Below are 230,686 nucleotides of genomic sequence, written 5' to 3'. Positions count from 1 at the left end.
GTGGTGACGACGGATGTGGGGCAGCATCAGATGTGGTCAGCCCAGCATATGACTTACACCCGCCCGGAGAATTTCATCACTTCCAGCGGTCTGGGGACGATGGGATTCGGTTTACCGGCGGCCATTGGCGCACAGGTAGCGCGACCGAATGATACCGTTATCTGTATCTCCGGTGACGGCTCCTTCATGATGAATGTTCAGGAGTTGGGCACCGTAAAACGCAAGCAGTTACCGTTGAAGATAGTCTTACTCGACAACCAGCGGTTAGGGATGGTTCGACAATGGCAGCAACTGTTTTTCCAGGAACGATATAGCGAAACCACCCTCACCGATAACCCCGATTTCCTCATGCTGGCCAGCGCCTTCGGCATACCAGGCCAGCACATTACTCGTAAAGACCAGGTTGAAGCGGCACTCGACACGATGTTGGCAAGCGAAGGTCCGTACCTGCTTCACGTCTCAATCGACGAACTTGAAAATGTCTGGCCGTTGGTGCCGCCTGGCGCCAGTAACTCTGAAATGCTGGAGAAATTATCATGATGCAACATCAGGTCAATGTATCGGCACGCTTTAATCCAGAAACCTTAGAACGTGTTTTACGCGTGGTGCGCCATCGTGGTTTTCAGGTGTGTTCCATGAATATGGAAGCCGCGACCGATGCGCAGAATATAAATATTGAATTGACCGTTGCCAGTCCCCGGTCGGTCGACTTACTGTTTAGTCAGTTAAGTAAACTGGTAGATGTTGCGCATGTCGCGATCTGCCAGAGCGCTGCCACATCACAACAAATCCGCGCCTGAGCGCAAAAGGAAGAAAAATGACGACGAAAAAAGCTGATTACATTTGGTTCAATGGCGAGATGGTGCGCTGGGAAGACGCGAAGGTTCACGTAATGTCTCACGCGCTGCACTACGGTACGTCGGTATTTGAAGGGATTCGGTGCTACGACTCTCACAAAGGCCCGGTAGTGTTCCGTCATCGTGAACATATGCAGCGCCTGCGCGACTCAGCAAAAATTTATCGTTTTCCGGTTTCCCAGAGTATTGATGAACTGATGGAAGCCTGCCGCGCCGTGATTCGTAAAAATAATCTGACCAGCGCCTATATCCGTCCGTTGGTATTTGTGGGCGATGTCGGTATGGGCGTTAACCCGCCTCCGGGATACACCACTGACGTCATCATCGCTGCGTTCCCGTGGGGGGCATACCTGGGCGCCGAAGCGCTGGATCAGGGGATCGATGCGATGGTTTCCTCCTGGAATCGCGCTGCGCCGAACACCATCCCGACCGCCGCCAAAGCGGGCGGGAACTACCTTTCCTCTCTGCTGGTGGGTAGCGAAGCACGCCGCCACGGCTATCAGGAAGGCATCGCCCTGGATGTAAACGGCTATATCTCCGAAGGCGCAGGCGAAAACCTGTTTGAGGTAAAAGATGGCGTGCTGTTTACTCCGCCGTTTACCTCTTCCGCGTTGCCAGGCATTACTCGCGACGCGATCATCAAACTGGCGAAAGAGCTGGGTATTGAAGTGCGTGAGCAGGTACTGTCCCGTGAATCGCTGTATCTGGCCGACGAAGTGTTTATGTCCGGAACAGCGGCAGAGATTACTCCGGTACGCAGCGTTGATGGCATCCAGGTGGGCGAAGGCCGCTGCGGTCCTGTTACCAAGCGTATTCAACAAGCCTTCTTTGGTCTCTTCACCGGTGAAACCGAGGATAAATGGGGCTGGTTGGATCAGGTAAATTCATAATAAATAAAATTAATATTTTCCCAAAATAATTTGCGTCACAGGAAGGCGGCAACGCAGCGAATCCCCAGGAGCTTACTGTAGTAAGTGACTGGGGTGAGTGAGGCAGCCAACGCACCTGTGGCGTGAAGTATGAAGGGAAAAGATGGGGAGTAAATAAAGCATGCCTAAATACCGTTCCGCCACCACCACTCATGGCCGTAATATGGCGGGTGCCCGCGCGCTGTGGCGCGCCACCGGAATGACCGACAGTGATTTTGGCAAACCGATTATCGCCGTGGTGAACTCATTCACCCAGTTCGTGCCGGGTCACGTACACCTGCGCGATCTCGGTAAGCTGGTCGCCGAACAGATTGAAGCTTCCGGCGGTGTGGCGAAAGAGTTCAACACTATTGCCGTGGATGACGGGATCGCCATGGGGCATGGGGGTATGCTCTATTCACTGCCGTCACGCGAGCTGATCGCCGACTCCGTTGAGTACATGGTGAACGCGCACTGTGCTGATGCGATGGTGTGTATCTCCAACTGCGACAAAATCACCCCAGGGATGCTCATGGCCTCGCTGCGCCTGAATATTCCGGTGATCTTTGTCTCCGGCGGACCGATGGAAGCCGGAAAAACCAAGCTTTCAGACAAAATTATCAAGCTGGATCTGGTTGATGCCATGATTCAGGGGGCAGACCCGAAAGTTTCCGACTCGCAGAGCGATCAGGTTGAACGCTCCGCCTGTCCAACCTGCGGCTCCTGCTCCGGCATGTTTACCGCTAACTCCATGAACTGTCTGACCGAAGCGCTGGGTCTGTCGCAGCCGGGCAACGGTTCGCTGCTGGCGACCCATGTCGACCGTAAGCAGTTGTTTCTTAATGCTGGTAAGCGGATTGTTGAACTGACTAAACGCTATTACGAACAGGATGACGCTTCAGCGTTACCGCGCAATATCGCCAGCAAAGCCGCGTTTGAGAATGCGATGACGCTGGATATTGCGATGGGCGGTTCGACCAATACCGTTCTGCATCTACTGGCGGCGGCGCAGGAAGCGGAAATCGACTTTACGATGAGTGATATCGATAAGCTGTCCCGCAAAGTCCCGCAGTTGTGCAAAGTGGCGCCGAGCACGCAGAAGTATCATATGGAAGACGTTCACCGTGCCGGCGGTGTGCTGGGTATTTTAGGCGAGCTGGATCGCGCCGGGCTGCTGAACCGCAACGTGAAAAACGTATTAGGCCTGACGCTGCCGCAAACGCTGGAACAGTACGACATCACGGTTACGCAGGACGAAGCGGTTAAAAAAATGTTCCGTGCTGGCCCTGCCGGTATCCGTACTACCCAGGCGTTCTCGCAGGATTGTCGCTGGGATTCGCTGGATGACGACCGCGCAGAGGGTTGCATCCGCTCGCTGGAGTATGCCTACAGCAAAGACGGCGGTCTGGCGGTGCTGTATGGCAACTTCGCCGAAAACGGCTGCATTGTGAAAACCGCAGGCGTGGATGACAGCATTCTCTCCTTTACCGGCCCGGCAAAAGTGTATGAAAGCCAGGACGACGCGGTAGAGGCGATTCTCGGCGGCAAAGTAGTGGAAGGCGATGTAGTCGTGATCCGCTACGAAGGGCCGAAAGGCGGGCCGGGAATGCAGGAAATGCTCTATCCGACCAGTTTCCTGAAGTCGATGGGGCTAGGCAAAGCCTGCGCGCTCATCACCGATGGGCGTTTCTCCGGCGGTACTTCGGGTCTTTCCATCGGCCACGTCTCGCCGGAAGCGGCCAGCGGCGGCACTATTGCGCTGATTGAAGATGGCGACACCATTGCGATTGATATTCCGAACCGCAGCATTCAGTTGCAGTTGAGCGAGGCTGAAATCGCCGCACGCCGCGAGGCGCAGGAAGCTCGCGGCGATAAAGCATGGACGCCGAAAAATCGTCAGCGTCAGGTTTCGTTTGCCCTGCGTGCTTACGCCAGCCTGGCGACCAGCGCCGATAAAGGCGCGGTGCGCGATAAATCGAAACTGGGAGGTTGATGATGGCGGAATCTCAACCTCTGTCAGCCGCGCCGGAAGGGGCGGAGTATCTGCGCGCGGTGCTACGCGCGCCAGTATACGAAGCGGCGCAGGTGACGCCGCTGCAAAAAATGGAAAAGCTCTCGTCACGTCTGGACAACGTTATTCTCGTCAAACGCGAAGATCGGCAGCCGGTACATAGCTTTAAGCTGCGCGGCGCTTACGCGATGATGGCCGGATTGACCGAAGAACAAAAAGCCCACGGCGTGATTACCGCTTCGGCGGGGAACCATGCACAGGGCGTGGCGTTCTCCTCCGCGCGGCTTGGCGTGAAGTCTCTGATCGTCATGCCAAAAGCAACGGCAGATATTAAAGTCGATGCGGTACGCGGTTTTGGCGGCGAAGTGCTGTTGCACGGCGCTAATTTTGATGAAGCGAAAGCGAAAGCTATTGAACTGGCGCAGCAGCAGGGTTTTACCTGGGTGCCGCCGTTTGATCACCCAATGGTGATCGCCGGGCAGGGCACGCTGGCGCTGGAGTTGCTTCAGCAGGATTCGCATCTCGATCGCGTCTTTGTGCCGGTTGGCGGCGGCGGCCTGGCGGCGGGCGTAGCGGTACTGATCAAACAATTGATGCCGCAAATCAAAGTTATTGCCGTCGAAGCGGAGGATTCCGCCTGCCTGAAAGCGGCGTTGGAAGCCGGTCATCCAGTGGATCTCCCGCGCGTTGGGTTGTTTGCTGAAGGCGTGGCGGTAAAACGCATCGGCGACGAAACGTTCCGGCTGTGTCAGGAATACCTTGATGATATTGTCACCGTGGATAGCGACGCTATCTGCGCGGCGATGAAAGATCTGTTTGAAGATGTGCGTGCGGTGGCTGAGCCGTCTGGCGCGCTGGCGTTGGCGGGGATGAAAAAATATATCGCCCAGCACAATCTTCGCGGCGAACGCCTGGCGCACGTCCTTTCCGGCGCCAACGTCAACTTCCACGGCCTGCGCTATGTGTCTGAACGCTGCGAGCTAGGGGAACAGCGCGAAGCGTTACTGGCAGTGACCATTCCGGAAGAAAAGGGTAGCTTCCTCAAATTCTGCCAGTTGCTTGGCGGGCGTATGGTCACAGAATTTAACTACCGTTTTGCCGACGCGAAAAATGCCTGTATTTTTGTCGGCGTACGCGTCAGTCAGGGGCTGGAGGAGCGAAAAGAGATTATCACCCAACTGTGCGACGGCGGTTATAGCGTAGTGGATCTCTCCGACGATGAAATGGCGAAGCTGCATGTGCGCTATATGGTCGGTGGCCGTCCCTCCAAGCCGTTACAGGAGCGTTTGTATAGCTTCGAATTTCCGGAGTCGCCCGGCGCGTTGCTTAAATTCCTGCATACGCTTGGCACGCACTGGAATATTTCGCTATTTCATTACCGTAGCCACGGTACCGATTATGGCCGCGTGCTGGCGGCGTTCGAGTTGGGCGATCATGAGCCGGATTTCGAAACCCGGCTCTATGAACTGGGTTATGAATGTCATGATGAGAGCAATAACCCGGCGTTCCGGTTCTTCCTCGCGGGCTAAGCGAAGCGCCGCCATCTCGCATTAGTGGCCAGGCAGTAAGTTCCAGAACGCATCAATAAGCGGCTCATGCAGCCGCTTTTTTTGTGCGCACACGCCCAGTTCAAACGGCGTTTTCTCATCGCTACGTTCTAAAATCATCACACGATTACGTACCGGCTCCGGACTGTTTTCCAGTACAACCTCCGGAATTAAAGCCACACCGCAGCCCAATGCGACCATTGATACCATCGCCTCATGACCGCCCACCGTGGCGTAAATCGATGGATTACTGATTTTATGCCGACGGAACCACAGTTCAATGCGGCGACGTACCGGCCCCTGATCGGCCATGATAAACGGCACCGTCGCCCAGTCCGGTTTTTCTACCGCGACCTGGCTACGTACCGGGCAGGGCAGCGCCGGGGCGATCAGCACAACAGCCAGATTCTCCAGAATCGAAAACGCCACCGCGCCCGGCAGCGTTTCTGGTTTGCCGGCGATTGCCAGGTCCGCTTCTCCCGTCACTACCTTCTCCATCGCGTCGGCGGCGTCGCCGGTGGTGAGCTTAATTTCGACGGAGGGATGCTCGGCGCGGAAGCGGTCGAGGATCGGCGGCAGGTGGCTGTAGGCGGCGGTCACTGAACAAAAGATATGCAATTCACCGGAGAGCGATGGTCCCTGTTGGTCGAGCGTATGGCGTAGCTGCTGATACTGTAATAACGTTTGCTGGGCGAACACTCGCAGTTCCTCCCCGGCGTCAGTGAGCGTCACGGTGCGGTTATCGCGCACAAACAGCGACTGCCCGAGGTCTTCTTCCAGGCGCTGTATCTGGCGGGAAAGCGTGGAGGGGCTGACGTGCATTGCCCGCGCGCTGCGGCCAAAGTGGCGGCTTTCCGCCAGATGCAGGAACGTTTTTAGATCGCGTAAATCCACAGACAGACCTCCGTTTTTTGACGTTGCATAAACCGCAACATAACGTTGTGAATATATCAATTTCCGCAATAAATTTCCTGTCATATAGTGGGTTCAATCTCGCAAAAGCGAACCGAATAATAAGCACCACAACACAACATCATGAGGTATCACCATGGCTAACTACTTTAATACACTGAACTTGCGCCAGCAGTTGGCGCAACTGGGTAAATGCCGCTTTATGAGTCGCGATGAATTCGCCGATGGCGCAAGTTACCTTCAGGGTAAAAAAGTGGTTATCGTCGGCTGCGGCGCGCAGGGTCTGAACCAGGGCCTGAACATGCGCGACTCCGGCCTGGATATCGCCTACGCCCTGCGTAAAGAAGCCATTGCTGAAAAGCGTGCTTCCTGGCGCAAAGCGACCGAAAACGGCTTTAAAGTGGGAACCTATGAAGAGCTGATCCCGCAGGCGGACCTGGTGGTTAACCTGACGCCGGACAAGCAGCACTCTGACGTGGTACGCTCCGTACAGCCGCTGATGAAAGACGGCGCTGCGCTGGGCTACTCCCACGGGTTTAACATCGTGGAAGTGGGCGAGCAGATCCGTAAAGACATTACCGTGGTGATGGTGGCGCCGAAGTGCCCGGGTACCGAAGTACGTGAAGAATACAAGCGTGGCTTCGGTGTACCGACGCTAATCGCCGTTCACCCGGAAAACGATCCGAAAGGCGAAGGCATGGCGATTGCCAAAGCCTGGGCCGCTGCAACTGGCGGTCACCGCGCGGGCGTGCTGGAATCTTCCTTTGTCGCGGAAGTGAAATCCGACCTGATGGGCGAGCAGACCATTCTGTGCGGTATGTTGCAGGCTGGTTCTCTGCTGTGCTTCGACAAGCTGGTGGCAGAAGGCACTGACCCGGCGTATGCGGAAAAACTGATTCAGTTCGGCTGGGAAACCATCACCGAAGCGCTGAAGCAGGGCGGTATCACCCTGATGATGGACCGTCTGTCTAACCCGGCGAAACTGCGCGCTTACGCGCTGTCCGAGCAATTGAAAGAGATCATGGCGCCGCTGTTCCAGAAACATATGGACGACATCATCTCCGGTGAATTCTCTTCCGGTATGATGGCGGACTGGGCTAACGATGATAAGAAACTGCTGACCTGGCGTGAAGAGACCGGCAAAACCACGTTCGAAACCGCACCGCAGTTTGAAGGTAAAATCGGCGAGCAGGAATACTTCGACAAAGGCGTACTGATGATCGCGATGGTGAAAGCGGGCGTTGAGCTGGCGTTCGAAACCATGGTCGATTCCGGCATTATCGAAGAGTCTGCTTACTACGAATCCCTGCACGAGCTGCCGCTGATCGCGAATACTATCGCCCGTAAGCGCCTGTATGAAATGAACGTCGTGATCTCCGATACCGCAGAATACGGTAACTACCTGTTCTCTTACGCTTGCGTACCGCTGTTGAAACCGTTTATGGCGGAATTGCAACCGGGCGATCTGGGTAACGCTATCCCGGAAGGCGCGGTAGACAACGCACAGCTTCGCGACGTGAACAACGCGATTCGCAGTCATGCTATCGAGAAGGTGGGCCAGAAACTGCGCGGTTATATGACGGATATGAAGCGTATTGCCGTCGCCGGATAATACCCCGTCGTCTTTCAACTTACAGATGCGTTGGCTACGTTCGTACACCCCAGTCACATAGTTATCTATGCTCCTGGGGCTGTACTCACTTGCCGCCTTCCTGCAAGTTGAAATCCTTAGGGGAAGGCTTTGAGATAAAAAACCGGTGCAATTAGACACCGGTTTTTTAATTTCGGTACAGCACCTTAATGATGTGATAGCCGAACTGGGTGTGCAGTGGGCCGGTTGGCTCCAGTACCGGGCAGGAAAAGACCACTTTATCGAATGCCGGAACCATCTGGCCCTGACGAAATTCGCCTAAATGACCGCCTTTTTTACCGGATGGGCAGATAGAATGCTTCTTCGCCAGCTTCTCAAAATCGCCGCCGTTTTTAATTTGCTCCAGAAGATCTAAAGCCAGTTTCTCTTCTTTTACAAGGATATGCAGTGCTGCTGCCGTTTTTGCCATTATTGTGTTCTCACGTCGCAAAGATTGGCCGTCACTTTATCACTCCTTAGGCTGTCAGACATATACTCTTCGCCATTACAGGACAGATGTCCCGCCTGATTTAATGAACCGGGAGATAAGCGGCATTTTTAGCGGGCGTATTGCGGATGTGCGGGACGGCGGTCCTGTCCTTTCTGACAAGGGGCGAGATACCATGAACATAATGAAAAACGCAGAATTTCCAGACGACTGGCTTTTAGGGCTACGCCAGGTCGTACGCGCCCCTGTGCTCTATGAATTACTCAAATATTGTCCGCTGGAAATCATGCAGTGCTGGCGATTTGACGACATTTCCCGCGGCGCGCTTATCTGCCGCCAAGGGGAAATATGCCAGCAATTTTCGCTCATCGTGACCGGCGAAGTGGATGTTTTTTACGAAGCTGAAGATGGACGCCGTTACCGGCAGGCGCGTTATGGCAAAGGCGACATGCTGGGCGAGCTGGAGATATTTGAGTCGCGGCATTACATCTGTTCTGTCGTAGCCGTCGGCAATGTACAGCTACTCAGCCTGCCGCAAGCGCATTTTTGCCGCTGGCTAACGCTGGATAACCATTTTAACCAGCGAATGCTGCGGTTTTTCAGTCAACAGTATTACCAGTTGTCGAAAAAGGCCAGTAGCGACAATTTGTACTCGCTGCATCAGCGCGTATGCCAGGCATTATGGCTGCGTTATCAACAACATGAATCAACCATTATTTTGCTTGATAAGCAGAATCTTGGTCAGGAATTTGCGGCGACGACGCGCAGTATCAACCGGATACTGCACGATCTGAAATCGCTGAACATTATCGATACCGACGGTGAGCGGATCATTTTACTGGCTCCTGAAAAACTCAAACAGGAGGCGGAAATCTGAACCTCTCAGAACAATAAGGAGACGGGAGATGCAACCCCATATTCGGCTTAACACAAGCATGACCTGCGCGAAATATGCGCTTTTGCCCGGCGATCCCGGGCGGGTGGATAGAATCGCCCGTTTTCTTGATAAGGCTAAAATTTTGGGGCAAAACCGGGAATTTCGCGCGGCGTGCGGCTGGTATCGGGGCGTTGAAATAGTCGTGCTTTCCACGGGAATCGGCGGACCATCAACCGCTATCGCCATCGAGGAGTTACGCCAGGTTGGTGTCAACACGCTAATCCGTATCGGTAGTTGCGGCGCGTTGCAGGACTCGCTGGCGTTGGGCGATGTGATCATCGCCCACGGCGCGGTGGCTGACGACGGCGCCAGCAAAACCTATGCGCCCGCCAGTTATCCGGCCTGTGCGGACCCGTATCTTACCGCCACGCTGATACAGCAGGCGAAACAGATGAACATCTCTGCCGTTTGTGGACTGGTACGCAGCCATGACAGCTTTTATACCGATCGCGAAGCTGAACTGGATGCCGAATGGTCGGCCCGGGGGGTTCTCGGCGCGGATATGGAAACCGCCGCGCTGATGGTCGTGGGGGCGTTACGTGGGCTGCGTACAGCGTCGTTACTAAACGTGGTCGTCGCGCATAATGGCTGTCTGGAGAGCAGTATTAACCATTATGTTCAGCAGGAAACCTTGTGCCAGCAAGGTGAAGAGCGCCAGATTTCTCTGGCGCTTCAGGCCATTTATTTCGATAGTTTGCAAGGGGAGCAATGATGGACTTTTTCAGCATTAACAATGTAATGGTCAACATTCCTCTCGGCGAGGGTGGGTATGCGCTGTCGTGGATTGAGGCTATCGGCACCGTCTTTGGCTTATTGTGCATCTGGTGCGCCAGCCGGGAAAAAATCATTAATTACCTGTTTGGCTTGATTAACGTCACTCTGTTTGCCGCCATCTTTTTTCAGATTCAACTATATGCCAGCTTGCTACTTCAGGTGTTTTTCTTTGCGGCGAATATTTACGGCTGGTACGCATGGAGCCGGCAGAATGACGCCCAGGAAGCCGCTCTGAAAGTACGCTGGCTCTCTCGTCAACAAACATGGAGGTTGGGGGGCATATGTATTATCGCCATTCTGCTGATGACGTGGTTTATCGATCCGGTCTTTGCTATGTTGACCCGCGTTATGCTCGCCCTGCTGCAAACGGTAGGTATTCAGGTGGCGATGCCTGAACTCCAGCCGGACGCGTTCCCGTTCTGGGATTCCACCATGCTGGTGTTGTCGATTGCGGCGATGGTGCTGATGACCCGCAAGTACGTGGAAAACTGGCTGCTGTGGGTGATTATTGATGTGATTAGTGTTGTGATCTATGCGGTACAAGGCGTTTATGCGATGTCGCTTGAGTATGTTCTGCTGACGGCGATCGCGCTAATGGGTTCTTACAGTTGGATCAAGAGTGCGCAGCGTAATGGCTATACGCCGCTTGCCGCCAGAGCCTGCTGATTGACCTTTTCCAGGCTGCCAGAAAAGGCAGCCTGGTCTTCTCTGAGCCTCGCTTTCTGCTACAATCCCTCCCCCGTTCGAAGATTGAGCACTATTCCCATGCGTTTAAATCCCGGCCAACAACACGCTGTCGAATTCGTCACCGGACCCTGCCTGGTGCTGGCTGGGGCGGGTTCTGGTAAAACTCGCGTAATTACCAATAAAATCGCCCACCTGATCCGCGGATGCGGCTATCAGGCCCGGCATATTGCGGCGGTGACGTTTACCAATAAAGCGGCGCGCGAAATGAAAGAACGCGTCGGGCAGACGCTCGGTCGTAAGGAAGCGCGCGGTTTGATGATCTCCACCTTTCATACGCTAGGGCTGGATATTATTAAGCGCGAGTACGTTGCGCTGGGGATGAAATCGAACTTTTCATTGTTTGACGATACCGACCAGGTCGCCTTGCTCAAAGAGCTGACCGAAGGCCTGATCGAAGACGACAAGGTTCTGTTACAACAGCTGATCTCCACGATCTCCAACTGGAAAAACGATCTCAAAACGCCTGCGCAGGCAGCGGCGGAGGCAAAAGGTGAACGCGATCGTATTTTTGCCCACTGCTACGGGCTTTATGACGCCCATATGAAGGCATGTAACGTTCTCGATTTTGATGATTTGATTCTGCTGCCGACGCTGCTGCTGCAACGCAATGACGAGGTACGCGAGCGCTGGCAGAATAAAATTCGTTATCTACTGGTGGATGAATATCAGGATACTAATACCAGCCAGTATGAGCTGGTTAAGCTGCTGGTCGGGCAACGTGCGCGCTTTACCGTGGTGGGCGATGACGATCAGTCTATCTACTCCTGGCGTGGGGCGCGCCCACAAAACCTGGTGTTACTGAGCCAGGATTTCCCGGCGTTGCAGGTGATCAAGCTGGAACAAAACTATCGCTCTTCGGGCCGCATTCTGAAAGCGGCGAATATTCTTATCGCCAATAATCCGCACGTCTTTGAAAAACGCCTCTTTTCCGAACTCGGTTACGGCGCGGAACTCAAAGTGTTAAGCGCAAACAATGAAGAGCATGAAGCTGAGCGCGTTACCGGCGAACTGATTGCCCATCACTTTGTGAACAAGACCCAGTACAAGGATTACGCCATTCTGTATCGCGGGAACCATCAGTCGCGGGTATTTGAAAAATTCCTCATGCAGAACCGTATTCCGTACAAAATTTCCGGCGGCACATCGTTCTTCTCCCGTCCTGAGATTAAAGACCTGCTGGCCTACCTGCGGGTGTTGACCAACCCGGATGATGACAGCGCTTTCCTGCGCATCGTGAATACGCCAAAACGCGAAATCGGTTCGGCCACTCTGCAAAAGCTGGGTGAATGGGCAATGACGCGTAATAAAAGCCTGTTTACCGCCAGCTTTGATATGGGGCTTAGCCAGAAGCTGACCGGGCGTGGTTACGATTCATTGACGCGTTTTACCCACTGGCTGGGGGAAATCCAGCGTCTGGCCGAACGCGAGCCTATCGCCGCCGTGCGCGATCTCATCCACGGTATTGACTATGAATCCTGGTTGTACGAAACCTCGCCGAGTCCCAAAGCGGCGGAAATGCGTATGAAAAACGTTAACCAGCTCTTTAGCTGGATGACCGAAATGCTGGAAGGCAACGAACTTGATGAGCCGATGACGCTGACCCAGGTGGTTACACGCTTTACGCTGCGCGATATGATGGAGCGTGGCGAGAGCGAAGAAGAGCTTGATCAGGTACAGTTGATGACGCTTCATGCTTCGAAGGGGCTGGAATTCCCGTATGTGTATATGGTGGGAATGGAAGAAGGATTTTTGCCGCATCAAAGCAGCATTGACGAAGATAATATTGAGGAAGAGCGTCGGCTGGCCTATGTCGGGATCACCCGCGCGCAGAAAGAGCTCACCTTTACATTATGTAAAGAGCGCCGTCAGTATGGGGAACTGGTACGCCCGGAACCCAGTCGCTTCCTGCTGGAACTGCCGCAGGATGATTTAATCTGGGAACTGGAGCGCAAAGTGGTGAGCGCCGAAGAACGAATGCAAAAAGGGCAAAGTCACCTGGCTAATCTAAAAGCCATGATGGCGGCAAAGCGAGCGAAACCGTAGGCTGGATAAGCGAAGCGCCATCCGGAAATCAGACTACGTTTAGCGAACATCCAGCGGCCAGTGTACATAGCTTTGCCACTGGCTTTCCTGATCAATCAACTCTTTACCCAGCGGGTGATGCGCCAGCCAGCCGTCAGGCAAGGTTAACGTCAGATTTTCATTTAGCGCCTGTAGCGTAATTTCTGGTACCAGATCGTCACGACGGCGACCGGCAAAGAGAATCGCCAGTCGCAGCAAACGGCATAGCTGTTCCGCAACACGGGGTGGTACCGCGTTTTGCTGATGAAGCGAAGAGAGATCGACCGGATTGGTCTGATTCAGTAAGAGGGTAGCGAGCAACTTTTTCTGCGCGGGCGTATAGCCAGGCAGATCCAAATGGCGTACTAAATAGGCGGCATGATAGGGCGCCTGTTTAAAATCAACGCTCAGACCGATCTCATGCAACTGGCAGGCGCTAAGCAACAGTTCACGACTGATAGGCTCAATATGCCATTCATTTTCTACCTGTTTGAGGAAGTTATCCGCCAGCTTCGCTACGCGATTCGCCTGATCGGTATCGACGATAAACCGACGCTGAATGTTTCGCAGCGTGCGGCTGCGGATATCCTGATCCACCGCCAGGTGCAGCATCCCATACACCAGCCCTTCGCGTAACGCGCCGCCTGCCAGCGTCATGCACTGGATGTTCAACTCGGTAAATATCGCGATCAGAATAGCCAGCCCGCTTGGGAAAACCAGCGCGCGTTCCAGCGTCAGGCCTTCGATTTCCAGCTCTTCCAGACGCCCGCACTGTATCGCGCGTTGTTTTAGCTGCTGCAGTTTGGCGAGCGTAATGCGCTCGTCCATCCCCTGCGCCATCATGATTTCCTGCAATGCCTGTACGGTGCCGGAGGCACCCACGCAGACTTTCCAGCCATGAAAACGCAGTTCATCGGCGACCGGACGCAGCACATCGCGCGCGGCCTTCTCCGCATCATCAAAGTTTTCTTGCGCCAGATTACGATCGCTAAAATAGCGTTCAAGCCACGTTACGCAGCCCATCGACAGGCTAAACAGCGACGTGGTTTGTGCGCCAGTGCCAGTAACCAGTTCAGTACTGGCGCCGCCGATATCCACCACCAGCCGCTGATCTGCGCCGCCGGTGGTATGAGCGACACCTTGATAAATCAGCCGCGCCTCTTCTTCGCCGCTGATAACCTGCACCGGACAACCGAGGATGATCTGCGCTTTTGCGATAAATTCACCCGCATTGACGGCGAGACGCAATGTTGCGGTGGCAACCACGCGGATTTGCGGCTGTGGAATATCCTGCAAACGTTCAGCAAACAGGCGCAGGCATTGCCAGCCGCGTTCCATCGCTTCGGCTGAAAGTCGGTTGTCGCTGTTCAGACCAGCGGCCAGACGCACCTTGCGTTTTATTCGGGTCAGCGTCTGGATGCTTCCCGCCACCTCACGTACGACCAGCATATGAAAACTATTGGAACCGAGATCAATGGCTGCATACAACGAGGTAGAATTCATACACTTCATCCTTCAACCTGTATCCGTGTTGGCTGCGTACTCTCCCCCAAATCACTTACTAAAGTAAGCTTATCGGGATTCGTTTTCTTGCCGCCTTGATACAGGCTAAATGATTTTGTGTATGGCATAACTTTTCTTAACCTGAACGACGACGATTACGCGGAGCGCCAGCGCGGCGCGGACCATTGCCAGGGCGCGAACGCGTCAGGCGCAACGGCTTGGGCAGATCGTTCATGAGCGCTTCCGGATTGTATTTGCTGACCGGAATCGAGTGGCCGATATAGCTCTCAATGGCGGGCAAATTCAGCGCATATTCTTCGCAAGCCAGACTGATGGAATGTCCGCTGGCGCCTGCGCGACCGGTACGACCGATACGGTGAACATAGTCTTCACAATCGTCCGGCAGATCGTAGTTAAAGACGTGCGTTACGGCGGGAATATGCAGCCCGCGCGCCGCAACATCGGTCGCCACAAGAATATCCAGATCGCCGCGGGTGAACTCATCCAGAATCCGCAGGCGCTTTTTCTGCGCGACGTCGCCGGTCAACAGACCAACACGATGGCCGTCTGCCGCCAGATGTCCCCAGATATCTTCGCAACGATGCTTGGTGTTGGCGAAAATAATGGCGCGATCTGGCCACTCTTCTTCGATCAGCGTTTGCAGTAAACGCATTTTCTCTTCATTAGAGGGGTAGAAAAGCTCTTCTTTAATGCGGTGGCCGGTCTTTTGCTCCGGTTCAACTTCAACATATTCGGCGTTGTTCATCTGTTCAAACGCCAGTTCGCGAACCCGGTAAGACAGGGTGGCGGAGAACAACATATTCAGACGCTGCGCAGCCGGCGGCATACGACGGAACAGCCAGCGGATATCTTTAATAAAGCCCAAATCGTACATGCGATCGGCTTCATCGAGTACGACGACCTGAATGGCGCCGAGGTTAATGTGATTTTGTTTGGCGTAGTCGATCAGTCGGCCCGTCGTACCGATAAGAATATCAACGCCGCTTTCCAGCACTTTAAGCTGTTTGTCGTAACCATCGCCGCCGTAAGCCAGGCCTAATTTTAAGCCTGTCGCTTGCGCCAACGGTTCCGCGTCGGCGTGAATTTGTACGGCTAATTCACGCGTCGGTGCCATGATCAGCGCGCGCGGCTGGTTCACCTTGCGATCGTCGATCGCGGGATGAGAAAGTAAATAATGAAACGTTGACGTCAGAAACGCCATCGTTTTCCCGGTACCGGTTTGCGCCTGCCCTGCAACGTCACGACCCGCCAGCGTTAGCGGAAGGGCCAGTGCCTGAATGGGCGTACAATTATAAAACCCTTTTTTTTCAAGGGCTTCAACCACCTGTGGGTGCAGGGCGAAGTCGGAAAACTTCTGTTCTGTTAAATGTGTTTTGCTCATAGTGTGGTAGAATATCAGCTTACTATTGCTTTACGAAAGCGTATCCGGTGAAATAAAGTCAACCTTTGTTGGCGAAGTTAACATCAGCACCTCGTTGGTTAATGCTACACCAACACGCCAGGCTTATTCCTGTGGAGTTATATATGAGCGATAAAATTATTCACCTGACTGACGACAGTTTTGACACGGATGTACTCAAAGCGGACGGGGCTATCCTCGTTGATTTCTGGGCAGAGTGGTGCGGACCGTGTAAAATGATCGCTCCGATTCTGGATGAAATCGCTGACGAATATCAGGGCAAATTGACTGTTGCCAAACTGAACATTGACCAGAATCCAGGTACTGCGCCTAAATATGGCATCCGCGGTATTCCGACTCTGCTGCTGTTTAAAAACGGCGAAGTGGCGGCAACCAAAGTAGGCGCATTGTCTAAAGGTCAGTTGAAAGAGTTTCTCGACGCCAATCTGGCGTAATACCGTTTATACGTCGAATGATAAAGGCGCTGTATGGTCAGGGGTCTGTCATTCGACGAATGATTAAGGTATCAGGCAGTTTCGTGGCGTCCGTTGTCCTTTCGTTATTCTTAAATTGTCAGGATCTCTGGACGCCCGGTCTGAGTCGTGCTAAGTTAGTATTGACTTCGAATTAAACATACCTTATTAAGTTTGAATCTGGTTTTATCCGTCACTTCCCGTTTTTTCTCGCACGAGAAGTGGAAAGATTCCTGGCTCTTCGCTCATTCCGTCTTGTCGTTTCAGTTCTGCGTACTTTCCTGTGACCAGACAGCGAACAGACATGAGTTGATAGCCGTAAACAGGCATGGATGACCCTGCCATACCATTCACAACATTAAGTTCGAGATTTACCCCAAGTTTAAGAACTCACACCATTATGAATCTTACCGAATTAAAGAATACGCCGGTTTCTGAGCTGATCACTCTCGGCGAAAGTATGGGGCTGGAAAACCTGGCCCGTATGCGCAAGCAGGACATTATTTTTGCCATCCTGAAGCAGCACGCAAAGAGTGGCGAAGATATCTTTGGCGACGGTGTGCTGGAGATACTGCAGGATGGATTTGGTTTCCTCCGTTCTGCAGACAGCTCCTACCTCGCCGGTCCTGATGATATCTACGTTTCCCCCAGCCAAATCCGCCGTTTCAACCTCCGCACTGGTGATACCATTTCTGGTAAGATTCGCCCGCCGAAAGAAGGTGAACGCTATTTTGCGCTGTTGAAAGTTAACGAAGTTAACTACGATAAACCGGAAAACGCCCGTAACAAAATCCTCTTTGAGAACTTAACCCCGCTGCACGCAAACTCTCGTCTGCGTATGGAACGTGGTAACGGTTCTACCGAAGACTTAACGGCGCGCGTTCTGGATCTGGCTTCGCCGATTGGCCGCGGCCAGCGTGGTCTGATTGTCGCGCCGCCGAAGGCGGGTAAAACCATGCTGCTGCAGAACATCGCGCAGAGCATTGCGTATAACCATCCAGACTGCGTGCTGATGGTGTTGTTGATCGACGAACGTCCGGAAGAAGTGACCGAGATGCAGCGTCTGGTGAAAGGCGAAGTCGTTGCTTCTACCTTTGACGAACCGGCATCCCGCCACGTTCAGGTTGCCGAAATGGTTATCGAGAAGGCGAAACGTCTGGTTGAACACAAAAAAGACGTTATCATCCTGCTCGACTCCATCACCCGTCTGGCGCGTGCCTACAACACCGTGGTGCCTGCTTCTGGTAAAGTACTGACCGGTGGTGTGGACGCTAACGCCCTGCATCGTCCGAAGCGTTTCTTCGGTGCGGCGCGTAACGTGGAAGAGGGCGGTAGCCTGACTATCATCGCGACGGCGCTGATCGATACCGGTTCCAAGATGGACGAAGTTATCTACGAAGAGTTTAAAGGCACCGGTAACATGGAGCTGCATCTCTCGCGTAAGATCGCTGAAAAACGTGTCTTCCCGGCTATCGACTACAACCGTTCCGGTACGCGTAAAGAAGAGCTGCTTACCACCCAGGAAGAGTTGCAGAAAATGTGGATACTGCGTAAAATCATCCATCCGATGGGTGAAATTGACGCGATGGAATTCCTCATTAACAAACTGGCGATGACCAAAACTAATGACGACTTTTTCGAGATGATGAAGCGCTCATAATCTGGTCTTTACCTGAAAACGCCACGTTTTTACGTGGCGTTTTTGTTTTATATCTGTAATCTTAACGACACATTTACAAAACGATGATAAACCGGGTCGGGGCTTCGCGATCCATTCGTTATCGGTATCGTGTGGTTGATATTTAAACAATTCTGCCTGGTTCAGAGCAGGGTTTCCCTTCTGAATAAAGGTCTTCATGGTTATACTTCTGGTATTAATTTTATCTGAGAGCACGCATTGTGAATTTACTGACCGTGAGTACTGATCTCATCAGTATTTTTTTATTCACGACACTGTTCCTGTTTTTTGCGCGTAAGGTCGCAAAAAAAATCGGTTTAGTGGATAAACCCAACTTCCGTAAACGCCACCAGGGGCTGATACCGTTGGTTGGAGGGATTTCGGTTTACGCAGGGATTTGCTTCACATTCGGAATCGTTGATCACTATATTCCTCATGCGTCGCTTTATCTTTCTTGTGCGGGCGTACTGGTTCTTATCGGTGCGCTGGACGACCGTTTTGATATCAGCGTAAAGATCCGTGCGACCATACAGGCTGCGATCGGTATCATTATGATGGTATTCGGTAAACTCTATCTTAGCAGCCTCGGTTATATCTTTGGCTCCTGGGAGATGGTACTCGGTCCCTTCGGTTATTTCCTTACTCTGTTTGCCGTATGGGCGGCGATCAACGCCTTCAATATGGTTGACGGTATTGACGGCCTGCTGGGCGGGCTATCCAGCGTCTCATTTGCGGCGATGGGGCTGATTTTATGGTTTGATGGCCAAACCAGCCTGGCAATATGGTGCTTCGCCATGATCGCCGCAATTCTGCCTTACATTATGCTTAATCTTGGTATTTTGGGGTGGCGTTATAAAGTCTTTATGGGTGATGCCGGTAGTACTCTGATTGGTTTTACCGTTATTTGGATCTTACTGGAAACGACGCAGGGGAAAACTCACCCTATTAGTCCGGTTACCGCGCTATGGATTATCGCTATCCCGCTGATGGATATGGTGGCGATTATGTATCGCCGTCTGCGTAAAGGAATGAGTCCCTTCTCACCCGATCGTCAACACATTCACCACCTTATCATGCGCGCCGGATTTACCTCTCGTCAGGCGTTTGTACTGATTACGCTTGCTGCCGCCATTCTGGCGGGAGTAGGCGTAACGGCAGAATATTCTCATTTTGTTCCTGAGTGGGTTATGTTGGTGCTCTTTTTGCTAGCATTCTTCCTCTATGGCTACTGTATTAAGCGGGCCTGGAAGGTGGCGAGATTTATTAAGCGTGTGAAACGCCGCCTGCGCAGGCACCGTGAGAACCGGCCAAACTTAACTAAGTAAATGAGGATACGATGACACAACCATTACCGGGGGCACGCGCGGTGAGCGCTGAAAATGAACTGGATATTCGCGGGTTGTTTCGTACTTTATGGGCCGGCAAATTCTGGATTATCGGCATTGGCCTGCTATTTGCCCTTATCGCGTTAGCCTATACCTTTTTTGCTCGTCAGGAGTGGAGCGCGACGGCGATCACCGATCGCCCAACCGTAAATATGTTGGGCGGTTATTACTCCCAGCAACAGTTTCTGCGCAATCTGGATATTAAGACCGATCCCGCCTCTTCCGATAAGCCCTCGGTGATGGACGAAGCGTATAAAGAGTTCATCATGCAGCTTGCCTCCTGGGATACGCGTCGCGATTTCTGGTTACAGACGGATTATTATAAGCAGCGAATGGTCGGGAATAGCAAAGCTGATGCGGCGATGCTTGATGAACTGATCAATAACATTCAGTTTACGCCAGGTGATTTTACACGCGCTATCAACGACAACGTGAAGCTGATTGCTGAAACCGCGCCGGACGCCAATAATCTGCTGCGTCAGTATGTCGCGTTCGCCAGTCAGCGGGCGGCGAGCCATCTGAATGATGAATTAAAAGGCGCCTGGGCTGCGCGTACCGTGCAGATGAAAGCGCAGGTCAAACGGCAGGAAGAGGTTGCGAAAGCGATCTATTCACGTCGTGTAAACAGTATTGAGCAGGCGCTCAAAATTGCGGAACAACATAATATTTCTCGTAGCGCGACGGATGTCCCGGCGGATGAATTACCGGACTCAGAGCTTTTTTTACTCGGTCGCCCTATGTTACAGGCGCGTCTTGAAAACCTGCAAGCGGTTGGCCCTGCGTTCGATTTGGACTACTTTCAAAATCGGGCAATGTTGAATACGCTTAATGTGGGGCCGACCCTGGACCCTCGTTTTCAGACCTATCGTTATTTGCGTACGCCGGAAGAACCGGTAAAACGTGATAGCCCACGCCGAGCCTTCCTGATGATCATGTGGGGTATCGTTGGGGCGCTAATCGGTGCGGGCGTTGCCTTAACCCGTCGCCGCACGATTTAGCAACACCTCTGCAGTAGGGGGCTGGGCCCCTGCTGTCTATTCGAAGAGAATCGATGTGAAAGTACTGACTGTATTTGGTACACGACCGGAGGCCATTAAGATGGCGCCTCTGGTCCATGCGCTGGAAAAAGATCCTCATTTCGAGGCCAAAGTATGCGTTACTGCGCAGCATCGGGAGATGCTTGATCAGGTATTAACTCTTTTTTCTATTGTGCCTGATTACGATCTCAATATTATGCAGCCGGGACAGGGGTTGACGGAAATTACCTGCCGAATTCTGGAGGGATTAAAGCCGATCCTGGCAGATTTTAAACCTGATGTGGTGCTGGTTCATGGCGATACCACCACTACGATTGCTACCAGCCTGGCGGCTTTCTATCAACGTATTCCGGTGGGGCACGTAGAAGCTGGGTTGCGAACCGGCGATCTCTATTCCCCGTGGCCGGAAGAGGCAAACCGCACGCTGACCGGACATCTGGCGATGTACCACTTTGCGCCGACCGAAAACTCGCGGCAGAATCTGTTGCGGGAGAATATTCCGGATGGGCGCATTTTTGTCACCGGCAATACCGTTATCGATGCGCTGATCTGGGTACGCGATCGCGTTCTGGCGAGCGATACATTACAGGCTGAACTGGCCGAGCAGTATCCTTTCCTCGACGTGAATAAGAAGATGATTCTGGTGACCGGTCATCGACGTGAAAGCTTTGGTCAGGGCTTTGAGCATATCTGCCATGCGCTGGCGGAAATCGCCGCAGCGAACCAGGATGTGCAAATTGTCTATCCGGTGCATCTCAATCCCAACGTCAGCGAACCTGTCAACCGTATCCTCGGCCATGTTGAAAACGTAGTACTGATTGAGCCGCAGGACTACTTACCTTTTGTCTGGCTGATGAATCACGCCTGGCTCATTCTGACGGATTCCGGCGGTATTCAGGAAGAAGCGCCGTCACTGGGTAAACCGGTATTGGTCATGCGTGAAACCACAGAGCGTCCGGAAGCGATTACCGCCGGTACGGTAAGGCTGGTCGGCACGGACTCCCGGCGCATTGTGGCGGAAGTCATGCGTCTGCTGCACGACGAAAATGAATATCAAACCATGAGCCGCGCCCATAATCCTTATGGCGACGGGCAGTCATGCGCGCGCATTTTACAGGCGTTAAAAAGTTATCGGGTATCGTTATGAGTTTTACGACCATTTCTGTTATTGGGCTGGGGTATATCGGATTACCCACTGCGGCCGCTTTTGCTTCCCGTCAGAAGCAGGTTATCGGCGTGGATATCAACCAACATGCAGTAGACACCATAAATCGCGGTGAAATTCACATCGTGGAGCCGGCGTTGGGCAATGTAGTGAAGATGGCGGTGAAAGGCGGCTTTCTGCGTGCAACGACGACGCCTGTCGAGGCCGATGCATACCTGATTGCAGTGCCGACGCCATTCAAAGGTGATCACGACCCTGACATGGCTTATGTGGAAGCCGCGGCGAAATCCATTGCGCCCGTATTAAAAAAAGGGGCGCTGGTGATTCTGGAATCGACATCGCCGGTTGGCGCAACGGAGCAAATGGCTGGCTGGCTGGCCGGGATGCGTCCGGATCTGACCTTTCCCCAGCAGGCGGGCGAGCAGGCCGACGTTAATATCGCCTATTGTCCGGAGCGTGTGCTGCCGGGTCAGGTGATGGTGGAACTCATTAAAAATGACCGCGTGATTGGCGGTATGACGCCAGTATGTTCGGCTCGCGCCAGCGCGCTGTACAAAATTTTCCTTGAGGGCGAATGCGTTGTCACCAACTCGCGCACCGCAGAGATGTGCAAGCTGACAGAAAATAGCTTCCGTGATGTGAATATCGCCTTTGCGAATGAATTGTCGCTGATTTGCGCCGATCAGGGGATTAACGTCTGGGAATTGATCCGCCTGGCGAACCGCCATCCGCGCGTCAATATTTTGCAGCCGGGCCCCGGCGTTGGCGGGCACTGCATTGCAGTCGATCCGTGGTTTATTGTGGCGCAAAATCCGCAGCAGGCGAGACTGATTCGCACCGCGCGTGAAGTGAACGACGGCAAACCGCACTGGGTGGTCGACCAGGTAAAAGCCGCGGTCGCAGATTGCCTGGCGGCCACCGATAAACGCGCCAGCGAAGTGAAAATCGCCTGTTTTGGGCTGGCCTTTAAGCCGAATATCGACGATCTGCGCGAAAGCCCGGCGATGGGGATCGCGCAAAGTATCGCCCGCTGGCACAGCGGCGAAACCCTGGTCGTCGAGCCGAATATTCGTCAGTTGCCGAAAAAATTAGATGGAGTTTGCACGCTGGCGAAACTGGACGCGGCGCTGGCCGCCGCCGATGTGCTGGTGATGCTGGTCGATCACGACGAATTTAAAGCGATTCGCGGCGATGCGGTTCATCAGCGTTATGTGGTCGATACCAAAGGAGTCTGGCGCTGATGAAACGCATTCTGGTGACTGGCGGCGCAGGCTTTATCGGATCTGCGGTGGTGCGGCATATCATCCATGAAACGGCAGACGCGGTGGTGGTGGTGGATAAACTCACCTATGCGGGCAACCTGATGTCTCTGGCGTCGGTGGCGCAAAGCGACCGTTTCGCCTTTGAGAAGGTGGATATCTGCGATCGGGCATCACTGGAGCGAATTTTCCAGCAGTATCAGCCCAATAGCGTGATGCACCTGGCGGCGGAAAGCCATGTAGACCGTTCCATCGACGGCCCGGCGGCGTTTATTGAAACGAATATCGTTGGTGCTTACACCTTGCTGGAGGCCGCTCGCGCTTACTGGTCCGCGCTTGACGCGGACGCTAAAGCGGCGTTCCGCTTCCATCATATCTCCACCGATGAAGTGTATGGCGACCTGCATACCGCAGACGATTTCTTCACCGAAACCACGCCATATGCGCCAAGCAGCCCTTACTCCGCCTCCAAAGCCAGCAGCGACCATCTGGTACGCGCCTGGTTACGTACCTACGGTCTGCCTACGCTTGTCACCAACTGCTCTAATAACTACGGGCCATACCATTTCCCGGAAAAACTGATTCCGCTGATGATTCTGAACGCGCTGGCGGGTAAACCATTGCCGGTCTATGGCAACGGTCAGCAAATTCGCGACTGGCTGTATGTGGAGGATCACGCCCGCGCGTTGTATCACGTGGCGACGAACGGCGCGGTGGGCGAAACGTATAATATCGGCGGTCATAACGAACGCAAAAATCTGGATGTAGTCAGGACGATTTGCGCTCTGTTGGAGGAACTGGCCCCGCAAAAACCGCCGGGTGTGGTGAATTATCACGATCTGATTACCTTTGTCGACGATCGGCCCGGTCATGACTTACGTTATGCCATCGACGCGTCGAAAATCGCCCGCGAGCTGGGCTGGACGCCGCAGGAAACCTTCGAAAGCGGGATGCGAAAAACCGTTCAGTGGTATCTCGCCAATGAGGCCTGGTGGAAACCCGTGCAGGATGGCAGTTATCAGGGCGAACGCTTAGGTCTGAAACGCTAAACGGCAGGCTCTTACTCCTGGAGGAGAAACGAATGAAAGGCATCATTCTGGCGGGAGGTTCCGGTACCCGGTTGCATCCCATTACGCGCGGCGTATCAAAGCAGCTTCTGCCCGTCTACGACAAGCCGATGATTTATTATCCGTTATCGGTGCTAATGCTGGCGGGCATTCGTGAGATCCTGATCATCACCACGCCGGAAGATAAACGCGACTTTCAGCGTTTGCTGGGCAACGGTGCAGCGTTCGGTATCGATTTACATTATGCCGAGCAGCCCAGTCCGGACGGGCTGGCACAGGCCTTTATCATTGGCGAAGCGTTCCTCAACGGTGAACCTTCCTGCCTGGTATTAGGCGATAATATCTTTTTTGGTCAGGGCTTTAGTCCCAAACTCCGTCAGGTCGCGGCGCGTACCGAAGGCGCCACGGTATTTGGCTATCAGGTCATGGACCCGGAACGCTTTGGCGTCGTGGAGTTTGACGATGATTTTCGCGCGCTCTCGCTGGAAGAAAAGCCGAAACAGCCTAAATCTAACTGGGCGGTCACCGGCCTCTATTTCTATGACAGCAAGGTCGTCGAGTATGCGAAGCGCGTGAAACCGTCCGGGCGTGGTGAGCTGGAGATCACTTCTATCAACCAGATGTATCTGGAGGAAGGTAAGCTGACCGTTGAACTGCTGGGCCGCGGCTTCGCCTGGCTGGATACTGGCACCCACGACAGCCTGATTGAGGCGAGCACTTTTGTGCAGACGGTGGAAAAGCGCCAGGGCTTCAAAATTGCCTGTCTGGAGGAAATTGCCTGGCGCAACGGCTGGCTGGATGATGATGGTTTGAAACGCGCCGCCAGTCAGCTTGAAAAAACCGGCTATGGCCAATATTTACTGGAGTTGCTCCGTGCCCGTCCGCGCCAGTATTGAACCGTTACTCTGGGAAAATACGTTCTTTGGCGTGAATAGCGGCATTGTGCGTATCGATGCCTCAGCGCCCGAATTAACGCCAGAAGCGCTGCAGGCGTGGCAACGCGTGCAGGTAAAAGTACCGGCTGAAAACATCGCCTGGCTGTCGGCGTTGCAATCGCTGGGATTCTCTTTGGTTGAAGGCGAGGTGGATTTTGCGTTGCCGGTAAAAGGGCATGCCTACCAGCATGGCGCGGAAATTGCACGCCTTACGGACATCCCTGCTTTGCGTCAGTTGGCCGGAGAGGCGTTTACGCAGAGTCGTTTTCGCGCGCCGTGGTATGCGCCCGACGCCAGCGCCCGTTTTTACGCCCAGTGGATTGAGAATGCGGTACGCGGCACGTTTGATCACCAATGCCTGGTGCTTCGCACGGAAACAGGCGCTATCCGCGGTTACGTCTCGCTGCGGGAATTGAATGATACCGACGCGCGCATCGGTCTGTTGGCCGGACGCGGCGCGGGAGCGGAACTTATGCAGGCGGCGATCTGTTGGGCGCAGCGTCGCGGCAAAGCAACATTGCGGGTGGCGACCCAGTTGGGCAACACCGCCGCGCTTAAACGTTACATACAAAGCGGTGCCAACATCGAAAGCACTGCGTACTGGTTATACAGGTGACAACATGATTCCTTTTAATGCGCCGCCGGTGGTGGGAACCGAACTCGAATACATGCAGTCTGCAATGAGCAGCGGCAAACTGTGTGGCGACGGCGGCTTTACGCGTCGTTGCCAGCAGTGGCTGGAGCAACATTTCGGCAGCGCGAAGGTGTTGCTGACGCCTTCCTGTACCGCGTCGCTGGAGATGGCGGCCCTGTTGTTGGATATTCAGCCCGGCGATGAAGTGATCATGCCGAGCTTTACGTTTGTCTCCACCGCTAACGCTTTTGTCCTGCGCGGCGCGAAAATTGTGTTTGTCGATATTCGTCCGGATACGATGAATATTGACGAAATGCTGATTGAGGCGGCGATCACCGATAAGACCCGCGCTATCGTGCCGGTACACTACGCTGGCGTCGCTTGTGAAATGGACGTCATCATGGCGCTGGCGGATAAGTATAATCTGTTCGTTGTCGAGGACGCCGCCCAGGGCGTGATGTCCACGTACAAAGGCCGCGCGTTAGGGACGATCGGTCATATCGGCTGTTTTAGTTTCCATGAAACCAAAAATTACACCGCTGGTGGCGAAGGCGGTGCGACGTTGATTAACGATCGGGCGCTGATTGAACGCGCGGAGATCATCCGCGAAAAAGGCACCAACCGCAGTCAGTTCTTCCGTGGTCAGGTGGATAAATACACCTGGCGGGATATCGGCTCCAGTTATTTGATGTCCGATCTGCAGGCTGCCTACCTGTGGGCGCAACTGGAGGCCGCCGATCGTATCAATCAACAGCGTCTGTCGCTGTGGCGGACTTACTACGATGCGTTAACCCCGCTGGCGCGCGCCGGGCGTATCGAGCTGCCTTCTATTCCGGAAAACTGCGGGCATAATGCCCACATGTTTTACATCAAACTGCGGGATATCGCCGATCGCAGCGCGCTAATTAATTTCCTGAAAGAGGCGGAAATCATGGCGGTATTCCATTACATTCCGCTGCATGATTGTCCGGCGGGCGATAAATTCGGCGAGTTTATCGGGGACGATGTCTACACCACAAAAGAGAGCGAACGTTTGCTGCGTCTGCCGCTGTTTTATAATCTTGCGCCCGTCGATCAACGGACGGTGATTGCCACCTTGCTAAATTATTTCTCCTGATATGTCGCTTGCTAAAGCCTCTCTGTGGACGGCGGTCAGTACGCTGGTAAAAATTGGCGCCGGACTGCTGGTGGTGAAACTGCTGGCCGTCTCTTTTGGCCCGGCGGGCGTCGGACAAGCGGGTAACTTCCGCCAGATGATCACCGTGCTGGGCGTATTGGCGGGTGCCGGGATATTTAACGGCGTGACCAAACTCGTCGCACAACATCATGATGACCCGGCGCAGTTACGTACCGTGGTGGGAACCTCCTCCGCGATGGTATTGGGTTTCTCTACGCTACTGGCGCTGGTCTTCCTGCTGGCGGCGGCGCCGATTAGCCAGGGACTGTTCGGTCACACGGACTATCAAGGGCTGGTGCGTCTGGTTGCGCTGGTACAAATGGGGATCGCCTGGGCGAACCTGCTGCTGGCGCTGATGAAGGGCTTTCGTGACGCGTCGGGTAATGCCTTATCGTTAATTGTCGGCAGCTTTTTGGGCGTCGCCGCCTGGTATCTCTGCTACCGTGTTGGCGGCTATGAAGGCGCGTTGCTTGGCCTGGCGCTGGTGCCGGCGCTGGTGGTAGTGCCTGCCGGTATGATATTGATTAAGCGCGGCACCGTCCCGCTACACTATCTCAGGCCCTCCTGGGACAACGGTCTGGCAGGGCAGCTCAGTAAATTTACCCTGATGGCGCTGATTACCTCCGTTACGATGCCGGTCGCCTATGTGATGATGCGAAACCAACTGGCCGCGCACTATAGCTGGAGCGATGTCGGGATCTGGCAGGGCGTAAGCAGCATTTCTGACGCCTATCTGCAATTTATCACCGCCTCTTTTAGTGTTTACCTGTTACCCACGCTTTCACGCCTGACGGAAAAACAGGACATTACGCGTGAGGTGGTAAAAGCGCTGAAATTTGTTTTACCGGCAGTCGCGGCCGCGAGTTTTACCGTCTGGCTACTGCGCGATTTTGCTATCTGGCTGCTTTTTTCCGCTAAATTCACCGCGATGCGCGATCTGTTCGCCTGGCAGTTAGTGGGTGACGTGCTGAAAGTCGGCGCCTATGTTTTCGGTTATCTGGTGATTGCCAAAGCGTCGTTGCGATTTTACATTCTGGCCGAAATTAGCCAGTTCATTCTGTTAACGGCGTTCGCTCACTGGCTGATTCCCGCTCACGGCGCACTGGGTGCGGCACAGGCTTATATGGCCACCTATATTGTCTATTTTTCACTTTGTTGCGGCATATTTTTACTCTGGCGTAGGCGAGCATGACTGTACTGATTCACGTCCTGGGATCGGATATCCCTCACCATAACCACACCGTGCTGCGGTTTTTCAATGATACGCTGGCTGCCACAAGCGAGCACGCGCGCGAATTTATGGTTGCCGGCGAGGATAACGGCTTCACGGAAAGCTGTCCGGCGCTCTCGCTTCGCTTTTATGGTAGTAAGAAAGCGCTGGCTCAGGCGGTCATCGCCAAAGCGAAAGCAAATCGTCGACAGCGCTTCTTCTTTCACGGTCAATTCAACACCAGCCTGTGGCTGGCGCTGTTAAGCGGCGGTATTAAGCCCGCCCAGTTTTACTGGCATATCTGGGGCGCGGATCTCTACGAAGTGTCCAGCGGGCTGAAATTCCGCCTTTTCTACCCGCTTCGTCGTATCGCGCAGGGGCGAGTAGGGGGCGTATTCGCGACGCGCGGCGATCTCAGCTATTTTGCGCGCCAGCACCCGGGCGTACGCGGCGAGTTACTCTATTTCCCGACGCGCATGGACCCTTCCCTGAATTCTATGGCAAAAGAGCGCCAACGTGCGGGGAAATTGACTATTTTGGTAGGTAACTCCGGCGATCGCAGTAACGAGCATATTGCGGCGTTACGGGCGGTGTATCAGCAGTTTGGCGATACGGTAAACGTGGTGGTGCCGATGGGCTATCCGGTCAATAACCAGGCCTATATTGATGAGGTTCGTCAGGCAGGTCTGACGCTATTTAGCGATGAAAATTTGCAAATTCTTAGTGAAAAAATGGAATTTGATGCCTATCTTGCGCTGCTTCGTCAGTGCGACCTCGGTTATTTTATTTTTGCCCGCCAACAGGGGATTGGGACGTTGTGTCTGCTAATTCAGGCCGATATCCCGTGCGTACTGAATCGTGACAACCCTTTCTGGCAGGATATGGCGGAACAGCATCTGCCCGTTCTGTTTACCACCGATGATTTGAATGAGCAGGTGGTGCGCGAGGCGCAGCGTCAGCTCGCATCGGTAGATAAAAGCGGCATCACCTTCTTTAGCCCCAATTACCTGCAACCGTGGCATAATGCGTTGAGAGTCGCCGCAGGAGAAGCCGAATGAGTTTGATGCAATTCAGCGGGCTGCTGGTGGTCTGGCTGCTTTCTACGCTGTTTATCGCCACGCTGACCTGGTTTGAATTCCGCCGCGTGCGTTTTAACTTCAACGTTTTCTTTTCGTTGCTATTTTTATTGACCTTCTTTTTTGGTTTCCCGCTAACCAGCGTGCTGGTATTTCGTTTCGATGTTGGCGTCGCGCCGCCGGAAATCTTATTGCAGGCTTTATTATCCGCCGCCTGTTTCTACGGCGTGTATTACGTGACCTATAAAACGCGTTTACGCAAACGCGTTGTGGATGTACCACGCAAGCCGCTATTTACCATGAACCGGGTGGAAACCCACCTTACCTGGGTGATCCTGATGGGCATCGCGCTGGTGAGCGTCGGGATTTTCTTTATGCATAACGGCTTTTTGCTGTTCCGGCTGCACTCCTACAGCCAGATCTTTTCCAGCGAAGTTTCCGGTGTGGCGTTAAAACGGTTCTTCTATTTCTTCATTCCGGCGATGCTGGTGGTCTATTTCCTGCGCCAGGACAGCAAAGCGTGGCTGTTCTTTCTGGTGAGCACCGTCGCGTTTGGTCTGTTGACCTATATGATTGTCGGCGGTACGCGCGCCAACATCATTATTGCGTTTGCTATCTTCTTGTTTATCGGCATTATTCGGGGCTGGATCAGTCTGTGGATGCTGGCGGCGGCGGGCGTGCTGGGGATTGTCGGTATGTTCTGGCTGGCGCTCAAACGCTACGGATTAAATGTGAGCGGCGATGAGGCGTTCTATACGTTTCTCTACCTGACGCGCGATACCTTCTCGCCGTGGGAGAATTTGGCGCTGCTGTTGCAAAATTACCACAATATTGATTTTCAGGGGCTGGCCCCTATTGTGCGTGATTTCTACGTCTTTATTCCCACCTGGTTATGGCCGGGACGACCCAGCATCGTGCTGAATTCTGCGAATTACTTTACCTGGGAAGTCCTGAATAACCATTCCGGCCTGGCGATCTCGCCAACGCTTATCGGATCGCTGGTGGTCATGGGCGGGGCGCTGTTTATTCCGCTCGGCGCGATCGTCGTCGGGCTGATTATCAAATGGTTCGACTGGCTGTATGAACTGGGTAACCGGGAGACCAATCGCTATAAGGCGGCGATTCTGCACAGTTTCTGCTTTGGCGCCATCTTTAATATGATTGTGCTGGCGCGAGAAGGGCTGGATTCGTTTGTCTCGCGCGTGGTTTTCTTCCTGGTGGTTTTTGGCGCCAGCCTGCTGGTTGCTAAGCTTCTGTTTTGGCTATTTGATAGCGCCGGACTGATTCATCAACGTACAACTTCGCTCCCTCAGGCACAGGTGGAAGGAAAACTATGACCAATAATGCCGCTGCGCCTCTTTACTCGCTGCGTGGATTACCTTTGATTGGCTGGCGCGACATGTCACATGCGCTGAATTATCTGTTTGCCGATGGTCAACTGAAGAAAGGCACATTGGTGGCGATCAACGCCGAAAAGTTGTTGACGGCGGAAGATAATCCGGAAGTACGCGCGTTGATAGCGGCGGCGGAATTTAAATATGCCGATGGCATCAGCGTGGTGCGTTCAATACGTAAAAAATTTCCACAGGCGCAGGTCTCTCGCGTGGCTGGCGCCGACCTTTGGGAAGCGTTAATGGCGCGCGCGGGTAAAGAAGGCACGCCGGTATTTCTTGTCGGCGGCAAGCCTGAGGTGCTGGCGCAGACGGAAGCAAAACTGCGGACGCAGTGGAACGTCAATATTGTGGGTAGCCAGGACGGTTACTTTAAACCGGAGCAGCGTCAGGCGCTATTTGCGCGTATCCATGCCAGCGGCGCGAAAATTATCACCGTCGCAATGGGATCGCCAAAACAGGAATTGCTAATGCGCGATTGTCGGGAAGTGCATCCCCATGCGCTATATATGGGCGTGGGCGGCACCTATGATGTGTTTACCGGTCACGTCAAACGCGCCCCGAAAATATGGCAGAATCTGGGGCTGGAGTGGTTGTATCGTCTGCTTTCCCAGCCAAGCCGTATTACCCGCCAGATGCGTCTGCTGCGCTACCTTCGCTGGCACTATACTGGCGATCTCTAATTCTCCCTTCTGATGACTTGAGCAGCGGATTGTGCTTATGACGCTGCTCATTTACAACATAATCGATGCTTTCTTACACAATAAGTGCATTTTTTTAATGCTTCATTTGCCATTTGTCCAAATTTAAGAAAATATTCGCAACAATCGATGTACCCATAACAATAACCGGTACTACCGGAACCGTTGCAAACACGACATGAGGATTTATGGCAGAGAAAAAACCGGAGCTACAGCGTGGGCTGGAAGCTCGTCATATTGAATTGATTGCCCTCGGGGGCACCATCGGCGTCGGACTCTTTATGGGTGCCGCCAGTACGCTGAAATGGGCGGGCCCGTCAGTGCTGCTGGCGTATATCATCGCCGGATTGTTCGTCTTTTTCATCATGCGTTCAATGGGGGAGATGCTCTTTCTGGAACCTGTTACCGGCTCCTTTGCCGTGTACGCCCACCGGTATATGAGTCCCTTTTTTGGCTATCTTACCGCCTGGTCATACTGGTTTATGTGGATGGCGGTCGGGATCTCGGAAATTACCGCCATTGGGGTCTACGTCCAGTTCTGGTTTCCGGAGATGGCGCAGTGGATACCGGCGCTGATTGCTGTAGGTCTGGTCGCGTTGGCGAATCTGGCAGCGGTGCGCCTGTATGGTGAAATCGAGTTCTGGTTTGCGATGATCAAAGTCACCACTATTATTGTGATGATCATCATCGGCCTGGGGGTGATTTTCTTCGGCTTTGGTAACGGCGGCCAGGCGATTGGCTTTGGTAATCTGACCGAGCATGGCGGCTTTTTTGCCGGCGGCTGGAAAGGCTTTCTGACCGCATTATGTATCGTGGTGGCCTCTTATCAGGGCGTAGAGCTGATCGGTATTACCGCCGGTGAAGCGAAGAATCCGCAGGTGACGTTGCGTAGCGCGGTGGGTAAAGTGCTGTGGCGTATCCTGATTTTTTATGTTGGCGCGATTTTCGTGATCGTCACCATTTTCCCGTGGAATGAGATTGGCAGCAACGGCAGCCCCTTTGTGCTCACCTTCGCGAAAATCGGCATCACCGCCGCGGCAGGCATTATCAACTTTGTCGTGCTGACGGCGGCGCTCTCCGGCTGTAACAGTGGAATGTATAGTTGTGGGCGTATGCTTTACGCGCTGGCGAAAAACCGTCAACTGCCGGCGGCAGTCGCGAAAGTCTCCCGCCATGGCGTGCCGGTCGCGGGCGTGGCGCTCTCTATTTTGATTTTGCTGGTAGGTTCTTGCCTGAACTACATCATCCCCAATCCGCAGCGCGTCTTTGTGTACGTTTATAGCGCCAGCGTACTGCCGGGGATGGTGCCGTGGTTTGTCATTCTGATTAGCCAACTGCGCTTTCGTCGGGCGCATAAAGAAGCGATTGCGGATCATCCTTTTCGTTCCATTATGTTCCCGTGGGCGAACTATTTGACGATGGCGTTTCTGGTTTGCGTTTTAATCGGCATGTACTTTAATGAAGATACGCGCATGTCGCTGTTTGTCGGCGTCATCTTCCTGCTGGCCGTAACGCTGGTCTACAAAGTTTTCGGCCTGAATCGTCACGGAACCGCCCATAAGGTGGGGGAATAAGCGCCAAAATGCGCAAAGCATAACCAAACGCGCATTTTATTTAAAAAGGCACTGGACAGCGGGGTGTGAAGTCCGTATTATCCACCCCCGCAACGGCGCTAAGCGCCCGTAGCTCAGCTGGATAGAGCGCTGCCCTCCGGAGGCAGAGGTCTCAGGTTCGAATCCTGTCGGGCGTACCATTTATTTAGGTGCTTGAGCTGCGGTGGTTTAATACCGCGTAAAAAGTTTCAGTGGTGGCTATAGCTCAGTTGGTAGAGCCCTGGATTGTGATTCCAGTTGTCGTGGGTTCGAATCCCATTAGCCACCCCATTAATATAGAGTTGTGAAACGCGAAGGTGGCGGAATTGGTAGACGCGCTAGCTTCAGGTGTTAGTGTCCTTACGGACGTGGGGGTTCAAGTCCCCCCCCTCGCACCACGACTCAATGAATTGAACTAAAAATTCAAAAAAGCAGTATATCGGCGAGTAGCGCAGCTTGGTAGCGCAACTGGTTTGGGACCAGTGGGTCGGAGGTTCGAATCCTCTCTCGCCGACCAATTTTGAACCCCGCTTCGGCGGGGTTTTTTGTTTTCTGTTCCTTTTCAACCTTTTATCCCGCACGAGTTATCATTGTGGTTTATTGGCGATATCCTTGTCTTCATTTGTCGCTGTTCGGTGACGAATAATCTATTGATTAATAATCACTTTATAAAAAGCATCCTGTTCTGTCTCCATCGGGCGACATGCTAAAGCCTCGCCAGCGGCGGGAAGATGACAATCGCGTGAATTCTCTACGTTTTTTTAACACCAGCGCCTGTTTTTTAGCGGTGCAAAGATGGCACGTTATGTGCAATAATATACGGGTAGATGCTCATTCCATCTCTTATGCTCGCCTTTTGGCCTCATAAACTCAGGAATGATGCAGAGCCGTTTACGGTGCTTATCGTCCACTGACAGATGTCGCTTATGCCTCATCAAACACCCTGGACACAACGTTGAGTGAAGCACCCCTTTATGTTGTCATACAGACCTGTTTTGACGCCTGCCCCTAACCGGCAGGCGTTTTTTTATTTATGGCTAAAAGAGATTTTTGCCGGGAGGCAGTGCGGGCCCGGTAAGCAAAAACGCCACCGGGCAGCAGACGATTACTGCGGGGAATTGTTCTGTAGCGTCAGCATCAGGCCGTCGCGCCGCATGGTGGCGGCTTCTTCCGGTTGATGCAGTCGATCGAGCGCATCGGCAAGCCAGGCATAATCATACGCGTCCGGGCGTTGTTTCAGCGCGGCGCGGAAAGCCAGGGTTGCCTCCTGCCATTCACCGTGTTTCATCAGCGACTGGCCGAGCGTGCTCCATAGCAGCGGGCGATCGCCTACCGTCTTGATTTGCTGGCGCAGCACTTTCTCCAGTTGTTCCGGATTATTGGTTCTGAGGCGAGGAATTGGCAGCACCAGCCGATCGTCATACTGGCGTTTCAGACCGTCGATGATAATCTGCTGCGCCATATCATGATCGTCACATTCGATCAGATGCTCGGCCATCGCGACCTGAAGCGCCACTTGATGGCGGGTTTTACGGCTTTGGTTTTTCCACCAGGTGCGTAATCCCTCGCTGCCTTGCTCGGCGCGCGCCTGATCCATGAGTCCTATCCACGCCTGTTGTTCGAGCATGGCGCGATGCGCTTCATCGCCGACGTGCGCTTTTGCCATGGATGGGATGATATCCAGTAAAGAACTCCATGCGCCGGTGCGAATATAGGCCTGCTCCGCCAGACGCAGGACTTCCGGGTGACGCGGCGTGACCTCCAGCAGTTTGTCCACGCCGTGACGCGCCGCATGATTTTCATTGCGCGCTAGCTGTAAGCGCACGCGCGTGATCTCGACCGGGATGGTGTCGTTCCCCGCCAGCTCTGCCGCACGTTCAAGGTGCTGATTGGCGCGCGCTTCATCGCCGCGCTGCTGCGCCGCTTCTGCCGCCAGCAGATAATTCACCACCGGCTGTTCAGCATGATCGGCATTTTTTGACATCAGCTTTTCAACCTGCTGATAGTCGCCCTCCGCCAGCTTCAGCAGCGCCTGTTCGGTCTGTTTGCGGGCGCGACGGCGTTTACGTCCGGCAAACCAACCGCGGGTGTGCGCGCCGGTACGAAACAGACGGCGTAGCAACCACTCAATGGCGAATAGCACCACCATAGTGACGATGAGAATGATCGCCAGTCCGGTTACGCTGGTTTCAATGTTGTAGTTATCGGTCTGGATTAACACATAGCCCTGGTGACCGGCTATCATCGGGCCGACCACGATACCCGCGAGTAACAACACAAAGAGCAATAATACTTTTAGCATCATTATTCTCCTTGCGGCGCGGCTGCCGGAGCGTCTGTCTGCGTGGCGGGCGCTTCCGTAGAGGCTGTCGGTTGCGCCAGCAGATTACGCACGCGGGTTTGCATCAGTTTTTCAAGAATCGCCTGGCTTTCCAGGGTTTCCGGCAGATCCATCGTGATATTTTGCTGGCTTAATTTATCGACTTCCTCCAGGAAGGCTTTTGTCGCGGCGTCGTCAGTATCGTAATAAGCGCGAACCCAGGTCGAAACGTTATCCAGCGCCTGGCGGTATGTTTCTTCCTGATGGCGTGGGACGGCCTGTGCGGCGACTAACAGGCGGGAGCGAATATTTTCGCGTAAATAGACGTCCTGGTTCGGCGCCAGCAGCGGTACGGCGGTATCATCGCGGCGGCGAATGGTAATAAAGCTGTCCATAAAGTTCTGCCAGCTTTTTTGCAGGTTAACGCGCCATTCGCTTAGCGAACTGGACAGCTCGCTGCTATCTGAATCCATCGGCGAGTCATCGCTATCGTTATCCGCCAGACGCAGGTTATCGATTTGGTTAGAGAGCTGATTGAGTTTGAGAATAATGCCGTCGTAGTCGATCTGCGCAACGGATGACAAGCTGGCGATATCGTCAGTAATCGCACGTCGTGCGGTAATCAGGCTGGGGTCATTCATGTCTGCCAGACTGGCGTCAGCGCTTTTGAGTAGCGCAGCGGCGGTAGTGACGTCCTGATCGCTCCACAGCTTGCGTCCGGCGAGTTTCACCAGAAAATCAGCCTGCGCCAACAGCCAGGTTTTGGCGTCGCTGCCGGAAATGGTGGCGACTTTTTGTTGTACTTCATCAAGTTGTTTCGCCAGCGCCGCCTGTTGGCGATTCGCGTCATCTAACTGCGCCGCTTGTTTTTTGATAATCCCTTCCAGCTCTGATTTTTGGCTCTCCTGCGCCTTTTGCAAGGCGGTCAGCTGATTCGCCAGCGCATCGCTGGTTTCCGTTTGCGCGGTTGCCTGCTGTTTTCCCCAGCCATAAAGCCCAATACCTGCCGCCAGGGCAATCGCGATCGCCACCGCGCTTAATACCAGCGCGGCGCCGTTCTTACTTTTTTTCTCGGTATTGACTGGCTGTGGCGTGGTTTCCACGGTCTCCCTGGTCTCATCAACCACGGCGGAGGATTTTTCTTGTTCCGTCATTATGGCATCCCATTATGAGAGTTATTGTAATGCGCGCAACAGCGCATCGTTGTCGGCGTTATCAGCGACCTTAATATCTTGCCAGCCCAGTTCCCGGGCGAGGTGCGCCAGACGCTCACTGACGACCAACAGCCGACAGCGTAGTAACCAGTGCTCACGATACCACTGGGGAATCAGCGACCAGAGCTGTTGCAACATCTCGCCGCTGGTGACAACAAGCGTTGTTATGCCGCGAGCATGCCAGCGCATCGCTTCTTCCGCGCCATCGTAATGTTTCGCACTTCGTTGATAACATTCACAAAAATTGACTTCGGCTCCGCGAGCTGTCAGGGTTTCGCCCAGCAGTTCGCGACCGCCATTGCCACGCAAAATCAGCGCGCGTTTGCCCGCAATATTTTGTAATTCAGGTAATTGTAGCAAGACTTCGCTGATTTCCCGACCCAATGGATAACGAATATCGAATCCGCTAACGGTATGAAGGGCGAGCGCCGTGGTGCGGCCAATCGCGAAATAGCGCGGCGACGCAGGCCAGTTTCGACCATCCCGCTGGATCTGGGCGTGGGCAAAGGCGACGGCGTGCTGTGAAAGGGCAAAAACCAGATCGTTTTCCGTCAGCGTCGCCAGACGGTCGGCCAGGGTGGGCAGCTCCCGACCGGCGACAAATTCAATCAGCGGAAAACTCCAGGCCACCTGCCCCAGTGCGCGCAGACGGCTCACTAACGCTTCCCCTGCGGGAGAGGGGCGGGTGACCAGAATACTCATGCGGGCGCCTCGCCGTTATAAACTTCCGTCAGAATCGCGCGTGCGCCGTTTTCCAGCAGTTCCTCCGCAAGCGAGATGCCCATTTGCTCCGCCTGCTCGGGTGAACCACGACGTTCGCCGCGGACCATCACCGAACCGTCCGGCGCGCCAACCAGCGCACGTAGCCAAATTTCGCCGTTGATGATTTCCGCATAGCTGCCAATCGGTACCTGACAACCGCCTTCCAGGCGGGTGTTCATGGCGCGTTCCGCCGTTACGCGCAGCGCGGTTTGCGAGTGATTCAACGGTGCGAGCAGCGCCTGTGTTCTCGCGTCGTCAAGACGACACTCAATCCCGACGGCGCCCTGGCCTACGGCAGGCAGCGAAATTTCGGGCGGCAAGGCTGTGCGAATGCGCGACTCCAGACCTAAGCGTTTCAAACCGGCCACGGCCAGGATAATGGCGTCATAGTCGCCGTTGTCCAGCTTGCCGAGGCGTGTGCCGACGTTACCGCGCAATGAACGGATAATGAGGTCCGGACGGCGCTCCGCCAGTTGACACTGACGACGCAAACTGGACGTCCCGACGATACTACCCGCAGGCAGATCGTCCAGACTGTGATATTGATTCGAGACAAAAGCATCGCGTGGATCTTCGCGCTCGCAAATCGTCACCAGGCCGAGACCGTCCGGGAAGGCCACCGGAACGTCTTTCATGGAGTGCACGGCGATATCGGCGCGTTTTTCCAGCAGCGCGATTTCAAGCTCTTTAACAAACAGTCCCTTACCGCCCACTTTCGCCAGGGGAGTATCGAGGATCACGTCGCCGCGTGTGACCATCGGCACCAGTTCTACCGTCAGTCCCGGATGGGTTGCCATCAATGCGTCTTTGACATAATGTGCCTGCCAAAGCGCAAGGGGACTTTGGCGTGTGGCAATTCTTAAAACATTGTCTAACATGCTTGTTACCGTCATTATCAATCATTGACCATCCTAACATCCTTATAGAGAGGATGTTAGTTTTCCGGTCACCGTGAGTGAGAGGATAAGGCGCTGTGTCGTCAATGGCAGTGAATAATGACGAGAAACCGCCAGCCCGTATTTAAGAATTTACACGCAGCGAACGGTGCTACACTTGTATGTAGTGCATCTTTCTTTACGGTCAATGAGCAAGGTGTTAAATTGATCACGTTTTAGACCATTTTTTCGTCGGTATTAGATAAAAATATGCAGACGAGAAAGGGTAACGGTTATTTTTGACATACGGTTTATCCCGAATGGCGACGGCGAAGTACTGACCTGAACCATGACGGGTAGCAACATCAGGCGATACGTCTTGTACCTCTATATTGAGACTCTGAAACAGAGACTGGATGCCATAAATCAACTGCGCGTGGATCGCGCGCTTGCTGCCATGGGGCCCGCTTTTCAGCAGGTTTACAGTCTTCTGCCGACATTATTGCACTATCACCATCCACTGATGCCGGGTTACCTTGATGGTAACGTTCCCAGCGGTATTTGCTTCTACACGCCTGATGAAACCCAACGCCACTATCTGAACGAACTTGAGTTGTACCGCGGTATGTCGCCGCAGGACCCGCCAAAGGGCGAGCTGCCGATTACCGGCGTTTATACTATGGGCAGCACCTCTTCGGTCGGGCAGAGTTGCTCGTCCGACCTGGATATCTGGGTGTGCCATCAGGCCTGGCTCGACGGCGAAGAGCGTCAGTTGTTGCAACGTAAGTGTAGCCTGCTGGAAAGCTGGGCCGCCTCGCTTGGCGTTGAGGTGAGCTTCTTCCTGATCGATGAAAACCGTTTCCGCCATAACGAAAGCGGCAGTCTGGGCGGGGAAGACTGCGGTTCTACGCAGCACATCCTGTTGCTTGATGAGTTTTATCGTACCGCTGTGCGCCTGGCTGGGAAGCGTATTTTGTGGAGTATGGTGCCGTGCGACGAAGAAGAGCATTACGACGACTATGTCATGACGCTCTACGCGCAGGGCGTATTAACGCCAAACGAGTGGCTGGATCTGGGGGGCTTAAGTTCGCTCTCTGCCGAAGAGTACTTTGGCGCCAGCCTGTGGCAGCTATACAAGAGCATTGACTCGCCGTACAAAGCGGTGCTGAAAACGCTGCTGCTGGAAGCCTACTCATGGGAATATCCCAACCCACGACTGCTGGCGAAAGACATTAAACAACGTCTGCATGACGGTGAAATCGTATCGTTTGGACTCGATCCCTACTGCATGATGCTGGAACGGGTCACTGAATACCTGACGGCAATTGAAGATCCGACGCGGCTGGATTTAGTCCGCCGCTGCTTCTACCTGAAAGTGTGCGAGAAATTAAGCCGTGAGCGCGCCTGCGTAGGCTGGCGTCGGGAAGTATTAAGCCAGTTAGTCAGCGAGTGGGGATGGGACGACGCGCGTCTGACCATGCTCGATAATCGCGCAAACTGGAAAATCGATCAGGTGCGCGAAGCCCACAACGAATTGCTCGACGCAATGATGCAGAGCTACCGTAATCTGATTCGCTTTGCGCGGCGCAACAACCTCAGCGTGAGCGCCAGCCCGCAGGATATCGGCGTACTGACGCGTAAGCTGTACGCCGCTTTTGAAGCGTTGCCGGGTAAAGTCACGCTGGTGAACCCGCAGATATCACCGGATCTGTCCGAGCCGAATTTAACCTTTATTCATGTGCCGCCGGGGCGCGCCAACCGTTCAGGCTGGTATCTCTACAACCGCGCGCCGAACATGGATTCCATTATCAGCCATCAGCCGCTGGAATATAACCGTTATCTTAATAAGCTGGTCGCGTGGGCGTGGTTCAATGGCCTGCTGACGTCTCGAACGCATCTGTTTATTAAGGGCAACGGTATTGTCGACCTGCCTAAGCTGCAGGAGATGGTCGCCGATGTTTCGCACCATTTCCCGTTGCGCTTGCCTGCCCCGACGCCGAAAGCGCTCTACAGCCCCTGTGAAATTCGTCATCTGGCGATTATCGTTAACCTCGAATATGACCCGACGGCAGCGTTCCGCAATAAAGTGGTGCATTTTGACTTCCGTAAGCTGGACGTTTTCAGCTTTGGCGAAGAGCAAAACTGTCTGGTAGGCAGCATCGACTTGTTGTATCGCAACTCGTGGAACGAAGTGCGTACTCTGCACTTTAACGGCGAGCAGGCGATGATCGAAGCGCTGAAAACGATTCTGGGGAAAATGCACCAGGATGCCGCGCCGCCGGATAGCGTGGAGGTGTTCTGCTACAGTCAGCATCTTCGCGGCCTGATTCGCACCCGCGTGCAGCAACTGGTCTCCGAATGTATTGAGCTACGCCTTTCCAGCACCCGTCAGGAGACCGGTCGCTTCAAGGCGCTGCGGGTTTCCGGGCAGACGTGGGGACTATTCTTCGAACGCCTGAATGTCTCGGTGCAGAAGCTGGAGAATGCTATCGAATTCTACGGCGCTATTTCGCATAACAAGCTGCACGGGCTGTCGGTACAGGTGGAAACCAACCATGTGAAATTGCCGTCAGTGGTGGATGGCTTCGCCAGCGAAGGGATTATCCAGTTCTTCTTTGAAGAAACGGGCGATGAGAAAGGCTTTAATATTTATATCCTGGACGAAAGTAACCGGGCGGAAGTGTATCACCACTGCGAAGGTAGTAAGGAAGAACTGGTGCGCGACGTCAGTCGCTTCTATTCGTCATCGCATGATCGCTTCACGTATGGCTCCAGCTTTATCAACTTTAACCTGCCGCAGTTCTACCAGATAGTGAAAACCGATGGCCGCGCGCAGGTGATCCCATTCCGTACGCAGCCTATCAACACCGTGCCGCCGGCAAACCAGGATCATGACGCACCGCTATTGCAGCAGTATTTTTTATAGTTAGCGGGCCGGATGGCGACGCTGACGCGTCTTATCCGGCTTACGTTCGGCTCCGGTAGGCCCGGTAAGCGCAGCGCCACCGGGCAATAAAGCACTTAGCGGAAGCTCACCGCCTCGCCCGCCTGCTGTGTCGCCGCCTGCTCCAGCAGATCCCAGAAGGTTTCGCCGCTGCGATCGCAAATCCACTCGTCGCCTTTCAGATCGAAATGATAGCCGCCCTGTTTGGTCGCCAGCCATACCTGATGCAGCGGCTCCTGACGGTTGATAATGATCTTACTGCCGTTCTCAAAGCTGAGGGTCAGCACGCCGCCGTTGATTTCGCAGTCGATATCGCTGTCGCCGTCCCAGTCATCGAGGCGTTCTTCAATGGTTAGCCACAGAGCGTCAGCCAGGCGATGAAATTCACTGTCATTCATTGTCGTTTCCCGTTTTTTCGTGATGGCGGCAGTATAACCTGGAACAAAAGGCGTTGCAGTTTACCGCCAAACTCTTGCTTTTACGCCTTCTCCTGCGATGATAGAAAACAGAAAGCATGAACTTACAGGCAATCCATAATGAAAAACGTGTTTAAGACACTCGCTGTACTTCTGACTCTGTTCAGCCTGACGGGCTGCGGTTTGAAAGGGCCGCTTTATTTCCCGCCAGCCGATAAAAGTGTGCCGCCGCCGACGAAAAAAGTCGATTCACAAACGCAGTCCACGATGCCCGATAAGAACGATCGCGCAACGGGAGATGGCCCGTCCCAGGTCAATTACTGAGGATAGTTTTCTGTCCCCGCGTGAACGGAGTGAATGATGCAATTCTCTAAAATGCATGGCCTTGGCAACGATTTTATGGTCGTCGACGCGGTAACGCAGAATGTCTTTTTTTCGCCGGAGCTGATTCGTCGGCTATCCGACAGACACTTGGGCGTAGGGTTCGATCAGCTGCTGGTGGTTGAGCCGCCCTATGATCCTGAGCTGGACTTTCATTACCGCATCTTCAACGCCGACGGCAGTGAAGTCTCGCAGTGCGGCAATGGCGCGCGCTGTTTCGCGCGATTTGTTCGCCTGAAAGGGCTAACCAATAAACGCGATATTCGGGTCAGTACCGCGAAGGGCCGGATGGTACTGAGCGTCACGGAAGATGAACTGGTGCGGGTGAATATGGGGGAGCCAAACTTTGAACCCGCGCAGGTGCCTTTTCGCGCCAACAAAGCGGAAAAGACGTATATTATGCGAGCGGCGGAACAGACCATACTGTGCGGCGTGGTTTCAATGGGTAATCCGCACTGTGTCATTCAGGTTGATAACGTCGATACGGCGGCCGTTGAAACGCTGGGACCGGTTCTGGAAAGCCATGAGCGTTTTCCTGAACGCGCCAATATCGGTTTTATGCAGGTTGTAAGACGCGAGTATATCCGGCTGCGAGTCTATGAACGCGGCGCAGGGGAGACCCGCGCGTGCGGCAGCGGCGCGTGTGCTGCCGTTGCCGTGGGGATTCAGCAGGGACTGCTGGCTGAAGAGGTACGCGTGGAATTACCGGGCGGTCGGCTGGATATCGCCTGGAAAGGTCCGGGTCATCCGTTATACATGACTGGCCCGGCGGCACATGTCTACGACGGATTTATCCATTTATGAAGCAACCAGAGGAAGAACTACAGGAAACGCTCATGGAACTGGACGATCGAGCGGTCGTCGATTACTTGCGCCACCACCCTGAGTTTTTTATCCGTAATGCCCATGCCGTGGAAGCGATGCGTGTTCCCCATCCCGTGCGGGGAACGGTTTCGCTCGTTGAGTGGCATATGGCCCGCGCGCGTAATCACATCAATGCGCTTGAAGAAAATATGACGCTGCTGATGGAACAGGCTCATGCCAATGAAAGTCTGTTTTATCGACTGCTGCATCTGCAAAGCCGTCTGGTCGCCGCGGATAGTCTGGATGAGATGCTGATGCGATTGCACCGCTGGGCGCGCGATCTGGGGCTTGCCGGCGCGACGCTGCGTCTGTTCCCGGATCGTTGGCGACTTGGCGCGCCGTCGCGCTATACGCATCTGGCGTTAAACCGTCAGGCTTTCGAGCCGCTGCGTATTCAGCGACTGGGACAGTCGCAACATTATCTTGGTCCGCTAAACGGCCCGGAACTGCTGGTAGTTTTGCCAGAGGCGAAAGCGATTGGTTCGGTTGCGATGTCCATGTTGGGCCGTGACGCCGATCTCGGCGTCGTGCTTTTCAGTAGCCGCGACGTTCATCACTATCAGCCAGAACAGGGGACGCAGCTTTTGCAGGAGATCGCGCTGATGCTGCCGGAACTGCTGGAACGCTGGATTGAACGCGTATGACGGATGTCGCGCTTTCTCAGGATGTCTCGCGGTTCCTGCGCTATTTAGGCGTGGAGCGCCAGCTTAGCCCCATTACCCTGCTGAACTACCAGCGTCAGCTTGATGCCATTATCGCTTTAGCCGGAGAAACCGGGCTGAAAAGCTGGCAGCAATGTGACGCTGCGATAGTGCGCAGTTTTGCGGTTCGCAGTCGGCGCAAAGGGCTTGGTCCTGCCAGTCTGGCGCTACGTCTCTCGGCATTGCGGAGCTTTTTTGACTGGTTAGTCAGTCAGGGCGAATTGAAAGCTAACCCGGCGAAGGGCGTCTCCGCACCGAAAGCGCCGCGTCATCTGCCGAAAAATATTGATGTCGACGACGTTAACCGCCTGCTGGACATCGATCTCAACGATCCGCTCGCAGTACGCGACCGGGCGATGCTGGAGGTGATGTACGGCGCGGGGCTGCGTTTATCCGAACTGGTTGGCCTGGATATAAAACACCTCGATCTCGATACCGGCGAAGTGTGGGTAATGGGCAAAGGCAGCAAAGAGCGGCGCCTGCCGATTGGCCGTAACGCGGTGACGTGGATTGAGCACTGGTTGGATCTGCGCGGTCTGTTCGCCAGCGATGAAGAGGCGTTATTCCTGTCGAAACTTGGCAAGCGTATCTCCGCGCGCAATGTCCAAAAACGGTTCGCCGAATGGGGCATAAAGCAGGGGCTAAACAGCCACGTGCATCCGCATAAGCTGCGCCATTCGTTCGCGACCCATATGCTGGAATCGAGCGGCGATCTGCGCGGCGTGCAAGAGCTGCTGGGTCATGCCAACCTTTCCACCACCCAAATTTATACTCATCTTGATTTTCAACACCTTGCTTCGGTGTACGACGCGGCGCATCCGCGCGCTAAACGGGGGAAATAATGCGTTTTTACCGGCCTTTGGGGCGTATTGCCGCGCTCACCTTTGACCTGGATGATACCCTTTATGATAACCGTCCGGTGATTTTGCGTACTGAGCAGGAAGCGCTCTCTTTTATGCAAAATTATCACCCGTTGCTACGTTCGTTTCAAAACGTCGATTTACAGCGGATACGGCAGGCGGTGCGTGAAGTGGAGCCGGAAATTTATCATGACGTTACCCGCTGGCGCCATCGCGCGATAGAGCAGGCCATGCGGGATGCGGGACTATCGGCGCAGGAGGCCATTGCCGGCGCGAATGCGGCGATGATGCATTTTGCCAAATGGCGTAGCCAGATTGAGGTTCCGCAGGCTACCCATGAGACGTTACAGCGGCTTGCGAAAAAATGGCCGCTGGTGGCGATCACTAACGGCAACGCCCAGCCGGAACTGTTTGGCCTCGGTGATTACTTTAAGTTTGTACTGCGCGCTGGTCCGGATGGGCGTTCCAAGCCGTTTAGCGACATGTATTTCCTGGCGGCGGAAAAACTGCATGTGCCGATCGGCGAGATCCTACATGTCGGCGACGATCTGACTACCGATGTGGCTGGCGCTATTCGCTGTGGGATGCAGGCTTGCTGGATTAAGCCGGAAAATGCCGACCTGATGCGGACACTGGACAGCCGTTTACTGCCGCATATTGAAATTTCGCGGTTGGCATCTCTCACCTCGCTGATATAATCACCAGTAGTTCTGTATAAATTCCCAGTCATTCTGGCGGATGGCGCTATGCTTATCCGCCCTACGATAAGTAGGCCCGGTAAGCGAAGCGCCGCCGGGCGTTTTTAGTTTTCATGTTTTTACGCGGCGGTGCCAATGGACGTTTCTTACCTGCTCGACAGCCTTAATGATAAACAGCGCGAAGCGGTGGCCGCGCCACGTAGCAACATGCTGGTGCTGGCGGGCGCGGGAAGCGGGAAAACCCGCGTGCTGGTGCACCGTATCGCCTGGTTACTGAGCGTAGAAAACAACTCGCCATACTCCATCATGGCGGTGACCTTTACCAACAAAGCGGCGGCGGAAATGCGCCATCGTATTGGCCAGTTGATGGGTACAAGCCAGGGCGGAATGTGGGTGGGGACGTTCCACGGTCTGGCGCACCGCCTGCTGCGCGCGCATCATATGGACGCTAATCTGCCGCAGGATTTCCAGATTCTCGACAGCGAAGATCAGATGCGTTTGCTTAAACGCCTGATTAAGGCGATGAATCTTGATGAGAAGCAGTGGCCGCCGCGTCAGGCGATGTGGTACATCAATAGCCAGAAAGACGAAGGGCTGCGCCCGCACCATATCCAAAGCTATGGTAACCCGGTGGAGCAAACCTGGCAGAAGGTGTATCAGGCCTATCAGGAAGCGTGCGATCGCGCTGGTCTGGTGGATTTCGCCGAGCTACTGCTGCGCGCTCATGAACTATGGTTGAACAAGCCGCACATCCTGCAGCACTACCGCGAGCGGTTTACTAACATTCTGGTGGACGAATTTCAGGATACCAACAACATTCAGTACGCCTGGGTTCGTCTGCTGGCGGGTGATACCGGCAAAGTGATGATTGTCGGCGACGATGACCAGTCGATCTACGGCTGGCGCGGGGCGCAGGTAGAGAATATCCAGCGCTTCCTCAATGATTTTCCCGGCGCGCAGACCATTCGTCTGGAGCAGAACTACCGCTCGACCAGCAACATCCTTAGTGCGGCGAACGCTCTGATTGAGAATAACAATGGGCGTTTGGGTAAAAAACTGTGGACTGACGGCGTTGACGGCGAACCGATATCGCTGTACTGCGCTTTCAACGAACTGGATGAAGCGCGCTTTGTGGTTAACCGCATCAAAACCTGGCAGGACAACGGCGGCGCGCTTGCGCAATGCGCCATCCTCTATCGCAGCAACGCCCAGTCGCGCGTGCTGGAAGAAGCTTTATTACAGGCCAGTATGCCGTACCGGATTTACGGCGGTATGCGCTTCTTCGAACGCCAGGAAATTAAAGATGCGCTCTCTTATCTGCGTTTGATTGCCAATCGCAACGATGATGCCGCATTTGAACGCGTGGTAAATACCCCGACGCGCGGCATCGGCGACCGTACGCTGGACGTGGTGCGCCAGACCTCGCGCGATCGCCAGCTAACATTGTGGCAGGCGTGTCGTGAGTTGTTGCAGGAGAAGGCATTGGCCGGGCGTGCGGCCAGCGCGCTACAACGCTTTATGGAGCTGATCGACGCCCTGGCGCAGGAAACCGCCGACATGCCGCTGCATGTGCAGACCGACCGGGTGATAAAAGATTCCGGCCTGCGCACAATGTATGAGCAAGAAAAAGGCGAGAAAGGCCAGACGCGCATCGAAAACTTAGAGGAACTGGTGACAGCGACGCGGCAGTTCAGCTACAACGACGAAGATGAAGATTTGATGCCATTGCAGGCCTTCCTCTCTCACGCGGCGCTGGAAGCGGGCGAGGGGCAGGCGGATACCTGGCAGGATGCGGTGCAGCTCATGACGCTGCACTCGGCAAAAGGGCTGGAGTTTCCGCAGGTATTTATCGTCGGGATGGAAGAAGGGATGTTCCCCAGCCAGATGTCGCTGGATGAGGGCGGACGTCTGGAAGAGGAGCGTCGTCTGGCCTATGTCGGCGTGACCCGCGCTATGCAGAAACTGACGTTGACCTATGCCGAAACGCGTCGTCTGTACGGCAAAGAGGTCTACCATCGTCCGTCGCGTTTTATCGGCGAGTTGCCGGAAGAGTGTGTGGAAGAGGTACGTCTGCGCGCCACCATCAGTCGTCCGGTGAGCCATCAACGAATGGGAACGCCGCTGGCGGAAAACGACACGGGCTATAAACTCGGTCAACGCGTGCGCCATGCGAAGTTCGGCGAGGGTACTATTGTCAACCTGGAGGGCAGCGGCGAGCATAGCCGGTTGCAGGTGGCTTTTCAGGGGCAAGGGATCAAGTGGCTGGTTGCCGCGTATGCGAAGCTGGAAACGGTTTGACCGACTCACATATTGCCGGATGACGCGTCTTATCCGGCCTGCGTGCTGGCTAACATTTTGATTTGTAGGCCGGATAAGGCGAAGCCGCCATCCGGCGATATAGTGATGTTAATATTCTGAAATCATAGATAAATACTCTCTCTCTGCTAACCTTTCTGCATAAGGGGAAATTATTGCTTTTTCGCGTTTCGTTGCGTGTTGACGGCAAATTTTTGCTGGCGTAACATGCGCCCACGATTACGCTAAGAGGACATTCGCCTTGGACACACCCAGTAGATACTGGCTCATTATCCTGTCATCCAGGATCAACTCCTAAGGCTATCCCTTTTTGCTGATAGCCTTAGCGGTTGTCAGCGACCTTTCATTTTTTCCCGTCGCGTTGAGTCAGGCTGTTTAATGGTCTGAAACCCAATTTGTTTCTGTGTGCCCATCTGAACTGTCCGATATTTTTACGCATTGGGAGTCCCGGTCATGCTGAGCGCATTTCAACTGGAAAAAAACCGACTGACCCGGCTGGAAGTCGAGGAGTCACAAAGCCTGATTGATGCCGTATGGGTCGATTTGGTCGAACCGGACGACGACGAGCGATTGCGCGTACAATCTGAGCTGGGCCAGAGTCTGGCGACGCGTCCTGAACTGGAAGATATCGAAGCATCCGCGCGCTTCTTTGAAGACGAAGACGGACTGCATATCCACTCCTTCTTCTTCTTCGAAGATGCGGAAGATCATGCCGGTAACTCTACGGTGGCATTCACTATTCGCGATGGCCGTCTGTTTACGCTGCGTGAACGCGAGCTGCCCGCCTTCCGTTTGTATCGTATGCGCGCCCGCAGCCAGGCGATGGTGGATGGCAATGCTTACGAATTACTGCTCGATCTGTTCGAAACCAAAATTGAACAGTTGGCGGATGAAATCGAAAACATCTACAGCGATCTGGAAAAACTGAGCCGCGTCATTATGGAAGGGCATCAGGGCGATGAATACGACGAAGCGCTCTCCACGCTGGCGGAACTGGAAGATATCGGCTGGAAGGTACGCCTGTGTCTGATGGATACCCAGCGCGCGCTGAACTTCCTGGTGCGCAAGGCGCGCTTACCGGGCGGACAGTTGGAGCAGGCACGCGAGATTCTACGCGATATCGAATCTCTGCTGCCGCACAATGAATCGCTGTTCCAGAAGGTGAACTTCCTGATGCAGGCGGCGATGGGGTTCATCAACATCGAGCAGAACCGCATCATCAAAATCTTCTCGGTGGTTTCCGTGGTGTTCCTGCCGCCGACGCTGGTCGCTTCCAGCTATGGGATGAACTTCGAGTTTATGCCGGAACTGAAATGGAGCTTCGGCTACCCTGGCGCGATTATCTTTATGATCCTTGCCGGGCTGGCGCCGTATCTCTACTTTAAGCGGAAGAACTGGCTGTAATTCTGGTGCCGGATGGCGGCTACGCCTTATCCGGCCTACAGTTTCAGCGGAACGCAGAGTCATAGCGGTGGTTCAGCACAGCTCCCGCTATGCTTTACGGATAGAAAACTCTCTCTATTTGTTTCTCGGGCGTTAACTGGTACTCATGCTCGCCATCAATAACGGTTACACCAAAAGTAGTATTACTATCGGAATACTCATCAACGATGAATAAATAGTCTTTCACAATACAATCAGCATCATCCTTAATGGTCGGAAAGCAATATAAATCTTCATACGGCCCATCGTGATAATTTTTAGCATTAGTAAAGCCGTTGCCAATATCTATTACATAATAGCGAAACCAGTCCTGATCCAGTAAAGGGTATTTCCTCTTAAATTCTTCCCTGTACGTCAGGTACCACCTGATTTTATCTCTGTCAGTCCACGGCAGATGATCCACAACCAGAAAAACTGTCGAGCCAAAATCTGAATAGGCATACAGAATTTTAACCGGCCGCAGAGTCCACAGATTATAGGTCCCGGCCAGCAAGAATAAACACAGCGCTATTTTTTTACATTTATTATTCATCAGTAAGCACCGATTCTGGTGACTGTATTAAAATTTGTGAAAAAAGGTTTAAAGGCAAAATCTTTGTGCCGCTGTAAAAAGAACCATATGCGGAAAAAACGAAATTCGCGATAAAATTTATTCTTGATATCGGCAACATCCAGCCCAAAATGATCCTGCGCAGCGAAATGTAGCGTAGTGCTCCAGCCCATGGCGTACTTCTGAAGATTCGTGAGGGTTATCTTTTGCGCAGCAATATTGTGAACGCAGATCCCCAGTCCATTGATTCTGTCCTCCAGATTATTAAATTTAGCGAGATGTGAACTAAGCAAGTTTGTTTTGATTCCATGCAATATTACGGGTAAATATATTTGTCTTATGTTTTTTTAAATTCCCTCTGAATGTAGTCTTTAACTATAAAAAGAGGGCTGTCTTTTATATTCTTCTTTACTCTTTTATGAAAGGCGGAATTTAGTTGCTGGCTATAAAATGCGCTGCCATTTCCATATCTGAAATGTCTGATGAGTTCATCTATTAGTGTTTGATATTCACCATAGAATGAAAACATTTTTTCCAGTTCTTTCATTTCTGTGAATAGAATATCGACACATTCATCGTGAGATATTTCTCTGCCGAGGTTTGTTAAGCTAAACACGCCATCTACCATGTAAGGTCGGGGAAAATCATAATATATAAGGCGATAAGGATCGACTTTTTCTGATATGTCATTCAGGCCGAGCGCCAGAAGCTCTTCTTCTCCCATGTCGCCACATTGCATGTCACCAGCAGAATTATCGTTGAAGCGTGTGACGGGTTCAAAGAGGGTATAAGGGAGATACATTGATGAATTGAATATATGAGTAATTTCCATTTATATCATTAATAATCAGTAACTTATCGCTTGCTGCGGATGAATGTTACAAGAAAGGGATGGCAGAAAAGTGGCTTCGCTTCACACATCTTTATGAACTATTAAATCAGGATTGTTACTTCAAGTGGGGTTAAAAAGCAGGCGCTACGCCTTATCAGACCTACGGAATTTGTAGGCCTGATAAGTAAACCGCAATCACAATCCTTTACGCGTTCTGCGCTGGGTATACAGCGCATCCATCACGAAAATCGCCAGCGCTACCCAGATAAACCCGAACGTCACCATCTTATCCGCGCCCGGATGTTCATCATAAAAGGTGACTGCCAGCAGGAACATCAGCGTTGGGCCAATGTACTGGAAGAAGCCTAGCGTAGAGAGGCGCAGACGTGTTGCCGCGCCGGTGAAGCACAGCAGCGGAATGGTGGTGACGACACCGGCGGCAATCAACAGCAGGTTCAATGACAGGGGATTCTGTTCCATATGGCTGGTGGCGCTATCGGCGATGCCAAACAGATAAACCGCTGCGACCGGCAACAGCCATAGCGTCTCAACCAGCATACCGGTCTGCGCTTCAACGGCGATCTTCTTACGAACCAGGCCGTAAAACGCAAAGCTAAACGCCAGCCCCAGCGCGATAATCGGCAGCGAGCCAAATGTCCAAAGCTGCACCAGTACGCCGCACACCGCCAGAATCACCGCCAGCCACTGCATACGTCGGAACCGTTCACCGAGAAAAATCATCCCCAGCAAGATGTTAACCAGCGGATTAATAAAATAACCCAGGCTGGCCTCCAGCATATGGTGATTATTTACCGCCCAAATGAATAATAACCAGTTACCGCCGACCAGTACGGCGGATAAGGCCAGCAGGAAAATCTTCTTTGGCGTTTTCAGTAGGTTCTTAACCTGTCGCCACTGGCGGCTGACGCTAAGCAGCGCCACCATAAAGAAAAATGACCAAATCACGCGGTGCGTCAGGATCTCATCTGCGGGAACATAATAGATCAGCTTGAAATACGCGGGGGCGATCCCCCAAATAAAATAGGCGGCAAGAGCGAGTAATACGCCCTGCCGTGTTTGTTTTGCATCCATCCGGAAAACTCGTATCTGAAGTGTAACAACAGTTTACCTGCTTTTATCCCACCATATAAGTGGCGGTGGCGCTGGCGATGTACAGCTGATCTTCATTGTGTAATTCCACGCGGGCGACGGCCACTTTATTCCCTGCGCGCAGCAGGCTACTGGTGGCCGTAAAGCGGTTGCCTCTGCCCGGACGCAGGTAATCGACGCGCAGGTCAATCGTTCCCATCCGCGACAGGCGCTGGCGTAATTCATCTTCGCTGATTGTTTCGTGACGAGTTAGCGTGCTGCCGACGCATACCAGTCCAGCGGCGACATCCAGCGCAGAGGCGATCACACCGCCGTGTAAAATGCTTTGCGCCCAGTTGCCGACCATCATCGGCTGGTTGTTAAAGGCCAGTTGGGCGAACGCTTTTTCATAGCGTTCCAGCTCCAGTCCTAACGCCCGATTAAACGGCATGTGGTAGACAAACATTTCACCCACTAATTTCAGAGCTTGTTCAGCGGTAAGTACAGCGGACATAGGTTCCTGACACTCCATTAGTTAATTAAATGTTGATATTATGCTTCTTAATTGTTGTTTTCTACTTTAAGAAGGGATAACTAACGGCTATGTGTGTAAATATGTAAAAATGGTTGGCAGAGAATGATTCAAGCTGAAAATATTTCGTCAGGAGAACACCAAGAATGCGGGCGATTCTGAGTTGGTTGTTGCCAACCACGCTACTGCCGCTAGCGGTATATGCACAAGAAGCTACGATAAAAGAGGTTCATGATGCGCCTGCAGTGCGGGGAAGTATCATCGCTAACATGCTACAGGAGCATGATAACCCTTTTACGCTTTACCCTTATGACACGAACTACTTGATCTACACGAACACCAGCGATCTGAACAAAGAGGCCATTCGTACCTACAACTGGTCTGAAAACGCACGTAAAGATGAAGTGAAATTTCAGTTGAGTCTGGCGTTTCCGCTGTGGCGCGGAATACTGGGGCCGAACTCGGTACTGGGCGCTTCCTATACGCAGAAATCCTGGTGGCAGCTTTCCAACAGTAAAGAGTCTTCGCCGTTTCGTGAAACCAACTACGAACCGCAGCTTTTTCTTGGTTTTGCTACGGATTATCGCTTTGCCGGCTGGACGCTGCGCGACGTAGAGATGGGCTACAACCATGACTCTAACGGACGTTCGGACCCCACCTCGCGCAGTTGGAACCGTCTGTATACCCGTCTGATGGCCGAAAACGGCAACTGGCTGGTAGAGGTCAAACCGTGGTACGTGATTGGCAGTACCGACGATAATCCGGACATTACCAAATATATGGGTTATTACCAGCTTAAAATCGGTTATCACCTGGGCGAGGCGGTATTAAGCGCCAAAGGCCAGTACAACTGGAATACAGGCTATGGCGGCGCGGAGCTTGGATTAAGCTATCCGGTCACCAAACATGTCCGACTTTATACCCAGGTGTACAGCGGCTATGGCGAATCACTGATCGACTATAATTTTAATCAGACACGTGTCGGCGTCGGCGTGATGCTCAACGATATCTTCTGATCGGATTGTATTTTAAACATTGCAGTTTCTCTCGCAGGCGCTGAAAATAGCGCCTGTTTTGATTTATGGTGAACGGGGTTAATGTGGCGCAGGCGGAAGTGTTGAATCTGGAATCAGGGGCTAAACAGGTTTTGCAGGAAACCTTTGGCTACCAACAGTTTCGCCCGGGCCAGGAAGCGATTATTGATACTGCGCTCTCCGGTCGCGACTGTCTGGTCGTCATGCCCACCGGCGGCGGCAAATCTTTGTGCTATCAAATCCCTGCGTTGTTGCTGGACGGGTTGACCGTTGTCGTTTCGCCGTTGATCTCGTTGATGAAAGACCAGGTCGATCAGCTACTGGCGAACGGTGTGGCGGCGGCGTGTCTGAACTCCACTCAAAGCCGCGAGCAGCAGCTTGAGGTGATGGCGGGGTGCCGTACTGGACAGATTCGTCTGCTGTATATTGCGCCGGAACGCCTGATGCTGGACAACTTTCTTGATCATCTGGCGCACTGGAATCCGGTATTGCTAGCGGTGGATGAAGCGCACTGTATCTCGCAATGGGGACATGATTTCCGTCCGGAATATGCGGCTCTCGGTCAGCTTCGCCAGCGTTTTCCCGCTTTGCCGTTTATGGCGTTGACCGCCACCGCCGACGACACCACGCGTCTGGATATTATTCGTTTGCTTGGGCTTAACGATCCGTTAATCCAGATCAGTAGCTTTGACCGACCAAATATTCGCTACATGCTGATGGAGAAGTTTAAGCCGCTCGATCAGCTAATGCGCTATGTTCAGGAGCAACGCGGCAAATCGGGTATCATCTACTGTAACAGCCGGGCGAAAGTGGAAGATACTGCCGCGCGCTTGCAAAGCCGCGGCATTAGCGCGGCGGCCTATCATGCGGGGCTGGAAAACGCTATTCGCGCCGATGTGCAGGAAAAATTTCAGCGCGACGATCTGCAAATCGTGGTGGCGACCGTCGCTTTTGGAATGGGCATAAACAAACCTAACGTACGTTTCGTCGTGCATTTCGATATCCCGCGCAATATTGAATCCTACTATCAGGAAACGGGCCGCGCCGGGCGCGACGGACTGCCTGCGGAAGCCATGTTATTTTACGATCCGGCTGATATGGCCTGGCTGCGTCGTTGTCTGGAAGAGAAACCAGCCGGACAGCTTCAGGATATTGAACGGCATAAACTGAATGCGATGGGCGCTTTTGCCGAAGCGCAAACCTGCCGTCGCCTGGTATTGCTTAATTACTTTGGCGAAGGCCGACAAGAACCGTGCGGTAACTGCGATATCTGTCTCGATCCGCCCAAACAATATGATGGCTTAAACGATGCCCAGATTGCGCTTTCCACCATTGGTCGGGTTAACCAGCGTTTTGGCATGGGCTACGTCGTCGAGGTGATCCGCGGCGCGAATAACCAACGCATCCGCGATTTCGGTCATGACAAACTCAAGGTTTATGGCATGGGACGAGAAAAGAGCCATGAGCACTGGGTGAGCGTGATTCGCCAGCTCATTCATCTGGGGCTGGTAATGCAAAATATTGCGCAGCATTCCGCATTACAGTTGACGGATGCCGCGCGTCCGGTACTCCGTGGAGACGTTCCGCTCAAGCTTGCGGTGCCGCGCATTGTCGCCCTCAAACCCCGCGTGATGCAGAAATCATTCGGCGGTAATTACGATCGCAAATTGTTCGCTAAGTTGCGCAAGCTGCGTAAAGCTATCGCTGATGAAGAGAATATCCCGCCGTATGTGGTCTTTAACGACGCCACGCTGATAGAGATGGCGGAACAGATGCCGGTTTCCGCCAGCGAGATGTTGAGCGTTAACGGGGTTGGGATGCGAAAACTGGAGCGCTTCGGCAAAGAATTCATGGCGCTCATCCGCGCGCATGTCGATGGTGATGACGAAGAGTAGTCAGCCCGGCAAAAAAGTGCCAGGATGGTGACTCACTGAACTATTTTCCCGCGAGTCATTTTTATGATGATGCTATTTTTCACCGTGGCAATGGTGCACATCGTTGCGCTAATGAGCCCCGGCCCCGACTTTTTCTTCGTGTCTCAAACTGCCGTCAGCCGTTCGCGTAAAGAAGCGATGATGGGCGTACTGGGCATTACCTGCGGCGTGATGGTATGGGCGGGCGTGGCGCTGCTTGGCCTGCATCTTATCATCGAAAAAATGGCCTGGTTGCATACGATCATTATGGTAGGCGGCGGCCTGTACCTGTGCTGGATGGGCTATCAGATGCTGCGCGGCGCGTTGAAAAAACAAGATGCGGCGGTGCCTTCTCCGCACGTTGAACTGGCGCAGAGCGGGCGCAGCTTTCTCAAAGGGCTGTTGACCAATCTGTCAAATCCGAAAGCGATTATCTATTTTGGTTCCGTTTTTTCACTGTTCGTCGGCGATAACGTCGGCGCTGCGGCGCGCTGGGGTATTTTCGCGTTAATCACCCTGGAAACGCTGGCCTGGTTTACTGTGGTCGCCAGCCTGTTCGCGCTGCCGAAAATGCGCCGCGGCTATCAGCGTCTGGCGAAATGGATTGATGGCTTTGCCGGCGCTCTGTTTGCGGGCTTTGGCATTCACCTGATTATTTCGCGTTAATTTACCTCCGGGCCGGATAAACGTCATCCGGCACTACTATCATGCATGTCTTGCCGACGCCAGGAGCGCGCCTACCAGCATAAATAACGAACCAAACGCTTTATTCAGCGCCTTCATCTGTTTTGGTCCTTTAATCCAGGCGGCAATGCGTTGCGCCAGCGTGGCGTAACCGGTCATCACAATCATATCAACCACAATCGTGGTGACGCCGAGAATGAGGTACTGCGCCAGTTGCGGTTGCTGCGGCATGATGAATTGCGGAAACAGGGCGGCAAGAAAGACAATGCTTTTGGGATTGGTTAGATTGACAAATATCGCGCGTTTGAACAATCGGCCCCGCGATTGCGTCTGGGCGAGGGTATGCAGATCGATAGCGCCTGCGGCGCGCCACTGCTGGATACCCAGCCAGATAAGATAAGCCGCGCCAGCCCATTTCAGGATTTCAAAAGCGATGAGCGAGCGCGAAAAGAGCGTACCCAGTCCGACGCCCACCAGTACGATATGTATACCCAGCCCGGTCTGGAGTCCGGCGATAGAAGCCGCTGTGCCACGATATCCATGGTTGATAGACGTCGTCATGGTATTGATGGCACCAGAACCCGGAGAAAGACTCAACAGAGTTGAGGTCAGCAGATAGGCGAACCACCATTCAAAGGTCATGTGAAACTCCCTGGTTGTCTGTTTTTGTGCCACAATACGCTACTGCCGCTGTGTTGTGTCAGACACGACGCAAAAAACGATTTTACCTGGTAAATGAGGCCGGATACCCGATGTTTCAGCAGCAAAAGGACTGGGAAACAAGAGAAAATGCGTTCGCTGCTTTTGCTATGGGGCCGTTGACTGATTTCTGGCGTCAGCGGGAAGAGGCGGAGTTTATCGGCGTGGGCAACATTCCGGTACGTTTTGTCCGTTTTCGGACCGATTCCAACGATCGGACGATCATCATTTGTCCTGGCCGCATTGAGAGTTACGTAAAATACGCTGAACTGGCGTACGATCTCTTTCATCTCGGTTTTGATATCTTCATCATCGACCACCGTGGGCAAGGGCGCTCCGGGCGAATGTTATCGGACCCGCATCGGGGCCATGTTGATCATTTTAACGATTATGTTGAGGACTTAGCGGCGTTCTGGCAACAGGAAATTGAGCCGGGGCCGTGGCGTAAGCGTTATATTCTTGCGCACTCAATGGGGGGTGCGATAGCCACCTTGTTCCTGCAACGCCATCGTGTGCGGTGCGACGCTATTGCGCTCACCGCGCCGATGTTTGGTATTGTGATACGCTTGCCTTCCTTCATGGTGCGCCATATTCTCGACTGGGCCGAAGGGCACCAGCGCATCCGTGAAGATTACGCCATTGGTACCGGTCAGTGGCGGGCGTTACCGTTTGGGATGAATGCGCTGACCCACAGCCGCCAGCGTTATCAGCGCAACTTACGATTTTATGCCGACGAGCCGCAACTGCGCGTCGGCGGCCCCACCTGGCATTGGGTGCGCGAAGGCATTCTGGCGGGTGAGCAGGTACTGGCGGGGGCGAGCGATGACGCGACGCCTACGCTACTGATTCAGGCGGAAGAAGAGCGGGTAGTGGATAACCGCACCCACGATCGTTTTTGTGAAATTCGCGCCGCGGCGGGGCACCCTTGTGAAGGGGGAAAACCGCTGGTTATCAAAGGCGCGTACCATGAGATCCTTTTTGAAAAGGACGCCATGCGCTCAGTCGCGCTTAACGCCATTGTTGGATTTTTCAACAAGCCTAATTTATCCAGCGGAAATCGCTTTGCTTAGAGGTTAAATTTTATTATGTATCAGGTTGTTGCGTCTGATTTAGATGGCACGCTGCTCTCCCCCGACCATACGTTGTCCCCTTATGCCAAAGAGACTCTGAAGCTGTTGACCGCACGCGGTATCCATTTTGTCTTTGCCACTGGTCGTCATCATGTCGATGTAGGGCAAATCCGCGATAATCTTGAAATCAAGTCTTACATGATCACCTCCAACGGTGCGCGAGTGCACGATACCGACGGGAATTTGGTTTTTACGCATAATCTGGATCGCGACATTGCCAGCGACCTGTTCGGGGTGGTGAATGCGAACCCGGACATCGTCACCAACGTTTATCGCGACGACGAATGGTTTATGAACCGTCATCGCCCGGATGAAATGCGTTTTTTCAAAGAGGCGGTATTTAACTACTCGCTGTTTGAGCCTGCGCTGCTGGAGCCGGAGGGCGTCAGCAAAGTGTTTTTCACCAGCGATACCCATGAAAAGTTGTTGCCGCTGGAGCAGGCGATTAACGCGCGCTGGGGTGATCGGGTAAACGTGAGCTTCTCCACGCTGACCTGTCTGGAAGTGATGGCGGGCGGAGTGTCGAAAGGTCATGCGCTGGAAGCGGTCGCTCATGCGATGGGGTACAGCCTGAAAGAGTGTATCGCTTTTGGCGACGGGATGAACGACGCTGAAATGCTCACAATGGCGGGTAAAGGCTGCATCATGGGCAATGCGCACCAGCGTCTGAAAGACCTGTATCCCGAACTTGAGGTGATCGGCATCAACGCTGATAACGCCGTGCCGCATTACCTACGCGAACTCTTCTTACGCTGACGTGATTGTTTGTTAGTTGACCAGTTGTCAACTTCGCTCTCCGCTACAATGGGTGTTCCCTGTTTTAAGAGACATCCATTGTGGCGCTACTTATCATTACCACTATCCTGTGGGCTTTCTCCTTTAGTCTATTTGGCGAGTATCTTGCCGGGCATGTCGATAGCTATTTCGCGGTGCTCATACGCGTTGGGCTGGCGGCGCTCGTTTTTCTGCCGTTTTTGCGTACTCGCGGGCACAACCTAAAAACCATCAGCCTGTATATGCTGGTGGGGGCGATGCAGCTTGGCATCATGTATATGTTGAGCTTCCATGCCTACCTCTACCTGACCGTATCCGAACTGCTGCTGTTTACCGTTCTGACGCCGCTCTATATCACGCTGATTTACGATGTGATGAGTCAGCGTCGTTTACGCTGGGGCTATGCATTTAGCGCGTTGCTGGCGGTGATTGGTGCCGGGATTATTCGCTACGATCGTGTGACCGACCATTTTTGGGTAGGTTTGCTCCTGGTGCAGCTTTCTAATATCAGTTTCGCTATCGGAATGGTGGGGTATAAACGTCTGATGGAGACCCGCCCCATGCCGCAGCACAACGCCTTTGCGTGGTTCTATCTGGGGGCGTTTTTGGTGGCGGCGGTGGCATGGTCGCTGTTGGGGAACGCGCAACAGTTGCCGGAAACCACGCTGCAATGGAGCATTCTGGTGTTTCTCGGCGTGGTGGCGTCCGGCATTGGCTACTTTATGTGGAACTATGGCGCTACCCAGGTGGACGCCGGGACGCTGGGTATTATGAATAATATGCATGTTCCCGCAGGACTGCTGGTTAATCTCGCAATTTGGCATCAGCAGCCCCACTGGCCAAGTTTTATTACAGGCGCGGCTGTGATCCTGGCTTCGCTGTGGGTGCATCGAAAATGGGTCGCTCCGCGCTCCGCACAAACGGCAGATGATCGCAGGCGTGATTCCGCGTCGAGCGAATAAACGCCTCGGTCACCGCCTGGCGCTGGTCGCCGTCGCGCACGGCGGCATACAGACGGCTCCACAGACCATCGCCCAGGGTTTTGGTCACCACCAAACCCTGGCGCTCAACACTTTCCACCACCCAGTGCGGCAGGGCGGCAATCCCCATCCTGGCTGCCACCATCTGAATCAGCAATAGCGTATTATCCACGCTTTTCAGCGGCGGACTGATACCCGCCGGTTGCAGGAAATGTCGCCAGACATCCAGTCGGCTGCGCTGCACCGGGTAAATTAACAGCGTTTCGCTGGCTAAATCTTCCGGCGTAATCTGCGTTTTGCTGGCCAGCGGATGGTCGGGTGCCAGCACCAGTCGGACTTCAAAATCGAACATCGGCGAATAGTGCAGCCCGCTGCGCGGCAAAATATCCGACGTCATCACCAAATCCAGCTCGCCTTGTTGCAAGGCTGGTTGTGGATCAAAAGTGACGCCGGATTTGAAATCCATTTCTACCTGCGGCCAGTTTGCACGGAAGTTTTCCAGCGCCGGGGTCAACCACTGAATACAGCTATGACATTCAATAGCGATGCGCAGACGAGTTTGCTGCGGTTCGTTGCATGCCTGTAGCGCACGGCTGATTTGCGGTAGCACCTGGTTTGCCAGTTGCAGCAGAATCTCTCCCTGCGGCGTAAAGCGCAGCGGCTGGCTTTTACGCACGAACAGGCGGAAGCCAAGGCGTTGTTCCAGATCGCTGAACTGGTGAGACAGAGCGGATTGGGTCTGGTGTAGCACCGCCGCCGCGGCAGCCAGCGATCCACTATTCCGCAATGCCTGGAGTGTTTTCAGGTGTTTAATCTCGATCATGAAAGTCCTTCACTTCGCCATGAACAAATTGCGCTTGAGGAATATACAGTACCTTTACATTATGGATGTGTAAACATCCAGACGTCCAAAACTCGTCATATTTCGACTTGCAGATGCGTTGGCTTCCTTGCTTACCCCAGTCACTTACTTCAGTAAGCTCCTGGGGATGCGCTGTGTCGCCGCCTTCCTGCAAGCCGAACTATTTAGAGTTTTACTTTCAGATTCAATAAAATAAGAGAGGAAGTAAAATGACAATATTGACTCACACCCTCGGTTTTCCTCGCGTTGGCCTGCGTCGCGAGCTGAAAAAAGCGCAAGAGAGCTACTGGGCGGGGAACGCTACCCGTGAAGAACTGCTGGCGGTTGGGCGCGAACTGCGCGCGCGTCACTGGGAGCAGCAGAAACAAGCGGGTATTGATCTGCTGCCGGTAGGCGACTTTGCCTGGTACGACCATGTTCTGACCACCAGCCTGCTGTTAGGCAATGTGCCGGCTCGTCATCAGAACAACGACGGTTCCGTGGACATTGACACTCTATTCCGCATTGGCCGCGGTCGCGCGCCGACTGGCGAACCGGCGGCGGCAGCGGAAATGACCAAATGGTTTAATACTAACTATCACTACATGGTGCCGGAATTCAGCAAAGGCCAGCAGTTCAGACTCACCTGGACACAATTGCTGGAGGAAGTGGATGAAGCGCTGGCGCTGGGTCATAAGATCAAACCCGTATTGCTGGGGCCTGTCACGTATCTATGGCTGGGCAAAGTGAAAGGCGAGCCGTTTGACCGCCTGACGTTGCTGAAAGACATTTTGCCGGTGTATCAGCAAGTGCTGGCTGAGCTGGCAAAGCGTGGTATCGAGTGGGTACAAATTGACGAACCAGCGCTGGTACTGGAACTGCCGCAGGCGTGGCTGGATGCCTTCAAACTGGCTTACGACGCGCTCGCCGGCCAGGTGAAGCTGTTGCTGACAACCTATTTTGAAGGCGTGACGCCAAACCTTAATACTATTATCGCGCTGCCGGTACAGGGGCTACATGTTGACCTCATTCATGGCAAAGATGATGTATCGGAACTGCATCAACGTCTGCCGGCCGACTGGCTGCTCTCTGCGGGCTTGATTAACGGGCGTAATGTCTGGCGCGCCGATTTGACCGAGAAACACGCGCAGATTAACGACATTGTGGGCAAACGCGCGCTGTGGGTAGCATCCTCCTGCTCTTTGCTGCACAGTCCGATCGATCTCAGCGTCGAAACGCGTCTGGATGCGGAAGTAAAAAGCTGGTTTGCCTTTGCGCTGCAAAAATGCGGTGAACTGGCGTTGCTGCGTGATGCGCTGAACAGCGGTGACATATCGGCGATTACCGAGTGGAGCGCGCCGATTCAGGCTCGTCGCCACTCAACCCGCGTCCATAATGTCGGGGTAGAAAAACGCCTGGCGGCGATCACCGCGCAGGATAGCCAGCGTGAGAATCCTTATGAGGTGCGTGCTGAAGCGCAACGCGCCCGTTTTAAGCTTCCCGCCTGGCCGACGACGACTATCGGTTCGTTCCCGCAAACCACGGAGATTCGCGGTCTGCGCCTGGACTTCAAAAAGGGCAACCTCGACGCGAATAACTACCGCACCGGCATCGCTGAACATATCAAGCAGGCGATCATTGAGCAGGAACGTTTAGGGCTGGACGTGCTGGTACACGGCGAAGCCGAGCGTAACGACATGGTGGAATATTTTGGCGAGCACCTGGACGGCTTCGTCTTTACCCAGAATGGTTGGGTGCAAAGCTATGGTTCCCGCTGCGTGAAGCCGCCGGTGGTAATCGGCGATATCAGTCGTCCGGCGCCGATTACCGTGGAGTGGGCAAAATATGCCCAGTCGCTGACCGACAAGCCGGTAAAAGGGATGCTGACCGGCCCGGTGACTATTCTTTGCTGGTCGTTTCCCCGCGAAGACGTGACCCGCGAAACGATTGCGAAACAGATTGCGCTGGCGCTGCGTGATGAAGTAGCGGATCTGGAGGCTGCGGGGATCGGGATTATTCAGATCGACGAGCCGGCGCTACGCGAAGGTTTACCATTGCGTCGCAGCGACTGGGACGCCTATCTGGAATGGGGCGTAGAAGCCTTTCGCATCAACGCGGCGGTAGCGAAAGACGACACCCAGATTCACACCCATATGTGCTACTGCGAGTTTAATGACATCATGGACTCCATTGCGGCGCTGGATGCGGACGTGATCACCATCGAAACCTCGCGTTCCGATATGGAGTTGCTGGAGTCGTTTGAAGCGTTCGATTATCCGAACGAAATCGGGCCGGGCGTGTATGATATTCATTCGCCGAACGTGCCGAGCGTCGAATGGATCGAAGCCTTGCTGAAGAAAGCGGCACAGCGTATTCCGGCACAACGCCTGTGGGTGAATCCGGACTGCGGTCTGAAAACTCGCGGTTGGCCGGAAACCCGCGCGGCGTTAGCGAACATGGTCAAAGCGGCACACAATCTGCGTCAGGCGAAATAATCCAGCCTGGCCGCTGCGTTTATCCGGCATCAAGGCGGCGCTACCCTTTGACGGGTAGCGCCTGCGCTTTACCTGACCAACTGTTGTCACTGTTTACCGTTCTTCTCATTTCTTTTTTTATTTTCTGATCTGGCTACTTGGCGATCATGATAATAAAAAGATCCGACGTATGAATGATCACCAGGTGGATAGCGTCATTGGAAAGTATTGTGGCGGTCTATCCGATGGCGTCGCTCATGCGCTGGCTGGCGCAGGACGCGCGTAAAAATGGGAGCGTCGTCAGCCGCAACGACCCCTGTCCCTGCGGCAGCGGCAAAAAATATAAAAAATGCTGCGGTAAAGCATAGCTAACGTGGTTATGACGCGTTGTTGAGCCTACACCGACTCCGGCATCGTAGACCCAACAAACATCGTAATGCGCTGTTGTTAGCCTTTTTTCCCACCGTACTGCGCGAACCATTCCAGCATTCTTTGCCAGCCGTCTTTTGCTGAGGCTTCGTGGTAGCCCGGACGATAGTCGGCATTAAATGCGTGCCCTGCATCGGGATAGACCACGATTTCCGCCTTCGCGTTAGCGGCGCGTAGCGCCTGACGCATGGTTTCCACGCTCTCCTGTGGAATACTGGTATCCTGCCCGCCGTATAAACCCAGTACCGGCGCGTTAAGATCGGTGGCAATGTCAACGGGATGCTTCGGCGAGTTGAGCGACGTGTCGCCCACTAGCTTGCCGTACCACGCTACCGCCGCTTTTAACTGTGGATTGTGCGCGGCGTACAGCCAGGTTATCCGGCCTCCCCAACAAAAACCGGTGATCATCAGCCGATGCGCATCCCCGCCGTTGCGCGAGGCCCAACTGGCGACGTGATCCAGGTCAGCAAGGACTTGCGAATCCGGTACCTTACCCACCAGCCCGCTCAATAATGTGGGTATATCGGCGAAATCATTGGGGTCGCCTTCGCGGAAATAGAGTTCCGGCGCGATGGCGAGATAGCCTTCCAGCGCCAGCCGTCGGCAAATATCGCGAATGTGTTCGTGTACGCCAAAAATTTCCTGCACCACAATGACCACAGGCAGCGCACTGTTGTTCGCTTTTGGTTTGGCGTAATAGGCTGGCATGTCGTCGCCCTGAGAGGGAATTGACGTTACCCCCGCGCTAATGGCCTCATCAGGGGTATGAATCATCGTAGGGGCAAGCGGGGAGGCTGCAGGTGCAAAGCCGGATGGATGTGTCGTTGTCATGGTATTCTCCGTACCCTTAAAAAATAGCGCAATCTTAACTATAGACAGTGTGTAACAAACCACATTGCCTTAAAGCGGCTATCTTTTGTGCAATGCCTGGCGATATTGATTATTTATTGTGATGCACATCACTTTTTAATGGTAATTGAATGCAATTGTTTTACGCCATAGTGATTGCTGTCACGAAAATATCTTTATGTCTTAGGTAAAGTGTCTCTTTGCTTCTTCTGACAAACCCGATTCACAGAGGAGTTTTATATGTCCAAGTCTGATGTTTTTCATCTCGGCCTCACCAAAAACGATTTACAAGGGGCCCAGCTCGCCATCGTCCCTGGCGATCCTGAGCGTGTGGAAAAGATCGCCGCGCTGATGGATAAGCCGGTTAAGCTGGCATCACACCGCGAGTTCACCTCCTGGCGCGCTGAGCTGGATGGCAAGGCAGTTATCGTTTGCTCTACTGGTATCGGCGGTCCGTCTACCTCTATTGCCGTGGAAGAACTGGCGCAACTGGGTATTCGTACTTTCTTGCGTATCGGCACCACGGGGGCGATTCAGCCGCACATCAATGTCGGCGACGTTTTGGTAACGACCGCATCCGTTCGTCTGGATGGGGCGAGCCTGCATTTTGCGCCGATGGAATTCCCGGCCGTTGCCGACTTTTCCTGCACCACTGCGCTGGTTGAAGCTGCGAAATCGATTGGTGCCACGACTCACGTTGGCGTAACCGCCTCTTCCGACACTTTCTATCCGGGTCAGGAACGTTACGACACCTATTCTGGTCGCGTTGTTCGTCGCTTCAAAGGTTCTATGGAAGAGTGGCAGGCGATGGGCGTGATGAACTACGAAATGGAATCCGCTACGCTGTTAACCATGTGTGCAAGCCAGGGTTTACGCGCAGGTATGGTGGCGGGGGTTATCGTCAACCGTACCCAACAAGAGATTCCGAATGCGGAAACGATGAAACAAACTGAAAGCCACGCGGTGAAAATCGTCGTGGAAGCGGCCCGTCGTCTGCTGTAATTCCCCTCTCTTTTGCAAAGGCCGACGTGTTCGGCCTTTTCTTTTTGCGTGGCGCCTCGCAGGAAATTCCTTTTAAACTGGACGTTTATACAGCACAATTCTATTTTGTGCAGGACTGTGTGGTTCCAGGGGGAGGCGTTGTGGATATTACTCTTATGATAAGTGCCGTCGTGGCGCTGGCGGCTGGGGCGGTTATTGGCTGGCTGGCGACGAAAGCGCACGCCGATCAAATCCGCGCCGAGCTTATCGAAGAACGGCGGGAGCTGGATATCGAACTGAGCGCAGCCCGGCAGCAATTAGCGCAAGAAGCGCACTGGCGTAGCGAATGCGAGTTACTTAATAACGAACTGCGTAGCCTGCACAGTATTAATACCTCTCTGGAAGCCGATCTACGTGAAGTCACGACCCGTCTGGAAGCGACTCAGCAACACGCGGAAGACAAAATCCGTCAGATGATCAACAGCGAACAGCGTTTAAGCGAACAGTTTGAAAATCTGGCGAACCGTATCTTTGAACACAGTAATCGTCGTGTAGACGAACAAAACCGACAAAGCCTGAATAGCCTGCTGACGCCGCTGCGTGAGCAACTGGACGGTTTTCGCCGTCAGGTTCAGGAGAGTTTTGGCAAAGAAGCGCAGGAGCGGCATACGCTGGCGCACGAAATTCGTAACTTGCAGCAGCTTAATGCGCAGATGGCGCAGGAAGCAATCAACCTGACGCGCGCCCTGAAAGGGGACAATAAGGCGCAGGGAAACTGGGGCGAAGTTGTGCTGGCGCGGGTACTGGAGGCATCCGGACTGCGTGAAGGCTACGAATACGAAACCCAGGTCAGTATTGAGAACGATGCGCGCTCGCGGATGCAGCCGGATGTCATCGTCCGCTTGCCGCAGGGCAAAGATGTCGTCATCGACGCTAAAATGACGTTAGTCGCCTATGAGCGTTACTTTAATGCTGAAGATGACTATACGCGCGAGGCTGCTTTACAGGAGCACATCGCCTCGGTGCGCAATCACATTCGCTTACTGGGGCGTAAAGACTATCAGCAGCTTCCCGGGCTCCGCTCGCTGGACTATGTTCTGATGTTTATCCCCGTAGAACCCGCTTTCCTGCTGGCGTTAGATAAACAGCCCGAACTGATAACCGAGGCGCTGAAAAATAACATTATGCTGGTAAGTCCCACGACGCTACTGGTGGCATTACGGACAATCGCCAACCTGTGGCGCTATGAACACCAGAGCCGCAATGCGCAGCACATCGCGGACAGAGCCAGTAAGCTCTACGATAAAATGCGGTTGTTCGTTGATGATATGTCAGCGATCGGCCAGAGTCTGGATAAAGCGCAGGATAACTACCGCCAGGCGATGAAAAAACTCGCGTCGGGGCGTGGCAACGTTTTGGCGCAGGCGGAGGCCTTCCGGGGGTTAGGCGTGGAAATCAAACGCGAGATTAATCCGGATTTAGCGGAACAGGCCGTTACGCAAGATGAAGAATATCGTTTACGATCGATTCCTGAAGGGCGACAAGACGAACATTATCCCAATGATGAACGGGTGAAGCAGCAGTTAAGTTAACCCATACGGAGTAGTTTAGTCCTGGCGCAGAGTAGGGCAAATTGGCCCAATCTGTTACACTTCTTGAACATTTTTATCGATAAGCAGGCACTGAGATGGTGGAAGATTCACAAGAAACGACGCACTTTGGCTTTCAGACCGTCGCTAAAGAGCAGAAAGCTGACATGGTGGCCCACGTTTTTCATTCTGTGGCGTCAAAGTACGATGTGATGAATGACTTAATGTCATTTGGCATTCATCGTTTGTGGAAGCGCTTCACCATTGATTGCAGTGGCGTGCGTCGTGGACAAACCGTTCTCGATTTAGCGGGCGGTACGGGCGATCTTACCGCGAAATTTTCACGTATGGTCGGGGAAACTGGCAAAGTTATCCTGGCGGATATTAATGATTCTATGCTCAAAATGGGACGTGAGAAGCTGCGTAATATCGGCGTGATCGGCAACGTAGAGTATGTGCAGGCGAATGCCGAAGCACTGCCTTTCCCTGACAATACGTTTGATTGCATTACCATTTCGTTTGGTTTGCGCAATGTAACGGAAAAAGAAAAAGCTCTGCGGTCAATGTTCCGTGTGTTGAAACCCGGCGGACGTTTACTGGTGCTTGAATTTTCTAAGCCTATCATTGAGCCGCTGAGTAAAGCGTATGACGCCTATTCTTTCCATATTTTACCGCGTATTGGCTCGATGGTCGCGAACGATGCGGATAGCTATCGGTATCTCGCGGAATCCATCCGTATGCATCCCGATCAGGATACCTTAAAAGCCATGATGCAGGATGCCGGATTTGAGAGCGTGGATTATTACAATCTGACGGCGGGCGTTGTGGCATTGCACCGTGGTTATAAATTCTAGGAGGGTGGAATGCCTTTTAAACCCTTAGTGACCGCAGGAATTGAAGGTCTCCTCAATACGTTTCTGTATCGTTCGCCAGCGCTGAAATCAGCCAGAACGCGCTTACAGGGAAAAGTACTGCGTGTGGAGCTCAAGGGATTTTCGACGCCATTAGTCCTGGTATTCAGCGAACGCCAGGTTGATGTGCTGGGGGCATGGGAAGGCGAAGCGGACTGTACGGTAATCACACAAGCTGGCGTTTTGCCAAAACTACGCGATCGTCAGCAGTTGGCCGCGCTGATTCGCAGCGGCGAACTGGAAGTGCAGGGCGATATTCAGGTCGTGCAAAATTTTGTGGCGCTCGCCGATCTCGCCGAATTCGATCCTGCGGAGCTGTTGGCGCCATACACTGGCGATATTGCGGCGGAAAGTATCGGTAAGGTCCTGCGTGGCGGGGCTAAATTCCTGCGCCACGGGTTTCAGCGCCAGCAGCGTTATGCCGCTGAAGCGATCACTGAAGAGTGGCGTATGGCGCCTGGCCCGCTGGAAGTCGCATGGTTTGCAGAAGAAACCGCGGCTGTTGAGCGCGCCGTAGAGGCTCTGACCACACGGCTGGAAAAACTGGAGGCCAAATGACGCCAGGTGAAGTACGGCGCCTATATTTCATCATCCGCACCTTTTTAAGCTACGGCCTTGATGAACTCATTCCCCGAATGCGTCTTACACTGCCACTCCGGTTATGGCGCTATTCGCTGTTCTGGATGCCAAACCGGCATAAAGATAAATTGCTGGGTGAACGATTAAGACTGGCGTTGCAAGAGCTGGGGCCGGTCTGGATCAAATTTGGTCAGATGCTCTCCACGCGCCGTGACCTGTTCCCGCCGCAAATCGCCGATCAGCTCGCGTTGCTCCAGGATAAAGTCGCGCCATTCGATGGTCGGCTGGCGAAAGCCCAGATTGAAGAAGCGATGGGGGGATTACCTGTCGAAGCCTGGTTTGACGACTTTGATATCCAGCCTTTAGCGTCGGCGTCAATCGCCCAGGTACATACCGCGCGATTGAAATCAAACGGTAAAGACGTAGTCATTAAAGTCATTCGCCCGGATATTTTGCCGGTAATTCAGGCAGACCTGAAATTGATTTATCGCCTTGCCCGTTGGGTGCCACGCCTGTTGCCGGATGGGCGTCGTCTGCGCCCGACGGAAGTGGTGCGTGAGTATGAGAAAACGCTGATCGATGAGCTGAATCTGCTGCGGGAATCGGCCAACGCGATTCAGCTACGGCGCAATTTTGAAAATAGTCCCATGCTGTATATCCCGGAGGTGTACTCCGATTACTGTAGCCAGAACATGATGGTGATGGAGCGGATATACGGCATTCCGGTTTCGGATGTGGCGGCGCTGGAAAAGAACGGCACCAACATGAAACTGCTTGCGGAACGCGGGGTCAAAGTTTTCTTCACCCAGGTTTTCCGCGATAGCTTTTTCCATGCGGACATGCATCCGGGAAATATTTTTGTCAGCTATGAACACCCTGAAAATCCGCAATATATTGGCATTGATTGCGGTATCGTCGGGTCGCTAAACAAAGAAGATAAGCGCTATCTGGCAGAAAACTTTATCGCGTTCTTTAATCGCGATTACCGAAAGGTGGCGGAGCTGCATGTCGATTCAGGCTGGGTTCCACCAGATACCAACGTTGAAGATTTTGAGTTTGCCATCCGCACTGTCTGTGAACCTATCTTTGAAAAGCCGCTCGCGGAAATCTCGTTTGGTCATGTGTTGTTAAACCTTTTCAATACAGCACGTCGATTTAATATGGAAGTCCAGCCGCAACTGGTGTTGTTGCAGAAAACATTATTGTATGTTGAAGGGGTTGGGCGGCAACTTTATCCTCAGCTTGATTTGTGGAAAACGGCGAAGCCGTTTCTTGAGTCATGGATCAAAGATCAGGTGGGTATTCCGGCTCTCACGCGGGCTCTTAAAGAAAAAGCGCCGTTCTGGGTCGAAAAAATGCCAGAAATACCTGAACTGGTGTACGACAGTTTGCGCCAGGGCAAATATTTACAGCACAGTGTTGATAAGATTGCGCGCGAGTTACAGGTAAACCATGTGCGTCAAAGTCAGTCTCGTTATTTATTGGGAATTGGCGCAACGCTGTTACTGAGCGGGTCATTTTTACTCGTCAACCGTCCTGAATGGGGATTGATGCCTGGCTGGCTCATGGTCGGCGGCGTAGTTGTCTGGCTGGTTGGCTGGCGTAAAACTCGTTGAGATTTTTATCGCTCAACGCCGGTTGTGTCACGCAGGTACATATTATCACTCGAGGCAGTTCTCAGGCCGCAAGTCAATGTCGTCCCGGTCGTATGTAAAAGTATGTGAATAGGGCGGGCGAAAGCGGCTAACAAAGAGGCAGCGCGAAGGATAATGTGTATAATGCGGCCCTAATAATTCATCATCTATCACAGAGGAACATGTATGGGTGGTATCAGTATTTGGCAGTTGTTGATTGTTGCCGTCATCGTCGTACTGCTGTTCGGCACCAAAAAACTCGGTTCCATCGGTTCCGATCTTGGCGCGTCTATCAAAGGCTTTAAAAAGGCCATGAGCGATGATGATGCCAAACAGGATAAAACCAGTCAGGACGCTGATTTTACCGCTAAATCTATCGCGGATAAGCAAGGCGAAGCGAAAAAGGAAGACGCTAAAAGCCAAGATAAAGAGCAGGTATAATCCGTGTTTGATATCGGTTTTAGCGAACTGCTGTTAGTGTTCGTTATCGGCCTCATTGTGTTGGGGCCGCAACGATTGCCAGTAGCGGTAAAAACGGTAGCGGGCTGGATTCGCGCGTTGCGGTCCCTTGCGACAACGGTTCAGAATGAACTGACTCAGGAACTGAAACTTCAGGAGTTCCAGGACAGTCTGAAAAAAGTCGAAAAGGCGAGCCTGGAAAATCTGACTCCCGAACTGAAAGCATCTATGGATGAACTGCGTCAGGCCGCAGAGTCGATGAAACGCACCTACAGCGCTAACGATCCCGAACAAGCGAGCGATGAAGCGCATACCATCCATAATCCGGTGGTAAAAGGGAACGAAACGCAGCATGAGGGCGTCACCCCTGCCGCCGCTGAAACACAGGTGAGCGCGCCGGAACAAAAGCCGGAGCCCGTTAAAGCTAACGTGCCTGAGTCGACGGAAACCGCCTCCGTAGCCACGATAGACGCCGAGAAGAAATCCGCTGCGCCTGTTGTCGAATCTTCCCCCTCGTCGAGTGATAAACCGTAAACATGGCTGTAGAAGATACTCAACCGCTTATCACGCATCTGATTGAGTTGCGTAAGCGCCTGCTAAACTGCATCGTCGCAGTACTTCTGATTTTTCTGGCGTTAGTTTATTTCGCCAATGATATTTATCATTTAGTCGCCGCACCGCTGATTAAACAGATGCCGCAAGGGGCGACAATGATTGCGACGGATGTGGCGTCGCCGTTTTTTACGCCTATCAAACTCACCTTCATGGTGTCTTTGATCTTATCCGCGCCTGTCATTTTGTACCAGGTTTGGGCCTTTATCGCCCCGGCGCTGTATAAGCATGAGCGCCGCCTGGTCGTACCGTTGCTGGTATCCAGCTCGCTGCTTTTCTACATTGGTATGGCCTTCGCCTATTTTGTCGTATTCCCTTTGGCCTTTGGTTTCCTGACGCATACGGCGCCGGAAGGGGTACAGGTTTCGACGGATATCGCCAGCTATCTTAGCTTTGTCATGGCGCTATTTATGGCCTTTGGCGTAGCCTTTGAAGTGCCGGTGGCGATAGTGTTGCTATGCTGGATGGGCATCACCACGCCGGAAGATTTGCGTAAAAAACGACCTTATATCTTGGTCGGGGCATTCATTGTGGGAATGCTGCTTACGCCGCCGGATGTTTTCTCGCAAACGTTGCTGGCGATACCGATGTACTGCCTGTTTGAAATTGGCGTTTTCTGCTCACGCTTTTATGTCGGTAAGCGACGGACGCGCGACGAAGATAACGAGGCCGAGACCGAAAAGGCCGCGCATACTGAAGACTAAGTACAACCGCCCGCCAGGGCGGTTGTCATATGGGGGCAAGCATGTTTGATATTGGCGTTAATTTAACCAGCAGCCAGTTTGCAAAAGATCGTGATGATGTGGTCGCCCGTGCGTTTGCGGCGGGAGTAAAAGGTATGCTACTGACCGGAACGAACATCCATGAAAGTCAGCAGGCGTTAAAATTGGCGCGGTGCTACCCTCATTGTTGGTCGACGGCAGGCGTCCATCCCCATGACAGCAGCCAGTGGTCATCCGCGTCTGAAGACACCATTATTGCGCTGGCGAACCAGCCGGAAGTCGTCGCTATCGGTGAGTGTGGGCTGGATTTCAATCGCAATTTTTCCACGCCGCAGGAGCAGGAGCGTGCCTTTCAGGCGCAGCTACAAATTGCCGCCGAATTACAGATGCCAATCTTTATGCACTGCCGGGACGCGCATGAGCGATTTCTGGCATTGCTTGATCCCTGGCTGGATAGTCTTCCCGGCGCAATACTGCACTGCTTTACCGGTTCACGCCAGCAAATGCAGGCCTGTGTGGACAGAGGAATCTATATCGGTATTACCGGGTGGGTTTGCGACGAACGACGCGGGCTTGAGCTACGTGAACTATTACCGTTTATTCCAGCGGAAAAGCTACTGATAGAAACCGACGCGCCGTATCTGTTGCCTCGCGATCTTACGCCGAAACCGACGTCACGACGCAACGAGCCCGCTTATCTGCCTCACATCCTGGAGCGCATCGCGCTATGGCGTGGTGAAGATCCGCAATGGTTAGCGGCGATGACAGATGCCAACGCCAGAACCTTATTTGAGGTCGTATTCTGAACGATCGCTAAATCTTGCGAAAACCGGTGTTTTTTACGCTCTGCTTCACTTCTTTATTGAGTAAATTAAGCAGTAACATCGAACGCGTTTCGCCATCCGGTTCGGTAAAAATCGCTTTCAGCCCTTCAAATGCGCCTTCCGTGATGATGACGCTATCGCCGGGATAGGGGGTTTCAGGATCGACAACCCCTTCGGGCTTGTAGATAGAAAGCTGATGAATAACGCTGGAGGGCACGATCGCAGGATGCGCGCCAAAGCGCACAAAATGGCTGACGCCGCGCGTGGCGTTGATCGTAGTGGTATGTATCACTTCCGGATCGAATTCAACGAACAGATAATTAGGAAAGAGCGGCTCGCTGACGGAGGTACGTTTTCCGCGCACCATTTTTTCCAGGGTGATCATCGGCGTCAGGCAGCTTACCGCCTGTCTTTCGAGGTGTTCCTGGGCACGATGAAGTTGCCCGCGTTTGCAGTACAGTAAATACCAGGATTGCATAATGACTCTTATCCGCTTGTTCGGGGCGCAAGCATAGCAAAAGCCATGCGCGAAGTTAATTATACACTTCATCCTTCAAGCCGCATCTGGGTTTGCGTTGGTTGCCAGAGTTCACGCTAATTTAACAAAACTACAGCATCCCGATGATGAACGCCGTATAATGATGCGCTTACCAAGAGGCTACTATGGACGCCATGAAATATCACGATTTACGCGACTTCCTGACGCTACTTGAGCTGCAGGGGGAACTAAAACGCATCACAATACCTGTGGATCCTCATCTGGAAATCACGGAAATCGCTGACCGCACGCTGCGTGCCGGTGGGCCTGCGTTGCTGTTTGAAAATCCTAAAGGTTACTCAATGCCGGTGCTGTGCAACCTTTTTGGCACGCCAAAGCGCGTGGCGATGGGCATGGGGCAGGATGATGTTTCCGCATTACGGGAAGTGGGTAAATTATTAGCGTTTCTGAAAGAACCTGAGCCGCCGAAAGGTTTTCGCGATCTGTTTGACAAGCTGCCGCAGTTTAAGCAAGTGCTGAACATGCCAACGAAACGGTTACGCGGCGCGCCTTGTCAGCAGAAAATCGCTTCTGGCGATGATGTCGATTTAACGCGCCTCCCTATCATGACCTGTTGGCCGGACGACGCCGCGCCGCTGATTACCTGGGGACTGACGGTAACGCGCGGCCCGCACAAAGAACGGCAAAACCTGGGCATTTATCGTCAGCAGTTGATAGGTAAAAATAAGCTGATTATGCGCTGGCTGTCCCATCGCGGCGGCGCGTTGGATTTTCAGGAGTGGTTAGCCGCGCGTCCGGGCGAACGTTTCCCGGTCTCCGTCGCATTAGGCGCCGATCCGGCGACAATTCTTGGCGCCGTGACTCCCGTTCCTGATACTCTGTCGGAATATGCCTTTGCGGGCTTGCTGCGCGGCACGAAAACTGAAGTGGTTAAATGCCTTTCTAACGATCAGGAAGTGCCTGCCAGCGCCGAGATTATTCTTGAAGGTTACATTGAGCCGGGAGAGATGGCGCCGGAGGGACCCTATGGCGATCATACGGGCTATTATAATGAAGTGGATAACTTCCCGGTCTTTACTGTTACGCATATTACGCAACGTGAGGATGCCATCTATCACTCCACCTATACCGGACGTCCGCCCGATGAGCCAGCGGTATTAGGGGTGGCGCTCAATGAAGTTTTCGTGCCTATTCTGCAAAAACAATTTCCGGAAATCGTCGACTTTTATCTGCCGCCGGAAGGGTGTTCCTATCGCCTGGCGGTAGTGACGATGAAAAAGCAGTACGCTGGTCATGCGAAACGCGTCATGATGGGAGTTTGGTCGTTTTTGCGCCAGTTTATGTATACGAAATTTGTTATCGTTTGCGATGATGACGTTAACGCACGCGACTGGAATGATGTGATTTGGGCGATTACCACCCGTATGGACCCTGCGCGGGATACGGTGCTGGTTGAAAATACGCCGATTGATTACCTGGATTTTGCCTCGCCGGTCTCCGGGCTGGGTTCAAAAATGGGGCTGGATGCCACAAACAAATGGCCGGGCGAAACCCAACGCGAGTGGGGTCGTCCTATTGTTAAAGATCCTGAAGTTACCGCGCGTATTGATGCGATTTGGGATGAGCTGGCTATCTTTAAATAACTGAAAGCGGACACCGACATTTCAGGCAGCGGCGATGCGGCTTGAAAAATGTCGGTATTGACCCGACACCCGACAGAGGGAGCGCATGACAACCTTAAGCTGTAAAGTGACCTCGGTAGAAGCTATCACCGATACCGTATATCGGGTTCGTTTAGTGCCGGACGCGGCGTTTTCATTCCGCGCTGGTCAGTATTTGATGGTCGTAATGGACGAGCGTGATAAACGCCCGTTTTCGATGGCCTCAACGCCGGACGAGAAAGGGTTTATTGAATTACACATTGGCGCTTCCGAGCTCAATTTGTATGCGATGGCGGTCATGGATCGGATTCTGAAAGACCGGGAAATCGTCGTCGATATTCCGCATGGCGACGCCTGGCTACGTGATGATGAAGATCGTCCGTTGATTCTGATCGCGGGCGGTACGGGCTTTTCTTATGTGCGCTCCATCCTGTTGACGGCGTTGGCGCGCAACCCGGCCCGCGATGTTACCATTTACTGGGGCGGTCGCGAAGAAAAGCACCTCTATGATCTCTCTGAGCTGGAAGCGCTCTCTGTTAACCATCCGAATTTGCGTATTGAACCTGTTGTCGAGCAGCCGGAAGAGGGCTGGCGTGGACGTACAGGAACGGTACTTACAGCAGTATTGCAGGATCACGGTACGCTGGCAGGGCACGATATTTATATTGCCGGACGTTTTGAGATGGCGAAAATCGCCCGCGATCTGTTCTGTAACGAGCGTAACGCGCGGGAAGATCGTCTGTTTGGCGATGCATTCGCATTCATTTAAAAGCAAAAAACCCGCCCCTGACAGGCGGGAAGAACGGCAACTAAATTTTCTCGTGGAAACGATACGTTGTAGGCCGGATAAGACGCGCCAGCGTCGTCATCCGGCATGTTTTATCGGGTGCCCGGGCTGAAATAATTAAACCCGCTCAAACACCGTGGCGATGCCCTGACCCAGGCCAATACACATCGTCGCCAGACCAAACTGCGCGTCTTTACGCTCCATCAGGTTGATAAGCGTAGTGCTGATACGTGCTCCGGAGCAGCCGAGCGGATGACCAAGCGCGATCGCGCCGCCGTTGAGGTTGATCTTCTCGTCTATCTGCTCCATTAGTCCCAGATCTTTAATGCATGGCAGGATCTGCGCGGCAAATGCTTCGTTCATCTCAAATACATCGATATCGCTGGCCGATAGTCCTGCTTTTTTCAACGCCCGTTTTGACGCCGGCACCGGCCCGTAACCCATAATTGACGGATCACAACCTACCACTGCCATTGAGCGAATACGGGCGCGAGGTTTCAGGCCCAACTCACGGGCGCGACTTTCGCTCATTACCAGCATGGCGGCTGCGCCATCGGAAAGCGCGGATGAGGTGCCCGCCGTAACCGTACCACTGACAGGGTCAAATGCCGGACGCAGCGTTGATAGCGCTTCGACCGTGGTTTCCGGGCGGATCACTTCATCGTAATTAAACTGCTTCAGTACGCCATCGGCATCATGACCGCCAGTCGGGATAATCTCCGTTTTGAATGCGCCAGATTGGGTGGCGGCCCAGGCGCGGGCGTGAGAACGCGCGGCGAACTGGTCCTGCATTTCCCGGCTGATACCATGCAGGCGGGAGAGCATTTCCGCCGTCAGCCCCATCATCCCTGCCGCTTTGGCGACGTTGCGGCTCAGACCCGGATGAAAATCGACGCCATGGCTCATTGGCACATGCCCCATATGCTCCACGCCGCCTACCAGACAAACCTGTGCGTCGCCGGTCATGATCATTCGCGCTGCATCGTGTAACGCCTGCATCGAGGAGCCACACAGACGGTTGACGGTGACCGCCGGTACCGAATGGGGAATTTCTGCCAGCAGCGCGGCGTTACGGGCAATGTTGAAGCCTTGTTCCAGCGTTTGTTGTACGCAGCCCCAGTAAATATCATCGAGAGTCGCCGCTTCCAGCGCCGGATTACGCGCCAGCAGGCTACGCATTAAGTGGGCGGAGAGATCTTCTGCCCGCACGTTGCGAAACGCGCCGCCTTTCGAACGGCCCATCGGGGTGCGAATAGCATCGACAATGACAACCTGTTCCATTGTGACTCCTTAAGCCGTTTTCAGAGAACCAACCGGACGGGCTGGTTCAACCGGGGGATAATACGGTTCGTTATGGCGCGCTTTATTACGCAGCCCTTCCGGCACCTCATACAGCGGGCCGAGGTGTTGATACTGCTGCGCCATATCAAGATATTTCGCGCTGCCCTGTGTATCCAGCCAGCGGAACGCGCCGCCGTGGAACGGAGGGAAGCCCAGGCCGTAGACCAGCGCCATATCGGCTTCCGCCGGGCTTGCGATAATGCCTTCTTCCAGACAGCGAACCACTTCGTTAATCATCGGGATCATCATGCGGGCGATAATCTCGTCGTCGCTGAAATCGCGTTTCGGCTGGCTGACGCTTGCCAGCAGGTCATCCACAGCGGCATCTTCTTCTTTCTTCGGCTTACCCTTGCTGTCTTCTTTATAGCGCCAGAAGCCCAGACCGTTTTTTTGCCCAAAACGGCTGGCGTCAAACAGCGCGTCGATCGCATCGCGATACTCTTTATGCATCCGTTGCGGGAAGCCTGCCGCCATTACCGCCTGTGCGTGATGCGCGGTATCAATACCGACAACATCCAGCAGATAGGCTGGGCCCATCGGCCAGCCGAACTGTTTTTCCATCACTTTATCGACGTTGCGGAAATCCGCGCCGTCACGCAGTAGTTGACTGAAACCGGCGAAATAGGGGAATAGCACGCGGTTAACAAAGAAGCCGGGGCAGTCGTTGACCACAATCGGCGTCTTGCCCATTTTGTTTGCCCAGGCGACGACTTTGGCAATGGTTTCGTCTGAACTCTTCTCACCGCGAATAATTTCAACCAGCGGCATCCGGTGTACCGGGTTAAAGAAGTGCATTCCGCAGAAGTTTTCAGGACGTTTCAGGACGCTTGCCAGTTCACCGATCGGAATGGTGGAGGTATTCGAGGCCAGCACGGTTTCCGGGCGTACTTTTTCTTCCGTTTCCACCAGTACCGCTTTTTTCACTTTCGGATTTTCAACCACCGCTTCGACAACAACATCTACGCGATCGAAACCGGTATAATCGAGAGTCGGGTGGATGGTTGAAATGACGCCCGCCAGCTTCAGACCGTCGATCTTGCCGCGCTCCAGCTGTTTGTTCAGCAGCTTGGCCGCTTCGGTCATGCCGAGAGTCAACGATTTATCGTTGATATCTTTCATAATGACCGGTACGCCTTTCCAGGCCGACTGGTAAGCGATACCGCCGCCCATAATGCCCGCGCCCAGTACGGCTGCCTGTTTCGGCGTCTCAATATCTTTGGTCAGCTTTTTGGATTTACCTTTTACATATTGATCGTTGAGGAAGATACCGACCAGCGCGCGAGCCTCATTGGTATGCGCCAGCGGAACAAAGCTTTTATTTTCCAGATTCAGCGCTTCTTCACGACCAAAACGCGCGGCGGCTTCAATGGTTTTCACTGCGGTCATCGGCGCCGGATAATGTTTACCCGCCGTTTGTGCGACCATGCTTTTAGCGATGGTAAAGCTCATCGCCGCTTCAATCTTACTGAGTTTCAACGGCTCCAGCTTCGGCTGGCGCTTGGCTTTCCAGTCAAGGTCGCCAGCAATGGCCTGGCGTAAGACCGCTATCGCGCCTTCAATTAGCTTCTCTTGTTTGACCACGCCGTCCACAAGGCCGATTTTCAGCGCGTGCTCAGCACCGACATCTTTACCTGCCGCGATAATCTCCAGCGCGCTGTCCGCGCCCAGCATACGCGGCAAACGAACGGAGCCGCCGAAGCCAGGCATGATGCCCAGTTTGGTTTCCGGCAGACCGATACGGAGGTCTGGCGTCGCCAGACGGTAATCGGTCGCCAGCACGCATTCGCACCCGCCGCCCAGCGCATAGCCGTTTACGGCGGCAAGGGTCGGTACGGGTAAATCTTCCAGACGGTTAAAGACGCTGTTAGCGAAATGCAGCCATTGGCTTAACTGCTCTTCGGGTACGAGGAACAGTGAAAGAAATTCGGTGATGTCCGCGCCGACAATAAAGGCCGCTTTATTAGAGCGCAGCAGTAGCCCTTTTAAATCGTGTTGCTTTTCCAGCACCTCAAGCGCCTGGCCGAGGCTGGCGACGGTTGCGGTGTCGAGTTTATTGACCGAGCCTGGAGCATCGAACACCAGTTCGGCGATGCCATCTTCCAGCCAGTCGAGGTACAGGGTGTCGCCTTTATAAAGCATGTCAGTCTCCTGAATCCACAAGGTGATCTGGTCGTACCAGATGAAGCGAAGTGTGTATTTTGTGTTAAAAAAATGCAAATAAATGATTAAAGAAATGCCGATGTGATCACGCTCGGCAGAGATCACGCTCTCGTGGAGCGATGTGCTAAGATGCGGGGACTTGAGGTCAAAAAAACAGAAGGGTAAAAAATGGAATCACTGGCCGCGCTCTATAAAAATCATATTGTTACCTTACAAGAACGGACGCGCGATGTTCTGGCGCGCTTTAAGCTGGATGCGTTACTTATTCACTCCGGCGAGCTATTCAACGTCTTTCTCGACGATCACCCTTATCCGTTTAAGGTCAATCCGCAGTTTAAAGCGTGGGTGCCGGTAACGCAGGTTCCAAATTGCTGGCTGCTGGTTGATGGCGTCAACAAACCCAAATTGTGGTTTTATCTGCCGGTCGATTACTGGCATAACGTTGAACCGCTGCCAACGTCCTTCTGGACGGAAGAAGTCGAGGTCGTCGCCTTACCGAAAGCGGATGGCATCGGCAGCCAACTGCCTGCCGCGCGTGGCAATATCGGCTATATCGGCCCGGTTCCTGAGCGCGCGCTACAATTGGATATCGCTGCTAACAACATCAACCCGAAAGGTGTCATCGACTATCTGCATTACTACCGCGCCTATAAAACGGATTATGAACTGGCCTGTATGCGCGAAGCGCAGAAAATGGCGGTGAGCGGCCATCGCGCGGCGGAAGAGGCCTTCCGTTCCGGCATGAGCGAGTTTGACATCAACCTGGCCTACCTGACCGCCACGGGTCATCGCGATACCGATGTTCCGTACAGCAACATTGTGGCGCTGAACGAACATGCCGCCGTGCTGCATTACACTAAACTGGATCATCAGGCGCCGTCTGAAATGCGCAGCTTCCTGCTGGATGCGGGCGCGGAATACAACGGCTACGCGGCGGATCTGACGCGGACCTGGTCAGCGAAAAGCGATAACGACTACGCCCACCTAGTGAAAGATGTTAACGACGAACAGTTGGCGCTGATCGCTACCATGAAGGCGGGCGTCAGCTATGTGGATTATCATATTCAGTTCCATCAGCGCATCGCGACGCTGCTGCGTAAACATCAAATCATTACCGATATGAGTGAAGAGGCGATGGTGGAAAATGATCTCACCGGGCCGTTTATGCCGCACGGTATTGGTCATCCGTTGGGTCTGCAGGTACACGATGTAGCCGGGTTTATGCAGGATGATTCCGGTACGCATCTCGCCGCGCCGTCCAAATACCCGTATCTGCGCTGCACGCGTGTGTTACAGCCGCGAATGGTGTTGACCATCGAGCCGGGGATTTACTTTATCGAATCGTTGTTAGCGCCGTGGCGCGAAGGGCCGTTCAGCAAGCACTTCAACTGGCAGAAAATTGAAGCGTTCAAGCCTTTCGGCGGTATTCGCATTGAAGATAACGTGGTCATCCACGAAAACGGCGTGGAAAACATGACGCGGGATTTAAAACTGGCGTAATGGACAGTTGGTTAATCCCTGCAGCGCCGGTCACCGTTGTTGAAGAGATCAAAAAAAGCCGCTTTATTACGCTATTGGCGCATACCGATGGCGTAGACGCGGCGAAAGCGTTTGTGGAGTCAGTCAGAGCTGAGCATCCTGATGCGCGTCACCATTGCGTGGCGTGGGTGGCGGGTGCGCCGGACGACTCACAGCAACTGGGCTTTTCAGACGACGGCGAACCGGCGGGAACGGCAGGCAAGCCGATGCTTGCGCAATTGATGGGCAGCGGCGTCGGAGAGATTACCGCCGTCGTCGTGCGCTACTATGGTGGTATTCTGCTGGGTACGGGCGGGCTGGTAAAAGCCTATGGCGGCGGTGTGAATCAGGCATTACGTCAGCTTGCCACACAGCGCAAGACGCCATTAACCGAATATACTTTGCAGTGTGAGTACGGTCAGTTGGCCGGAATCGAAGCATTATTAGGACAGTTTGCCGGGAAGATTGTTTCCAGCGATTATCAGGCGTCTGTTCGGCTCAGGGTGGCGCTTCCTTTTGCTCATGTGGATGCATTTTCCACAAAACTGGCGGATTTTAGCCGTGGTTCATTGCAATTGTTAGCGATTGAAGAATAATCCCCACCTCATTGTTAAGAATAAAGGAAGCGGCAGAGATGCATTTTCGCGCCATTACCCGAATCGTTGGACTACTGGTTATCTTATTTTCGGGGACAATGATTCTCCCGGGACTGGTAGCGCTAATATATCGTGATGGCGCAGGAAGGGCGTTCACGCAGACCTTTTTTGTCGCGCTGGCGATCGGTTCCATGCTGTGGTGGCCGAACCGCAGGGAAAAGGGCGAGCTGAAATCCCGCGAAGGATTTCTTATCGTGGTGCTGTTCTGGACCGTGCTGGGCAGCGTGGGTGCGCTGCCGTTTATTTTCTCGGAAAGCCCTAACCTCACCATTACCGATGCTTTTTTTGAATCGTTCTCTGGGTTAACCACCACGGGTGCCACTACGCTGGTGGGGCTGGATTCATTACCGCACGCCATTCTTTTTTATCGTCAGATGCTGCAATGGTTTGGCGGCATGGGGATCATTGTGCTGGCGGTGGCGATTCTCCCTATCCTCGGCGTCGGGGGGATGCAACTCTATCGGGCGGAAATGCCGGGGCCGCTGAAAGATAACAAAATGCGCCCGCGTATTGCGGAGACGGCGAAAACGCTGTGGCTTATCTATGTCTTGCTAACGGCAGCCTGCGCACTGGCGCTATGGTTTGCGGGGATGCCCGCGTTTGACGCTATCGGACACAGCTTCGCCACTATCGCCATCGGCGGCTTCTCAACGCATGACGCCAGCGTAGGCTATTTTGATAGTCCCACTATTAATACCATCATCGCTATTTTCCTACTGATCTCCGGTTGTAACTATGGTTTGCATTTCTCTTTATTAAGTGGGCGTAGCCTGAAAGTATACTGGCGCGATCCGGAATTCCGCATGTTCATCGGCGTACAGTTGACGTTGGTGGTGATCTGCACGCTGGTACTGTGGTTCCATAATATCTACGACTCGGCGCTGACAACGCTAAATCAGGCGTTCTTCCAGGTTGTGTCGATGGCGACAACGGCAGGGTTTACCACGGACAGCATTGCGCGTTGGCCGCTGTTTTTGCCAGTCTTGCTGCTATGTTCTGCGTTTATTGGCGGTTGCGCCGGGTCAACGGGCGGGGGGTTAAAGGTTATCCGCATTCTGCTGTTGTTTAAACAGGGGAACCGCGAACTCAAACGTCTGGTGCATCCGAATGCCGTTTACAGTATTAAGTTGGGGAACCGGGCGCTGCCAGAACGTATTCTGGAAGCCGTCTGGGGATTCTTCTCTGCCTACGCGCTGGTATTTATTGTCAGTATGCTGGCCATTATCGCTACAGGCGTAGATGATTTCTCGGCTTTCGCCTCGGTAGTGGCTACGCTTAATAACCTGGGACCGGGGCTGGGGGGTGTTGCTGATAACTTCGCCAGTATGAATCCGGTTGCGAAATGGATACTCATCGCCAACATGCTATTTGGTCGTCTGGAAGTATTCACTTTGCTGGTACTTTTTACCCCGACTTTCTGGCGTGAATAATGGAGTAACACGTGAAAACATTGATTCTTTTCTCTACCCGGGACGGACAAACGCGCGAAATTGCCTCTTATCTGGCTTCTGAACTCAAAGAGATGGGGATCTGGGCCGATGTCGTTAATCTGCATCGCGCAGAAGAGCCAGACTGGGATAGCTATGATCGCGTAGTGATTGGCGCGTCCATTCGTTATGGTCATTACCACAGCGCCTTCCAGGAGTTCGTTAAGAAATACGCTCCGCGGTTGAACGGAATGCCGAGCGCCTTTTATTCCGTTAACCTGGTGGCGCGTAAAGCGGAAAAACGGACGCCGCAGACTAACAGCTACGCGCGTAAGTTTTTGATGAGTTCTCCGTGGCGACCTGATCATTGCGCTGTCATTGCAGGCGCGCTTCGCTATCCCCGCTATCGCTGGTATGACCGTCTGATGATCAAGCTTATTATGAAAATGTCGGGCGGCGAAACGGATACCAGTAAAGAAGTGGTGTACACCGACTGGGATCAGGTTGCGAACTTTGCCCGTGAAATAGCCCATTTAACTAACAAATCGTCGGCAAAATAAGCGTAAAGCATAAAAAGTGCGCACTCAGAAAATTATTTTAAATTTCCTCTTGTCAGGCGGAAATAACTCCCTATAATGCGCCACCACTGACACGGAACAACGGCACACAGGCCGCCGGGTCAGCGGGGTTCAGACCAGAGCCTCACGGAGAAAAGCGAAAATAAACGCTTGACTCTGAAGCGGGAAAGCGTAATATGCACACCCCGCGCCGCTGAGAAAAGCGCAGCGGCACTGCTCTTTAACAATTTATCAGACAATCTGTGTGGGCACTCGAGGATACGGATTCTTAACGTCCCCGGACGAAAAATGAATACCAAGTCTCTGAGTGAACACGTAATTCATTACGAAGTTTAATTCACGAGCATCAAACTTAAATTGAAGAGTTTGATCATGGCTCAGATTGAACGCTGGCGGCAGGCCTAACACATGCAAGTCGAACGGTAACAGGAAGCAGCTTGCTGCTTTGCTGACGAGTGGCGGACGGGTGAGTAATGTCTGGGAAACTGCCTGATGGAGGGGGATAACTACTGGAAACGGTGGCTAATACCGCATAACGTCGCAAGACCAAAGAGGGGGACCTTCGGGCCTCTTGCCATCAGATGTGCCCAGATGGGATTAGCTTGTTGGTGAGGTAACGGCTCACCAAGGCGACGATCCCTAGCTGGTCTGAGAGGATGACCAGCCACACTGGAACTGAGACACGGTCCAGACTCCTACGGGAGGCAGCAGTGGGGAATATTGCACAATGGGCGCAAGCCTGATGCAGCCATGCCGCGTGTATGAAGAAGGCCTTCGGGTTGTAAAGTACTTTCAGCGGGGAGGAAGGTGTTGTGGTTAATAACCGCAGCAATTGACGTTACCCGCAGAAGAAGCACCGGCTAACTCCGTGCCAGCAGCCGCGGTAATACGGAGGGTGCAAGCGTTAATCGGAATTACTGGGCGTAAAGCGCACGCAGGCGGTCTGTCAAGTCGGATGTGAAATCCCCGGGCTCAACCTGGGAACTGCATTCGAAACTGGCAGGCTTGAGTCTTGTAGAGGGGGGTAGAATTCCAGGTGTAGCGGTGAAATGCGTAGAGATCTGGAGGAATACCGGTGGCGAAGGCGGCCCCCTGGACAAAGACTGACGCTCAGGTGCGAAAGCGTGGGGAGCAAACAGGATTAGATACCCTGGTAGTCCACGCCGTAAACGATGTCTACTTGGAGGCTGTGCCCTTGAGGCGTGGCTTCCGGAGCTAACGCGTTAAGTAGACCGCCTGGGGAGTACGGCCGCAAGGTTAAAACTCAAATGAATTGACGGGGGCCCGCACAAGCGGTGGAGCATGTGGTTTAATTCGATGCAACGCGAAGAACCTTACCTGGTCTTGACATCCACAGAAGTTTGCAGAGATGCGAATGTGCCTTCGGGAACTGTGAGACAGGTGCTGCATGGCTGTCGTCAGCTCGTGTTGTGAAATGTTGGGTTAAGTCCCGCAACGAGCGCAACCCTTATCCTTTGTTGCCAGCGATTAGGTCGGGAACTCAAAGGAGACTGCCAGTGATAAACTGGAGGAAGGTGGGGATGACGTCAAGTCATCATGGCCCTTACGACCAGGGCTACACACGTGCTACAATGGCGCATACAAAGAGAAGCGACCTCGCGAGAGCAAGCGGACCTCATAAAGTGCGTCGTAGTCCGGATTGGAGTCTGCAACTCGACTCCATGAAGTCGGAATCGCTAGTAATCGTGGATCAGAATGCCACGGTGAATACGTTCCCGGGCCTTGTACACACCGCCCGTCACACCATGGGAGTGGGTTGCAAAAGAAGTAGGTAGCTTAACCTTCGGGAGGGCGCTTACCACTTTGTGATTCATGACTGGGGTGAAGTCGTAACAAGGTAACCGTAGGGGAACCTGCGGTTGGATCACCTCCTTACCTGAAAGAAGCGTACTTTGCAGTGCTCACACAGATTGTCTGATGAAAAACGAGCAGTAAAACCTCTACAGGCTTGTAGCTCAGGTGGTTAGAGCGCACCCCTGATAAGGGTGAGGTCGGTGGTTCAAGTCCACTCAGGCCTACCAAATTTTCCCTGAATACTGCGTTGTGAAATAACTCACATACTGATGTATGCTTCGTTATTCCACGCCTTGTCTCAGGAAAAATTATCGGTAAAGAGGTTCTGACTACACGATGGGGCTATAGCTCAGCTGGGAGAGCGCCTGCTTTGCACGCAGGAGGTCTGCGGTTCGATCCCGCATAGCTCCACCATCTCGTGAGTGTATTACGAAAAAATACTTCAGAGTGTACCTGAAAGGGTTCACTGCGAAGTTTTGCTCTTTAAAAATCTGGATCAAGCTGAAAATTGAAACAAGAACAATTCCGATTGTTCATGAGTCTCTCAAATTTTCGCGACACGATGATGTTTTACGAAACATCTTCGGGTTGTGAGGTTAAGCGACCAAGCGTACACGGTGGATGCCCTGGCAGTCAGAGGCGATGAAGGACGTGCTAATCTGCGAAAAGCGCCGGTAAGGTGATATGAACCGTTATAACCGGCGATGTCCGAATGGGGAAACCCAGTGTGACTCGTCACACTATCATTAACTGAATCCATAGGTTAATGAGGCGAACCGGGGGAACTGAAACATCTAAGTACCCCGAGGAAAAGAAATCAACCGAGATTCCCCCAGTAGCGGCGAGCGAACGGGGAGGAGCCCAGAGCCTGAATCAGCATGTGTGTTAGTGGAAGCGTCTGGAAAGGCGCGCGATACAGGGTGAGAGCCCCGTACACAAAAGCGCACATGCTGTGAGCTCGATGAGTAGGGCGGGACACGTGGTATCCTGTCTGAATATGGGGGGACCATCCTCCAAGGCTAAATACTCCTGACTGACCGATAGTGAACCAGTACCGTGAGGGAAAGGCGAAAAGAACCCCGGCGAGGGGAGTGAAACAGAACCTGAAACCGTGTACGTACAAGCAGTGGGAGCCTCTCTTTATGGGGGGTGACTGCGTACCTTTTGTATAATGGGTCAGCGACTTATATTCTGTAGCAAGGTTAACCGCATAGGGGAGCCGAAGGGAAACCGAGTCTTAATTGGGCGTTAAGTTGCAGGGTATAGACCCGAAACCCGGTGATCTAGCCATGGGCAGGTTGAAGGTTGGGTAACACTAACTGGAGGACCGAACCGACTAATGTTGAAAAATTAGCGGATGACCTGTGGCTGGGGGTGAAAGGCCAATCAAACCGGGAGATAGCTGGTTCTCCCCGAAAGCTATTTAGGTAGCGCCTCGTGAACTCATCTCCGGGGGTAGAGCACTGTTTCGGCTAGGGGGCCATCCCGGCTTACCAACCCGATGCAAACTGCGAATACCGGAGAATGTTATCACGGGAGACACACGGCGGGTGCTAACGTCCGTCGTGAAGAGGGAAACAACCCAGACCGCCAGCTAAGGTCCCAAAGTCATGGTTAAGTGGGAAACGATGTGGGAAGGCCCAGACAGCCAGGATGTTGGCTTAGAAGCAGCCATCATTTAAAGAAAGCGTAATAGCTCACTGGTCGAGTCGGCCTGCGCGGAAGATGTAACGGGGCTAAACCATGCACCGAAGCTGCGGCAGCGACACTGTGTGTTGTTGGGTAGGGGAGCGTTCTGTAAGCCGTTGAAGGTGTCCTGTGAGGGGTGCTGGAGGTATCAGAAGTGCGAATGCTGACATAAGTAACGATAAAGCGGGTGAAAAGCCCGCTCGCCGGAAGACCAAGGGTTCCTGTCCAACGTTAATCGGGGCAGGGTGAGTCGACCCCTAAGGCGAGGCCGAAAGGCGTAGTCGATGGGAAACGGGTTAATATTCCCGTACTTGGTGTTACTGCGAAGGGGGGACGGAGAAGGCTATGTTGGCCGGGCGACGGTTGTCCCGGTTTAAGCGTGTAGGTGTGTGTTCCAGGTAAATCCGGTTCACTTTAACACTGAGGCGTGATGACGAGGCACCACGGTGCTGAAGCAACAAATGCCCTGCTTCCAGGAAAAGCCTCTAAGCATCAGGTAACATCAAATCGTACCCCAAACCGACACAGGTGGTCAGGTAGAGAATACCAAGGCGCTTGAGAGAACTCGGGTGAAGGAACTAGGCAAAATGGTGCCGTAACTTCGGGAGAAGGCACGCTGACACGTAGGTGAAGTGATTTACTCATGGAGCTGAAGTCAGTCGAAGATACCAGCTGGCTGCAACTGTTTATTAAAAACACAGCACTGTGCAAACACGAAAGTGGACGTATACGGTGTGACGCCTGCCCGGTGCCGGAAGGTTAATTGATGGGGTCAGCGCAAGCGAAGCTCCTGATCGAAGCCCCGGTAAACGGCGGCCGTAACTATAACGGTCCTAAGGTAGCGAAATTCCTTGTCGGGTAAGTTCCGACCTGCACGAATGGCGTAATGATGGCCAGGCTGTCTCCACCCGAGACTCAGTGAAATTGAACTCGCTGTGAAGATGCAGTGTACCCGCGGCAAGACGGAAAGACCCCGTGAACCTTTACTATAGCTTGACACTGAACATTGAGCCTTGATGTGTAGGATAGGTGGGAGGCTTTGAAGCGTGGACGCCAGTCTGCGTGGAGCCGACCTTGAAATACCACCCTTTAATGTTTGATGTTCTAACGTGGACCCGTAATCCGGGTTGCGGACAGTGTCTGGTGGGTAGTTTGACTGGGGCGGTCTCCTCCTAAAGAGTAACGGAGGAGCACGAAGGTTGGCTAATCCTGGTCGGACATCAGGAGGTTAGTGCAATGGCATAAGCCAGCTTGACTGCGAGCGTGACGGCGCGAGCAGGTGCGAAAGCAGGTCATAGTGATCCGGTGGTTCTGAATGGAAGGGCCATCGCTCAACGGATAAAAGGTACTCCGGGGATAACAGGCTGATACCGCCCAAGAGTTCATATCGACGGCGGTGTTTGGCACCTCGATGTCGGCTCATCACATCCTGGGGCTGAAGTAGGTCCCAAGGGTATGGCTGTTCGCCATTTAAAGTGGTACGCGAGCTGGGTTTAGAACGTCGTGAGACAGTTCGGTCCCTATCTGCCGTGGGCGCTGGAAGACTGAGGGGGGCTGCTCCTAGTACGAGAGGACCGGAGTGGACGCATCACTGGTGTTCGGGTTGTCATGCCAATGGCACTGCCCGGTAGCTAAATGCGGAAAAGATAAGTGCTGAAAGCATCTAAGCACGAAACTTGCCCCGAGATGAGTCTTCCCTGAGACCTTGAGTCTCCTGAAGGAACGTTAAAGACGATGACGTTGATAGGCCGGGTGTGTAAGCGCAGCGATGCGTTGAGCTAACCGGTACTAATGAACCGTGAGGCTTAACCTTACAACGCCGAAGATGTTTTGGCGGTTGAGAGACGATTTTCAGCACTGATTCAGAGTTGAGTACGCAATAATTTGCGCAGCAGCAAGGCGGCAAGCGAAGGAAAGGAAGGAGCATACAGAAGTATGTGCCTGACTTTACGAATGCAGCCAACACCGCTGATGCGATAAAGAATTGCGTACAGAGCACAAAAGAATTTGCCTGGCGGCCGTAGCGCGGTGGTCCCACCTGACCCCATGCCGAACTCAGAAGTGAAACGCCGTAGCGCCGATGGTAGTGTGGGGTCTCCCCATGCGAGAGTAGGGAACTGCCAGGCATCGAATAGTGAAGAAGCCCATCCTGACGGATGGGCTTTTTTGCGTCTGCTGCAAAAAATGCGGTGAATAGTCGGTGTGTCCCGGCTACAGAACAGCACACAGAGCCCGGAGCAGGCGTTTACGCCCACTCCGCGGCGGCAGTTAACCCTAACGTCGCTACGATAAACGCCACAATTCCATCAACATCGTTCAAATCGAGTACCGGAACGCCAATATCCAGCGCAATATCGCTGGCTACGGCGATCGTATGCTCATCGATAGCCAACTCATTCACATCGTGCCCAGCGTCGTTACGGAACAGAACGATCTTGGCCACGGACTCATGCTTAAAGCCTTCTACCAGCACCAGATCCAGCTTTGATGCATCCATCCGACTCACCAGCCATGCCAGATCTAACTCTTCTTGCTCCGGCGTTTCAGTCATTAACGCCCAGCGCTGCTGACTGGCAACCAGCGTCTGTGCCGCCCCGGCTTTACGCAGCTCGTAGCTATCTTTACCCGGCTTATCGACATCCATATCATGATGGGTATGCTTAATCAGCCCTGGCCGAATCCCGCGCGCACAAAGTGCTGGGATCAGTTTTTTCAGCAGTGTTGTTTTTCCCGTTCCGCTCCACGCGGCAATTGCGAGTAGCGGTATTATGGTCTCTTTTGCCATTTCGCGAGTTCCTCCGGCGTGTTGACGTTCACAAATGCCTCCTTACAATCACTGAAATCAACGGCGTGTCCGCCTGCCTGGTGCATAAAAATCATTACCCGCCGCTCGCCTGCTTGCAAATAAGCTGTCAACTGGGGCTGAACGGAACGATTAATCAACGCGATCGTTGGATGATCGCGTTCTCCATCACGAACCCAAACCACGGGTGCGCTATGACGCTGCGCTGCTAAACGATCGACTATGTTGTGGGGGATATAGGGATTGTCACAGGGGCAAAATAGAAACCAGTCGCCTGCTACCTGCTGAAAAACGGAAAGCATACCCGCCAGCGGACCGGGAAAGTCAGCGATTGAATCCGGAATGACTTTCAGGCCGCTGGCCCGGTAGATATCCAGATGGCGATTAGCGCTTACGACGACCGTAGCAAGTTGTGGCGCGAGCGCGTCGGCAACGTGCCGCCAGAGCGGTTTACCGTCCAGTTCAAGCAGACCTTTATCCGCACCTCCCATCCGTCGGGCTTTACCGCCTGCCAGCACCACGCCGGTTATCACTTCATCCTGATTCACCGATATCGCCTCTTTTATTGTGGGATTGACCCTGCTACCGTGTCTGTATCAAGAATAAGGAGCACAGCTATGAAATGTAAACGTCTGAATGAAGTCATTGAACTCCTCCAGCCAGCCTGGCAGAAAGAGCCCGATCTTAACCTGACGCAATTTTTGCAGAAACTGGCGAAAGAGTCAGGTTTTGACGGCAATCTGGAAGAGTTAACTGATGATATCCTGATTTACCATCTGAAAATGCGCGATTCCGCCAAAGACGCCGCCATACCGGGGATTCAAAAAGACTATGAAGAAGACTTTAAAACGGCGCTTTTACGCGCCCGCGGCGTTATTAAAGAGTAAAACCTTGTAAGCGGCGCCACCGAAATCGCCACGAAATGATATCCTGAATCATTCGTAGTATTTTCCGGATGATGGGATGAACGACAACGCTTTTACTTTCCAGACGCTACACCCGGAAACCATCATGGATGCGCTGTTTGAACAGGGGATCAGGGTGGATTCCGGGCTGACTCCGCTAAACAGTTATGAAAACCGCGTCTATCAGTTTCAGGATGAAGATCGGCGACGTTTTGTCGTTAAGTTTTATCGTCCTGAACGCTGGTCTGTTGATCAAATTCGGGAAGAACACCAGTTCGCGCTTGAACTGGTGAAGGATGAGGTTCCGGTTGCTGCTCCGCTCGCTTTTAATGGCCAGACGCTGTTAGCGCATCAGGGCTATCATTATGCCATTTTCCCCAGCGTAGGCGGTCGTCAGTTTGAAGCGGACAATATCGATCAGATGGAGGCGGTAGGGCGTTATCTTGGCCGATTGCATCAGACGGGGCGAAAACGAGCTTTCACTTTCCGGCCTGACATTGGGCTTGCAGAGTATCTTTTTGAACCTCGCCAGGTATTCGAAGATGCCGCACTGATTCCCTCCGGGCAAAAAGCGGCTTTCCTGAAAGCCACTGATACTCTACTGTCTGCAGTTACCGAATGCTGGCGCACTGATTTCACCACGCTGCGATTGCACGGCGATTGTCATGCCGGCAACATTCTATGGCGTGATGGACCGCTGTTTGTCGATTTAGATGATGCCCGTAACGGCCCGGCGATACAGGATTTATGGATGCTGCTGAATGGCGACAAAGCCGAACAGCGAATGCAGCTTGAAACCATTATTGAAGCTTATGAAGAAGTTAGTGAGTTCGATACGTCTGAAATCGGTCTCATTGAACCTTTACGCGCTATGCGTTTAGTTTATTATCTTGCCTGGTTGATTCGTCGTTGGGGCGATCCTGCGTTTCCGAAAAACTTTCCCTGGTTAACAGGGGAAGATTACTGGCAGCGACAGACAACGACTTTTATTGAGCAGACAAAAATTTTGCACGAACCCCCTTTACAATTAACGCCAATGTATTAATCGGAGAGAGTTGATCATGAAAAAGATTTGGCTGGCGCTGGCTGGTATGGTTTTAGCTTTTAGCGCCTCGGCAGCACAGATCAGCGACGGTAAACAGTATATCACGCTGGATAAACCGGTCGCTGGCGAACCCCAGGTGCTGGAGTTCTTCTCCTTCTACTGCCCACATTGTTATCAGTTTGAAGAAGTGCTTCATGTGTCTGACAACGTGAAGAAAAAGCTTCCGGAAGGCACCAAAATGACCAAGTACCACGTTGAGTTCCTGGGGCCGTTGGGCAAGGATCTCACCCAGGCATGGGCGGTGGCGATGGCGTTGGGTGTAGAAGATAAAGTCACGGTCCCGCTGTTTGAAGCCGTACAGAAAACCCAGACAGTACAATCTGCCGCGGATATCCGTAAAGTGTTCGTTGATGCGGGCGTCAAAGGCGAAGATTACGATGCGGCATGGAACAGCTTCGTGGTGAAATCACTGGTTGCGCAACAGGAGAAAGCCGCGTCTGACCTGCAATTGCAGGGCGTTCCGGCGATGTTCGTAAATGGCAAATACCAGATTAACCCACAAGGCATGGATACCAGCAGCATGGATGTTTTTGTTCAGCAGTATGCTGATACTGTGAAATATTTGGTTGATAAAAAATAAAAAGAACGCCGGTCACTGACCGGCGTTTTTATAAGACGTTTTAATCCCTTCTATCTGTATATCTTTCTTATCCCACAGCGTATTAAGCCAACGTTGAAAACGGCGTTTGAATATTTTGTCGTTCACGTAATCGCCGTGCAGTCCTTCATTTATGGGTTCCAGTTGCACCCGAACAACAATACGCGTCAGCCTACCGCTTAGCATATCGTAGAAGGGGTGGCGATCGTTGTTTGGGTAACACAACGTAATATTAAGCAGCTTATCGAACTGTGCGCCTAAGACGTTAATCGCCATTGCAATACCGGCTGCTTTTGGTGGCAACAGATGTTGATAGGGTGAATGCGTTTGCTGGCGTTTCTCATGCGTAAATCGCGAGCCTTCAACAAAGTTAACGATAGTGGTGGGATACCGGCGAAACTTTTCGCAAGAGCGACGAGTCGTTTCAACATCTTTGCCGCGTCGATTAGGATGGCGGAGCAGGTAGCTACGGGAATAGCGCTTCATAAACGGCATATCTAATGCCCAGCACGCCAGTCCGATGAAAGGCACCCAGGCCAATTGCTGTTTAAGAAAGTACTTATTCATTGGGATATGCTTGCGGAACAGAACGCAAAGCACAACGATATCGGCCCAGCTACGATGATTACAAATCAGTAAATACCAATTTTTCTTGCTCAGTCCTTCTAACCCTTCTACATCCCATTGCAAATGCGGATTAAGGCGTAGCAGCGCTGCAAGACCAGCACACCAGCAATACATCATGAAATTGCAGAAAATGGAGACCTTACGCCAGACGCCGGGAACAGGCAAAAGGAGCTTTACCATTCCGGCAACGATGATCGGTACTGAGCAAACTATGGTGACCAGGATGGTCAATACGATACTCAATAGGAGCGTGATCGCCGCGAGTATTCTCGTCATAATGAATTATTCAAAAGTTAGCCATAAACGGTGCGCGAAAACGGCGCAAGAGGCTGATTCTATCAGAAAACGATGCTAATGATGGCGCGGAGTGAAATAGAAACACTCGTAACAACTATCCACATTATGATAACGGCATGAATCAGATAATAAGAAAAGTGTGATGTTAACAACTAATTGAAAATAATAGGTAATTATTAAGATGTGAAGACTATCGCGCTGATTTTAAAGCAATGGCAAGAATTTATACACAAAGTTATCCACAGATTGTTTTGCGAGCGATCCTGAAGATCCACAAAACTTTTCTGCAAATACGGCGAAAAACTCAAGTTTTCCTCCTGTATGTGGCATCCTTTAACCATAATCTGTTAAACAGGCACGGACATTATGGTTCAGATCCCAGAAAACCCACTTATTCTCGTAGATGGCTCATCCTATCTCTATCGCGCCTATCATGCGTTTCCGCCGTTAACCAACAGTGCGGGAGAACCTACGGGCGCAATGTATGGTGTCCTCAACATGTTGCGCAGCCTGATCATGCAGTATCAGCCGACGCATGCTGCGGTGGTGTTTGACGCCAAAGGAAAAACCTTCCGTGACGAGCTCTTTGAACATTACAAATCGCATCGTCCTCCTATGCCAGATGATCTGCGTGCGCAAATAGAGCCGTTACATGCCATGGTTAAAGCAATGGGGCTACCCCTGCTGGCGGTCTCTGGCGTAGAAGCGGATGACGTTATCGGTACACTGGCGCGAGAAGCGGAGAAGGTGGGGCGTCCAGTATTAATCAGCACTGGCGATAAAGATATGGCACAGTTGGTGACGCCGAATATTACGCTGATCAACACCATGACCAACACCATTCTCGGCCCGGATGAAGTCGTTAATAAGTATGGTGTGCCGCCTGAACTGATTATCGACTTTCTGGCGCTGATGGGGGACTCCTCGGATAATATTCCGGGCGTACCTGGCGTGGGCGAGAAGACGGCACAAGCCTTGCTTCAGGGATTGGGCGGCCTGGATACGCTGTACGCCGAGCCGGAAAAAATTGCCGGTCTCACTTTCCGCGGTGCCAAAACGATGGCCGGTAAGTTAGCGCAGAATAAAGACGTAGCGTACCTGTCTTATAAACTAGCCACCATTAAAACGGATGTTGAGCTGGAGTTGACCTGCGAACAGCTTGAAGTTCAGCAGCCGATTGCGGATGAACTGCTGGGCCTGTTTAAAAAATATGAGTTTAAGCGCTGGACGGCGGACGTCGAGTCAGGCAAGTGGCTACAGGCAAAGGGCGCGAAACCGGTGGCGAAACCGCAGGAAACGGTCGTTATTGATGAATCGCCCAGCGAGCCGACAGCGGCGCTCTCTTATGAAAATTATGTCACTATTCTGGACGAAGCCACGCTGGAAAGCTGGATTGAAAAGCTGAAAAAAGCGCCAGTTTTCGCTTTCGACACGGAGACCGACAGCCTGGATAATATCGCCGCCAACCTGGTGGGCCTCTCGTTTGCTATCGAGCCTGGCGTTGCCGCGTATGTGCCTGTCGCGCATGATTATCTGGACGCTCCGGATCAAATCTCCCGCCAGCGTGCGCTGGAACTGCTGAAGCCGTTGCTGGAAGATGAAAAAGCGCGCAAAGTGGGGCAAAACCTCAAGTACGATCGTGGTGTCTTGCAGAACTATGGCATTGAGCTGCGCGGTATCGCCTTTGATACCATGCTTGAGTCTTACATTCTGAACAGCGTCGCCGGACGCCATGATATGGACAGCTTGTCCGATCGTTGGCTGAAGCACAAAACGATCACCTTTGAAGAAATTGCCGGGAAAGGCAAAAACCAGCTCACCTTTAATCAGATCGCGCTGGAGGAAGCGGGACGCTATGCGGCAGAAGATGCGGATGTCACGCTACAGTTGCATCTCAAAATGTGGCCTGAGCTCCAGCAGCACAAAGGCCCACTGAATGTTTTCGAAAACATCGAAATGCCGTTGGTGCCGGTACTGTCGCGCGTTGAGCGCAACGGCGTAAAAATCGATCCTGCTGTTTTGCACAAACATTCGGAAGAAATTACGCTACGTCTGGCGGAACTGGAAAAGAAAGCGCATGACATAGCGGGCGAGGCGTTCAACCTGTCCTCAACGAAGCAGTTACAGACCATCCTGTTTGAAAAGCAGGGTATTAAGCCGCTGAAGAAAACGCCTGGCGGTGCGCCGTCAACATCGGAAGAGGTGCTGGAAGAGCTGGCGCTGGACTATCCACTGCCGAAAGTGATTCTGGAGTATCGTGGTCTGGCGAAGCTAAAATCTACCTATACCGATAAGCTGCCGCTGATGATTAACCCGAAAACCGGGCGCGTCCATACGTCCTATCATCAGGCGGTAACGGCGACGGGACGTTTATCGTCGACCGATCCGAACCTGCAAAATATTCCGGTGCGCAACGACGAAGGCCGCCGCATTCGTCAGGCATTTATTGCGCCTGAGGATTATCTCATCGTGTCTGCGGACTATTCACAGATTGAGTTGCGTATTATGGCGCATCTTTCCCGTGATAAAGGACTGCTCACGGCGTTCGCCGAAGGGAAAGATATCCACCGCGCAACGGCGGCGGAAGTATTTGGCCTGCCGCTGGATAGCGTGACCGGGGAACAGCGCCGAAGTGCGAAAGCCATTAACTTTGGCCTGATTTACGGTATGAGCGCCTTTGGTCTTTCTCGCCAGCTTAATATCCCGCGTAAAGAGGCGCAGAAGTATATGGATCTCTACTTCGAACGCTACCCTGGCGTGCTGGAATATATGGAGCGCACCCGCGCTCAGGCAAAAGAACAAGGCTACGTGGAAACGCTGGAGGGACGCCGCCTTTACCTGCCGGATATTAAATCCAGCAACGCGGCGCGGCGTGCGGGGGCAGAGCGTGCGGCGATCAATGCCCCCATGCAGGGAACGGCAGCCGATATCATCAAGCGTGCAATGATTGCCGTTGATGCCTGGCTACAGGCCGAGCAGCCGCGCGTGCGGATGATTATGCAGGTACACGATGAACTGGTGTTCGAAGTGCATAAAGACGATTTAGATGCGGTATCAAAACGTATCCATCAGTTGATGGAAAACTGTACGCGTATTGATGTGCCGTTGCTGGTGGAGGTCGGCAGCGGAGAAAATTGGGATCAAGCGCACTAAGCGTTTAGAGGATAACGCGCTTTTTTCGTAATTAAGCAACATAAGTGAGGGGGTTTTGTGATAGATATTAGAATTCCCTATGTAAAGAATGAAAAAAAAATTACGAAAAAGTCTTTCTGTGTTGCTCAAAAAAGAGTAAAGTTATTCACGTAGGGTACAGAGGTAAGATGTTCTATCTTTCAGACCTTTTACTTCACGTAATCGGATTTGGCTGAATATTTTAGCCGCCCCAGTCAGTTTATGACTGGGGCGTTTTTTATTGGACGGAAGAAAAGGTTATGAGCCGGATAAGACGCGTTTGGTCGCCATCCGGCATTTATGGCCTGATGGCGCTTATCCGTCCTACCCGTTTATTCGGCGTCCTGCGCCTTTTCTACCGGCGCTAACTCGCTAAACCAGCTATCCAGCTTCTGACGTAACTTATCTACTCCCTGCTTTTTCAACGAGGAAAACGCTTCTACCTGCACATCGCCATTAAAAGCCAGCACGGCTTCACGTACCATATTCAACTGCGCCTTGCGCGCGCCGCTGGCCAGTTTGTCCGCCTTGGTCAACAGTATCAGAACCTGGATATTGCTCTCTACAGCCCACTGGATCATCTGTTGGTCGAGGTCTTTCAACGGATGGCGGATATCCATTAAAACGACTAAGCCTTGTAGGCTTTGACGTTTCTCCAGATATTCCCCCAGCGCGCGTTGCCATTTGCGCTTCATCTCTTCCGGGACTTCCGCGTAGCCATAGCCTGGCAGGTCGACCAGTCGTTTGCCATCTACCACTTCAAACAGGTTAATCAGTTGGGTGCGGCCTGGCGTTTTAGAGGTGCGCGCCAGGCTCTTTTGGTTGGTCAGGGTGTTCAGGGCGCTGGATTTACCTGCATTGGAACGGCCAGCAAAAGCCACTTCAATTCCGGAATCGGAAGGTAAATGGCGAATATCAGGCGCACTCATCACAAAATGCGTCTGTTGATAATTCAGGTTAGTCAAAGCGGTCGTCTCCGTCAGTCAAAGCTTTGTCGCGATTATACCTGAACGCCAGCAAAAGGCGGATTTTTCGGCGTGCCGACGCTGTAAGCAAAAGCCATACACTTCGTGAGATATTGCCCATTGTCCCTATGCGATATGACAGAGTCGTTGTAATGTTAAAAACCAGTTAATACAGTTAAATCATAAATTTATAGAGGGGTAATTGTCTGAAAAAGAGGAAATTGCCGCGTTGGTATCTTGTGAGTTTACCCCAAAAGAGTAAAGTAACGCGCATAGCGAGGACGCTAACAGGATCAACGACTCAGGATGAGGGTCAGGAGCGCCAGGAGGCGAAGACTCAGGATTGTCAGGAAGACAAACGTCCGGAGACGTTAGTAAAAGGAAATGGAAACAACATGGAATGTTCCAGGCTAAGGGAAAAACAGGGCGTGTTGATAGCCAACAGGGATGGTGGAACCCGTTAAGGGGCGTGGGTCAAGAAAAAAGGCGGCAGATTACTCTGTCGCCTTTTTTCTTTGCTTGCTTTCTGCTAGATTCCGCCTCAATTCTATACTGAATAAAACGGCTTAAAGATCTGACATCATGAAAAAACCAACCTCTGCACCGCGCAGTAAAGCCTTTGGCAAACAGCGTCGTAAAACGCGTGAAGAGTTAAACCAGGAGGCGCGCGACCGTAAACGCCTGAAAAAACATCGCGGTCATGCTCCGGGAAGTCGCGCGGCGGGCGGCAATTCCGCTTCGGGCGGCGGCAATCAGAATCAACAGAAAGATCCACGTCTTGGCAGTAAAACACCTGTTCCATTGGGCGTGACTGAAAAAGTGACCCAACAGCATAAACCAAAAAGTGAGAAACCTATGCTTTCACCGCAGGCGGAGTTGGATTTACTGGAAACGGATGAGCGCCTGGATGCGCTGTTAGAACGTCTGGAAGCGGGCGAAACCCTGGGGACTGAAGATCAAGCCTGGGTAGATGCCAAACTGGATCGTATTGATGAACTGATGCAGAAGCTTGGTCTGTCTTACGATGACGAGGAAGACGAAGAAGAGGACGAGAAGCAGGAAGATATGATGCGCCTGCTAAGAGGCGGCAACTAACGGGTTTACACCGTGGGTTTGCCCGTCCTGCTTATAACCCTTCCGGTTATATGTTATCTGGTGTGGTTATTCGTTAAACTACAGCGATTGTCGCGGCGACAGAAATGGTTGCGCAACCGGCTTGCCGCCCGTCATGGCGTGAAGTCGGTACGCCGTACCCGCCAGAGACGCCATCGGAAGGAGTAAGCATGTCTAAACAGCAAATAGACTGGGATCTGGCCCTGATCCAGAAATATAACTATTCCGGGCCACGGTATACCTCGTACCCAACCGCGCTGGAGTTCTCTGAAGACTTCAAGGACGCAGCATTCTCGCAGGCTGTGGCGCGCTATCCTGAACGTCCGCTCTCGCTGTACGTGCATATCCCGTTTTGCCACAAGTTGTGTTATTTCTGCGGCTGCAACAAGATTGTCACCCGCCAACAGCATAAAGCTGACCAGTATCTTGACGCGCTTGAGCAGGAAATCCGCCATCGCGCGCCGCTGTTTGCAGGCCGTCAGGTTAGCCAGCTTCACTGGGGCGGCGGTACGCCAACTTACCTGAATAAAGCGCAAATCAGTCGCTTAATGACGCTGTTGCGTGAAAATTTCCACTTTAATTCCGACGCGGAAATCTCGATCGAAGTCGATCCCCGTGAAATTGAACTGGATGTGCTCGATCATTTACGCGCGGAAGGTTTTAACCGCCTGAGTATGGGCGTACAGGATTTTAATAAAGAGGTGCAGCGCCTGGTTAACCGCGAACAGGATGAAGAGTTCATCTTTGCGCTGCTTAATCACGCCCGCGATATCGGCTTTACCTCGACGAATATCGATTTGATCTACGGTCTACCGAAACAGACGCCGGAAAGCTTCGCTTTCACGCTGAAGCGTGTGACGGAACTGAACCCTGACCGTTTGAGCGTCTTTAACTATGCGCATCTGCCAACGCTTTTTGCCGCCCAGCGTAAAATTAAAGATGCCGATTTACCCAGCGCGCAGCAGAAACTGGATATTTTGCAGGAGACGATCGTATCGCTTACTCAGGCCGGTTATCAGTTTATCGGGATGGACCATTTTGCCCGTCCGGACGACGAGCTGGCCGTCGCGCAGCGCGAAGGTGTGCTGCACCGTAATTTTCAGGGGTATACCACCCAGGGCGATACCGATCTGCTGGGAATGGGCGTTTCTGCCATCAGCATGATTGGCGATGGCTACATGCAGAACCAGAAAGAGCTGAAGCGTTATTACCAGCAAGTGGATGAGCGGGGCAATGCGCTATGGCGTGGTATTACGCTGACCCGTGATGATTGCATTCGTCGCGATGTTATCAAGGCGCTGATTTGTAACTTCCGCCTGGATTTTAACGCCGTCGAACAGCAGTGGGGTTTGCATTTCGCTGAGTATTTTGCCGAAGATTTGCAATTACTGTCACCGCTGGCGAAAGACGGGCTGGTGGATATCAGCGAGAAGGGGATTCAGGTGACGGCGAAAGGTCGCCTGCTGATTCGCAATATTTGCATGTGCTTTGATGCTTATCTGCGCCAGAAAGCGCGGATGCAACAGTTCTCGCGCGTCATATAGCCGTGCTGCCTTACGGGGCAAGTAGGCCGGGTAAGGCGTAACCGCTACCCGGCGAACCCGTTAGCTGAACAGTCCCACCAACGCGGCACACAATACGGCGGCTACCGCAGTTTGTGGCGTGTGGCTGTCGACCGCCCCACTCGATACCAGATTAATAATAGATTCTAACATAATGAATCCCCCCGTTTGCCGGGCATGATCATACTGAACTCATTGGAACAGTAAAGTGCAAAATAGCAGCGTTTTGCGCTCAATTATTAATCTTTACATAATTACTCCATTCCCAGTTCTTTCAGCTTCCGCGTTAGGGTGTTTCGCCCCCAACCGAGCAACCTGGCGGCTTCCTGTTTATGGCCCTGCGTATGGCGTAACGCCGTGGTCAGTAACGTTCTTTCCAGTTCTGGCTGCGCTTCAGAAAGCAGATTTTGATGACCGGATCGCAAGGCGCGGTCCGCCCATTGCGCCAGTAATGTGGCCCAACTATCCGGTGGCAGGTGGGACGGGCTATCCGGCGCCGAAGCTTCAAACAGTTCACCCGGTAAATCCTGGATCAATACCTCCTGCCCGGCGGCCATGACGGTGAGCCAGCGGCAGGTATTTTCTAACTGACGCACGTTACCAGGCCATGCCAGGCGCGTTAACGCCATTTCGGTTTCCGGATGTAATAATTTGGCTTCTACGCCTAACTCACGGGCGGCGACCTGCAAAAAATGGCGCGCCAGGCGCGGAATATCCTCACGACGCTCGCGCAACGGCGGGAGATGGATACGAATCACGTTCAGGCGGTGGAACAGGTCTTCGCGGAATTTCCCTTCCTGAACGCGTAGTTCGAGGTTCTGGTGGGTGGCGGCGATAATGCGCACATCCACTTTTACTGGCGCGTACCCGCCCACGCGGTAGAACTGTCCGTCAGCCAGCACGCGTAACAGACGAGTCTGGACATCCAGCGGCATATCGCCAATTTCGTCCAGAAAGAGAGTACCGCCGTCAGCCTGCTCGAAACGGCCCTGCCGGATGGTATTCGCCCCGGTAAAAGCGCCTTTCTCATGACCAAACAGTTCGGATTCGATCAAATCCTTCGGGATGGCCGCCATATTGAGCGCGATAAACGGCGCTTTGGCGCGTGGGCTATGGCGATGTAGCGCATGGGCGACCAGTTCTTTACCGGTCCCTGATTCGCCGTTAATCAGCACGCTAATCGAAGAACGCGACAGCCGACCAATAATGCGAAACACATCCTGCATGGCGGGTGCTTCACCTATCATGTCCGTCGTCGGGCCGTTAACCTCAATATTACGCGGCTGCTGCTGCTCCTGATAGTGGCTAATCGCCCGCTCGACCAGAGCGACGGCTTCATCAATATCAAACGGTTTAGGCAGATAATCAAACGCCCCCTGCTGATAAGCGCTCACGGCGGCATCTAAATCGGAATGCGCGGTCATAATGATGACCGGAAGCATCGGGTGACGCTGTTTAATCTGCTTTAATAGCGCCAGCCCGTCCATTCCCGGCATTCGGATATCCGACAACAAGACGTCCGGCGTTTTACTGGCCAGCGCAGCCAGTACTTCATTACCATTCTCAAAGGTGGTACAGGTCAACCCTGCCCCGGCGAGAGCACGTTCAAGCACCCAACGGATGGAACTATCATCATCGACGACCCAGACTATTCCTCGTTGCATAAACACCTCTATTTCCGAATCGGCAGGTAAACCGAAAACTCGGTATGCCCCGGCCAACTGGTAAATTCAATTTTGCCGGCGTGTTGATCGATAAGATTGCGGGCGATAGATAACCCAAGCCCGGTGCCGCCTTCGCGACCGCTGACCATCGGGTAGAACAGCGTATCCTGTAAATGGGGAGGAATGCCCGGCCCATTGTCTTCAACGTCTATACGCGCCGCCAGGCGATAGCGTTCGCCATGCAGCGTTAACTGGAAGGCGGTACGGGTACGCAGCGTAATTTCGCCGCCTTCCGGCCCCAGCGCCTGCAAGGCGTTGCGGACAATATTCAGCAGTACTTGCTCAATTTGTTCCGGGTCATGCGGCAGTTCTGGCAGACTGGGGTCGTAATCGCGGATAAGCCGGACATTATCCGGCAGTTCCATCGACACCAGCGCCACCACGCGCTCTGCGACTTTATGTATGCTCTCGGTAATGTGCATTCCCGGGTGCTGCGGCCCCAGCAAACGATCGACAAGGTTGCGTAGCCTGTCAGCCTGTTCAATGATGACCCTGGTATATTCCGTTAGCGCCGGGTCGGGCAGCGCCTTGCTGAGCAACTGCGCCGCGCCGCGCAGGCCGCCGAGCGGATTTTTGATTTCGTGCGCCAGACCGCGCACCAGATCGCGGGCGGCGATTTGCTGTGCGTGCTGCAACTGTTCCTGACTCAGACGGCGCTGGTTATCCATCGGCGCCATTTCGAGCAGAATAAAATCGTCGGGTAGACGTTGGGCGGTCAAAGAGAGAATATGCGAGCGACTATCAATCACCAGCGTCACTTCGTTATCGGTAAAGCCTTGTCCTGCCGCTAAACTTTCGCGCATCAGGTCAATGTTTAACGAAAAATAGCTCAACAGTTCAGGTAACGGCGTCCCAAACAGTTTACGTGAGCTTTGCGCGAGCAACTGCTGCGCGGCAGGGTTGGCGTAATGGATTGCCAGCGCGTCGTCGACCACCAGCACGCTGGTGATTAACGAATTGAGGATCTGCCCAGCATCGGGCTGCATGCCGGTTGCCATTCAGCAGTCTCCTGGAAAAGGTTGCACCATTTTAGTGCATTATAGCTTTTTACCACTAAAAAGCGCGTGAGATCAGATTGTTGGTGGAGAAAAAAGCCCATCGTGCGATGGGCTACAGATTGCTGACAAACGTCGTGCCGGATAGCGGTTTCACCTTATTGGGCCTACAAGGTGGTTACCCGGTAGGCCCGAAAGCTTGCACCATCGGACATCTCAATGTTTGCCATCAACCTCAAACCTGTCAGCAACAGGCTAAACGTTTCCACGGCAACTTAAACGCTGTAGTACAGCTCAAACTCTACCGGGTGCGGGGTCATACGCACGCGGTCATCTTCTTCGCGACGCAGCGCAATATACGCATCGATCGCTTCATCAGTGAACACGCCGCCTGCTTTCAGGAACTCGCGGTCCAGATCCAGCGCGTTCAGCGCTTCTTCCAGAGAACCCGCCACCTGTGGGATCTCTTTCGCTTCTTCCGGCGGCAGGTCATACAGGTTTTTGTCCATGGCTTCGCCCGGATGAATCTTATTCTTAATCCCGTCCAGACCGGCCATCAGCAGGGCGGCAAAGCACAGATACGGGTTAGCCGCCGGGTCCGGGAAGCGAACTTCGATACGGCGCGCTTTCGGAGATGCCACCACCGGAATACGGATGGAGGCGGAACGGTTACGGGCGGAGTAGGCCAGCATCACTGGCGCTTCATAACCCGGGACCAGACGCTTATAGGAGTTGGTGGTTGGGTTCGCCAGGGCGTTGATGGCTTTGGCGTGTTTGATGACGCCGCCGATGTAGTACAGCGCTTGTTCAGACAGGCCGGCATATTTGTCGCCAGAGAACAGGTTGGTGCCGTTCTTCGCCAGCGACATGTGGCAGTGCATACCGGAACCGTTATCGCCGAACATTGGTTTTGGCATAAAGGTTGCTGTCTTACCGAAGCGGTGAGCCACGTTATGCACGACATATTTGTAAATCTGAATTTCGTCGGCTTTTTTGGTCATGGTATTAAAGCGGGTTGCCACTTCGTTCTGGCCCGCGGTCGCTACTTCGTGGTGGTGCGCTTCGACGACCAGGCCCATTTGCTCCATGACCAGACACATTTCAGATCGGATATCCTGTGCGGAGTCGACTGGCGGTACCGGGAAGTAACCCCCCTTGACTGCCGGACGGTGGCCTTTGTTGCCACCTTCGTATTGGGTGGAGGAGTTCCAGGCACCTTCGATGTCGTCGATGGCTACGTGAGAACCGGAAATGGACGTACCGAAGCGGATATCGTCAAACAGGAAAAATTCAGGTTCCGGCCCAAACAGAACGGTATCGGCGATACCGGTCGCGCGCAGGTAGTCTTCCGCGCGTTTCGCGATGGAACGCGGGTCACGGTCATAACCTTGTAGAGTGCCAGGTTCCAGGATATCGCAACGGATAATCAGGGTGGAGTCGGCGAAGAACGGGTCGATAACCGCAGTGGACGCATCCGGCATTAGCACCATATCGGATTCGTTAATGCCTTTCCAGCCGCCGATAGAGGAGCCGTCAAACATTTTGCCTTCTTCAAAGAATTCGGCATTTACCTGATGAGCAGGAATCGTGACGTGCTGTTCTTTGCCTTTGGTATCGGTGAAGCGCAGATCGACAAACTTCACTTCGTGTTCGTTCAGCATCGTCAAAACGTGTTCAGCGGACATACTTGTACTCTCCCGGATTGGTCATGGTCGGTCGTCGTGGTAACGAGATCTTCAATTCTGCTGGCCGTGTCGCCGTAAAAATATAAAGCGAAATCTGTGCCAACTTTCACATTGCCCCCAAAAGGCGTTATCATGCGCACCATCGTGCAAAAGGGCTGCACCACGGTGACTATGTTGCACCAAAATAGTGCTTTAATGTGAACATTAAGCACCACATTGGTGCAATAGAACGCAAGCCACCCTTTTAACGCTCCGTGAAAGCGATCACAAAGAGACTCTGCAATACTTGTTTGCGGAGGATGTTTGTGATCCTGTTTTGTAGTGCGATTAATCCGTGTACAATAACGCGCTATTTCTAATGCCTGAGGCAAAGTTGTGATCGAAAATTTGCGTAACATCGCCATCATCGCGCATGTTGACCATGGAAAAACTACCCTGGTTGATAAGCTGCTCCAGCAATCCGGTACGTTCGACGCGCGTGCCGAAACTCAAGAGCGAGTGATGGACTCCAACGATTTGGAGAAAGAGCGTGGTATTACTATCCTCGCTAAAAACACCGCTATTAAATGGAATGATTACCGTATCAACATCGTTGATACTCCCGGGCACGCTGACTTCGGTGGTGAAGTAGAGCGCGTCATGTCCATGGTTGACTCTGTGCTGCTGGTGGTTGACGCATTTGACGGCCCGATGCCGCAAACGCGCTTCGTGACCAAAAAAGCCTTTGCTCATGGCCTGAAACCGATTGTGGTTATCAACAAAGTTGACCGCCCTGGCGCGCGCCCTGACTGGGTTGTCGACCAGGTATTCGACCTGTTTGTTAACCTTGATGCGACCGACGAGCAACTGGACTTCCCGATCATCTACGCGTCAGCGTTGAATGGTATCGCGGGTCTGGACCACGAAGATATGGCGGAAGACATGACCCCGCTGTATCAGGCGATCGTTGATCATGTTCCGGCACCGGACGTTGACCTCGATGGTCCGTTGCAGATGCAGATCTCCCAGCTTGACTACAACAACTACGTTGGCGTTATCGGCATTGGCCGCATCAAACGCGGCAAAGTGAAGCCGAACCAGCAGGTCACTATCATCGATAGTGAAGGGAAAACCCGTAACGCGAAAGTGGGTAAGGTACTGACGCATCTGGGTCTGGAGCGTATCGACAGTGATATCGCCGAAGCGGGCGATATCATTGCGATCACCGGTCTGGGCGAGCTGAACATTTCCGACACCATCTGTGACCCGCAGAACGTTGAAGCGCTGCCGGCGCTGTCCGTTGATGAGCCGACCGTGTCTATGTTCTTCTGCGTTAACACCTCGCCGTTCTGCGGTAAAGAAGGTAAGTTTGTGACTTCTCGTCAGATTCTTGACCGCCTGAACAAAGAGCTGGTGCATAACGTGGCGTTGCGCGTTGAAGAAACCGAAGATGCGGATGCGTTCCGTGTATCCGGTCGTGGCGAACTGCACCTGTCCGTGCTGATTGAAAATATGCGTCGTGAAGGTTTCGAACTGGCGGTTTCCCGTCCGAAAGTTATCTTCCGTGAAATCGACGGTCGTAAACAGGAGCCTTACGAAAACGTGACGCTGGACGTCGAAGAGCAGCATCAGGGTTCTGTCATGCAGGCGCTGGGCGAGCGTAAAGGCGACCTGAAAAACATGAATCCAGACGGTAAAGGTCGCGTACGTCTTGACTACGTGATCCCAAGCCGCGGGCTGATTGGTTTCCGTTCAGAATTCATGACCATGACTTCCGGTACTGGTCTGCTGTACTCCACCTTCAGTCATTACGACGATATTCGTCCGGGTGAAGTGGGTCAGCGTCAGAACGGCGTACTGATCTCCAACGGTCAGGGTAAAGCGGTTGCGTTTGCGCTGTTCGGTTTGCAGGATCGCGGTAAGCTGTTCCTGGGTCACGGCGCGGAAGTTTACGAAGGCCAGATTATCGGTATTCACAGTCGCTCCAACGACCTGACGGTAAACTGCCTGACCGGTAAGAAACTGACCAACATGCGTGCGTCCGGTACGGATGAAGCGGTTATTCTGGTTCCGCCAATTAAAATGAGCCTTGAGCAAGCGCTGGAGTTCATTGATGACGACGAACTGGTAGAAGTAACCCCAACCTCTATCCGTATCCGTAAACGTCACCTGACGGAAAACGATCGCCGCCGTGCGAACCGTGGTCCGAAAGAAGAGTAATACGAGTTTCTCGTAAGTCGCCATCCGGCACCAAAAAAGCCGCTGAAATTCAGCGGCTTTTTAATACATTCGTTTAGAAGAAATATTTGGCCCCAATGCGAATCTGGTTTTGTTCGCGATGATAGGGTTCCACATTGCGATCCAACCAGCGTAACTCTAAGTACGGCAGCCAGTTCTGGCTAATCCGGTATCTGAAAGTATTAGTGATTTCCCAATGATGCTTCGTACCATTACTACTATTAAAATCATTAACGTTATAAAAATAGTGTGGTTCAAAGGTATAAGAAAACTTGTCGGTAATGATAAAATTCCAGTAGTTACCGATTTCATAGCTGTCATTATTATCCAGTTCGCCATTCAAATCGGTTGAGCTATAACTATTGTGATTATATCGGTTACGTACCGTAAGATTAAACCACGGGGTGAATTTATAGTTAACATCCAGATAGACCGCGCCGCCGGAACCAATGCTTTTGTCGTTTATTAATCCCCCAGGCTGAATGGTTAATTTATCTGTAGGTTTAAATAACGGATACCAGCCCTCAATCTCATTATAACCGTGTTTTAATTCATCATCACGCTGTAGGGTATAGGTATTGGTCAACATAATCCCAGCCCCCATATCGGAGTTATAGCCGACGCGCAGCATAAACTCCATTTGGTCAGACGCCAGGTTATAAGCCTCACGGTTTTCTACATAAGCGCCAGCAAAAACAGAGGTAGATACTACAGAGGTTAATATCACTAGTGTATTCAGATATTTCATAATAAATCCATTTCTCCAATGTAGGGAAGCCGCCATCCATCGGGATGGATAAAGCGGCAAGCGTCGTTTAATTATTTACAGTAGAAATACTTTTTTTATTATTAGTCGCGACAATTTGATTACCTGTTTTCTTTCGTTGGGCAATTTCCTCGATAATAAAAGCGAAACGTTGTTCATTGAGCTTATAAAAAAAGCCCATCGTTAGTGCTGCGATAATGGCAAGACCGCAAGTCCATAAAAAAATGAGCTGACGCAAACCAAGCAACGTGGTGTCACCTTGAGCTATGTTGGGGATATAACCGATTTGCGTCAGCATAATACCTGGCAAAAAGCCAGCAAGCGCAGCGGAAATTTTGCGGAAAAAGGTATAACCCGTATAAACCGAGCCTTCAGCGCGAATACCCGTTTTCCATTCGCCGTAGTCAACCGTATCCGGAACCAGCGCCCAGTTCAGGCTGTTGACGAAAGCAGTACCGAAAAACGCGACACAAGAGAAAATAACAAACAGGAATGACGTACCACCCCAGATAAAATTCAGGATATCGCCAACGGCCCACAGTATCAGACCACCAAGATAAACCTGTTTTTTCCCGAAGCGTTTTACCGCAGCAGGGACTAATAAGACGCCAATCAGGATACAGCCCATGCTGAAAAACCCCATCCATGACAACAAATGAATATCGTTCAGCACGTACTGAGTGTAATAAACCTGAATAGCCAGTTTGATATTAAAGGCGGCCAGCGTGCACAAATTGGCGATGCAGAGCACCAGCAGCGGCGGATTACGAAAAATCGCGCAGAAGGATTTCAATATGCTGGGTTTATGCGTGTCAGGCACGGTTTCGATATACCGTTCTTTCACCCCGCTAAAGCACCACCACATGCTGAACAGCCCGCAGACCGAAAAGATGACTGCTGCAACCAGATAACCCAGCGAAGGGGAACGGGTAAACAGCGCCTGAATGGGCATAAAACCTACGGTACAAAGAAGAAGGCCAATGGTAGCGCCGCCTTGTCGCCATGCGGCGAGCTGGGCGCGCTCATGCGGATTTTTGGTAATAGCGGGGACCATCGCGCCGTATGAGCAGTTCATCAGGCTGTAGAACAGACCGAACAACATAAACAGCAACGTCGCGAATGCTGTTTTAACGGGTAAAGTAAAGTGAGTGGCAAAGAATTGCGCAGTAGCAACCAGAGCCACCGGAAATGACGCATACAGAATAAAAGGGCGAAACTTTCCCTTTGCGCCAATATTACGGCGTGAATCCAGCAATACGCCGGTGAGCATATCGGTAAAAGCGGTGAAGAATTTCGCTACCAGAAAGATAATTCCGCCGTAATATGCAGGCATCCCGAGTGCATCGGTATAAAACTTCAGTAGATACAGTGTACCGATACACAGCATCAGATTCGAACCGAAATCGCCCACGCCATAGGCGCATTTTTCCCGCAGGCTCAACTTTAGCGTTAGTGGATCATGATTAGACATAATCGCCTCTCAAAACGCCCCGCAAGGCGTTATATTTTATTGTTGTTAGACCGTATGTTTCCGGGCCTCAATCTCTTCCACAATTCGCACGTACATCTTCTCGTTGAGGTTGTAGAAACAGCCCATCGCAATAATGGTGATGACCGCCAGCACGCACGGATAAATAAAGATCAACTGGCGTAGGCCTTCGACGGTCCCCGCCGATTGCACCACATTCGGGATATAACCGATTTGCGTCAGCATCCAGCCGGGGAAGAACCCTGCCAGCGCCTGGGAGACCTTACGGAAGAAGGTAAAGCCGGTGTAAACCGTTCCTTCCGAGCGGACGCCGGTACGCCATTCACCGTATTCCACTGTGTCGGAAACCAGCGCCCAGTTCAGGCTGTTGACGAAGGCGGAGCCGAAGAACGCCAGGCAGGAGAAGGCGACAAAACTGACCGAGCCGCCGCCAAAGAAGTAGTTGAGCAGATCGCCCGCCACCCATATTAACAACCCACCGATATAGGCTTTCTTCTTGCCAAAACGCCTTACTACGCCGGGCATCAAAAAGACGCCGATAAAAATACAGCCCATGCTAAAGAAGCCCATCCAGGAGAGAAGGAGCGGGTCGTTAAGAACGTACTGGGTGTAATAAACCTGAATCGCCAGTTTGACGTTGAAGGCGCCGAGAGTACAAAGGTTGGCGATACACAGAATAAACAGCGGACGGTTACCGGCGATAGCGCGGAACGACTGTAATAATCCGGGCTTTTGCGCGTTATCGACAGGTTTTACTTCGACGTAGCGCTCTTTAACGCCGGTGTAGCACAGCCACATAAATAGCAGGCCAAACAATGAAAATAGCGTGGCGGCGAAAATATAGCTGAGCTGGGCATTGCCTTCGATCAGGTTCATGACCGGCACAAAGCCAACGGTACACAGCAGCAGGCCGAGAGTGGCGCCGCCCTGACGCCAGGCGGCAAGCGAGGCGCGTTCATCCGGGTTCTTGGTAATCGCGGGCACCATCGCGCCATACGAGCAGTTCATCATGCTGAAAACCAGCCCGTAGAACATAAACAGTATCGTTGCGACGACGGTTTTTCCCGTCACCTCAAACGGTGTGCCGACAAAGTTAGCAATCGCCAGTAGCGTTACCGGAAATGCCGCGTAAAGCACGAACGGGCGGAATTTGCCCTTCGGACCAATTTTACGCCGTGAGTCGAGCATAATGCCGGTACCCATATCGGTAAATGCGGTAAAAAATTTGGCGATCAGGAAAATGATCCCACCGTAAGTCCCGGGTAAACCCAGCACATCGGTATAAAATTTGAGTAAATAAAGGGTCCCGATATCTAACAGGATATTGGAACCTAAATCTCCCAGGCCATAGGCAAGTTTTTCTTTAAACGGCAAGCGTAGGGTTGCCGGATTCGATGATGTTTGACTCATTATTCTTCTCCATCTGCCCGCAGGTTTCCCTGCGGGCGAGCCGTATTAGATATTCCGTAAAGAAGCAAAAAGTGAAGCCCACTCGCTCTTCGCGCGATAGAAGACCGGCGGCTTGCCAATGGGCGCATCCACGGTAATTTCACCGCCGTGGTGAGCTTCGCCGGTCCAGATATTCACCCAGTGATCTTCCGGCAGGTACAGCGTCCAGTCGCAACGCCCCTGCTCGTGAACCGGCGCGACCAGCAGATCCTGACCGAGCAGATATTGATATTTCAGGGTGTAGGTTGTGGTATCGTTCTCGTAGTGCAGGAATAGCGGACGCATGACCGGCAGACCGGTAGCCGCGTTCTGCGCCACCGCCAGCTTGAGATACGGTTTCAGCGTGGTAAAGATGGTAGTCATGCGGGCAAAGTGGGCAATGGTTTCCGCGTCGCCGTCGAACTGCCAGTTATCGCCGGGGCGGTTGCCTTCGTGGGTGCGCATCATCGGCGTGAAGGCGCTGAAATCGCACCAGCGCAGTAGCAACTCTTTGCTGCGTTTCATGTCGAATAACGTGGTGTAGCCGCCGATATCACTGTGATGCAGGCCGTGGCCGGTCATCGCCAGCGACAGCGCCGCCGGGACCACGGAGGCCAGGCCGTCGTCGAGGCTCCAGTCAACGTTCTGGTCGCCTGCCCACATCATGGTGGAATACTTCTGGCTACCGGTGTAACCCGCACGCATAAATAACAGGATCTCGCCGAGTTTGCCGGTCTCCTGTAGCGCTTCGTAGTTACATTTCGCCCACAGCGCAGGCCAGGCGTTATGCATGATCTCGGCGCTGACGCCGTTGTGCAGATACGTATCGGTCGGCAGATATTCGCCGAAATCCGCCATCCAGCCGTTGCAGCCGAGCGCGATCATGTTCTTTTTGATGACGTCTTTGAACCAGTCGTAGGCTTCAGGATTGGTCAGATCGACCACGCCGCCATAGAATTCGCCAAATTCGACCAGATAGTCGCCGCCCGCGGCGTCTTTCGCCAGATAACCGTGTTTAGCGGCTTCGGCGCAGAGGTCCTTATCGCTGGCGACGTACGGGTTGATATAAGAGAGGAACTGTACGCCTTCTTCTTTCCACTGTTTGATACGGCTATCCAGTTGCGGATAGCTGTCACTATTCCACTTCCAGTTCCACATCACGCGTTTGCCGAAAGAGGTCATGCGAATGCCGGACCAGTCCTGAGCCCAAATACCATTCACTTTTACGCCCGCGTTGCGCATGGTATCCAGTTTTTGCTGACAAACTTCCGTGCCGCCCTGGATGCCGAGCGTGACGCCGTCGTAAACCCAGTCAGGCAGCTCCGGCTGGCGACCTAACAGCGCCGTCAGTTTTTCCAGCAGATCGATGTAGGTGTCGGCGCACTCAAAACGCAGCGTAGTTTTACCTTCCCACAGCGCCAGTTCGTGATACTCCGGCGCGCTGAAGTCGAAATTCATATAACAGCTATTATCGACGTGGCAGTAATATTTTTGCGTGCTGACAAAGGTCGGTTGCGGGAAGAAGGTCCAGTAATAGTCGCCGCCGGCGTTCTCTTTACAGTCGGCCTGCCAGGTGACATAGCTGGTTTTGTTACGGCCAACGCCCTGTTCGCTGGTCCACAGCGGGAACGGCTTGCCGCGCAAATCGAAATAAGAGAACTGTTCGCCGCAGCCATAGATATGGTCGTCTGGATTAGCTGCGAGACGTAACCAGATACGGTTGTGGTGCAGGTCGTCGTTTTGCAGATCCAGCTTCAGGCGTCCTGCCTCATCGGCGGAGATGCGAAGAGTGGCGCTAATTGTTGCGCCACGGCTGAATTGTACCAGCCAGCCGTCGGGTAGCTCGCTGACCGTGGCCTCTGTTAATGCAATCTTCTCGTTAAGTTTGTCTTTGATGCTGAAGTTGCCGCGAAACATGTCAATGTCGGCAACGCCCGCGCCAATCCACAGACAGGGGTTTTCGGTCGTATGGCGGAGGAGTAAATGCTGGTGATAGTAGAGCGTAAAGCCATTAATGGATTTATTTATTTGTATATTTAATAGATTCTGGTGTAATGTACTCATAATATTTTAGTCTCCATGAAATAGTGGAATTCGAGTACTATGATGGTGTCGTAACGAGCGCTGATTTTCGTCAGCGCACAAAAGTAAACGCTTTTTATTTGCCTTCGTCCGCCTTACGAATTTCAGCTATTTTTTTACCAAATAACAGTTGTAATACAGCCAAAAGAGCAAACGGCGGCAGGATTGCGGTAAGGGTAGAAATACCCATTGCGCCTTTAATAAGCATTGCACCTGAGGCAATCAATAGTAAAAATACAAGAACGCGGAATACCTTAACTGATATACGCTTATGAACATATTGCCCAACCAGCGATCCCAGAACCATTGTCGGAATACAGAAAATGACCAGCTTAAAGGTGGATATCGTTAATATTCCACTAGATGCCAGGCCGCCAACTACCGCAATGTTATTTGCCGTAAAAAAGGCGTTCAGCGTACCGCGAAAAGCTGCCGGGCCTAAATTGCGTAACATGCCATACATGACCACCGGTGGTCCGTTGGTGGAAAAAGCTGCCCCCAGTGCTCCGGCGACAGCGCCTAAAGGCGCGGCGATCCAACGGCGGTCGTAGACGGGTAGACGAGGAATAAACATACTGTAAAACGAGTAGAGGATTAAGAATCCGCCCAGACCTATTTTCATCATATGATCAGGTAAATAGGAGAGGGCATATAACCCTAGCGGAATACCTAAAAATGAAAAGAAGATAAGCACGGCGGCAGACCGCCAGTCGGTTTCCTTACGTGACAACCAGGTTGCATAAATGGCCGTTGCCGTACCGACAATAACGGATAATGGGGTTGCCATTTTTACCGGTAACATCAGAGTAATGAGCGGCATGGTTGTTAGCCCGCCACCAAAACCAGCACATATCCCCACAAAGGTATAAAGAAACATTAAAGCAATAACGATATACACAACGCCTGCATCTAACATCACACCGTCTGGTGTGAATAAATTAAAAAAATCCATAGTTGTTCCTTCTTGGGTAATCGAACCTTCGAAATCTGGTCCTGATTATTGATAGGAATTAAATATGTTCATTAAGTTCGGGTTGTTTTTTTTGCTATATTTATTCCCCTCGAATATTAAAAAACAGATGATGCTGTTGTTCCGGGGAGAGCTGAATTAAATCTATTCCTGAGTTAAACGCATTTGGCGGACAGCTCATGGGTTCAACGGCTAAACCTCTACGATATAATTTTTCGCCGCTATAAATCTGTAGCCACGGTTGATTGGAGCGTGAACTTACTGACAGGGCTTGTTGCGGGTCAGTAATGTGCATTTCCCATTCGGTCCTGTCAGTTTTGAATGTATGGTCAATCTGCTTACCGCCGAGGAATCTCTGGTTTAAATAATTCAAATCCAGTTCGTCAACAGCATGTAAATGGGTTGGATTAGAATGCTCATCAATAGCAAAAACTTGTTTAGCGGGAAGCTGCAGCATATAGCCATCAACAGGCGCTAAGTTACAGGTCAAATAAGGATGGATGCCGACGCCATACGGCGCGGATTTGTCCCCGATGTTTTTACTGATGATTTCTACGGAGAGTCCGCTTTCGTTGTTCAGCGAGTAAATCACCTGCGATATTAACGAAAACGGATAGCCATAACTCGGCGGTAGAAACGCCGTCAGCGTGACTTTTGTCGTCGTCAATTCGCTAACCTGCCAGTTACGCCACGCCAGGAAACCGTGAATAGAAGCGTGTTCATTGATTGGCAACTGATATTCATGCCCGCCATACTGATAACAGCCGTTCGCGATACGGTTAGGCCAGGGAATAAGTACTTTTCCCAGGTGAGCCATCGGCATTTCCGCTGGGTCATGCGGAATGACTAAATGACGATCCTGATACGTTAACCCAGCCAGGCCCGCGCCGACGGTAACGATTTGTGCACGGTAATCACCCGCTGTGAGTAAAATCGTTTTTCCACCACTATGCATAGAGCTACCCCTATAAAACAACGGCATATCTAACAATAGCTTGTTGATATGCCGTATTTTTATGTCACTTTATTTGGCGTTGATATCCAGCAAGCCCGCCGCGACTGCTGGAGCCAGGCCCGGCGCGAGTGGCAGACGAGGAATGACCAGACAGTGCAGCAAGTGATAAATATCTTGCTTGCCGTCCCACACTTTGGTGGTCACTTTGTTATCGGCGTCCAGCTCTTGCCACCAGGAACCATTTTCATAGTCCATCAGGTAATTAATGCAGTAGTCCCACCATTTCTGATACCAGGTTTCGTACTGACGGTCGCCCGTCACCGTGTAGAGCGCATATGCCGTGCCCATTGCTTCCACAATTGGCCAGCGTACACGCTCCCGTACGATCGGCTTACCGTCCCAGCCAACGGTGTAAACGATGCCGTCAGCGCCGTCCGGCGCCCAGGCGTCACGGATAGTGGCATGGAACAAACCTTTAGCGTCCTCCAGTAACCAGGCTGGGGGTTGTTCGCATTTGGCTTCCAGCGCAGCATGGATATGAAGCAATAAGCGGCCCCACTCAATCCAGTGACCTGGCGTACCGCCATAAGCGCGGAAGCGATGTGCCGGATTTTCTTTGTTGTAATCGCGGATTGGGTTCCACTGCGAATCGAAGTGTTCATTAACACGATAATCACCTTTTCTGGCGACATCGTGAATGATGACGGAGGCGACTCTGATCGTGCGGTCGAGCCATTTACGGTCATGGGTGACGTCATAAACAATCAGGAACGCTTCGACGGCGTGCATATTGGCGTTGCCGCCACGGTAGTCTTCGGTTTTGCTGAAGGCTTCATCCCAGGACTCCAGGCACATCTGCTCTTCTTCGCTCCAGAAGTATTTCTCAATAACTTCAATGGTGTAATCCAGCAATTTTCTGGCTTCAGGATGGCCGGTAGTGACGGCGCTGGCCGCGCCCAGCAGGGCGAAGAAGTGTTGATAACCCTGTTTAGAGGCATCCACCACTCCCTGATCGTTAACGCAGGCATACCAGCCGCCGTATTTTTTATCGCGCAGCGCCCCGTTCATGGCTTTGATACCGTGATCGACCAGATCATAAGCGCCCGGTCGGCCCATGGACGCCGCCACGGAATAAACGTGCAGCATACGTGCCGTGATCCAAAGATGGGTGCCCATCTCTTCTTTGATTTGTCCTTTATTTCCCAGCCAGCCGAAGCCTGTCGGCACCGCGGCATTTTTACCGAAATTAAAGATGCGGTCGGTTTCCTGCTCCAGCCAGCGGTTGTGGCTCAACGTGTTAAACCATTTCATTCTTTCATCCTCGTATTAACGGCGTTTCGCCATCATTTCATCGACGATCTCGCCCAGGCGTTGCAATTTAGGGGCGGAAACATCACGTAACATCAGCTCGGTATCCGGTAAACCAATCACCGATGACCAGACCGCGCGTCCCGCCAGGAACCCGGATGCGCCAGCTTCCATCGCGACCCTGACTGCGCGAGGGAACAGTTTTTCGTCCACACCGGAAGAGAGGATGACCCACGGCATATTGATATGCCCATTCAGGCGCTGTGAGGCGGTAAGAAGATCGGAGCGCGCGCCTTTGCCGTAGAGCGGCATTTCAACTTTGTAAAGGTCGGCACCGCTGTCGCCCAACTCTTTGGCCGCATCGATAATCGCCTGCTCGCGATCGAACTTGTCGCCGCAGCGCGGCGGGCGTACAACCGGTTCGATAATGCTCAGCAAACCATTGGAGTGGCATAATTCATTGAATTCTTTAATCATATCCAGACGCTGCTGCGCGTCTTCGTCGCTGCGCCACAGCACCAACAGTTTTAAGGCTTTTGCGCCATCCTGTTTTACCGCCTGCGCATTAATTTTTTTATCAACGACCACGTTATCAACGGGAATACCGTTGCCCGGGATGAAATCATCCGCCGCGACGATCATGGCGCAGCTTTTAGCGACCGCATTTTGTTCTACGGCCTGGCGATAACAGAACTGCTGATCCAGCAGAACGGCAGAGGCATACGGGGAGAGAATTTTCGCCGCATTCACTTTGAAATCCGTCAGCACGCTATCGACAACGGGTGTTTTCGCACCAGCAGCAGCAAACATTAAACGCATTGCCTCACGCTGATCGACAGCCAGCATGGCAAACCCGCCGGACGCTCGCGTAATGTCTTTGATGGTGTAGTTGTTCATTCAATTTTCCTTTATACAGTCGTTACTTTTTTACGTTGGCGGTCAGCCCGGCGCTGATGCGCACCTGTTCCAGGATGGCGCTCCAGTCTTCCTGACCGCGGCCTGCGGCCCGCGCCAGGTTATAAACTTCACGGGAGGCGGCGCCGAGCGGCATCGGTACGTGCAGTTGATTGGCGACATCCAACGCGATGCCAAGATCTTTGTGCGCCAGATCGATCATGAAGGCGGGAGACAGATCCCCTTTCATCACTTTATTCGGCCAGGTGGTGGTGAAATGCCCTTTGCCTGCTGCAGTGCCGTTCATCACTTTTAAAGCCACGTCGAAGGAAAGCCCCAGCGCTTCACATAGCACGGCGGCTTCGGCGGAGAGCGCATTTAGCGCAATACTCATGTAGTTGTTGATCAGTTTTACGCGAATACCCATTCCCGGGCCGCCGGTGTTGACCAGCTCATTACCCATCGCCATCAGCACAGGAGTAGCGTGTTCTACTTGCTGCGCCGTACCGCCTGCCAGCAGCAACAATGTGCCGGTAATCGCGTTGTCGGATGTCCGGCCTACCGGCACGTCCATCATGCTGAACCCTTTGCTCTGCATGTCGGCAATCAGCTTGTCGGTTTGCAGCGGATGAATAGTGGACATATCAATGACCAGCGCTTCACGGGAAAGGGTTTCGCAAACGCCTTGCTCGCCAAATAAAACGGAACGAACCAGCTCGCCGTTCGGGAGCATGGTGATAACAAATTCAGCGCCGATGGTTGCCTGAGCCGGGCTGCTTGCAGGTTGCGCGCCTTTGTCTACCAGACGCTGTACGGCGTCGGGATTAACATCGAAGACGCTGAGTTGATGGCCCTGCTTTAGCAGGTTACTCGCCATAGGGGAGCCCATCTGCCCCAACCCGATAAATGCTATAACTGCCATATCGTTCTCCTGAACACGGTGGTGTCATTTTTTGTCATGTGTGAGCATTTTTCTGTCTGTTTTTGATCGTATTTGTAATTTATGGTCAAAAAATTGACAGCCGTCACTTTTTAAACATTTCGTGAAATTAAAATGGGCCTATCTCAAATGCCTGAGGAATGACCATGATTCGTATTGCTTGTGTAGGTATTACCGTGATGGATCGCATCTATTACGTGGAAGGATTACCGACAGAAGGGGGTAAATATGTGGCGAAGCGCTATACGGAAGTGGGCGGCGGGCCTGCGGCGACCGCTGCCGTGGCTGCGGCGAAATTGGGCGCGCAGGTGGACTTTATTGGCCGTGTGGGCGATGACGACACCGGAAACAGTCTGCTGGCGGAGCTGGAGTCCCTGGGGGTAAATACCCGCTATACCCGCCGCTATACGCAGGCGATGTCGTCGCAGTCAGCGATTATGGTGGACGCCAAAGGAGAGCGGATCATCGTTAATTATCCCAGCCCGGATTTATTACCTGACGCCGACTGGCTTAACGACATCGATTTTTCGCAGTGGGATGTGGTGTTGGCGGATGTGCGCTGGCATGACGGCGCGAAGCAGGCCTTTACGCTGGCGCGTCAGGCTGGCGTCATGACCGTTCTGGATGGCGATATTACGCCGCAGGATATTAGCGAGCTGGTGGCGTTAAGCGACCACGCCGCCTTCTCCGAGCCGGGACTGGCACGTTTGACGGGGATGAGTGAAACCATGGATGCGCTAAAAAAATCACAAACGCTCACAAATGGACATGTCTATGTCACGCAAGGCAGCGAAGGTTGCAACTGGTTGGAAAAAACGACGGTACGCCACCAACCGGGTTTTACCGTGGAGGTGGTGGATACTACCGGCGCGGGCGATGTTTTTCATGGCGCACTGGCATTTGGCCTGGCAAGCGGATACGCCATCGAAGAGGCTGTCAGATTCGCCAGCGGCGTTGCTGCGCTGAAGTGTACGCGCCCGGGTGGCCGGGCGGGTATCCCTGATTGTGAGCAAACCCGATCTTTCCTGTCACTTTTTGTATAATATGGGCAGTAGGAAGCTTTTAGAGGAATGCTCATGAGTCTTACCGAACTGACCGGTAATCCGCGACACGATCGGCTGTTAATGCTCATTGATGAGCGCGGCTATATGAATATCGATGAGTTAGCCAGTTTGTTGGAGGTCTCTACCCAGACGGTTCGCCGCGATATTCGTAAATTAAGCGAGCAGGGGCTGATTACGCGTCATCACGGCGGCGCTGGCAGAGCGTCCAGTGTGGTCAATACCGCCTTTGAGCAGCGAGAGGTCTCCTGGACGCAAGAGAAAAAAGCCATTGCGGAAGCCGTGGCTGACTATATTCCGGATGGCTCCACGATATTTATCACGATTGGAACGACGGTTGAGCAGGTGGCGCGCGCGCTGCTCAACCATAATCATCTGCGCATTATCACCAATAGCCTGCGCGTCGCGCATATTCTCTATAATAACCCTCGCTTTGAAGTAATGGTGCCGGGCGGCACTCTGCGACCGCATAATAGCGGCATTATCGGGCCCTCCGCGACGGCGTTTGTCGCGGGGTTCCGGGCGGACTATCTCGTCACCAGCGTAGGCGCGATAGAGAGCGATGGCGCGTTGCTGGAGTTTGATGTTAACGAAGCCAGCGTAGTGAAAACGATGATGGCCCACTCGCGACACATCCTGCTTGCCGCCGATCATACGAAATACCATGCTTCTGCGGCGGTTGAGATCGGCAATGTGTCACAGATTACCGCTCTGTTTACGGATGAGTATCCCGGTCCGGCATTACAGAATTTACTTCAATCCCAGCAAATCGAAGTGGTTCAGGTGAGTCCTTCGCTGGACGACGCCGTTTCAGCGTGACAAGTGCCCTTGCGCCGGATGGTCGCGTCAGCGCTTTATCCGGCCAATAAAACGGCGCTGTGATGCAGGCGATATTGAACATCGTCTGCGTTTCTATTGTCTTTTTGTTAATTGATTTATAAAGGGATACATAGTCAAACTTCTCCTTTCCCGCTACAGTTATTCATCCCCGGTTAGCAAGGAGAATGCCATGCTCTATATCTTTGATTTAGGTAATGTGATTGTCGATATCGACTTTAACCGCGTATTAGGTGTGTGGAGCGACCTGAGTCGAGTACCGCTGGCTTCGCTGAAGCAAAAATTTACGATGGGCGAGACTTTTCACCAACATGAACGCGGTGAGATAACTGACGAAGCGTTTGCTGAAGCTTTCTGCCATGAAATGGCATTATCGCTCAGTTATGAACAGTTCTCGCACGGCTGGCAGGCGGTATTTGTCGGATTACGGCCCGAAGTGATTGCTATCATGCATAAACTGCGCGAGCAGGGGCATCGCGTGGTGGTGTTATCCAATACTAACCGACTGCATACCCACTTCTGGCCGGAGGAATATCCGGAGGTTCGCGCTGCCGCCGACCATATCTATTTATCGCAGGATTTGGGAATGCGTAAGCCGGAAGCGCGTATTTATCAGCACGTCCTGCAGAAGGAGGGATTTTCCGCCGCTGATGCGGTCTTTTTCGACGACAACGCCGATAATATAGAAGGGGCCAACCAGTTGGGGATCACCAGCATCCTGGTGAAGGATAAAACTACTATCCCTGACTATTTCGCGAAGCTGTTATGCTAAAAACCGTTCACCAAAAAGCTGGACGCCATACACGCCCTGTTCGGGCCTGGCTCAAGCTATTATGGCAGCGTATCGATGAGGATAATATGACGACTCTGGCGGGAAATCTCGCCTATGTTTCATTACTCTCCTTAGTACCGCTTATTGCCGTCGTTTTTGCTCTTTTCGCTGCGTTTCCGATGTTTTCTGATGTCAGCATTCAGTTACGCCATTTTATCTTCGCTAACTTTATGCCAGCCACCGGGGATGTGATTCAGCGCTATATTGAGCAGTTTGTCGCTAACTCCAACAAAATGACGGCGGTGGGCGCCTGTGGACTGATTGTGACGGCATTGCTGTTGATGTATGCCATTGATAGCGCCTTAAATACTATCTGGCGCAGCAAACGCACACGACCAAAAGTGTACTCTTTTGCGGTATACTGGATGATCCTTACGCTCGGCCCGCTACTCGCTGGCGCCAGCCTGGCGATCAGCTCCTATCTGCTTTCTTTACGCTGGGCCAGCGAGCTGAATACGGTCATCGACAATGTATTGCGCATCCTTCCGTTGCTGCTCTCGTGGCTCTCATTCTGGTTACTTTACAGTATTGTCCCAACGACTCGTGTACCGAACCGTGACGCCCTTGTCGGCGCGTTTGTCGCGGCTTTACTGTTCGAGGCCGGAAAGAAAGGTTTCGCGCTTTATATCACCATGTTCCCGTCATATCAGCTTATTTATGGCGTACTGGCGGTGATCCCAATCCTGTTTGTCTGGGTATACTGGACCTGGTGTATAGTCTTGCTTGGCGCAGAAATAACTGTCACTCTCGGGGAATACCGAAAACTCAAACAAGCCGCAGAACAAGAAGAAGCTGACCAACCATGATTGCATTAATTCAACGCGTAACCCGTGCCAGCGTCACCGTGGAGGACGAGGTGACGGGTGAAATTGGCCCAGGACTTTTGGTGTTATTGGGTGTCGAAAAAGAAGATGACGAACAAAAAGCGAATCGTCTGTGCGAGCGCGTGCTGGGATACCGTATCTTCAGCGATGCCGACGGCAAGATGAATCTGAACGTACAACAGGCTGGCGGCAGCGTGCTGGTGGTGTCGCAGTTTACGCTGGCGGCCGATACCGAGCGTGGTATGCGACCGAGCTTTTCCGGCGGCGCTGCGCCGGAGCGCGCGCAGGCGCTTTATGCATATTTTGTCGAACGTTGCCGCCAGCAGGCAATACACACGCAAACCGGACGCTTCGCTGCCGATATGCAGGTTGAGCTGGTTAATGACGGTCCCGTGACATTCTGGCTTCAGGTATGAGCCAACTTCCGGCGTGGCCGCGGATAACAAGAGAGAGTACTGCTATGTATCACCTTCGGGTTCCGCAAACAGAAGAAGAATTAGAACGTTACTACCAGTTTCGCTGGGAGATGCTGCGTAAACCGCTGCACCAGCCGAAAGGGTCGGAACGGGATGGCTGGGATGCGTTGGCGCACCATCAAATGGTGGTGGACGAAGAAGGAAATTTAGTGGCAGTGGGCCGCCTGTACATCAATGCAGATAACGAGGCCTCTATCCGTTTTATGGCTGTACATCCCTCGGTACAGGATAAAGGGCTGGGGACATTAATGGCGATGACTCTGGAGTCTGTCGCCCGTCAGGAAGGCGTTAAGCGCGTCACCTGCAGCGCGCGCGAAGATGCGGTTGAGTTCTTTGCCAAACTCGGATTTGTCAATCAGGGGGAGATTACTACGCCCACAACCACGCCAATCCGCCATTTTCTGATGATTAAACCGGTAGCCTCGCTGGATGATATCCTGCATCGCGGCGACTGGTGCGGGCAGCTTCAGCAGGCCTGGTATGAGCACATTCCATTGAGTGAAAAGATGGGGGTGCGCATTCAGCAGTACACCGGGCAAAAATTTATTACCACGATGCCGGAAACCGGTAATCAAAATCCGCATCACACGGTGTTTGCCGGCAGCCTGTTCTCCCTGGCGACGCTGACCGGATGGGGGCTTATCTGGCTGATGCTCCGTGAACGCCACCTGGGTGGGACGATTATTCTTGCCGACGCCCATATTCGCTACAGCAAACCGATTAGCGGAAAGCCAAACGCAGTGGCTGATTTGGGGTCGTTAAGCGGTGATTTGGACAGGCTGGCGCGGGGTAAAAAAGCGCGTGTCCAGTTGCAGGTTGAACTCTTGGGTGGCGATACCACCGGGGCAATTTTCGAAGGTATTTATATCGTGCTACCTGCGAAACCATTCGGCCCGTATGAAGAGGGCGGGAATGAGGAAGAGTAGCTGGACATATCCAACTACTCGATGAAGGCATCCGCTGGTAGTTTAAAGCGTTGTGTAAGCGCTTTAATATGATTAACCGTTAGTGCTCTGCGGCCATTTAAGATGTTGCTGACGTTCGATTTAGAACCAAGTTCGTTGGCAAGATCTGCTGCTTTGAGACCGTATTGATCCATGAGCGTTCGCAATACTGAAACGCCAGGGGGCGTTTTCTCCAGGTGTTGGTTGAGTGCTTTGAATTCCGGCGCATGTTTTTCGTATTCACTGATTCGGGCACAGAGCAATTCAAATAGTGGGTTTTCAAGATCGTCGTGGTCGACCAGAAACTCCACTAGCGCTAGTGCCCTGCGATACTCATTGTCATTTCGGTCTTCCCCCATCAGTGGGACGGTTTTTACCGCATCGCTGAAGGTATCAACGATCTTTTTTGCGCTGGTTGCATCCATCTGACGATGAGTTCTCATTCTTTATTACCCCGATAATATGCGGTCAGTTTGTCATATTCGGCATGGGAAACGATATGTTTCACAAATATCTTATGTAACCTGAAATCTATGTAGGAAATGAGTCTCAGGCTATTACCAGAAACATCAATCACCCACCATTTATCTCTGTACTTAAAATTATCCAGTGAAGGAATATACCGCTTCATCTCTTCAGGCTGAGTGAATGTTTTTTTCTCAAGAACATTCAGCAACTCAGTGAGGGCAAGCTCATGGTTTGGATACATGAGCATCGCTTCATTGAACGGTTTTCGGCTGATAACATGCACAATGTAGTTTCATTACAAAGTTTTCAACCTGAAAATAATTTAGCGCAACGTCATAAAGTTTTCAAGTTGAAAACAAAATTGAATTTTAGGTCATTTTGCCTGTTGATGGCTTACAACACGCCAGGCCATATCTCGCATGGCGCTTCGTGCCGCCTGGCTCACGCCTCCGAGCTGGAAAAAGCCATGAATGACACCGAGAGCGCTGGCAAGTACATTCCACATCCTGTTCCTGGAACCGTTGATACAGGGCCTCGCCCTCATCGCGCAGTGGGTCGAATTCGGCAGTAATGATGTGCGTGGATGGCAGACCGGCGAAGTCCTCACGCCAGAGCGGACTGGCTTCAGGATGCAGTGGATCGGTTCGCGGCATATACATCTCGTAGCCTGAAAGCAGCGTGTCACGCGTGATAATGTAATCCAGCCCATTACAGGTGTAGCTCGCAAACCTGGCGGTTGCGTCCAGCATGGGGTAGATCAGAATCAGCTGTGCAGGTTGCCATTGACGGGCGGCTTTCAGGCGTAGCGCAGTGACCAGCGCCAGATGCCCACCCGCGCTGTCACCGGCAAGCGTAATGTTCTCGCGATCTATCCCCAGTTTCTGGGCATATTTCCAGATAGTATTGGCTCCGGTTTCGGCATCGTTATGTGCGGCCGGGAAGGTGTGCTCTGGTGCAAGTCGGTACTGCGCCGCAATCACGCGACAACGGCTGTAAAAAGCTAACTGCCTTAACTGGTTATCGTGAGTGGCAAAACCGCCGCTGACAAAGCAACCACCATGATAATAAATGATGCAGGGTAATTTCCCTGTGGCATTGAGCGGCGAAACCACGCGAAACGTCATGGCATTGAGTTCAATATCTTCAACCTGGACGCGGGTTTCAGTTTCTCCTGCCAGTGTCGTGCTGGCGATGTAGCCCGCCCTCCGGTCATCAATATTCTGTTCGCGAGAAGAGGGGCGTCCCGCCGCGATAAATTCCTCCACTAACTGCGCAATCCCGCTTTCCAGTGCCATTTTTCATTGCCTTTATCTGTATGGATATACAGTTTTATAACCCGATTTGGTACGAATGAAAATGGGAAAATTGGGCTGCGTACGATTCTGGAAAGCGGCTCGCAAAAATAAAAATCGTTCGCGTAATAACTATTTTCTCGTCAGTCTCAGGTGTATGTTGTTTGAAAAATAAGCGCGAATGATATACTGGAGGTATATGTGAGTATGATGGCTGGGATGGATATGGGCAGAATTTTACTCGATTTATCAGACGATGTGATTAAACGGCTTGACGATCTCAAGGTGCAACGCAACCTACCTCGTGCAGAACTCTTGCGGGAGGCTGTTGAGCAGTATCTGGAAAGACAGGATCGGGCTGAGACCACAATTTCGAAAGCATTGGGGCTCTGGCAAGGCTGTGAGGAAGATGGCGTTGAATACCAACGTAAACTTCGTGAGGAATGGTAATGGTCAAAGGGTCTGCGCTTTTTGATACCAATATCCTCATCGACCTGTTTAGCGGTCGTATTGAAGCGAAACATGCGCTGGAAGCGTATCCGCCACAGAATGCGATTAGCCTTATCACATGGATGGAAGTGATGGTGGGCGCTAAGAAATATCATCAGGAAAACCGCACGCGAATTGCATTAAGTGCGTTTAATGTTATTGGTGTGACACAAGAAATCGCGGAACGAAGCGTTATTGTCAGGCAGGAGTATGGCATGAAACTCCCGGATGCGATCATTCTGGCCACTGCACAAGTCCATCGTTGTGAGCTTGTGACGCGTAATACAAAAGACTTTGCCGGCATTCCAGGAGTGATCACGCCGTATCACTTGTAGACCGGACGGCAAACTTCGCCCGGTCTGAGTAAAAAACTTATTCCCCTTCGCCAGGGAACAGGAACGGGTTGATGGAACTGCGGGCGAAGCCCTCCTGTTCCATGCGCGCGTCCAGCACCAGCGAGGCGAGATCGTCGGCAACGGCTTCGACTTTCGGGTCTTTTTCCTGATACAGAATCTTCAGGTAAGTCCCGCAATCGCCACAGCTTTCGGCCTTCACCGCGGCCTGCTCATTTTCCAGCGACCAGTAGTGTAAGTCGCGGCTCTGTTCGCAGTTACTGCATTTTACGCGTACTACATGCCACTCGGTTTCGCACAGGTTACAGTGCAGATAACGCAGCCCCTGCGTGGTACCGATCTGCACCATGCTGGAGACCGGCATCGAACCGCACACCGGGCAATACTGGCGCGCTTCGCCATATTCCGCGCGGGCTTTGCCTGGGATCAGGCTGGCCATTTGCGCCCAGTAAAGGGAGAGCGCGGCCCAGATAAACGGGGCTTTATCGCTGCTGACGGAGGCAAAATCCGAGGCAAACAGCGCGTTCGCCATCTGCTCCAGCTCCTGCTCTGATGCTTTCTCCAGATTCTCGATCACCGCCAGCGCGGGGCCGCTCATCTCGGGTTTTAGCTCGGCAATCAACGAATTCAGCAGTTTTTGCCAGTGCTTGTCACGCGGCAGCACATGGATATCCAGCGGCGGCTTGCCCTGTTCGTTCGCTTCTTTAATGCGTGCGGTTAGATCCATTTCCAGCGGATGGTCGTACAGCACCACTTCCTGCGCGTGCGCGATAAGCGCGGCAAAACGCAGATAATCGCCCAGCGGATTATTTTCAGCCAGCTCGCGCAGACGTTCGGCGCGGCGGTTGTAGACGTTTTTGAGTCGGGGGAACAATAACGGCGGAATCATATCCGCCGTACGTTTCTCGCTCGAACCCAGCTCATCTTGCGGGATTATGCGAATACTCATTCAGTTTCTTTTTCCGTTGTCTTGCGGACTTCTCGGTACCAGCGTGGGTGATGTTTCTTCGCCCACGACCGGGTTACCCAGCCTTCCACCATCGCGGTAATGGTGCCTTTCACCCAAAGGGCGGCGTAGATATGCACCATGATAACCACAATTAACGCTACTGCGGCAAAAGAATGCAACATTAACGCGAATCGGATCACCGGGATTGAGAAAGCAGGCGCAAAATACGGACGCCAGATAATCACCCCGCTCACCAGCAGCAGCACCAGGAAGATAATCGCCGCCCAGAATACGCATTTCTGACCGAAGTTATAACGCCCGGTGTCACCCACTTCCTCGTTGACGACGATCTTACGAATATTCTTCGCCCAAAAGATATCATCCCGATTGATTAGATTGTGGTGCCAGTAGCGGAAAAACATGATGATAAACGAGGCAAACATAACAACGCCTACAAACGGGTGCAGAATTCGCGCCAGTTGTGGGGTGCCCATGATATGCATCAGCCAGTTGAAGGATGGGAATAAAAAGCCCAGCCCGCTCACCGCCGCCAGCACGAAGCAGAAGGCGACGATCCAGTGGTTGATGCGTTCCGGCGCCGTATAGCGCACGATGGTGTCACGTCGTTTCATTTGCGCACCTCGTCTTTCTCTTCATGCAGGTTATCATCTTCCTCTTCCGCACGGTTCGGACCGACGCCGACATAGTGGAAGACGCTGGCGGCAAAGGTCGCGGCAAAACCGAACGCGGCGAGCGGTTTCCAGACGCCTTTCCAGAACTTGACGGTTTCGCTGATTTCCGGATTCTCCGGCAGACCGTGATACAGATTCGGCTTGTCGGCATGGTGTAGCACGTACATGACATGCGTACCGCCTACACCCGCCGGATCGTACAGACCCGCGTTGTCATAACCCCGGGTTTTTAGTTCCGCCACCCGCTCGCCCGCCAGCGTTTTCATGTCCTCTTTCGAGCCAAAATGAATGGCGCCAGTTGGACAGGTCTTCACGCAGGCCGGTTCCTGGCCGACCACCACGCGGTCAACGCACAGCGTACATTTATAGACGCGGTTGTCTTCCGGGTTAAGGCGCGGCACGTTGAATGGACAGCCAGCGATACAGTAGCCGCAGCCGATACACTGCTCGGACTGGAAGTCGACAATGCCGTTGGCATACTGGATGATAGCCCCTTCCGCCGGACATGCCTTCAGGCAGCCGGGATCGGCGCAGTGCATACAGCCATCCTTACGGATCAGCCATTCCAGTTTGTCGTTCTGTTCCACTTCCGAGAAGCGCATCACCGTCCAGGATTTAGCGGTTAAGTCCGCCGGGTTATCGTAGACCCCGACGTTATTGCCCACTTCATCACGGATATCGTTCCACTCTGAGCACGCCACCTGACACGCTTTACAGCCGATACAGGTGGTGACGTCGATGAGTTTCGCCACCTCTTCCTGATGGTCCCGCGCCTGGGGCGCGGGGGTGAAACCGTTAGTGGCGGAACGACGAATGATGTCTTGCGATTGATAAGCCATAGGTCGTCTCCGTTACACCTTTTCCACATTCACAAGGAAGGATTTAAACTCCGGCGTCTGCGTGTTCGCATCGCCGACGAAAGGCGTTAACGTATTGGCGATAAAGCCTTTTTTCGCCACGCCTTCATAGCCCCAGTGAATAGGAATACCGATGGTATCAATATCCTTGCCGTCCGCTTTCAGCGTGCGAATACGCTTGGTCACTACTGCTTTGGCTTTGATATAGCCGCGGTTCGAGGAGACCTTCACGGTATCGCCATGCGCGATGCCGAGCTTATTCGCCAGCTTCTCGCCAATTTCCACAAACTGTTCCGGCTGGGCGATAGCATTAAGCAACGCGTGCTTGGTCCAGTAGTGGAAGTGCTCGGTCAGACGGTAAGTGGTTCCGACATACGGGAATTTATCCGCTTTACCCAGCGCGTCGGCATCGTCTTTAAAGATACGGGCGGCAGGGTTAGAGATAACGTTCGGGTGCAGCGGGTTAGTGCCCAGCGGCGTTTCAAACGGTTCGTAGTGTTCCGGGAACGGCCCTTCCGCCATCTTATCGATGGCAAACAGGCGGCCCATCCCTTCTGGTTGCATGATAAATGGCCCGACGTCGCTGCCCGGCGCGGCGGCGCTGTAGTCCGGAATATCCCATCCGGCCCATTTTCCGCCTTCCCATTTCAGGAGCTGACGTTTCGGGTCCCACGGATTGCCCTGCGGATCTGCGGAGGCGCGGTTATAGAGGATGCGGCGGTTAAGCGGCCATGCCCATGCCCAGCCCAGAGTGTTGCCGAGACCAGACGGGTCGGCATTATCACGACGCGCCATCATGTTGCCTTCCGGCGTCCAGCTACCGGCGAAAATCCAGCAGCCGCTGGAAGTCGTACCGTCATCGCGCAGTTGCGCGAACGAACTGAGCTGTTGGCCTTTCTTCACCACCACCGCGCCGGTTGCCGGGTCGATAAGATCGGCTAGCGCTTTACCGTTACTTTCCATCGCCACTTCTTCAGAGGCGGGTTCATATGGTTTGGTGTAGTTCCAGGTCATATTCAGCACCTGTTCCGGGTTGGCGCCGCCCTGTTCAGAGTACATCTTACGCAGGCGTAAGAAGATACCGGCGAGGATTTCGCCATCGGTCATGGCAATCCCCGGGGCGTCCGCGCCCTTCCAGTGCCACTGTAACCAGCGACCGGAGTTAACGATGGAACCATTTTCCTCGGCAAAGCAGGTGGAAGGCAGACGGAACACTTCGGTCTGGATTTTCGCGGGATCAACGTCGTTCGACTCACCGTGGTTTTGCCAGAAGGTGGACGTTTCGGTGTTGAGCGGATCGATAGTCACCAGGTACTTCAGTTTGGAAAGCGACGCGACCACTTTGTTTTTGTTCGGGAATGAGGCCACCGGGTTAAAGCCCTGGCAGATATAACCGTTGACCTTGCCCTGTTTCATCATCTCGAAGTACTGCAGCACATCATACCCTTTGTCCCACTTCGGCAGCCAGTCGAAGCCCCAGCTATTTTCCGCTGTCGCTTTATCACCAAAGAAGGCCTTCATCATCGAGACGAAGAATTTCGGGTAGTTGCCCCAGTAGTTGACCTGATCCTTCAGCAATGGTTTCGGCGTATTGGCAGCCAGATAGGTTTGCAAATCGGTCTGTTTTTCGCTCGGCAGCGTCAGGTAGCCCGGCAGACTTTGCGACAGCAGTCCTAAGTCGGTCAGCCCCTGAATGTTGGAGTGACCGCGCAGGGCATTAACGCCGCCGCCCGCCATCCCCATGTTACCGAGCAGAAGCTGGATCATCGCCATGGTACGGATGTTCTGCGCGCCGATGGAGTGCTGCGTCCAGCCCAGCGCGTACAGGAACGACGCGGTTTTATCTTTTGCGCTGGTTTCCGCAATGTACTCGCACACTTTCAGGAAGTCCGCTTTCGGCGTACCGCAGATATTTTCTACCACGTCCGGCGTGTAACGAGAGACATGCTGTTTCAACAGATTCCAGACACAGCGCGGGTGTTGCAGTGTCGTATCGCGTTTGGCAAAGCCGTTTTCGTCCAGCTCATAGTGCCAACTGGTTTTATCGTACTGCCGCTTGTCTGCGTCATAGCCGGTGAACAGACCATCATCGAAGCCAAAATCTTCACGCACGATCAGGCTGGCATTGGTATAGGCCTCGGTGTATTCACGATTGTATTTTTCGTTGGTCAGCAGATACAGCATCACGCCTGACAAGAAGGCAATGTCAGTACCCGAGCGTATTGGCGCATAGAAATCGGCCACCGACGCGGTACGCGTGAAGCGCGGATCGACCACAATCAGCTTCGCGCCGTTGTGAATTTTAGCTTCCATCGCCCAGCGGAACCCGACCGGGTGAGCTTCCGCAGCGTTACCGCCCATCACCACGACGAGGTTGGCGTTCTTGATGTCGACCCAGTGGTTGGTCATCGCACCGCGACCAAATGTTGGAGCAAGACTTGCTACCGTTGGTCCGTGTCAGACACGCGCCTGGTTGTCGACCGCGAGCATACCCAGCGCGCGGGAGAATTTTTGCGTTAAATAACCCGTCTCGTTACTGGATGCGGAAGCGCACAGCATCCCGGTAGTGAGCCAGCGGTTAACGGTAACGCCTTCGGCGTTCTGCGCCTGGTAGTTGGCGTCGCGATCTTCCTTCATCAGTTTAGCGATGCGGTCAAACGCTTCTTCCCAGCTGATCTGTTGCCACTTATCTGAACCAGGCGCGCGGTATTCCGGGAATTTCAGGCGACTTTCAGAGTGGATGAAATCCACCAGACCGGCCCCTTTCGGGCACAGCGCGCCACGGTTTACCGGATGATCCGGGTCCCCTTCGATATGGAAAATAGATGCTTTGGCGTTTTTCGCACCGTCGCCGAGGCTGTACATCAACAGCCCGCAGCCAACGGAACAGTAGGTGCAGGTGTTACGGGTTTCGCGGGTGCGCAGCAGTTTATATTGCCGTGTTTCCGCTAGCGCTACGCCGGGCGCGAAGCCCAGTGCCGCTGCCGTGGTGCCTGCCATACCGCCAGCGCAGATCTTAAAGAACTGCCTTCTGCTGACCTGCATGGTTTGCTCCTTGTTTCGACATTGTCACTTCTCTTTCACATTTCTCTATCCGAAACGCTCAGGGAGTGGTTGTTATTTTTCTTTGCGGGCGGGCCCGCAAAAGTTCAGAATTGGGTAAATTTTCCTCCATCCGGGAGGAGTTGTGACAGAATACCATAATGTTGGTGTGTGTGTTCTTATATGGTTAAAAGAAAGTGAACAATATACTGTCTGAAGAAGTCCTAAATGTGACTAATTTCACAACCTCACGCCAGTTGACTCTCTGGAAACGCGAGGATTTGCAGCACCCCCAACTTGATGATGTTGCCGAGGAAGTGCCTGTTGCGCTGGTGTATAACGGCATTTCGCATGTCGTTATGATGGCTTCTCCGAAAGATCTGACGCATTTTGCAATGGGGTTTTCTCTGTCGGAAGGGATCATTGACAGCCCGCGTGACGTTTTTGGCATGGACATTGTGCCGTCCTGTAACGGACTCGAAGTGCAGATAGAACTTTCCAGCCGCCGCTTTATGGGGCTGAAAGAACGCCGCCGCGCGCTGGCGGGTCGCACTGGCTGCGGCGTGTGTGGCGTTGAACAGCTCAATGACATCGGTAAGCCAGTGCAGCCGCTACCGTTTACCCAAACCTTCAATCTCGCTAACCTTGATCGCGCGTTAAAGCATCTGAATGATTTTCAACCGACGGGTAAGCTGACCGGTTGTACTCATGCTGCTGCATGGGTGACGTCATTTGGCGATCTGGCTGGCGGCCATGAGGATGTCGGGCGTCATGTCGCGCTTGATAAACTTTTAGGCCGTCGCGCCGTTGAAGGTGAATGCTGGCACCAGGGCGCGGTGCTGGTTTCCAGTCGCGCCAGTTATGAAATGGTACAGAAGTCGGCGATGTGCGGCGTGGAGATCCTGTTTGCCGTGTCGGCCGCGACAACGCTCGCGGTTGACGTCGCTGAACGGTGTAATCTTACTCTGGTGGGGTTCTGTAAGCCGGGCCGGGCGACGGTTTATACCCATCCGCAGCGATTGATCGATGTATAATTTATATTCAATTAATTTGAAATAGAATGGCAAACCCTTCCGCTTTTAGTTGTTTAGTTATCAGCCTATTATTTATCTTATCAAGGCACCGCACCTTAACCAAACAACAAACCGGAAGGATTTACATCATGAAAACAATCAAAAATTTTGTCGCAGTTATCGCCCTTGCTACCTCTTTCGGCGCATTTGCTGCCCAGTCTGTGACCGCAACCGGTACGACGCTGGAAAACACCGAAGCGAAGATTGCCGCTCAGCCTGAACAAGCAGGCGCAAGCGCTTATAAAATTACCCAGGCATATACCGGCAACCGCGTACATATGACCGCTAAACTGCTGAAATAACAATCGCTATACCGTCGAAAGAGCGCTCTTGAGGCGTTTTGTTGCTCTCACTGATTTAACAGCGCAATAAATGCTTCATAGCCGTCTAATCTGCGAACCGTGTCGGCCGGATGGCGGCATATAACGCTCGCCAGATAACTGAAGATTTTCAGCTCGTGACGCGCAGCAGCGGCAGCGCAGGCGAGCAGCACGCGGTCAACGGGCTCATTATTAACTTGCACAGGGTGCGCCAGGGTGATAAAAAATCCGCGGAAACGTGATTCCCGTTCGCTCCAGCAGTGGGGGATGGCGAGGTGATTGATAATCAGGTTCTCGCCTTCGTTTTCCCTGGCGCAGATTCGCAGCGCGTCATCCTCGGTGATGTGGGCCTGGCTCACTAACCGGTCACAAATTTGCCTGGTGATGGTATTCCAGTCTTCCCCTGGGATATTCGGGTAATGAAAACTTCCTGCCTTAGAAAAGAAGCGTTCAGGCTGTTGGCGAATAAAGGCCGTGGCAAGAAAGTTTTTGATCTGCTCGGTAGCGGAGGCGGTAATGATATTCCTGAACGACAGTACATTCTTTTGCCCCTCATCGAGCAAATAGTGGCTGTTATTGATGATAAGGACCGGAACAATCTCCTGACTTATCGCCTTCACCTCGCCGGGCGTTCGCGCAATCATGACCCGACAATTCAGCACATCCCGTTCAATGGCCTGCTGATTAATGGTAGCAATCGCATTTTGATCGGATAACAAAACGATAGGACGCCGCTCATTCTGATGTCGCTCCAGGGCGCAGGCAAAATAGAGGCCGATCAGATCGCTATCGAACAGCGGAATCTCTACCTGCTCACGCAACTGGGCGATAAAGCACAGGCTCATGTCGAACGCGGCGGGCCACGCGGACTTCAGGTTATTCATACTGCTCTGACGATGCTCCGGTAACCATATGGGCGCGGATACGCATCTGAGCAGATGACCGGTAATGTTATCAATGAGTTGGGTATCAATAATGTTCAACGAGGCGGCACCGGGGACGCGTTGCAGTAGAGAACATACGGCGTCAGCGGAGAGGGTCATTGCCTGCTGTTGCTGTGTTTCCAGAAGGCCGATAAGCGTTCCGAACGCGTTCTCGCCCATGTCGATCCCTCCCTGCGCCACCGCCTTTTTCAGTGACGTATGCCGACATTCCGGCCATGCGGTAGTGAGCTGATTGCGCAGGGCGTAAACCGCCAGCGTCAGGCTGGCGAGATACTCGCCAGGCACGAGGGGAAAATCATCCACCTCTTCACATGCCTGCTGCAACTGTTCAATAACTGTTCGCGTAATGCCCGGTAAGGGAATCAGCAGCGGATCTTTTTTCAGCAGATTCGCCAGCAGAATAATGCGCTTTTCCTCCGGTTCATCGATGAAATGCCCAACGCCCGGACGGCTGGCCATGCAGAATGCGCGTTCATAACGCTGTTTCAGGCGCGGCAATCTGTCCGTCACCCACGTCTCCGGTAAATTGAGCGCCGACGCGAGCTGGGCGCGGGTGGAAAAGGCCTGCAATAACAGGAATGCCAGCAACCGATCGTCATTATCATGCCGTTGCAGCAACTGGAAAAAGCGACGTCTGTCCACAATGTCCAGTTGATAACCCGCATTACCGCCAGGCTGAATACGCGCTTTATCGCTGAGCGTGAAGTTCAGGTAATCAATATCGCGCAGAATGGTGCGGCTCGAAACGCCAGTGTGTCGCGCCAGTTCGCTCAACGACCATCGCTGCTGTTCAAGGAGCTCGACAAGGGTTAACTGGCGTTCGTTTAACATTATCTCACCTGACGAAAATCGCTGAAGGCACTGACCTTATCCGCCGTCAGCGAGGCCAGTAGTTCGCGGACCAGAGTGAACAGCGCGTCGTAATCCGTCGCCGAAATCATGCCGCTGTTGGCGTGCAGATAGCGGGTCGGCAGGCACAGCGCCGCCACCGGACGACCGCCGCCCATCACGTTGTAGCGTCCGCCGTCTGTCGCCCCGGTTTTCATGGTGCAGAACTGCAGAAGCGCCTGGCTGCTTTGCGCGCGCTCTTTTAACGCGGCGACCAGCCGTTGATTGGGGAAATAGCGTTTATCAAACAGCATTAGCCCCGGTCCGGCGCCCAGCTTCAGCGGATATTTGATGCTATCGATGCCGGGCACGTCGCCTGCAACCGCCGTATCCATCACGATCACCACGTCGGGCTTGATATGCTCCGCCGAGGTTTGCGCTCCGCGCAGCCCAACCTCTTCTTCCACGCAGCCGACGCCGTAAAGCGTAATTTCAGGGTTATCTACCGCCTGTAAAAGCTCCGCCATCAGGGCGCAGCCGACGCGGTTATCCAGCGCTTTGCCGACAATCCTGTCCTCGCCCCAACAGGCGAAATTCGCCTCCGGGCTGATAAAATCGCCGATGGCGATGCCGCGTTTTTCCACCTCTTCACGGCTGCTCGCGCCAATATCAATAAACATCTCATCAAACGAGAGCGGCTGTTGTTTCTGCTTTTCCGTTAAAGCGTGCGGCGCAACGGAGCCGATAATACCGGGAATTTTCAATCCTTTGTGGGTGCGAATCGTGACACGATGATTGAGCATCGACTGATTCCACCAGCCGCCTATCGTGGTGAAGCGCAAAAAACCGCTATCGTCGATATGTGTCACCATAAAGCCGACTTCATCCATATGGCCGACAATCGCCACTTTCGGCCCGCGGTTGCCTTTGCGGGCGACAAAGCTGCCGAGGCCGTCAAAGGTGATTTCATCCACGCAGGGGTCCAGCGTATTGATCAAAATCGAGCGAACTTCCTGTTCATCGCCGCTGACGGCGCTGGCTTCGCATAGCTGCTGAAGTAAATCAATGTTCATGGGCAAGCTCCTGCTGCGCGGCTTTACGCCTGAGCCACAATCCTTTCAAAAGGATAATTAACGAAATGTTCAGCGTCAGACCAATCGCCAGCACCAGATAAAATGCCCCTACCGGTGACATCAGACCAATCAGCGGGTCAAAGATACCTAAACCTGGCGCCAGGCGTTTGATTCCGAAGGCGATAACCAGCATGCCGGCAATGCCGCCGGAGAGCGTATTGGCGGTAATCATCGGCAGCGGTGCGGCCAGCGCATAAGGGATCGCGGGTTCGGTGGCGACGGTAGCGCCTACCACAATTGCGCTGCTGGCGGCGGCTTTCTCCTGCTGGGTAAACAGCTTCGGCGCAAGATACGTAGCGATACCCGCCGCGACGGGCGGCATCAGCGCCACCACGCCGACAATGGCGTACCAGTCGTAGATATGTTTTTCCAGTAGCGAGAAGCAGAAGAACCAGGCGGTTTTGTTGATTGGCCCGCCCATATCAAACGCCAGCATCGCGCCAACGAGGAAGGCCGCGCCCATTTTCATCGTCGGTGGAATGGTGTTCAGGAAGTGCAGCAGACCGCCCATCACGTCGGACATCACCGGGCCGATGACGTAATACGTCAGCACGCCGAACAGCAGTAGCGTGACGAACGGGATAAGCATCGAGCCGAGCAGCGGCTGAAGCGCTTTACCGAGACGGACTTTGCGAAACCACAGTACAAAGTAGCCGATCGCCAGCCCCAGCACCACTGCGCCGAGAAAACCCGCGCCGGACTGGGTGCCCAGCAGCCCTTTATCGTTGGCCAGATAGCAGACCAGAAACGCCGGAGCGAACGCCGGTTTATCGGCGATGGATCACGCGATATAGGCCCCCATAATCGGGATCATAAAGGTGAAGCCCAGGTAGCCGATGGATTCGACCACCCAGGTAAACGACGGTTCGCCTTTCGACATATCGGTGTACGGTAAACCGAACTGCACCAGCATATTGGCGATAGCGATTAGTATCCCGCCGCCAATCACGAACGGCAGCGCGGCGGAAACGCCCGCCATCAGATGGCTCATCACGCTACCCTGCTGCACATCCTGCTTACCCAACTTGACGCCGTTATCGACGGCGAAAAGCTGCGAATGTGTCGGTAACTCGTTAAAAATCTGCTCGATATTTTTTAACGCCTGGGAAATCGCAATCTCATAGACCTTTTTCCCGGCGAAGCGCGAGCGGTCTTCAGCGCTTAAGCCACGCCCGATTGCCAGAATCACATAATCGGCGGCGGCGATCTCCTCCTGGGTGAGGTGGTTTTCAACGCCGCTTGAACCCTGGGTCTCCACTTTAATGGTATGGCCTAGCGAACGCGCTTTTTGCTCCAGCGCCTCCGCCACCATATAGGTGTGGGCGATTCCCGCCGGGCAGTTGGTGATCGCCACTAAACGTAAGGATGACTCCATTGTCGCTTCCTTATGAGGTTAGAGTTTGATTTAACAAAGAAAGTACCTGGTCGGTATTCCCTTGCTTTAACTGGTTGATAAAATCCTGGTGGATGATTTTGCGGCACAGGGTGCCGATAATTTTGACCTGATCGTCTTCGCCGGCCTGCGGCACGCCGAGGCAGATCCAGCAGTTCACGCCCTCGCCGTCGCTGGCCTTCCAGTCCACGTTTTTAGATTTGCGCGCAAACAAAACAAAGGGATGCTTCACGCAGGCGCTTTTACCATGCGGTACGGCGATGCCTGAGCCGAACCCCGTGGAATGCAACTTTTCCCGCAGTAGCAGAGTTTGCAGGAACTGATGGCAATCGGTGGTATAGCCGTTCTGGAACGCCATCTCTGCCAGTTGTTTGAGAATGGAATAAGCGCTGTTGCCCTGAATATTGAGATCGATGCAGTTCGTTGTAAGGGCGGTCATGATGGGGCTCCGTTAAAATCTGTTTAATCTGATTTTAACGAGGAGACGGTCAAGAGATGAGCGGTAATATGTCGGGAGGGAGTGACAATATGCCGTTGAGTTACTTCTCAATTTTGCGGAGTGTCACACACTATACGGCATTGTATAACCCTGATGAATTTTTCCATGTCAGGGTTACGATGGGTTCAATGTAATCCTGCCAGCCGCAGCAGTGCCGTCACTACCGCGGCGGCGATAATCACCACAATCAGCGGCATTTTACGCCAGGCTAAAAATACGGCGAAGGAGACGCCCAATACGCGCGCCATTCCGGCAAAATGTTCGCCTTCGTAAAAGGTTGTGGCCAGCGCGACAGAGAATAACAGCACCGTTGCCGCATCCGAGAGTAGTGCCTGTGAACGCTCAGACAGCGCCAGACGGCTGCCAAGTTTCGCGCCGCCGAGGCGCATCGAATAGGTTCCCGCGGATAAAAGAGCAATACCGATGATAAATAGCGTCATATTGCCCATTATTTTTTCCTCGCCAGTAGGCCAAGCAGCGAAAGCAACACCGGCAATCCGGCAGCCACAAAGGGAACGGCGGCAAGCGACAGCGCGGCACCGCTACAACCACGAATCAATGTGGTGCGATTTTTAAACGCCGGGATCACCAGCGCCAGTAAGATCGCCGGGAATACGGCATCCAGACCAATGGTCTCCGGCGCGGGCAGCAATTTGCCGACCAGTGTGCCGAGTAGTGTCCCTGTCGGCCATAAAATGGCGACGCCTAACCCGCACAGCCAGTAAGCCGCTTTACGCTGTTCCGGCGTTTTTTGCGACAGGCCGAACACCACGCTCTCATCATTCATGATATGGCAGCCGAAAAAGCTGGCGGCGCGGGTGCCAACCAAATCGCGCACCGTTACGCCAAACGGCACATGGCGGGCATTCACCAACAATCCTGCCGCCGCCGCCAGCGGATTGCCGCCGCTGGCGACAATGCCGATAAACATAAATTCGGACGCGCCTGCCAGCACAAAAATAGAGAGTACAAACGGCACCCACATCGGGAAACCGTAGGCCATCGCCAGCGAGCCATAGGATATGCCGACGACGCCCACGGCCAGGCACACTAAAAATATCGCTTTTATCGTGTCTCCCTTGAGACAGGAAAAATAGTGTTTCATCTTCTTTAGTCATATCGAACGAATTTTCATTATAATGAACGGAACAGATTCGCTTTACAAGACGAACGTTTCGTTCGTTATAGTGAACATTGGATGCTTTATGACACAACCTATTAGCGTTATCGCCAGAAGCCTGGTGCGCGAGCGCCAGCGAACCGGGCTGTCGCTGGCGGAGATTGCGCGGCGCGCAGGCATTGCTAAATCTACGCTTTCACAACTGGAAGCGGGGAACGGCAACCCCAGCCTGGAGACGCTATGGTCGCTGTGCGTCGCGCTCGATATTCCCTTTGCCAGGCTGCTGGAGCCGCAGGTACAAAAAACGCAGGTGATTCGCCGCGGGGAAGGCACCAAAGTGGTGGCGGAACAGGCGCATTATCAGGCGATATTACTGGCGGCGTGTCCGCCCGGCGCCCGGCGTGATATCTATCTGCTGTTGACGCAGCCGGGGGCCGACCGGATCTCTCACCCGCATCCGCCAGGGTCGGTGGAACATATTATTGTTACGCAGGGAAAAGCCCTCGTCGGTTTAACCGAAGCACCGGAAGAGCTGGCGGAGGGGGATTACATTTGTTATCCCGGCGACCAGGCGCATATCTTTAAAGCGCTGGAACCGGATACTCAGGCTATCCTGGTAGCAGAGCAGAATTGAAATTGCCGGATGGCGGCGTAACCGCCTTATCCGGCCTACAAAAAATAAAACCGTAGGCCCGGTAAGCTTGCGCCACCGGGCACGCGACTTACTGCAGATAGAACACCTCTTTCAGCTCTGTGCTGACCGGGCTGTTATCCGGATTCGCGGGCATCACATCGCGCATATGTCGCCACCAGCGCTGGCAAACATCGGTACTGGCGACGGCGTTCCAGCGCGCTTCGGATTCAATCTCAACGGTAGCGAACAGCAGATTGCGCTCCTGATCGAGATAAATCGCGTAGTGATGCGCGCCGTGAGATTTTAATACGGCTTCCAGCTCCGGCCAGATTGGGTTATGACGACGCTGATACTCCTCGTGCGCGTCGGCATTTACCTGCATCACAAAGGCTTTGCGAATCATAACGCCTCCAGGTACAGCTCGCGAACTTCATCGCGGCTGGCGGCGCGCGGGTTACACGGCGCGCACGGGTCGGCGAGGGCTTTATCCAGCCAGCCTTCGATATCTTCTTTGGTGACGCCCAGCTTGTTGAAACCTTCTGGAATGCCGACGCGTTTGCTCAGCGTGCGGATAGCGTTAATCGCTTCCTGGCTTGCGGCTTCGTCAGACATACCACGCGTATCCACGCCCATCGCCTGTGCGAGGCGGGCAAAACGCGCGATGGCGTTCGGACGGTTAAAGTTCTCGACAATTGGCAGCAGGATAGCGTTGCAGACGCCGTGCGGCAGGTTGTGGGTTGCGCCCGGCTGGTGCGCCAGCGCGTGAACCAGCCCCAAACCGGCGCTGTTGAACGCCATACCCGCCAGGTACTGGCCGAATGCCATCTGCTCGCGCGCGTCGAGATTATGACCGTCATCAACCGCTTTCGGCAGCCACTGGCTAATCAGGCGAATCGCCTCCAGCGCATTGGCGTCGGTAAGCGGATGCGCGCCGACAGAAACATAGGCTTCCACCGCGTGGGTGAGCGCATCCATCCCGGTCGCGGCGGTCACAGAAGCGGGGATCTCCAGCATGACGCTGGCGTCATCCACCGCGATATCCGGGATGATGTTCGGATCGATAATGACTTCTTTTACCTGACGCCCGGAGTCGATGATAACCGCATTGCTGGTCATTTCCGCCGCGGTGCCTGCCGTGGTATTAATCGCTACCAGCGGTACGCCAGCGTTTTTCACTTTGCCGACGCCGGAGTAGGCGATGGAAGGACCAGGGTTGGCGGTAAGTATTTTCACTGCTTTTGCGGTATCGATTGGGCTGCCGCCGCCGAAGGCGATAATGTAGTCGCAGTTCGCGTCCTGCCAGGCCGCAAACCCTTTTTGCACCAACGCTTCCGTTGGATTCGGGAAGACGTCATCGAACAGATGGTAAGGCATGTTATGCGCATCCAGTGCGCTAAACAGGCTGTCTAACAGGCCAAGTTTGACCAGTTGACCGTCGGTGACGATCAGCGCTTTGCCCCATTGCTTATTGGCGACCAGATTGACCATATCGCCAATGGCCCCTGCACCGTGCAGGCTGATTTTCGGCAATGCCAACATAAAGCTCATAAACATTCTCCTTGAAAATAGATCCCTGTTGCGTTGTCGCCCGATGGCGCTACGCTGGAATGTAGGCCGGATAAGGCAACAGCCGCCATCCGGCTCTGGGATATCAATACAGCGCTATGGCGCTGGCCAGCGGGGTTACGCCAAAGCGTTTAGCGAGCGCCGCCAGCTCGTCACGCGCGATCGTCTGTTTCATACCGCCCATCGAATAGATTTTGACTAATACCTCAGCGGATTTCTCTGCGGTATCGATCAAACCGAAGGTTTCATCCAGCGTAGGTCCGCTTCCGAACACGCCGTGGAACGGCCACAGTACCAGCGAATGTTTCTGCATTTCTTGCGCGGTGGCCTGGCCGATTTCATCGGTGCCTGGCACTATCCACGGCAGAATGCCGACACCGTCCGGGAATACCACCAGGCATTCGGTGCTGCCTTCCCACAGTTTGCGGGTAATCAGCGCAGTGTTGTTTTCCAGCACGTAGGTGAGGGCGATCAGGTTAGTCGCATGGCAATGCATAATGACGCGGTCTTTGCCGTGGGTGGCTTTGATGCGTTCGCAGTGGGAGAGGAAATGCGCCGGGAGTTCAGAGGTGGGTACGGCGTCATGGGTTAAGCCCCACAGAATGTGGTAGCCTGCGCCGTTGCTGTCAATTTTAACCACGCCTAAATTGGCTGCCGGATCGAGCTGAACGTTGCGGAAAAATTTGCCGGAGCCGGTAACGACAAACGGTGTATTCGCCAGCAGCGGCATTGGTTGATTTAGCGCGATATAGCGTGGTTTTTCGTGGAAATTAGCCGCAAAAGGCGCGATATCGGCTTCATCCACACGTAGCGTCAGGTTACCGCCATTACGTTCGTCCCACCCTTTTAGCCACGCATCAGACGTGGCTTTAATCATGCCCTGGACAAACCAGGAATCGGTAATATTTTGCATGTTCGTGTTCCTGTTGATTATCCGAAACCTCTCGGATGTCATGTAGGCCGGATAAGCGCCTTATCCGCCTACAATTTGTGATGTTTAGCGACGTTTACTCAGAATGTCTTTCTCATACGCCCGCACGCTTTCCAGCCACTGGCTGCCTGCCGGCGTGTCGTGACGCTGGCAATACATTTCCCAGACGGCTTGCCACGGCAGGGATTTTTGCTCTTCCAGCAGCGCCAGACGCGCGGTGTAATCGCCGCTGGCCTCAAGCTGACGCAGTTGAACTGTGGGTTCCAGCAGAGCGCGCAGCAGCGCTTTTTTCATGTTGCGGGTACCGATAACCCACGCGGCGATGCGGTTGATAGAGGCGTCGAAGAAATCCAGACCGATATGCACGCGGTCGAACAGGTTATGACGGACGATCTCGCTGGCAATTGCCTGGGTTTCATCGTCCAGCAGCACTACGTGGTCGCTATCCCAGCGTACCGGGCGGCTGACGTGCAGCAGCAGCCGTGGCACATAGAGGATGGCGGCGGAAATTTTGTCGGAAATCATTTCAGTGGGATGGAAGTGTCCCGCATCCAGACACAGCGCGGTCTGACGGCTGGTGGCATAGCCCATGTAGAACTCACTGGAGCCAACGGTGTAGCTTTCCGCGCCGATGCCAAACAGTTTGCTTTCGACCGCATCGATGTGGTGCATCGGGTCGAATTTCTCGCTAATGACCTCATCCAGCGCTTCCAGCAGGCGCTGACGCGGGGCTAAACGGTCGACGGTAATGTCTTTCATGCCGTCCGGAATCCAGATGTTCATCACCGACGGCGTACCGAGCTGCTCACCAAAGTATGCCGAGACGCGGCGGCTGGCTTTGCAGTGATCGATCCAGAACTGGCGGATGTTGTCATTAGCGTGCGACAGGGTGAAACCGTCGGCGCTCAGCGGATGCGAAAAGCAGGACGGGTTAAAGTCCAGGCCGAGCTTATTGGCCTTTGCCCACGCTACCCAGTTTTTAAAATGCTCGGGTTTGATCCGATCGCGGGCAACCGGCGTATCCGACTCAAGGTAAATGGCGTGCAGGTTTAGCCGTTTTGGCCCCGGGATCAGACGCAGCGCCTGTTCCAGATCGGCGCGCAGTTCGGTGGCGTTACGCGCTTTGCCCGGATAGTTGCCGGTCGCCTGAATTCCGCCCGTCAGCGAACCTTCCGGGTTCTCGAATCCGGCAACATCGTCGCCCTGCCAGCAGTGCATGGAAACCGGCAGGCGATCGAGCTGGCGCAGCGCCGCCTCGACATCAATACCTACTGCGGCGAAACGTTGTTTTGCCAGTTCCCAGGCTTGTTCCAGTTGAGTGGTCATGCGCAAAGCTCCTTTGTATGTCGTTTGGGTTGAAACTGCGCAACGTGGCGGGCAATTTCACTATCAGGATTAGGGATATAGGTTGTCAGGTCGTAGTTGGCGCTGACGACCTGACGGAAGTCATCGACGTTGTTTAATTCGTCGAGGGTCATAAGCTGAATACCAATACTGCCAAGGGTGGAGGCTTCAATCGGCCCAGCCATCACGCGAATACCACACGCATCGGCGCACAACTGGTTGAGTAGAGCGTTCTGGCATCCGCCGCCGACAATATGCAGTTGGGTAAATGCTTCGCCGCGCAGATTTGCCAGTTCGTGCAGAATGTCGGCATACAACAGCGCCAGACTGTCGAAAATGCAGCGCGCCAGTTCGGCATCGCTGAGGGGAACGGGCTGGCCGGTCTCGTGACAGGCAGCCTGAATTTCGGTGCGCATATCGTCAGGATTGATAAAGCGATCGTCATTCGGGTTAATCAGGAAACGGCAGGCCGGCAGCGCTTCTGTTTGGGCGATAAGCGCAGGTAGATCGGTAATGCGCCGTTCTTTCAGCACGCGCTGGAGCAGCCACAAACCCATAATGTTTTTCAGTACCCGATAACGCCCTTCCGCGCCGCCTTCGTTGGTGATATTGGCGGCCAGCGCGTCGTCTGTGGTGTAAGGCATTTTGCTTTCAAAACCCATCAACGACCAGGTGCCTGAAGACAGGTAAGCGCTATGTTTATTTGCCAGCGGAGAGGCAATAACGGCGCTGGCGGTATCGTGACTGGCGACGGCTACCACCGGAATACGGTTGCCCTGCGGGCAAATCCAGTCGCCGATAACATTGCCCGGGTGCGAGGGGCGACCGAACCAGCTTTTTTTCGCGCCGGTCCACGCCAGTAGGGTATCGTCCCAGTCATCGGTATTGATATTGACCAACTGGGTGGTCGTGGCGTTGGTGTATTCCCAGTTCATTTCACCGGTCAGGCGGTAGCTGAAATAATCGGGCATCAGCAGCGCATGAGCGACCTGCGCCGTTAACTCAGGCTGTTGCTTCGTCAGCGCGCGTAGCTGATAGACGGTGTTAAACGGCAGAAACTGAATCCCGCTGCGGCGATAGATTTCGCTTTTGCCGATCTGGACCAGCGCTTGCGACATGATGCCCATGGTACGGTTATCGCGGTAGGAGACCGGCAGGCCGACACGCTGACCTTGTTTATCCAGCAGGACATAATCGACGCCCCAGGTGTCGATGCCGATGCTGTCGATAAGAATGCCTTCATCGCAGACTTTCTTCAGACCAAGACGGATATCCTTTTCCAGACTGTCGATGTCCCAGGTGTCAAACCCGTCTGTTTTTTGTAGGCAGTTCACAAAACGGTGGATTTCACGTAGCGTCAGGGTACGGTGTTTGCGGTCATAACGCGCCAGCATCACGCGCCCGCTGGATGCGCCGAGATCAACCGCGACACAATGGCGAAAAGTCATAATGAGGTCCTTCTTAGAGTCATTGCGCACAGTCTAAAAAAGCCCTCAAAGGCCTACCTTCTCGTTACTGACAGGAAAATGAGCCGCTGGCAACAAGGCAAAGATGAACGTGATAGCGTTCACAGTTTCTACTAATAGGCCGGTGTGATGTCGTCCGCATTTCCCGCTTTTTCCCGCCTTTTCTTGAAAAAAAGACCATGTTTGCGCGCTTTAGCGTCAAAAATTTAAGGTGAGACCGATAACCCTTAATTACTATCACTAGGCCGGAGAAATTCGGCGAAAACGCCTGGAGGCGAGGCTGGCGCGCCTTTTGGGCGAACGGCTTCAGTCAGTTTCATTCATCAGGAAGGGATACATCATGACGGTACTGCATAGCGTGGATTTTTTTCCATCAGGTAAAGCGCCCGTGGCGATTGAACCTCGTCTGCCGCAAGCCGCTTTCCCTGAACATCATCATGATTTCCATGAAATTGTGATTGTGGAACACGGTACGGGCATCCATGTATTCAACGGGCTGCCGTATACCATTAGCGGCGGTACCGTGTGTTTTGTTCGCGATCACGACCGGCATTTATATGAACATACCGACAACTTATGCCTGACGAACGTACTGTGGCGTTCGCCGCAAGCCTTTCAGTTCCTGGCGGGGCTGGAGCAATTGCTGCCGCAGGAGCAGGATGGTTACTATCCTTCTCACTGGCGGGTGAATCAGAGCGCGTTGCAGCAGGTGCGCCAGTTGGTCGGATTGATGGAGCGCGCCGGAGACGGCATGGATGCGCCTGCCGTGGCGAATCGCGAAATTTTGTTTATGCAACTACTGGTATTGTTACGCCGCAGTAGCCTGATGGAAGGCGCGACCGATAACGACGCCAAACTTAACCAACTGATGGCATGGCTGGAAGACCATTTTGCGGAGGAGGTCTGCTGGGAGGCGGTAGCTGAACAGTTTTCGCTGTCGCTACGTACGCTGCATCGTCAGCTTAAGCAGCATACCGGGCTGACGCCGCAACGTTACCTTAATCGCCTGCGTTTGATCAAAGCCCGGCATTTATTGCGCCATAGCGATCATAGCGTGACAGAAATCGCGTATCGCTGCGGTTTTGGCGACAGTAACCACTTTTCGACTCTGTTTCGCCGCGAATTTAACTGGTCGCCGCGGGATATCCGTCAGGGACGCGATGCGATACTCCAGTAACGCAAACGCTATCAACGTTTTTCGTCGCCAATGTGCTGATAATTATACCCTTTAATGCCGGATGGCGGCTGCGCCTTACCTGGCCTACGGCGGCGAGCGGTAGACAGGATAAGCGTAGCGCCAACCGGCAAGCATTCAACGTGAGGTGCTGCGGTGGCAAATCAGTTAATCCTTTTGAAAAAAGATTTTTTTACTGATGAGCAGCAGGCCGTTACGGTTGCCGATCGCTATCCACAGGATGTTTTTGCGGAACATACGCATGAGTTTTGTGAACTGGTGATGGTCTGGCGGGGCAACGGCCTACACGTTCTTAATGACCGTCCATATAGAATTACCCGCGGCGATCTGTTTTACATTCGTGCTGAAGACAAACACTCCTATACCTCCGTTAACGATCTGGTGCTGCAAAATATCATTTACTGCCCGGAGCGTTTGAAACTCAATGTAAACTGGCAGGCGATGATTCCCGGCTTTCAGGGAGCGCAGTGGCATCCTCACTGGCGGCTGGGCAGTATGGGAATGAATCAGGCGCGGCAGGTCATTAACCAGCTTGAACATGAGAATAATGGACGCGATCCGCTGGCGAATGAGATGGCGGAATTGCTGTTTGGTCAACTGGTGATGACGTTAAAACGGCATCGCTACGCGACCGACGATCTTCCGGCAACCTCCAGAGAAACCCTGTTGGATAAATTAATTACCGCTTTGGCTAATAGCCTTGAGCGTCCCTTTGCGTTGGATGCGTTTTGCCAGCAGGAACAATGCAGCGAACGGGTGCTGCGGCAGCAGTTTCGCGCCCAAACCGGGATGACGATTAACCAATACTTACGCCAGATCCGTATCTGCCACGCGCAGTATCTGCTTCAGCATAGCCCGCTGATGGTTAGCGAGATTTCGATGCAGTGCGGTTTTGAAGATAGTAACTATTTTTCAGTGGTGTTCACGCGGGAAACCGGGATGACGCCGAGCCAGTGGCGTCATCTCAGTAATCAAAGCGATTAGCTGGCCATGCCTAAACCGACAATATTCGCCGCGATAATAATTACCACGCAGCCGAGGCTTAAGACGCCAACGGGACGGCGACCAGCATTTTTCCACTCTTTTAGCACCAGACCGACCAGCCCCCCGCACAGCACATAGAAGCTCATGTGCAGCATCCAGCTCATGTAGTCATATTGCGCCGGAATGCGCGCGTGACCCCAGGCATAGAAAAAGAACTGTAAATACCACATCAGACCGCCAAGCGCGGACAGCAGAATATTGCTGATAATCAACGGCCTTGCCAGCGAGAAGTCGGCTTTTATCGACAGATTTTGTACTTTTGCCAGGCGGATAAAACAGAAACCGAGGTTAACCAGCGCGCCGCCGCCCATAATCACTACGTAACTCGGCAGCGCGGCATAGAGCGGGTCAACGCCAAGCGCGGCAGCGGCCTCATGCATCGGTTTAGCCGCGTTCATGGCAAAGGACATCCCCGCCGAGAAAATACCGCACATTACTGCCAGCAGAAGCCCTTTCTTCAGATTGAACTCCTCTGCTTTAATGCCCATTTTGCGTTCTTTTAACTGTCCGGCGCGCGTCACAATTCCGACGCCGATCAGCGCGACAAAAACGCCAAGTAGCGTCATGCGTCCCCCTTCGGTATGGATTAACACCTCGACGTTACCGTTGATGACAGGCGTCATCAGCGTGCCGACGATAAGCGTAATGCCGATAGCGATGCCGATACCCATCGACATCCCGAGATAACGCATGGTCAGACCGTAGTTAATATTGCCGATGCCCCACATGGCGCCGAACAGAAAAACCGGTAAAAGGGTGGAGAGGTTAAATTGTCCATAATAGGCCCAGAAATCGGGCAGTAAGAGGGCGCTAATTGTCCACGGCAGAATAAGCCAGGAGACAATGCCGCCCACTGACCACATGGTTTCCCATGACCACTGTTTCACTTGCTTGAACGGGGCATAGAAGCAGGCTGCACTGGCCGCACCTATCAAATGCCAGAAAATACCCATCGTAATCGCGTTACTCATCACTTAATCCTCGTCGTTTTTATCGTCTTGTTACTGCTGCGATGAGACGAGTGTAAAAAGTGCGCAGATGATTAACCTTTCGCCAGTTGCCGTCGTTCCGATCTTCCTGGCAATCATCAGGATAAGTGGGTGATTTGGCTCACATCTTAGGCAATGTTATGAAAAATTATATCCTTACGAAAAGTACGGCATTGATAATCATTTTCAATATCATTTAATTAACTATAATGAACCAACTGCTTACGCGGCGTTAACACCCGGCCGCTCGACAATACTGGAGAGGAATATGAGTTATACACTGCCATCCCTGCCGTACGCTTATGATGCACTGGAACCGCATTTCGATAAGCAGACGATGGAGATTCACCACACCAAACACCACCAGACTTATGTGAATAACGCCAATGCGGCGCTGGAAAGTCTGCCGGAATTCGCTAACTTGTCTGCTGAAGAGCTGATCACCAAACTGGATCAACTACCCGCGGACAAAAAAACCGTACTGCGCAACAACGCGGGCGGTCACGCTAACCACAGCCTGTTCTGGAAGGGGCTGAAAAAAGGCACCACTCTGCAGGGCGATCTGAAAGCGGCGATCGAGCGTGATTTCGGATCTGTTGAGAAATTCAAAGAAGAGTTTGAAAAAGCGGCCGCCAGCCGTTTTGGTTCTGGCTGGGCGTGGCTGGTGCTGAAAGGCGATAAACTGGCTGTTGTTTCTACCGCTAACCAGGACTCTCCGCTGATGGGCGAAGCCATTTCCGGCGCATCCGGTTTCCCGATCCTGGGTCTGGACGTCTGGGAACACGCTTACTATCTGAAATTCCAGAACCGTCGTCCGGACTATATCAAAGAGTTCTGGAACGTAGTGAACTGGGATGAAGCGGCTGCACGCTTCGCTGCGAAAAAATAAAGTTGCATTGAAGCCCGTGAGAAGCGAGTCTGATGACTCGCTTTTTTTGTATCTGCATAAGGAGTCGCGATGCATTATCCGGTTGAGGTATTCACAGGCAAAATTCAGGATTACGCGGGAAGCCGCCCCAGCGCTATCGCGAAAGTGCAGGTCGATGGCGAACTCATGCTGACGGAGCTGGGTCTGGAAGGTGATGAGCAGGCGGAGAAAAAAATTCACGGCGGTCCCGACCGCGCGCTGTGCCACTATCCGCGCGAGCATTATCGTTACTGGGCGCAGGAGTTTCCGGAACTGGCGGAACGGTTTGTCGCCCCGGCGTTTGGCGAGAACCTTTCCACCGACGGTCTGACCGAGCAAAATGTTTATATCGGCGACATTTTTCGCTGGGGAGAGGCGCTCATTCAGGTAACGCAGCCGCGTTCGCCGTGCTTTAAGCTCAATTACCATTTTGCGATTAGCGACATGGCAAGCCAGATGCAAAACGTGGGTAAAACCGGCTGGCTCTACAGCGTGATAGCGCCAGGCAAGGTAGCGACAGATGCGCCGCTGGCGCTGGTTTCCCGCGTGAGCGATGTCAGCGTGCAGGAGGCGATCGCCATTGCCTGGCATATGCCGTTTGACGATGAGCAGTATCACCGGTTGCTGTCGGCGGCGGGATTATCGAAAAGCTGGACCCGAACCATGCAAAAGCGTCGCCTGAGCGGCAAGATTGAAAATCAGTCACGACGTTTGCAGGGCTGATGTGATGCCCGGTGGCGTTGCGCTTACCGGGCCTACGAGTTCCGTAGGCCGGATAAGGCGCTTACGCCGCCATCCGGCGCCACAGCGTTAATTACGAACGTTTATATAGCGGCAGCCAGATCACTAACCGCAATCCCCCCAGCGGGCTGTCATCCGCTTTCACCCAGCCGCGATGCTGTTGAATGGCGGTTTCGACAATCGCCAGACCCAGGCCGGTACCGCCGGATTCACGGTCGCGCGCCTCATCGGTGCGATAGAAGGGACGGAAGATCTGCTCTCTGTCTTCAGGGCTGACGCCCGGTCCGTCGTCATCGACCGTGATCGTAATACCGTCTTTATCCACCGAGAAGCCGACTTCAATCTTCGTGTGTGAATAGCGCAGCGCATTACGGACAATATTTTCCAGCGCGCTTTCCAGCGCGTTCGGGTTACCATAGAGCGGCCACGGCCCCGGCGGATAATTTACCGTTAACGACTTGCCCATCTGTTCGGCTTCAAAGGCAGCGTTATCCAGCACTTCGCCCCATAGCTGATTAGCTTTCATCGTTTCACTGACCAGCGCGTTTTTCTGTTGGTTACGCGACATCACCAGCAGGTCGTTGATCATGCTGTCCAGACGTTGCGCTTCGGTCTCAATACGCTCCAGCTCTTTGCTTTCGCCGCTACGACGACGCAGCAGCGCGGTACCCAGTTGCAGGCGCGTAAGGGGCGTTCGCAGCTCGTGGGAGATGTCTGACAGCAAACGCTGCTGCGAGGTCATCATCCGTTCCAGCGCCGTCACCATCTGGTTAAAACTGGCGCCAGCGGCGAGGAACTCCTGCGGACCAGCCTCCAGCTCCGGGTGCTGACGCAGGTTGCCTTGCGCCACTTCATCAGCCGCGTTTTTCAACTTACGCGCCGGTTTTGCCAGACTCCACGCCAGCCATAGCAAGAGCGGCGAACTGACCAGCATCGTGACAATCAGCAACAGGAGCGGGCGGTCAAACAGCAGATTAATAAAATCGGATTGTGAACTGCTGGCCGGTCGAATCAGGTAAAGCTGGTAATTGTCTTCTCCATCGCGAACGGAGAATGGCCCGACCATCTCTACGCGGCCATATTTTTTCTTCTGCGGATGATCGGCGTTATCCGCCTGACCAATGAAGTTACGAATGATCTGCATTTCGCTGCGTTCAGCGCCGATCACGCGTCCTTCAGAGGTCACCAGTAATAACCGCTGTCCAGGCGGTGCCCACTTGTCGATCGCGCGGAACAGGCGACGCCACCACATCAGGTCGTTGGGCGGATCGTTCGCAAGTTCAGCTTCTACATGTTGCTCTATCATCAATCCCTGGCGCTGTTCGCTGTCCATCAGCTCGGTCATCTGGCGTGAATCGAGCTTGGGCAACATCAGTACCAGCATTAGCACCAGCGCCAGCGTCAACCAGAAGATGGCGAAGATGCGCGCGGTTAAACTTCCTATCATGAAGCGGAAACCATCAGATAGCCGCGACCACGCAATGTTTTAAACCACGGATGACCGTCTTTGCGTTCCGGCAGTTTGCGGCGCAGGTTAGAAATATGCATATCAATGGCACGATCGAACGGTGTCAGGCGCTTACCCAGCACTTCCTGACTTAAATGTTCACGGGAAACCACCTGGCCGAGGTGTTGCGCCAGCAAATAGAGCAGGGTGAATTCCGTACCGGTCAGTTCCAGCGTTTGGCCATCGAAACTGGCTTCCTGACGGCCAGGATTAAGGCTTAGCGCATCGACTTCCAGCGTCGGCGAGCCATTGTCGCTGCTCTGCTGCTGTTCGCTCCAGTGGGAGCGGCGCAAAATAGCCCTGATGCGCGCTACCAGTTCGCGGTCGTTAAACGGCTTAGGTAAATAGTCGTCCGCGCCCAGCTCAAGGCCGAGAACGCGATCCAGCTCGCTGCCGCGCGCGGTCAGCATAATGACAGGCGTCTGGTGTGTCTGGCGAAGCGCCTTCAACGTATCGATACCGTTTTTCTTCGGCATCATGACGTCAAGCAAAAGTAAATCGATGCTGTCATCCAAAAGCTCAAGCGCCTGCTCGCCGTCGTGGGCCACCAGAACATTAAAACCTTCCATTTCGAGGAGCTCTTTTAACAGGGAAGTCAGCTCTCGGTCATCATCAACTAACAGGATTTTATTCATTGTTTACATACCTCCGAGGCAGAAATTACGTCATCAGGCGTCGCTAATCCATGACTTTACGTTGTTTTACACCCCCTGACGCATGTTTGCAGCCCGAATCGTAAACTGTCTCTCGTTGAATCGCGACAGAAAAGATTTTGGGAGCAAGCGATGCGCAAAGTTACCGCTGCTGTTATGGCCTCAACGCTGGCATTCAGTTTCTTAAGCCACGCAGCTGAAGTTGTTACAAGCGATAACTGGCACCCCGGTGACGGGGCCACGCAGCGTAGCACGCAAAATCATATGTTTGACGGCATAAGTTTAACCGAACATCAGCGTCAACAGATGCGAGATCTTATGCAGCAGGCAAGGCACGAACAGCCTCCTGTTAATGTTAGCGAAATGGAGACAATGCATCGGCTTGTCACCGCAGAAAAATTTGATGAAAGCGCTGTGCGCGCTCAGGCAGAAAAAATGGCGCAAGAGCAGGTTGCCCGCCAGGTCGAAATGGCCCGCGTGCGTAACCAGATGTATCGCCTATTAACGCCGGAGCAGCAAGCGGTTTTGAATGAAAAGCATCAGCAACGAATGGAGCAACTGCGCGACGTGGCGCAATGGCAAAAAAGTTCATCGTTGAAATTATTGAGTAGTAGCAACTCACGTTCCCAGTAACAACCCTGTTTTCCTTGCCATAGACACCATCCCTGTCTTCCCCCACATGATGTGGGGGTTTTTTTATCCCCAATTTGTCATTCTGTTATTAGCTTACTGTTTTAAACCATCCGTTATACTACCGGCAGAAGATAGCGGGAGTATTTATGAATCAAACCTATGGACGGCTGGTCAGCCGGGCGGCTATCGCGGCAACGGCGATGGCATCAGCGTTACTTTTGATCAAAATTTTTGCGTGGTGGTATACGGGCTCGGTGAGTATTCTGGCGGCGTTGGTGGATTCGTTGGTGGATATTGCCGCGTCATTGACGAACTTATTGGTCGTGCGTTATTCGCTGCAACCAGCAGATGATGAACACACGTTTGGTCATGGTAAAGCGGAGTCGCTGGCGGCGCTGGCGCAAAGTATGTTTATTTCCGGTTCGGCGCTGTTTCTATTTTTGACCAGTATCCAGAACCTGATTAAGCCGACGCCAATGAACGACCCCGGCGTGGGGATTGGCGTTACCGTCATCGCTCTGATATGCACTATTATACTGGTCACGTTTCAGCGCTGGGTGGTACGCAAGACCCAAAGTCAGGCGGTACGAGCGGATATGCTTCATTATCAGTCTGATGTTATGATGAACGGAGCGATTCTTATCGCGCTTGGGTTATCCTGGTACGGCTGGCATCGTGCGGATGCCCTGTTTGCGTTAGGTATTGGCATCTATATTTTGTATAGCGCGTTACGTATGGGGTATGAGGCGGTGCAGTCATTATTGGATCGCGCGCTGCCCGATGCGGAACGACAGGAAATTATTGATATCGTGACGTCATGGCCGGGCGTCAGCGGCGCGCACGATCTCCGCACGCGGCAGTCAGGGCCGACCCGCTTTATTCAGATTCATTTGGAAATGGAAGATAATCTGCCGCTCGTTCAGGCGCATTTAGTGGCTGAACAGGTAGAGCAGGCGATTTTGCAGCGTTTTCCGGGTTCAGATGTCATTATTCATCAGGATCCCTGTTCAGTCGTCCCCAGGGAAGGCAAGAAGTTCGAGCTTGTATAATTGATTGTTAAAAAGTGAGCCAGGCCAGCATTTTGTGTATAAATTACCGCCATTTGGCCTGACCTGAATCAATTCAGCAGGAAGGGATTGTTATACTATCTGTATATTCGTTGGATCGTTTCGAAGTGCGAAATCGGCTTCCGGCAATAGATTTCATTTTGCATTCCAAAGTTCAGAGGTAGTCATGATTAAGAAAATCGGTGTGTTGACAAGCGGCGGTGATGCGCCGGGCATGAACGCGGCAATCCGCGGTGTTGTGCGCGCAGCGTTGACGGAAGGGCTGGAAGTCATGGGCATTTATGACGGCTATCTGGGCCTGTATGAAGATCGTATGGTTCAGCTTGACCGTTACAGCGTATCTGACATGATCAACCGTGGCGGTACTTTCCTCGGCTCCGCCCGTTTCCCGGAATTCCGTGACGAAAATATTCGCGCTGTCGCGATCGAAAACCTGAAAAAACGTGGCATCGATGCGCTGGTGGTTATTGGCGGCGATGGTTCTTATCTGGGTGCAAAACGTCTGACTGAAATGGGCTTCCCGTGCATCGGTCTGCCAGGCACTATCGATAACGATATCAAAGGCACCGACTACACTATCGGCTATTTCACTGCTCTTGGCACCGTGGTGGAAGCGATTGACCGTCTGCGTGACACCTCCTCTTCTCACCAGCGTATCTCTATCGTTGAAGTGATGGGGCGTTATTGCGGCGACCTGACGTTGGCGGCGGCTATTGCCGGCGGCTGTGAGTTTATCGTGGTGCCGGAAGTTGAATTTAATCGCGAGGATCTGGTGGCGGAAATCAAAGCCGGTATCGCGAAAGGTAAAAAACACGCTATCGTCGCTATCACCGAACATATGTGCGATGTTGACGAACTGGCGCACTTTATTGAAAAAGAAACGGGTCGTGAAACGCGTGCGACGGTGCTGGGCCACATCCAGCGCGGCGGTTCTCCCGTACCTTACGATCGCATTCTGGCTTCCCGCATGGGCGCTTATGCTATTGACCTGCTTCTGGAAGGCCACGGTGGTCGTTGTGTCGGTATCCAGAACGAGCAGCTTGTTCATCATGACATCATCGATGCGATTGAAAACATGAAGCGTCCGTTCAAAAGCGACTGGATGGAGTGCGCGAAAAAACTGTACTAAGTTTTGGCGACGTAAATTGCCTGAAGGCGCTGTGCTTATCCGGCCTACAAGTTACGTGTAGGTCGGATAAGTCGCAAGCCGCCAAAAATCCCTCTGTTACATATTCCCCTCTGTTATAGCCAATCTTTTTTTATTCTTTAATGTTTGGATCGCTTTCTGGCACGCTTTGCTCATCACAACACAACATAAGCGAGTCGGGCGATGAAAAAGTGGGGCGTGGGATTCACATTATTGCTGGCGTCAACCAGCGTTCTGGCAAAGGATATTCAGCTACTTAACGTGTCTTACGATCCAACGCGCGAACTGTACGAACAGTACAACAAAGCGTTTAGCGCGCACTGGAAACAGGAGACCGGCGATAATGTGATTATCCGTCAGTCGCACGGCGGCTCAGGCAAACAGGCTACGTCGGTGATTAACGGTATTGATGCGGATGTCGTTACGCTGGCGCTGGCCTAGGATGTTGATGCCATTGCCGAGCGTGGGCGCATTGATAAGGCCTGGATCAAACGCCTGCCGGACAATTCTGCGCCGTATACGTCCACCATTGTCTTCCTGGTGCGCAAGGGCAATCCAAAACAAATTCATGACTGGAACGATCTGATTAAACCCGGAGTGTCGGTGATTACGCCAAACCCGAAGAGCTCCGGCGGCGCTCGCTGGAACTATCTGGCGGCATGGGGTTATGCCCTGCATCATAACAATAATGACCAGGTCAAAGCGCAGGATTTTGTCAAAGCGCTATATAAGAACGTCGAGGTGTTAGACTCCGGCGCACGCGGCTCAACCAATACCTTTGTGGAACGCGGGATCGGCGATGTATTAATCGCCTGGGAAAACGAAGCGTTGCTGGCGACGCACGAGCTGGGCAAAGACCAGTTCGAGATTATCACGCCTGGCGAATCCATTCTGGCGGAGCCGACCGTGTCCGTGGTCGATAAAGTCGTTGAGAAGAAAGGGACGAATGCGGTGGCGGAAGCATATCTCAAGTACCTCTATTCGCCGGAAGGCCAGACAATTGCGGCAAAAAATTATTATCGTCCGCGCGATGCTGACGTGGCGAAAAAATACGACGATGCGTTTCCGAAGCTGAAGCTGTTCACCATTGACGAGGTGTTTGGCGGCTGGGCAAAGGCGCAAAAAGATCACTTCTCTAATGGCGGTACGTTCGACCAAATCAGCAAACGCTAAACCGTTTATAAACCCGGTAACGTATTATGTTGCCGGGTTTTTTCTTTGCCATAATTTTGCGTTACTCTTCTCCGTCTATGAGACACAGGGAACGCATAACATGAAAAAAACAGGCTACTTTTTACTGGCGGTGATAGTGATTGTCGCCGCGGCGGGCGTCGGTTACTGGAAATTTTCCGGCAATCCTGATGCATTACGGGAAATCGTTCTTGAACAGTGCCTGCCCGATCAGTTACAGCATCAAAATCCAGCGCCCTGCGCGGAAGTCAAACCTCGCGCTGGCGACGCAGCGTAATTTATTGACCCTCAATCGCGCTTCTGCTGAGGAAATTCAGGATCATCAGTGTGAGATTCTGAAGTAACTCTGGCGATTCTGGCGTTTACTCTACGTGCCTGTCCCCGTATTCTTGTTGAAAAAAACAACAGGAGACAGGCATGTCGCTCTGGCTTTCGCACCCTCTGTTTCTTCCTTCGCTGGTTGTCGGCATTACTATCCTGCTTTGGGCTACTTCGTTGCTGCCGGAATTTATTACCGCACTGCTCTTTTTTACCATAGCGATGGCGGCGAAAATTGCTCCGCCGGATACGATCTTCGGCGGTTTTGCCTCTTCAGCTTTCTGGCTGGTATTCAGCGGATTCGTACTGGGAATCGCGATTCGTAAAACCGGGTTGGCGGACAGAGCGGCGCGCGCATTATCGGCTAAATTAACGGACTCCTGGTTTCTGATGGTTAGCAGTGTGGTGTTGCTTAGCTATGCTCTGGCGTTTGTGATGCCCTCAAATATGGGACGTATTGCGCTGCTAATGCCGATTGTCGCGGCGATGGCGAAACGCGCCGGAATAGCGGATGGCACCCGCGCCTGGTATGGATTGGCACTGGCCGTCGGGTTTGGCACCTTCCAGCTTTCCGCCACCATTTTGCCTGCGAACGTGCCCAACCTGGTGATGAGCGGCGCGGCAGAAGGCTCTTATGGCATCCACCTGAACTATGTGCCGTATTTACTGCTGCATACGCCGGTGCTGGGATGGTTAAAAGGCATCGTATTAATCGCCCTGATTTGCTGGCTATTTCCCGGTGCGCCCCATGCGCAGCACGAGGCAGCGCCGCCTGCGCCAATGAGCCGCAATGAAAAGCGGCTGGCGTGGATGTTGGCGGTGGTGTTGACGATGTGGGTAACGGAAAGCTGGCACGGCATTGGCCCAGCCTGGACCGGTCTGGCGGCAGCGGTAGTGACGATGTTGCCGCGAGTAGGTTTTATCAGCGGGGATGAGTTTGCCAGTGGTATTAATATTCGCGCCTGTATTTATGTCGCCGGGATTCTGGGGCTGGCGCTCACCGTAACGCAAACCGGTATTGGTAATGCGGTGGGGGAAACATTACTGCGCGTTATGCCATTAGATACGCAAAAACCGTTTACCAGTTTCCTTGCGCTCACGGGTATCACGACGGTACTGAATTTTATTATGACCGCTAACGGCGTACCGGCGCTCTATACGACTTTGGCGGAAAGTTTTGCAGATGCTACCGGTTTTCCACTGTTATCGGTCATTATGATTCAGGTGCTGGGTTATTCCACGCCGCTATTACCGTATCAGGCGTCGCCGATTGTTGTTGCGATGGCGTTAGGAAAGGTGCCGGCAAGGGCGGGAATGTTACTGTGTCTGGCGCTGGCGGCGGTGACGTATCTGGTACTGCTACCACTGGATTACGCCTGGTTTCGAGTTCTGGGTAAATTATAGTTTTAACGGACTGTTAATTTTTTGTTTTGTGAGAGGGTGAATTGTTTTATTTGCATCGATGCCGGTTAATACTGGTGCGCAGATGTGTGCGCTGGAAACTCAAGGATTGATTCATGGACAGATTGACCCCCATTCGCTGTTGGCCTGCCATCATTTCGATCGTGATTACTCTGACCATCTGGTTTGTTATCCCTTGTCCTGCGAATGTGACTCCACAGGCATGGCAACTGCTGGCGTTGTTTATCGGTACTATCGCGGCGATTATCGGGAAAGCCATGCCTATTGGCGCTATTGCGATTGTGGCGATTATGCTGGTGGCAATGACCGGCGTCACCCATCCCGGTAAACCTTCAGCGGCGCTGAACGATGCGCTGAGCGGTTTTTCTAATCAACTTATCTGGCTGATTGGCTTATCCATCATGCTGTCGCAAAGTTTGTTGAAAACGGGACTGGGCGCGCGTATAGGCTATGGGTTTATTGCTCTGTTTGGTAAAAGAACGTTGGGGATCGCCTGGGCATTAACGCTGGCAGAAACCCTGATTGCGCCGGTGACGCCAAGTAATACCGCGCGTGGTGGCGGCATTATTCACCCGGTGATGCGGGCGATTGCGGAAAGTCTTGGTTCCGAGCCTGGAAACCGTGAGAATGGCGCGACGGGCCGTTACCTCGCGCTGGTGAATTACAATATTAATCCGATCAGTTCGGCGATGTTTATCACTGCAACCGCGCCTAACCCGTTAATTGTCAGTTTCTTGACCAAAGGGACGGACGGGGTACTGAATATGACCTGGGGAATGTGGGCTATCGCCGCGCTCCTTCCTGCGGTGGTATCGCTGGTTGTGATGCCCATTGTGATCTGGTGGCTCTACCCGCCTGCCGTTACGCGTACGCCGGATGCGCCGCAGTTCGCCCGACAAAAGCTAACTGCGCTTGGCCCTCTCTCGCTGGCAGAGAAAATCACCCTCGCGGTTTTTATTTTGCTGCTTTGCCTGTGGGCTGGCGTTCCTGCCATGCTCATGGGGAGCGGCTGGACCGTCAATCCTACCAGCGCCGCATTAATTGGCTTATCAATTCTGTTACTGACGGGAGTATTAAGCTGGGACGACATTCTGAAATGTCGTGGGGCGTGGGATACTATTGTCTGGTTCGCCGCGCTGGTGATGATGGCTGATTTTCTCAGCAAGCTGGGGTTGGTCGGTTGGCTGGCGACCAGCGTCGGTAGCGCCATCAACCATCTCGGCGTGCACTGGAGCATAGCAACGCTACTGCTGATCCTGCTTTACGTTTATTCGCATTACTTTTTCGCCAGTACCACGGCGCATATTACCGCGATGTTTGCTGCGTTCTTCGCCGCGGGATTGGGTCTCGGCGCGCCGCCGGCGCTGCTTGGGCTGATGCTTGGTTTCTCTTCCTCGTTGATGATGTCGCTGACGCACTATGGCACGGGCACCGCGCCCATTATCTTTGGCTCTGGCTATGTTACGTTGGCGGAGTGGTGGAAAACGGGGCTGGTGATGAGTGTAGTCAACCTGACTATCTGGGGCGTGACCGGTGCCTTCTGGTGGCACTGGTTGGGATATTGGTGACACGATAATAACGGGAGGTGAGTTCCTCCCGTCGCAACAACTTAAGCCTGTTTAGCAGCTTCTGCTGCTTTCACGATCACCGCGAAAGCGTCAGCTTTCAGAGAAGCACCGCCTACCAGTGCGCCGTCGATGTCCGGCTGCGCGAACAGTTCGGCTGCGTTGGACGCGTTGACGGAACCGCCGTACTGGATAATGACCTGCTCAGCGATTTTAGCGTCAGCTTTGGCAATGTGGTCGCGGATGAATTTGTGTACCGCCTGCGCCTGAGCCGGGGTCGCAGATTTACCGGTGCCGATCGCCCATACGGGTTCGTAAGCGATAACCACGCCTTCAAAGGCCGCCGCGCCCTGCGTTTTCAGTACCGCGTCGATCTGGCGTGCGCACACTTCTTCTGTTTTGCCCGCTTCGTTTTCCGCTTCGGTTTCACCGATACACAGTACCGGCGTCAGACCTTGTTCTTTCAGCACGGCGAATTTTTTGGCGATCAGCTCGTCAGATTCTTTGTGATAAGTACGACGCTCGGAGTGACCGATAATGATGTATTGCGCGCCGATATCCTTCAGCATTTCAGCCGAAGTTTCACCGGTGAATGCGCCAGACAGGTTCAGATCAACGTTCTGCGCGCCCAGCATGATGTGGCTGCCGGCAGCAGCGCGTTTCGCCAGATCGATATACATTTCCGGCGGAGCGATTGCCACGTCGCAGCCTGCTACGCCCGCCAGTTCTTTACGCAGGTTAGCCACCAGTTCGTTTACCATGTGGCGGCTGCCGTTCAGTTTCCAGTTACCCATCACTAAAGGATGTCGCATTTCATTTCTCCACGCTTAGTCAGCGAATTAAGGAAGATGGCCGCTCGTCAGAGCAGCATGGTCTGTGAAACAGTATAGAGATTCATCCCCGGAAAGGCTTTGCTTTTTGTCATCAATTCGCCCCTTCCAGATTTTCAGATAACGTCAGCTTAATCGGTTCAACCGCGAAGGTCAGCCCCTTTTCGCCGTTATCTGCGACAACATAACGTACCGCGCCTTCGGTCTCAGCGTAATAGTGTTTACCTTTACCGGCGATAAGCATCTTTTGCAGTTTTTTCTGGCTTTGCTCTTTTGTCAGCAACGGGGCGACAGTGCGAATAATGGCGGCCATATATTCCAGCGCTTTCGCTTTCGCCGCTTTCTGTTCCGGCCCCTGAATTGGCAGCCAGGTAATCTGCATACTTTTCACTTTGAGCGTACCGCGCTCCAGCGCCGTGGAGGCATACAGATTTTCGTTAATCTTACTGGCGGCGCGGGTCAGATTCGCTTTATCGCGGCTATTCTCAATGGCACGAAATTCATTGAGCGGCAGATCGGGATTCTGGCGGTTAAAGTTCTCACGAAACTGGCTAATAGAGAGATCAAAGGTCGGCGAGCCCGCCAGCAGATAGGGCGCTGTCGTGGTCAATGAAGAGAGCTGCGCGCGCGCCGTTATGCTGGTGGTGAGAGCAGAAAACAACAGTAAAAACAGAGTACATCCTGGCTTCATCAATCTTACCTTTCGTTAGGACTGCTCACGATTAAAACGATAACTGTCAGGCTTGTCAAAAGGGTAAACTGTAGCGGAAGGAAAAATATAAGGAACTTACATGACCATACAGCAATGGTTATTCTCATTTAAAGGGCGTATTGGGCGCCGTGATTTCTGGATTTGGATCGGCCTCTGGTTTGCCGGGATGCTGGCGCTATTTTCGCTGGCGGGGAAAAATCTGCTTGATATTCAAACGGCGGCATTTTGCCTGGTGTGCCTGCTGTGGCCGACCGCTGCCGTCATGGTCAAGCGTCTGCATGACCGGGGGCGCTCCGGCGCGTGGGCGTTGCTGATGATTCTGGCGTGGATGCTGCTGGCCGGAAACTGGATGATGCTGCCGGGGATGTGGCAGTGGGTCGTCGGGCGATTTATTCCGACGCTGATCCTGGTGATGATGCTTATCGATCTGGGCGCGTTTGTCGGTGTTCAGGGGGAAAATAAGTTTGGGAAATCGACACAGGACGTGAAGTTTAAAGCAGAACCGTAAACGGGCGGTAAACCGTAATTTGCCCGGTGGCGCTGACGCTTACCGGGCCTATGGATTGGTGATGATTTGTGGGCCGGATAAGGCGCACAAATCATCCGGCAAAACATCACCAGTAATGTTCAGCCGTCATATGTCCCGGTCGGCGGCGCAGATGTTTAGTCATCTGTCGGGTCTCTTTCAGCAGTTGCTGCGTATCGCGCACCATCTGCGGGTTACCGCACAGCATGACATGGCTGGTCTCTTTATCCATCGGCAATCCCACGGCTTTTTCCAGCTCGCCGTTTTCAATGAGCGCAGGCACACGTCCGGTAAGCGAGCCTGGCACGCTCTCCCGGCTGACCACCGTTTGGATACGCAGCTTGCCTTCATAACGCTGTTGCAGTTCCAGCATTAGCGGCAGATAGCTTAAATCGGCGGCGAAGCGTGCGGCATGAACTAAGACCATATTTTTAAAGCGCGCTACATCCTGGCCATATTGCAGAATAGACAAATACGGACCGATAGCGGTTCCAGTCGCCAGCATCCATAGCGTCTCGCAGTCAGGCACTTCATCCAGTACAAAGAAACCCGACGCGTCGCTGACCACTTGCACCTCATCGCCAGGTTTTAGCGCCGCCAGCCGCGGGCTGAGCTTTCCTTGCGGAACTGTAACCAGATAAAACTCTAAATTCGGATTGTCAGGCGCATTCACATAGGAATACGCGCGCTGAACGCGCTCGCCATCGATCTCCAGTCCGAGTTTGGTAAATTGGCCTGCAGTGAAAGGATTAATGGGGGCGTGAACGGTCAGGCTGAACAGTGCGTCAGTCCAGTTTTGCACCTTAGTGACTTTACCTGTTACCCAATCGGCCATGGTTTTCTCCTGTTCTGAATCGCTAACCTTATCTTCGTTCGTCAGGAGAAAGATTTCCAGCCCCGCGAGGCTGGAAGGCTCTAACTAACAAATGCGCTAGAGGATATGCGCCTGCACATCCGGATCTTTACGATCAAGGTAGTGGATTGACTGAATGCGGCGGATAGTGCGTGATTTGCCGCGGATCAGCAGCGTTTCCGTCGTGGCGATATTGCCTTTCCGGCTAATTCCTTCCAGCAGATCGCCTTTCGTGATGCCAGTCGCGGAGAAAATAACGTTATCGCTACGCGCCATGTCGCCCAGGCATAACGCCTTGCCCGCTTCAATCCCCATAGCTTTGCAGCGCGCCAGTTCCTGTTCGCCAATGCGGCGGTTTTCTTCGCTGTCGCCTTTCACGTCATGGCGTGCCAGCAGACGTCCCTGCATGTCGCCGTCCAGCGCGCGGATCACCGCTGCGGATACCACGCCCTCTGGCGCGCCGCCAATCCCGTACAGCACGTCGACTTCGCTATCCGGCATACAGGTCAGAATTGAGGCCGCGACGTCGCCGTCAGGAATGGCAAATACGCGCACGCCCAGTTTGGCCATCTCTGCGATGACCTCGTCATGACGCGGTTTTGCCAGAATGGTCACGGTCAGATCGCCAAGCGGTTTACCCAGCGCATCCGCGATGTTGCGCAGGTTATCCGCCAGCGGCAGATTGAGATCGATTGCCCCTTTGGCGCCCGGACCGACAATCAGTTTTTCCATATACATATCGGGCGCATTCAGGAAACAGCCTTTATCGCCGACCGCCAGTACCGCCAGCGCGTTCGCCTGGCCCATCGCCGTCATGCGCGTGCCCTCAATCGGATCGACGGCGATATCTACTGCATCGCCGTGGCCTGTACCGACTTTCTCGCCGATATAGAGCATCGGGGCCTCGTCGATTTCGCCTTCGCCAATCACGATGGTGCCGTCAATGTTGACCTGGTTGAGCATGATACGCATGGCGTTGACCGCCGCGCCGTCCGCGATATTTTTATCGCCGCGTCCCAGCCATTTGTAGCCAGCCAGCGCCGCCGCTTCGGTTACACGGGAAAATTCGATGGCAAGTTCTCGTCTCATAACAAACTCGTAGCAGAAAGGAATGGCGCGCAGTGTAGCACAGGGGAGGGAGGGAATAATTGATGTGTGTGCGGAGTTGCCTCCGCACAAAGATTTTGCCGGATGGCGACCTTACTTGTCGTGTTCTTCCCACGCCATCGCGCGTTGAACCGCTTTCTTCCAGCCGCTATAACGGTAGTTACGCTCGGTAGTTTCAATGCCGGGGCGGAATTCACGCTCAATAACCGTTTTTTCCTGCAGCTCATCCAGATTCTGCCAGTAGCCGACCGCCAGACCGGCCAGATAGGCCGCGCCCAGCGCCGTCACTTCACGCACTTCCGGGCGTTCCACGCGGGTGCCGAGAATATCTGACTGGAACTGCATCAGGAAGTTGTTGGCCACCGCTCCGCCGTCCACACGCAGAGCGTGCAGGCGAATGCCGGAATCCGCCTGCATCGCTTCCAGTACGTCGCGGGTCTGGTAAGCGATGGATTCGAGCGTCGCGCGGATAATGTGATTGGAGTTCACGCCGCGGGTCAGGCCAAAAATGGCACCGCGGGCATACGGGTCCCAGTACGGCGCGCCCAGACCGGTGAAGGCTGGAACCACGTAGACACCGTTGGTATCTTTCACTTTCGTGGCGAAATATTCGGAGTCGAACGCGTCGCTGATGAGCTTCATTTCATCACGCAGCCATTGAATGGACGCTCCCGCCATAAACACCGCGCCTTCCAGCGCATAGTTAACTTCGCCGCTTGGGCCGCAGGCGATGGTGGTCAGCAGGCCGTTTTCCGATTTTACCGCTTTCTCGCCGGTGTTCATCAGCATAAAGCAGCCGGTGCCGTAGGTATTCTTCGCCATCCCTTCCTTTACGCACAGTTGGCCGAATAGCGCCGCCTGCTGATCCCCGGCGATACCGGCGATAGGAATACGCGTACCGCCTTTACCGCCAATATTGGTTTGGCCGTAAACTTCGGAGGACTTACGTACCTGGGGCAGCATCGCGCGTGGGATATCCAGCACGTCCAGCATCTTATCGTCCCAGTCCAGATCATGAATGTTGAACAGCATGGTTCGTGAGGCGTTGGTGTAATCCGTAACGTGGACGCGGCCCTGCGTCATCTTCCAGATAAGCCAGGTATCCACCGTACCGAACAGCAGCTCGCCACGCTTCGCGCGTTCACGCGAACCTTCCACATGGTCAAGGATCCATTTCACTTTAGTGCCAGAGAAGTACGGGTCGACGACCAGACCGGTATTGTCGCGGATGTAATCTTCCAGGCCGTCTCGTTTAAGCTGTTCGCAAATGTCGGCGGTACGACGGCACTGCCAGACAATAGCGTTGTATATTGGTTTGCCGGTTTCACGTTCCCAGACGATCGCGGTTTCACGTTGGTTGGTGATACCGATAGCGGCAATCTGATCGGAACTGATATCGGCCTTGGCCAGCACTTCTACCAGCGTTGAGCTTTGGGACGCCCAAATTTCCATCGGGTCGTGTTCCACCCAGCCTGGCTTAGGATAAATTTGCTCAAATTCGCGCTGTGATACGCTGACGATATTCGCGTCATGATCCATAACGACCGCGCGGGAACTGGTGGTGCCCTGGTCGAGCGCAACGATATATTTTTTTTCAGTCATAATTTTGTCCCGTAATCAGATTACAGCGAAGCATTTTGTTGTGTGGTAGCGGTGGAGTCCTTCTCTTCCACGACGCAGGTATCGCACGGCAAATGACGGCCAATAAATTTGCGATAAGCAAATGCGCCCAGAATGGCGCCGACGATGGGGCCAAACAGCGGCACCAGGAAGTAAGGAATGTCTCTACCGCCGGTAAACGCAATTTCGCCCCAACCGGCAAGTCCGGCGAACATTTTGGGGCCAAAGTCACGCGCCGGATTCATCGCAAAGCCGGTCAACGGCCCCATAGAGGCACCGATAACGGCGATCAGTAAACCAATGAGCAGTGGTGCAAGCGGACCGCGAGGTACGCCGTTGCCGTCGTCGGTCAGCGCCAGAATCAGCCCCATCAGAATAGCGGTAATCACCATTTCAACCGCGAAGGCCTGCACAAAATTGATATGAGGATTCGGGTAAGTTGAGAAAATGCCTGCGAGATCAAGACTTTCAACGCTGCCACGGACGATATGGTGGGTTTGTTCGAAGTCCACAAAAAGATTGTAATAAAGCCCGTAAACTAACGCCGCTGCGCAAAAGGCGCCGGCAACTTGAGAAATAATAAAAGGAACAACTTTACGTTTGTCGAAACAGGCAAATAGCCAGAGTGCGATGGTCACTGCCGGGTTCAGGTGTGCGCCAGAAACACCTGCCGTCAGGTAGATAGCCATCGCTACTCCCAGACCCCAGATGACGCTGATTTCCCACTGCCCAAAAGTGGCTCCGGCAACTTTAAGCGCAGCGACACAACCCACACCGAAAAAAATCAACAACCCGGTACCGAGGAATTCAGCAATGCACTGGCCTTTTAAGGTTGATGTTTGACTCATAATCGGATCCTGAAGAGTATGTAATGTTTATTGGCGAGGAGGTCATGGATATCCACGATGCCCTGTAGGCACACTGTTAATTTATCGTTAACGAGCAAAAACGAGAAATATCGAAATCGAAATGTGTGTACTGCGTCAATAAAATGAGCGTTATCGCGCCATGAAGCGCGTTTTGAGACAGTAGAAGAGTGTGAATTGAATCATTTTATTAACCAACATGTTAACACTTTTGAGTTATTGGATGAATGTTACCAGGAGATGGATGAAAATTGTTGCAAACCGCAATCTACGCGGTATGTCGCTGGACAGCGAGAGCGGGGCTTCATACAATCGGCACTATATATTGTGCGCGTTTACGTGAAGCGTCGCCTTGCAATTCAGGAGAGGTAAGATCATGTCTTTAGAAGTGTTTGAGAAACTGGAAGCAAAAGTACAGCAGGCGATTGACACCATCACCCTGTTACAGATGGAAATTGAAGAGCTGAAAGAAAAGAACAACAGCCTGGCGCAGGAAGTACAGTCTGCACAGCATCAGCGTGAAGAGCTGGAGCGTGAGAACAACTCTCTGAAGGAACAGCAGAGCGGCTGGCAGGAGCGTCTGCAGGCCCTGCTTGGTCGTATGGAAGAAGTCTGATTACGCTTTATCTTTCGTGCCGTAGCTGCGTTGGCTGCGCTCAGTTACCCCAGTCACGTAGTTCACTACGCTCCTGGGGATATCTTCGCTTGCCGCCTTGCTACAACACGAAATCGTTCGCGTAATCGTCCCTGCGTGTAAGCTGCCATCCGGCAATCAGCGACAACGCATAAAAAAGGCGCCTTGCGGCGCCTTTTTTTGATCACTCGATATCAAGCGGGTCTTCGGAAAGGATAATACCGGTGTTGTCGGCATAGAGATGATCGCCGGAGAAGAACGTCACGCCGCCGAAATTGACGCGCACATCGCTTTCCCCAATGCCTTCACCTGCGGCGCCAACCGGGATTGCGGCGATCGCCTGAATGCCGATATCCAGCTCTTCCAGATCGTCCACCTGACGCACCGCGCCATAGATAACCAGCCCTTCCCATTCATTTTGCGTAGCCAGACGCGCCAGCTCCGCATCGACCAATGCACGACGGACAGAACCGCCGCCATCGACCAGCAGAACCCGACCACGGCCATTTTGTTCGAGCAGATCGTACAGCAACCCGTTGTCCTCGAAACATTTTACCGTGATGATTTGTCCGCCAAACGACGACCGCCCTCCAAAGTTAGAGAACAGCGGTTCCACGACGTTGACATCTTCCTGATAGATGTCACAAAGCTCGGAAGTATCGTATTTCATAGGCTTAACGTTTAGTTGCTGCGACAATTTTTAGTATATCGCGCTAAGTACACTGTTGGCAAAATCATCAATTGTTAATTGATATTTGTCAGTTAAACGGTCCACTGACTTAAGAGTATCCCAATCACAAATAACAGGTTGGTTAACAGCGCGCCTTTAACGGTACGTTCAAGCATCGGGCGCATTGCCGCAGGCTCCCTTTCGCGCATCACATAGCACGCCTGTTTGATGAGTAACGGCGCAGCCAGAATAAACAACCATCCCCACGGACTGTGTAACGAGAGCAGATTAAACAGCGCCAGACAGAGCAGCGCGCCCAGCAACAGGCAGGCGTGATAACGACGCGCGTTGACATCGCCCAGACGTACCACAAGGGTGTTTTTGCCATTCTTTCTGTCGCTATTAATATCGCGCAGGTTATTAATATTCAGTACCGCCGTCGCCAGTAAACCGCAGGCGGTGGCAGGGAGAATCAGCGCCGGAATCAGCGTATGCGCCTGGAGATACCAGCTCCCCATGACACTTAGCCAGCCAAAGAATACCAGGACAGAGATATCGCCCAGCCCGATATAACCGTAGGGCCGATTACCCACGGTGTAGGTGATGGCTGCGATAATCGACAGCCCGCCCAAAATCAGGAAGCCGACAAAATCGGTTAACGTATGGCACGCGACCGCCACCAGCGCCAGTCCGGAGATACAGATTAGCACGACGGTAATGATTAACGCCCGCTTCATCTCCTGCCGGGTGATGATGCCTTTTTGCATCCCCCGCAGCGGCCCGATGCGATCCGGTTTATCACTGCCTTTGACAGCGTCGCCGTAATCGTTGGCGAGGTTGGATAAAATTTGCAGCAGCCCGGCGGTGATAAGGGCCAGCAGTGCAACCAGAGGATCGAAATAGCCTTGCCACCATGCTAAGGCCGTACCGACGATAATCGCCGCGAAGGCGAGGGGTAAGGTTTTGGGTCGTAAGCTTTCCAGCCAGGCCTGGGTGCGGCTAATTTGTTGTTGTTCAGTCATATTTAGCGCCAATAAAAATGGGGCTTTTCAGCCCCATCAACAGTGATGAAAATGCATTGGACGCGATTATAAGATAAAACGGCTTAGATCTTCATCTGCGACCAGCGCATCCAGATGTTTGCTCACATATTCCGCATCAATTGTGATGTCCTGGCCGTGTAGATCGCTGGCGTTATAGGAAATTTCTTCCATCAGACGTTCCAGTACGGTGTGTAGACGACGCGCACCGATGTTTTCGGTGGTTTCGTTAACCTGCCAGGCCGCTTCGGCAATACGTTTAATACCGGAATCGGTGAACTCAATATTGACGCCTTCAGTTGCCATCAGCGCTTTGTACTGCACGGTGACGGACGCGTTTGGCTCGGTCAAAATGCGTTCGAAATCGCTGGTGGTCAGCGCCTGAAGTTCAACGCGAATAGGCAGACGGCCCTGCAGCTCCGGGATCAGATCAGACGGCTTCGCCACCTGGAACGCGCCAGAGGCGATAAACAGAATATGATCCGTTTTGACCATCCCATGTTTGGTCGAAACCGTGCAGCCTTCTACCAGCGGCAGTAAATCGCGCTGTACGCCTTCACGTGAAACATCCGGGCCGGAGGTTTCGCCACGCTTACAAATTTTGTCAATTTCATCGATAAACACGATGCCGTGCTGTTCAACCGCGTCGATAGCGTCCTGTTTCAGCTCTTCCGGGTTGACCAGCTTAGCAGCCTCTTCTTCAACCAACAGTTTCATCGCGTCTTTAATTTTCAGCTTACGCGGTTTCTGTTTCTGACCGCCCAGGTTCTGGAACATAGACTGCAACTGGCTGGTCATCTCTTCCATGCCCGGAGGCGCCATAATCTCTACGCCCATTGGCGCGGCGGCGAGATTAATCTCGATCTCTTTATCGTCGAGCTGGCCTTCACGCAGTTTTTTGCGGAACGTTTGACGGGCGGCAGAAGGCTCCTGCTGCTGTTCGGCCTGGCCCCAGTTATTTTTTGCCGGCGGGATCAGCACGTCGAGAATACGTTCTTCCGCCAACTCTTCCGCACGATAGCGGTTTTTTTCGATAGCCTGTACGCGAACCATTTTCACAGCGGCATCGGTCAGATCGCGGATGATAGAGTCCACTTCTTTACCAACATAGCCCACTTCGGTGAATTTGGTGGCTTCGACTTTAATGAACGGCGCGTTGGCGAGTTTTGCCAGACGACGGGCGATTTCGGTTTTACCGACGCCGGTCGGGCCAATCATCAGAATATTTTTCGGAGTCACTTCGTGGCGCAGCTCTTCATCAAGCTGCATACGACGCCAGCGGTTACGCAATGCAATCGCCACGGAACGCTTAGCGTTATCCTGGCCGATAATGTGTTTGTTCAGTTCGCTGACAATTTCGCGTGGGGTCATTTCAGACATGAGAGGTCCTTACGCTTTGGAGGTCAATTCTTCAATGGTGTGGAAATGGTTGGTGTAAATGCAGATATCGCCTGCAATATCCAACGCCTTTTCAGCAATTTCGCGCGCGCCGAGCTCGGTGTTTTCCAACAGAGCGCGAGCGGCAGCCTGGGCATAAGGACCGCCGGAGCCGATAGCAATTAAATCGTTTTCAGGTTGCACGACATCGCCGTTACCCGTGATGATGAGCGAGGCGGTTTCATCCGCGACGGCCAGCAACGCTTCAAGCTTGCGTAGCATACGGTCGGTACGCCAGTCTTTCGCCAGTTCAACGGCGGCTTTGACCAGATGCCCCTGATGCATTTCCAGTTTACGTTCAAACAGCTCGAACAGCGTGAATGCATCCGCAGTACCGCCCGCAAAGCCCGCAATGACCTTGTCGTTGTAAAGACGGCGGACTTTCTTCACGTTGCCTTTCATTACGGTGTTACCCAGTGTGGCCTGACCATCACCGGCGATTACCACGTGGCCGTTACGGCGTACGCTTACTATTGTTGTCACGAGCAGACCCCTTGGTTACTAATGCAGAATTCTAGCCCCGTACGGCGTACGGGGCGTAATGCAAGTATAGATGGGGGAGATTTTGAGGGTTTCAACCCCCGGTGGCGAGTCGAATGCAGTTTGTATGACCCGCCATCTTCAGACGGTTAATGGTGCTGTCGGCATTTTCTTTACCTTTAACCGGCCCGATAACGACGCGATTCCAGCCGTTATTGGTGGTTATTTTGGAGTCAAAGCCTTCAAACGCTAGCTGAGCGCGTACGCTTTCTGCCTGCTCAGCGCCTTTGAATGATCCACATTGCACCATCCAGCGACGTTCATCTTTTTTCTCTGCTGTCGCTTTCGGCGCTTCAGGCGCACGCGTAATTGGCGCGGCTTTCGGCGCTGCCGCACTGGTATGCGCCGGCGTTTGCAGCAAATCCTGATAAGGTTGCTGCGAGGCCGTCTGCTTCGGCGGCTGGCTCTGGCGCGCGGGTTGCGCCGGGGCGGACTGTACCGTGCGCGTTTGCGGCTGCTCGTTTATCCGCGGCTGCGTTCGTGGTTGCTGAACCGGCTGCGTTTGAGTCCACTGCTGCTGCTGCTGCTGCTGCTGCTGCTGCTGCTGCTGCTGCGCCTGACGCTGTAGCGTTTGCTGACGCTGTTCTGGCGTCTGCTCGTTCCACGGCACTTCATTAAGTTGCGTCGGCTGTTGACGCATATCCGCCTGCATTTGCGCCAGGAGTTGACGCTGCTCGCTGGTGAGCTGATTCGGATTCATGACTTCGCCGCCGGCGGACGGTTCCGTTGGCGTACGCACGCCCGGTTGGCGACTTTCCAGCTCTTTGATGTAACGCCAGCGTTCCTCCGGTTTTGGTGGAAGCCCATTGCCGGTGACTTTCTGGTTTTGTAGCGTTTCGGACTCTTCTTTCTTATGGTGCGTAATGAAGTACAAGCCGCCGATAAAGGTCACAAGGACGGCTGCCGCAATCGCGACCATTGCCGGCGAGACCGCAGGCATGTTGCTTTGCTTTTTCCGTGAGTTCCGTGAGGTGCTCTTTTTGCGCCGCGAAGGAGCCGGTTGGCCGCGACGTACATAATCTCGTTGTGCCACTATCGTTTCGCTGTATTTATTCGTTCGTCAGCCCGTCATGTTACTGAAGCGGCGGGCCTTTGACCAGACAGGTGAGTCTTAAAGCTATTTACTTTAGGGTAAAGCGCGCGTAGAACCGCGAATAATCAGCTCGCAATCCATTAAACGCGAGCCGCTGCTCACATTTTGCCCCTGCATCTGATCGAGCAACAACAGCATCGCCTCGCGACCAATGTCAAAACGCGGCTGTGCCACGGTTGTTAACGGAGGGTCGCAAAACTCGGCCAGTGCGATATTGTCAAAGCCGATAATCGACAGATCGTCAGGCACTTTCAGACCCTGGCGCTTGGCCCAGGAGAGCGCGCCCAGCGCCATTACGTCGCTATGACAAAAGACGGCGGTAGGCGGTAACGGTTGCTCAAGCAACTGCTTTAATGCGTTTGCCCCGGCTTCGTAGGTAAAGTCGCCACGGGCGATGTAATGCGGATCGACCACAATGCCACTGCGTCTTAATGCCTGTACGTAACCTTGTAAACGATAGTGACAGAGCGGCATATCTTCCGGCCCCGCAATACAACCAATACGCTTGTGGCCCAAATCCAGCAGGTAGTTCATGGCATTAAACGCGGCGGTCAGGTTATCGATATGTACCGTCGGCAGTTCAAGCTCCGGCGCAAACTCATTCGACATCACCATCGGAGGCAAATTGCGCTGTTCCTCAACGCTGGCGTCAAAGGGCAGTCGGGAGCTGAGAAGTACCATGCCGTCGATCTGTTTGGTGATGATGAGATTAAGAAAGGTTTTTTCTTTCTGGTTTTGATGCGCGCAATCGCCAATCAGCACCAGATATCCCTGTTCTGCCGCGGTAACTTCGATACCGCGGATAATTTCACTGAAGAAGGGATCGCAAATATCCGGGACAATTACCAAAACCGTACGAGATTCATTGCGTTTTACATTTCGCCCCATCGACTGCGGGAAATAACCCACTTCAAGCGCGGCCTGTTCAACCCGGCTACGGGTCGACTGGGAGACTTTATCGGGGTTCATTAACGCGCGGGATACGGTTGCCGTAGAGACTTTCGCCTTCAACGCAACATCCTTCATCGTAGCGGCAGTAACCTGCTTGTTCGATTTCACTCTTTCTCCTCGCCTGGGAACTGCTGGCGCAGATCTATCCCTGCTAACACTCATCGAAAACATTTTTATCAGATAGTGCGTGGAAGCGGTTACAGAATTTTCATAAAAAGTGTGATGGATGTTTAATTTTACGATCCGCCTCGCATCGTGAGGACTATCCTTCAATCGGATCGACGTCAAGAACCCATTTAACTTTTCGCGCTTCAGGGAGCGTATTGATCAACGCCAGCGTGCCGCTGATGATGTGTTGCAGGCGAATCCGTGAAGGATGCTGAAGCAAAATTTGCCAGCGATAGCGGCCGCCGCGTTTTGGCGCGAGGGCCGGCACCGGACCTAAGATCCACAGCTTATCGTCTAATAGCGGGCTGGCCTGAATCAAATTACGCAACTGCTGGAGAAAGACTGGCGCCTGCTGATTGTTGTGATCCTCTGCGCGAATAATGACGTGGCTGGTCCACGGCGGAAGCTGGAGCGTTTGCCGTTCCGCCAGCGCCTGTTCCGCAAACGCATCATAGCCTTTATGCAGTAACGTTTGCAGCAGGGGATGCTCAGGATGGTGCGTTTGTAGCACCACTTCGCCCTGTTTACCCGCGCGTCCGGCGCGGCCGGAAACCTGAGTGTAGAGTTGAGCGAAGCGTTCCGCTGAACGAAAATCGGCGGAGAAGAGCGCGCCATCGACATCCAGCAGGGCTACCAGCGTGACGTCGGGGAAGTGATGGCCTTTCGCCAGCATTTGCGTGCCTATCAGAATGCGCGCTCCGCCGCGGTGAACTTCCGCCAGATGTTGCTCCAGCGCGCCTTTACGACTGGTGGTATCACGGTCGATTCGTGAAATCGGCACGCCGGGGAAGAAGGGGGCCAACACTTGCTCAAGCTGTTCCGTCCCTAACCCAACCGGTAGCATATGTGTGGAGCCGCAGGAGGGGCACTGGCGCGGTACCGGACGCTGGCTGTCGCAGTGATGACAGCGTAAATGATGCTGCGCCTGGTGCAGCGTGTAGTAGTGATCGCAACGCGGGCACTCCGCAATCCAGCCGCAGTCGTGGCAAAGCAGCGCGGGCGCGAATCCCCGGCGGTTAAGAAATAAAATCACCTGATTGTCGGCCTGGAGATGTTGGCGCATACGGGCGATAAGGGCGGGCGCCAGTCCCGCCTGGAGACGCTGGCCTTTTAAATCCAGCACATGCTGCAGGGCTGGGCGGGCGTTGCCTGCGCGCCGCGTCAGACGCAGCATCCGGTATTTTTTCTGCCGTACATTGCATAGCGTTTCCAGTGCTGGCGTGGCGGAGCCGAGAATAATCGGGATCTGCTCGCTATGGGCGCGATACACCGCCAAATCGCGGGCATGGTAGCGCCACCCTTCCTGCTGTTTATAAGAACTGTCGTGCTCTTCATCAATAATAATCACGCCAAGATGCTTAAACGGCGTAAAGAGGGAGGAACGCGTGCCGATGACAATCGCCGCTTCGCCGTTTTTCGCTTTCAGCCATGCCGAAAGACGCTCGCTGTCGTTTAGCCCGGAATGCAGCACTTCCACCGGCGCGTTGAAACGTTCGCGAAAACGGGCGATCGTTTGCGGCGTCAGGCCGATTTCCGGCACCATCACCAGCGCCTGTTTGCCCTGGGCGAGGACGTTTTCCAGCACGCTCAGATACACTTCGGTCTTGCCGGAACCGGTCACGCCTGCCAGTAACCAGGCGGAGAAACCGTCCGACGCGCTGTGAATCGCGCCGACTGCCGTCGCCTGTTCGGTATTCAGCCGCAGCCGCTCCCCTGCGACGGCATAACATTCTCGCCAGTCGGTAAACGCGGGCGTTTCACTGGCAAGCTCACAAAGCCCCTTACGTCGCAGCGTTTGCAGCGTGGCGTCGGTAAAATCGAGCTCAGCGACCTGATAGCGCCAGATCTTTCCTTGCCGCAGCGCCGCCATCGCCTGTTGTTGTTTGGCGGAGCGTTTCAGGTTGTTGATGTCGACGGCTTGCCCCTCTTCGGTGGCGAACCAATACCATAGGGGCGCGTTGCTGGCTGGTTTTCCCTGACGCAGTAAAACCGGCAGAGCGTGAAACAGAACATCGCCGAGGGGATGGTGGTAGTAATCCGCCGCCCAGAGGAGTAAGCGCCAGACGGAGGTAGAAAAGACCGGCTCGTTATCCAGGATTTCAATGACCGATTTTAATTCATCGAGCGGCAATTCGCTGTGGTCGCTAACCGAGACGACAATGCCCACACGCTCTTGCTGCTTACCGAATGGCACGCGCACGCGGCACCCGGCTTTGGCGACCCCGCCTTCCGGCAGCAGGTAATCAAAGGTTCGGGGAAGCGGAACGGGCAAGGCAACGCGCGCGACGGACATAGCATCTTCCTGACTTGAAATTTCGTCGGGTAGTATACACATTACGATAAGGGAGCGCGGATCAGTTTGCATACGGTGGTCAAATTCTGTATGATTCGCCGCCTTTGGTGCGTGTTATGAGCATCAAACCCTTTACTATTAACTTCGCGTGGTGTCTGGCGTTAGGGCTGGAAGAGCGACGCGGCCTTACACTGAGGTTCCCCATGAAAAAAGGTATTCACCCGAATTACGTAGAAATTACTGCAACCTGTTCTTGCGGTAATGTTATCAAAACCCACTCTACCGTGGGTCACGACCTGAACCTGGACGTGTGCGGCAAATGCCACCCGTTCTTCACTGGTAAGCAGCGTGTTGTTGATACCGGTGGTCGTGTTGAGCGTTTCAACAAACGCTTCAGCATCCCTGGCAGCAAATAAGTTATCGCCAGAAAAAAAGCGCCGCAAGGCGCTTTTTTTGTATGAGTGAACCAGAATTGGAATATACATTTAGTCATTGAATGAATTTCCTTTATTAATAAATAAAACGATGTTTTTATTTTTTCGATAAATTGTTTCTATTAGTGATCTCCATCCTTTTTATCTTCATTTTTTTGCCATTTGTTTCTTTTGTTGGCAAAATCAAAAAGGTTTTGTTTCCCTTGTTTCAATACACTTTTTAGGAAATTTAAAATTATTCATAGGCCCGATTTTCTTTTTCCATAACGGAGTAAAGATCGGGTTAATTACTTAATTGTGTATGAAGAGGGACGATCATGAAATTAAAATTCGTATTATTAATTATTCCATTACTCTCTGCGGCCACGCACGCGGGTTATGTTGATTACCGTCATGAATATTATGATGATGGACGTAACTATGATCGTGTTTATATGTCTCACCGTTTTGCTACAGGTTTTGGGGTAGCAGTCGAAGCCATTTCTCGCTCCGATGACGCGCAATCTAACGATGCGTGGAACAATATGGAAAGCAACGGCAACGAGTATACCGCAAGCTATCAGTTTACCTGGCAGGATCTTATCTGGCAACCTGGTATTGCTATTGAAACGGGCGATAACATCGCGATTTATAAGCCTTATATCCGCGTACAGTATAACATCAATGACAGTTGGTGGACCGCGTTCCGCTATCGCCTGGAGTACATGCGCAGAAACAGCGATGGTAAAGATGACCGCATGGTCTACCGTCCTGAAACATGGCTTGGTTATAACATCAATAACTGGATGTTTGAACTCAACGGGATTTATAAGATTGCCGATAGCGAAGATTTGTATAACAACAAAAAAGAAGATTACGAATATAACTTTCGCGTTGCTTATAACATAGGTTCCTGGCTCCCATTTATTGAGTTGGGTAACGTTTCCTCGGGTTATAACACCACAACGACAGACGATCGTCAGACCCGTTACCGTGTTGGTCTTGGATATAACTTCTGATTAATACCCTTCGTATCGGCTTATTACGTTGAGCGTCAGGATATATACATAATTTGCGTGAGTAACGTATCTAAGGAGTTGACATCATGTCTAGTGATGGTGCTATCACCGGAAACAATAAGAGTATTACCATCAGGCCTTTTGGGCTCAGAGATAAATTTGGTTATTTGTGTGGTGACCTGGGAACCTGTTTTATTCTTGGGTTAGTAAATAGTTTTTTAATGATTTATTACACTAACGTACTTGGCATTTCCGGCGCTATTGTCGGCTCGCTCTATTTTGTGACTAAATTCTTTGATGCGTTTGTCGATGTTGGGGTCGGGCGTTTATGTGATACCTCCAGGCTGACGGCCCATGGGCGTTTTAACCCCTGGGTGCGCCGCATGAAGTATCCGTTCTGCATCATCGCGGTCGTCCTGTTCCTGCCGTTTGTGCAGGATTTTTCGTATACGGCGAAAATTATCTACATCTGCTGCTCCTATTTTATTTATGGTTCACTGTTATCGACCATAAGTATTCCTTATGGCGCGATGTCTGCAGCGATAAGCTCGAACCCCGAAGATCGTGTGTCACTCTCAACTTACCGCAGCGTTGGGTCAGCAATCGGCGGCGGGGCAACTGGCTTTTTTATTCCGATCCTGATGTATACCACTCTGGTGGACGGAAGCCAGGTGATTTCCGGGCAGCATTTCTTCTGGATCGCCATTGGTTGCGCTGTACTGGGTTTCATCTTCTTATCGTTGACCTGCCAACTCACGACGGAACGCGTGCGTGTGGAGAGAAAAGAGAGCATGCCCGTGTCGGTGCTGCTGAAGGGATTGGCGCGTAATAAGGCGCTGATTGTTTTAGTGGTTGTGGATCTGCTGATCGTGATTAATCAGGGATTGTCCGGTACCAACATGACTTACCTGTTTAATGACTATTTCCACAATAAAGGGGCCATGTCTGTCGCGCTGTTGTTTACTTTTGGCTCCCTGGTTTTGCTGGCGCCATCGGCATCCTGGCTCACGAAGCGCTTTGGCAAAAAGGAGGCCAGCGTCGGCGCGCTGCTCTTTGCGGTAGCGATGTATCTGATAATGTTTTTCATCCACATTACCGACGCGAAAGTCTATTTAGTTTTCCTGTTCCTGGCGACGCTGGGGGCGGGGTTATTTAACCTGATGATTTGGGCGTTTATGACTGATGTGTGTGATTATCACCAGTATGTTACTGGCGATCGAGAGGATGGCACTGTTTATGGTGTGAACTTCTTCGCTCGCAAGGTTGGTCAAGCGTGCGCAGGAGCTATTGGCGGTTTTATGCTGGCTATTATTGGTTATCAATCCTCGTCAGCGGGTGGCGCTGTTCAAACCAGCGCCGTGCAGGAAAATATTTATACGATGGCGAATCTCTTACCGGCTTCATGCCTGTTTTTGGCGGCGGTTATTCTGATTTTTTTCTATCCACTGAACCGTAAAGAAACGCTCAAAATGGAAAAAACACTAAATAAATTCAATGGCATTAGTCAGTAACGCCATGAGTTCATGAACGGATCGAGAAGAGGCGGAAGCAATCTCGCCTCTTCTTATCTGTGGGGGTAAGGTAGAGCAACTGTAGAGTAGAGGGTTTTCGTTACCATGAAAACAGCGGCCAGGAATTCTGCGCCGCTCTTTTCGGGATCAATACTCCCACGTTTCCGGGTCAATCCCCATCTCACGCATGATTTCCTTTGCCGCTTCCGGGATTTCATCGCTGCGCTCTTTTCGCAGATCGGCATCATCCGGTAAGGGTTGCCCGGTAAAGGCGTGCAGAAATGCTTCACACAACAGCTCGCTGTTGGTGGCGTGGCGCAGGTTGTTCACCTGACGACGCGTACGTTCATCGGTGAGGATTTTTAACACCTTCAGAGGAATGGAAACCGTAATTTTCTTGACTTGCTCACTCTTCTTGCCGTGCTCAGCGTATGGGCTGATATATTCGCCGCTCCATTCAGCCATGAGATACTTAATCCTCTTCGTCATTAATATTGAGGTCTGAACCTGAGCCCGGACCATAATCGCGCGTAGTTTACCGTAGTGGCGCGGCCCTGACACGAAGTTAGCGGTCGCAGATGTGCGCTAATGCATATAATTTTAACGGCTATTTGCAGTTTGCTCAATCTATACGCAAAGAAGTTTAGATGTCCAGATGTATTGACGTCTATTGTGGCAGTGGTTAATCTGTGGCCTGACTTTCACCGACTCAGCCAGGAATATCTTCATATGACGCGTAAACAGGCTACTATCGCAGTGCGTAGCGGATTAAACGACGACGAACAATACGGCTGCGTTGTGCCGCCAATCCATCTCTCCAGTACCTATAACTTTACCGGTTTCAATGAGCCGCGCGCGCATGATTATTCCCGCCGCGGTAATCCTACGCGTGATGTTGTTCAGCGCGCGCTGGCGGAACTGGAAGGCGGCGCGGGCGCGGTATTGACCAATACCGGCATGTCGGCAATTCATCTGGTCACGACCGTTTTCCTCAAGCCGGGCGATCTGCTGGTCGCGCCGCATGATTGCTACGGCGGCAGTTATCGTCTGTTTGACAGTCTGGCGACGCGCGGTTGCTATCGTGTGCGGTTTGTCGATCAGAGCGATGAGCACGCCTTACAGACCGCGCTGGAAGAAAAACCGAAGCTGGTACTGGTAGAAAGTCCAAGTAATCCATTGTTACGCGTGGTAGATATTGCGAAAATCTGTCGGCTGGCGCGCGAGGCGGGCGCAGTGAGCGTCGTTGATAACACGTTTTTAAGCCCGGCGCTGCAAAATCCGCTGGCGTTGGGCGCCGATCTGGTGTTGCATTCATGCACGAAATATCTCAACGGACATTCGGATGTCGTGGCCGGCGTGGTGATCGCTAAAGATCCGGAAATGGTCACTGAACTGGCGTGGTGGGCGAATAATATTGGCGTCACTGGCGGGGCGTTTGATAGCTATCTGCTGCTGCGCGGCCTGCGTACGCTGTCGCCGCGTATGGAGGTGGCGCAGCGTAATGCGCAAGCGATTGTGGATTACCTGCAAACCCAGCCGCTGGTGAAGAAGCTGTATCATCCGTCGCTGCCGGATAATCAGGGACATGAGATTGCCGCGCGTCAGCAAAAAGGCTTTGGCGCAATGTTGAGTTTTGAACTGGATGGAGATGAGGAGACGCTACGTCGTTTTCTGGGCGGGCTGTCGCTGTTTACGCTGGCGGAATCTTTAGGGGGAGTGGAAAGTTTGATCTCTCACGCCGCCACCATGACGCACGCCGGTATGTCGCCACAGGCGCGTGCCGCCGCCGGGATCTCCGAAACGCTACTGCGTATCTCCACCGGTATTGAAGATGGCGAAGATTTAATTGCCGACCTGGAAAATGGCTTCCGGGCTGCAAACAAGGGGTAAACATGAGTGTGATTGCGCAGGCAGGGGCGAAAGGTCGTCAACTGCATAAATTTGGCGGCAGTAGTCTGGCGGATGTGAAGTGTTACCTGCGTGTCGCAGGCATTATGGCGGAGTATTCGCAGCCTGACGATATGATGGTAGTGTCCGCCGCAGGCAGTACCACCAACCAGTTGATTAGCTGGCTCAAGTTAAGCCAGACCGATCGCCTTTCTGCGCATCAGGTATTACAGACGTTACGCCGCTACCAGTGCGATCTGATTAGCGGGCTGCTTCCCGCCGACGCGGCAGATGACTTAACCAGCGCTTTTATCAGCGATCTGGAACGTCTTGCCGCCTTGCTCGACGGCGGCGTAACGGATGCCGTCTATGCTGAGATCGTCGGACACGGCGAAATTTGGTCGGCGAGATTGATGTCCGCTGTCCTGAATCAGCAGGGGCTGGATGCCGCCTGGCTGGACGCGCGCGCATTTTTACGCGCCGAACGCGCCGCACAGCCGCAGGTTGATGAAGGGTTATCTTATCCTTTATTGCAACAGCTACTGGCGCAGCATCCTGGCAAACGTCTGGTCGTGACCGGCTTTATCAGCCGCAATCATGACGGCGAAACGGTCCTGCTGGGCCGTAACGGTTCCGACTATTCCGCCACGCAAATCGGCGTGCTGGCGGGTGTTTCCCGCGTGACCATCTGGAGCGATGTGGCGGGCGTTTATAGCGCCGACCCGCGCAAAGTCAAAGATGCCTGCCTGCTGCCGTTGTTGCGTCTGGACGAAGCCAGCGAGCTGGCGCGTCTGGCGGCGCCTGTTTTGCACGCCCGTACGCTACAGCCGGTGTCCGGCAGCGATATCGATTTGCAGTTGCGCTGTAGCTACACGCCGGATCAAGGGTCTACCCGAATTGAACGGGTGCTGGCTTCCGGGACGGGCGCGCGTATCGTGACCAGTCACGATGATATCTGTCTGATTGAGTTCCAGGTACCCGCCAGCCAGGATTTCAGGCTGGCGCACAAAGAGCTCGACCAAATTTTAAAACGGGCGCAGGCGCGTCCGCTGGCGGTGGGCGTGCATCGCGATCGCCAGCTATTGCAGTTCTGCTATACCGCCGAGGTAGCGGATAGCGTACTGAAGCTCCTCGACGATGTCGGGCTGCCGGGCGAATTGCGCCTGCGACAGGGGCTGGCGCTGGTGGCGATGGTCGGCGCGGGCGTCACTCGTAATCCGCTACACTGCCATCGCTTCTGGCAGCAGCTCAAAGGTCAGCCAGTGGAGTTTACCTGGCAGTCGGAGGAGGGCATCAGTCTGGTGGCGGTGCTGCGTACCGGTCCGACTGAAAGCGTGATCCAGGGGTTGCACCAGTCGCTGTTCCGCGCCGAAAAACGCATCGGGCTGATGTTGTTCGGCAAGGGGAATATCGGCTCCCGTTGGCTGGAACTGTTTGCCCGTGAGCAAAGTACGCTTTCCGCGCGTACTGGTTTTGAATTTGTGCTGGCGGGCGTGGTGGATAGCCGCCGCAGCCTGCTCAGCTATGACGGGCTGGATGCCAGTCGCGCGCTGGCGTTCTTTGATGATGAAGCCGTTGAGCAGGATGAAGAGTCGCTATTCCTGTGGATGCGCGCTCATCCCTACGACGATCTGGTGGTATTGGACGTGACCGCCAGTGAGCAGTTAGCCGATCAGTATCTTGATTTCGCCAGCCACGGTTTTCATGTGATTAGCGCTAATAAACTGGCAGGCGCAAGCGCCAGCGATAAGTATCGCCAGATTCATGACGCATTTGAAAAAACCGGGCGTCACTGGCTGTATAACGCCACTGTGGGCGCAGGATTGCCGATCAATCACACGGTGCGAGATCTGATCGACAGCGGCGATACGATTCTCTCGATCAGTGGGATCTTCTCCGGGACGCTATCCTGGCTGTTCCTGCAATTTGACGGTACGGTGCCGTTTACCGATCTGGTGGATCAGGCCTGGCAGCAGGGGCTGACCGAACCCGATCCGCGCGTCGATCTTTCCGGAAAAGATGTCATGCGTAAGCTGGTGATTCTGGCGCGCGAGGCGGGATACGACATTGAGCCGGATCAGGTACGCGTAGAATCGTTGGTGCCTGCGCATTGTGAAGGAGGGTCTATCGATCATTTCTTTGAGAATGGCGATGCGCTAAATGAGCAGATGGTGCAACGTCTGGAGGCTGCCCGCGAACTGGGGTTGGTGCTGCGCTATGTGGCGCGTTTCGACGCTAATGGCAAAGCGCGCGTCGGCGTCGAAGCGGTTCGTCCGGAGCATCCGCTGGCGGCGCTACTGCCGTGCGATAATGTCTTTGCTATTGAAAGCCGCTGGTATCGCGATAACCCGCTGGTGATCCGTGGGCCGGGCGCGGGTCGCGATGTCACCGCCGGGGCGATTCAGTCCGATATCAACCGCCTGGCGCAGCTCTTGTAATATGCCTGCCGGATGGCCGCTTCGCCTGATCCAGCCTACGTTAAGCCAGATCCGTAGGCTGGATGAGCGCGTGAGCGTCACTATCCGGCTGTTACCCTAAGCGTGAATTGTATTCCAGCGCCAATGTCTTAAGGATTTGCGTGACGCGTCCGGCGGAATAGTGGGCGCTTTGTTGGAATTCAGGCTGTTGCCATAGCCAGGTAATAAAGCGGCGACTGGCTGTCAGATTAACGGCGACGCCTTGTGCTAAGTGGGAACCGGTTAACGAACAGACCATTTTGCGGTTATTGCCGTGCCCCCAGAGTTGCCACTGATTTTGCACCCTCCCTGCCAGATTTTGCCTAACAGTTGCCACTCTGCGCGGCAATCGTCATCGTTTATCTCTTCCTCAACGAACCACAGCGAGGCGGGACGCTGGCGTACCTTCCCGTTCCCTAATGAACGGGTCATGATGGATTTAACCGGTAAACAATTGCGCAGCCTGATGGAACATGGCGCCGGATTAAGCAACGGTGTTTTGCCGGTGTCTAAAGGTCTGGAGATGAAGTATGACAGCAGCAAACCCATCGGTCAGCGCGTGGTAGCCTTTACGCTCAATGGCAAGCCGATTGATGATGCGGCGGTTTATCATATCGCCACCAACAGCTTCCTTGCCGACGGCGGCGACGGTTTTGCGGCGTTCACGGAAGGTCAGGCGCGGAATACCTCCGGCGGCTACTATGTGTCGAATGCGGTGGTGGCTTATTTTAACGCGGGAAACACCATCACGGATGAGCAGCTCAAAGGGATGCGCGTTGCGGATGTGAAGAAGTAATTTCCCCTGCCGTGGCGCGCTCAGTGTCGCGGCGTGACATGAGGAAAATTCATCTTTGCTGAATATTCCTCATTCTTTGGCATGATTTTTCGGTTGACGTCCTCCCGCTTTTCCGTCATTTTTACATCTGGACGTCTAAACGGATAGATGTTCACAACATCACAAATAATAACACGCGATTGATGAGGTAAGGTATGAGCTTTTTTCACGCCAACCAGCGGGAAGCCCTGAATCAGAGTCTGGCGGAAGTACAGGGTCAGATTAACGTTTCGTTTGAGTTTTTCCCGCCGCGCACCAGTGAAATGGAGCAAACCCTGTGGAACTCTATCGATCGCCTGAGCAGCCTGAAACCGAAGTTTGTTTCGGTAACGTATGGCGCCAACTCCGGCGAGCGTGACCGCACTCATAGCGTTATTAAAGGCATTAAAGAGCGTACTGGTCTTGAGGCCGCGCCGCATCTTACCTGCATTGACGCCACGGGCGATGAACTGCGTACTATCGCCCGCGACTACTGGAATAACGGTATCCGCCACATTGTCGCTTTGCGCGGTGATTTGCCGCCGGGTAGCGGTAAGCCGGATATATACGCCGCCGATCTGGTCGGCTTGCTCAAAGAGGTGGCCGATTTCGATATTTCCGTGGCGGCCTATCCGGAGGTGCATCCAGAAGCGAAAAGCGCGCAGGCCGATCTGCTTAATCTGAAGCGTAAAGTGGATGCTGGCGCTAACCGCGCCATTACGCAGTTTTTCTTCGATGTGGAAAGCTACCTACGTTTTCGCGACCGCTGCGTTTCTGCCGGTATCGACGTAGAAATTATTCCAGGCATTTTACCGGTGTCTAACTTTAAACAGGCGAAAAAATTTGCCGATATGACCAACGTCCGCATTCCGTCATGGATGTCACAGATGTTTGAGGGGCTGGATGATGACGCGGAAACCCGCAAGCTGGTGGGCGCTAATATTGCGATGGATATGGTGAAAATTTTAAGCCGCGAAGGAGTGAAGGATTTCCACTTCTACACGTTGAATCGTGCGGAAATGAGTTATGCCATTTGCCACACGCTGGGCGTAAGACCTGGTTTATAACCTCCAGCCCTCTGCTGAGGGCTTTATTACAACTCATATTGATCTGCATCTCTGTAACTAAAAATATAAAAGGTATTAGCTATCGAATCTGTGGATTAATTCAACTATCTCTTCACTTAATTGGTGTATATCGTAACGGTAACACTTTAAAAGGGAGCTGAGATATGAGCACGACCGACGATACCCATAACACGTTATCTACTGGAAAATGTCCTTTCCATCAGGGTGGGCATGACCGAAGCGCAGGAGCAGGGACAGCCAGCCGCGACTGGTGGCCGAATCAACTTCGCGTGGATCTTTTGAACCAACATTCCAACCGTTCTAACCCGCTGGGTGAAGACTTTGACTACCGCAAAGAGTTTAGCAAGTTAGACTACTCCACCCTGAAAGGGGATCTTAAGGCGCTGCTGACCGATTCACAACCGTGGTGGCCTGCCGACTGGGGTAGCTATGTCGGTTTGTTTATCCGTATGGCCTGGCACGGGGCTGGCACCTACCGTTCTATTGATGGTCGTGGCGGCGCGGGTCGTGGTCAACAGCGTTTTGCGCCGCTCAACTCCTGGCCGGATAACGTCAGCCTGGATAAAGCGCGTCGTTTGCTATGGCCGATTAAGCAGAAATATGGCCAGAAAATTTCCTGGGCCGACCTGTTTATTCTGGCGGGTAACGTGGCGCTGGAAAACTCCGGTTTCCGTACCTTCGGTTTCGGCGCCGGGCGTGAAGATGTCTGGGAACCGGATCTGGATGTGAACTGGGGCGATGAAAAAGCTTGGTTGACGCACCGACATCCTGAAGCGCTGGCGAAAGCGCCGCTGGGCGCGACCGAGATGGGCCTTATCTACGTTAACCCGGAAGGGCCGGATCACAGCGGCGAACCGCTTTCTGCCGCCGCCGCTATTCGCGCCACCTTTGGCAATATGGGGATGAACGACGAAGAAACCGTGGCGTTGATCGCCGGCGGGCATACCCTCGGTAAAACCCACGGCGCGGCAGCAGCATCCCATGTAGGGGCCGATCCGGAAGCCGCGCCGATTGAAGCGCAGGGCTTAGGTTGGGCCAGCAGCTATGGTAGCGGCGTTGGCGCGGATGCTATTACCTCCGGGCTGGAAGTGGTCTGGACGCAGACGCCGACCCAGTGGAGCAACTATTTCTTCGAGAACCTGTTCAAATATGAGTGGGTACAAACCCGTAGTCCGGCTGGCGCTATCCAGTTTGAAGCGGTAGACGCGCCGGACATCATCCCGGACCCGTTCGATCCGTCGAAAAAACGTAAGCCAACCATGCTGGTCACCGACCTGACGCTGCGTTTTGATCCCGAGTTCGAGAAGATCTCTCGCCGTTTCCTTAACGATCCGCAGGCCTTTAATGAAGCCTTTGCTCGCGCCTGGTTCAAACTGACGCACAGAGATATGGGGCCAAAAGCGCGTTACATCGGACCGGAAGTGCCGAAAGAAGATCTGATCTGGCAGGACCCGTTGCCGCAACCGCTCTACCAGCCAACGCAGGAAGACATTATTAATCTGAAAGCGGCGATCGCTGCATCCGGGCTCTCTATTAGCGAGATGGTTTCGGTTGCCTGGGCATCCGCGTCTACTTTCCGTGGCGGCGATAAGCGTGGCGGCGCTAACGGCGCGCGTCTGGCATTAGCGCCTCAGCGCGACTGGGATGTAAACGCCGTTGCGGCTCGCGTTTTGCCGATATTAGAAGAGCTCCAGAAAACGACTAATAAAGCCTCTCTGGCCGATATTATTGTGCTGGCGGGCGTGGTCGGTATTGAGCAGGCGGCCGCTGCTGCGGGTGTCAGCATCAGCGTACCTTTTGCGCCGGGTCGGGTGGATGCGCGTCAGGATCAGACCGACATCGAGATGTTCTCGCTGCTTGAACCGATTGCCGATGGATTCCGTAACTATCGTGCGCGTCTGGATGTATCGACGACCGAGTCGCTGCTGATTGATAAAGCGCAGCAGTTAACGTTGACCGCGCCGGAAATGACGGTACTGGTTGGCGGGATGCGTGTTCTGGGAACCAACTTTGACGGCAGCCAGAACGGTGTCTTTACCGACAGACCGGGCGTGCTCAGCACTGACTTCTTCGCTAATCTGCTGGATATGCGTTACGAGTGGAAACCCACCGACGACTCTAATGAGCTGTTCGAAGGCCGCGATCGACTGACTGGCGAGGTAAAATACACGGCAACCCGCGCCGATCTGGTGTTTGGTTCCAACTCCGTACTGCGCGCGCTGGCGGAAGTTTACGCGTGTAGCGATGCGCACGAGAAGTTTGTGAAGGACTTCGTCGCGGCATGGGTGAAAGTGATGAACCTGGACCGTTTCGATTTGTTGTAAATCTCATGTTGTAAATCTCATGCCGGATGATGCCAACGCTTATCCGGCCTACCGCTCCAGATGCCCTCCGGGCAAAAAAATCCCCGCGATTACGGGGATTTTTCATTACAAGCCGACCTTATTCCCATTCCTGCAAGAAGCGCTGACCGTACTGGTCGGCGACCAGTAGCGCGGCGTATACTTCATCCGGCGTGGCGCCGCCAGGCATGTTATGAATAGTTTCACCTTCTGCGCAGGAAGCTTCCGCGACGGTGCGCATTTTCGCCGGGATATCCTGTTTAATATCCAGTTGCGCCAGCGTCATCGGCAGACCAATGGAATGGCACAGTGCAGCAACGGTTTCGATCTCTTCGACCGGCGCGTTTTCCAGCACCAGTTGCGTTAGCGTACCGAAAGCGACCTTCTCACCGTGATAATAGTGGTGCGCATCCGGAATCGCCGTTAAACCGTTATGAATCGCGTGCGCTGCGGCCAGACCGCCGCTTTCAAAACCGACCCCGCTCAGGTAGGTGTTAGCTTCGATGACGCGTTCCAGCGCTGGCGTGACGACATGCTGTTCGGCGGCCAGCATTGCTTTTTCGCCTTCTTCGATCAGCGTGTTATAACATAGCTCCGCCAGTGCCAGCGCGGCCTGTGTACACTTGCCGCCCGCCATCGTGGTGGCGCCGCTGCGTGAGCAGGCGCGCGCTTCAAACCAGGTTGCCAGCGCATCGCCGATACCGGCTGCCAGCAGACGCGCCGGTGCGCCCGCTACTATTTGGGTATCGACAATGACCATATTCGGGTTATGCGGCAGCATCAGATAGCGGTCAAACTCACCGGCATCAGTATAAATAACCGAGAGCGCGCTGCACGGCGCGTCGGTAGAGGCGATGGTCGGCGCGATAGCGACCGGGACGTTCATAAAGTGCGCCAGCGCTTTGGCGGTATCCAGCGTTTTACCGCCGCCGATGCCCAGTACGGCGCCGCACTGGATTTTCTCGGCGACGGCGCGCAGCCTGTCGATCTCATTTTGCGAACATTCGCCGCCAAACGGGACGATTTCTACTGATAAATCTGCATCAGTCAGGCTCTTGCGTAGCGTCTCTTCGGCAAATCCCAGCACGAATTTATCGCCCACAACCAGCCAGTTGTTCGCCATCGGTTTTAAATAATCGCCAAGACGCGCGATGACGTTTGCACCCTGAATATACTTGCCTGGTGACTGAATAATGCGATCCATACATTTCTCCCCTACAGGTTCAGATTACCAAAAGCGTTTTTCCAGTCTTGCTCAAACTTCTCTATTGCTGACTCTACCGCAGGCGTATTGAGCATTTGTTGCGCTACATCTAAAGGAAGGGTAATCGCCTGGCAACCTGCCAGTAAGCAATCCAGCGCCTGCCGCGGCGTTTTAAAGCTGGCCGCCAACACCATACTGTCGGGCGCGTGACGTTCCAGTAGCGTTTGCAGCTCCTGAACCATACGAATGCCATCACCGCCCTGAGCATCAACGCGGTTGACGTAGGGAGCGACATATTTTGCGCCCGCCAGCGCCGCCAGCAGGCCCTGGGATGCGCTGTAGACGGCGGTGCCCAGCGTCACGATGCCTTCTTTTTTCAGCAGTTTAATAGCCGCGAGACCTTCGGCGGTCACTGGAATTTTAACCACAATACCGGGGATGGTGTTATTCAGTCGTTTGGCTTCTTCCACTATACCTTTCGCGTCGCGGCTCATGGTCTGCGCAAATAAAGTGCCTTCTTCGCCGATGGCGTTTTGCAGCCTGGGCAGCACATCCCAGACAGATTCTTTGCTGGCAGCCACAATGCTCGGATTGGTGGTGACGCCGGCAATCGGGAAAATGCGCGCCAGACGTTCAACTTCCGCCACGTTAGCGGTATCCAGATAGAGTTCCATAGTCTTTCCTTTCGTGAGCTTTCGTTATCGACAGGATAAAGGAGCGTTGCCGGGATGCGCTATGTGACAAATCTGCCAAAAACTGGACAAATGTGATGTGCTTGGTAAAGTGTGATTAACATCACAAGTTGGCGATGATTAACGTGTAACGTGCTGTTGTATGCCCTGTGGGGGAGTGAGTTTTTTGCATTTATATTACAATAATCCAGTAAATACGCCTTTTATCTACTGCATTTTCTTTATTGTAGTGTGGATTATTTCTCCGTTAGCTGGCTGTGATACTGGCGGCGATACTCCGATGGCGAGCGTTCCGTATTTTTGCGAAACAGGCGGCAGAAATAGTTACTGTCGACAAAGCCGCAGCGGTGCGCCACCTCTTTAACTTTCAGGTCATAACCCTTCAGCAACGTTTTGGCGTGTTCCAGCCGCGTATGGTTCAGGTATTCGTTAAAGCCGATGGCTCCCGTTTTCTGAAACAAGTGCGAGAGGTAATTTGGCGAGATATAAAACGCCTGCGCTACCGATTCGCGCGTCAACGGTGCGGCGTAGCGCTCATCAATATACTCCCTAATAGCTTCAAAAAGCGCGCGGCTGCGGGAGGCGGTCTGGATTTGGCTGCCGAGCAGATCGCGGCAATGGCTTAGCAGGCTGGCGACAATCAATCTGGCCGTTTGCTGCTCTTGCGGCTGCATCTGCATCTCATTAAGCGTCTGTAACAGGAAAGAGCCGATACGCGGGCCGCGGCGCGCAACGTGCTGTTTCGTGAGGTTTTGATGCTGCTGACCATCCCAGTGGACCACGCTGAAACCTAGCTGCTGTTTGCCAAACAGGATGCTCAGGGTGGTGACGGGCGTTTGCCATTGCGGGATGTTCCAGCCGCCAGCCGGAACGTAGAGAACATCGCAAGGAATGAGCGGGGCGGTAATGCTTATGTCAGTAAGCTCGCCCTCCAGCACAATCTCCAGCCGCGGAAAATCAACCTGATGTGCCAGTTCCGGTGCTGGGCCGCTGGCGCTGGAAAAATAAATCTGACGCAGCGGCTGCGGGCCGTTGATGAGGCGGGAAAGAAGGTGGCTGACGTCGTGATACATGATAATCCCTTGCCGATAGCAAACAGGGGAAACAGTAACGTCGAAAACCGATGCCCTCAAGCGATTATTGCCGGATGGTGGCGCTGAACTGCGCCTTATCCGGCCTACGGGAGAGAATAACGCCAGGCCCGATAAGCGTTAGCGCTATCGGGCAATATACCGGTTACTGATTCCCAGGCTGATCGCCATACGGCAACGTATCATAATCAATCAGCGCATTTTTCTTATACGGGTTGCCAATCCAGCGCGTGGTTGCTTTGAATTGCGGGCTGGCGATGGAACGCGTCGGGTCGTAGCCATCATAGGTCAGGCCCGCTAAGTCAGACCAGGTATGGATAAGCTCGGAGCTACTGTACTTACGATCGACATCCTGCGAGAAGTCGCGCGGATGCGCCGCCTGCCATTTCTCTGAGGTCCACAGCAGAAACGGCACCGTATACATATGACGGGTTGGCGAATCTTCGTTCCGTCCCTGCGTTTTATGCGGCGGCGTGTCATACACTTCTTCACCGTGATCGGAGAAGTAGAGCAGGAAACCGTTCGGATCGGTCGCTTTATAGTCCTTAATCAGGCTGGCGACAACATAGTCGTTATACAGATTCGCGTTGTCGTAATCGTTATACGATTCCAGTTCGTCATTGCTTAATCCCGGCGGAACATGGTCGGTTTTACCATCAAACTTGCCCTGGTTTTCCGGATAGCGGAACTTGTACTTAATGTGCGTTCCCAGCAGATGCACAATAATGAATTTTTTGGGCGCCGGGTCGGCTAACACCGCTTTAAACGGCGCCAGCACGTTGCTGTCATATTCGCGTGCGCTTTGAGTGCGCTGCTGGTTCATATAGAACTGCTTATCAGTCTGCTTAGAGAACACGGTCAGCATGGTATTACGCGCCGTCATCGTCTGCTGGTTAGTGATCCAGAAGGTTTTATACCCGGCCTGTTTCATCATATTCATCAGCGATGGCTTCGTCAGATACCAGTCCGGGTTCTTTTCGTCCGCGAACGTTAGCGCCTGTTGCAGAATCTCAATGGTGTAAGGTCGCGAAGTCACCACATTATTAAACACGGTCAGCCCGGGATCGGTTTTATGCAGCGCGTCCAGTTCCGGCGTGGTTTCGCGCGGATAACCGTACAGGCTCATACGGCCACGCTGGGTCGATTCGCCAATCACCAGTACCAGCGTGCGTGGCGCATCGCCGGAGTGGTCTTTGAAGTTAGCCAGCGGCGGCAGGGCGTCGTTTTCATTCAGCAGATTATTCAGCGAGGTGAGCTGGCGATGATACTGGTAGTAGCCAGAGATAAACTGCCACGGCGCGGCGGGTTCCATTCGTGACGCCAGGCTATCCAGCGTTTTCTCCATCGACTTATGCTTGATAAAGGTATTCATCGCGATGGGATGCAGGATCAGCCCGTACAGCAGGGCAAACGACACCAGATAACGCCAGGGCGATGGAATATAAACCGGGCGCAGACGTGTCCACAGCAAAATCGCCGCCACCGTATAAGCCAGCGCGACAAGAACAATTTTCAGACTGAAATATTGGCTTAAATATTCGCTGGCTTCATTGGCATTGGTTTCAAACATCACAAACAGAACGCTTTGTGAGAACTCCTGCCCGTAGATCACGTAATAGCTCAGCGCCGCCAGCGAGGCGGCCCAGAGTACGACGCCAATGACGGCGGCAATGAGTCGGATGCGGCCTGGAAACAGAAAGACGGGGATCAGCCACAATGAGCTGTACAGTAGCGAATCCCGCAGGCCGTTTGTCCCGCTGTATCCGGTGAGATAAATAATGGCCTGCAGGAGGGTGGAAAAGAACCAAAAGTAAAGGAGTGCCCAACCCAGGGCTTTCCAGCTAAACGCGGGTTTAGTCTGGAGTAATGTGGATTGCATAATGAGAGCCTGTCTTTAATCGTAGCGCCAAACGTAGCGCCTGAACCTTAAAAGAATCTGAAGCAAACCTGCTTTATGCCGCGCGTTTTGCTAAGAAAGATTTATAGATGCATAAAATGCAGACAGGAATATATTGAAAAAACGACGATTATGACAGCAGTATTTCATGCCGCCCCCTGCTTAATCGCATGAGGGCGGCTTTCTTTTCGCGTTAGCCGGTGTTGCGCATACCAGCGGCGACGCCCGCAATCGTGACCATCAACGCCTGTTCAACGCGAGGATCGGGCGATTTTCCCTGCTCTTCAGTCAGACGGGAACGATGCAGCAACTCCGCCTGCAACACGTTTAAAGGATCGGTATAAACATTTCTTAACTGAATGGACTCCGCAATCCACGGTAAGTCGGCCATCAGGTGCGAGTCGTTGGCAATCGCCAGCACCACTTTAATGTCCTCTTCCAGCAGGTCTCGTAGCTCTTTGCCCAGCGGCCATAGCGTTTTCGCCACCAGGCGCTGATCGTAATAGTCGGCCAGCCACAGGTCGGCTTTCGAGAACACCATCTCCAGCATTCCAAGACGCGTGGAGAAGAACGGCCAGTCGCGACACATGGCTTCCAGTTCACTTTGTTTACCATCCTCCACCACTTTTTGCAGCGCAGTACCCGCGCCCAGCCAGGCTGGTAGCATCAGGCGGTTTTGCGTCCAGGCGAAGATCCACGGAATCGCGCGCAGCGATTCGACGCCGCCGGTTGGACGACGTTTCGCTGGACGTGAGCCGAGCGGCAATTTGCCCAGCTCTTGTTCCGGCGTCGCGGAGCGGAAGTACGGCACAAAGTCTTTATTTTCGCGCACGTAGCCACGGTACGTTTCGCAAGAGATCACAGAAAGCTCATCCATAATATGACGCCAGCCGTCTTTCGGTTCCGGCGGCGGCAGCAGGTTTGCTTCCAGAATTGCGCTGGTGTAGAGCGACAGGCTGCTGACGGTGACTTCCGGCAGGCCGTATTTGAAGCGGATCATCTCACCCTGCTCGGTCACGCGCAGACCGCCTTTCAGGCTGCCCGGTGGTTGCGAAAGCAGCGCCGCGTGGGCTGGCGCGCCGCCACGGCCAATAGAGCCGCCGCGACCGTGGAAGAGGGTTAGCTCGATACCGGCTTTTTCACAGGTTTTGATCAGTGCGTCCTGCGCCTGATACTGCGCCCATGACGCGGCCATGACTCCGGCGTCTTTTGCCGAGTCGGAGTAGCCGATCATTACCATCTGCTTACCCTGAATCAGCCCGCGATACCAGTCGATATTCAACAACTGAGTCATCACGTCGTCGGCATTGTTCAGGTCGTCAAGAGTTTCAAACAGCGGCGCGACCGGCATGGCAAAGCCGATACCTGCCTCTTTCAGCAGTAGATGCACAGCCAGCACGTCAGACGGCGTTTTCGCCATTGAAATCACGTAGGCGGCGATCGACCCTTTCGGCGCTTCGGCAATGACCTTGCAGGTTTCAAGCACTTCGCGGGTATCGTTGCTCGGCTCCCAGTTACGCGGCAGCAGCGGACGTTTGGAGTTCAACTCGCGGATCAGGAAGGCCTGCTTGTCGGCTTCCGACCAGCTTTCGTAGTCACCAATACCAAGGTAGCGGGTAATTTCGCCCAGTGCTTCGGTATGGCGGGTGCTCTCCTGGCGAATATCAATACGCACCAGCGGTACGCCGAAACACTTCACGCGGCGGAGCGTATCGAGCAACTCGCCGTTGGCGATAATGCCCATGCCGCAGGCCTGTAGCGACTGGTAGCAGGCGTACAGTGGCTCCCAGAGCTGCTCGTTTTGCGTCAGCAGACCAGCCGGTTTGGGCAGTTTCTCACCTTTCAGACGCGCTTCCAGCCAGGACTGGGTCGCCATCAGACGGGTGCGCAATTTTTTCATCAGATAGCGATACGGTTCAGACGCGCCTTCTTCGCCCACTAACGCCAGCAGCTCCGGCGTGGCGTCGACCATCGACAGTTCTGATACCAGAACATGAATGTCTTTCAGGAACAGATCGGTGGCTTTCCAGCGGCTTAACAAGAGTACGTGGCGGGTGATATCCGCCGTCACGTTCGGGTTGCCGTCACGGTCGCCGCCCATCCAGGAGGTAAAACGTACCGGCACAAAATCCACCGGCAATTTGTAGCCAAGATTTTCTTCCAGTTGTTCGTTCAGTTCACGCAGATAGTTAGGTACGCCCTGCCACAGGCTGTTTTCTACCACGGCGAAGCCCCATTTGGCTTCATCCACCGGGCTTGGACGCTGCTTGCGGATTTCATCCGTATGCCAGGATTGGGCAATCAACTGGCGCAGGCGACGCATCACCTGGTGGCGTTCGTAGTCGGCGATATCGGTATTATCAAGCTGTTTTAGACAGTTGTTGATTTCACCCATCTTGTGAATAAGCGTACGGCGGGTAATTTCTGTCGGGTGGGCGGTCAGCACCAACTCCAGAGACAGCGTCTCTACCGCTTTTTTGATGGTTGCGTCGTTGAGGTCCGGTTGGTTTTTCAGTTTACGCAGAGTGCGGGCAATCACTTCCGGGTTGCTGGCAGCTTCGCCTTTTGGCGAAATGCTGTGGTATTGCTCGGCAGTATTGGCCAGGTTCAGGAACTGACTAAACGCGCGCGCAACTGGCAGCAGCTCGTCGTTAGACAAATTTTGTAGCGTGGTGAGCAGCTCCTGGCGATTAGCTTCATTGCCGGCGCGTGAAGATTTGGATAGCTTACGGATTGTTTCTACGCGATCAAGAATGTGCTCTCCCAGCGCATCCTTGATGGTTTCTCCCAGCACCTTGCCGAGCATACTGACATTACTACGCAACGCGGAATATTGTTCGTTCATATGATCCCAGACACCCCATCTCTGTTGTAATTGTCCTGCATCTTTCACGCTGCGGCGGCGTTGGCTGCGCTCTCCCACCCAGGTCACTTACTTATGTAAGCTCCCTGGGATGTGCTCGTTTGCCGTCTTGCCACAATGCGAAATCTTTCGGACCAAGCTTTTTCACATCACTTCTCATCTTTATAAAGCCACGTAAAACCCGTGGCGTCAATTACTGCGAAATCGGTTCAGCAAACGAAAAAATGGCGATAATTTACGTTATTTAATTCATACCGAATCAAATAAGCATTGCTTATGGAAATGTAAAAAACATGGTAATGACCTGTTGCCGGATGACACTACACTAATCCGGCAACAGGTGGATTCAGGCCCGATAAACATAGCGCTACCGAGCAATATGCATTAATGCCAGCAAAAATGGTGTACTACCTGGGTAATTAATTCCCGGGTGGGCTTAATAAAACGCGTTTCGAGATATTCATCCGGCTGATGGGCCTGATTAATTGAGCCAGGACCGAGCACCAGCGTTGGACATAATGTCTGAATAAACGGTGCTTCAGTACAGTAGTTCACCACGTCGGTTTTCGTACCCAACAGTTTTTCTACTACTTCAACCAGTTGGTGGTCCGGTGGACACTCGTAGCCCGGAATCGGCGGATGTAATTCTGCCACCGTCAGGCGGCCCGGCCAGCGTTCGCTTACGGGGGCCAGCGCGTCGTTAAGCAATCCATTGAGGTCGTTTAACGTCATGCCCGGCAGTGGACGAATATCCATATGTAGTTCACAGCAGGCGCAGATGCGGTTTGAGGCATCGCCGCCGTGGATATGGCCCAGGTTCAGCGTTGGATATGGAACGGTAAACGCCTCGTAGTGATATCGCGCTTTCAGCGCGTCACGCAGTTGCATGATACGGCCAACCGCATCGTGCATCAGTTCAATGGCGTTAACCCCACGCGCCGGATCGCTGGAGTGACCGGACTGGCCCAGGACGCGAACGACATTAGAGATATGCCCTTTGTGTGCGCGTACCGGTTGCAAAGATGTCGGTTCGCCAATGATTGCGCAGTCCGGACGTAATGCCGTGGTTTCGGAAAAATAACGCGCCCCGGCCATGCTGGTCTCTTCATCGGCGGTCGCCAAAATGTAGAGCGGCTTTTTCAGTTGTGTTACGTCAACGTCACGTAGCGCGTCCAGAATAAAAGCGAAGAAGCCTTTCATATCCGCAGTGCCCAGGCCATAGAGCTTGTTGTCGTGCTCGGTCAGCGTGAACGGGTCGCGCGTCCAGCGTCCGTCATCAAAGGGAACCGTATCGGTATGACCGGCCAGCAGCAAACCGCCCGCGCCATGTCCGGTGCTGGCGAGCATATTAAATTTGTTTCGCGTTCCCGGAACCGGTTGAACCTCTACGTTGAAACCAAGATCGCTGAACCAGCCTGCAAGCAAAGTGATTAAAGACGCATTACTTTGATCCAGGGATTCTTCGGTTGCGCTTATCGATGGTGTGGCAATCAGAGCGCGGTAAATCTCGATAAATGGCGGTAAAACGTTTTTCATTGTTGACACACCTCAGGTCATGATAGTATCAATATTCATGCATTAATTGTGAATAAAAATACACTAACGTTGAGCATAAAGGAACCCGATGTTGAATACGCTGATTGTAGGCGCTAGCGGTTATGCGGGCGCAGAGCTTGTAAGCTACGTAAATCGCCACCCACATATGACCATAACCGCTTTGACCGTCTCAGCGCAAAGCAATGATGCAGGAAAGTTAATTTCTGATTTACATCCGCAGTTAAAAGGGATTGTTGATCTGCCATTGCAACCGATGTCGGATGTGCGTGATTTTAGCGCAGATGTTGATGTGGTGTTCCTGGCGACAGCGCATGAAGTGAGCCACGATCTGGCGCCGCAGTTTTTACAGGCCGGATGCGTCGTATTCGATCTTTCCGGCGCGTTTCGGGTAAATGATCGCGCCTTCTATGAAAAGTATTACGGATTTACTCATCAGTATCCTGAACTGCTGGAACAGGCGGTGTACGGTCTGGCGGAGTGGAATGCCGATAAACTGAACGCGGCGAATCTGATTGCGGTTCCTGGTTGTTATCCAACCGCGGCGCAGTTGTCGCTAAAACCGCTGATTGACGGTGGGCTTCTGGAGCTGACGCAGTGGCCAGTAATTAATGCCACCAGCGGGGTGAGCGGCGCGGGACGCAAGGCGGCAATGTCGAACAGTTTCTGTGAAGTGAGTCTGCAACCGTATGGCATGTTTACGCATCGTCATCAGCCGGAAATCGCCGCCCATCTGGGCGCGGAGGTCATCTTCACCCCGCATCTGGGGAATTTCCCGCGCGGGATTCTGGAAACCATTACCTGCCGCCTGAAAGCGGGCGTAACCCATGTGCAGGTCGCCGACGTGTTGCAAAAAGCCTATGGCGACAAACCGCTGGTGCGCCTGTATGACAAAGGCGTTCCGGCGTTAAAGAACGTCGTCGGGTTGCCGTTCTGTGATATTGGTTTTGCCGTCCAGGGCGAACATCTGATTGTGGTGGCAACCGAAGATAATCTGTTGAAAGGCGCAGCGGCGCAGGCGGTGCAATGCGCTAATATTCGTTTCGGCTTCGCTGAAACGCAGTCTCTTATTTAAGGGTGAAATGATGAATCCATTAATTATCAAGCTGGGTGGCGTATTACTGGATAGCGAAGAGGCTCTGGAACGTCTTTTTACCGCGCTGGTCAACTATCGTGAGTCCCATCAGCGTCCGCTGGTGATTGTTCACGGCGGCGGTTGCGTGGTGGATGAGCTGATGAAAGGGCTTAATTTGCCAGTGAAAAAGAAAGACGGCCTGCGCGTGACGCCTGCCGATCAGATTGGCATCATTACCGGCGCGCTGGCGGGAACCGCTAATAAAACCCTGTTGGCCTGGGCGAAGAAACACCATATCGCCTCTGTTGGTCTGTTTCTGGGCGATGGCGACAGCGTAAAAGTGACCCAACTCGATGAAGCGTTAGGCCACGTCGGGCTGGCGCAGCCGGGGTCGCCGAAGCTGATTAACACTCTGCTGGAAAACGGTTTTCTGCCGGTAGTCAGCTCCATTGGCGTAACAGATGGCGGCCAACTGATGAACGTCAACGCCGATCAGGCGGCAACCGCGCTGGCGGCGACGCTGGGGGCCGATCTGATCCTGCTTTCTGACGTGAGCGGTATTCTGGACGGCAAAGGCCAGCGTATCGCTGAAATGACGGCGTCCAAAGCAGAGCAGCTTATCGACCAGGGCATTATTACCGACGGTATGATTGTGAAAGTGAATGCGGCTCTCGATGCTGCGAGGGCGCTGGGTCGCCCGGTGGATATCGCTTCCTGGCGTCATGCGGAACAATTGCCAGCGCTGTTTAATGGTACGCCGATTGGCACGCGTATTCTGGCTTAACTATTTGTGCGCCGGATAATCGTAGCGCTATCCGGCAGTGAAATTCGAAGAATTTAAGGAAGTATATTATGGCACTTTGGGGTGGGCGCTTTACACAGGCGGCAGACCAGCGGTTTAAACAATTCAATGATTCGTTGCGCTTCGATTACCGTCTGGCGGAGCAGGATATTGTCGGTTCTGTGGCCTGGTCCAAAGCATTAGTCACGGTGGGCGTACTGACTGCCGATGAGCAACGACAGTTGGAAGAGGCGCTGAACGTGCTGCTGGAAGAGGTTCGCGCGAATCCGCAGCAAATCCTGCAAAGCGATGCGGAAGATATCCATAGCTGGGTGGAAGGTAAGCTCATCGACAAAGTGGGTCAGTTGGGTAAAAAGCTGCACACCGGACGCAGCCGTAACGATCAGGTGGCGACGGACCTGAAACTGTGGTGCAAAGAGACGGTGATGGAGCTGCTCACCGCCAACCGCCAGCTACAGAGCGCGCTGGTGGAAACCGCGCAGGAGAACCAGGACGCGGTAATGCCGGGATATACCCATCTGCAACGCGCGCAGCCAGTGACTTTCGCCCACTGGTGTCTCGCGTATGTCGAAATGCTGGTGCGAGATGAAAGCCGCCTGCAGGATACACTCAAACGTCTGGACGTGAGTCCGTTAGGTTGCGGCGCGCTGGCGGGAACAGCCTATGAAATCGACCGTGAACAATTGGCAGGCTGGCTGGGCTTCACGTCTGCGACCCGCAACAGTCTGGACAGCGTGTCGGATCGTGACCACGTACTGGAACTGCTTTCTGATGCGGCTATTGGTATGGTGCATCTGTCACGCTTCGCGGAAGATCTGATTTTCTTTAATTCTGGTGAAGCGGGCTTTGTGGAGCTTTCTGACCGCGTTACTTCCGGTTCATCGTTAATGCCGCAGAAGAAAAACCCGGACGCGCTGGAGCTGATTCGCGGTAAGTGCGGTCGCGTACAAGGGGCGCTAACCGGCATGATGATGACCTTAAAAGGTCTGCCGCTGGCTTATAACAAAGATATGCAGGAAGACAAAGAAGGGCTGTTCGATGCGCTCGATACCTGGCTTGACTGCCTGCATATGGCAGCGTTGGTGCTGGACGGTATTCAGGTGAAACGCCCACGTTGCCAGGATGCGGCGCAACAGGGGTATGCCAACGCCACGGAGCTGGCGGATTACTTGGTCGCGAAAGGCGTGCCGTTTCGCGAAGCGCACCATATTGTCGGCGAAGCGGTGGTAGAAGCCATTCGCCAGGGTAAGCCGCTGGAAGCGTTGCCGCTGGCTGATTTACAGAAATTCAGCCGCGTGATTGGCGACGATGTGTATCCGATATTGTCTTTACAGTCGTGTCTGGATAAACGGGCGGCAAAAGGCGGTGTTTCTCCGCAACAGGTAGCGCAGGCCATCGACGATGCGAAGGCGCGCCTCGCGTTGTAGGCCTGATAGCGTAGCGCCATCAGGCAATATAGCCCGGCCGAGCGTAAGCGACGCCGGGTTTTTTACGCAAAAAAAAGCGGACCAGAGGTCCGCAAAAGTTCACGTTGGCTTTAGTTATTTCGGGTTCGAGAGATACCCTCTGAACGGGCGGTGTCTTCAAGGGTTAAACGAGAAACCGCTCCGTTTCTGTGATGTATTATTAATCAGAAAGGTTGATAGGGATAATCGTTCGTTGCTATGCTACCTATCGCCATGAACTATCGTGGCGACGGAGGATGAATAATGAATATTCGTGATCTTGAATATCTGGTGGCGTTAGCCGAACATCGCCATTTCCGGCGAGCGGCGGACTCCTGTCACGTCAGCCAGCCAACCCTTAGCGGGCAAATTCGCAAGCTGGAAGATGAGCTGGGCGTTATGCTGCTGGAGCGTACGAGTCGTAAGGTGCTGTTTACCCAGGCGGGCTTACTGCTGGTGGATCAGGCGCGCACCGTGCTGCGTGAGGTCAAGGTGCTCAAGGAGATGGCAAGCCAACAAGGTGAGGCGATGTCCGGCCCGTTACATATTGGTTTAATCCCAACGGTTGGCCCCTATTTGCTGCCGCTTATTATTCCGATGTTGCACCAGACTTTCCCGAAGCTGGAAATGTATCTGCATGAGGCGCAAACCCATCAGCTGTTAGCGCAACTCGATAGCGGCAAGCTTGACTGCGCTATTCTGGCACTGGTGAAAGAGAGTGAGGCATTTATCGAAGTGCCGCTGTTTGATGAGCCCATGATGCTGGCTATTTATGAGGATCATCCGTGGGCGAATCGCGATCGCGTGCCGATGTCCGATCTGGCGGGCGAAAAATTGCTGATGCTGGAAGATGGCCACTGTCTGCGCGATCAGGCGATGGGGTTCTGTTTCGAAGCGGGAGCGGATGAAGATACCCATTTCCGGGCGACCAGTCTGGAAACGCTACGCAACATGGTGGCGGCGGGCAGTGGTATTACGCTACTTCCTGCGCTGGCAGTGCCGCAGGAGCGTAAGCGCGACGGCGTGGTCTATCTGCCATGCATTAAACCGGAGCCGCGTCGTACCGTGGGGCTGGTTTATCGCCCGGGATCGCCGCTGCGTAGCCGTTATGAGCAACTGGCAGAGGCCATCCGTGGCGCAATGGATGGCCATTTCGACAAGGCGTTAAAACAGGCGGTTTAAGCCGTTTAGCGCCGCAACCCGATAAGCTTCCGCCATGGTTGGGTAGTTAAAGGTGGTGTTAACGAAGTACTCGATGGTGTTACCGCCACCTTTCTGCTCCATGATCGCCTGGCCGATATGAATAATTTCGGCGGCGCGTTCGCCAAAGCAGTGAATCCCCAGAATTTCTTTGGTTTCACGGTGGAAGAGAATTTTTAGCGTGCCGACGTTCATGCCAACGATTTGCGCTCGCGCCAGATGCTTAAACTGCGCGCGGCCCACTTCATAAGGCACTTTCATTGCCGTTAACTGCTGCTCGGTTTTGCCGACAGAACTGATTTCCGGAATGGTATAAATCCCGGTGGGGATATCTTCGATAAGATGCGCGGTCGCTTCGCCTTTCACCAGCGCCTGCGCTGCAATACGCCCCTGATCGTAGGCTGCGGAAGCCAGACTGGGATAGCCAATCACGTCGCCCACCGCATAGACGTGCGGCAGGGCGGTCTGGTACATGCTGTTGACCTTGAGCTGTCCACGGCTGTCTGTTTCCAGACCAATATTCTCCAGCGCCAGCGAATCGGTGTTACCGGTACGGCCATTGGCATAGAGCAGACAGTCAGCCTTCAGTTTTTTGCCGGATTTCAGGTGCATGATGACGCCATCATCGCAGCCTTCGATTTTCTCATACTCTTCATTGTGGCGAATCACCACACCACTATTCCAGAAATGGTAAGAGAGAGAGTCGGACATCTCCTGATCGAGAAAGGCCAGCAGGCGATCGCGAGTGTTGATCAGATCCACTTTCACATCCATACCGCGGAAGATGGACGCATATTCGCAGCCGATAACGCCGGCGCCATAAATAATAACGTGGCGCGGTTCATGGTGGAGGCTAAGGATTGAGTCGCTGTCATAAATGCGCGGATGCGAGAAATCCACATCATTGGGATGGTAAGGACGCGAACCACAAGCAATAACAAATTTTTCTGCCGTTAGGGTTTCAACCGTGCCGTCATGGCATTCCAGCGCCAGGGTATGTTCGTCAATAAAATGGGCGTTGCCCTGCAAGATTTCACAGTGGTTACGCTCATAAAACCCCTGACGCATACGCGTTTGTTGATTAATCACGTTATCAGCATGGTTGAGGATATCGGCGAAAGAAGAACGAAGGAGACGGGAGTGGTCGCTATAGAGCGGGTTTTGATTAAATTCGATAATACGGCTGACGGCGTGGCGAAGGGCTTTGGATGGGATGGTGCCCCAGTGGGTACATCCGCCGCCAACGTTATGATAACGCTCAATCACCGCGACGCGTGCTCCTTGCTTAACCAGACCCATTGCAGCGCCTTCACCGCCGGGGCCTGACCCTATGACGACTGCATCATAATCCCAGGAATGTGGCATGGTATTACTCACCTGTTTTTATACATAAAATAAACACGATGATAACATTTGCCCAGCTTTAACCCAATTATCGTTGTGCTTTTTTGCGAAGCCGGAGCACAAACTGTCTGTAAACAATCATTCACAATCCAGTGTGAACCCGTTACTTTTATTCTCTGGTATAGTGCCGAATAAGGCATATGGAAGGATTCAGACATTGTGATGGGTGTTAGAGCGCAACAAAAAGAAAAAACCCGGCGTTCGCTGGTGGAAGCCGCATTCAGCCAACTGAGCGCTGAGCGGAGTTTCGCCAGCCTGAGTTTGCGTGAAGTGGCGCGTGAAGCGGGCATTGCGCCAACGTCGTTTTACCGTCATTTTCGCGATGTTGATGAACTCGGTCTGACGATGGTGGATGAAAGCGGTCTGATGTTGCGTCAGTTGATGCGTCAGGCGCGACAGCGCATCGCGAAAGGCGGCAGCGTCATCCGCACGTCGGTCTCCACATTTATGGAGTTTATCGGCAACAACCCCAACGCCTTCCGTCTGTTGTTGCGCGAGCGTTCCGGCACTTCAGCGGCGTTTCGTGCTGCCGTCGCGCGGGAGATTCAGCACTTTATTGCGGAACTTGCCGACTATCTGGAACTCGAAAACCATATGCCGCGTGCGTTTACTGAAGCCCAGGCCGAAGCGATGGTGACTATTGTCTTTAGCGCGGGTGCAGAGGCGTTGGACATCGGCGCTGAACAGCGTCGGCAATTAGAAGAGCGGCTGGTATTGCAACTGCGCATGATTGCGAAAGGGGCGTATTACTGGTATCGCCGTGAGCAAGAGAAAATAGCACATCATTCCGAATAACGTGAAGGACGAGTAATGAAACAGTCAGGTCAAGATAAAGGTACGCTGTTGCTGGCGCTCATCGCTGGCTTATCGATTAACGGCACATTCGCGGCACTGTTTAGCGCTATTGTGCCGTTCTCCGTATTCCCGATTATCTCGCTGGTGCTGACGGTATATTGCCTGCATCAACGCTACCAAAATCGTACTATGCCGGTGGGTTTGCCGGGGCTGGCCGCCGCCTGTTTTATTCTTGGCGTTTTACTGTATAGCACCGTCGTGCGTGCAGAATATCCGGATATGGGTTCTAATTTCTTCCCGGCGGTGCTGTCGGTGATTCTGGTATTCTGGATTGGCTTTAAGATGCGCAATCGGAAGCAGGACATCGCGGAGTAGTGTGCGAATGCCAGATGGCGGCGCAAGCGCCTGATCCGGCCTACAACTGTACATATATGTAGGCCGGGCAAGCGAAGCGCCCCGGCAGAACGCCAGATAGCGGTATAATCGGCTATCCGACGTATATTTTACCTTGCGGTCAATAACACCCCGCATTCCATATGATGCGTATACGGGAACTGATCGAACAGCGCCAGGCGAGACACCGTGTGCGTCTGGCTTAATGTTTCCAGGTTTTTGCACAACGTTTCCGGATTGCAGGAAATGTACAGAATACGTGGATAAGCCTGCACCATTTTTTCAGTTTCGCTGTCCAGACCGCTGCGCGGCGGATCGACAAAAATGGTTTCGCACTGATAGCGCTTCAGATCGATCCCCTGTAAGCGATTAAACTCACGGACGCCGTTCATCGCCTGGGTAAACTCTTCCGCCGCCATGCGAATAATCTGAACATTATCAATATGATTAGCGGCAATATTATACTGCGCGGCAGCGACGGACGGTTTGGCGATTTCGGTTGCCAGCACGCGGTTAAAATTGCGCGCCAGCGCTAAAGAAAAATTGCCGTTGCCGCAATACAACTCAAGCAGATCGCCTTTTGAGTCTTTCGTCACCTCCAGCGCCCACTCTAACATCTGAATATTCATGGCGGCGTTTGGCTGCGTAAAGCTGTTTTCGACTTGGCGGTAGATCATTTCTTTACCTGCCACAGGCAGACGCTCATCAATATAATCCTGATCCAATTCGACTTTGGTTTTAGTGGCCCGGCCAATCAGGTGTACGTTCAGACCTTGCGCGCGTAAAGCATCGCGTAACGCAGTGGCGGCTTCATGCCACTCTTCGTCCAGCTTCTTATGGTACAGCAACGACACTACCGCCTGGTTGCTCAAGGTGGTGAGATAATCGATCTGGAACAGCTTATGCCGCAGTGCATGATTATCGCGCACGCCGGCAATCATCGCCTTCATTAAGGTATTAATCAGTTGGCTGGCCGCCGGGAAGCTGTCAACGCGAATCCGGCTTTTGGTCTGCTGATCAAACATAATGTGGTACAGGTCATCGCCGTCATGCCACAGGCGAAATTCCGCACGCATACGATAGTGACTGACCGGCGAGCGAAATACTTCCGGAACCAGGCCAGAAAACGGCGCCATCATACTCTGCAAGCGCGCCACTTTTTCGGCTAGCTGCGCCTCATACTGTTCTGTCGGAAGATGTTCGGGGGTCATATCGCATCCTGAATAATAAAAGTACGCGGGGATTGTAGGGATTGCTCAGTGGATGTCCAGCTATTGATGATTTCTGATTTGTGATGCGCGGTCTGGACAGGGTGTTGTGACAGACGGTAGCATCCGTGGGCCGGTCCTGTGAGTTAATAGGGAATCCAGTGAAAATCTGGAGCTGACGCGCAGCGGTAAGGAAAGGTGAGATGAGAGCGTAAGCAGACACTGCCTCCGGTGGGAAGTCATCATTTCTGCTATCCAGCCAACGGATAACCCTCCAAGCCCGAAGACCTGCCGGCTAACGTCGCATCTGGTTTTCATCATCGCGTACTATCGATGAAGCCTGCGGCATCCTTCTTATATTGTGGATACTTTACAATGATTAAAAAAGCTACGCTGCTGACGGCGTTCTCCGTCACGGCCTTTTCCGCTTGGGCGCAGGACACTAGCCCGGATACCCTGGTTGTCACCGCCAACCGTTTTCAGCAGCCTGTAAACTCTGTTTTGGCGCCAACTGATGTCGTCACCCGCGAGGATATTCAGCGCTGGCAGTCAAAAGATCTTAATGACGTAATGCGCCGTCTTCCTGGTGTGGATATTTCACAGAGCGGCGGAATGGGGAAGAGTTCCTCGCTGTATGTTCGCGGCACCGAATCGCGGCATGTCCTGGTACTGATTGATGGTGTGCCGATGGCGCGGGCGGGCATTAGTAACGCGATTGATATTGGTCAGCTTCCGGTGTCGTTAGTGCAGCGCATTGAATACATTCGCGGACCGCGTTCAGCGGTGTACGGTTCTGGCGCGATTGGCGGCGTCGTCAATATCATTACGATGAGCAATGACGAGAAATCACAGATCAACGCCGGTATGGGATCGGATGGTTACCAGACCTATGATGGGATTATGAATAAACGGTTTGGCGATACGATTGTAACTGCTGCCGGGGCGTATGAGACGACCAGGGGTTTTAACATTCAGCCTGACTCTCCCTATAACGGGGACAGTGACCGGGACGGCTACCGCAATAAGCTGTTCTGGGGAGGCGTACAGCATAAGTTTAACGATAACGTCTCCGGTTTCTTTCGCGGTTATGGCTATACGGCGAATAGCGATTACGATCAGGGTTCATATGGTTATGTTGGCGGCAATGATGAGGCCCAGAATTACACCCAATCTTGGGATGCTGGCCTGCAATACAGTTCTGGCATCTATTCTTCTCAGCTGATCGCCAATTATCAACATATTAAAGATTACAACTACAGTCACGATCTTGGTCGGTATGCGGGGGATGCCTCGCTGGATAACATGGAGCAGCGTTATATTCAGTGGGGTAATAGTGTTGAAGTTGGGTACGGAGCGGTTAGCGGCGGGGCTGACTGGAAACAGGAAAAGCTGACCTCCAGCAGTACAACGAAGGCCGATACTTACAAACGTGATACCACCGGGCTCTACCTGACCGGACAGCAACAAATCGATAGTGTCACGTTGGAAGCTTCTGGCCGTGAAGATCATGATGAGCAGTTCGGCTGGCATGGGACATGGCAGACCGCAGCGGGCTGGGAGTTTGTTGATGGTTATCGGGCAACTCTCTCCTATGGTACGGGGTTCCTGGCACCGTCCCTTGGGCAGCAATATGGCGCGACGCGTTTTGCATCATCTTATGGGCCTGGTATTGCCGCTAACCCAAACCTAAAGCCGGAAGAATCCAGGCAGTGGGAGGCCGGCATTGATGGGCTGACCGGACCGCTGGATTGGCGCCTTTCTGCATATCATTATAAGGTTCAAAACCTGATCGATTATACAGATAATCAATACGTTAATCTGAAATCGGCCACTATTAAAGGTCTGGAGTGGACCGGAAATATCACCACCGGCCCGGTAGATCACCACCTGACGCTGCAATACGTCGATCCGCGTGATGATGAAACCAATAAGGTTCTCTATCGCCGTGCTAAGCAACAGGTAAAGTATGAGCTGACCGGACAGATTTTTGAACTCGGCTGGAATGTGATGTATCAGTACCTCGGCGAACGTTACGATAAAGACTTCGACAATAATAGAGATGTAAAAATGGGCGGCTTGAGCTTGTGGGATATTGGAGTTTCATATCCGCTCACCTCACATCTGACAGTTCGTGGTAAAATAGCCAACCTGTTCGACAAAGATTACGAGACAGTTTATGGCTACCAAACTGCAGGACGAGAATACACCTTGTCTGGCAGCTACACCTTCTGAACCACGTCCCACCGTGCTGGTATTTGATTCTGGCGTCGGTGGATTGTCGGTCTATGATGAGATTCGGCGGCTCCTGCCGGATCTCCACTATATATATGCTTTCGATAACGTGGCATTCCCCTATGGGGAAAAGAGCGAAACGTTTATCGTCGAGCGCGTTGTCGACATTGTTACTGCGGTACAGCAGTGCTATCCCCTTTCACTGGCGGTGATAGCCTGCAATACCGCCAGTACGGTTTCACTTCCCGCATTACGTGAAAAGTTTGCCTTCCCGGTGGTGGGCGTTGTACCTGCGATTAAACCAGCGGCGCGGCTTACCGCAAATGGCGTCGTCGGGCTACTGGCGACGCGAGCGACGGTCAAACGTCCTTATACTCACGAGCTGATTGCGCGCTTCGCCAATGAATGTCAGATAGCTATGTTGGGGTCGGCAGAACTGGTGGAACTGGCGGAAGCTAAATTACATGGCGACTCGGTATCGCTGGAAGAGCTACGCCGTATATTACGTCCATGGCTGCGAATGCCGGAACCGCCTGACACGGTCGTTCTGGGGTGTACGCATTTCCCTCTATTACGAGACGAGATTTTGCAAGTCCTGCCCGAAGGGACGCGGTTAGTGGATTCCGGCGCGGCGATAGCGCGTCGTACAGCCTGGCTGTTGGAGCATGAAGCGCCGTATGCAAAATCGACCGATGCCAATATTGCTTATTGCATGGCAATGACGCCAGAAGCTGAACAATTATTGCCCGTTTTACAGCGTTATGGCTTTGAAACGCTCGAAAAACTGGCGGTTTAATGGCGTTTTGGGTAAATACCAGGCACTTGGAAAATTATTTTAAATTTCCTCTTGTCAGGCGGAAATAACTCCCTATAATGCGCCACCACTGACACGGAACAACGGCACACAGGCCGCCGGGTCAGCGGGGTTAAGACCAGAGCCTCACGGAGAAAAGCGAAAATAAACGCTTGACTCTGAAGCGGGAAAGCGTAATATGCACACCCCGCGCCGCTGAGAAAAGCGCAGCGGCACTGCTCTTTAACAATTTATCAGACAATCTGTGTGGGCACTCGAAGATACGGATTCTTAACGTCCCCGGACGAAAAATGAATACCAAGTCTCTGAGTGAACACGTAATTCATTACGAAGTTTAATTCACGAGCATCAAACTTTTAAATTGAAGAGTTTGATCATGGCTCAGATTGAACGCTGGCGGCAGGCCTAACACATGCAAGTCGAACGGTAACAGGAAGCAGCTTGCTGCTTTGCTGACGAGTGGCGGACGGGTGAGTAATGTCTGGGAAACTGCCTGATGGAGGGGGATAACTACTGGAAACGGTGGCTAATACCGCATAACGTCGCAAGACCAAAGAGGGGGACCTTCGGGCCTCTTGCCATCAGATGTGCCCAGATGGGATTAGCTTGTTGGTGAGGTAACGGCTCACCAAGGCGACGATCCCTAGCTGGTCTGAGAGGATGACCAGCCACACTGGAACTGAGACACGGTCCAGACTCCTACGGGAGGCAGCAGTGGGGAATATTGCACAATGGGCGCAAGCCTGATGCAGCCATGCCGCGTGTATGAAGAAGGCCTTCGGGTTGTAAAGTACTTTCAGCGGGGAGGAAGGTGTTGTGGTTAATAACCGCAGCAATTGACGTTACCCGCAGAAGAAGCACCGGCTAACTCCGTGCCAGCAGCCGCGGTAATACGGAGGGTGCAAGCGTTAATCGGAATTACTGGGCGTAAAGCGCACGCAGGCGGTCTGTCAAGTCGGATGTGAAATCCCCGGGCTCAACCTGGGAACTGCATTCGAAACTGGCAGGCTTGAGTCTTGTAGAGGGGGGTAGAATTCCAGGTGTAGCGGTGAAATGCGTAGAGATCTGGAGGAATACCGGTGGCGAAGGCGGCCCCCTGGACAAAGACTGACGCTCAGGTGCGAAAGCGTGGGGAGCAAACAGGATTAGATACCCTGGTAGTCCACGCCGTAAACGATGTCTACTTGGAGGCTGTGCCCTTGAGGCGTGGCTTCCGGAGCTAACGCGTTAAGTAGACCGCCTGGGGAGTACGGCCGCAAGGTTAAAACTCAAATGAATTGACGGGGGCCCGCACAAGCGGTGGAGCATGTGGTTTAATTCGATGCAACGCGAAGAACCTTACCTGGTCTTGACATCCACAGAAGTTTGCAGAGATGCGAATGTGCCTTCGGGAACTGTGAGACAGGTGCTGCATGGCTGTCGTCAGCTCGTGTTGTGAAATGTTGGGTTAAGTCCCGCAACGAGCGCAACCCTTATCCTTTGTTGCCAGCGATTAGGTCGGGAACTCAAAGGAGACTGCCAGTGATAAACTGGAGGAAGGTGGGGATGACGTCAAGTCATCATGGCCCTTACGACCAGGGCTACACACGTGCTACAATGGCGCATACAAAGAGAAGCGACCTCGCGAGAGCAAGCGGACCTCATAAAGTGCGTCGTAGTCCGGATTGGAGTCTGCAACTCGACTCCATGAAGTCGGAATCGCTAGTAATCGTGGATCAGAATGCCACGGTGAATACGTTCCCGGGCCTTGTACACACCGCCCGTCACACCATGGGAGTGGGTTGCAAAAGAAGTAGGTAGCTTAACCTTCGGGAGGGCGCTTACCACTTTGTGATTCATGACTGGGGTGAAGTCGTAACAAGGTAACCGTAGGGGAACCTGCGGTTGGATCACCTCCTTACCTGAAAGAAACGGTCTTTGCAGTGCTCACACAGATTGTCTGATGAAAAACGAGCAGTAAAACCTCTACAGGCTTGTAGCTCAGGTGGTTAGAGCGCACCCCTGATAAGGGTGAGGTCGGTGGTTCAAGTCCACTCAGGCCTACCAAATTTTCCCTGAATACTGCGTTGTGAAATAACTCACATACTGATGTATGCTTCGTTATTCCACGCCTTGTCTCAGGAAAAATTATCGGTAAAGAGGTTCTGACTACACGATGGGGCTATAGCTCAGCTGGGAGAGCGCCTGCTTTGCACGCAGGAGGTCTGCGGTTCGATCCCGCATAGCTCCACCATCTCGTGAGTGTATTACGAAAAAATACTTCAGAGTGTACCTGAAAGGGTTCACTGCGAAGTTTTGCTCTTTAAAAATCTGGATCAAGCTGAAAATTGAAACAAGAACAATTTCGATTGTTCATGAGTCTCTCAAATTTTCGCAATCATGAAGATGACCTGTAAAAGGTGAAGTGAGCGAAGTGAAGACAAGGCGTACCGCACGCAGCGAGCGCAGTGGACTTGATGTCCATGAGCATCGCGAGTACGGAACAACGCAGTATTCACAACGCGCAACAAACCGGACAGAACAAGACATCTTCGGGTTGTGAGGTTAAGCGACCAAGCGTACACGGTGGATGCCCTGGCAGTCAGAGGCGATGAAGGACGTGCTAATCTGCGAAAAGCGCCGGTAAGGTGATATGAACCGTTATAACCGGCGATGTCCGAATGGGGAAACCCAGTGTGACTCGTCACACTATCATTAACTGAATCCATAGGTTAATGAGGCGAACCGGGGGAACTGAAACATCTAAGTACCCCGAGGAAAAGAAATCAACCGAGATTCCCCCAGTAGCGGCGAGCGAACGGGGAGGAGCCCAGAGCCTGAATCAGCATGTGTGTTAGTGGAAGCGTCTGGAAAGGCGCGCGATACAGGGTGAGAGCCCCGTACACAAAAGCGCACATGCTGTGAGCTCGATGAGTAGGGCGGGACACGTGGTATCCTGTCTGAATATGGGGGGACCATCCTCCAAGGCTAAATACTCCTGACTGACCGATAGTGAACCAGTACCGTGAGGGAAAGGCGAAAAGAACCCCGGCGAGGGGAGTGAAACAGAACCTGAAACCGTGTACGTACAAGCAGTGGGAGCCCCACCACTAAGCCAGTGGTGAACTCCACATACGCATCCTTTGCGGAAGATGCGGTTAACGGAGCGAAAGCGACGTTCAACCTCAGAAGAAGCAGAGGGGGCTTAGTGGTGGGGTGACTGCGTACCTTTTGTATAATGGGTCAGCGACTTATATTCTGTAGCAAGGTTAACCGCATAGGGGAGCCGAAGGGAAACCGAGTCTTAATTGGGCGTTAAGTTGCAGGGTATAGACCCGAAACCCGGTGATCTAGCCATGGGCAGGTTGAAGGTTGGGTAACACTAACTGGAGGACCGAACCGACTAATGTTGAAAAATTAGCGGATGACCTGTGGCTGGGGGTGAAAGGCCAATCAAACCGGGAGATAGCTGGTTCTCCCCGAAAGCTATTTAGGTAGCGCCTCGTGAACTCATCTCCGGGGGTAGAGCACTGTTTCGGCTAGGGGGCCATCCCGGCTTACCAACCCGATGCAAACTGCGAATACCGGAGAATGTTATCACGGGAGACACACGGCGGGTGCTAACGTCCGTCGTGAAGAGGGAAACAACCCAGACCGCCAGCTAAGGTCCCAAAGTCATGGTTAAGTGGGAAACGATGTGGGAAGGCCCAGACAGCCAGGATGTTGGCTTAGAAGCAGCCATCATTTAAAGAAAGCGTAATAGCTCACTGGTCGAGTCGGCCTGCGCGGAAGATGTAACGGGGCTAAACCATGCACCGAAGCTGCGGCAGCGACACTGTGTGTTGTTGGGTAGGGGAGCGTTCTGTAAGCCGTTGAAGGTGTCCTGTGAGGGGTGCTGGAGGTATCAGAAGTGCGAATGCTGACATAAGTAACGATAAAGCGGGTGAAAAGCCCGCTCGCCGGAAGACCAAGGGTTCCTGTCCAACGTTAATCGGGGCAGGGTGAGTCGACCCCTAAGGCGAGGCCGAAAGGCGTAGTCGATGGGAAACGGGTTAATATTCCCGTACTTGGTGTTACTGCGAAGGGGGGACGGAGAAGGCTATGTTGGCCGGGCGACGGTTGTCCCGGTTTAAGCGTGTAGGTGTGTGTTCCAGGTAAATCCGGTTCACTTTAACACTGAGGCGTGATGACGAGGCACCACGGTGCTGAAGCAACAAATGCCCTGCTTCCAGGAAAAGCCTCTAAGCATCAGGTAACATCAAATCGTACCCCAAACCGACACAGGTGGTCAGGTAGAGAATACCAAGGCGCTTGAGAGAACTCGGGTGAAGGAACTAGGCAAAATGGTGCCGTAACTTCGGGAGAAGGCACGCTGACACGTAGGTGAAGTGATTTACTCATGGAGCTGAAGTCAGTCGAAGATACCAGCTGGCTGCAACTGTTTATTAAAAACACAGCACTGTGCAAACACGAAAGTGGACGTATACGGTGTGACGCCTGCCCGGTGCCGGAAGGTTAATTGATGGGGTCAGCGCAAGCGAAGCTCCTGATCGAAGCCCCGGTAAACGGCGGCCGTAACTATAACGGTCCTAAGGTAGCGAAATTCCTTGTCGGGTAAGTTCCGACCTGCACGAATGGCGTAATGATGGCCAGGCTGTCTCCACCCGAGACTCAGTGAAATTGAACTCGCTGTGAAGATGCAGTGTACCCGCGGCAAGACGGAAAGACCCCGTGAACCTTTACTATAGCTTGACACTGAACATTGAGCCTTGATGTGTAGGATAGGTGGGAGGCTTTGAAGCGTGGACGCCAGTCTGCGTGGAGCCGACCTTGAAATACCACCCTTTAATGTTTGATGTTCTAACGTGGACCCGTAATCCGGGTTGCGGACAGTGTCTGGTGGGTAGTTTGACTGGGGCGGTCTCCTCCTAAAGAGTAACGGAGGAGCACGAAGGTTGGCTAATCCTGGTCGGACATCAGGAGGTTAGTGCAATGGCATAAGCCAGCTTGACTGCGAGCGTGACGGCGCGAGCAGGTGCGAAAGCAGGTCATAGTGATCCGGTGGTTCTGAATGGAAGGGCCATCGCTCAACGGATAAAAGGTACTCCGGGGATAACAGGCTGATACCGCCCAAGAGTTCATATCGACGGCGGTGTTTGGCACCTCGATGTCGGCTCATCACATCCTGGGGCTGAAGTAGGTCCCAAGGGTATGGCTGTTCGCCATTTAAAGTGGTACGCGAGCTGGGTTTAGAACGTCGTGAGACAGTTCGGTCCCTATCTGCCGTGGGCGCTGGAAGACTGAGGGGGGCTGCTCCTAGTACGAGAGGACCGGAGTGGACGCATCACTGGTGTTCGGGTTGTCATGCCAATGGCACTGCCCGGTAGCTAAATGCGGAAAAGATAAGTGCTGAAAGCATCTAAGCACGAAACTTGCCCCGAGATGAGTCTTCCCTGAGACCTTGAGTCTCCTGAAGGAACGTTAAAGACGATGACGTTGATAGGCCGGGTGTGTAAGCGCAGCGATGCGTTGAGCTAACCGGTACTAATGAACCGTGAGGCTTAACCTTACAACGCCGAAGATGTTTTGGCGGTTGAGAGACGATTTTCAGCACTGATTCAGAGTTGAGTACGCAATAATTTGCGCAGCAGCAAGGCGGCAAGCGAAGGAAAGGAAGGAGCATACAGAAGTATGTGCCTGACTTTACGAATGCAGCCAACACCGCTGATGCGATAAAGAATTGCGTACAGAGCACAAAAGAATTTGCCTGGCGGCCGTAGCGCGGTGGTCCCACCTGACCCCATGCCGAACTCAGAAGTGAAACGCCGTAGCGCCGATGGTAGTGTGGGGTCTCCCCATGCGAGAGTAGGGAACTGCCAGGCATCAAATAAAACGAAGGGCCCTGTCGCAAGACAGGGCCCTTCGTTTTATCTGTAGTCTGTCGGTGAGCGCTCTCCTGAGGAGGACAAATCCGCCGGGAGCGGATTTGAACGTTGCGCAGCAACGGCCCGGAGGGTGGCGGGCAGGACGCCCGCCATAAACTGCCAGGCATCGAATAGTGAAGAAGCCCATCCTGACGGATGGGCTTTTTTGCGTCTGTGGCCGGGTATGCACTGCCGGATGGCGGCTCCGCCTTATCCAGCCTACAGGGACGTACAGATCCACCCTCGATATAACCGCAAGCCTTCCCAACACAGATACGGTAAACTATTGCCGATTGAGTATCAGGAAAGCAGCCATGACCCATTCCCTAAAACCCTGGAATACCTTCGGCATTGATCATTGTGCAAAGCACATCGTATGCGCTGAAAACGAACAACAACTACTGAGCGCCTGGCAGCAAGCAACTCGTGAGGGACTGCCGGTTATGATCCTGGGTGAAGGAAGCAACGTCCTGTTTCTGGAAAATTACGCCGGCACCGTGATCCTTAACCGCCTGAAAGGTATTGAGGTAAAGGAAACGGCAGAGGCGTGGTATCTGTATGTTGGCGCCGGAGAGAACTGGCATCAACTCGTTCGCTACGCGCTGGACAACAACATGCCCGGCCTGGAGAATCTGGCGCTCATCCCTGGCTGCGTTGGTTCCTCGCCTATACAGAATATTGGCGCGTATGGTGTAGAACTACAGCGCGTCTGCGACTATGTTGACTGCGTTGAACTGGAAACGGGAAAACGTCTGCGTTTGTCCGCGGCGGAATGCCGTTTCGGCTATCGTGACAGTATCTTCAAACATGAATATCAGGATCGCGTTGCGATCGTCGCGGTGGGTCTGCGTCTGTCAAAACAATGGCAGCCGGTGTTGACCTATGGCGATCTTACTTGTCTGGACCCGAAAACGGTCACCGCGCAACAGGTGTTTGATGCTGTATGCCATATGCGCACCACAAAATTGCCGGACCCTAAAGTGAATGGCAATGCGGGCAGCTTTTTTAAAAATCCCGTTGTCGCAGCCGATATCGCCATGGAACTGTTGGAACGATTTCCCAACGCGCCGCATTACCCTCAGGCAGACGGCTCAGTGAAGCTGGCGGCAGGCTGGCTGATTGACCAATGCCAGTTGAAAGGCGTCACCATTGGCGGCGCTGCGGTGCATCGCCAACAGGCGCTGGTACTGATTAATGCTAATGATGCGACAAGTAAAGACGTGGTGGCGCTGGCGCATCATGTCCGGCAAAAAGTGGGGGAAAAATTTAATGTCTGGCTGGAGCCTGAGGTTCGCTTTATTGGTCAGTCCGGAGAGGTGAACGCTGTGGAGAGCATTGCATGAAAGATACTACCGTTCCCCTGACGCTGATCTCGCTACTTGCCGACGGAGAGTTTCACTCAGGCGAGCAGTTGGGTGAATGGCTGGGAATGAGCCGCGCGGCAATTAATAAACATATCCAGACATTACGCGACTGGGGGGTAGATGTATTTACCGTTCCCGGGAAAGGATATAGCTTACCGGAACCCATCCAGTTACTGGATGCTGACCGTATTCATAGCCAACTGGATAGCGGAAACGTGGCGGTATTGCCTGTTATCGATTCAACGAATCAGTATTTACTTGATCGAATTAGCGAGCTGCGCTCAGGCGATGCCTGTGTAGCAGAATACCAACAGGCGGGGCGTGGTCGTCGTGGGCGTAAATGGTTCTCACCGTTTGGCGCGAATCTATATCTCTCAATGTATTGGCGTCTGGAGCAGGGACCTGCAGCGGCAATAGGCCTGAGTCTGGTCATTGGAATTGTGATGGCGGAAGTGCTGCGTGAACTGGGCGCTGACAAAGTTCGCGTGAAGTGGCCTAACGACCTCTACCTGCTGGATCGCAAATTGGCTGGTATTTTGGTCGAGTTAACCGGTAAAACGGGCGATGCCGCACAAATAGTGATTGGCGCTGGTATTAACATGGCAATGCGTCATGTAGAAGAGGACGTGATAAATCAGGGATGGATCACGTTGCAGGAGGCCGGAATTACGCTCGATCGCAATATGCTGGCTGCAAAGCTGATTTATAAGCTACGCGCTGCGCTTGAACTTTTTGAGCAAGAAGGTCTTTCGCCTTATCTTTCGCGCTGGAAAAAACTGGATAATTTTATTGATCGTCCGGTAAAACTGATTATTGGCGACAAAGAAATATTTGGTATTTCTCGCGGCATTGATACTCAGGGCGCATTATTGCTTGAACAGGATGGCGTGATTAAACCCTGGATGGGGGGAGAAATATCTCTGCGGAGCGCCGAATAGTAAAAAGGGGAGTCGTTGCTCCCCTTTCTTCTATTATTTTCGTAATCTTACCTGTTCTACCGCATGGTTGGCGCTCTTGGTCATAATAAGGCTGGCACGTTCTCGCGTGGGTAAGATATTTTGTTTTAAATTCAACCAGTTAATTTCTTTCCAAAGCGAAGCAGCTATATTAACTGCTTCTTCTTTAGATAATTTTGCATAATTGTGGAAATAAGAGTCAGGATCGGTAAATGCCCCTTCACGGAATTTCAGGAAGCGATTGATATACCATGTCTGAAGAAGTTCTTCTGGCGCATCAACGTAAATAGAGAAATCAACGAAATCAGAGACAAATACATGGTGCGGATCGTGAGGATAATCCATACCGCTTTGTAAAACATTTAAACCTTCAAGAATCAATATATCAGGCTGAGCGACGGTTTTATCCCCTTCAGGAATAACATCGTAAATCAAATGAGAATAGACTGGCGCCGTCACGTTCGGTACGCCCGACTTGAGGTCAGAAACGAATTTCACCAGTCGGTGCATATCATACGATTCGGGAAACCCCTTTTTCTTCATTAACCCGCGTTCTTTCAACACCTGGTTTGGGTGGAGGAAGCCGTCTGTAGTAATCAATTCAACACGGCGGTGTTCCGGCCAGCGGCTCAGCAACGCTTGCAGAACGCGCGCTGTCGTGCTTTTACCCACTGCGACGCTGCCCGCGATACTGATGATATAAGGGATTCGTTGGCCGTTAGTGCCCAGAAACTGTTCCAGGACAGCCTGACGACGCAGATTTGAACTGATATAAAAATTTAGCAAACGGGAGAGGGGTAAATATATTTCTGCAACTTCTTCCAGCGATAAATCTTCATTAATGCCTTTTAACTGCGCGATCTCATCCTCGGTCAGAGTCATCGGCACAGAATCGCGAAGCGCAGCCCACTGGCTGCGATCAAACTGTAGGTAAGGCGTCATTAACGATTGCTCTTTTATACTCATAAGCATGTTTCTGGCTGCTATTGCTACATCAGTTTAGCGATGAACGAGAGCCATCCCTGACATGCAACGGCACGTCACATTTAAGTTAATTTGGACAATGGGCAGGAGGGTAACACCAGATGGGGAGGAATAATAAGAAAAAATCTCGCTGTGAAAGCTATCGCTGAGAAGCAATGTGACGAATATACCAGATACAGAAGATTGCTTTTTATCGACGGCGCGTTGAAATACCGTGTCGTATCCTGGTTAGACGGTCAGTAAAATGCCGAAAATTTATGCTCTCTTGTTTGAAATTAGAGCATTTTTGTCTCTTATAGCGCAAAATGTGAGCGATAGAACATTTTATGCAATTTTTTAGTTGCATGAGCACGCAGGTCTCCATAGAATGCGCGCTACTTGATGCCGACTTAGCTCAGTAGGTAGAGCAACTGACTTGTAATCAGTAGGTCACCAGTTCGATTCCGGTAGTCGGCACCATCAAGTCCGGTGGGGTTCCCGAGCGGCCAAAGGGAGCAGACTGTAAATCTGCCGTCACAGACTTCGAAGGTTCGAATCCTTCCCCCACCACCATTTTCGGCCACGCGATGGCGTAGCCCGAGACGATAAGTTCGCTTACCGGCTCGAATAAAGAGAGTTTCTCTCGATATTCAGTGCAGAATGAAAATCAGGTAGCCGAGTTCCAGGATGCGGGCATCGTATAATGGCTATTACCTCAGCCTTCCAAGCTGATGATGCGGGTTCGATTCCCGCTGCCCGCTCCAAGATGTGCTGATATAGCTCAGTTGGTAGAGCGCACCCTTGGTAAGGGTGAGGTCGGCAGTTCGAATCTGCCTATCAGCACCACTTCTTTTCTCCTTCCTGTTTTTCTCTTCTGTTTATTAGCATTCAACAAGTCGGGCGTGTTGCCTGGTTGATGTGGTGATATCACCGATTTATCCGTGTCTTAGAGGGACAATCGATGTCTAAAGAAAAGTTTGAACGTACAAAACCGCACGTTAACGTCGGTACTATCGGCCACGTTGACCATGGTAAAACAACGCTGACCGCTGCCATCACTACCGTACTGGCTAAAACCTACGGCGGTGCCGCTCGCGCATTCGACCAGATCGATAACGCGCCGGAAGAAAAAGCGCGTGGTATCACCATCAACACTTCTCACGTTGAATACGATACCCCGACCCGCCACTACGCACACGTAGACTGCCCGGGGCACGCCGACTATGTTAAAAACATGATCACCGGTGCTGCGCAGATGGACGGCGCGATCCTGGTTGTTGCTGCGACTGACGGCCCGATGCCGCAGACCCGTGAGCACATCCTGCTGGGTCGTCAGGTAGGCGTTCCGTACATCATCGTGTTCCTGAACAAATGCGACATGGTTGATGACGAAGAGCTGCTGGAACTGGTAGAAATGGAAGTTCGTGAACTTCTGTCTCAGTACGACTTCCCGGGCGACGACACGCCAATCGTTCGTGGTTCTGCTCTGAAAGCGCTGGAAGGCGACGCAGAGTGGGAAGCGAAAATCATCGAACTGGCTGGCTTCCTGGATTCTTACATCCCGGAACCAGAGCGTGCGATTGACAAGCCGTTCCTGCTGCCGATCGAAGACGTATTCTCCATCTCCGGTCGTGGTACCGTTGTTACCGGTCGTGTAGAGCGCGGTATCATCAAAGTGGGCGAAGAAGTTGAAATCGTTGGTATCAAAGAGACTCAGAAGTCTACCTGTACTGGCGTTGAAATGTTCCGCAAACTGCTGGACGAAGGCCGTGCTGGTGAGAACGTAGGTGTTCTGCTGCGTGGTATCAAACGTGAAGAAATCGAACGTGGTCAGGTACTGGCTAAGCCGGGCACCATCAAGCCGCACACCAAGTTCGAATCTGAAGTGTATATTCTGTCCAAAGATGAAGGCGGCCGTCATACTCCGTTCTTCAAAGGCTACCGTCCGCAGTTCTACTTCCGTACCACTGACGTGACTGGCACCATCGAACTGCCGGAAGGTGTGGAGATGGTAATGCCGGGCGACAACATCAAAATGGTTGTTACCCTGATCCACCCGATCGCGATGGACGACGGTCTGCGTTTCGCAATCCGTGAAGGCGGCCGTACCGTTGGCGCGGGCGTTGTTGCTAAAGTTCTCGGCTAATCGCTGATAACATTTGACGCAATGCGCAATAAAAGGGCATCATTTGATGCCCTTTTTGCACGCTTTCACACCAGAACCTGGCTCATCAGTGATTTTATTTGTCATAATCATTGCTGAGACAGGCTCTGTAGAGGGCGTATAATCCGAAAGGCGAATAAGCGTTTCGATTTGGATTGCCTCGCGATTGCGGGGTGAAAATGTTTGTAGAATACTTCTGACAGGTTGGTTTATGAGTGCGAATACCGAAGCTCAAGGGAGCGGGCGCGGCCTGGAAGCGATGAAGTGGATAGTTGTTGCCATATTGCTGATCGTCGCAATCGTCGGCAACTACCTCTATCGCGACATGATGCTGCCGCTGCGTGCGCTGGCCGTAGTAATTCTGATTGCTGCAGCGGGTGGTGTCGCGCTGTTGACGACAAAAGGTAAAGCAACCGTTGCTTTTGCCCGTGAAGCGAGAACCGAAGTCCGTAAGGTCATTTGGCCGACTCGCCAGGAAACGCTACACACCACGCTGATCGTCGCTGCGGTTACCGCAGTTATGTCACTGATCCTGTGGGGACTGGATGGTATTCTGGTTCGCCTGGTATCCTTTATCACTGGCCTGAGGTTCTGAGATGTCTGAAGCACCTAAAAAGCGCTGGTACGTCGTTCAGGCGTTTTCCGGTTTTGAAGGCCGCGTAGCCACATCGCTGCGCGAGCATATCAAATTACACAACATGGAAGAGCTGTTTGGCGAAGTCATGGTCCCGACTGAAGAAGTCGTTGAGATACGTGGCGGCCAGCGTCGCAAAAGCGAACGCAAATTCTTCCCGGGGTACGTTCTGGTCCAGATGGTCATGAACGACGCAAGCTGGCACCTGGTGCGCAGCGTGCCGCGTGTGATGGGCTTTATCGGCGGTACGTCTGACCGTCCGGCGCCGATCAGCGACAAAGAAGTCGATGCGATCATGAACCGCCTGCAGCAGGTTGGCGATAAGCCGCGGCCGAAAACTCTGTTTGAACCGGGTGAAATGGTTCGTGTTAACGACGGTCCGTTCGCAGACTTTAACGGCGTTGTCGAAGAAGTTGATTATGAGAAGTCTCGCCTGAAAGTGTCTGTTTCTATCTTCGGTCGTGCGACCCCGGTAGAGCTGGACTTCAGCCAGGTTGAGAAAGCGTAAGGCTGCGATCAAAAAAGCAGCGATCTAATCGTTGCATAGGGCGCGAAATTGACATACAATTTCGCGCCTTTTGTTTTTATGGGCCTTATGCCCATAAAGCGATATTTATCACGGGGAGCTTCTCTGAAGCGATACTACCCAATTCGAGGAATTTAGAATGGCTAAGAAAGTACAAGCCTACGTCAAGCTGCAGGTTGCAGCTGGTATGGCGAACCCGAGTCCGCCGGTTGGTCCAGCACTGGGTCAGCAGGGTGTGAACATCATGGAATTCTGCAAAGCGTTCAACGCAAAAACGGATTCCATCGAAAAAGGTCTGCCGATTCCGGTTGTTATTACCGTTTACGCTGACCGTTCTTTCACCTTCGTTACCAAAACGCCTCCGGCAGCTGTTCTGCTGAAAAAAGCGGCTGGTATCAAGTCTGGTTCCGGCAAGCCGAACAAAGACAAAGTAGGTAAAATTTCCCGCGCTCAGCTGCAGGAAATCGCGCAGACCAAAGCTGCCGACATGACCGGTGCCGACATTGAAGCGATGACTCGCTCCATCGAAGGTACTGCACGTTCCATGGGCCTGGTAGTGGAGGACTAAGAAATGGCTAAACTGACCAAGCGTATGCGCGTGATCCGTGAGAAAGTTGATGCGACCAAACAGTACGACATCAACGAAGCTATTGCCCTGCTGAAAGAGCTGGCCACTGCTAAATTCAACGAAAGCGTTGACGTTGCCGTTAACCTCGGCATCGACGCTCGTAAATCTGACCAGAACGTTCGTGGCGCGACTGTACTGCCGCACGGTACTGGCCGTTCTGTTCGCGTTGCCGTATTTACCCAGGGTCCGAACGCTGAAGCAGCTAAAGCTGCTGGCGCTGAGCTGGTAGGTATGGAAGATCTGGCTGACCAGATCAAGAAAGGCGAAATGAACTTTGACGTTGTTATTGCTTCTCCGGATGCAATGCGCGTTGTTGGCCAGCTGGGCCAGGTTCTGGGTCCGCGCGGCCTGATGCCAAACCCGAAAGTCGGTACTGTTACCCCTAACGTTGCTGAAGCGGTTAAGAACGCTAAAGCAGGTCAGGTTCGTTACCGTAACGACAAAAACGGCATCATCCACACCACCATCGGTAAAGTGGACTTTGACGCTGACAAACTGAAAGAAAACCTGGAAGCTCTGCTGGTTGCGCTGAAAAAAGCAAAACCGAGCCAGGCGAAAGGTGTGTACATCAAGAAAGTTAGCATCTCCACCACCATGGGTGCTGGCGTTGCCGTTGATCAGGCTGGTCTGAGCGCATCTGCGAACTAAGATTAGTCTTTACGTGGGCGGTGATTTTGTCTACAATCTTACCCCCACGATTCTGTTGAAATATAACAGAGCACTATGCGAGTCATTTGAATTGCAGCAAGGCAGCAAGTGAGTGAATCGCCAGGAGCATAGTTAACTATGTGACTGGTGTGAACGAGCGCAGCTAACACAGCTACGGTTCAAAGGACGAAGTCATAGAAAGAATTTGTTCGTTGGAGCCTGGCCTATCCAGGCCTCCGTCGAAGACCGCAGGCGTCTCGCAAGAGGCTTAATCCCCTGCGTAGACGGTGACAGAACGCTAAGATTATTTTTTGATACTCTGGCTTGTTTCTGCTCACCGTATTAAGACGCTCTTCTCGTTGAGATGAGTGAAGTGAGTTCCGGAACATGAGTTCCGGCAAACATCCAGGAGCAAAGCTAATGGCTTTAAATCTTCAAGACAAACAAGCGATTGTTGCTGAAGTCAGCGAAGTAGCCAAAGGCGCGCTGTCTGCAGTAGTTGCGGATTCCCGTGGCGTAACTGTAGATAAAATGACTGAACTGCGTAAAGCAGGTCGTGAAGCTGGCGTATACATGCGTGTTGTTCGTAACACCCTGCTGCGCCGCGTCGTTGAAGGTACTCAGTTCGAGTGCCTGAAAGACACGTTTGTTGGTCCGACCCTGATTGCATACTCTATGGAACACCCGGGCGCTGCTGCTCGTCTGTTCAAAGAGTTCGCGAAAGCGAATGCAAAATTTGAGGTCAAAGCTGCAGCCTTTGAAGGTGAGCTGATCCCGGCGTCTCAGATCGACCGCCTGGCAACTCTGCCGACCTACGAAGAAGCAATTGCACGCCTGATGGCAACCATGAAAGAAGCTTCGGCTGGCAAACTGGTTCGCACACTGGCTGCTGTACGCGATGCAAAAGAAGCTGCGTAATCGTAGTTGTCTTTATCAAGCATTTGCTTACGTATAAACTTATTCTGATATTCAGGAACAATTTAAATGTCTATCACTAAAGATCAAATCATTGAAGCAGTTGCAGCTATGTCCGTAATGGACGTTGTAGAACTGATCTCTGCAATGGAAGAAAAATTCGGTGTTTCCGCTGCTGCTGCTGTCGCTGTAGCTGCTGGTCCGGTTGAAGCTGCTGAAGAAAAAACTGAATTCGACGTAATTCTGAAAGCTGCTGGCGCTAACAAAGTTGCTGTTATCAAAGCAGTACGTGGCGCAACTGGTCTGGGCCTGAAAGAAGCTAAAGACCTGGTAGAATCTGCTCCGGCCGCTCTGAAAGAAGGCGTGAGCAAAGATGACGCTGAAGCACTGAAAAAATCTCTGGAAGAAGCTGGCGCTGAAGTTGAAGTTAAATAAGCCAACCCTTCCGGTTGCAGCCTGAGAAATCAGGCTGATGGCTGGTGACTTTTTAGTCACCAGCCTTTTTGCGCTGTAAGGCGCCAGTAGCGTTTCACACTGTTTGACTACTGCTGTGCCTTTCAATGCTTGTTTCTATCGACGACTTAATATACTGCGACAGAGCGTGTGTTCTGTGTAAATCGCAATGAAATGGTTTAAGCGTGATAGCAACAGGCATTGCGGAAAGTATCCATTTTCCGGTCAACAAAATAGTGTTGCACAAACTGTCCCCCGCAGGACAGATGGGTCGACTTGTCAGCGAGCTGAGGAACCCTATGGTTTACTCCTATACCGAGAAAAAACGTATTCGTAAGGATTTTGGTAAACGTCCACAAGTTCTGGATGTACCTTATCTCCTTTCTATCCAGCTTGACTCGTTTCAGAAGTTTATCGAGCAAGATCCTGAAGGGCAGTACGGCCTGGAAGCAGCTTTCCGTTCCGTGTTCCCGATTCAGAGCTACAGCGGTAATTCCGAGCTGCAGTACGTCAGCTACCGCCTTGGCGAACCGGTGTTTGACGTTCAGGAATGTCAGATCCGTGGTGTGACCTATTCCGCACCGCTGCGCGTAAAACTGCGTCTGGTGATCTACGAGCGCGAAGCGCCGGAAGGCACCGTTAAAGACATTAAAGAACAAGAAGTCTACATGGGCGAAATTCCGCTCATGACCGACAACGGTACCTTTGTTATCAACGGTACTGAGCGTGTTATCGTTTCTCAGTTGCACCGTAGTCCGGGCGTCTTCTTTGACTCCGACAAAGGTAAAACCCACTCTTCGGGTAAAGTGCTGTATAACGCGCGCATCATTCCTTACCGTGGTTCCTGGCTGGACTTCGAATTCGATCCGAAGGACAACCTGTTCGTGCGTATCGACCGTCGTCGCAAACTGCCTGCGACTATCATTCTGCGCGCGCTGAACTATACCACTGAGCAGATTCTGGATCTGTTCTTTGAAAAAGTGGTCTTTGAGATCCGCGACAACAAGCTGCAGATGGAACTGGTGCCGGAACGCCTGCGCGGCGAAACCGCTTCCTTTGACATTGAAGCTAACGGCAAAGTGTACGTTGAGAAAGGCCGCCGTATTACTGCGCGCCATATCCGTCAGTTGGAAAAAGACGATATCAAGCATATCGAAGTTCCGGTTGAGTACATTGCGGGCAAAGTCGTCTCTAAAGACTACGTTGACGAATCTACCGGCGAGTTGATCTGCGCGGCGAACATGGAGCTGAGCCTGGATCTGCTGGCTAAGCTGAGCCAGTCTGGTCACAAGCGTATCGAAACGCTGTTTACCAACGATCTGGACCACGGCCCGTACATTTCTGAGACGGTACGCGTCGACCCAACCAACGATCGCCTGAGCGCGCTGGTAGAAATCTACCGTATGATGCGTCCTGGCGAGCCGCCGACACGCGAAGCGGCTGAAAGCCTGTTCGAGAACCTGTTCTTCTCCGAAGACCGCTATGACCTGTCTGCGGTGGGTCGTATGAAGTTCAACCGTTCTCTGCTGCGCGAAGAAATCGAAGGTTCCGGTATCCTGAGCAAAGACGACATCATTGATGTGATGAAGAAGCTCATCGATATCCGTAACGGCAAAGGCGAAGTAGATGATATCGACCACCTCGGCAACCGTCGTATCCGCTCCGTAGGCGAAATGGCGGAAAACCAGTTCCGCGTTGGCCTGGTGCGTGTAGAGCGTGCGGTGAAAGAGCGTCTGTCTCTGGGCGATCTGGATACCCTGATGCCTCAGGATATGATCAACGCCAAGCCGATTTCCGCAGCAGTGAAAGAGTTCTTTGGTTCCAGCCAGCTGTCTCAGTTTATGGACCAGAACAACCCGCTGTCTGAGATTACGCACAAACGTCGTATCTCTGCACTCGGCCCAGGCGGTCTGACCCGCGAACGCGCAGGCTTTGAAGTTCGAGACGTACACCCGACGCACTACGGTCGCGTATGTCCTATCGAAACGCCTGAAGGTCCGAACATCGGCCTGATCAACTCCCTGTCCGTGTACGCACAGACTAACGAATATGGCTTCCTTGAGACGCCGTACCGTCGTGTGGTTGATGGCGTGGTCACTGACGAAATTCATTACCTGTCTGCTATCGAAGAAGGCAATTACGTTATCGCTCAGGCGAACTCCAACCTGGATGACGAAGGCCACTTTGTAGAAGACCTGGTAACGTGCCGTAGCAAAGGCGAATCCAGCTTGTTCAGCCGTGATCAGGTTGACTACATGGACGTTTCCACCCAGCAGGTGGTCTCCGTCGGTGCGTCCCTGATTCCATTCCTGGAACACGATGACGCCAACCGTGCATTGATGGGTGCGAACATGCAACGTCAGGCGGTTCCGACGCTGCGCGCTGATAAGCCGCTGGTAGGCACCGGTATGGAACGTGCTGTCGCCGTCGACTCCGGTGTTACTGCAGTGGCTAAACGTGGCGGTACTGTTCAGTACGTGGATGCTTCCCGTATCGTTATCAAAGTTAACGAAGACGAGATGTACCCGGGCGAAGCGGGTATCGACATCTATAACCTGACCAAATACACCCGTTCTAACCAGAACACCTGTATCAACCAGATGCCATGTGTGTCTCTGGGCGAGCCGGTTGAACGCGGCGACGTGCTGGCAGACGGTCCGTCCACCGACCTCGGTGAACTGGCGCTCGGTCAGAACATGCGCGTGGCGTTCATGCCGTGGAACGGCTACAACTTCGAAGACTCCATCCTCGTTTCCGAGCGTGTTGTTCAGGAAGACCGTTTCACCACCATCCACATTCAGGAACTGGCGTGTGTGTCCCGTGACACCAAGCTGGGGCCGGAAGAGATCACTGCTGATATCCCGAACGTGGGTGAAGCTGCGCTCTCCAAACTGGATGAATCCGGTATCGTTTACATCGGCGCGGAAGTGACCGGCGGCGACATTCTGGTCGGTAAGGTGACGCCGAAAGGTGAAACCCAGCTGACGCCGGAAGAGAAACTGCTGCGTGCTATCTTCGGTGAGAAAGCGTCTGACGTTAAAGACTCTTCTCTGCGCGTACCTAACGGTGTCTCCGGTACGGTTATCGACGTTCAGGTCTTTACTCGCGATGGCGTAGAAAAAGACAAACGTGCTCTGGAAATCGAAGAGATGCAGCTCAAGCAGGCGAAAAAAGACCTGTCTGAAGAACTGCAAATCCTCGAGGCGGGCCTGTTTAGCCGTATCCGTGCGGTGCTGGTTGCTGGCGGCGTTGAAGCTGAGAAGCTCGACAAACTGCCGCGCGATCGCTGGCTGGAACTCGGTCTGACCGACGAAGAGAAACAAAATCAGCTGGAACAACTGGCTGAGCAATATGACGAACTGAAACACGAGTTCGAGAAAAAACTCGAAGCGAAACGCCGTAAAATCACCCAGGGCGACGATCTGGCGCCGGGCGTGCTGAAGATCGTGAAGGTCTATCTGGCTGTTAAACGCCGTATCCAGCCGGGTGATAAGATGGCAGGTCGTCACGGTAACAAGGGTGTTATCTCTAAGATCAACCCGATCGAAGACATGCCTTACGATGAAAACGGCACGCCGGTAGACATCGTACTGAACCCGCTGGGCGTACCGTCTCGTATGAACATCGGTCAGATTCTGGAAACCCACCTGGGTATGGCTGCGAAAGGTATTGGCGACAAGATTAACGCCATGCTGAAACAGCAGCAGGAAGTCGCGAAACTGCGCGAGTTCATCCAGCGTGCCTACGATCTGGGCGCTGACGTTCGTCAGAAAGTCGACCTGAGCACCTTCAGCGATGATGAAGTGCTGCGTCTGGCAGAAAACCTGCGCAAAGGTATGCCGATTGCCACACCAGTGTTCGACGGTGCGAAAGAAGCGGAAATCAAAGAGCTGCTGAAACTGGGCGACCTGCCGACCTCCGGTCAGATCACCCTGTTCGATGGTCGTACGGGTGAACAGTTCGAGCGTCCGGTAACCGTCGGTTACATGTACATGCTGAAACTGAACCACCTGGTTGATGACAAGATGCATGCGCGTTCTACCGGTTCTTACAGCCTGGTTACTCAGCAGCCGCTGGGTGGTAAGGCGCAGTTCGGTGGTCAGCGCTTCGGGGAGATGGAAGTGTGGGCGCTGGAAGCTTACGGCGCCGCCTACACCCTGCAAGAAATGCTCACCGTTAAGTCTGATGACGTCAACGGTCGTACCAAGATGTATAAGAACATCGTGGACGGCAACCATCAGATGGAACCGGGTATGCCGGAATCCTTCAACGTTCTGTTGAAAGAGATCCGCTCGCTGGGCATCAACATCGAACTGGAAGACGAGTAATTCTCGCTCAAACAGGTCACTGGTGTCGGGGTAAAACCCGACACCAGATTGTGCTAACTCCGACGGGAGCAAATCCGTGAAAGATTTATTAAAGTTTCTGAAAGCGCAGACTAAAACCGAAGAGTTTGATGCGATCAAAATTGCTCTGGCTTCGCCAGACATGATCCGTTCATGGTCTTTCGGTGAAGTTAAAAAGCCGGAAACCATCAACTACCGTACGTTCAAACCTGAGCGTGACGGCCTTTTCTGCGCCCGTATCTTTGGGCCGGTAAAAGACTACGAGTGCCTGTGCGGTAAGTACAAGCGCCTGAAACACCGCGGTGTGATCTGTGAGAAGTGCGGCGTTGAAGTGACCCAGACCAAAGTACGCCGTGAGCGTATGGGCCACATCGAGCTGGCGTCTCCGACTGCGCATATCTGGTTCCTGAAATCTCTGCCGTCCCGTATCGGCCTGCTGCTCGATATGCCGCTGCGCGATATCGAACGCGTGCTGTACTTCGAATCCTATGTGGTTATCGAAGGCGGTATGACCAACCTGGAACGCCAGCAGATCCTGACTGAAGAACAGTATCTGGACGCGCTGGAAGAGTTCGGTGACGAATTCGATGCCAAGATGGGTGCGGAAGCTATCCAGGCCCTGCTGAAGAGCATGGATCTGGAGCAAGAGTGCGAAACTCTGCGCGAAGAGCTGAACGAAACCAACTCCGAGACCAAACGTAAGAAGCTGACCAAGCGTATCAAACTGCTGGAAGCCTTCGTACAGTCTGGCAACAAGCCGGAGTGGATGATCCTGACCGTTCTGCCGGTACTGCCACCAGATCTGCGTCCGCTGGTTCCGCTGGACGGCGGTCGTTTCGCAACGTCGGATCTGAACGATCTGTATCGTCGCGTGATTAACCGTAACAACCGTCTGAAGCGTCTGCTGGATCTGGCTGCGCCGGACATCATCGTACGCAACGAAAAACGTATGCTACAGGAAGCGGTAGACGCCCTGCTGGATAACGGTCGTCGTGGTCGTGCGATCACCGGTTCCAACAAACGTCCTCTGAAATCTTTGGCCGACATGATCAAAGGTAAACAGGGTCGTTTCCGTCAGAACCTGCTCGGTAAGCGTGTTGACTACTCCGGTCGTTCTGTTATCACCGTAGGGCCATACCTGCGTCTGCATCAGTGCGGTCTGCCGAAGAAAATGGCGCTGGAGCTGTTCAAACCGTTCATCTACGGCAAGCTGGAACTGCGTGGCCTCGCCACCACCATCAAAGCCGCGAAGAAAATGGTTGAGCGCGAAGAAGCTGTCGTCTGGGATATCCTGGACGAAGTGATCCGCGAGCACCCGGTACTGCTGAACCGTGCGCCGACATTGCACCGTCTGGGTATCCAGGCGTTTGAACCAGTCCTGATCGAAGGTAAAGCTATCCAGCTACACCCGCTGGTGTGTGCGGCATACAACGCCGACTTCGATGGTGACCAGATGGCTGTTCACGTACCGCTGACGCTGGAAGCCCAGCTCGAAGCGCGTGCGCTGATGATGTCGACCAACAACATCCTGTCCCCGGCGAACGGCGAACCTATCATCGTTCCGTCTCAGGACGTGGTATTGGGTCTGTACTATATGACCCGTGACTGTGTTAACGCCAAAGGCGAAGGCATGGTGCTGACGGGCCCGAAAGAAGCTGAGCGTATTTATCGCGCTGGCCTGGCCTCTCTGCATGCGCGCGTTAAAGTGCGTATCACCGAATACGAAAAAGATGAAAACGGCGAATTCGTCGCGACCACCAGCCTGAAAGACACGACCGTTGGCCGTGCGATTCTGTGGATGATCGTACCGAAAGGTCTGCCTTTCTCCATCGTCAACCAGGCGCTGGGTAAGAAAGCGATCTCCAAAATGCTGAACACCTGTTACCGTATTCTGGGCCTGAAACCGACCGTTATTTTTGCGGACCAGACGATGTACACCGGCTTTGCTTATGCAGCGCGTTCAGGTGCGTCCGTTGGTATTGATGACATGGTCATCCCGGAGAAAAAACACGAGATCATCTCTGAGGCGGAAGCCGAAGTTGCCGAGATCCAGGAACAGTTCCAGTCCGGTCTGGTGACCGCTGGCGAACGCTATAACAAAGTTATCGATATCTGGGCTGCGGCGAACGATCGTGTATCCAAAGCGATGATGGATAACCTGCAAACTGAAACCGTGATTAACCGTGACGGCCAGGAAGAGCAGCAGGTTTCCTTCAACAGCATCTACATGATGGCCGACTCCGGTGCGCGTGGTTCTGCGGCACAGATTCGTCAGCTTGCGGGTATGCGTGGTCTGATGGCGAAGCCAGATGGCTCGATCATCGAAACGCCGATCACCGCGAACTTCCGTGAAGGTCTGAACGTACTCCAGTACTTCATCTCCACGCACGGTGCGCGTAAAGGTCTGGCGGATACCGCACTGAAAACCGCGAACTCCGGTTATCTGACCCGTCGTCTGGTTGACGTCGCGCAGGATCTGGTGGTGACCGAAGATGACTGCGGTACGCACGAAGGTATCCTGATGACCCCGGTTATCGAGGGTGGCGATGTTAAAGAGCCGCTGCGCGATCGCGTATTGGGTCGTGTGACTGCGGAAGATGTGCTGAAGCCGGGCACGGCGGATATTCTGGTTCCACGTAACACGCTGCTGCACGAACAGTGGTGTGACCTGCTGGAAGCGAACTCCGTTGACGCCGTTAAAGTGCGTTCCGTTGTATCCTGCGATACCGACTTTGGTGTATGTGCGCACTGCTACGGTCGTGACCTGGCGCGTGGCCACATCATCAACAAAGGTGAAGCTATCGGCGTTATCGCGGCACAGTCCATCGGTGAACCGGGTACACAGCTGACGATGCGTACTTTCCACATCGGTGGTGCGGCATCTCGTGCGGCTGCTGAATCCAGCATCCAGGTGAAAAACAAAGGTAGCATCAAGCTCAGCAACGTGAAGTCGGTGGTGAACTCCAGCGGTAAACTGGTTATCACTTCCCGTAATACCGAACTGAAGCTGATCGACGAATTCGGTCGTACCAAAGAGAGCTATAAAGTGCCTTATGGCGCTGTCATGGCGAAAGGTGATGGCGAGCAGGTTGCCGGCGGCGAAACCGTTGCAAACTGGGACCCGCACACCATGCCGGTTATCACCGAAGTAAGTGGTTTCATCCGCTTCACTGACATGATCGACGGCCAGACCATTACGCGTCAGACCGATGAACTGACCGGTTTGTCTTCGCTGGTGGTTCTGGATTCGGCTGAACGTACTACCGGTGGTAAAGATCTACGTCCGGCGCTGAAAATCGTTGATGCTCAGGGTAACGACGTTCTGATCCCGGGTACCGATATGCCTGCGCAGTACTTCTTACCGGGTAAAGCGATTGTACAACTGGAAGATGGCGTACAGATCAGTTCTGGTGACACCCTGGCGCGTATTCCGCAGGAATCCGGCGGTACCAAGGATATCACCGGTGGTCTGCCGCGCGTTGCGGATCTGTTCGAAGCGCGTCGTCCGAAAGAGCCGGCCATTCTGGCGGAAATCGCAGGTATCGTTTCCTTCGGTAAAGAAACCAAAGGCAAACGTCGTCTGGTGATTACGCCGGTTGATGGTAGTGACCCGTACGAAGAGATGATTCCGAAATGGCGTCAGCTCAACGTGTTCGAAGGGGAACGTGTAGAACGTGGTGATGTGATTTCCGATGGCCCGGAAGCGCCGCACGACATTCTGCGTCTGCGTGGCGTTCATGCTGTGACGCGTTACATTGTTAACGAAGTCCAGGATGTATACCGTCTGCAGGGCGTTAAGATTAACGATAAACACATCGAAGTTATCGTTCGTCAGATGCTGCGTAAAGCTACCATCGAAAGCGCAGGCAGCTCCGACTTCCTGGAAGGCGAGCAGGTTGAATATTCCCGCGTCAAGATCGCTAACCGCGAGCTGGAGGCGAACGGCAAAGTGGGGGCTACCTTCTCCCGCGATTTGCTGGGTATCACCAAAGCGTCTCTGGCAACCGAATCGTTCATCTCTGCCGCATCGTTCCAGGAGACCACGCGTGTCCTGACCGAAGCAGCCGTTGCGGGTAAACGCGATGAACTGCGCGGCCTGAAAGAGAACGTTATCGTGGGTCGTCTGATCCCGGCCGGTACCGGTTATGCGTACCACCAGGATCGTATGCGCCGTCGCGCCGCGGGCGAGCAGCCGGCAACACCGCAGGTCACTGCGGAAGATGCATCTGCAAGCCTGGCAGAGCTGCTGAATGCAGGACTGGGCGGTTCTGACAACGAGTAATCGTTAAGTGCCCGGTGGCGCAAGCTTACCGGGCCTGGAGGAACCGTAGGTCGGGTAAGCGTAGCGACTCCCGACAGTAAAACCCGCTTCGGCGGGTTTTTTTACGCCTGATGAATACGTTTGTCATTTGTAAACCGCTATCCGGCAGCTAAGGCCTGTGCCGCTGGCAAGCTTGTAAGGGCAGGGCGAAAATGAGGAAGAAGCCTTTCGCCCTGGTCAGCTTCCGTTGCTGACCATGACACCATAAAAAAACGGGAGACTGGTAACAATCTCCCGTTTTGGCTTTTACGTCGCGTCACGAAAAAAATAACGTGATTACTGGTTCCTGCAAGTTGCCTGCGAGCCACGTCCCAAAAAGCTCTCCCAGTCTTTCCACACGGGCTGTAACCCTTGCGCCGTTAGCGCGTCGGCAACGGCCTCGGGTCGGCGATCGTCATGCGGCGCAAATTGCTCAAGTTCAGGATGGTTATCCGCATATCCCCCCGGCTGCGTTTTCGAAAAGGCGCTGACGTTATTGATCGCCAGTGGTATGACATGGTCGCGGAACCTCGGAGACTCGCGGGTGGAGAGTGATAATTCAATTTCCGGCGCCAGTAGCCGGAAAGCGCAAATCGTTTGCACCAGTTGCTTTTCATCCATCAAAGACGCGGGTTCCACACCGCCAGTACACGGGCGCAGACGCGGGAAGGAAACAGAATAGCGACTCTGCCAGTAGTGTTTCTGCATCCACAGCACATGTTCAGCTAGCATATAGCAATCCACCCGCCAGTTGTCCGACAGACCAATTAGCGCGCCAAGACCGATTTTGTCGATACCTGCCCGGCCTAACCGATCCGGCGTTTCCAGCCGCCAGAAAAAGTCCTGTTTCTTTCCCTTCAGGTGATGCTGTGCATAGATTGCCTCATGATAAGTCTCCTGATAAACCATCACGCCATCGATCCCCAGCGTTTTGAGCTCCGCGTAGTTTTCTTGCGACAAGGGCTGAACTTCCATCTGTAACGATGAAAACTGGCGGCGAATAGCCGGTAAATGACGGCGAAAATAGTCCATTCCTACTTTGGCCTGATGTTCCCCGGTCACCAGTAGAAGGTGCTCAAAGCCCAGTTTACGGATAGCGTCGCACTCCCTTTGAATATCTGGCTCATCCAGCGTTTTACGCTTAATGCGATTGCTCATCGAAAAACCGCAGTAGGTACAGTCATTGGCGCACAGGTTCGAGAGATAGAGCGGAACATAAAAGCTGACGGTATTGCCGAAACGCTGGCGGGTAAGCTTTTGCGCGCGCTGCGCCAGCGGCTCCAGGTAATCAGCGGCGGCGGGGGAGAGTAACGCCATCATATCCTCGCGGTTGAGGTGTGAAGCATTCAACGCCCGCGCCACATCGGCGGCAGTTTTGCTGTTGATGCGTAGCCGGATATCGTCCCATTCCAGTTGTCGCCAGCGGTCGGTGAACGATTTCATACCGACGCCTCCAGGAAGCCGGTGAGCGGGCTGGTGGCGCTGGCATAGATGCTGCGATTACCCGGTACAGCCAGGCGAGCCAGTACGCCTGCTTCTACCGCCAGACGGAAAGCATTGGCCATCATTACCGGGTCATCCGCCACGGCAATCGCCGTGTTGACCAGCACCGCATCTGCGCCTATTTCCAGCGCCTGCGTGGCATGGCTGGGTACGCCGATACCCGCGTCCACGACCACCGGGACAGTAGCCTGCTGGATAATAATCTCCAGCATCGCGCGGGTTTCCAGCCCCTGATTGGATCCAATCGGCGCGCCAAGCGGCATCACTGCCGCGCAGCCAACTTCTTCCAGCCGTTTACACAATACCGGGTCTGCGCCGCAGTAGGGCAACACCACGAACCCCTGTTTTACCAGCTCCCCGGCGGCTTTCAGCGTTTCAATCGGGTCTGGCAACAGCCAGCGGGCATCGGGATGAATCTCCAGCTTTAGCCAGTGCGTCCCCAGCGCTTCGCGCGCCAGTTGGGCAGCGAAGATCGCCTCTTCGGCGGTTTTCGCCCCTGAAGTATTGGGTAACAGCGTCACACCAGCCTCGAGAAGCGGCGCCAGGATGGCATCATTTGGCTTACGTAAATCGACGCGCTTCATTGCCAGCGTCACCAGTTGGCTGCCGGAGGCGCGGATGGCGTCGACCATTAGCTGTGCAGAAGCAAATTTCCCGGTGCCGGTGAACAGATGTGAATCAAACGTTTTATCGGCAATACGTAACATCTCAACCTCCTGCTATAACGTGAAAAAGCAGGATCTGGTCGCCTTCCTGCACGATATGTTGCCGCCACCGCTCGCGTGGCAGAATCTGTTGATTTAGCGCCAGCGCTGCGCCCGGTTTAAGCTGATTGAGTTGCGTGAGCAGCTCACTGACGGTTTGTCCCTCTGCGCACTGCATCGGTTCATCATTGAACTGAATCTGCATGTTGCCCTC

195 protein-coding genes, 12 tRNA genes, 6 rRNA genes, 9 pseudogenes and 1 riboswitch (2 of these 223 only partly in view) are annotated in these 230,686 nt (G+C 53.2%); of the genes and pseudogenes, 136 read left to right on the top strand and 86 right to left on the bottom strand.

What is annotated here, in order from left to right:
- The 5 genes from ilvG to ilvA form a co-directional block, all read left to right on the top strand.
- Positions 1-540, top strand: partial view of an acetolactate synthase 2 catalytic subunit gene (gene ilvG, locus ACE15A_RS22835; RefSeq protein WP_053510955.1) — the 3' end only. The gene continues 1,107 nt to the left of window position 1, outside the view; the window shows 540 of its 1,647 coding nt (coding positions 1,108-1,647); its start codon lies off the left edge, out of view; the stop codon is at positions 538-540.
- Entirely contained in the window at positions 537-800 is a 264-nt protein-coding gene (gene ilvM, locus ACE15A_RS22830; protein ID WP_000983260.1) for an acetolactate synthase 2 small subunit, read from the top strand. Before ilvG ends, ilvM begins: the two co-directional genes overlap by 4 nt.
- A 17-nt stretch (positions 801-817) precedes the next feature.
- Positions 818-1,747, top strand: a complete 930-nt coding sequence (gene ilvE / locus ACE15A_RS22825) for a branched-chain-amino-acid transaminase (protein WP_063389943.1) — start codon at positions 818-820, stop codon at positions 1,745-1,747.
- Positions 1,748-1,907: 160 nt separating this feature from the next.
- Entirely contained in the window at positions 1,908-3,758 is a 1,851-nt protein-coding gene (ilvD, locus tag ACE15A_RS22820; protein ID WP_001127438.1) for a dihydroxy-acid dehydratase, read from the top strand.
- 2 nt (positions 3,759-3,760) lie between these two features.
- On the top strand, positions 3,761-5,305 hold the full coding sequence (ilvA, locus tag ACE15A_RS22815) for a threonine ammonia-lyase, biosynthetic (RefSeq protein ID WP_053511016.1): 1,545 nt from the start codon (positions 3,761-3,763) through the stop codon (positions 5,303-5,305).
- Between the two features lie 21 nt (positions 5,306-5,326).
- Here ilvA and ilvY read toward each other — a convergent pair whose 3' ends face one another.
- Positions 5,327-6,217 carry an HTH-type transcriptional activator IlvY gene (gene ilvY, locus ACE15A_RS22810; RefSeq protein WP_053511018.1) on the bottom strand — a complete coding sequence of 297 codons (891 nt, stop codon included), beginning with the start codon at positions 6,215-6,217 and terminating at the stop codon, positions 5,327-5,329.
- Positions 6,218-6,371: 154 nt separating this feature from the next.
- On the opposite strand from ilvY, the gene ilvC reads away from it, so the two are divergent.
- Complete coding sequence (ilvC, locus tag ACE15A_RS22805; protein WP_053510959.1) at positions 6,372-7,847, top strand: ketol-acid reductoisomerase; 1,476 nt, start codon at positions 6,372-6,374, stop codon at positions 7,845-7,847.
- A 166-nt stretch (positions 7,848-8,013) separates the two neighbouring features.
- On the opposite strand, the gene ppiC is transcribed toward ilvC, so the two are convergent.
- A complete protein-coding gene (gene ppiC / locus ACE15A_RS22800) occupies positions 8,014-8,295 on the bottom strand; it encodes a peptidylprolyl isomerase PpiC (RefSeq protein ID WP_001140255.1) in 282 nt (93 codons plus the stop codon).
- Between the two features lie 193 nt (positions 8,296-8,488).
- Here ppiC and ACE15A_RS22795 point away from each other — a divergent pair, with 193 nt between their 5' ends.
- From ACE15A_RS22795 to rep, 4 genes are all read left to right on the top strand, one after another.
- Positions 8,489-9,190: a Crp/Fnr family transcriptional regulator gene (locus ACE15A_RS22795; protein WP_053510964.1), complete on the top strand. Its 702-nt coding sequence runs from the start codon at positions 8,489-8,491 to the stop codon at positions 9,188-9,190.
- A 28-nt stretch (positions 9,191-9,218) separates the two neighbouring features.
- The gene (locus tag ACE15A_RS22790) at positions 9,219-9,962 is read left to right on the top strand and encodes a nucleoside phosphorylase (protein ID WP_023247370.1); all 744 of its coding nucleotides are present in this window, start codon (positions 9,219-9,221) and stop codon (positions 9,960-9,962) included.
- Positions 9,962-10,690, top strand: coding sequence for a nicotinamide riboside transporter PnuC (gene pnuC, locus ACE15A_RS22785; RefSeq protein WP_001804215.1), 729 nt, complete (start codon positions 9,962-9,964; stop codon positions 10,688-10,690). The genes ACE15A_RS22790 and pnuC overlap by 1 nt, the downstream gene beginning before the upstream one ends.
- A 99-nt stretch (positions 10,691-10,789) precedes the next feature.
- Positions 10,790-12,814 carry a DNA helicase Rep gene (rep, locus tag ACE15A_RS22780; protein WP_053510967.1) on the top strand — a complete coding sequence of 675 codons (2,025 nt, stop codon included), beginning with the start codon at positions 10,790-10,792 and terminating at the stop codon, positions 12,812-12,814.
- Between the two features lie 39 nt (positions 12,815-12,853).
- Here the strand turns inward: rep and gppA are convergent, their stop codons facing one another.
- Both gppA and rhlB read right to left on the bottom strand, forming a co-directional pair.
- Positions 12,854-14,335 (bottom strand): guanosine-5'-triphosphate,3'-diphosphate diphosphatase, encoded by a 1,482-nt coding sequence (gene gppA, locus ACE15A_RS22775; RefSeq protein WP_023247372.1) that lies wholly within the window; start codon positions 14,333-14,335, stop codon positions 12,854-12,856.
- 136 nt (positions 14,336-14,471) lie between these two features.
- On the bottom strand, positions 14,472-15,737 hold the full coding sequence (gene rhlB / locus ACE15A_RS22770; RefSeq protein ID WP_000047525.1) for an ATP-dependent RNA helicase RhlB: 1,266 nt from the start codon (positions 15,735-15,737) through the stop codon (positions 14,472-14,474).
- 143 nt (positions 15,738-15,880) lie between these two features.
- Between rhlB and trxA the strand changes: the two genes are divergently transcribed.
- The 20 genes from trxA to ACE15A_RS22670 all read left to right on the top strand — a co-directional run bounded on the left by trxA (position 15,881) and on the right by ACE15A_RS22670 (position 33,052).
- Positions 15,881-16,210: a thioredoxin TrxA gene (gene trxA, locus ACE15A_RS22765; RefSeq protein WP_001280776.1), complete on the top strand. Its 330-nt coding sequence runs from the start codon at positions 15,881-15,883 to the stop codon at positions 16,208-16,210.
- Between the two features lie 247 nt (positions 16,211-16,457).
- On the top strand, positions 16,458-16,541 hold the full coding sequence (locus ACE15A_RS22760; RefSeq protein WP_134820045.1) for a rho operon leader peptide: 84 nt from the start codon (positions 16,458-16,460) through the stop codon (positions 16,539-16,541).
- A gap of 87 nt (positions 16,542-16,628) precedes the next feature.
- Positions 16,629-17,888 (top strand): transcription termination factor Rho, encoded by a 1,260-nt coding sequence (rho, locus tag ACE15A_RS22755; protein ID WP_001054532.1) that lies wholly within the window; start codon positions 16,629-16,631, stop codon positions 17,886-17,888.
- A 239-nt stretch (positions 17,889-18,127) separates the two neighbouring features.
- Positions 18,128-19,231 (top strand): UDP-N-acetylglucosamine--undecaprenyl-phosphate N-acetylglucosaminephosphotransferase, encoded by a 1,104-nt coding sequence (wecA, locus tag ACE15A_RS22750; RefSeq protein ID WP_064055737.1) that lies wholly within the window; start codon positions 18,128-18,130, stop codon positions 19,229-19,231.
- Between the two features lie 11 nt (positions 19,232-19,242).
- Positions 19,243-20,289 (top strand): ECA polysaccharide chain length modulation protein, encoded by a 1,047-nt coding sequence (wzzE, locus tag ACE15A_RS22745; protein ID WP_000193413.1) that lies wholly within the window; start codon positions 19,243-19,245, stop codon positions 20,287-20,289.
- Positions 20,290-20,344: 55 nt separating this feature from the next.
- The gene (wecB, locus tag ACE15A_RS22740; RefSeq protein WP_023247375.1) at positions 20,345-21,475 is read left to right on the top strand and encodes a non-hydrolyzing UDP-N-acetylglucosamine 2-epimerase; all 1,131 of its coding nucleotides are present in this window, start codon (positions 20,345-20,347) and stop codon (positions 21,473-21,475) included.
- The gene (gene wecC / locus ACE15A_RS22735; RefSeq protein ID WP_053510970.1) at positions 21,472-22,734 is read left to right on the top strand and encodes a UDP-N-acetyl-D-mannosamine dehydrogenase; all 1,263 of its coding nucleotides are present in this window, start codon (positions 21,472-21,474) and stop codon (positions 22,732-22,734) included. The genes wecB and wecC overlap by 4 nt, the downstream gene beginning before the upstream one ends.
- On the top strand, positions 22,734-23,801 hold the full coding sequence (rffG, locus tag ACE15A_RS22730) for a dTDP-glucose 4,6-dehydratase (protein ID WP_053510972.1): 1,068 nt from the start codon (positions 22,734-22,736) through the stop codon (positions 23,799-23,801). The genes wecC and rffG overlap by 1 nt, the downstream gene beginning before the upstream one ends.
- 32 nt (positions 23,802-23,833) lie before the next feature.
- Positions 23,834-24,715 (top strand): glucose-1-phosphate thymidylyltransferase RfbA, encoded by an 882-nt coding sequence (gene rfbA, locus ACE15A_RS22725; protein WP_023247378.1) that lies wholly within the window; start codon positions 23,834-23,836, stop codon positions 24,713-24,715.
- On the top strand, positions 24,693-25,370 hold the full coding sequence (rffC, locus tag ACE15A_RS22720) for a dTDP-4-amino-4,6-dideoxy-D-galactose acyltransferase (protein ID WP_053510974.1): 678 nt from the start codon (positions 24,693-24,695) through the stop codon (positions 25,368-25,370). Before rfbA ends, rffC begins: the two co-directional genes overlap by 23 nt.
- A gap of 4 nt (positions 25,371-25,374) precedes the next feature.
- Positions 25,375-26,505 carry a dTDP-4-amino-4,6-dideoxygalactose transaminase gene (gene rffA, locus ACE15A_RS22715; RefSeq protein WP_053510976.1) on the top strand — a complete coding sequence of 377 codons (1,131 nt, stop codon included), beginning with the start codon at positions 25,375-25,377 and terminating at the stop codon, positions 26,503-26,505.
- A gap of 1 nt (position 26,506) precedes the next feature.
- Positions 26,507-27,757 (top strand): lipid III flippase WzxE, encoded by a 1,251-nt coding sequence (gene wzxE / locus ACE15A_RS22710; RefSeq protein WP_023247381.1) that lies wholly within the window; start codon positions 26,507-26,509, stop codon positions 27,755-27,757.
- Positions 27,754-28,833, top strand: a complete 1,080-nt coding sequence (locus tag ACE15A_RS22705; protein WP_053510977.1) for a TDP-N-acetylfucosamine:lipid II N-acetylfucosaminyltransferase — start codon at positions 27,754-27,756, stop codon at positions 28,831-28,833. The genes wzxE and ACE15A_RS22705 overlap by 4 nt, the downstream gene beginning before the upstream one ends.
- The gene (gene wzyE, locus ACE15A_RS22700) at positions 28,830-30,188 is read left to right on the top strand and encodes an ECA oligosaccharide polymerase (RefSeq protein WP_023180344.1); all 1,359 of its coding nucleotides are present in this window, start codon (positions 28,830-28,832) and stop codon (positions 30,186-30,188) included. Before ACE15A_RS22705 ends, wzyE begins: the two co-directional genes overlap by 4 nt.
- Entirely contained in the window at positions 30,185-30,925 is a 741-nt protein-coding gene (gene wecG, locus ACE15A_RS22695) for a lipopolysaccharide N-acetylmannosaminouronosyltransferase (protein WP_053510979.1), read from the top strand. Before wzyE ends, wecG begins: the two co-directional genes overlap by 4 nt.
- Positions 30,926-31,131: 206 nt before the next feature.
- On the top strand, positions 31,132-32,517 hold the full coding sequence (locus tag ACE15A_RS22690; RefSeq protein WP_000818378.1) for an amino acid permease: 1,386 nt from the start codon (positions 31,132-31,134) through the stop codon (positions 32,515-32,517).
- A 102-nt stretch (positions 32,518-32,619) separates the two neighbouring features.
- Positions 32,620-32,696 (top strand) — tRNA-Arg (locus ACE15A_RS22685).
- A 54-nt stretch (positions 32,697-32,750) separates the two neighbouring features.
- Positions 32,751-32,826, top strand: a tRNA-His gene (locus tag ACE15A_RS22680).
- 20 nt (positions 32,827-32,846) lie between these two features.
- Positions 32,847-32,933, top strand: a tRNA-Leu gene (locus ACE15A_RS22675).
- 42 nt (positions 32,934-32,975) lie between these two features.
- Positions 32,976-33,052: transfer RNA gene (locus tag ACE15A_RS22670), tRNA-Pro, on the top strand.
- A 588-nt stretch (positions 33,053-33,640) separates the two neighbouring features.
- Here the strand turns inward: ACE15A_RS22670 and hemY are convergent.
- Genes hemY through hemC form a run of 4 tightly spaced genes read right to left on the bottom strand, consistent with a single transcriptional unit; the run spans position 33,641 to position 37,709 of the window.
- A complete protein-coding gene (gene hemY, locus ACE15A_RS22665; RefSeq protein ID WP_044136175.1) occupies positions 33,641-34,837 on the bottom strand; it encodes a protoheme IX biogenesis protein HemY in 1,197 nt (398 codons plus the stop codon).
- A 2-nt stretch (positions 34,838-34,839) separates the two neighbouring features.
- Entirely contained in the window at positions 34,840-36,009 is a 1,170-nt protein-coding gene (hemX, locus tag ACE15A_RS22660; protein ID WP_053510980.1) for a uroporphyrinogen-III C-methyltransferase, read from the bottom strand.
- A gap of 21 nt (positions 36,010-36,030) precedes the next feature.
- Positions 36,031-36,771: a uroporphyrinogen-III synthase gene (gene hemD / locus ACE15A_RS22655; RefSeq protein ID WP_023247388.1), complete on the bottom strand. Its 741-nt coding sequence runs from the start codon at positions 36,769-36,771 to the stop codon at positions 36,031-36,033.
- A complete protein-coding gene (hemC, locus tag ACE15A_RS22650) occupies positions 36,768-37,709 on the bottom strand; it encodes a hydroxymethylbilane synthase (RefSeq protein WP_053510982.1) in 942 nt (313 codons plus the stop codon). The genes hemD and hemC overlap by 4 nt, the downstream gene beginning before the upstream one ends.
- A gap of 376 nt (positions 37,710-38,085) precedes the next feature.
- On the opposite strand from hemC, the gene cyaA reads away from it, so the two are divergent.
- Positions 38,086-40,632, top strand: a complete 2,547-nt coding sequence (gene cyaA / locus ACE15A_RS22645; RefSeq protein ID WP_023247390.1) for a class I adenylate cyclase — start codon at positions 38,086-38,088, stop codon at positions 40,630-40,632.
- Positions 40,633-40,727: 95 nt separating this feature from the next.
- Here the strand turns inward: cyaA and cyaY are convergent, their stop codons facing one another.
- A complete protein-coding gene (gene cyaY, locus ACE15A_RS22640; RefSeq protein ID WP_053510983.1) occupies positions 40,728-41,048 on the bottom strand; it encodes an iron donor protein CyaY in 321 nt (106 codons plus the stop codon).
- Between the two features lie 138 nt (positions 41,049-41,186).
- Between cyaY and ACE15A_RS22635 the strand changes: the two genes are divergently transcribed.
- The 8 genes from ACE15A_RS22635 (at position 41,187) to corA (ending at position 48,290) form a co-directional block, all read left to right on the top strand.
- Complete coding sequence (locus tag ACE15A_RS22635) at positions 41,187-41,390, top strand: lipoprotein (RefSeq protein WP_023247392.1); 204 nt, start codon at positions 41,187-41,189, stop codon at positions 41,388-41,390.
- Between the two features lie 36 nt (positions 41,391-41,426).
- A complete protein-coding gene (dapF, locus tag ACE15A_RS22630) occupies positions 41,427-42,251 on the top strand; it encodes a diaminopimelate epimerase (protein WP_023247393.1) in 825 nt (274 codons plus the stop codon).
- Complete coding sequence (locus ACE15A_RS22625) at positions 42,248-42,955, top strand: DUF484 domain-containing protein (RefSeq protein WP_023247394.1); 708 nt, start codon at positions 42,248-42,250, stop codon at positions 42,953-42,955. The genes dapF and ACE15A_RS22625 overlap by 4 nt, the downstream gene beginning before the upstream one ends.
- Entirely contained in the window at positions 42,952-43,854 is a 903-nt protein-coding gene (gene xerC / locus ACE15A_RS22620) for a tyrosine recombinase XerC (RefSeq protein ID WP_000132874.1), read from the top strand. The genes ACE15A_RS22625 and xerC overlap by 4 nt, the downstream gene beginning before the upstream one ends.
- On the top strand, positions 43,854-44,570 hold the full coding sequence (gene yigB / locus ACE15A_RS22615; protein ID WP_053510986.1) for a 5-amino-6-(5-phospho-D-ribitylamino)uracil phosphatase YigB: 717 nt from the start codon (positions 43,854-43,856) through the stop codon (positions 44,568-44,570). The genes xerC and yigB overlap by 1 nt, the downstream gene beginning before the upstream one ends.
- A 135-nt stretch (positions 44,571-44,705) precedes the next feature.
- Positions 44,706-46,868 carry a DNA helicase II gene (gene uvrD, locus ACE15A_RS22610; protein ID WP_053510988.1) on the top strand — a complete coding sequence of 721 codons (2,163 nt, stop codon included), beginning with the start codon at positions 44,706-44,708 and terminating at the stop codon, positions 46,866-46,868.
- A 259-nt stretch (positions 46,869-47,127) separates the two neighbouring features.
- Positions 47,128-47,184 (top strand): YsgD/CorL family protein, encoded by a 57-nt coding sequence (gene ysgD, locus ACE15A_RS22605; protein ID WP_212723238.1) that lies wholly within the window; start codon positions 47,128-47,130, stop codon positions 47,182-47,184.
- A 155-nt stretch (positions 47,185-47,339) separates the two neighbouring features.
- Positions 47,340-48,290 (top strand): magnesium/cobalt transporter CorA, encoded by a 951-nt coding sequence (gene corA / locus ACE15A_RS22600; protein WP_000947139.1) that lies wholly within the window; start codon positions 47,340-47,342, stop codon positions 48,288-48,290.
- A 94-nt stretch (positions 48,291-48,384) separates the two neighbouring features.
- On the opposite strand, the gene ACE15A_RS22595 is transcribed toward corA, so the two are convergent.
- The 4 genes and pseudogenes from ACE15A_RS22595 to yigI form a co-directional block, all read right to left on the bottom strand.
- Positions 48,385-48,861, bottom strand: coding sequence for a DUF943 family protein (locus ACE15A_RS22595; RefSeq protein ID WP_053510990.1), 477 nt, complete (start codon positions 48,859-48,861; stop codon positions 48,385-48,387).
- Positions 48,861-49,705: pseudogene (locus ACE15A_RS22590) on the bottom strand (YPO3983 family protein). Before ACE15A_RS22590 ends, ACE15A_RS22595 begins: the two are co-directional and overlap by 1 nt.
- A 201-nt stretch (positions 49,706-49,906) precedes the next feature.
- Positions 49,907-50,803 carry an EamA family transporter RarD gene (rarD, locus tag ACE15A_RS22585; protein WP_053510992.1) on the bottom strand — a complete coding sequence of 299 codons (897 nt, stop codon included), beginning with the start codon at positions 50,801-50,803 and terminating at the stop codon, positions 49,907-49,909.
- A 43-nt stretch (positions 50,804-50,846) separates the two neighbouring features.
- Positions 50,847-51,314 (bottom strand): acyl-CoA thioesterase YigI, encoded by a 468-nt coding sequence (gene yigI / locus ACE15A_RS22580; protein ID WP_001277136.1) that lies wholly within the window; start codon positions 51,312-51,314, stop codon positions 50,847-50,849.
- 164 nt (positions 51,315-51,478) lie between these two features.
- Here yigI and pldA point away from each other — a divergent pair, with 164 nt between their 5' ends.
- The 3 genes from pldA to rhtC all read left to right on the top strand — a co-directional run bounded on the left by pldA (position 51,479) and on the right by rhtC (position 54,945).
- Positions 51,479-52,348 (top strand): phospholipase A, encoded by an 870-nt coding sequence (gene pldA / locus ACE15A_RS22575; RefSeq protein ID WP_023247398.1) that lies wholly within the window; start codon positions 51,479-51,481, stop codon positions 52,346-52,348.
- Between the two features lie 83 nt (positions 52,349-52,431).
- A complete protein-coding gene (recQ, locus tag ACE15A_RS22570; protein ID WP_001664819.1) occupies positions 52,432-54,261 on the top strand; it encodes an ATP-dependent DNA helicase RecQ in 1,830 nt (609 codons plus the stop codon).
- Positions 54,262-54,324: 63 nt separating this feature from the next.
- Entirely contained in the window at positions 54,325-54,945 is a 621-nt protein-coding gene (gene rhtC, locus ACE15A_RS22565) for a threonine export protein RhtC (protein WP_023247400.1), read from the top strand.
- Between the two features lie 39 nt (positions 54,946-54,984).
- On the opposite strand, the gene rhtB is transcribed toward rhtC, so the two are convergent.
- Entirely contained in the window at positions 54,985-55,605 is a 621-nt protein-coding gene (gene rhtB, locus ACE15A_RS22560) for a homoserine/homoserine lactone efflux protein (protein WP_023247401.1), read from the bottom strand.
- A 110-nt stretch (positions 55,606-55,715) separates the two neighbouring features.
- Between rhtB and pldB the strand changes: the two genes are divergently transcribed.
- The 3 genes from pldB (at position 55,716) to ACE15A_RS22545 (ending at position 58,528) form a co-directional block, all read left to right on the top strand.
- Positions 55,716-56,732: a lysophospholipase L2 gene (pldB, locus tag ACE15A_RS22555; protein ID WP_023247402.1), complete on the top strand. Its 1,017-nt coding sequence runs from the start codon at positions 55,716-55,718 to the stop codon at positions 56,730-56,732.
- Between the two features lie 15 nt (positions 56,733-56,747).
- Positions 56,748-57,548 (top strand): sugar/pyridoxal phosphate phosphatase YigL, encoded by an 801-nt coding sequence (gene yigL, locus ACE15A_RS22550; protein WP_023247403.1) that lies wholly within the window; start codon positions 56,748-56,750, stop codon positions 57,546-57,548.
- 80 nt (positions 57,549-57,628) lie between these two features.
- Positions 57,629-58,528, top strand: a complete 900-nt coding sequence (locus ACE15A_RS22545; protein WP_023247404.1) for a carboxylate/amino acid/amine transporter — start codon at positions 57,629-57,631, stop codon at positions 58,526-58,528.
- Here ACE15A_RS22545 and metR read toward each other — a convergent pair.
- Positions 58,416-59,369 (bottom strand): HTH-type transcriptional regulator MetR, encoded by a 954-nt coding sequence (gene metR / locus ACE15A_RS22540; protein WP_053510994.1) that lies wholly within the window; start codon positions 59,367-59,369, stop codon positions 58,416-58,418. The two genes, ACE15A_RS22545 and metR, sit on opposite strands and share 113 nt — an antisense overlap.
- A gap of 248 nt (positions 59,370-59,617) precedes the next feature.
- Between metR and metE the strand changes: the two genes are divergently transcribed.
- Both metE and ACE15A_RS22530 read left to right on the top strand, forming a co-directional pair.
- Positions 59,618-61,882 carry a 5-methyltetrahydropteroyltriglutamate--homocysteine S-methyltransferase gene (metE, locus tag ACE15A_RS22535; protein ID WP_053510996.1) on the top strand — a complete coding sequence of 755 codons (2,265 nt, stop codon included), beginning with the start codon at positions 59,618-59,620 and terminating at the stop codon, positions 61,880-61,882.
- Positions 61,883-62,097: 215 nt separating this feature from the next.
- Positions 62,098-62,229, top strand: a pseudogene (locus ACE15A_RS22530) (SEC-C metal-binding domain-containing protein); the annotation flags it as partial.
- A 79-nt stretch (positions 62,230-62,308) separates the two neighbouring features.
- On the opposite strand, the gene ACE15A_RS22525 reads toward ACE15A_RS22530, so the two are convergent.
- Positions 62,309-63,121, bottom strand: coding sequence for a dienelactone hydrolase family protein (locus ACE15A_RS22525; protein ID WP_053510998.1), 813 nt, complete (start codon positions 63,119-63,121; stop codon positions 62,309-62,311).
- Between the two features lie 258 nt (positions 63,122-63,379).
- Here ACE15A_RS22525 and udp point away from each other — a divergent pair, with 258 nt between their 5' ends.
- The 9 genes from udp (at position 63,380) to tatD (ending at position 71,432) form a co-directional block, all read left to right on the top strand.
- Complete coding sequence (gene udp, locus ACE15A_RS22520; protein WP_023247409.1) at positions 63,380-64,141, top strand: uridine phosphorylase; 762 nt, start codon at positions 63,380-63,382, stop codon at positions 64,139-64,141.
- A gap of 140 nt (positions 64,142-64,281) precedes the next feature.
- Positions 64,282-65,712, top strand: coding sequence for a DNA recombination protein RmuC (gene rmuC / locus ACE15A_RS22515; protein WP_023247410.1), 1,431 nt, complete (start codon positions 64,282-64,284; stop codon positions 65,710-65,712).
- A 95-nt stretch (positions 65,713-65,807) separates the two neighbouring features.
- Entirely contained in the window at positions 65,808-66,563 is a 756-nt protein-coding gene (ubiE, locus tag ACE15A_RS22510; RefSeq protein WP_000229009.1) for a bifunctional demethylmenaquinone methyltransferase/2-methoxy-6-polyprenyl-1,4-benzoquinol methylase UbiE, read from the top strand.
- 9 nt (positions 66,564-66,572) lie between these two features.
- On the top strand, positions 66,573-67,178 hold the full coding sequence (gene ubiJ / locus ACE15A_RS22505; RefSeq protein ID WP_023247411.1) for a ubiquinone biosynthesis protein UbiJ: 606 nt from the start codon (positions 66,573-66,575) through the stop codon (positions 67,176-67,178).
- On the top strand, positions 67,175-68,815 hold the full coding sequence (gene ubiB / locus ACE15A_RS22500; protein ID WP_000187557.1) for a ubiquinone biosynthesis regulatory protein kinase UbiB: 1,641 nt from the start codon (positions 67,175-67,177) through the stop codon (positions 68,813-68,815). Before ubiJ ends, ubiB begins: the two co-directional genes overlap by 4 nt.
- Before the next feature lie 204 nt (positions 68,816-69,019).
- Positions 69,020-69,274, top strand: a complete 255-nt coding sequence (gene tatA / locus ACE15A_RS22495) for a Sec-independent protein translocase subunit TatA (protein WP_000508972.1) — start codon at positions 69,020-69,022, stop codon at positions 69,272-69,274.
- Between the two features lie 3 nt (positions 69,275-69,277).
- The gene (tatB, locus tag ACE15A_RS22490; RefSeq protein WP_023247413.1) at positions 69,278-69,826 is read left to right on the top strand and encodes a Sec-independent protein translocase protein TatB; all 549 of its coding nucleotides are present in this window, start codon (positions 69,278-69,280) and stop codon (positions 69,824-69,826) included.
- A gap of 2 nt (positions 69,827-69,828) precedes the next feature.
- Entirely contained in the window at positions 69,829-70,608 is a 780-nt protein-coding gene (gene tatC, locus ACE15A_RS22485; protein ID WP_023247414.1) for a Sec-independent protein translocase subunit TatC, read from the top strand.
- A 41-nt stretch (positions 70,609-70,649) separates the two neighbouring features.
- Positions 70,650-71,432, top strand: coding sequence for a 3'-5' ssDNA/RNA exonuclease TatD (gene tatD, locus ACE15A_RS22480; RefSeq protein ID WP_053511000.1), 783 nt, complete (start codon positions 70,650-70,652; stop codon positions 71,430-71,432).
- A gap of 7 nt (positions 71,433-71,439) precedes the next feature.
- Here the strand turns inward: tatD and rfaH are convergent, their stop codons facing one another.
- Entirely contained in the window at positions 71,440-71,928 is a 489-nt protein-coding gene (rfaH, locus tag ACE15A_RS22475) for a transcription/translation regulatory transformer protein RfaH (protein WP_053511002.1), read from the bottom strand.
- Positions 71,929-72,113: 185 nt separating this feature from the next.
- On the opposite strand from rfaH, the gene ubiD reads away from it, so the two are divergent.
- Together ubiD and fre are read left to right on the top strand one after the other, a co-directional pair.
- The gene (gene ubiD, locus ACE15A_RS22470) at positions 72,114-73,592 is read left to right on the top strand and encodes a 4-hydroxy-3-polyprenylbenzoate decarboxylase (RefSeq protein WP_072158788.1); all 1,479 of its coding nucleotides are present in this window, start codon (positions 72,114-72,116) and stop codon (positions 73,590-73,592) included.
- A gap of 85 nt (positions 73,593-73,677) precedes the next feature.
- Positions 73,678-74,379, top strand: coding sequence for an NAD(P)H-flavin reductase (gene fre, locus ACE15A_RS22465; RefSeq protein WP_023247417.1), 702 nt, complete (start codon positions 73,678-73,680; stop codon positions 74,377-74,379).
- A gap of 135 nt (positions 74,380-74,514) precedes the next feature.
- On the opposite strand, the gene fadA is transcribed toward fre, so the two are convergent.
- Positions 74,515-75,678 carry an acetyl-CoA C-acyltransferase FadA gene (gene fadA / locus ACE15A_RS22460; RefSeq protein ID WP_053511005.1) on the bottom strand — a complete coding sequence of 388 codons (1,164 nt, stop codon included), beginning with the start codon at positions 75,676-75,678 and terminating at the stop codon, positions 74,515-74,517.
- A gap of 9 nt (positions 75,679-75,687) precedes the next feature.
- Complete coding sequence (gene fadB, locus ACE15A_RS22455) at positions 75,688-77,877, bottom strand: fatty acid oxidation complex subunit alpha FadB (protein WP_053511007.1); 2,190 nt, start codon at positions 77,875-77,877, stop codon at positions 75,688-75,690.
- A gap of 189 nt (positions 77,878-78,066) precedes the next feature.
- On the opposite strand from fadB, the gene pepQ reads away from it, so the two are divergent.
- The 9 genes from pepQ to rrf (ACE15A_RS22410) all read left to right on the top strand — a co-directional run bounded on the left by pepQ (position 78,067) and on the right by rrf (ACE15A_RS22410) (position 87,707).
- Positions 78,067-79,398, top strand: coding sequence for a Xaa-Pro dipeptidase (gene pepQ / locus ACE15A_RS22450; protein WP_064055821.1), 1,332 nt, complete (start codon positions 78,067-78,069; stop codon positions 79,396-79,398).
- Entirely contained in the window at positions 79,398-80,012 is a 615-nt protein-coding gene (locus tag ACE15A_RS22445; RefSeq protein WP_053511012.1) for an IMPACT family protein, read from the top strand. The genes pepQ and ACE15A_RS22445 overlap by 1 nt, the downstream gene beginning before the upstream one ends.
- A 38-nt stretch (positions 80,013-80,050) precedes the next feature.
- On the top strand, positions 80,051-81,502 hold the full coding sequence (gene trkH, locus ACE15A_RS22440; protein WP_129382515.1) for a Trk system potassium transporter TrkH: 1,452 nt from the start codon (positions 80,051-80,053) through the stop codon (positions 81,500-81,502).
- Between the two features lie 11 nt (positions 81,503-81,513).
- A complete protein-coding gene (gene hemG / locus ACE15A_RS22435; protein ID WP_053511014.1) occupies positions 81,514-82,059 on the top strand; it encodes a menaquinone-dependent protoporphyrinogen IX dehydrogenase in 546 nt (181 codons plus the stop codon).
- A gap of 372 nt (positions 82,060-82,431) precedes the next feature.
- A 16S ribosomal RNA gene (locus ACE15A_RS22430) occupies positions 82,432-83,973 on the top strand.
- Between the two features lie 69 nt (positions 83,974-84,042).
- Positions 84,043-84,119: transfer RNA gene (locus ACE15A_RS22425), tRNA-Ile, on the top strand.
- 111 nt (positions 84,120-84,230) lie between these two features.
- Positions 84,231-84,306, top strand: a tRNA-Ala gene (locus ACE15A_RS22420).
- A 180-nt stretch (positions 84,307-84,486) separates the two neighbouring features.
- Positions 84,487-87,394, top strand: a 23S ribosomal RNA gene (locus ACE15A_RS22415).
- Positions 87,395-87,591: 197 nt separating this feature from the next.
- Positions 87,592-87,707, top strand: a 5S ribosomal RNA gene (rrf, locus tag ACE15A_RS22410).
- Together the 16S, 23S and 5S rRNA genes with 2 tRNA genes alongside form the textbook arrangement of a ribosomal RNA operon.
- A gap of 119 nt (positions 87,708-87,826) precedes the next feature.
- Here the strand turns inward: rrf (ACE15A_RS22410) and mobB are convergent.
- The gene (gene mobB, locus ACE15A_RS22405; RefSeq protein ID WP_072158755.1) at positions 87,827-88,351 is read right to left on the bottom strand and encodes a molybdopterin-guanine dinucleotide biosynthesis protein MobB; all 525 of its coding nucleotides are present in this window, start codon (positions 88,349-88,351) and stop codon (positions 87,827-87,829) included.
- The gene (gene mobA / locus ACE15A_RS22400) at positions 88,348-88,932 is read right to left on the bottom strand and encodes a molybdenum cofactor guanylyltransferase MobA (protein ID WP_053509927.1); all 585 of its coding nucleotides are present in this window, start codon (positions 88,930-88,932) and stop codon (positions 88,348-88,350) included. Before mobA ends, mobB begins: the two co-directional genes overlap by 4 nt.
- Before the next feature lie 69 nt (positions 88,933-89,001).
- Between mobA and ACE15A_RS22395 the strand changes: the two genes are divergently transcribed.
- From ACE15A_RS22395 to dsbA, 3 genes are all read left to right on the top strand, one after another.
- Positions 89,002-89,271 carry a YihD family protein gene (locus ACE15A_RS22395; RefSeq protein ID WP_023249088.1) on the top strand — a complete coding sequence of 90 codons (270 nt, stop codon included), beginning with the start codon at positions 89,002-89,004 and terminating at the stop codon, positions 89,269-89,271.
- Positions 89,272-89,347: 76 nt separating this feature from the next.
- Entirely contained in the window at positions 89,348-90,334 is a 987-nt protein-coding gene (locus ACE15A_RS22390; RefSeq protein WP_053509929.1) for a serine/threonine protein kinase, read from the top strand.
- Positions 90,335-90,350: 16 nt separating this feature from the next.
- Positions 90,351-90,974, top strand: a complete 624-nt coding sequence (gene dsbA / locus ACE15A_RS22385) for a thiol:disulfide interchange protein DsbA (RefSeq protein WP_000725358.1) — start codon at positions 90,351-90,353, stop codon at positions 90,972-90,974.
- 12 nt (positions 90,975-90,986) lie between these two features.
- Here dsbA and ACE15A_RS22380 read toward each other — a convergent pair whose 3' ends face one another.
- Complete coding sequence (locus ACE15A_RS22380; protein WP_053509931.1) at positions 90,987-91,895, bottom strand: acyltransferase; 909 nt, start codon at positions 91,893-91,895, stop codon at positions 90,987-90,989.
- 387 nt (positions 91,896-92,282) lie between these two features.
- Between ACE15A_RS22380 and polA the strand changes: the two genes are divergently transcribed.
- Complete coding sequence (polA, locus tag ACE15A_RS22375) at positions 92,283-95,069, top strand: DNA polymerase I (protein ID WP_064055738.1); 2,787 nt, start codon at positions 92,283-92,285, stop codon at positions 95,067-95,069.
- A 350-nt stretch (positions 95,070-95,419) separates the two neighbouring features.
- On the opposite strand, the gene yihA is transcribed toward polA, so the two are convergent.
- Positions 95,420-96,052, bottom strand: a complete 633-nt coding sequence (yihA, locus tag ACE15A_RS22370) for a ribosome biogenesis GTP-binding protein YihA/YsxC (protein ID WP_023249093.1) — start codon at positions 96,050-96,052, stop codon at positions 95,420-95,422.
- Between the two features lie 239 nt (positions 96,053-96,291).
- Here yihA and ACE15A_RS22365 point away from each other — a divergent pair, with 239 nt between their 5' ends.
- The 3 genes from ACE15A_RS22365 (at position 96,292) to hemN (ending at position 98,709) form a co-directional block, all read left to right on the top strand.
- Positions 96,292-96,516 (top strand): hypothetical protein, encoded by a 225-nt coding sequence (locus tag ACE15A_RS22365; protein ID WP_023249094.1) that lies wholly within the window; start codon positions 96,292-96,294, stop codon positions 96,514-96,516.
- Between the two features lie 118 nt (positions 96,517-96,634).
- Positions 96,635-97,147, top strand: a complete 513-nt coding sequence (gene yihI, locus ACE15A_RS22360) for a Der GTPase-activating protein YihI (protein ID WP_023249095.1) — start codon at positions 96,635-96,637, stop codon at positions 97,145-97,147.
- A gap of 188 nt (positions 97,148-97,335) precedes the next feature.
- A complete protein-coding gene (gene hemN, locus ACE15A_RS22355) occupies positions 97,336-98,709 on the top strand; it encodes an oxygen-independent coproporphyrinogen III oxidase (RefSeq protein WP_053509935.1) in 1,374 nt (457 codons plus the stop codon).
- 60 nt (positions 98,710-98,769) lie between these two features.
- Here hemN and ACE15A_RS22350 read toward each other — a convergent pair whose 3' ends face one another.
- From ACE15A_RS22350 to glnA, 4 genes are all read right to left on the bottom strand, one after another.
- Positions 98,770-98,880 carry a YshB family small membrane protein gene (locus tag ACE15A_RS22350; RefSeq protein ID WP_088734609.1) on the bottom strand — a complete coding sequence of 37 codons (111 nt, stop codon included), beginning with the start codon at positions 98,878-98,880 and terminating at the stop codon, positions 98,770-98,772.
- Positions 98,881-98,981: 101 nt separating this feature from the next.
- Positions 98,982-100,391, bottom strand: coding sequence for a nitrogen regulation protein NR(I) (glnG, locus tag ACE15A_RS22345; protein WP_053509936.1), 1,410 nt, complete (start codon positions 100,389-100,391; stop codon positions 98,982-98,984).
- Positions 100,392-100,399: 8 nt separating this feature from the next.
- Positions 100,400-101,449: a nitrogen regulation protein NR(II) gene (gene glnL, locus ACE15A_RS22340; RefSeq protein ID WP_053509938.1), complete on the bottom strand. Its 1,050-nt coding sequence runs from the start codon at positions 101,447-101,449 to the stop codon at positions 100,400-100,402.
- 272 nt (positions 101,450-101,721) lie between these two features.
- Positions 101,722-103,131 carry a glutamate--ammonia ligase gene (gene glnA / locus ACE15A_RS22335; RefSeq protein ID WP_053509940.1) on the bottom strand — a complete coding sequence of 470 codons (1,410 nt, stop codon included), beginning with the start codon at positions 103,129-103,131 and terminating at the stop codon, positions 101,722-101,724.
- Between the two features lie 375 nt (positions 103,132-103,506).
- Here glnA and typA point away from each other — a divergent pair, with 375 nt between their 5' ends.
- Complete coding sequence (typA, locus tag ACE15A_RS22330) at positions 103,507-105,330, top strand: ribosome-dependent GTPase TypA (RefSeq protein ID WP_000572063.1); 1,824 nt, start codon at positions 103,507-103,509, stop codon at positions 105,328-105,330.
- Between the two features lie 73 nt (positions 105,331-105,403).
- Here the strand turns inward: typA and ompL are convergent, their stop codons facing one another.
- The 9 genes from ompL to yihU all read right to left on the bottom strand — a co-directional run bounded on the left by ompL (position 105,404) and on the right by yihU (position 116,162).
- Positions 105,404-106,096: a porin OmpL gene (ompL, locus tag ACE15A_RS22325; protein WP_063389958.1), complete on the bottom strand. Its 693-nt coding sequence runs from the start codon at positions 106,094-106,096 to the stop codon at positions 105,404-105,406.
- Positions 106,097-106,163: 67 nt separating this feature from the next.
- On the bottom strand, positions 106,164-107,585 hold the full coding sequence (locus tag ACE15A_RS22320) for an MFS transporter (RefSeq protein WP_053509944.1): 1,422 nt from the start codon (positions 107,583-107,585) through the stop codon (positions 106,164-106,166).
- A 45-nt stretch (positions 107,586-107,630) separates the two neighbouring features.
- Entirely contained in the window at positions 107,631-109,013 is a 1,383-nt protein-coding gene (locus ACE15A_RS22315) for an MFS transporter (protein WP_053509946.1), read from the bottom strand.
- A gap of 45 nt (positions 109,014-109,058) precedes the next feature.
- Entirely contained in the window at positions 109,059-111,095 is a 2,037-nt protein-coding gene (locus ACE15A_RS22310) for an alpha-glucosidase (protein WP_053509948.1), read from the bottom strand.
- 94 nt (positions 111,096-111,189) lie between these two features.
- A complete protein-coding gene (locus ACE15A_RS22305; RefSeq protein ID WP_023249102.1) occupies positions 111,190-112,065 on the bottom strand; it encodes a sulfite exporter TauE/SafE family protein in 876 nt (291 codons plus the stop codon).
- Between the two features lie 100 nt (positions 112,066-112,165).
- The gene (locus tag ACE15A_RS22300) at positions 112,166-113,038 is read right to left on the bottom strand and encodes an aldose-1-epimerase (protein WP_053509950.1); all 873 of its coding nucleotides are present in this window, start codon (positions 113,036-113,038) and stop codon (positions 112,166-112,168) included.
- A gap of 69 nt (positions 113,039-113,107) precedes the next feature.
- Entirely contained in the window at positions 113,108-114,349 is a 1,242-nt protein-coding gene (gene yihS / locus ACE15A_RS22295) for a sulfoquinovose isomerase (RefSeq protein ID WP_053509952.1), read from the bottom strand.
- 15 nt (positions 114,350-114,364) lie between these two features.
- Positions 114,365-115,243: a sulfofructosephosphate aldolase gene (yihT, locus tag ACE15A_RS22290; RefSeq protein WP_023249105.1), complete on the bottom strand. Its 879-nt coding sequence runs from the start codon at positions 115,241-115,243 to the stop codon at positions 114,365-114,367.
- Between the two features lie 22 nt (positions 115,244-115,265).
- Entirely contained in the window at positions 115,266-116,162 is an 897-nt protein-coding gene (gene yihU / locus ACE15A_RS22285; RefSeq protein ID WP_053509954.1) for a sulfolactaldehyde 3-reductase, read from the bottom strand.
- A 164-nt stretch (positions 116,163-116,326) separates the two neighbouring features.
- Between yihU and ACE15A_RS22280 the strand changes: the two genes are divergently transcribed.
- From ACE15A_RS22280 to fabY, 6 genes are all read left to right on the top strand, one after another.
- Positions 116,327-117,223: a sugar kinase gene (locus ACE15A_RS22280; RefSeq protein ID WP_023249107.1), complete on the top strand. Its 897-nt coding sequence runs from the start codon at positions 116,327-116,329 to the stop codon at positions 117,221-117,223.
- Between the two features lie 33 nt (positions 117,224-117,256).
- Entirely contained in the window at positions 117,257-118,060 is an 804-nt protein-coding gene (locus ACE15A_RS22275; protein WP_023249108.1) for a DeoR/GlpR family DNA-binding transcription regulator, read from the top strand.
- Between the two features lie 190 nt (positions 118,061-118,250).
- Entirely contained in the window at positions 118,251-118,850 is a 600-nt protein-coding gene (yihX, locus tag ACE15A_RS22270) for a glucose-1-phosphatase (RefSeq protein ID WP_000965699.1), read from the top strand.
- Positions 118,844-119,716, top strand: coding sequence for a virulence factor BrkB family protein (locus ACE15A_RS22265; RefSeq protein WP_023249110.1), 873 nt, complete (start codon positions 118,844-118,846; stop codon positions 119,714-119,716). The genes yihX and ACE15A_RS22265 overlap by 7 nt, the downstream gene beginning before the upstream one ends.
- Positions 119,713-120,150 (top strand): D-aminoacyl-tRNA deacylase, encoded by a 438-nt coding sequence (gene dtd / locus ACE15A_RS22260; protein WP_023249111.1) that lies wholly within the window; start codon positions 119,713-119,715, stop codon positions 120,148-120,150. Before ACE15A_RS22265 ends, dtd begins: the two co-directional genes overlap by 4 nt.
- Before the next feature lie 44 nt (positions 120,151-120,194).
- Positions 120,195-121,136, top strand: coding sequence for a fatty acid biosynthesis protein FabY (gene fabY, locus ACE15A_RS22255; RefSeq protein ID WP_024134888.1), 942 nt, complete (start codon positions 120,195-120,197; stop codon positions 121,134-121,136).
- A gap of 14 nt (positions 121,137-121,150) precedes the next feature.
- Here the strand turns inward: fabY and ACE15A_RS22250 are convergent, their stop codons facing one another.
- From ACE15A_RS22250 to ACE15A_RS22240, 3 genes and pseudogenes are all read right to left on the bottom strand, one after another.
- Positions 121,151-121,597, bottom strand: a complete 447-nt coding sequence (locus ACE15A_RS22250; protein ID WP_001259011.1) for a type II toxin-antitoxin system HigA family antitoxin — start codon at positions 121,595-121,597, stop codon at positions 121,151-121,153.
- Entirely contained in the window at positions 121,594-121,905 is a 312-nt protein-coding gene (locus ACE15A_RS22245) for a type II toxin-antitoxin system HigB family toxin (RefSeq protein ID WP_000558166.1), read from the bottom strand. The genes ACE15A_RS22250 and ACE15A_RS22245 overlap by 4 nt, the downstream gene beginning before the upstream one ends.
- A gap of 85 nt (positions 121,906-121,990) precedes the next feature.
- Positions 121,991-122,917, bottom strand: a pseudogene (locus ACE15A_RS22240) (alpha/beta hydrolase).
- A gap of 204 nt (positions 122,918-123,121) precedes the next feature.
- Here ACE15A_RS22240 and ACE15A_RS22235 point away from each other — a divergent pair.
- Both ACE15A_RS22235 and ACE15A_RS22230 read left to right on the top strand, forming a co-directional pair.
- Positions 123,122-123,364, top strand: a complete 243-nt coding sequence (locus ACE15A_RS22235; protein ID WP_001523745.1) for a CopG family transcriptional regulator — start codon at positions 123,122-123,124, stop codon at positions 123,362-123,364.
- Complete coding sequence (locus ACE15A_RS22230; RefSeq protein WP_023249114.1) at positions 123,364-123,738, top strand: type II toxin-antitoxin system VapC family toxin; 375 nt, start codon at positions 123,364-123,366, stop codon at positions 123,736-123,738. Before ACE15A_RS22235 ends, ACE15A_RS22230 begins: the two co-directional genes overlap by 1 nt.
- Before the next feature lie 37 nt (positions 123,739-123,775).
- Here ACE15A_RS22230 and fdhE read toward each other — a convergent pair whose 3' ends face one another.
- From fdhE to fdnG, 4 genes are read right to left on the bottom strand one after another with little or no spacing between them, the layout of a single operon-like run.
- The gene (gene fdhE / locus ACE15A_RS22225; RefSeq protein ID WP_053509958.1) at positions 123,776-124,705 is read right to left on the bottom strand and encodes a formate dehydrogenase accessory protein FdhE; all 930 of its coding nucleotides are present in this window, start codon (positions 124,703-124,705) and stop codon (positions 123,776-123,778) included.
- The gene (gene fdoI / locus ACE15A_RS22220) at positions 124,702-125,337 is read right to left on the bottom strand and encodes a formate dehydrogenase cytochrome b556 subunit (RefSeq protein WP_000829028.1); all 636 of its coding nucleotides are present in this window, start codon (positions 125,335-125,337) and stop codon (positions 124,702-124,704) included. The genes fdhE and fdoI overlap by 4 nt, the downstream gene beginning before the upstream one ends.
- Entirely contained in the window at positions 125,334-126,236 is a 903-nt protein-coding gene (gene fdxH, locus ACE15A_RS22215; RefSeq protein WP_000331364.1) for a formate dehydrogenase subunit beta, read from the bottom strand. The genes fdoI and fdxH overlap by 4 nt, the downstream gene beginning before the upstream one ends.
- A 12-nt stretch (positions 126,237-126,248) precedes the next feature.
- The gene (gene fdnG / locus ACE15A_RS22210; RefSeq protein ID WP_077918494.1) at positions 126,249-129,299 is read right to left on the bottom strand and encodes a formate dehydrogenase-N subunit alpha; all 3,051 of its coding nucleotides are present in this window, start codon (positions 129,297-129,299) and stop codon (positions 126,249-126,251) included.
- Between the two features lie 194 nt (positions 129,300-129,493).
- On the opposite strand from fdnG, the gene fdhD reads away from it, so the two are divergent.
- Together fdhD and ACE15A_RS22200 are read left to right on the top strand one after the other, a co-directional pair.
- Positions 129,494-130,330 (top strand): formate dehydrogenase accessory sulfurtransferase FdhD, encoded by an 837-nt coding sequence (gene fdhD, locus ACE15A_RS22205; RefSeq protein ID WP_023249118.1) that lies wholly within the window; start codon positions 129,494-129,496, stop codon positions 130,328-130,330.
- A gap of 128 nt (positions 130,331-130,458) precedes the next feature.
- The gene (locus ACE15A_RS22200; protein WP_053509960.1) at positions 130,459-130,671 is read left to right on the top strand and encodes a YdgH/BhsA/McbA-like domain containing protein; all 213 of its coding nucleotides are present in this window, start codon (positions 130,459-130,461) and stop codon (positions 130,669-130,671) included.
- Between the two features lie 47 nt (positions 130,672-130,718).
- On the opposite strand, the gene ACE15A_RS22195 is transcribed toward ACE15A_RS22200, so the two are convergent.
- The 6 genes and pseudogenes from ACE15A_RS22195 to ACE15A_RS22170 form a co-directional block, all read right to left on the bottom strand.
- A complete protein-coding gene (locus ACE15A_RS22195; protein WP_053509962.1) occupies positions 130,719-132,464 on the bottom strand; it encodes a putative frv operon regulatory protein in 1,746 nt (581 codons plus the stop codon).
- Positions 132,464-133,534, bottom strand: a complete 1,071-nt coding sequence (locus tag ACE15A_RS22190; RefSeq protein ID WP_053509964.1) for an aminopeptidase — start codon at positions 133,532-133,534, stop codon at positions 132,464-132,466. Before ACE15A_RS22190 ends, ACE15A_RS22195 begins: the two co-directional genes overlap by 1 nt.
- Positions 133,524-134,969: pseudogene (locus ACE15A_RS22185) on the bottom strand (PTS fructose-like transporter subunit IIBC). The gene ACE15A_RS22190 and the pseudogene ACE15A_RS22185 overlap by 11 nt, the downstream one beginning before the upstream one ends.
- A gap of 10 nt (positions 134,970-134,979) precedes the next feature.
- Positions 134,980-135,426, bottom strand: a complete 447-nt coding sequence (locus ACE15A_RS22180; protein ID WP_023249123.1) for a PTS fructose transporter subunit IIA — start codon at positions 135,424-135,426, stop codon at positions 134,980-134,982.
- 185 nt (positions 135,427-135,611) lie between these two features.
- Entirely contained in the window at positions 135,612-135,935 is a 324-nt protein-coding gene (locus ACE15A_RS22175) for an AzlD domain-containing protein (RefSeq protein ID WP_053509968.1), read from the bottom strand.
- On the bottom strand, positions 135,935-136,591 hold the full coding sequence (locus tag ACE15A_RS22170) for an AzlC family ABC transporter permease (RefSeq protein ID WP_129382514.1): 657 nt from the start codon (positions 136,589-136,591) through the stop codon (positions 135,935-135,937). Before ACE15A_RS22170 ends, ACE15A_RS22175 begins: the two co-directional genes overlap by 1 nt.
- Positions 136,592-136,691: 100 nt before the next feature.
- On the opposite strand from ACE15A_RS22170, the gene ACE15A_RS22165 reads away from it, so the two are divergent.
- Positions 136,692-137,240 (top strand): helix-turn-helix domain-containing protein, encoded by a 549-nt coding sequence (locus tag ACE15A_RS22165; RefSeq protein WP_001517951.1) that lies wholly within the window; start codon positions 136,692-136,694, stop codon positions 137,238-137,240.
- Between the two features lie 88 nt (positions 137,241-137,328).
- Here ACE15A_RS22165 and rhaM read toward each other — a convergent pair whose 3' ends face one another.
- From rhaM to rhaB, 5 genes are all read right to left on the bottom strand, one after another.
- Complete coding sequence (rhaM, locus tag ACE15A_RS22160; RefSeq protein WP_053509972.1) at positions 137,329-137,643, bottom strand: L-rhamnose mutarotase; 315 nt, start codon at positions 137,641-137,643, stop codon at positions 137,329-137,331.
- Positions 137,640-138,788: a lactaldehyde reductase gene (gene fucO / locus ACE15A_RS22155; protein WP_053509974.1), complete on the bottom strand. Its 1,149-nt coding sequence runs from the start codon at positions 138,786-138,788 to the stop codon at positions 137,640-137,642. Before fucO ends, rhaM begins: the two co-directional genes overlap by 4 nt.
- 103 nt (positions 138,789-138,891) lie before the next feature.
- Complete coding sequence (gene rhaD, locus ACE15A_RS22150) at positions 138,892-139,719, bottom strand: rhamnulose-1-phosphate aldolase (protein ID WP_053509976.1); 828 nt, start codon at positions 139,717-139,719, stop codon at positions 138,892-138,894.
- Between the two features lie 84 nt (positions 139,720-139,803).
- Positions 139,804-141,063 carry an L-rhamnose isomerase gene (rhaA, locus tag ACE15A_RS22145; RefSeq protein ID WP_064055813.1) on the bottom strand — a complete coding sequence of 420 codons (1,260 nt, stop codon included), beginning with the start codon at positions 141,061-141,063 and terminating at the stop codon, positions 139,804-139,806.
- Positions 141,060-142,529, bottom strand: a complete 1,470-nt coding sequence (rhaB, locus tag ACE15A_RS22140; RefSeq protein ID WP_053509981.1) for a rhamnulokinase — start codon at positions 142,527-142,529, stop codon at positions 141,060-141,062. The genes rhaA and rhaB overlap by 4 nt, the downstream gene beginning before the upstream one ends.
- Positions 142,530-142,887: 358 nt before the next feature.
- Between rhaB and rhaS the strand changes: the two genes are divergently transcribed.
- Both rhaS and rhaR read left to right on the top strand, forming a co-directional pair.
- Complete coding sequence (gene rhaS, locus ACE15A_RS22135; RefSeq protein ID WP_053509983.1) at positions 142,888-143,724, top strand: HTH-type transcriptional activator RhaS; 837 nt, start codon at positions 142,888-142,890, stop codon at positions 143,722-143,724.
- 153 nt (positions 143,725-143,877) lie between these two features.
- Positions 143,878-144,726 (top strand): HTH-type transcriptional activator RhaR, encoded by an 849-nt coding sequence (gene rhaR, locus ACE15A_RS22130; RefSeq protein WP_053509986.1) that lies wholly within the window; start codon positions 143,878-143,880, stop codon positions 144,724-144,726.
- Here rhaR and rhaT read toward each other — a convergent pair.
- Positions 144,723-145,757, bottom strand: a complete 1,035-nt coding sequence (rhaT, locus tag ACE15A_RS22125) for an L-rhamnose/proton symporter RhaT (protein WP_023249132.1) — start codon at positions 145,755-145,757, stop codon at positions 144,723-144,725. The two genes, rhaR and rhaT, sit on opposite strands and share 4 nt — an antisense overlap.
- A 286-nt stretch (positions 145,758-146,043) precedes the next feature.
- On the opposite strand from rhaT, the gene sodA reads away from it, so the two are divergent.
- Positions 146,044-146,664: a superoxide dismutase [Mn] gene (sodA, locus tag ACE15A_RS22120; RefSeq protein ID WP_023249133.1), complete on the top strand. Its 621-nt coding sequence runs from the start codon at positions 146,044-146,046 to the stop codon at positions 146,662-146,664.
- A gap of 69 nt (positions 146,665-146,733) precedes the next feature.
- A complete protein-coding gene (gene yiiM / locus ACE15A_RS22115; protein WP_023249134.1) occupies positions 146,734-147,405 on the top strand; it encodes a 6-hydroxyaminopurine reductase in 672 nt (223 codons plus the stop codon).
- A 91-nt stretch (positions 147,406-147,496) separates the two neighbouring features.
- Here yiiM and cpxA read toward each other — a convergent pair whose 3' ends face one another.
- Positions 147,497-148,870 carry an envelope stress sensor histidine kinase CpxA gene (gene cpxA / locus ACE15A_RS22110; protein ID WP_000580434.1) on the bottom strand — a complete coding sequence of 458 codons (1,374 nt, stop codon included), beginning with the start codon at positions 148,868-148,870 and terminating at the stop codon, positions 147,497-147,499.
- Entirely contained in the window at positions 148,867-149,565 is a 699-nt protein-coding gene (cpxR, locus tag ACE15A_RS22105) for an envelope stress response regulator transcription factor CpxR (RefSeq protein WP_001033731.1), read from the bottom strand. Before cpxR ends, cpxA begins: the two co-directional genes overlap by 4 nt.
- Positions 149,566-149,715: 150 nt before the next feature.
- Here cpxR and cpxP point away from each other — a divergent pair, with 150 nt between their 5' ends.
- From cpxP to ACE15A_RS22065, 8 genes and pseudogenes are all read left to right on the top strand, one after another.
- Positions 149,716-150,216, top strand: a complete 501-nt coding sequence (gene cpxP / locus ACE15A_RS22100) for a cell-envelope stress modulator CpxP (RefSeq protein ID WP_053509988.1) — start codon at positions 149,716-149,718, stop codon at positions 150,214-150,216.
- Positions 150,217-150,362: 146 nt separating this feature from the next.
- Positions 150,363-151,265: a CDF family cation-efflux transporter FieF gene (fieF, locus tag ACE15A_RS22095; RefSeq protein WP_023249136.1), complete on the top strand. Its 903-nt coding sequence runs from the start codon at positions 150,363-150,365 to the stop codon at positions 151,263-151,265.
- Positions 151,266-151,449: 184 nt separating this feature from the next.
- Positions 151,450-152,412 carry a 6-phosphofructokinase gene (pfkA, locus tag ACE15A_RS22090; protein ID WP_023249137.1) on the top strand — a complete coding sequence of 321 codons (963 nt, stop codon included), beginning with the start codon at positions 151,450-151,452 and terminating at the stop codon, positions 152,410-152,412.
- Between the two features lie 201 nt (positions 152,413-152,613).
- A pseudogene (locus ACE15A_RS22085) lies at positions 152,614-153,603 on the top strand (sulfate ABC transporter substrate-binding protein).
- A 100-nt stretch (positions 153,604-153,703) separates the two neighbouring features.
- A pseudogene (locus ACE15A_RS22080) lies at positions 153,704-153,886 on the top strand (CDP-diacylglycerol diphosphatase); the annotation flags it as partial.
- A pseudogene (locus ACE15A_RS22075) lies at positions 153,876-153,965 on the top strand (CDP-diacylglycerol diphosphatase); the annotation flags it as partial. The pseudogenes ACE15A_RS22080 and ACE15A_RS22075, both read left to right, overlap by 11 nt.
- A 73-nt stretch (positions 153,966-154,038) precedes the next feature.
- Positions 154,039-155,343, top strand: a complete 1,305-nt coding sequence (locus ACE15A_RS22070; protein ID WP_053528785.1) for an SLC13 family permease — start codon at positions 154,039-154,041, stop codon at positions 155,341-155,343.
- A gap of 113 nt (positions 155,344-155,456) precedes the next feature.
- The gene (locus tag ACE15A_RS22065) at positions 155,457-156,929 is read left to right on the top strand and encodes a DASS family sodium-coupled anion symporter (protein WP_053509992.1); all 1,473 of its coding nucleotides are present in this window, start codon (positions 155,457-155,459) and stop codon (positions 156,927-156,929) included.
- Between the two features lie 41 nt (positions 156,930-156,970).
- On the opposite strand, the gene tpiA is transcribed toward ACE15A_RS22065, so the two are convergent.
- Entirely contained in the window at positions 156,971-157,738 is a 768-nt protein-coding gene (tpiA, locus tag ACE15A_RS22060; RefSeq protein WP_023249142.1) for a triose-phosphate isomerase, read from the bottom strand.
- A 112-nt stretch (positions 157,739-157,850) separates the two neighbouring features.
- Entirely contained in the window at positions 157,851-158,447 is a 597-nt protein-coding gene (locus ACE15A_RS22055) for a YiiQ family protein (protein ID WP_023249143.1), read from the bottom strand.
- A 100-nt stretch (positions 158,448-158,547) separates the two neighbouring features.
- Here ACE15A_RS22055 and ACE15A_RS22050 point away from each other — a divergent pair, with 100 nt between their 5' ends.
- The gene (locus tag ACE15A_RS22050; RefSeq protein ID WP_053509994.1) at positions 158,548-158,976 is read left to right on the top strand and encodes a DUF805 domain-containing protein; all 429 of its coding nucleotides are present in this window, start codon (positions 158,548-158,550) and stop codon (positions 158,974-158,976) included.
- 106 nt (positions 158,977-159,082) lie between these two features.
- Here ACE15A_RS22050 and fpr read toward each other — a convergent pair whose 3' ends face one another.
- The 4 genes from fpr to ACE15A_RS22030 all read right to left on the bottom strand — a co-directional run bounded on the left by fpr (position 159,083) and on the right by ACE15A_RS22030 (position 163,422).
- Positions 159,083-159,829, bottom strand: a complete 747-nt coding sequence (fpr, locus tag ACE15A_RS22045; RefSeq protein ID WP_053509995.1) for a ferredoxin--NADP(+) reductase — start codon at positions 159,827-159,829, stop codon at positions 159,083-159,085.
- Between the two features lie 96 nt (positions 159,830-159,925).
- Positions 159,926-160,936 (bottom strand): class II fructose-bisphosphatase, encoded by a 1,011-nt coding sequence (glpX, locus tag ACE15A_RS22040; RefSeq protein ID WP_001250615.1) that lies wholly within the window; start codon positions 160,934-160,936, stop codon positions 159,926-159,928.
- A 111-nt stretch (positions 160,937-161,047) separates the two neighbouring features.
- Positions 161,048-162,556, bottom strand: a complete 1,509-nt coding sequence (gene glpK, locus ACE15A_RS22035) for a glycerol kinase GlpK (RefSeq protein ID WP_053509997.1) — start codon at positions 162,554-162,556, stop codon at positions 161,048-161,050.
- A gap of 20 nt (positions 162,557-162,576) precedes the next feature.
- Positions 162,577-163,422, bottom strand: a complete 846-nt coding sequence (locus ACE15A_RS22030) for an MIP/aquaporin family protein (protein WP_000084285.1) — start codon at positions 163,420-163,422, stop codon at positions 162,577-162,579.
- A gap of 394 nt (positions 163,423-163,816) precedes the next feature.
- Here ACE15A_RS22030 and zapB point away from each other — a divergent pair, with 394 nt between their 5' ends.
- Positions 163,817-164,056, top strand: coding sequence for a septal ring assembly protein ZapB (gene zapB / locus ACE15A_RS22025; protein WP_000051365.1), 240 nt, complete (start codon positions 163,817-163,819; stop codon positions 164,054-164,056).
- Positions 164,057-164,258: 202 nt separating this feature from the next.
- On the opposite strand, the gene rraA is transcribed toward zapB, so the two are convergent.
- The 7 genes from rraA to priA form a co-directional block, all read right to left on the bottom strand.
- A complete protein-coding gene (rraA, locus tag ACE15A_RS22020; RefSeq protein WP_000872918.1) occupies positions 164,259-164,744 on the bottom strand; it encodes a ribonuclease E activity regulator RraA in 486 nt (161 codons plus the stop codon).
- Between the two features lie 92 nt (positions 164,745-164,836).
- A complete protein-coding gene (gene menA / locus ACE15A_RS22015; RefSeq protein ID WP_053509999.1) occupies positions 164,837-165,766 on the bottom strand; it encodes a 1,4-dihydroxy-2-naphthoate polyprenyltransferase in 930 nt (309 codons plus the stop codon).
- Between the two features lie 66 nt (positions 165,767-165,832).
- The gene (gene hslU / locus ACE15A_RS22010) at positions 165,833-167,164 is read right to left on the bottom strand and encodes an HslU--HslV peptidase ATPase subunit (protein WP_023249150.1); all 1,332 of its coding nucleotides are present in this window, start codon (positions 167,162-167,164) and stop codon (positions 165,833-165,835) included.
- Positions 167,165-167,173: 9 nt separating this feature from the next.
- Positions 167,174-167,704: an ATP-dependent protease subunit HslV gene (gene hslV, locus ACE15A_RS22005; RefSeq protein ID WP_000208241.1), complete on the bottom strand. Its 531-nt coding sequence runs from the start codon at positions 167,702-167,704 to the stop codon at positions 167,174-167,176.
- Between the two features lie 91 nt (positions 167,705-167,795).
- Entirely contained in the window at positions 167,796-168,794 is a 999-nt protein-coding gene (gene ftsN / locus ACE15A_RS22000; protein WP_053510000.1) for a cell division protein FtsN, read from the bottom strand.
- A gap of 93 nt (positions 168,795-168,887) precedes the next feature.
- Positions 168,888-169,913, bottom strand: a complete 1,026-nt coding sequence (gene cytR / locus ACE15A_RS21995; RefSeq protein WP_023249152.1) for a DNA-binding transcriptional regulator CytR — start codon at positions 169,911-169,913, stop codon at positions 168,888-168,890.
- 154 nt (positions 169,914-170,067) lie between these two features.
- The gene (priA, locus tag ACE15A_RS21990) at positions 170,068-172,266 is read right to left on the bottom strand and encodes a primosomal protein N' (RefSeq protein WP_053510002.1); all 2,199 of its coding nucleotides are present in this window, start codon (positions 172,264-172,266) and stop codon (positions 170,068-170,070) included.
- Between the two features lie 203 nt (positions 172,267-172,469).
- On the opposite strand from priA, the gene rpmE reads away from it, so the two are divergent.
- From rpmE to ACE15A_RS21975, 3 genes are all read left to right on the top strand, one after another.
- Complete coding sequence (gene rpmE / locus ACE15A_RS21985; RefSeq protein ID WP_000715284.1) at positions 172,470-172,682, top strand: 50S ribosomal protein L31; 213 nt, start codon at positions 172,470-172,472, stop codon at positions 172,680-172,682.
- Between the two features lie 335 nt (positions 172,683-173,017).
- Positions 173,018-173,698 carry an oligogalacturonate-specific porin KdgM family protein gene (locus tag ACE15A_RS21980; protein WP_023249154.1) on the top strand — a complete coding sequence of 227 codons (681 nt, stop codon included), beginning with the start codon at positions 173,018-173,020 and terminating at the stop codon, positions 173,696-173,698.
- A gap of 86 nt (positions 173,699-173,784) precedes the next feature.
- A complete protein-coding gene (locus ACE15A_RS21975; RefSeq protein WP_023249155.1) occupies positions 173,785-175,209 on the top strand; it encodes an MFS transporter in 1,425 nt (474 codons plus the stop codon).
- A 147-nt stretch (positions 175,210-175,356) separates the two neighbouring features.
- Here ACE15A_RS21975 and metJ read toward each other — a convergent pair whose 3' ends face one another.
- Positions 175,357-175,674 (bottom strand): met regulon transcriptional regulator MetJ, encoded by a 318-nt coding sequence (gene metJ, locus ACE15A_RS21970; RefSeq protein ID WP_000852811.1) that lies wholly within the window; start codon positions 175,672-175,674, stop codon positions 175,357-175,359.
- Positions 175,675-175,938: 264 nt separating this feature from the next.
- Here metJ and metB point away from each other — a divergent pair, with 264 nt between their 5' ends.
- Positions 175,939-177,099 (top strand): cystathionine gamma-synthase, encoded by a 1,161-nt coding sequence (gene metB / locus ACE15A_RS21965; protein WP_023249156.1) that lies wholly within the window; start codon positions 175,939-175,941, stop codon positions 177,097-177,099.
- A gap of 2 nt (positions 177,100-177,101) precedes the next feature.
- Positions 177,102-179,534, top strand: a complete 2,433-nt coding sequence (metL, locus tag ACE15A_RS21960; RefSeq protein ID WP_053510004.1) for a bifunctional aspartate kinase/homoserine dehydrogenase II — start codon at positions 177,102-177,104, stop codon at positions 179,532-179,534.
- 91 nt (positions 179,535-179,625) lie between these two features.
- Here metL and ACE15A_RS21955 read toward each other — a convergent pair.
- Positions 179,626-179,960 (bottom strand): annotated as a pseudogene (locus ACE15A_RS21955) (cytoplasmic protein); the annotation flags it as partial.
- Here ACE15A_RS21955 and ACE15A_RS21950 point away from each other — a divergent pair.
- From ACE15A_RS21950 to katG, 3 genes and pseudogenes are all read left to right on the top strand, one after another.
- Positions 179,956-180,348 (top strand): annotated as a pseudogene (locus ACE15A_RS21950) (5'-nucleotidase C-terminal domain-containing protein); the annotation flags it as partial. The pseudogenes ACE15A_RS21955 and ACE15A_RS21950 sit on opposite strands and share 5 nt — an antisense overlap.
- A gap of 194 nt (positions 180,349-180,542) precedes the next feature.
- Complete coding sequence (metF, locus tag ACE15A_RS21945; protein ID WP_023249160.1) at positions 180,543-181,433, top strand: methylenetetrahydrofolate reductase; 891 nt, start codon at positions 180,543-180,545, stop codon at positions 181,431-181,433.
- Between the two features lie 164 nt (positions 181,434-181,597).
- Positions 181,598-183,778, top strand: a complete 2,181-nt coding sequence (gene katG, locus ACE15A_RS21940; RefSeq protein ID WP_023249161.1) for a catalase/peroxidase HPI — start codon at positions 181,598-181,600, stop codon at positions 183,776-183,778.
- 118 nt (positions 183,779-183,896) lie between these two features.
- Here katG and ACE15A_RS21935 read toward each other — a convergent pair whose 3' ends face one another.
- From ACE15A_RS21935 to argE, 6 genes are all read right to left on the bottom strand, one after another.
- The gene (locus ACE15A_RS21935) at positions 183,897-185,000 is read right to left on the bottom strand and encodes a glycerol dehydrogenase (protein WP_053510008.1); all 1,104 of its coding nucleotides are present in this window, start codon (positions 184,998-185,000) and stop codon (positions 183,897-183,899) included.
- 11 nt (positions 185,001-185,011) lie between these two features.
- Entirely contained in the window at positions 185,012-185,674 is a 663-nt protein-coding gene (gene fsa, locus ACE15A_RS21930; RefSeq protein ID WP_053510010.1) for a fructose-6-phosphate aldolase, read from the bottom strand.
- Between the two features lie 254 nt (positions 185,675-185,928).
- Positions 185,929-186,765, bottom strand: a complete 837-nt coding sequence (locus tag ACE15A_RS21925) for an AraC family transcriptional regulator (protein WP_023249164.1) — start codon at positions 186,763-186,765, stop codon at positions 185,929-185,931.
- 163 nt (positions 186,766-186,928) lie between these two features.
- Positions 186,929-188,662 (bottom strand): phosphoethanolamine transferase CptA, encoded by a 1,734-nt coding sequence (locus tag ACE15A_RS21920; protein WP_053510012.1) that lies wholly within the window; start codon positions 188,660-188,662, stop codon positions 186,929-186,931.
- Positions 188,663-188,873: 211 nt separating this feature from the next.
- Positions 188,874-191,525 (bottom strand): phosphoenolpyruvate carboxylase, encoded by a 2,652-nt coding sequence (gene ppc, locus ACE15A_RS21915; RefSeq protein ID WP_053510019.1) that lies wholly within the window; start codon positions 191,523-191,525, stop codon positions 188,874-188,876.
- Positions 191,526-191,927: 402 nt separating this feature from the next.
- Positions 191,928-193,079, bottom strand: a complete 1,152-nt coding sequence (argE, locus tag ACE15A_RS21910) for an acetylornithine deacetylase (RefSeq protein ID WP_023249167.1) — start codon at positions 193,077-193,079, stop codon at positions 191,928-191,930.
- 88 nt (positions 193,080-193,167) lie between these two features.
- On the opposite strand from argE, the gene argC reads away from it, so the two are divergent.
- The 4 genes from argC (at position 193,168) to oxyR (ending at position 197,601) form a co-directional block, all read left to right on the top strand.
- Positions 193,168-194,172, top strand: a complete 1,005-nt coding sequence (gene argC, locus ACE15A_RS21905) for an N-acetyl-gamma-glutamyl-phosphate reductase (RefSeq protein ID WP_023249168.1) — start codon at positions 193,168-193,170, stop codon at positions 194,170-194,172.
- Positions 194,173-194,179: 7 nt separating this feature from the next.
- Positions 194,180-194,956: an acetylglutamate kinase gene (gene argB, locus ACE15A_RS21900; RefSeq protein ID WP_088734579.1), complete on the top strand. Its 777-nt coding sequence runs from the start codon at positions 194,180-194,182 to the stop codon at positions 194,954-194,956.
- A 68-nt stretch (positions 194,957-195,024) separates the two neighbouring features.
- On the top strand, positions 195,025-196,401 hold the full coding sequence (argH, locus tag ACE15A_RS21895; protein ID WP_023249170.1) for an argininosuccinate lyase: 1,377 nt from the start codon (positions 195,025-195,027) through the stop codon (positions 196,399-196,401).
- Positions 196,402-196,683: 282 nt separating this feature from the next.
- Entirely contained in the window at positions 196,684-197,601 is a 918-nt protein-coding gene (gene oxyR, locus ACE15A_RS21890; RefSeq protein ID WP_023249171.1) for a DNA-binding transcriptional regulator OxyR, read from the top strand.
- On the opposite strand, the gene sthA is transcribed toward oxyR, so the two are convergent.
- Positions 197,584-198,984 (bottom strand): Si-specific NAD(P)(+) transhydrogenase, encoded by a 1,401-nt coding sequence (gene sthA, locus ACE15A_RS21885; protein ID WP_001120789.1) that lies wholly within the window; start codon positions 198,982-198,984, stop codon positions 197,584-197,586. The genes oxyR and sthA overlap by 18 nt on opposite strands.
- A gap of 198 nt (positions 198,985-199,182) precedes the next feature.
- On the opposite strand from sthA, the gene fabR reads away from it, so the two are divergent.
- Both fabR and ACE15A_RS21875 read left to right on the top strand, forming a co-directional pair.
- On the top strand, positions 199,183-199,818 hold the full coding sequence (fabR, locus tag ACE15A_RS21880; RefSeq protein ID WP_000971958.1) for an HTH-type transcriptional repressor FabR: 636 nt from the start codon (positions 199,183-199,185) through the stop codon (positions 199,816-199,818).
- 15 nt (positions 199,819-199,833) lie between these two features.
- The gene (locus ACE15A_RS21875) at positions 199,834-200,193 is read left to right on the top strand and encodes a YijD family membrane protein (RefSeq protein ID WP_023249172.1); all 360 of its coding nucleotides are present in this window, start codon (positions 199,834-199,836) and stop codon (positions 200,191-200,193) included.
- 128 nt (positions 200,194-200,321) lie between these two features.
- On the opposite strand, the gene trmA is transcribed toward ACE15A_RS21875, so the two are convergent.
- On the bottom strand, positions 200,322-201,422 hold the full coding sequence (gene trmA / locus ACE15A_RS21870) for a tRNA (uridine(54)-C5)-methyltransferase TrmA (RefSeq protein WP_053510014.1): 1,101 nt from the start codon (positions 201,420-201,422) through the stop codon (positions 200,322-200,324).
- A 114-nt stretch (positions 201,423-201,536) separates the two neighbouring features.
- Positions 201,537-201,730, top strand: a riboswitch (cobalamin riboswitch).
- 64 nt (positions 201,731-201,794) lie between these two features.
- Between trmA and btuB the strand changes: the two genes are divergently transcribed.
- The 9 genes from btuB to birA all read left to right on the top strand — a co-directional run bounded on the left by btuB (position 201,795) and on the right by birA (position 212,670).
- Positions 201,795-203,651, top strand: a complete 1,857-nt coding sequence (btuB, locus tag ACE15A_RS21865) for a TonB-dependent vitamin B12 receptor BtuB (RefSeq protein ID WP_053510015.1) — start codon at positions 201,795-201,797, stop codon at positions 203,649-203,651.
- Positions 203,596-204,447 (top strand): glutamate racemase, encoded by an 852-nt coding sequence (murI, locus tag ACE15A_RS21860; RefSeq protein WP_053510017.1) that lies wholly within the window; start codon positions 203,596-203,598, stop codon positions 204,445-204,447. Before btuB ends, murI begins: the two co-directional genes overlap by 56 nt.
- 376 nt (positions 204,448-204,823) lie before the next feature.
- Positions 204,824-206,365, top strand: a 16S ribosomal RNA gene (locus tag ACE15A_RS21855).
- A gap of 69 nt (positions 206,366-206,434) precedes the next feature.
- Positions 206,435-206,511, top strand: a tRNA-Ile gene (locus ACE15A_RS21850).
- Between the two features lie 111 nt (positions 206,512-206,622).
- Positions 206,623-206,698 (top strand) — tRNA-Ala (locus ACE15A_RS21845).
- Positions 206,699-207,007: 309 nt separating this feature from the next.
- Positions 207,008-210,013: ribosomal RNA gene (locus tag ACE15A_RS21840) — 23S ribosomal RNA — on the top strand.
- Between the two features lie 197 nt (positions 210,014-210,210).
- Positions 210,211-210,326, top strand: a 5S ribosomal RNA gene (rrf, locus tag ACE15A_RS21835).
- 356 nt (positions 210,327-210,682) lie between these two features.
- The gene (gene murB, locus ACE15A_RS21830; protein WP_053510953.1) at positions 210,683-211,711 is read left to right on the top strand and encodes a UDP-N-acetylmuramate dehydrogenase; all 1,029 of its coding nucleotides are present in this window, start codon (positions 210,683-210,685) and stop codon (positions 211,709-211,711) included.
- Complete coding sequence (birA, locus tag ACE15A_RS21825; protein WP_053510951.1) at positions 211,708-212,670, top strand: bifunctional biotin--[acetyl-CoA-carboxylase] ligase/biotin operon repressor BirA; 963 nt, start codon at positions 211,708-211,710, stop codon at positions 212,668-212,670. The genes murB and birA overlap by 4 nt, the downstream gene beginning before the upstream one ends.
- Before the next feature lie 33 nt (positions 212,671-212,703).
- Here the strand turns inward: birA and coaA are convergent, their stop codons facing one another.
- Together coaA and ACE15A_RS21815 are read right to left on the bottom strand one after the other, a co-directional pair.
- On the bottom strand, positions 212,704-213,654 hold the full coding sequence (gene coaA, locus ACE15A_RS21820; RefSeq protein ID WP_053510949.1) for a type I pantothenate kinase: 951 nt from the start codon (positions 213,652-213,654) through the stop codon (positions 212,704-212,706).
- Positions 213,655-213,862: 208 nt separating this feature from the next.
- Entirely contained in the window at positions 213,863-214,036 is a 174-nt protein-coding gene (locus ACE15A_RS21815) for a hypothetical protein (protein ID WP_053510947.1), read from the bottom strand.
- Positions 214,037-214,055: 19 nt separating this feature from the next.
- On the opposite strand from ACE15A_RS21815, the gene ACE15A_RS21810 reads away from it, so the two are divergent.
- The 13 genes from ACE15A_RS21810 (at position 214,056) to rpoC (ending at position 228,247) form a co-directional block, all read left to right on the top strand.
- Positions 214,056-214,131 (top strand) — tRNA-Thr (locus tag ACE15A_RS21810).
- Positions 214,132-214,139: 8 nt separating this feature from the next.
- Positions 214,140-214,224: transfer RNA gene (locus ACE15A_RS21805), tRNA-Tyr, on the top strand.
- Positions 214,225-214,340: 116 nt separating this feature from the next.
- Positions 214,341-214,415 (top strand) — tRNA-Gly (locus ACE15A_RS21800).
- A gap of 6 nt (positions 214,416-214,421) precedes the next feature.
- Positions 214,422-214,497 (top strand) — tRNA-Thr (locus tag ACE15A_RS21795).
- Between the two features lie 115 nt (positions 214,498-214,612).
- Positions 214,613-215,797, top strand: coding sequence for an elongation factor Tu (gene tuf / locus ACE15A_RS21790; protein WP_000031748.1), 1,185 nt, complete (start codon positions 214,613-214,615; stop codon positions 215,795-215,797).
- Between the two features lie 229 nt (positions 215,798-216,026).
- On the top strand, positions 216,027-216,410 hold the full coding sequence (gene secE, locus ACE15A_RS21785) for a preprotein translocase subunit SecE (protein WP_001275691.1): 384 nt from the start codon (positions 216,027-216,029) through the stop codon (positions 216,408-216,410).
- A gap of 1 nt (position 216,411) precedes the next feature.
- Entirely contained in the window at positions 216,412-216,957 is a 546-nt protein-coding gene (gene nusG / locus ACE15A_RS21780) for a transcription termination/antitermination protein NusG (RefSeq protein ID WP_001287521.1), read from the top strand.
- A 157-nt stretch (positions 216,958-217,114) separates the two neighbouring features.
- Positions 217,115-217,543 (top strand): 50S ribosomal protein L11, encoded by a 429-nt coding sequence (rplK, locus tag ACE15A_RS21775; protein WP_001085926.1) that lies wholly within the window; start codon positions 217,115-217,117, stop codon positions 217,541-217,543.
- 3 nt (positions 217,544-217,546) lie between these two features.
- On the top strand, positions 217,547-218,251 hold the full coding sequence (gene rplA, locus ACE15A_RS21770; protein WP_001096676.1) for a 50S ribosomal protein L1: 705 nt from the start codon (positions 217,547-217,549) through the stop codon (positions 218,249-218,251).
- 420 nt (positions 218,252-218,671) lie between these two features.
- Entirely contained in the window at positions 218,672-219,169 is a 498-nt protein-coding gene (gene rplJ, locus ACE15A_RS21765) for a 50S ribosomal protein L10 (protein WP_001207203.1), read from the top strand.
- A 66-nt stretch (positions 219,170-219,235) separates the two neighbouring features.
- Positions 219,236-219,601 (top strand): 50S ribosomal protein L7/L12, encoded by a 366-nt coding sequence (gene rplL / locus ACE15A_RS21760; RefSeq protein WP_000028879.1) that lies wholly within the window; start codon positions 219,236-219,238, stop codon positions 219,599-219,601.
- Between the two features lie 317 nt (positions 219,602-219,918).
- Positions 219,919-223,947: a DNA-directed RNA polymerase subunit beta gene (gene rpoB, locus ACE15A_RS21755; protein WP_023247911.1), complete on the top strand. Its 4,029-nt coding sequence runs from the start codon at positions 219,919-219,921 to the stop codon at positions 223,945-223,947.
- A 76-nt stretch (positions 223,948-224,023) separates the two neighbouring features.
- Complete coding sequence (gene rpoC / locus ACE15A_RS21750) at positions 224,024-228,247, top strand: DNA-directed RNA polymerase subunit beta' (RefSeq protein ID WP_023247912.1); 4,224 nt, start codon at positions 224,024-224,026, stop codon at positions 228,245-228,247.
- Between the two features lie 315 nt (positions 228,248-228,562).
- Here rpoC and thiH read toward each other — a convergent pair whose 3' ends face one another.
- The 4 genes in view from thiH to ACE15A_RS21730 are tightly spaced (at most 1 nt apart) and all read right to left on the bottom strand, a layout consistent with a single transcriptional unit that may run on beyond the window.
- Positions 228,563-229,708 (bottom strand): 2-iminoacetate synthase ThiH, encoded by a 1,146-nt coding sequence (gene thiH, locus ACE15A_RS21745; RefSeq protein WP_053510944.1) that lies wholly within the window; start codon positions 229,706-229,708, stop codon positions 228,563-228,565.
- A complete protein-coding gene (gene thiG, locus ACE15A_RS21740) occupies positions 229,705-230,475 on the bottom strand; it encodes a thiazole synthase (protein WP_053510943.1) in 771 nt (256 codons plus the stop codon). Before thiG ends, thiH begins: the two co-directional genes overlap by 4 nt.
- 1 nt (position 230,476) lies before the next feature.
- Positions 230,477-230,677 carry a sulfur carrier protein ThiS gene (gene thiS / locus ACE15A_RS21735; RefSeq protein WP_023247915.1) on the bottom strand — a complete coding sequence of 67 codons (201 nt, stop codon included), beginning with the start codon at positions 230,675-230,677 and terminating at the stop codon, positions 230,477-230,479.
- Positions 230,658-230,686, bottom strand: the end of a protein-coding gene (locus ACE15A_RS21730) for a HesA/MoeB/ThiF family protein (protein ID WP_053510941.1). 730 nt of this gene lie beyond the right edge of the window; the window shows 29 of its 759 coding nt (coding positions 731-759); its start codon lies beyond the right edge, outside the window — the gene reads right to left on this strand; it ends in the stop codon at positions 230,658-230,660. Before ACE15A_RS21730 ends, thiS begins: the two co-directional genes overlap by 20 nt.

It is taken from the genome of Salmonella sp. HY31 (genome assembly GCF_042604575.1).
GTDB lineage: Bacteria > Pseudomonadota > Gammaproteobacteria > Enterobacterales > Enterobacteriaceae > Salmonella > Salmonella diarizonae.
Note: the sequence above shows the minus strand (reverse complement) of the source record. Positions and strands in the feature narration are given on the sequence as shown.

Excerpts from the sequence above, each read along its gene's own strand:
- wecC (WP_053510970.1), top strand. The coding sequence starts at position 21,472 with ATGAGTTTTACGACCATTTCTGTTATTGGGCTGGGGTATATCGGATTA.
- ppc (WP_053510019.1), bottom strand. The coding sequence starts at position 191,525 with ATGAACGAACAATATTCCGCGTTGCGTAGTAATGTCAGTATGCTCGGC.
- rfbA (WP_023247378.1), top strand. The coding sequence starts at position 23,834 with ATGAAAGGCATCATTCTGGCGGGAGGTTCCGGTACCCGGTTGCATCCC.
- ACE15A_RS22445 (WP_053511012.1), top strand. The coding sequence starts at position 79,398 with ATGGACAGTTGGTTAATCCCTGCAGCGCCGGTCACCGTTGTTGAAGAG.
- rfaH (WP_053511002.1), bottom strand. The coding sequence starts at position 71,928 with ATGCAATCCTGGTATTTACTGTACTGCAAACGCGGGCAACTTCATCGT.
- ACE15A_RS21815 (WP_053510947.1), bottom strand. The coding sequence starts at position 214,036 with ATGGAGACCTGCGTGCTCATGCAACTAAAAAATTGCATAAAATGTTCT.
- ACE15A_RS22265 (WP_023249110.1), top strand. The coding sequence starts at position 118,844 with ATGCTAAAAACCGTTCACCAAAAAGCTGGACGCCATACACGCCCTGTT.
- yihS (WP_053509952.1), bottom strand. The coding sequence starts at position 114,349 with ATGAAATGGTTTAACACGTTGAGCCACAACCGCTGGCTGGAGCAGGAA.
- hemX (WP_053510980.1), bottom strand. The coding sequence starts at position 36,009 with ATGACGGAACAAGAAAAATCCTCCGCCGTGGTTGATGAGACCAGGGAG.
- yihT (WP_023249105.1), bottom strand. The coding sequence starts at position 115,243 with ATGAACAACTACACCATCAAAGACATTACGCGAGCGTCCGGCGGGTTT.
- fieF (WP_023249136.1), top strand. The coding sequence starts at position 150,363 with ATGAATCAAACCTATGGACGGCTGGTCAGCCGGGCGGCTATCGCGGCA.
- corA (WP_000947139.1), top strand. The coding sequence starts at position 47,340 with ATGCTGAGCGCATTTCAACTGGAAAAAAACCGACTGACCCGGCTGGAA.
- rhaA (WP_064055813.1), bottom strand. The coding sequence starts at position 141,063 with ATGACCACTCAACTGGAACAAGCCTGGGAACTGGCAAAACAACGTTTC.
- dtd (WP_023249111.1), top strand. The coding sequence starts at position 119,713 with ATGATTGCATTAATTCAACGCGTAACCCGTGCCAGCGTCACCGTGGAG.
- yihU (WP_053509954.1), bottom strand. The coding sequence starts at position 116,162 with ATGGCAGTTATAGCATTTATCGGGTTGGGGCAGATGGGCTCCCCTATG.
- zapB (WP_000051365.1), top strand. The coding sequence starts at position 163,817 with ATGTCTTTAGAAGTGTTTGAGAAACTGGAAGCAAAAGTACAGCAGGCG.
- ACE15A_RS22390 (WP_053509929.1), top strand. The coding sequence starts at position 89,348 with ATGAACGACAACGCTTTTACTTTCCAGACGCTACACCCGGAAACCATC.
- btuB (WP_053510015.1), top strand. The coding sequence starts at position 201,795 with ATGATTAAAAAAGCTACGCTGCTGACGGCGTTCTCCGTCACGGCCTTT.
- rhtB (WP_023247401.1), bottom strand. The coding sequence starts at position 55,605 with ATGACCTTTGAATGGTGGTTCGCCTATCTGCTGACCTCAACTCTGTTG.
- ACE15A_RS22790 (WP_023247370.1), top strand. The coding sequence starts at position 9,219 with ATGCAACCCCATATTCGGCTTAACACAAGCATGACCTGCGCGAAATAT.
- ACE15A_RS22235 (WP_001523745.1), top strand. The coding sequence starts at position 123,122 with ATGATGGCTGGGATGGATATGGGCAGAATTTTACTCGATTTATCAGAC.
- birA (WP_053510951.1), top strand. The coding sequence starts at position 211,708 with ATGAAAGATACTACCGTTCCCCTGACGCTGATCTCGCTACTTGCCGAC.
- oxyR (WP_023249171.1), top strand. The coding sequence starts at position 196,684 with ATGAATATTCGTGATCTTGAATATCTGGTGGCGTTAGCCGAACATCGC.
- yihX (WP_000965699.1), top strand. The coding sequence starts at position 118,251 with ATGCTCTATATCTTTGATTTAGGTAATGTGATTGTCGATATCGACTTT.
- metF (WP_023249160.1), top strand. The coding sequence starts at position 180,543 with ATGAGCTTTTTTCACGCCAACCAGCGGGAAGCCCTGAATCAGAGTCTG.
- ACE15A_RS22315 (WP_053509946.1), bottom strand. The coding sequence starts at position 109,013 with ATGAGTCAAACATCATCGAATCCGGCAACCCTACGCTTGCCGTTTAAA.
- priA (WP_053510002.1), bottom strand. The coding sequence starts at position 172,266 with ATGTCCGTCGCGCGCGTTGCCTTGCCCGTTCCGCTTCCCCGAACCTTT.
- ACE15A_RS22705 (WP_053510977.1), top strand. The coding sequence starts at position 27,754 with ATGACTGTACTGATTCACGTCCTGGGATCGGATATCCCTCACCATAAC.
- trxA (WP_001280776.1), top strand. The coding sequence starts at position 15,881 with ATGAGCGATAAAATTATTCACCTGACTGACGACAGTTTTGACACGGAT.
- ACE15A_RS22280 (WP_023249107.1), top strand. The coding sequence starts at position 116,327 with ATGATTCGTATTGCTTGTGTAGGTATTACCGTGATGGATCGCATCTAT.
- fadB (WP_053511007.1), bottom strand. The coding sequence starts at position 77,877 with ATGCTTTATAAAGGCGACACCCTGTACCTCGACTGGCTGGAAGATGGC.
- rraA (WP_000872918.1), bottom strand. The coding sequence starts at position 164,744 with ATGAAATACGATACTTCCGAGCTTTGTGACATCTATCAGGAAGATGTC.
- rhaS (WP_053509983.1), top strand. The coding sequence starts at position 142,888 with ATGACGGTACTGCATAGCGTGGATTTTTTTCCATCAGGTAAAGCGCCC.
- ACE15A_RS22625 (WP_023247394.1), top strand. The coding sequence starts at position 42,248 with ATGAAGCAACCAGAGGAAGAACTACAGGAAACGCTCATGGAACTGGAC.
- rpoB (WP_023247911.1), top strand. The coding sequence starts at position 219,919 with ATGGTTTACTCCTATACCGAGAAAAAACGTATTCGTAAGGATTTTGGT.
- trkH (WP_129382515.1), top strand. The coding sequence starts at position 80,051 with ATGCATTTTCGCGCCATTACCCGAATCGTTGGACTACTGGTTATCTTA.
- yigL (WP_023247403.1), top strand. The coding sequence starts at position 56,748 with ATGTATCAGGTTGTTGCGTCTGATTTAGATGGCACGCTGCTCTCCCCC.
- ACE15A_RS22050 (WP_053509994.1), top strand. The coding sequence starts at position 158,548 with ATGACCATACAGCAATGGTTATTCTCATTTAAAGGGCGTATTGGGCGC.
- sthA (WP_001120789.1), bottom strand. The coding sequence starts at position 198,984 with ATGCCACATTCCTGGGATTATGATGCAGTCGTCATAGGGTCAGGCCCC.
- ACE15A_RS22070 (WP_053528785.1), top strand. The coding sequence starts at position 154,039 with ATGTCGCTCTGGCTTTCGCACCCTCTGTTTCTTCCTTCGCTGGTTGTC.
- rhtC (WP_023247400.1), top strand. The coding sequence starts at position 54,325 with ATGATGATGCTATTTTTCACCGTGGCAATGGTGCACATCGTTGCGCTA.
- pepQ (WP_064055821.1), top strand. The coding sequence starts at position 78,067 with ATGGAATCACTGGCCGCGCTCTATAAAAATCATATTGTTACCTTACAA.
- ubiB (WP_000187557.1), top strand. The coding sequence starts at position 67,175 with ATGACGCCAGGTGAAGTACGGCGCCTATATTTCATCATCCGCACCTTT.
- glnG (WP_053509936.1), bottom strand. The coding sequence starts at position 100,391 with ATGCAACGAGGAATAGTCTGGGTCGTCGATGATGATAGTTCCATCCGT.
- rffG (WP_053510972.1), top strand. The coding sequence starts at position 22,734 with ATGAAACGCATTCTGGTGACTGGCGGCGCAGGCTTTATCGGATCTGCG.
- ACE15A_RS22350 (WP_088734609.1), bottom strand. The coding sequence starts at position 98,880 with ATGTTAGAATCTATTATTAATCTGGTATCGAGTGGGGCGGTCGACAGC.
- ACE15A_RS22190 (WP_053509964.1), bottom strand. The coding sequence starts at position 133,534 with ATGAACATTGATTTACTTCAGCAGCTATGCGAAGCCAGCGCCGTCAGC.
- ACE15A_RS22030 (WP_000084285.1), bottom strand. The coding sequence starts at position 163,422 with ATGAGTCAAACATCAACCTTAAAAGGCCAGTGCATTGCTGAATTCCTC.
- glpX (WP_001250615.1), bottom strand. The coding sequence starts at position 160,936 with ATGAGACGAGAACTTGCCATCGAATTTTCCCGTGTAACCGAAGCGGCG.
- ACE15A_RS22795 (WP_053510964.1), top strand. The coding sequence starts at position 8,489 with ATGAACATAATGAAAAACGCAGAATTTCCAGACGACTGGCTTTTAGGG.
- secE (WP_001275691.1), top strand. The coding sequence starts at position 216,027 with ATGAGTGCGAATACCGAAGCTCAAGGGAGCGGGCGCGGCCTGGAAGCG.
- glnA (WP_053509940.1), bottom strand. The coding sequence starts at position 103,131 with ATGTCCGCTGAACACGTTTTGACGATGCTGAACGAACACGAAGTGAAG.
- gppA (WP_023247372.1), bottom strand. The coding sequence starts at position 14,335 with ATGAATTCTACCTCGTTGTATGCAGCCATTGATCTCGGTTCCAATAGT.
- ACE15A_RS21980 (WP_023249154.1), top strand. The coding sequence starts at position 173,018 with ATGAAATTAAAATTCGTATTATTAATTATTCCATTACTCTCTGCGGCC.
- pldB (WP_023247402.1), top strand. The coding sequence starts at position 55,716 with ATGTTTCAGCAGCAAAAGGACTGGGAAACAAGAGAAAATGCGTTCGCT.
- rplK (WP_001085926.1), top strand. The coding sequence starts at position 217,115 with ATGGCTAAGAAAGTACAAGCCTACGTCAAGCTGCAGGTTGCAGCTGGT.
- rhaM (WP_053509972.1), bottom strand. The coding sequence starts at position 137,643 with ATGATTCGCAAAGCCTTTGTGATGCAGGTAAATGCCGACGCGCACGAG.
- ilvC (WP_053510959.1), top strand. The coding sequence starts at position 6,372 with ATGGCTAACTACTTTAATACACTGAACTTGCGCCAGCAGTTGGCGCAA.
- fsa (WP_053510010.1), bottom strand. The coding sequence starts at position 185,674 with ATGGAACTCTATCTGGATACCGCTAACGTGGCGGAAGTTGAACGTCTG.
- metE (WP_053510996.1), top strand. The coding sequence starts at position 59,618 with ATGACAATATTGACTCACACCCTCGGTTTTCCTCGCGTTGGCCTGCGT.
- ubiE (WP_000229009.1), top strand. The coding sequence starts at position 65,808 with ATGGTGGAAGATTCACAAGAAACGACGCACTTTGGCTTTCAGACCGTC.
- ilvD (WP_001127438.1), top strand. The coding sequence starts at position 1,908 with ATGCCTAAATACCGTTCCGCCACCACCACTCATGGCCGTAATATGGCG.
- ilvM (WP_000983260.1), top strand. The coding sequence starts at position 537 with ATGATGCAACATCAGGTCAATGTATCGGCACGCTTTAATCCAGAAACC.
- fabY (WP_024134888.1), top strand. The coding sequence starts at position 120,195 with ATGTATCACCTTCGGGTTCCGCAAACAGAAGAAGAATTAGAACGTTAC.
- ACE15A_RS21875 (WP_023249172.1), top strand. The coding sequence starts at position 199,834 with ATGAAACAGTCAGGTCAAGATAAAGGTACGCTGTTGCTGGCGCTCATC.
- rhaD (WP_053509976.1), bottom strand. The coding sequence starts at position 139,719 with ATGCAAAATATTACCGATTCCTGGTTTGTCCAGGGCATGATTAAAGCC.
- ACE15A_RS22055 (WP_023249143.1), bottom strand. The coding sequence starts at position 158,447 with ATGAAGCCAGGATGTACTCTGTTTTTACTGTTGTTTTCTGCTCTCACC.
- coaA (WP_053510949.1), bottom strand. The coding sequence starts at position 213,654 with ATGAGTATAAAAGAGCAATCGTTAATGACGCCTTACCTACAGTTTGAT.
- ACE15A_RS22065 (WP_053509992.1), top strand. The coding sequence starts at position 155,457 with ATGGACAGATTGACCCCCATTCGCTGTTGGCCTGCCATCATTTCGATC.
- wzzE (WP_000193413.1), top strand. The coding sequence starts at position 19,243 with ATGACACAACCATTACCGGGGGCACGCGCGGTGAGCGCTGAAAATGAA.
- ompL (WP_063389958.1), bottom strand. The coding sequence starts at position 106,096 with ATGAAATATCTGAATACACTAGTGATATTAACCTCTGTAGTATCTACC.
- fdhE (WP_053509958.1), bottom strand. The coding sequence starts at position 124,705 with ATGAGTATTCGCATAATCCCGCAAGATGAGCTGGGTTCGAGCGAGAAA.
- ACE15A_RS22310 (WP_053509948.1), bottom strand. The coding sequence starts at position 111,095 with ATGAGTACATTACACCAGAATCTATTAAATATACAAATAAATAAATCC.
- ACE15A_RS22690 (WP_000818378.1), top strand. The coding sequence starts at position 31,132 with ATGGCAGAGAAAAAACCGGAGCTACAGCGTGGGCTGGAAGCTCGTCAT.
- hemD (WP_023247388.1), bottom strand. The coding sequence starts at position 36,771 with ATGAGTATTCTGGTCACCCGCCCCTCTCCCGCAGGGGAAGCGTTAGTG.
- cpxP (WP_053509988.1), top strand. The coding sequence starts at position 149,716 with ATGCGCAAAGTTACCGCTGCTGTTATGGCCTCAACGCTGGCATTCAGT.
- rplL (WP_000028879.1), top strand. The coding sequence starts at position 219,236 with ATGTCTATCACTAAAGATCAAATCATTGAAGCAGTTGCAGCTATGTCC.
- rarD (WP_053510992.1), bottom strand. The coding sequence starts at position 50,803 with ATGGATGCAAAACAAACACGGCAGGGCGTATTACTCGCTCTTGCCGCC.
- ACE15A_RS22380 (WP_053509931.1), bottom strand. The coding sequence starts at position 91,895 with ATGACGAGAATACTCGCGGCGATCACGCTCCTATTGAGTATCGTATTG.
- yiiM (WP_023249134.1), top strand. The coding sequence starts at position 146,734 with ATGCATTATCCGGTTGAGGTATTCACAGGCAAAATTCAGGATTACGCG.
- rhaT (WP_023249132.1), bottom strand. The coding sequence starts at position 145,757 with ATGAGTAACGCGATTACGATGGGTATTTTCTGGCATTTGATAGGTGCG.
- ACE15A_RS22170 (WP_129382514.1), bottom strand. The coding sequence starts at position 136,591 with ATGAAACACTATTTTTCCTGTCTCAAGGGAGACACGATAAAAGCGATA.
- metR (WP_053510994.1), bottom strand. The coding sequence starts at position 59,369 with ATGATCGAGATTAAACACCTGAAAACACTCCAGGCATTGCGGAATAGT.
- murI (WP_053510017.1), top strand. The coding sequence starts at position 203,596 with ATGGCTACCAAACTGCAGGACGAGAATACACCTTGTCTGGCAGCTACA.
- pfkA (WP_023249137.1), top strand. The coding sequence starts at position 151,450 with ATGATTAAGAAAATCGGTGTGTTGACAAGCGGCGGTGATGCGCCGGGC.
- xerC (WP_000132874.1), top strand. The coding sequence starts at position 42,952 with ATGACGGATGTCGCGCTTTCTCAGGATGTCTCGCGGTTCCTGCGCTAT.
- tatA (WP_000508972.1), top strand. The coding sequence starts at position 69,020 with ATGGGTGGTATCAGTATTTGGCAGTTGTTGATTGTTGCCGTCATCGTC.
- ACE15A_RS22175 (WP_053509968.1), bottom strand. The coding sequence starts at position 135,935 with ATGGGCAATATGACGCTATTTATCATCGGTATTGCTCTTTTATCCGCG.
- argB (WP_088734579.1), top strand. The coding sequence starts at position 194,180 with ATGATGAATCCATTAATTATCAAGCTGGGTGGCGTATTACTGGATAGC.
- pldA (WP_023247398.1), top strand. The coding sequence starts at position 51,479 with ATGCGGGCGATTCTGAGTTGGTTGTTGCCAACCACGCTACTGCCGCTA.
- pnuC (WP_001804215.1), top strand. The coding sequence starts at position 9,962 with ATGGACTTTTTCAGCATTAACAATGTAATGGTCAACATTCCTCTCGGC.
- metL (WP_053510004.1), top strand. The coding sequence starts at position 177,102 with ATGAGTGTGATTGCGCAGGCAGGGGCGAAAGGTCGTCAACTGCATAAA.
- ACE15A_RS22275 (WP_023249108.1), top strand. The coding sequence starts at position 117,257 with ATGAGTCTTACCGAACTGACCGGTAATCCGCGACACGATCGGCTGTTA.
- glnL (WP_053509938.1), bottom strand. The coding sequence starts at position 101,449 with ATGGCAACCGGCATGCAGCCCGATGCTGGGCAGATCCTCAATTCGTTA.
- ACE15A_RS21975 (WP_023249155.1), top strand. The coding sequence starts at position 173,785 with ATGTCTAGTGATGGTGCTATCACCGGAAACAATAAGAGTATTACCATC.
- ACE15A_RS22195 (WP_053509962.1), bottom strand. The coding sequence starts at position 132,464 with ATGTTAAACGAACGCCAGTTAACCCTTGTCGAGCTCCTTGAACAGCAG.
- ACE15A_RS21920 (WP_053510012.1), bottom strand. The coding sequence starts at position 188,662 with ATGCAATCCACATTACTCCAGACTAAACCCGCGTTTAGCTGGAAAGCC.
- tpiA (WP_023249142.1), bottom strand. The coding sequence starts at position 157,738 with ATGCGACATCCTTTAGTGATGGGTAACTGGAAACTGAACGGCAGCCGC.
- ACE15A_RS22180 (WP_023249123.1), bottom strand. The coding sequence starts at position 135,426 with ATGACCGCCCTTACAACGAACTGCATCGATCTCAATATTCAGGGCAAC.
- wzxE (WP_023247381.1), top strand. The coding sequence starts at position 26,507 with ATGTCGCTTGCTAAAGCCTCTCTGTGGACGGCGGTCAGTACGCTGGTA.
- ACE15A_RS22595 (WP_053510990.1), bottom strand. The coding sequence starts at position 48,861 with ATGAATAATAAATGTAAAAAAATAGCGCTGTGTTTATTCTTGCTGGCC.
- rep (WP_053510967.1), top strand. The coding sequence starts at position 10,790 with ATGCGTTTAAATCCCGGCCAACAACACGCTGTCGAATTCGTCACCGGA.
- wecG (WP_053510979.1), top strand. The coding sequence starts at position 30,185 with ATGACCAATAATGCCGCTGCGCCTCTTTACTCGCTGCGTGGATTACCT.
- dapF (WP_023247393.1), top strand. The coding sequence starts at position 41,427 with ATGCAATTCTCTAAAATGCATGGCCTTGGCAACGATTTTATGGTCGTC.
- rhaB (WP_053509981.1), bottom strand. The coding sequence starts at position 142,529 with ATGACTTTTCGCCATTGTGTCGCGGTTGATCTCGGCGCATCCAGCGGG.
- glpK (WP_053509997.1), bottom strand. The coding sequence starts at position 162,556 with ATGACTGAAAAAAAATATATCGTTGCGCTCGACCAGGGCACCACCAGT.
- ubiJ (WP_023247411.1), top strand. The coding sequence starts at position 66,573 with ATGCCTTTTAAACCCTTAGTGACCGCAGGAATTGAAGGTCTCCTCAAT.
- murB (WP_053510953.1), top strand. The coding sequence starts at position 210,683 with ATGACCCATTCCCTAAAACCCTGGAATACCTTCGGCATTGATCATTGT.
- rho (WP_001054532.1), top strand. The coding sequence starts at position 16,629 with ATGAATCTTACCGAATTAAAGAATACGCCGGTTTCTGAGCTGATCACT.
- ACE15A_RS22635 (WP_023247392.1), top strand. The coding sequence starts at position 41,187 with ATGAAAAACGTGTTTAAGACACTCGCTGTACTTCTGACTCTGTTCAGC.
- ACE15A_RS22300 (WP_053509950.1), bottom strand. The coding sequence starts at position 113,038 with ATGCATAGTGGTGGAAAAACGATTTTACTCACAGCGGGTGATTACCGT.
- argH (WP_023249170.1), top strand. The coding sequence starts at position 195,025 with ATGGCACTTTGGGGTGGGCGCTTTACACAGGCGGCAGACCAGCGGTTT.
- katG (WP_023249161.1), top strand. The coding sequence starts at position 181,598 with ATGAGCACGACCGACGATACCCATAACACGTTATCTACTGGAAAATGT.
- uvrD (WP_053510988.1), top strand. The coding sequence starts at position 44,706 with ATGGACGTTTCTTACCTGCTCGACAGCCTTAATGATAAACAGCGCGAA.
- ilvA (WP_053511016.1), top strand. The coding sequence starts at position 3,761 with ATGGCGGAATCTCAACCTCTGTCAGCCGCGCCGGAAGGGGCGGAGTAT.
- yigB (WP_053510986.1), top strand. The coding sequence starts at position 43,854 with ATGCGTTTTTACCGGCCTTTGGGGCGTATTGCCGCGCTCACCTTTGAC.
- rplJ (WP_001207203.1), top strand. The coding sequence starts at position 218,672 with ATGGCTTTAAATCTTCAAGACAAACAAGCGATTGTTGCTGAAGTCAGC.
- ACE15A_RS22230 (WP_023249114.1), top strand. The coding sequence starts at position 123,364 with ATGGTCAAAGGGTCTGCGCTTTTTGATACCAATATCCTCATCGACCTG.
- rpmE (WP_000715284.1), top strand. The coding sequence starts at position 172,470 with ATGAAAAAAGGTATTCACCCGAATTACGTAGAAATTACTGCAACCTGT.
- fadA (WP_053511005.1), bottom strand. The coding sequence starts at position 75,678 with ATGGAACAGGTTGTCATTGTCGATGCTATTCGCACCCCGATGGGCCGT.
- ubiD (WP_072158788.1), top strand. The coding sequence starts at position 72,114 with ATGGACGCCATGAAATATCACGATTTACGCGACTTCCTGACGCTACTT.
- ACE15A_RS22395 (WP_023249088.1), top strand. The coding sequence starts at position 89,002 with ATGAAATGTAAACGTCTGAATGAAGTCATTGAACTCCTCCAGCCAGCC.
- rffA (WP_053510976.1), top strand. The coding sequence starts at position 25,375 with ATGATTCCTTTTAATGCGCCGCCGGTGGTGGGAACCGAACTCGAATAC.
- tatC (WP_023247414.1), top strand. The coding sequence starts at position 69,829 with ATGGCTGTAGAAGATACTCAACCGCTTATCACGCATCTGATTGAGTTG.
- thiH (WP_053510944.1), bottom strand. The coding sequence starts at position 229,708 with ATGAAATCGTTCACCGACCGCTGGCGACAACTGGAATGGGACGATATC.
- rhlB (WP_000047525.1), bottom strand. The coding sequence starts at position 15,737 with ATGAGCAAAACACATTTAACAGAACAGAAGTTTTCCGACTTCGCCCTG.
- rplA (WP_001096676.1), top strand. The coding sequence starts at position 217,547 with ATGGCTAAACTGACCAAGCGTATGCGCGTGATCCGTGAGAAAGTTGAT.
- thiG (WP_053510943.1), bottom strand. The coding sequence starts at position 230,475 with ATGTTACGTATTGCCGATAAAACGTTTGATTCACATCTGTTCACCGGC.
- sodA (WP_023249133.1), top strand. The coding sequence starts at position 146,044 with ATGAGTTATACACTGCCATCCCTGCCGTACGCTTATGATGCACTGGAA.
- ACE15A_RS22305 (WP_023249102.1), bottom strand. The coding sequence starts at position 112,065 with ATGGATTTTTTTAATTTATTCACACCAGACGGTGTGATGTTAGATGCA.
- fpr (WP_053509995.1), bottom strand. The coding sequence starts at position 159,829 with ATGGCCGATTGGGTAACAGGTAAAGTCACTAAGGTGCAAAACTGGACT.
- hemC (WP_053510982.1), bottom strand. The coding sequence starts at position 37,709 with ATGTTAGACAATGTTTTAAGAATTGCCACACGCCAAAGTCCCCTTGCG.
- ACE15A_RS22200 (WP_053509960.1), top strand. The coding sequence starts at position 130,459 with ATGAAAACAATCAAAAATTTTGTCGCAGTTATCGCCCTTGCTACCTCT.
- hemY (WP_044136175.1), bottom strand. The coding sequence starts at position 34,837 with ATGCTAAAAGTATTATTGCTCTTTGTGTTGTTACTCGCGGGTATCGTG.
- udp (WP_023247409.1), top strand. The coding sequence starts at position 63,380 with ATGTCCAAGTCTGATGTTTTTCATCTCGGCCTCACCAAAAACGATTTA.
- hslU (WP_023249150.1), bottom strand. The coding sequence starts at position 167,164 with ATGTCTGAAATGACCCCACGCGAAATTGTCAGCGAACTGAACAAACAC.
- ACE15A_RS21935 (WP_053510008.1), bottom strand. The coding sequence starts at position 185,000 with ATGGATCGCATTATTCAGTCACCAGGCAAGTATATTCAGGGTGCAAAC.
- fdoI (WP_000829028.1), bottom strand. The coding sequence starts at position 125,337 with ATGAAACGACGTGACACCATCGTGCGCTATACGGCGCCGGAACGCATC.
- tuf (WP_000031748.1), top strand. The coding sequence starts at position 214,613 with ATGTCTAAAGAAAAGTTTGAACGTACAAAACCGCACGTTAACGTCGGT.
- thiS (WP_023247915.1), bottom strand. The coding sequence starts at position 230,677 with ATGCAGATTCAGTTCAATGATGAACCGATGCAGTGCGCAGAGGGACAA.
- yigI (WP_001277136.1), bottom strand. The coding sequence starts at position 51,314 with ATGTCCGCTGTACTTACCGCTGAACAAGCTCTGAAATTAGTGGGTGAA.
- ACE15A_RS22525 (WP_053510998.1), bottom strand. The coding sequence starts at position 63,121 with ATGACAACGACACATCCATCCGGCTTTGCACCTGCAGCCTCCCCGCTT.
- ilvE (WP_063389943.1), top strand. The coding sequence starts at position 818 with ATGACGACGAAAAAAGCTGATTACATTTGGTTCAATGGCGAGATGGTG.
- argC (WP_023249168.1), top strand. The coding sequence starts at position 193,168 with ATGTTGAATACGCTGATTGTAGGCGCTAGCGGTTATGCGGGCGCAGAG.
- cyaY (WP_053510983.1), bottom strand. The coding sequence starts at position 41,048 with ATGAATGACAGTGAATTTCATCGCCTGGCTGACGCTCTGTGGCTAACC.
- argE (WP_023249167.1), bottom strand. The coding sequence starts at position 193,079 with ATGAAAAACGTTTTACCGCCATTTATCGAGATTTACCGCGCTCTGATT.
- cpxA (WP_000580434.1), bottom strand. The coding sequence starts at position 148,870 with ATGATAGGAAGTTTAACCGCGCGCATCTTCGCCATCTTCTGGTTGACG.
- hemN (WP_053509935.1), top strand. The coding sequence starts at position 97,336 with ATGTCTAAACAGCAAATAGACTGGGATCTGGCCCTGATCCAGAAATAT.
- polA (WP_064055738.1), top strand. The coding sequence starts at position 92,283 with ATGGTTCAGATCCCAGAAAACCCACTTATTCTCGTAGATGGCTCATCC.
- trmA (WP_053510014.1), bottom strand. The coding sequence starts at position 201,422 with ATGACCCCCGAACATCTTCCGACAGAACAGTATGAGGCGCAGCTAGCC.
- nusG (WP_001287521.1), top strand. The coding sequence starts at position 216,412 with ATGTCTGAAGCACCTAAAAAGCGCTGGTACGTCGTTCAGGCGTTTTCC.
- metJ (WP_000852811.1), bottom strand. The coding sequence starts at position 175,674 with ATGGCTGAATGGAGCGGCGAATATATCAGCCCATACGCTGAGCACGGC.
- fdxH (WP_000331364.1), bottom strand. The coding sequence starts at position 126,236 with ATGGCTTATCAATCGCAAGACATCATTCGTCGTTCCGCCACTAACGGT.
- wzyE (WP_023180344.1), top strand. The coding sequence starts at position 28,830 with ATGAGTTTGATGCAATTCAGCGGGCTGCTGGTGGTCTGGCTGCTTTCT.
- ACE15A_RS21925 (WP_023249164.1), bottom strand. The coding sequence starts at position 186,765 with ATGTATCACGACGTCAGCCACCTTCTTTCCCGCCTCATCAACGGCCCG.
- metB (WP_023249156.1), top strand. The coding sequence starts at position 175,939 with ATGACGCGTAAACAGGCTACTATCGCAGTGCGTAGCGGATTAAACGAC.
- fucO (WP_053509974.1), bottom strand. The coding sequence starts at position 138,788 with ATGAGCTTTATGTTGGCATTGCCGAAAATCAGCCTGCACGGTGCAGGG.
- fre (WP_023247417.1), top strand. The coding sequence starts at position 73,678 with ATGACAACCTTAAGCTGTAAAGTGACCTCGGTAGAAGCTATCACCGAT.
- yihI (WP_023249095.1), top strand. The coding sequence starts at position 96,635 with ATGAAAAAACCAACCTCTGCACCGCGCAGTAAAGCCTTTGGCAAACAG.
- dsbA (WP_000725358.1), top strand. The coding sequence starts at position 90,351 with ATGAAAAAGATTTGGCTGGCGCTGGCTGGTATGGTTTTAGCTTTTAGC.
- ACE15A_RS22320 (WP_053509944.1), bottom strand. The coding sequence starts at position 107,585 with ATGTCTAATCATGATCCACTAACGCTAAAGTTGAGCCTGCGGGAAAAA.
- tatD (WP_053511000.1), top strand. The coding sequence starts at position 70,650 with ATGTTTGATATTGGCGTTAATTTAACCAGCAGCCAGTTTGCAAAAGAT.
- ACE15A_RS22165 (WP_001517951.1), top strand. The coding sequence starts at position 136,692 with ATGACACAACCTATTAGCGTTATCGCCAGAAGCCTGGTGCGCGAGCGC.
- ACE15A_RS22250 (WP_001259011.1), bottom strand. The coding sequence starts at position 121,597 with ATGAGAACTCATCGTCAGATGGATGCAACCAGCGCAAAAAAGATCGTT.
- cpxR (WP_001033731.1), bottom strand. The coding sequence starts at position 149,565 with ATGAATAAAATCCTGTTAGTTGATGATGACCGAGAGCTGACTTCCCTG.
- menA (WP_053509999.1), bottom strand. The coding sequence starts at position 165,766 with ATGACTGAACAACAACAAATTAGCCGCACCCAGGCCTGGCTGGAAAGC.
- ppiC (WP_001140255.1), bottom strand. The coding sequence starts at position 8,295 with ATGGCAAAAACGGCAGCAGCACTGCATATCCTTGTAAAAGAAGAGAAA.